General features: G+C 66.9%; 136 protein-coding genes, 1 other RNA gene, 1 pseudogene and 1 riboswitch (1 of these 139 running past the window's edge). Of the genes and pseudogenes, 95 read left to right on the top strand and 43 right to left on the bottom strand.

What is annotated here, in order from left to right; genetic code table 11:
* A protein-coding gene (locus ABD866_RS02355; protein ID WP_345060835.1) for a methyltransferase domain-containing protein crosses the window boundary here: on the bottom strand, window positions 1-3691 show its 5' portion. 203 nt of this gene lie to the left of the window's left edge; only the first 3691 of its 3894 coding nucleotides appear in the window; its start codon is at window positions 3689-3691; its stop codon lies beyond the left edge, outside the window.
* 494 nt (window positions 3692-4185) lie between these two features.
* Between ABD866_RS02355 and ABD866_RS02360 the strand changes: the two genes are divergently transcribed.
* The 17 genes from ABD866_RS02360 (at window position 4186) to ABD866_RS02440 (ending at window position 24953) form a co-directional block, all read left to right on the top strand.
* Window positions 4186-5757 (top strand): hypothetical protein, encoded by a 1572-nt coding sequence (locus ABD866_RS02360; protein ID WP_345060837.1) that lies wholly within the window; start codon window positions 4186-4188, stop codon window positions 5755-5757.
* Between the two features lie 21 nt (window positions 5758-5778).
* A complete protein-coding gene (locus ABD866_RS02365; RefSeq protein WP_345060839.1) occupies window positions 5779-6882 on the top strand; it encodes an MraY family glycosyltransferase in 1104 nt (367 codons plus the stop codon).
* A gap of 88 nt (window positions 6883-6970) precedes the next feature.
* Window positions 6971-7861, top strand: coding sequence for an acetylglutamate kinase (argB, locus tag ABD866_RS02370; RefSeq protein ID WP_345060840.1), 891 nt, complete (start codon window positions 6971-6973; stop codon window positions 7859-7861).
* Window positions 7862-7881: 20 nt separating this feature from the next.
* Window positions 7882-8574 (top strand): response regulator transcription factor, encoded by a 693-nt coding sequence (locus ABD866_RS02375; protein ID WP_345060841.1) that lies wholly within the window; start codon window positions 7882-7884, stop codon window positions 8572-8574.
* 165 nt (window positions 8575-8739) lie between these two features.
* Complete coding sequence (locus ABD866_RS02380; protein WP_345061017.1) at window positions 8740-10194, top strand: sensor histidine kinase; 1455 nt, start codon at window positions 8740-8742, stop codon at window positions 10192-10194.
* Window positions 10195-10340: 146 nt separating this feature from the next.
* Window positions 10341-11009 carry a nucleoid occlusion factor SlmA gene (slmA, locus tag ABD866_RS02385; protein ID WP_345060843.1) on the top strand — a complete coding sequence of 223 codons (669 nt, stop codon included), beginning with the start codon at window positions 10341-10343 and terminating at the stop codon, window positions 11007-11009.
* A 190-nt stretch (window positions 11010-11199) separates the two neighbouring features.
* Window positions 11200-11907, top strand: coding sequence for a TetR/AcrR family transcriptional regulator (locus ABD866_RS02390; protein ID WP_345060845.1), 708 nt, complete (start codon window positions 11200-11202; stop codon window positions 11905-11907).
* A gap of 4 nt (window positions 11908-11911) precedes the next feature.
* Window positions 11912-13708: an acyl-CoA dehydrogenase C-terminal domain-containing protein gene (locus ABD866_RS02395; RefSeq protein ID WP_345060847.1), complete on the top strand. Its 1797-nt coding sequence runs from the start codon at window positions 11912-11914 to the stop codon at window positions 13706-13708.
* Window positions 13709-13790: 82 nt separating this feature from the next.
* Window positions 13791-14228: a DUF2147 domain-containing protein gene (locus tag ABD866_RS02400; RefSeq protein ID WP_345060849.1), complete on the top strand. Its 438-nt coding sequence runs from the start codon at window positions 13791-13793 to the stop codon at window positions 14226-14228.
* Between the two features lie 117 nt (window positions 14229-14345).
* Window positions 14346-16748, top strand: a complete 2403-nt coding sequence (locus ABD866_RS02405) for a 3-hydroxyacyl-CoA dehydrogenase/enoyl-CoA hydratase family protein (protein WP_345060851.1) — start codon at window positions 14346-14348, stop codon at window positions 16746-16748.
* A gap of 1 nt (window position 16749) precedes the next feature.
* Window positions 16750-17325 carry a DUF4442 domain-containing protein gene (locus ABD866_RS02410; RefSeq protein ID WP_345060852.1) on the top strand — a complete coding sequence of 192 codons (576 nt, stop codon included), beginning with the start codon at window positions 16750-16752 and terminating at the stop codon, window positions 17323-17325.
* A gap of 33 nt (window positions 17326-17358) precedes the next feature.
* Entirely contained in the window at window positions 17359-18552 is a 1194-nt protein-coding gene (locus ABD866_RS02415) for an acetyl-CoA C-acyltransferase (protein WP_345060853.1), read from the top strand.
* Between the two features lie 106 nt (window positions 18553-18658).
* Window positions 18659-19483, top strand: a complete 825-nt coding sequence (locus tag ABD866_RS02420) for an acyl-CoA thioesterase (protein ID WP_345060855.1) — start codon at window positions 18659-18661, stop codon at window positions 19481-19483.
* A 61-nt stretch (window positions 19484-19544) separates the two neighbouring features.
* Window positions 19545-20321, top strand: a complete 777-nt coding sequence (locus ABD866_RS02425; protein ID WP_345060857.1) for an enoyl-CoA hydratase — start codon at window positions 19545-19547, stop codon at window positions 20319-20321.
* Window positions 20322-21003: 682 nt separating this feature from the next.
* The gene (locus tag ABD866_RS02430; protein ID WP_425549530.1) at window positions 21004-23511 is read left to right on the top strand and encodes a midcut-by-XrtH protein; all 2508 of its coding nucleotides are present in this window, start codon (window positions 21004-21006) and stop codon (window positions 23509-23511) included.
* Between the two features lie 245 nt (window positions 23512-23756).
* Window positions 23757-24242: a thioesterase family protein gene (locus ABD866_RS02435; protein ID WP_345060861.1), complete on the top strand. Its 486-nt coding sequence runs from the start codon at window positions 23757-23759 to the stop codon at window positions 24240-24242.
* A 147-nt stretch (window positions 24243-24389) separates the two neighbouring features.
* The gene (locus tag ABD866_RS02440; protein ID WP_345060863.1) at window positions 24390-24953 is read left to right on the top strand and encodes a bactofilin family protein; all 564 of its coding nucleotides are present in this window, start codon (window positions 24390-24392) and stop codon (window positions 24951-24953) included.
* Between the two features lie 12 nt (window positions 24954-24965).
* Here the strand turns inward: ABD866_RS02440 and ABD866_RS02445 are convergent, their stop codons facing one another.
* The gene (locus ABD866_RS02445) at window positions 24966-25394 is read right to left on the bottom strand and encodes an acyl-CoA thioesterase (RefSeq protein WP_345060865.1); all 429 of its coding nucleotides are present in this window, start codon (window positions 25392-25394) and stop codon (window positions 24966-24968) included.
* Window positions 25395-25494: 100 nt separating this feature from the next.
* On the opposite strand from ABD866_RS02445, the gene ABD866_RS02450 reads away from it, so the two are divergent.
* The 12 genes from ABD866_RS02450 to htpX all read left to right on the top strand — a co-directional run bounded on the left by ABD866_RS02450 (window position 25495) and on the right by htpX (window position 37997).
* A complete protein-coding gene (locus tag ABD866_RS02450) occupies window positions 25495-27312 on the top strand; it encodes an ABCB family ABC transporter ATP-binding protein/permease (protein ID WP_345061018.1) in 1818 nt (605 codons plus the stop codon).
* Window positions 27313-27496: 184 nt separating this feature from the next.
* Window positions 27497-28429 (top strand): 2-hydroxyacid dehydrogenase, encoded by a 933-nt coding sequence (locus tag ABD866_RS02455; RefSeq protein ID WP_345060867.1) that lies wholly within the window; start codon window positions 27497-27499, stop codon window positions 28427-28429.
* A gap of 88 nt (window positions 28430-28517) precedes the next feature.
* Complete coding sequence (locus tag ABD866_RS02460; protein ID WP_345060869.1) at window positions 28518-28862, top strand: nucleotide pyrophosphohydrolase; 345 nt, start codon at window positions 28518-28520, stop codon at window positions 28860-28862.
* A gap of 427 nt (window positions 28863-29289) precedes the next feature.
* Complete coding sequence (locus tag ABD866_RS02465; RefSeq protein WP_345060871.1) at window positions 29290-30222, top strand: LysR family transcriptional regulator; 933 nt, start codon at window positions 29290-29292, stop codon at window positions 30220-30222.
* A gap of 175 nt (window positions 30223-30397) precedes the next feature.
* The gene (locus tag ABD866_RS02470) at window positions 30398-31291 is read left to right on the top strand and encodes an amino acid ABC transporter substrate-binding protein (RefSeq protein WP_345060873.1); all 894 of its coding nucleotides are present in this window, start codon (window positions 30398-30400) and stop codon (window positions 31289-31291) included.
* Between the two features lie 116 nt (window positions 31292-31407).
* On the top strand, window positions 31408-32307 hold the full coding sequence (locus ABD866_RS02475; protein ID WP_345060874.1) for an amino acid ABC transporter substrate-binding protein: 900 nt from the start codon (window positions 31408-31410) through the stop codon (window positions 32305-32307).
* Between the two features lie 189 nt (window positions 32308-32496).
* Window positions 32497-33252, top strand: a complete 756-nt coding sequence (locus tag ABD866_RS02480) for an amino acid ABC transporter permease (protein ID WP_345060875.1) — start codon at window positions 32497-32499, stop codon at window positions 33250-33252.
* Between the two features lies 1 nt (window position 33253).
* Window positions 33254-33919: an amino acid ABC transporter permease gene (locus ABD866_RS02485; RefSeq protein ID WP_345060876.1), complete on the top strand. Its 666-nt coding sequence runs from the start codon at window positions 33254-33256 to the stop codon at window positions 33917-33919.
* 146 nt (window positions 33920-34065) lie between these two features.
* Entirely contained in the window at window positions 34066-34803 is a 738-nt protein-coding gene (locus ABD866_RS02490; RefSeq protein WP_345060877.1) for an amino acid ABC transporter ATP-binding protein, read from the top strand.
* Window positions 34804-35197: 394 nt separating this feature from the next.
* Window positions 35198-36238 (top strand): dihydroorotase, encoded by a 1041-nt coding sequence (pyrC, locus tag ABD866_RS02495; protein ID WP_345060879.1) that lies wholly within the window; start codon window positions 35198-35200, stop codon window positions 36236-36238.
* Window positions 36223-37029 (top strand): DUF3025 domain-containing protein, encoded by an 807-nt coding sequence (locus tag ABD866_RS02500; protein WP_345060881.1) that lies wholly within the window; start codon window positions 36223-36225, stop codon window positions 37027-37029. Before pyrC ends, ABD866_RS02500 begins: the two co-directional genes overlap by 16 nt.
* 92 nt (window positions 37030-37121) lie before the next feature.
* Window positions 37122-37997: a protease HtpX gene (htpX, locus tag ABD866_RS02505; RefSeq protein ID WP_345060883.1), complete on the top strand. Its 876-nt coding sequence runs from the start codon at window positions 37122-37124 to the stop codon at window positions 37995-37997.
* A gap of 46 nt (window positions 37998-38043) precedes the next feature.
* Here the strand turns inward: htpX and ABD866_RS02510 are convergent, their stop codons facing one another.
* Complete coding sequence (locus ABD866_RS02510) at window positions 38044-39174, bottom strand: helix-turn-helix domain-containing protein (protein WP_345060885.1); 1131 nt, start codon at window positions 39172-39174, stop codon at window positions 38044-38046.
* A gap of 519 nt (window positions 39175-39693) precedes the next feature.
* Between ABD866_RS02510 and ABD866_RS02515 the strand changes: the two genes are divergently transcribed.
* The gene (locus ABD866_RS02515) at window positions 39694-40158 is read left to right on the top strand and encodes a DUF4124 domain-containing protein (RefSeq protein WP_345060887.1); all 465 of its coding nucleotides are present in this window, start codon (window positions 39694-39696) and stop codon (window positions 40156-40158) included.
* A gap of 122 nt (window positions 40159-40280) precedes the next feature.
* Window positions 40281-40832, top strand: a complete 552-nt coding sequence (locus ABD866_RS02520; RefSeq protein ID WP_345060889.1) for an ankyrin repeat domain-containing protein — start codon at window positions 40281-40283, stop codon at window positions 40830-40832.
* 37 nt (window positions 40833-40869) lie between these two features.
* On the opposite strand, the gene ABD866_RS02525 is transcribed toward ABD866_RS02520, so the two are convergent.
* Window positions 40870-42588 carry an NAD(P)/FAD-dependent oxidoreductase gene (locus tag ABD866_RS02525; protein ID WP_345060891.1) on the bottom strand — a complete coding sequence of 573 codons (1719 nt, stop codon included), beginning with the start codon at window positions 42586-42588 and terminating at the stop codon, window positions 40870-40872.
* 367 nt (window positions 42589-42955) lie between these two features.
* On the opposite strand from ABD866_RS02525, the gene ABD866_RS02530 reads away from it, so the two are divergent.
* The 4 genes from ABD866_RS02530 (at window position 42956) to ABD866_RS02545 (ending at window position 47793) form a co-directional block, all read left to right on the top strand.
* Window positions 42956-43807 carry a hypothetical protein gene (locus ABD866_RS02530; RefSeq protein ID WP_345060894.1) on the top strand — a complete coding sequence of 284 codons (852 nt, stop codon included), beginning with the start codon at window positions 42956-42958 and terminating at the stop codon, window positions 43805-43807.
* Window positions 43808-43841: 34 nt separating this feature from the next.
* Complete coding sequence (locus ABD866_RS02535; RefSeq protein WP_345060896.1) at window positions 43842-44294, top strand: hypothetical protein; 453 nt, start codon at window positions 43842-43844, stop codon at window positions 44292-44294.
* A 71-nt stretch (window positions 44295-44365) separates the two neighbouring features.
* Window positions 44366-45601, top strand: a complete 1236-nt coding sequence (locus ABD866_RS02540; RefSeq protein ID WP_345060898.1) for a hypothetical protein — start codon at window positions 44366-44368, stop codon at window positions 45599-45601.
* Entirely contained in the window at window positions 45586-47793 is a 2208-nt protein-coding gene (locus ABD866_RS02545; protein WP_345060900.1) for an AAA family ATPase, read from the top strand. Before ABD866_RS02540 ends, ABD866_RS02545 begins: the two co-directional genes overlap by 16 nt.
* An 82-nt stretch (window positions 47794-47875) precedes the next feature.
* Here ABD866_RS02545 and cysK read toward each other — a convergent pair whose 3' ends face one another.
* The gene (gene cysK / locus ABD866_RS02550; RefSeq protein WP_345060902.1) at window positions 47876-48793 is read right to left on the bottom strand and encodes a cysteine synthase A; all 918 of its coding nucleotides are present in this window, start codon (window positions 48791-48793) and stop codon (window positions 47876-47878) included.
* 121 nt (window positions 48794-48914) lie between these two features.
* Here cysK and rnpB point away from each other — a divergent pair.
* Window positions 48915-49352: RNase P RNA component class A (gene rnpB, locus ABD866_RS02555), an RNA gene on the top strand.
* 95 nt (window positions 49353-49447) lie between these two features.
* Here the strand turns inward: rnpB and ABD866_RS02560 are convergent.
* The 5 genes from ABD866_RS02560 to ABD866_RS02580 all read right to left on the bottom strand — a co-directional run bounded on the left by ABD866_RS02560 (window position 49448) and on the right by ABD866_RS02580 (window position 55849).
* Entirely contained in the window at window positions 49448-50656 is a 1209-nt protein-coding gene (locus ABD866_RS02560; RefSeq protein WP_345060904.1) for a M48 family metallopeptidase, read from the bottom strand.
* A 21-nt stretch (window positions 50657-50677) separates the two neighbouring features.
* Window positions 50678-51934 carry a YjgN family protein gene (locus ABD866_RS02565; protein WP_345060906.1) on the bottom strand — a complete coding sequence of 419 codons (1257 nt, stop codon included), beginning with the start codon at window positions 51932-51934 and terminating at the stop codon, window positions 50678-50680.
* 156 nt (window positions 51935-52090) lie between these two features.
* Entirely contained in the window at window positions 52091-52846 is a 756-nt protein-coding gene (locus ABD866_RS02570; protein ID WP_345060908.1) for an RNA pseudouridine synthase, read from the bottom strand.
* Window positions 52833-54509 carry an MBL fold metallo-hydrolase gene (locus ABD866_RS02575; RefSeq protein WP_345060910.1) on the bottom strand — a complete coding sequence of 559 codons (1677 nt, stop codon included), beginning with the start codon at window positions 54507-54509 and terminating at the stop codon, window positions 52833-52835. Before ABD866_RS02575 ends, ABD866_RS02570 begins: the two co-directional genes overlap by 14 nt.
* 68 nt (window positions 54510-54577) lie before the next feature.
* A complete protein-coding gene (locus ABD866_RS02580) occupies window positions 54578-55849 on the bottom strand; it encodes a flavin-dependent oxidoreductase (protein ID WP_345060912.1) in 1272 nt (423 codons plus the stop codon).
* 60 nt (window positions 55850-55909) lie between these two features.
* On the opposite strand from ABD866_RS02580, the gene ABD866_RS02585 reads away from it, so the two are divergent.
* From ABD866_RS02585 to ABD866_RS02605, 5 genes are all read left to right on the top strand, one after another.
* Window positions 55910-56500: a MarR family winged helix-turn-helix transcriptional regulator gene (locus ABD866_RS02585; RefSeq protein WP_345060914.1), complete on the top strand. Its 591-nt coding sequence runs from the start codon at window positions 55910-55912 to the stop codon at window positions 56498-56500.
* A 25-nt stretch (window positions 56501-56525) separates the two neighbouring features.
* A complete protein-coding gene (locus ABD866_RS02590; RefSeq protein ID WP_345060916.1) occupies window positions 56526-57518 on the top strand; it encodes a Bug family tripartite tricarboxylate transporter substrate binding protein in 993 nt (330 codons plus the stop codon).
* Window positions 57519-57635: 117 nt separating this feature from the next.
* Window positions 57636-58514, top strand: a complete 879-nt coding sequence (gene dapF, locus ABD866_RS02595) for a diaminopimelate epimerase (RefSeq protein WP_345060917.1) — start codon at window positions 57636-57638, stop codon at window positions 58512-58514.
* On the top strand, window positions 58511-59200 hold the full coding sequence (locus ABD866_RS02600) for a DUF484 family protein (RefSeq protein WP_345060919.1): 690 nt from the start codon (window positions 58511-58513) through the stop codon (window positions 59198-59200). The genes dapF and ABD866_RS02600 overlap by 4 nt, the downstream gene beginning before the upstream one ends.
* 28 nt (window positions 59201-59228) lie before the next feature.
* Window positions 59229-60308, top strand: coding sequence for a tyrosine recombinase XerC (locus ABD866_RS02605; RefSeq protein ID WP_345060921.1), 1080 nt, complete (start codon window positions 59229-59231; stop codon window positions 60306-60308).
* 32 nt (window positions 60309-60340) lie between these two features.
* Here the strand turns inward: ABD866_RS02605 and ABD866_RS02610 are convergent, their stop codons facing one another.
* From ABD866_RS02610 to ABD866_RS02630, 5 genes are all read right to left on the bottom strand, one after another.
* Complete coding sequence (locus ABD866_RS02610) at window positions 60341-60910, bottom strand: DUF2799 domain-containing protein (RefSeq protein ID WP_345060923.1); 570 nt, start codon at window positions 60908-60910, stop codon at window positions 60341-60343.
* A gap of 61 nt (window positions 60911-60971) precedes the next feature.
* Window positions 60972-62642 carry a methyl-accepting chemotaxis protein gene (locus ABD866_RS02615; RefSeq protein ID WP_345060925.1) on the bottom strand — a complete coding sequence of 557 codons (1671 nt, stop codon included), beginning with the start codon at window positions 62640-62642 and terminating at the stop codon, window positions 60972-60974.
* Window positions 62643-62851: 209 nt separating this feature from the next.
* Window positions 62852-64444 carry a methyl-accepting chemotaxis protein gene (locus ABD866_RS02620; RefSeq protein ID WP_345060927.1) on the bottom strand — a complete coding sequence of 531 codons (1593 nt, stop codon included), beginning with the start codon at window positions 64442-64444 and terminating at the stop codon, window positions 62852-62854.
* 108 nt (window positions 64445-64552) lie between these two features.
* Window positions 64553-66172 (bottom strand): methyl-accepting chemotaxis protein, encoded by a 1620-nt coding sequence (locus ABD866_RS02625; RefSeq protein WP_345060929.1) that lies wholly within the window; start codon window positions 66170-66172, stop codon window positions 64553-64555.
* A 20-nt stretch (window positions 66173-66192) separates the two neighbouring features.
* Window positions 66193-66723, bottom strand: a complete 531-nt coding sequence (locus ABD866_RS02630; protein WP_345060931.1) for a chemotaxis protein CheW — start codon at window positions 66721-66723, stop codon at window positions 66193-66195.
* Between the two features lie 158 nt (window positions 66724-66881).
* Here ABD866_RS02630 and ABD866_RS02635 point away from each other — a divergent pair, with 158 nt between their 5' ends.
* The 21 genes from ABD866_RS02635 (at window position 66882) to ftsZ (ending at window position 92694) form a co-directional block, all read left to right on the top strand.
* The gene (locus ABD866_RS02635) at window positions 66882-68102 is read left to right on the top strand and encodes a class I SAM-dependent rRNA methyltransferase (protein ID WP_345060933.1); all 1221 of its coding nucleotides are present in this window, start codon (window positions 66882-66884) and stop codon (window positions 68100-68102) included.
* A gap of 249 nt (window positions 68103-68351) precedes the next feature.
* Complete coding sequence (locus tag ABD866_RS02640) at window positions 68352-69428, top strand: CobW family GTP-binding protein (protein WP_345060935.1); 1077 nt, start codon at window positions 68352-68354, stop codon at window positions 69426-69428.
* A 165-nt stretch (window positions 69429-69593) separates the two neighbouring features.
* Window positions 69594-70295, top strand: coding sequence for an RNA polymerase-binding protein DksA (gene dksA / locus ABD866_RS02645; protein ID WP_345060937.1), 702 nt, complete (start codon window positions 69594-69596; stop codon window positions 70293-70295).
* Window positions 70296-70356: 61 nt separating this feature from the next.
* A complete protein-coding gene (locus tag ABD866_RS02650) occupies window positions 70357-72114 on the top strand; it encodes an STAS domain-containing protein (protein ID WP_345060939.1) in 1758 nt (585 codons plus the stop codon).
* A gap of 85 nt (window positions 72115-72199) precedes the next feature.
* Window positions 72200-72763 carry an ATP-dependent protease subunit HslV gene (gene hslV, locus ABD866_RS02655; RefSeq protein ID WP_345060941.1) on the top strand — a complete coding sequence of 188 codons (564 nt, stop codon included), beginning with the start codon at window positions 72200-72202 and terminating at the stop codon, window positions 72761-72763.
* 119 nt (window positions 72764-72882) lie between these two features.
* Window positions 72883-74202: an ATP-dependent protease ATPase subunit HslU gene (gene hslU, locus ABD866_RS02660; RefSeq protein WP_345060942.1), complete on the top strand. Its 1320-nt coding sequence runs from the start codon at window positions 72883-72885 to the stop codon at window positions 74200-74202.
* A gap of 616 nt (window positions 74203-74818) precedes the next feature.
* On the top strand, window positions 74819-75247 hold the full coding sequence (gene mraZ, locus ABD866_RS02665; RefSeq protein WP_345060943.1) for a division/cell wall cluster transcriptional repressor MraZ: 429 nt from the start codon (window positions 74819-74821) through the stop codon (window positions 75245-75247).
* Window positions 75248-75255: 8 nt separating this feature from the next.
* Window positions 75256-76176, top strand: a complete 921-nt coding sequence (gene rsmH, locus ABD866_RS02670; protein WP_345060944.1) for a 16S rRNA (cytosine(1402)-N(4))-methyltransferase RsmH — start codon at window positions 75256-75258, stop codon at window positions 76174-76176.
* Window positions 76173-76472, top strand: coding sequence for a cell division protein FtsL (gene ftsL, locus ABD866_RS02675; protein ID WP_345060945.1), 300 nt, complete (start codon window positions 76173-76175; stop codon window positions 76470-76472). The genes rsmH and ftsL overlap by 4 nt, the downstream gene beginning before the upstream one ends.
* Complete coding sequence (locus tag ABD866_RS02680) at window positions 76469-78214, top strand: peptidoglycan D,D-transpeptidase FtsI family protein (RefSeq protein ID WP_345060946.1); 1746 nt, start codon at window positions 76469-76471, stop codon at window positions 78212-78214. Before ftsL ends, ABD866_RS02680 begins: the two co-directional genes overlap by 4 nt.
* Window positions 78215-78222: 8 nt before the next feature.
* A complete protein-coding gene (locus ABD866_RS02685) occupies window positions 78223-79710 on the top strand; it encodes a UDP-N-acetylmuramoyl-L-alanyl-D-glutamate--2,6-diaminopimelate ligase (RefSeq protein ID WP_345061019.1) in 1488 nt (495 codons plus the stop codon).
* An 8-nt stretch (window positions 79711-79718) separates the two neighbouring features.
* Window positions 79719-81140, top strand: a complete 1422-nt coding sequence (locus ABD866_RS02690) for a UDP-N-acetylmuramoyl-tripeptide--D-alanyl-D-alanine ligase (RefSeq protein WP_425549535.1) — start codon at window positions 79719-79721, stop codon at window positions 81138-81140.
* Window positions 81141-81182: 42 nt separating this feature from the next.
* The gene (mraY, locus tag ABD866_RS02695; protein WP_345060948.1) at window positions 81183-82361 is read left to right on the top strand and encodes a phospho-N-acetylmuramoyl-pentapeptide-transferase; all 1179 of its coding nucleotides are present in this window, start codon (window positions 81183-81185) and stop codon (window positions 82359-82361) included.
* Window positions 82358-84265, top strand: coding sequence for a UDP-N-acetylmuramoyl-L-alanine--D-glutamate ligase (murD, locus tag ABD866_RS02700; protein WP_425549531.1), 1908 nt, complete (start codon window positions 82358-82360; stop codon window positions 84263-84265). The genes mraY and murD overlap by 4 nt, the downstream gene beginning before the upstream one ends.
* Entirely contained in the window at window positions 84265-85533 is a 1269-nt protein-coding gene (ftsW, locus tag ABD866_RS02705) for a putative lipid II flippase FtsW (protein WP_345060950.1), read from the top strand. The genes murD and ftsW overlap by 1 nt, the downstream gene beginning before the upstream one ends.
* Before the next feature lie 163 nt (window positions 85534-85696).
* Window positions 85697-86767: an undecaprenyldiphospho-muramoylpentapeptide beta-N-acetylglucosaminyltransferase gene (gene murG, locus ABD866_RS02710; protein ID WP_345060951.1), complete on the top strand. Its 1071-nt coding sequence runs from the start codon at window positions 85697-85699 to the stop codon at window positions 86765-86767.
* Window positions 86764-88197 carry a UDP-N-acetylmuramate--L-alanine ligase gene (murC, locus tag ABD866_RS02715; protein ID WP_345060952.1) on the top strand — a complete coding sequence of 478 codons (1434 nt, stop codon included), beginning with the start codon at window positions 86764-86766 and terminating at the stop codon, window positions 88195-88197. The genes murG and murC overlap by 4 nt, the downstream gene beginning before the upstream one ends.
* 32 nt (window positions 88198-88229) lie before the next feature.
* Window positions 88230-89189: a D-alanine--D-alanine ligase gene (locus ABD866_RS02720; RefSeq protein WP_425549536.1), complete on the top strand. Its 960-nt coding sequence runs from the start codon at window positions 88230-88232 to the stop codon at window positions 89187-89189.
* Window positions 89186-89983 (top strand): cell division protein FtsQ/DivIB, encoded by a 798-nt coding sequence (locus ABD866_RS02725; protein ID WP_345060954.1) that lies wholly within the window; start codon window positions 89186-89188, stop codon window positions 89981-89983. Before ABD866_RS02720 ends, ABD866_RS02725 begins: the two co-directional genes overlap by 4 nt.
* Before the next feature lie 40 nt (window positions 89984-90023).
* The gene (ftsA, locus tag ABD866_RS02730; RefSeq protein ID WP_345060955.1) at window positions 90024-91253 is read left to right on the top strand and encodes a cell division protein FtsA; all 1230 of its coding nucleotides are present in this window, start codon (window positions 90024-90026) and stop codon (window positions 91251-91253) included.
* 193 nt (window positions 91254-91446) lie between these two features.
* Window positions 91447-92694: a cell division protein FtsZ gene (gene ftsZ, locus ABD866_RS02735; RefSeq protein ID WP_345060956.1), complete on the top strand. Its 1248-nt coding sequence runs from the start codon at window positions 91447-91449 to the stop codon at window positions 92692-92694.
* A gap of 302 nt (window positions 92695-92996) precedes the next feature.
* Here the strand turns inward: ftsZ and ABD866_RS02740 are convergent, their stop codons facing one another.
* On the bottom strand, window positions 92997-94751 hold the full coding sequence (locus ABD866_RS02740) for a methyl-accepting chemotaxis protein (protein ID WP_345060957.1): 1755 nt from the start codon (window positions 94749-94751) through the stop codon (window positions 92997-92999).
* Between the two features lie 184 nt (window positions 94752-94935).
* Between ABD866_RS02740 and lpxC the strand changes: the two genes are divergently transcribed.
* The 4 genes from lpxC (at window position 94936) to ABD866_RS02760 (ending at window position 100057) form a co-directional block, all read left to right on the top strand.
* Window positions 94936-95859 carry a UDP-3-O-acyl-N-acetylglucosamine deacetylase gene (lpxC, locus tag ABD866_RS02745; protein WP_345060958.1) on the top strand — a complete coding sequence of 308 codons (924 nt, stop codon included), beginning with the start codon at window positions 94936-94938 and terminating at the stop codon, window positions 95857-95859.
* A 7-nt stretch (window positions 95860-95866) separates the two neighbouring features.
* Window positions 95867-96046, top strand: a complete 180-nt coding sequence (locus ABD866_RS02750; protein WP_345060959.1) for a hypothetical protein — start codon at window positions 95867-95869, stop codon at window positions 96044-96046.
* 30 nt (window positions 96047-96076) lie between these two features.
* Window positions 96077-96197: riboswitch (TPP riboswitch) on the top strand.
* Window positions 96198-96304: 107 nt separating this feature from the next.
* Window positions 96305-98203 (top strand): phosphomethylpyrimidine synthase ThiC, encoded by a 1899-nt coding sequence (gene thiC / locus ABD866_RS02755; RefSeq protein ID WP_345060960.1) that lies wholly within the window; start codon window positions 96305-96307, stop codon window positions 98201-98203.
* Between the two features lie 165 nt (window positions 98204-98368).
* The gene (locus tag ABD866_RS02760) at window positions 98369-100057 is read left to right on the top strand and encodes a methyl-accepting chemotaxis protein (protein WP_345060961.1); all 1689 of its coding nucleotides are present in this window, start codon (window positions 98369-98371) and stop codon (window positions 100055-100057) included.
* A 385-nt stretch (window positions 100058-100442) separates the two neighbouring features.
* On the opposite strand, the gene ABD866_RS02765 is transcribed toward ABD866_RS02760, so the two are convergent.
* The 10 genes from ABD866_RS02765 to gspG all read right to left on the bottom strand — a co-directional run bounded on the left by ABD866_RS02765 (window position 100443) and on the right by gspG (window position 110480).
* Entirely contained in the window at window positions 100443-101831 is a 1389-nt protein-coding gene (locus ABD866_RS02765) for a GspE/PulE family protein (RefSeq protein WP_345060962.1), read from the bottom strand.
* A 25-nt stretch (window positions 101832-101856) separates the two neighbouring features.
* Window positions 101857-104490 (bottom strand): type II secretion system secretin GspD, encoded by a 2634-nt coding sequence (gspD, locus tag ABD866_RS02770; RefSeq protein WP_345060963.1) that lies wholly within the window; start codon window positions 104488-104490, stop codon window positions 101857-101859.
* 4 nt (window positions 104491-104494) lie between these two features.
* Complete coding sequence (gene gspN / locus ABD866_RS02775) at window positions 104495-105334, bottom strand: type II secretion system protein N (protein ID WP_425549532.1); 840 nt, start codon at window positions 105332-105334, stop codon at window positions 104495-104497.
* Window positions 105335-105358: 24 nt separating this feature from the next.
* Window positions 105359-105898: a type II secretion system protein GspM gene (gspM, locus tag ABD866_RS02780; protein ID WP_345060964.1), complete on the bottom strand. Its 540-nt coding sequence runs from the start codon at window positions 105896-105898 to the stop codon at window positions 105359-105361.
* 29 nt (window positions 105899-105927) lie between these two features.
* A complete protein-coding gene (gene gspL / locus ABD866_RS02785; RefSeq protein WP_345060965.1) occupies window positions 105928-107169 on the bottom strand; it encodes a type II secretion system protein GspL in 1242 nt (413 codons plus the stop codon).
* Window positions 107170-107214: 45 nt separating this feature from the next.
* Window positions 107215-108219 carry a type II secretion system minor pseudopilin GspK gene (gene gspK / locus ABD866_RS02790; protein ID WP_345060966.1) on the bottom strand — a complete coding sequence of 335 codons (1005 nt, stop codon included), beginning with the start codon at window positions 108217-108219 and terminating at the stop codon, window positions 107215-107217.
* Window positions 108216-108896, bottom strand: a complete 681-nt coding sequence (locus ABD866_RS02795) for a PulJ/GspJ family protein (RefSeq protein WP_345060967.1) — start codon at window positions 108894-108896, stop codon at window positions 108216-108218. The genes gspK and ABD866_RS02795 overlap by 4 nt, the downstream gene beginning before the upstream one ends.
* A complete protein-coding gene (gene gspI, locus ABD866_RS02800) occupies window positions 108896-109273 on the bottom strand; it encodes a type II secretion system minor pseudopilin GspI (RefSeq protein ID WP_345060968.1) in 378 nt (125 codons plus the stop codon). Before gspI ends, ABD866_RS02795 begins: the two co-directional genes overlap by 1 nt.
* Window positions 109270-109713, bottom strand: coding sequence for a prepilin-type N-terminal cleavage/methylation domain-containing protein (locus tag ABD866_RS02805; RefSeq protein ID WP_345061021.1), 444 nt, complete (start codon window positions 109711-109713; stop codon window positions 109270-109272). Before ABD866_RS02805 ends, gspI begins: the two co-directional genes overlap by 4 nt.
* A 332-nt stretch (window positions 109714-110045) precedes the next feature.
* On the bottom strand, window positions 110046-110480 hold the full coding sequence (gene gspG, locus ABD866_RS02810) for a type II secretion system major pseudopilin GspG (protein WP_345060969.1): 435 nt from the start codon (window positions 110478-110480) through the stop codon (window positions 110046-110048).
* 75 nt (window positions 110481-110555) lie between these two features.
* Here gspG and ABD866_RS02815 point away from each other — a divergent pair, with 75 nt between their 5' ends.
* Entirely contained in the window at window positions 110556-111014 is a 459-nt protein-coding gene (locus ABD866_RS02815; RefSeq protein ID WP_345060970.1) for a type II secretion system protein N, read from the top strand.
* 96 nt (window positions 111015-111110) lie between these two features.
* Here the strand turns inward: ABD866_RS02815 and ABD866_RS02820 are convergent, their stop codons facing one another.
* The 3 genes from ABD866_RS02820 to ilvA all read right to left on the bottom strand — a co-directional run bounded on the left by ABD866_RS02820 (window position 111111) and on the right by ilvA (window position 114218).
* Window positions 111111-111713 carry a histidine phosphatase family protein gene (locus tag ABD866_RS02820; protein WP_345060971.1) on the bottom strand — a complete coding sequence of 201 codons (603 nt, stop codon included), beginning with the start codon at window positions 111711-111713 and terminating at the stop codon, window positions 111111-111113.
* Window positions 111710-112528 carry an adenosylcobinamide-GDP ribazoletransferase gene (locus tag ABD866_RS02825; protein WP_345061022.1) on the bottom strand — a complete coding sequence of 273 codons (819 nt, stop codon included), beginning with the start codon at window positions 112526-112528 and terminating at the stop codon, window positions 111710-111712. The genes ABD866_RS02820 and ABD866_RS02825 overlap by 4 nt, the downstream gene beginning before the upstream one ends.
* 127 nt (window positions 112529-112655) lie before the next feature.
* Window positions 112656-114218 (bottom strand): threonine ammonia-lyase, biosynthetic, encoded by a 1563-nt coding sequence (gene ilvA, locus ABD866_RS02830; RefSeq protein ID WP_345060972.1) that lies wholly within the window; start codon window positions 114216-114218, stop codon window positions 112656-112658.
* A gap of 373 nt (window positions 114219-114591) precedes the next feature.
* Here ilvA and ABD866_RS02835 point away from each other — a divergent pair, with 373 nt between their 5' ends.
* Window positions 114592-115041 (top strand): OsmC family protein, encoded by a 450-nt coding sequence (locus ABD866_RS02835; protein ID WP_345060973.1) that lies wholly within the window; start codon window positions 114592-114594, stop codon window positions 115039-115041.
* Window positions 115042-115203: 162 nt separating this feature from the next.
* Here the strand turns inward: ABD866_RS02835 and coq7 are convergent, their stop codons facing one another.
* On the bottom strand, window positions 115204-115821 hold the full coding sequence (coq7, locus tag ABD866_RS02840) for a 2-polyprenyl-3-methyl-6-methoxy-1,4-benzoquinone monooxygenase (protein WP_345060974.1): 618 nt from the start codon (window positions 115819-115821) through the stop codon (window positions 115204-115206).
* A 313-nt stretch (window positions 115822-116134) separates the two neighbouring features.
* On the opposite strand from coq7, the gene ABD866_RS02845 reads away from it, so the two are divergent.
* The 8 genes from ABD866_RS02845 to ABD866_RS02880 all read left to right on the top strand — a co-directional run bounded on the left by ABD866_RS02845 (window position 116135) and on the right by ABD866_RS02880 (window position 126572).
* Entirely contained in the window at window positions 116135-117193 is a 1059-nt protein-coding gene (locus ABD866_RS02845) for a porin (protein ID WP_345060975.1), read from the top strand.
* A gap of 595 nt (window positions 117194-117788) precedes the next feature.
* On the top strand, window positions 117789-119369 hold the full coding sequence (locus ABD866_RS02850) for an ABC transporter substrate-binding protein (RefSeq protein ID WP_345060976.1): 1581 nt from the start codon (window positions 117789-117791) through the stop codon (window positions 119367-119369).
* A 135-nt stretch (window positions 119370-119504) separates the two neighbouring features.
* The gene (locus ABD866_RS02855) at window positions 119505-120485 is read left to right on the top strand and encodes an ABC transporter permease (RefSeq protein WP_345060977.1); all 981 of its coding nucleotides are present in this window, start codon (window positions 119505-119507) and stop codon (window positions 120483-120485) included.
* 1 nt (window position 120486) lies between these two features.
* On the top strand, window positions 120487-121704 hold the full coding sequence (locus tag ABD866_RS02860; RefSeq protein ID WP_345060978.1) for a M20 aminoacylase family protein: 1218 nt from the start codon (window positions 120487-120489) through the stop codon (window positions 121702-121704).
* Window positions 121705-121786: 82 nt separating this feature from the next.
* Window positions 121787-123370: an ABC transporter substrate-binding protein gene (locus tag ABD866_RS02865; protein ID WP_345060979.1), complete on the top strand. Its 1584-nt coding sequence runs from the start codon at window positions 121787-121789 to the stop codon at window positions 123368-123370.
* Between the two features lie 93 nt (window positions 123371-123463).
* Window positions 123464-124375, top strand: coding sequence for an ABC transporter permease (locus tag ABD866_RS02870; RefSeq protein WP_345060980.1), 912 nt, complete (start codon window positions 123464-123466; stop codon window positions 124373-124375).
* A gap of 179 nt (window positions 124376-124554) precedes the next feature.
* Window positions 124555-125556, top strand: a complete 1002-nt coding sequence (locus ABD866_RS02875) for an ABC transporter ATP-binding protein (RefSeq protein ID WP_345060981.1) — start codon at window positions 124555-124557, stop codon at window positions 125554-125556.
* The gene (locus tag ABD866_RS02880) at window positions 125553-126572 is read left to right on the top strand and encodes an ABC transporter ATP-binding protein (protein ID WP_345060982.1); all 1020 of its coding nucleotides are present in this window, start codon (window positions 125553-125555) and stop codon (window positions 126570-126572) included. Before ABD866_RS02875 ends, ABD866_RS02880 begins: the two co-directional genes overlap by 4 nt.
* Before the next feature lie 222 nt (window positions 126573-126794).
* On the opposite strand, the gene ABD866_RS02885 is transcribed toward ABD866_RS02880, so the two are convergent.
* From ABD866_RS02885 to ABD866_RS02900, 4 genes are all read right to left on the bottom strand, one after another.
* Window positions 126795-128723 carry a bifunctional metallophosphatase/5'-nucleotidase gene (locus tag ABD866_RS02885; protein ID WP_345060983.1) on the bottom strand — a complete coding sequence of 643 codons (1929 nt, stop codon included), beginning with the start codon at window positions 128721-128723 and terminating at the stop codon, window positions 126795-126797.
* Window positions 128724-128967: 244 nt separating this feature from the next.
* Window positions 128968-129720: a hypothetical protein gene (locus ABD866_RS02890; RefSeq protein WP_345060984.1), complete on the bottom strand. Its 753-nt coding sequence runs from the start codon at window positions 129718-129720 to the stop codon at window positions 128968-128970.
* Between the two features lie 53 nt (window positions 129721-129773).
* Entirely contained in the window at window positions 129774-130415 is a 642-nt protein-coding gene (locus ABD866_RS02895; protein ID WP_345060985.1) for a hypothetical protein, read from the bottom strand.
* An 82-nt stretch (window positions 130416-130497) separates the two neighbouring features.
* On the bottom strand, window positions 130498-131343 hold the full coding sequence (locus tag ABD866_RS02900) for a MurR/RpiR family transcriptional regulator (protein WP_345060986.1): 846 nt from the start codon (window positions 131341-131343) through the stop codon (window positions 130498-130500).
* 256 nt (window positions 131344-131599) lie between these two features.
* Here ABD866_RS02900 and ABD866_RS02905 point away from each other — a divergent pair, with 256 nt between their 5' ends.
* Genes ABD866_RS02905 through tal form a run of 4 tightly spaced genes read left to right on the top strand, consistent with a single transcriptional unit; the run spans window position 131600 to window position 136920 of the window.
* A complete protein-coding gene (locus ABD866_RS02905) occupies window positions 131600-132613 on the top strand; it encodes an ABC transporter substrate-binding protein (RefSeq protein ID WP_345061023.1) in 1014 nt (337 codons plus the stop codon).
* Between the two features lie 20 nt (window positions 132614-132633).
* Window positions 132634-134829 carry an ABC transporter permease gene (locus ABD866_RS02910; protein WP_345060987.1) on the top strand — a complete coding sequence of 732 codons (2196 nt, stop codon included), beginning with the start codon at window positions 132634-132636 and terminating at the stop codon, window positions 134827-134829.
* A gap of 39 nt (window positions 134830-134868) precedes the next feature.
* Entirely contained in the window at window positions 134869-135924 is a 1056-nt protein-coding gene (locus ABD866_RS02915) for an ABC transporter ATP-binding protein (protein WP_345060988.1), read from the top strand.
* A gap of 48 nt (window positions 135925-135972) precedes the next feature.
* The gene (gene tal / locus ABD866_RS02920) at window positions 135973-136920 is read left to right on the top strand and encodes a transaldolase (RefSeq protein WP_345060989.1); all 948 of its coding nucleotides are present in this window, start codon (window positions 135973-135975) and stop codon (window positions 136918-136920) included.
* Window positions 136921-136950: 30 nt separating this feature from the next.
* Here tal and ABD866_RS02925 read toward each other — a convergent pair whose 3' ends face one another.
* Together ABD866_RS02925 and ABD866_RS02930 are read right to left on the bottom strand one after the other, a co-directional pair.
* Window positions 136951-138357, bottom strand: a complete 1407-nt coding sequence (locus ABD866_RS02925) for a sensor histidine kinase (protein WP_345060990.1) — start codon at window positions 138355-138357, stop codon at window positions 136951-136953.
* Between the two features lie 5 nt (window positions 138358-138362).
* A complete protein-coding gene (locus ABD866_RS02930; RefSeq protein WP_345060991.1) occupies window positions 138363-139070 on the bottom strand; it encodes a response regulator transcription factor in 708 nt (235 codons plus the stop codon).
* Window positions 139071-139228: 158 nt separating this feature from the next.
* On the opposite strand from ABD866_RS02930, the gene ABD866_RS02935 reads away from it, so the two are divergent.
* The 7 genes from ABD866_RS02935 (at window position 139229) to gloA2 (ending at window position 146057) form a co-directional block, all read left to right on the top strand.
* Complete coding sequence (locus ABD866_RS02935; protein ID WP_345060992.1) at window positions 139229-140479, top strand: ABC transporter substrate-binding protein; 1251 nt, start codon at window positions 139229-139231, stop codon at window positions 140477-140479.
* A 13-nt stretch (window positions 140480-140492) separates the two neighbouring features.
* Window positions 140493-141680 (top strand): carbohydrate porin, encoded by a 1188-nt coding sequence (locus ABD866_RS02940; RefSeq protein ID WP_345060993.1) that lies wholly within the window; start codon window positions 140493-140495, stop codon window positions 141678-141680.
* A 103-nt stretch (window positions 141681-141783) separates the two neighbouring features.
* Window positions 141784-142662 carry a carbohydrate ABC transporter permease gene (locus ABD866_RS02945; protein WP_345060994.1) on the top strand — a complete coding sequence of 293 codons (879 nt, stop codon included), beginning with the start codon at window positions 141784-141786 and terminating at the stop codon, window positions 142660-142662.
* Complete coding sequence (locus ABD866_RS02950; protein ID WP_345060995.1) at window positions 142652-143524, top strand: carbohydrate ABC transporter permease; 873 nt, start codon at window positions 142652-142654, stop codon at window positions 143522-143524. Before ABD866_RS02945 ends, ABD866_RS02950 begins: the two co-directional genes overlap by 11 nt.
* Before the next feature lie 6 nt (window positions 143525-143530).
* Window positions 143531-144592: an ABC transporter ATP-binding protein gene (locus tag ABD866_RS02955; protein ID WP_345060996.1), complete on the top strand. Its 1062-nt coding sequence runs from the start codon at window positions 143531-143533 to the stop codon at window positions 144590-144592.
* Between the two features lie 56 nt (window positions 144593-144648).
* The gene (glk, locus tag ABD866_RS02960; RefSeq protein WP_345061024.1) at window positions 144649-145626 is read left to right on the top strand and encodes a glucokinase; all 978 of its coding nucleotides are present in this window, start codon (window positions 144649-144651) and stop codon (window positions 145624-145626) included.
* Window positions 145623-146057 carry an SMU1112c/YaeR family gloxylase I-like metalloprotein gene (gene gloA2, locus ABD866_RS02965; RefSeq protein WP_345060997.1) on the top strand — a complete coding sequence of 145 codons (435 nt, stop codon included), beginning with the start codon at window positions 145623-145625 and terminating at the stop codon, window positions 146055-146057. The genes glk and gloA2 overlap by 4 nt, the downstream gene beginning before the upstream one ends.
* A gap of 51 nt (window positions 146058-146108) precedes the next feature.
* Here gloA2 and zwf read toward each other — a convergent pair whose 3' ends face one another.
* On the bottom strand, window positions 146109-147563 hold the full coding sequence (zwf, locus tag ABD866_RS02970; protein WP_345060998.1) for a glucose-6-phosphate dehydrogenase: 1455 nt from the start codon (window positions 147561-147563) through the stop codon (window positions 146109-146111).
* Between the two features lie 181 nt (window positions 147564-147744).
* Here zwf and pgi point away from each other — a divergent pair, with 181 nt between their 5' ends.
* On the top strand, window positions 147745-149304 hold the full coding sequence (gene pgi / locus ABD866_RS02975) for a glucose-6-phosphate isomerase (protein WP_345060999.1): 1560 nt from the start codon (window positions 147745-147747) through the stop codon (window positions 149302-149304).
* 47 nt (window positions 149305-149351) lie between these two features.
* On the opposite strand, the gene ABD866_RS02980 is transcribed toward pgi, so the two are convergent.
* Window positions 149352-150254 carry an SMP-30/gluconolactonase/LRE family protein gene (locus ABD866_RS02980; protein WP_345061000.1) on the bottom strand — a complete coding sequence of 301 codons (903 nt, stop codon included), beginning with the start codon at window positions 150252-150254 and terminating at the stop codon, window positions 149352-149354.
* Between the two features lie 62 nt (window positions 150255-150316).
* Here ABD866_RS02980 and edd point away from each other — a divergent pair, with 62 nt between their 5' ends.
* Both edd and eda read left to right on the top strand, forming a co-directional pair.
* Window positions 150317-152107: a phosphogluconate dehydratase gene (edd, locus tag ABD866_RS02985; protein WP_345061001.1), complete on the top strand. Its 1791-nt coding sequence runs from the start codon at window positions 150317-150319 to the stop codon at window positions 152105-152107.
* On the top strand, window positions 152098-152739 hold the full coding sequence (gene eda / locus ABD866_RS02990) for a bifunctional 4-hydroxy-2-oxoglutarate aldolase/2-dehydro-3-deoxy-phosphogluconate aldolase (RefSeq protein ID WP_345061002.1): 642 nt from the start codon (window positions 152098-152100) through the stop codon (window positions 152737-152739). Before edd ends, eda begins: the two co-directional genes overlap by 10 nt.
* Window positions 152740-152796: 57 nt before the next feature.
* On the opposite strand, the gene ABD866_RS02995 is transcribed toward eda, so the two are convergent.
* The 5 genes from ABD866_RS02995 to ABD866_RS03015 all read right to left on the bottom strand — a co-directional run bounded on the left by ABD866_RS02995 (window position 152797) and on the right by ABD866_RS03015 (window position 157959).
* The gene (locus ABD866_RS02995; RefSeq protein ID WP_345061003.1) at window positions 152797-154185 is read right to left on the bottom strand and encodes an ATP-binding protein; all 1389 of its coding nucleotides are present in this window, start codon (window positions 154183-154185) and stop codon (window positions 152797-152799) included.
* Window positions 154182-154847: a winged helix-turn-helix domain-containing protein gene (locus ABD866_RS03000; RefSeq protein WP_345061004.1), complete on the bottom strand. Its 666-nt coding sequence runs from the start codon at window positions 154845-154847 to the stop codon at window positions 154182-154184. Before ABD866_RS03000 ends, ABD866_RS02995 begins: the two co-directional genes overlap by 4 nt.
* A gap of 30 nt (window positions 154848-154877) precedes the next feature.
* Window positions 154878-155600: a cytochrome b/b6 domain-containing protein gene (locus ABD866_RS03005; RefSeq protein ID WP_345061005.1), complete on the bottom strand. Its 723-nt coding sequence runs from the start codon at window positions 155598-155600 to the stop codon at window positions 154878-154880.
* A gap of 330 nt (window positions 155601-155930) precedes the next feature.
* Window positions 155931-157571: a chaperonin GroEL gene (groL, locus tag ABD866_RS03010; RefSeq protein WP_345061006.1), complete on the bottom strand. Its 1641-nt coding sequence runs from the start codon at window positions 157569-157571 to the stop codon at window positions 155931-155933.
* A 97-nt stretch (window positions 157572-157668) separates the two neighbouring features.
* The gene (locus ABD866_RS03015) at window positions 157669-157959 is read right to left on the bottom strand and encodes a co-chaperone GroES (RefSeq protein ID WP_015012625.1); all 291 of its coding nucleotides are present in this window, start codon (window positions 157957-157959) and stop codon (window positions 157669-157671) included.
* Between the two features lie 829 nt (window positions 157960-158788).
* Between ABD866_RS03015 and ABD866_RS03020 the strand changes: the two genes are divergently transcribed.
* The 5 genes and pseudogenes from ABD866_RS03020 to ABD866_RS03040 form a co-directional block, all read left to right on the top strand.
* Window positions 158789-160885, top strand: coding sequence for a TonB-dependent receptor (locus ABD866_RS03020; protein WP_345061007.1), 2097 nt, complete (start codon window positions 158789-158791; stop codon window positions 160883-160885).
* Between the two features lie 2 nt (window positions 160886-160887).
* Window positions 160888-162252 carry a PepSY-associated TM helix domain-containing protein gene (locus tag ABD866_RS03025; RefSeq protein WP_345061008.1) on the top strand — a complete coding sequence of 455 codons (1365 nt, stop codon included), beginning with the start codon at window positions 160888-160890 and terminating at the stop codon, window positions 162250-162252.
* Between the two features lie 270 nt (window positions 162253-162522).
* Window positions 162523-163074 carry an SCO family protein gene (locus ABD866_RS03030; protein WP_345061025.1) on the top strand — a complete coding sequence of 184 codons (552 nt, stop codon included), beginning with the start codon at window positions 162523-162525 and terminating at the stop codon, window positions 163072-163074.
* A 32-nt stretch (window positions 163075-163106) separates the two neighbouring features.
* The gene (locus ABD866_RS03035) at window positions 163107-163577 is read left to right on the top strand and encodes a copper chaperone PCu(A)C (RefSeq protein ID WP_345061009.1); all 471 of its coding nucleotides are present in this window, start codon (window positions 163107-163109) and stop codon (window positions 163575-163577) included.
* A gap of 284 nt (window positions 163578-163861) precedes the next feature.
* A pseudogene (locus ABD866_RS03040) lies at window positions 163862-164158 on the top strand (energy transducer TonB); the annotation flags it as partial.

Consider the following 164158-nt stretch of genomic DNA (forward strand, 5'->3'; position numbering starts at 1 on the left):
GGCTGGCCGCGAACGTTGCGTAGTCCCGCACATAACTCCAGGGGCCCATGCGTTGGGCCAGGTCCTGTAGCGCTTTGGGCAATGCTGGGGCCGTGGGCGCTTGCGCAAGCGGCTCACTCATTTGCTGGCGAATATGTGCAAATAACTCCACCCACTGGGCCGGGGTGCTGTCCCAAGCCTGCACCCAGCTCCACGGGCGGCCTGCCACACGTTCCACAAAGGCACCGAGGTTGGGCACAACCACGGGCAGCCCTTCCTGGAGGGCTGCGCTGAGTGTGTAGCTGTAGGTCTCGGGCCACAGTGCGGGAAACCACGCCACATCCGGCGCAATGCGTTGCAGCAGGGCCGGAAGATCCGCCTCGTCGTACTCGCCATGCACAGTGAGCGCAGAGCCGCGCGTCTGCAGGTGCCGATACCCAAAGCCGATGAGATGAAATTCAACTGGAACGCCGGCACGGTGCGCCTGCGCCGCCGTGGCTTCCAGCACCTCGGCCCCTTTGATGATGCTCAGAGCCCCGATCACCACCACCCGCAGCGGCCGCAGAGGAAGTCGCCCAGACGGGCGAGGTGCAGGGCAAGCGCCAGCGTCCAGATCGGTGTGCGGAGCACAGCGCACACGGGCGGTAGGAAACGCCTGCAGCATGCGCTGGGCCGTGTCGAGACTGGGCGTGAGGACGTAGCGCGCGCCTTCCAGAAACACCCGATTGCGAATGCGCCATGCCTCGATTTTTTCTACCACTGCGGGCAGAGACGGAGGATGCGCCCCGCCGCAACATTCGCCCTGCACATCCACTTCATAGCGGTTGTGCGCGCCGGTGAGCGTGATGTTGGTGCAAAAGCTGTAGAAGTCGTGGGCAGTGAAGTCATACCCGACGCCGAGCCGCTGGGGCAGGTTCCAGGCAAAGTCGTGGTGGCCCACCAGGTGGTGAATGTGCACGTGCACCACGCCCAGGGTCTGCAGCAGGCGGACCAGCCGGTCCTGGTCGGTGTTGAGGTCAAACACGGCGCGCCAGCGGTCTGACAGCGCGGCCAGCGATGCCGCGGGGGAGTTGGATCGTCGGTCAGGCTCTACCAGTTGCAACACCACGTGGTGGCTGCCAGCGGGCTTCAGGGACAGAAACGTCACGTGGTCTGCCAGCGTCTGCGCCAGTTCGAGCACGTGGCGTTGCGTGCCGCCACCCCGGTCGTGGTTCACCGCCAGCACCACAGGCAGCCGCCCTTGCTCTGTGGCCAGAAGCCATTCCACGGCCAGACGGGCCGGCAGGGCGGGGTCTTGTGCGACGAATGACATCACCTGCGCTTCGTAGCCGGGGTGCAGTCTGCGCAGTGTCTCCATGGCGGCCTGCTCGCGTGGGCTTTTGCTCTCGCCAAAGCTCACCCCGCCAGTGTGCAGCACATACGTGTCCAGTGCGTGCAAGTTGCGCCAGCCGGCCGTTTGTGCGCGCTGGCAGAAGTCGTTTTCTTCGCCATAGCCTTTGCCGAAGTGTTCTTCGTCAAAGAATCCCACGGCATCCAGGCAGTCGCGGCGGATGTACATGCAGAAGCCGACGCCGGTGGGCACGTCGATGGCCTGATCGGGGTTCGCCTGGGCGAACAGCGCATCCAGGCTGGCCGTCGTCTGCCCGGGCGGTAAAGGGTTGGCCGCACAGAACACCGGATAGCTGCAGATGGTGGCGTTGCTGGAGAACGGAGTGACGGTACCGACCCTTGCGTGCCGGTAGGCCGCCTTGCGCAATCGGTCGAGCCAGTCATTGGCCACTTCGGTGTCGCTGTTGAGCAGCACTACGTCATGGGCGGTGGCATAGCGCATGCCACGGTTGACGGTTCCTACAAATCCGAGGTTCTGCTCGTTCTCCAGGAGCGTGATGCGCGGCTCCTGCGCAGCCTTGTTGCGCAGCCATTGCGTGACGGCAGGCTCTGGACTGGCATCGTTGATGACGATGAGCCGGTACCGCTGGCGCACGGGGGCCGACAGCACCGATTCGACACACAGCTGCGTGTCGGCGAGACCCCGGTACACCGGCACGATCACGTCCACCACATCGCTGAGCGGCATGGGCACCGGGGCGGTGGCTTCGTGCGGCTGCGCTGCGGGTACGCCGGACCCGGAGAGCGCGGCGGGCGCTTGCGCGGGCAATGCTTGTTGCAACTGCGATTGCGAGGGGCGGAGCCACCGGGTCAGTGCGCGCGCATAGCGAACCGATCGCAGACGGGTCAGGTTCTCAACGTGCGCAGCCATGCCGCGCAGCTGGCCTTGCAGGTCCTCGACGGTGGCGAGCGCGTTTTGCCGCTCTGCCAGCAGGAACTGACGCTCGCGTTGTTCCTGGTCCAACTGGCGGTGCAAGGCCGCGTGCAGGTGGTGCAGCTCGGCGTGTTCCAGTGCGAGCTTCTCGTGCTCCTGTCGCATAGCGGGTATCTGTTCAGTTTGGAGCCGAAGGAACTGTTGTTCCTCCAGCAATGGCGCGATGGCCCCTGAGAGTGCGAGGTAGTCGGACGACATGGGCCAGCCCAGCTCGACCTCGAGTACGCCGCCCACCGCCGCGACTGCTTCAAGCGCAGGGGCTGGAAGTGGCAACTCGAACCAAGGTTCGTCTCCTGTGAGCAGGGCCATCGTGGCACCTGCAGCAGACGGTGGCAGGTGCCACACCATTTGCTGATGGGGCCGGGTACCCAGCAGCGCGGCGAGTCCGTCTCGTGACGTCCAGTGCCACAACACATCACCCGCGCTACTGCGCAACATGAGGCGGTACAGGTGCAGAAATCCGGGGCGATCCGCAGGGTCCAGACGCAGTTTGGTCAGTGGGCTGGGTTGCGCTGCCAGTGCAAAAGTCAACGTCTGTTGCAGAACGCCGACCGTACCTGGTGTCACCAGTTTTTGTGCTTCGTCATACTGTTCGCCGCGGCTCCAGTAGAGCTGGGCCGAAAATCGAGCAGACGGCTCAGGGTGGTGCAAGACTGGCGCATGCTGTGTAGGCTGATCCTCGTCTTGGGAAATGCTACGGGGTTTTACGACACCGACAAACTGGTAGGTCAAGGCGTCGGGGGTTGCCAACAGATGGCGTGCCATGCTGGGCGAGAGTCGGTCGAAGGCTGCGTTGAATTCCGACTCTGGAAGCTCGCGCTGAATGCAGTCGAGGGTTTCAAGCGCCCATCCGTGCTCTCGCAGGAACCGGGTCAATGAGAGGCGGGTGAAAAAGCGCAAGTGCGTGCGGTCCAGCAGCCCCTCGTCGCGGTAGCGAAAGTCGCCATCGAGCAACTCTGCCACCAGACCGCAGTACCCAGCGTTGGGTACCGAAATCAGCAGCTGCCCTGTGGGCTGCAGCAACGACCTGCAGGCTTGCAAGACCTGTTCAGGTTGCTTGAGGTGCTCGAGAACATCGGCGCAGACGATCGCGTCGTACCGGGTGCCCGCAAAGGTCTGTAGCAGGTCGAGCGTTTCCAGGTCGCCCACTACCAGTCGGCCATAGCTCGCGGAGGCGATTTCCGCCTCTGCCTCACTCAGCGTGACGCCATCCACCGTAACCTGTCGCGCCTTCTGAAGGAGCCACCTACCGAGTGCGCCGGTGCCACACCCCAGGTCCAGCACACGCGCACCGTCCGGAATCCAGCCTGCCACCACACTCAACGAGGTGCGTTCTTCGGCGCGTATCTCGCGGGCATAGACGTGCAAGGATGGGCTGTGGGCAGACATGGTTCGCGATTATGCCGACCCCCTCCGTGCCGCGTGACAGCCCGGGGGAGGTGTGGCCCTACACTTGCGGCCCAGCGACTATCTCCCGCATGACGGTAGGACGACGTGGTCGTGAACATTGCCACTGGGGTCTGATGTCCTTGTCACATTCTTTCTCGTCGCGTTGGGCTGGGGTTGCCGCTGCGCTTCTACTGACCCTTTTGGCCTGGTGGGGCGTGATATGGGCATTGCCCCAACTGCCGCAGCGCTTGTTGCTGTTGCCCATGGTCGGTGGGTTGGAGCCATGTTGGCAGGATGACGCTGCGAGCGAATGTCCCGGGGGCGGGTCTACGGGGCAAGTGGTCTCGCAGACGCTGGACGCGCTGGGGCCCTCGACCACCGAGGACTATGTGGTTGGATACACGCTCCATATTCCCTTGTTGCAGCTTTTTCGACCCTCGGAAACTGGCGGGTGGCGTGTCGATCGCGAAGCGGTGCATCGCCTGGTTGCGACGGTGGCAGAGGTCCCCAGGCCGGTGTTGCTGTATTTGTTCTCCACGCACTTCGGGGTTGAATCGCAGATCGAAGCGGAGTTGGCCCGAGACCCGAAGAACATGGCGGTGACGGTGGACGGTCCGCTGCCCCCGGATCGTTATTACGGCATTCCCATCTATCCGTGGTCGGTTGCGCGGCGAGACAACGAGCTGACGCATCGCCGGGAGGAGGCCATCGGCGCTGTGGCAGAGGCTGTCTGCGCTTTGCCGCGACCTGCGCAGCAGCGTATCGTGGGGACCACCATCCTCGGGGAGGTCCACCAGCTGTTTCCGGACTTTTCTGCGGGCATGGGATTCGACCGTGCTTATCGCATCACCGACTACAGCCCGGTGTCGGTCGAGGGGTTTCAACGGTTTCTCCAGCACCGGTTTGGCACCGTACAGGCGCTCAACGCGGCAATAGGAGCCCAGTTTGAGAGTTGGCAGGAGGTACTGCCCCCGGGGCGCGATATTCGATCCGACACCCTCCGGCGGTTTGAGGAGCATCTGGACCCGTATGCCCACGGCATAGTTCCCGTGTCGGGGTGGGTGTTCGACCAGCGCCAGCGGCAGCCCACCATCCGGGTACTCGTCAACGGGCAAGAGCGCGGTGTCTCGAAGGCGCGGCTGGGGCGCCAGGATGTCGCCGAGGCTTTGCCCGGCCTGGGCACTGCCGACGTCGGCTGGCGTGTGGACCTGGACGTTCGCACCTGGGCACCGGGACGGTATGCGGTGGAAGTCGTGCTCGACCGTCCCGGTGATCTGCCGTTGCTACTGGGGGTGCGAGAAATTGCCCTGGTGGACCGAGCGCAGAGCACCCCGCCCCCGGTGCCGCCCTACACACGCCAGCCCTTTGCCACGGACGACCCGGGGGTGCGTTTTGCGGTGGATACCCCCAAGCCAGGGCTCGCGGTGTTCGTCAACCCGTTGGTGCCATGGTGGCATGCGTTCCGCGCGCTGCAGGTGCGAGACCATCTGCAGCACTTTGCCCGGTTGCTCGACAAGACCTGCCTGGGGGAGCGGCCGGTGTTCACCCACCAGATCATCCCGTTCACCAACCCCGGTTGGGACAGCACCCGGTTTGCCAGCGAAGCCAGCTTACAGCCTGGCCATGGCATGGAGCTGGGCATCAGTCTGTACGGCGAAGCCGCCATGGGGGCCTCTGTGCAGGAATGGCTGGGCCAGCAGCGCGGCCAACCCGTCGGGCCCGGGCAGGCTTCGTTTTTCCGACGTTACGGCGTGACGGAGTTTCATCCTCTGCGCCCGCTGGAGGCCGCCGAACTGCATGGCGTGCTGCAGGGACATCGCGCCGAAGGAGCACAGTTTGTGTCGTTTTTCCTGGAGCCTGCGCACAGCCAAGCACCTGTCGCCAACTGGGCATCGTTCGATCGCCGGAACACCCAGTACGGATCGGATCGGCTTTACACCGCGGTGCAAGGCGTGCTGGCCGCGCGCAACGGGATGCAAACGCGGTGTGAAGGCGTGGAGCGTCGGGCCATCAGGCCGCCAGACACGCTAGCATCTCGGGCTGGCGTGCCGTATTCCAATCGCTGATGGCGGCTGCTTGCTTTATTCATGATCCTGCTGTCGCTCATCGCTTTTGTCTGCGCTACCCTGACGGCCGCCTTCATCGTCCGCTGGGCGCGCGACCACGCCGCCGCGTACGGGCACGGCATGCCGCAGCGCTTTCACCACGGCGATGTGCCGCGCCTGGGTGGGTTGGCCCTGCTGCTGGCTTTGGGGGTGAGCTGGCTGCTCGGGGTGCTGCAGTCGGCATACGGTGGTGACCCGGGCTCTTTGCGCCTGGGGCCCTGGGTGGGGCTGTGGATGCTGGCCCTGCTGCCCGCCGCGCTGGGCGGCATTGCCGAAGACATGACGCAGCGCCTGTCGGTGCGCTACCGGCTCGCGCTCACCGGGGCGTCGGCGGTGCTGGCGCTGTGGCTGCTGGGGTTGCAATTGCCGCGCTTTGGCATCGAATGGCTGGATGCGCTGCTGGCCGCGGCCCCCTGGCTGGGCTGGGCGGTGGTGCTGCTGGCCGTGACCGGCATGCCGCACGCCTTCAACATCATCGACGGCTACAACGGGCTGGCGGGCATGGTGGCGCTGATCGTCTGCCTGGCGCTGGCCCATGTGGCCTTGCAGGTGGGCGACCGCGGGCTGGCGGCGCTGCTGGTGACCACCGCTGCGGCCACGGCGGGGTTTCTGGTGTGGAACTACCCGCGCGGCATGCTGTTTGCGGGCGATGGCGGGGCGTATGTCTGGGGCGTGGTGATTGCGCTGGCCAGCCTGTCGCTGGTGCAGCGCAACGGCGAGGTTTCGCCCTGGTTTCCGATGCTGCTGCTGATCTACCCGGTGTGGGAGACGGTGTTCTCCATCTACCGCAAGGCGGTGCGGGGCATTTCGCCCGGGGTGGCCGATGCGCTGCACTTTCACCAGCTGATCTACCGCCGCATCGTGCGCGGCGTGTTCCACGACGACGAGTCGCGCCGTCTGCTGATGCGCAACAACCGCACTTCGCCCTACCTGTGGGGCTTTACGCTGCTGACGGTGGTGCCGGCGGTGCTGTTCTGGAACAACACCCTGGTGCTGATGGCGTTTTGTGCGCTGTTTGTGGTGAGCTACGTGACGGCCTACCTGGCGATCGTGCGCTTCAAGGTGCCGGGCTGGCTGCGCCACTGAGCGGGCGGACGCCCTCGCGCCCGCAGGGCCTGCGGGATGCGGCACAATTTGCGGCACTTGGTTCTTCCACCTTTTTGGCCCGCTTTCCATGACCGACACCCATTCGATTGCCCCGCGCGACAAGGCTGAGATCCTCGCGCAGGCGTTGCCCTACATCCGCAAGTTCCACGGCAAGACGCTGGTCATCAAGTACGGCGGCAACGCCATGACCGACCCGGCCCTGCAGGCCGACTTTGCCGAGGATGTGGTGTTGCTCAAGCTGGTGGGCATGAACCCGGTGGTGGTGCACGGGGGTGGCCCGCAGATTGAGACCGCGCTGAACCGCCTGGGCAAGAAGGGCGAGTTCATCCAGGGCATGCGCGTGACCGACGCCGAGACCATGGAAGTGGTGGAATGGGTGCTGGCCGGCGAGGTGCAGCAGGACATCGTGGGCCTGATCAACCAGGCCGGCGGCAAGGCCGTGGGCCTGACGGGCCGCGACGGCGGCATGATCCGCGCCAAGAAGCTCAAGATGCTGGACAACAAGGACCCAAGCATCGAGCACGACGTGGGGCAGGTGGGCGACATCGTCTCCATCGACCCGAGCGTGGTCAAGGCGCTGCAGGACGACGCGTTCATCCCGGTCATCAGCCCCATCGGCTTTGGCGAGGCCAACGAGAGCTACAACATCAACGCCGACGTAGTGGCCAGCAAGCTGGCCACGGTGCTGCAGGCCGAAAAGCTGGTGCTGCTGACCAACACCCCCGGCGTGCTGGACAAGCAGGGCCAGCTGCTCACCGACCTGACGGCCCGCCGCATTGACGAGCTGTTTGCCGACGGCACCATCTCGGGCGGCATGCTGCCCAAGATTGCGGGCGCGCTGGACGCGGCCAAGGCCGGGGTGAACGCCGTGCACATCATCGACGGCCGCGTGCCGCACGCAATGCTGCTCGAAATCCTGACGGACCAGGCCTACGGGACCATGATCCGCTCGCACTGATCGCTACCCATGGAGCACCCATGCGCCTGCTGTTGGTCGAAGACGATGTGATGCTGGCCAGCGGCATCAAGCTCGGCCTGTCGGACGCCGGGTATGCGGTCGATTGGGTGGGCAGCGGCGAGCGTGCCGAAGAAGTGCTGCGCACCGAATCGTTCGACGCCGCGATCATTGACATTGGCCTGCCGCTGATGGACGGGCTGGAGCTCACCCGCCGCCTGCGCCGCCCCGACATGGCCAACCCGTCCATGCCGGTGCTGATCTTGACGGCCCGCGACGCGCTGCACGACCGCGTGCAGGGCCTGGACCTCGGGGCCGACGACTACATGGTCAAGCCTTACGAGCTGCCCGAGCTGCTGGCCCGGCTGCGCGCGCTCTTGCGCCGCTCGCAGGCGGCCACGTCGGCGGTGCTGAGCTTCGGGCCGCTGGAGCTCGACACCGCAGGCCGCCGTGCCAGCGTGCGCACCCCGGCGGGCCCTCAGGCCATCGACCTTGGCCCGCGCGAGTGGACGGTGCTCGAATACCTGCTGATCCACGCGCCCAAACCGGCCAGCAAAGACAAACTGCTGCAAGCCCTGACCGGCTGGGACAAGGAGATCACGCCCAACGCGGTCGAGGTGTACGTGTCGCGCCTGCGTGGCAAGCTCGAACCCCATGGCGTGGCGCTGCGGTCCATCCGCGGCTTTGGCTACCGCCTGGAGCTGCAGGCGCCCTAGGCGCCTGGCCCTTACCGGCTCGCACGGCGTCCTGGTTCTCCTGCATCCCTCGCCTGGCCCGACGCCCGCTCTGCCATGTCGGCCCCTCCGCCTGCAGCCACCCCCTCAGCGCCCGCCACGTCCGCGCCCGACCGCTTCCACTGGCGGCAGCCCGGGCTGCGGGCCATGACGGCCGACCTGCGCAACCGACTGCTGCTCATGCTGGTGGTGCCGCTGTGCCTGCTGGCGCTGGTGGCGGTGGCCATCGACTACCGCTCGGCCGACGAAGCGGCCAGCCAGCACGACCAGCGCCTGCTGCGCCTGCTGCCCGCGCTGGCCGACTCGGTGCTGGCCCCGCCGCTGCGCGAGAACGAAGCCCCGCCGCTGCTGCTGGCCCCGCCGATCGAGGACTTTTTGCGCACCAACCCCGGCTACTCGGCCTACAGCGTGCGCGACACCAATGGCAAGCTGCTGCTCGGCGAGCCCTGGCTGCACAACTTCGTGCCCACCACCCAGGTGCCTGAATTCCACAGCGTCGAGTTTGGCGGTGTCACATACCGCGTGGCCGTGCAGCGTGGCCGTACGGGCGCCGGGGAACTGGTGGTGGCGCTGGCCGACGGCTCGGACCCCCGCCAGCAGTGGGCGCAGCAGCTGCTGCTGCGCGTGCTGCTGCCCAACCTGATCCTGGTGGCCGCGGCGGCGCTGGCCATCCACTGGGCGGTGGGGCGGGCCTTCCGGCCGCTGGTGGAGCTGGCCGAGGCCGTGGAGCACCGCTCGCCCCGCGACCTGAGCCCCATCGACGAGGCCACCTCGCCCGCCGAGGTGCGCCCGCTCGTGCAGTCGCTCAACCGGCTGTTTGCACTCGTCAACGCCCAGGCCGAAGGGCAGCGCCGCTTTGTGGCCGATGCCGCGCACCAGCTGCGCACCCCGTTGGCCGGCCTGCAGGCGCAGGTGGAAGCCTGGGCCATGATGGCCAAGGCCTCCAAGCCCGCACCGCGGCCTGGTGCTACAGGTTTGGAGTCAAAACCGGCTCTGGCCCAGCAAAGTAGACCACAAGGTGCTATCGTTTTGGGAGCGGATCAGATCGAGAAGCTGCGCAACGCCACGCGCCGCACCTCGCAGCTGGCGCACCAGCTGCTGGCGCTGTCGCGGGCCGACGCGCGCAGTCTGGACGCCCAGCCCCCGCAGCGCGTGGACCTCAAAGACCTGTGCGAAACCCTGCTCGAAACCTTTCTGGACCCGGCCACGGGCAAGGGGCTGGACCTGGGGCTGGAGGTGGACCCCGTGCATGTCACCGGCCACGGCTGGTTGCTGCGCGAGCTGCTGTCCAACCTGGTGGACAACGCCATCAAGTACACCCCGGCCGGCGGCGTGGTCACCATCCGCTGCGGGCTGCGCCCAGGGCGTGCAGGCCCGCCGCGGGTGTTTCTGCAGGTCGAGGACGACGGCCCTGGCGTGCCCGAGGCCGAGCGCAGCCGCGTGATGCAGCGCTTCTACCGTGTGCCTGGCACGGTGGGCGAGGGCACAGGTCTGGGCCTGGCCATTGCCGACGAGATTGCGCGCGTGCACCGCGCATCGCTCACGCTGGGCACGGGCGTGCACGGGCGCGGGCTCGTGGTCACGGTCACGTTCCCCACCTGAGCGCGGGGCCTGTCGGGCCGGGCGTCGGGTCGCATGGACAGGCGGCAGCGCAGGGCAGGGGGTGTGCGAGAATTTTGCGCAGTCCGAGCTCCGGGTGCCGCCCGCTGCGCGCGCCCCTTTCGGCCCTTGTGCAACCCCCACCCGCCATGTCCGACACCTTGCCTGACACCCCGGCCGCGCCCGATGGCCCCGCCCCCGAGGCCGCGCGCAAACGCCCGCGGCCCGGCGAGCGGCGCACCCAGATCCTGCAGACACTGGCACAAATGCTCGAAGCCCCCGGGGCCGAGCGCATCACCACCGCGGCGCTGGCCGCACAGCTGGAGGTGAGCGAGGCCGCGCTGTACCGCCACTTTGCGAGCAAGGCGCAGATGTTCGAGGCGTTGCTGGATTTCATCGAGCAATCGGTCTGGGGCCTGGTGCAGCAGATCACGCAGCGCCCCGAGGGCGATGCCGCTGAGGCGCTGGATGCTGATCAGGGCGCACGCCAGGCGGCCCGCGTGGTGGCGGTGCTGTTGCAGTTTGGCGAGCGCAACCCCGGCATGGTGCGCGTGATGGTCGGCGACGCCCTGCTGCTGGAGCACGAACGCCTGCAGCAGCGCATGACGCAGTTCTTTGACCGCATCGAATCCGTGCTGCGCCAGTGCCTGCGGCCGGTGGTGGTGGCCCAGGGCTCGGCCGCACCCACTGTGGATGCCCAGGTGGCGGCGGGCACCTTGGCCGCTTTCGCCCAGGGGCGGCTGTTGCGTTTTGTGCGATCGGGCTTTCGCCGCCTGCCCACCGAGCAACTCGACGCCTGCCTGGCGCGCCTGCTGTAAGCCGCGCGCCGCGCGCGGGTGAGCGGCGGCCCGGCCGCGGGTGCGCTCTGGCATGCCACCTGGCTGCGGCGCCCGGCGGCAGTGCTGCACTGCAAAATCCGTTTGGGGGTCGCTCCCTATTCTTGTGGGGGCTTTTGGCCCCTTGGGCAAATTGCTGCAAAATAAAACGAACGTTCGTTTTTATTTGCGCATGCCCGCCACCACCGAAAACCGCTCCGCCACCCGTGCGCCGCGCGCCCGCGCCGCCAGTGGCCGTGCGCTGCAAAAAGGCCAGCAGACCAAGGCCGCCATTGTCGAGGCGGCGCTGGGCCTGGCCACGCACATCGGGCTCGAAGGCCTGTCCATCGGGGCGCTGGCCGACGTCACGGGCATGAGCAAGTCGGGCGTGTTCGCCCATTTCGGCTCGCGCGAGGAACTGCAGATCTCGGTGATCCGCGAGTACCACACCCGCTTCGAGCAGGAAGTTTTCTACCCCGCCATGACCGCGCCGCGCGGCGTGGCCCGCCTGCGCGCGCTGTTCGACAACTGGATGAAGCGCACTTCGATTGAAATCGACTCGGGCTGCATCTACATCAGCGGCGCGGTGGAGTTCGACGACCGCACCGGCCCGGTGCGCGATGCGCTGGCCAGTTCGGTCCTGACCTGGCATGCCGCCATGCGGCGTGCCATCCAGCAGTGCAAGGAGCGCGGCGAACTGCGCGCCGACGTGGACGAAGAGCAGATGCTCTTCGAGATCCACGGCCTCATCCTGGCCCTGCACTACGAAGCCCGTTTCCTGCAAAACCCTGGCTCGCTCCAGCGCGCCGTGACGGGCTTTCACAACATCCTGGCCCGCTACAGCACCTCGGATGCGTCTGCGGCCAACCCTGTTCCAACCCCAACCCGTACCAAGGAGTAAACCCATGCCCACCTATACGCCGCCGCTGCGCGACATGCAGTTCGTCATGCACGAAGTGCTGAACGTGGCCGATGAGTACAAAGCCCTGCCGGCCCATGCCGAGGTGGATGTGGACACCATCAACGCCGTGCTTGAAGAGGGCGGCAAGTTCGCCGCCGAGGTGGCCTTCCCGCTGAACATCTCGGGCGACACCGAGGGCTGCAAGCTCGACAAGACCACGCACGAGGTCAAGACGCCCACGGGGTTCAAGGACGCCTATGCCAAGTACGTCGAAGGGGGCTGGCCCGCACTGTCGTGCGATCCGGAGTACGGCGGTCAGGGTCTGCCTTTTGTGGTCAACCAGTGCTTCTATGAAATGCTGAACTCGGCCAACCAGGCCTGGACCATGTACCCCGGCCTGAGCCACGGCGCCTATGAGTGCCTGCACGCCCACGGTACCGACGAGCAGAAGAAGCTGTACCTGCCCAAGCTGACCAGCGGCGAGTGGACCGGCACCATGTGCCTGACCGAGCCCCACTGCGGCACCGACCTGGGCATGCTGCGCACCAAGGCTGAGCCGCAGGCCGACGGCACCTACAAGCTCACCGGCCAGAAGATCTTCATCAGCGCCGGTGAACACGACATGGCCGCCAACATCGTGCACCTGGTGCTGGCCCGCCTGCCCGACGCGCCTCCCGGCAGCAAGGGCATCAGCCTGTTCATCGTGCCCAAGTTCCATGTGAAGGCCGACGGCTCCGTGGGCGAGCGCAACCCGATCTACTGCGGTGGCCTGGAGCACAAGATGGGCATCCACGGCAACGCCACCTGCCAGATGATTCTGGACGGCGCCGTGGGCACGCTGGTGGGCCAGCCGCACAAGGGCCTGGCCGCGATGTTCGTGATGATGAACGCCGCCCGCCTGGGCGTGGGCAACCAGTCGCTGGGCCTGACCGAAGTCGCCTACCAGAACGCCCTGGCCTACGCCAAGGACCGCCTGCAGATGCGCAGCCTCTCGGGCACCAAGGCCAAGGACAAGCCGGCCGACCCGATCATCGTGCACCCCGACGTGCGCAAGATGCTGCTGACCGCCAAGGCCTACGCCGAAGGCGGCCGCGCCCTGGCCTGCTACTGCGCGCTGCTGCTGGACAAGGAACTCAACCACCCCGACGAGAAGGTGCGCAAGGACTCGGCCGAACTGCTGGCCCTGCTCACGCCCATCGTCAAGGCCTTCATCACCGACAACGGCTGGCAGGCCACCATGATGTGCCAGCAGGTCTTCGGCGGCCACGGCTTCATCAAGGAATGGGGCATGGAGCAGTTCGTGCGCGACGCGCGCATCAACATGATCTATGAAGGCACCAACACCATCCAGTCGCTGGATCTGCTGGGCCGCAAGATCCTGGGCAACAACGGCGCAACGCTCAAGAAGTTCGGCAAGCTGGTGGGCCAGCTGGTCGAAGAAGAAGGCGTGAACGAGAAGATGGCCGAGTTCATCAATCCGGTGGCCATGCTGGCTGACCAGATGACCAAGTTCACGACCGAGATCGGCTTCAAGGGCATGCAAAACCCCGACGAAGTGGGCGCCGCTGCGGTGGACTACCTGCGCGTGGCCGGCCACCTGGTGTTCGGTTACTTCTTCGCCCGCATGGCCCAGGTGGCCCTGCGCCAGATCGCGGCCGGCAGCACCGACCCGTTCTACCAGGCCAAGCTGCAGACCGCGCGCTTCTACTTCGCCAAGCTCTTCCCTGAAGTGCAGACGCTGATGCGCACCGCCCGCTCCGGCAGCAAGGTGCTGATGGACACCGAATTGGCCCTGGCCTGATGCCCGCGCGGGGCGGCGCCTTGGCGCAGCCCCGCACGGTGCCCCGCTTTCTGTCTGCCTGACATTCTTTCAGGAGGTTCCCATGAAACAGATGCTGGCCAGCCTGGTGCTGGGCGGGGTGGCGGCTTCGGCCGCGGCGAACACCACGCCCGAAGGCCTGTGGCGCAATGTGGACGACAAGACCGGTGAGGCCAAGGCCGAGATCCGCATCCGCGACGCGGGCGGCGGCCTGTTGAACGGCGTGCTCGAACGGCGGCTGACCGCCAACGCCAAGCCCGACGAGGTCTGCACCGAATGCTCGGACGACCGCAAGGGCAAGCCGCTGCTGGGCCTGGAGATCATCCGCGGCGCCAAGAAGGCCGACGGCAAGGACGTGTGGGAAGGCGGCAAGATTCTCGACCCAGAGAACGGCCGCAACTACAGTCTGCGCCTCACGCCCATCGAGGGCGGCAAGAAACTCGAAGTCCGGGGCTCGATCGGTCCCTTTGGCCGCACGCAGACCTGGGTGCGCGTGCAGTAAACCCGCGCCCCCCATCCATCCACCCCGTTCGCCCTGAGCTTGTCGAAGGGCTTCGAACCCACACCTCGCCACGGCTTCGACAAGCTCAGCCCGAACGGATTGAACCTACACACATCCATGTCCCGATTCCAAGTCAAGAAAGTCGCCGTGCTCGGCGCAGGCGTGATGGGCGCGCAGATTGCGGCCCATCTCGTCAACGTGAAAGTCCCGGTGGTGCTGTTCGACCTGCCTGCCAAGGAAGGTCCGAAGAACGGCATCGTGACCAAGGCCGTCGAAGGCCTGAAAAAGCTCAAGCCCTCGCCCCTGGGCGTGGCCGACGATGCTGCACTGATCCAGCAGGCCAACTACGAAGAGCACATGCACCTGCTCAAGGAATGCGACCTCGTGATCGAGGCCATTGCCGAACGCATGGACTGGAAGCTGGACCTGTACACCAAGATCGCGCCGCACGTGGCCAAGCACGCCATCCTGGCGTCCAACACCTCAGGCCTGTCGATCACCAAGCTCAGTGAAGTGCTGCCCGACAGCATCAAGCCCCGCTTCTGCGGCATTCACTTCTTCAACCCGCCGCGCTACATGACGCTGGTGGAGCTGATCAATACGCCCACCACCCAGCCTGAAGTGCTGGACCAGCTCGAAGCCTTTGTGACCAGCGGCCTGGGCAAGGGCGTGGTGCGCGCCAAGGACACGCCCAACTTCATCGCCAACCGCGTGGGCATTGCCGGCATGCTCTCCACCATGAAAGAGGTCGAGAACTTCGGATTGACCTACGACGTGGTGGACGACCTCACGGGCAAGAAGCTGGGCCGTGCATCGAGCGGCACCTTCCGCACCGCCGATGTGGTGGGTCTGGACACCATGGCCCACGTGATCAAGACGCTGCAGGACAACCTGAGCCTGGAGACCGACCCCTTCTACGAGAGCTTTGGTACGCCCGCCGTGCTCAAGAAGCTGCTGGAGATCGGCAACCTGGGCCAGAAGACCAAGGCCGGTTTCTTCAAGAAGGTCGGCCGTGACGTGATGCGCTTCGAGCTGGACAGCGAAGAGTACGTGCCCGCAGGTCAGAAGGCCGACGAGGTGTACGGCCGCATGCTCAAGAAGCCCGCCGCCGAGCGCCTGAAGCTGCTGCGCAACGCCGAAGGCGCGCAAGGCCGCTTCCTGTGGGCCATTCTGCGCAACAGCTTCCACTACGCCGCTGTGCACCTGGGCACGATTGCCGACAACGCCCGCGATGTGGACCAGGCCATGCGCTGGGGCTTCGGCATGAAGCAGGGCCCGTTCGAGCTGTGGCAAGAAGCCGGTTGGCTCGAAGTGGCCAAGATGGTCCAGGAAGACATCGACGCTGGCAAGGCGCTGTGCAAGGCGCCGCTGCCCGAGTGGGTGTTCAAGGGCCCTGTGGCCGAAGCCGGTGGCGTGCACACCGCGCAAGGCTCGTGGAGCGCGTCGCAGGGCACGTTTGTGCCCCGCCGCCAGCTGCCGGTGTATGAGCGCCAGCTCTTCCCCGAGCCGCTGCTGGGCGAAACCAGCCTGCCCGACTGGCGCACGGCCGGCACCACCCTGGCCGAGTCGAAGGCGCTGCGCACCTGGACGCTCGATGGCCGGGTGTTGATCGCCAGCATCAAGAACAAGATGCACGCCATCAGCCCAGAAGTGATGGAAGGCCTGGCCGAAGCGCTGGAGCTGGCCGAGCGCGAGTACGACGGCATGGTCATCTGGTCGGGCGATGCGCCCTTCAGCGTGGGTGCCGACCTGGAAGCCACCATGCCGGCTTTTGCCGTGGGCGGCCCCGACGCGGTGGAAAGCATTGAGCAGGAACTGCAGAACCTGATGATGCGCATCCGCTACGCGCAGGTGCCGGTGGTGGCCGCCATCCACGGCATGGCCCTGGGCGGTGGCTGCGAACTGGCCGTGTACTCGGCCAAGCGCGTGGTGCACATGGAAAGCTACATCGGCCTGGTGGAAGTGGGCGTGGGCCTGGTGCCCGGCGCTGGCGGCCTGACCTACATCGCCCGCCGCGCGGCCGAGAACATGGCCGCCTCGACCAGCAAAGACGTGCTGCCCTTCCTGACCGAAGGCTTTACCGCCGCGGCCATGGCCAAGGTGGGCACGAGCGCACTGGAGTCGCGCAAGCTGGGCTACCTGCTGGATTCGGACATCGTCGTGCCGCACAAGGACGAACTGCTGTTCGTGGCCATCAACGAAGCCAAGTCCATGGCCGCTAGCGGCTGGCGCGCGCCGCACAAGCGCCTGTTCCCGGTGGCAGGCCGCAGCGGTCTGGCGACCATCAAGGCGCAGCTCGTGAACATGCGCGACGGCGGCTTCATCAGCGCCTACGACTTCAAGATCGGCGCGATGATCGCCGAGGTGGTCTGCGGCGGTGATGTGGACGCGGGTTCGCTGGTGAGCGAGGAATACCTGCTTGCGCTGGAGCGCAAGGTGTTCTGCCACCTGATCGCCCAGCCCAAGACGCACGAGCGCATTCTGGGCATGCTGAACACCGGCAAGCCGGTGCGCAACTGACATGGCACAGACCGCCGTGGCACCCGTAACGGCCCCGGGCCGGCCCAACCGGCTGGCCCGCAGCCTGGCCCAACTGGACCAGGTGCCCGCGTTCGCGCGGGGCTGGGCGCGCAACCTCGTGTTGCGCCGTGCCGTGCCCTTCACCGGCACCGCCAAGCTGCGCTTCGAGCTGATGAGCCCGGAGCGCGTGGAGATTGCCGTGGCCAACGAGCGCCGCGTGCAGAACCACATCGGCGGCGTGCACGCCGCTGCCATGACGCTGCTGGCCGAAACGGCCACCGGCATGGTGGTGGGCATGAACGTGCGTGACGACTGCCTGCCGCTGGCCAAGGAGCTGAAGGTGGCGTTCCGCCGCCGGGCGCAGGGCAGCCTGCGAGCAGTGGCCACGCTGACCGACGCCCAGCGTCTGCACATGCAGCAGGCCGACAAGGGCGAAGTCACGGTGCCCGTGCAGGTGTTCGACGAATCCGGTGCCGAGCCGGTCGAGTGCGCATTCGTCTGGGCCTGGGTGCCCTCGGGCAAGAACACACGCCCTGCGGGCGCGGCCGACGCCGCCACTGCACGGCCCGGGGCCTGACCGCCCCACCCCTTACAAGGACAGGATCTGATCATGAAACAAGTGCAAGACGCCTACATCGTTGCCGCCACGCGCACGCCCATCGGGCGTTCGGGCCGGGGCTACTTCAAGAACACCCGCCCGGACGACCTGCTGGTGGCCTCCATCAAGGCGGCCATGCTGCAGGTGCCCACGCTGGACCCGAAGGCCATCGAAGACGCGATCATCGGCTGCTCGTTCCCTGAAGGCGAGCAGGGCATGAACATGGCCCGCGTTGCCGTGGGCCTGGCGTTCGACCACCCGGTGGGCGGCGTGACGGTGAACCGCTTCTGCGCATCGGGCATCACCGCGCTGCAGATGGCGGCCGACCGCATCCGCGTGGGCGAGGCCGATGTGCTGATCGCTGGCGGCGCCGAGTCCATGAGCATGGTGCCCATGGGCGGCAACAAGCCTTCGTTCAACGCCGAAATCTTCGCCAAGGACGAGAGCGTGGGCATCGCCTACGGCATGGGCCTGACGGCTGAGAAGGTGGCCAAGCAGTGGAAGGTGAGCCGCGAAGCGCAGGACGCGTTTGCGCTCGAATCCCACCTGCGCGCGCTCAAGGCCCAGAAGGCCGGTGAGTTCACCGACGAGATCACGCCCATTGAGATCGTGGAGCGTTCGCCCAACCTGGCCACGGGCGAGGTCGTGGAAAAGCGCCGCACCGTGAACCTGGACGAAGGCCCGCGCCCCGACACCTCGCTCGAAGGCTTGGCCAAGCTCAAGCCCGTGTTTGCCGCCCGCGGCAGCGTGACGGCTGGCAACAGCTCGCAGACCAGCGACGGCGCGGGCGCGCTGATCGTGGCCAGCGAAAAGGCCGTCAAGCAGTTCGGCTTGACCCCGCTGGCCCGCTTTGTGAGCTATGCCGCACGCGGTGTGCCGCCCGAAATCATGGGCATCGGCCCGATCGAAGCCATCCCGGCCGCGCTGCGCTATGCAGGCCTGAAGCACGAAGACATCGGCTGGTTCGAGCTGAACGAAGCCTTTGCCGCGCAGTCGCTGGCGGTGATCAACACGCTGGGGCTGGACCCGTCCAAGGTCAATCCCATGGGCGGTGCCATCGCCCTGGGCCACCCGCTGGGCGCCACCGGTGCCATCCGCGCTGCCACCGTGGTGCATGCGCTGCGCCGCCACAAGCTCAAGTACGGCATGGTCACCATGTGCGTGGGCACCGGCCAGGGCGCGGCCGGCATCATCGAAGCGCTGTAAGCACGGCGTTCGACCAGGCCACCTTCGGGTGGCCTTCTTCATGGGGTGCGCCGTACAGTCACAGGCAGGACGGCCGCCCGCTCCGAAACCCGGCACACTCGAACGCATGACCCACGCACATCCTTTTGACCAGGCGCTGGCGCTCGAAGCCACCGCCGCGCACGAGTTCCGCGGCCAGTCGCATGCGGGCTACTGGAACATGGTGGGCCCGTTCGGGGGCATCACGGCGGCCACGCTGCTGCAGGCGCTGCTGCAGCACCCGCAGCGTCTGGGCGATCCGCTGTCGCTGACGGTCAACTTTGCCGGGGCCGTGAGCGAGGGCCCCTTCACCGTGCAGGCTGTGCCCGTGCGCACCAACCGCTCGACCCAGCACTGGACGCTGACTCTGCTGCAGGTCGGCCCCGATGGCGCGCCCGTGGTGGCAACCACCGGCACCGCGGTCACGGCGGTTCGGCGCGAGACTTGGAGCATGGCCGACACGCCCATGCCCGACGTGCCATCGCCGGGTACGCTGCCCGCCGTCGAACCCGCTGGTGCCATGGCCTGGCTGCAGCGCTACGAGATGCGCCCGGTCAGCGGCGTGATTCCGCAGGTGTGGGACGGCGGCGGCGACCACAGCCTGAGCCAGCTGTGGATGCGCGACGCGCCCGAGCGGGCGCTGGACTTCCCGGCGCTCACGGCGCTGGCCGACGTGTTTTTTCCGCGCGTGTGGCTGCGCCGGGCCCGCCATGTGCCTGCGGGCACCGTGTCGCTCACGGTGTACTACCACGCCGACGCAGCCCACCTGGCCGCCACAGGCACCGGCTTTGTGCTGGGCCAGGCCCGGGCGCAGGAGTTTCGCAACGGCTTTTTCGACCAGACCGCGCAACTGTGGAACGAGGCTGGCACGCTGCTCGCCACCAGCCACCAGATCGTGTACTACAAAGAATGAGCCCCCGGGCGGCCTGCGCGCCGCCCGCTATGGCATTGCATGCATCCCCAGGAGACCTTTCATGAGCACCGCTACCGCTGACATCCGCGTCCACACCGAAGCCGGTGTGACCACCATCACCTTCGACCGCGTAGACAAGAAGAACTCCATCACCACCGCCATGTACTCGGCCATGGCCGATGCCCTGGCCGCGGCCGAGGCCGACCCCGCCGTGCGCGTGGTGGTGTTCCAGGGCGATGTGGCCATCTTCAGTGCGGGCAACGACATCGGCGACTTCCTGCAACAGCCCCCTGCGTCGCAGGATTCGCCCGTGTTCCGCTTCCTGCGCGGCCTGGCAGGCTTTACCAAGCCGGTGATCGCCGCCGTCTGCGGACCGGCCGTGGGCATCGGCACCACCATGCTGTTCCACTGCGACCTGGTGTACGCGGGCGACAACGCCGCGTTCTCCATGCCCTTCGTCAACCTGGGACTGTGCCCCGAGGCGGCGTCGAGCCTGCTCGTGCCCCAGATGCTGGGCTACCACCGCGCCGCCGAGGCGCTGATGCTGGGCGAGCCCTTCATGGCCGAGGCCGCACTCGAAGTCGGCCTGGTCAACCGCGTGCTGCCGCCCACCGAGTGCAACGCCTACGCCCAGGCCCAGGCCCGCAAGCTGGCGGCCAAGCCACTGTCGTCGCTGATCGAGACCAAGCGCCTGATGAAAAAGGGCCAGCAGACCCAGGTGCTGGCCGTCATGGCCGAGGAGGGCCAGAGCTTCGGCCGCATGCTGCGCGAACCCGCCGCCCGCGAAGCCTTCAGCGCGTTCATGGAGAAGCGCCGCCCTGACTTCAGCGCCGTCTGAAGGCAGGAGCCGCGCAAGCGGCGCGGGCTGCGCAGCAGTCCGGAAGTGCTTTCGCCAGAAGATGGGCTCCGTAGCGCAGTCTGCCATCCGGGCGCTGCTCGAGCGCAATGGACTGTGCAGCGGGTCGCAGGGGGCGTCGTATGCGCCGGTTGGCTGCCAGTCCGCGTTGCTGAAAAGCCTTGCACTCCAGCTCCCCGGTGGTGTCGGTCTATGAAGTGCAAACCTCGATGGTTCCCTGGTGCGGTCGCCGCGTCTCGCAGGCGCGGGCCTGGCGCTGCGGGGTATTGCACGGGCGGGCGTGCGCTCGGGCATCCAGCGCCTGCCGCGCATGGCGTGGTCACGTTCTACAAGACAGCGCCTTGGCGATGACAGACAATCGATCTTTGGTATCGATTGTTTTTCCCTTATCTCACATTCGCCTGATCCTGGCAGGGTGTCCGCTATGGCGCGGCACCAGGGCCGGGCGGCCGTCGGAGGGGGCGTGCGACGGGTGCGCAGGGGGGCGTTGCGGTGGTGGCAAGGAGTTTGGATGTTGTTTCTCGGGTCTTGTGACCTCAATACTGCTGTGAAGGGGGTCGCAGGGCTCCGCGGGCCCAATAGTCTGGCGCTTCGGTGTGCTCGTACCGTTCGACCGGGTGCAGCGCAGGCACCCCAGGGCCGCACTGTCGCGGGGCGTATTGCAGTGCTCGGCGCGCTGGTCGCGGGCCCATCCGCCACGCTGGCGCAGACGGTGACGACCGTGCCGTTTTCGCCCGCAGCCATTCCGGTTGACCATCCGGCGGCGTTGGCCGCGCTGGTGGTGGCGGTGATCGCTTGCGCCCTGTGGGGCGCGCGGCGAGGCGGCCCTGCGTTTCGGGCGATGCGTTTGTGGGCTTTGGCGATGGCAACGCTGTCGTGCGCTGCCACGGCTTTCTGGGGGCACGAGGTGCGTGCCCAGCTGCAGGAGCTGCAACGCGTATTCAACCAAGCCAATGGCCAGACGGTGACGGTGCCTGTGCAGTCCACCGGTAGCTCGCCCCAGGGGAGTCCGCTCGGCTTCCTGCCGGTGGTCTATACCAACCAGACCTCCGCCAGCTTGCGTCTTTCCAGCATCACGGCACCGTCGTGGGACACCTGCTTTCCGCTGGGGGTGCCGTCGCCTCTGCCGGTGACCCCAGCCCGTTCGGACACCCGCTGTGCGGTCGGCACCGTGCTGGCTGCGGGTGGGGCGTGCTGGGTGGATGTGGCGCAACTGTGCGCCGATGCGGCCAGTGCCTTGCGGGGCAGCCATCCAAGCAATCTGGTGGCCGATGTCCTGACCGTGACCGAGGGCGCGCAGGCCAGCGTCAATGTCCTGGGCAACGATTCGGACCTTGACGGTCCGCTGGTGGTCAGCAGCTTTGCGTTTCAGGGCTCGACCTACGCGGCAGGCGCTTCGGCCACGGTCGCAGGCTATGGCACCCTGACGCTGCAGGCCAGTGGCATGCTGAACTTCCAGGCCGCCCCCACTTTCAGCGGCGTCCGTCCGTTCCAGGTGACGTACACCGTCCAGACAGGGGCTTCGAGCACCGTGGCGGTCACGGTCAACCTGGCGGTGACCAATGCCCCCCCTGTCGCCGTGAACGATGCCGTGACCACCAACCGCAACACCGCGGTGCCGGTTCCCGTGCGGGCGAACGACTCTGACCCCGACAATGATGCACTGACCGTGAGCGCTGTCACCCAGGGTGTCCATGGCGCAGTCACCATCGACCCCGTTACCGGCAACCCGAGCTACACCCCGAACGCAGGTTTCGTGGGCGGCGACAGCTTTGCGTACACCCTCAGCGACGGCCGCGGCGGCACGGCAACCGCCACCGTGGCGGTGACCGTGGTCGCGCCGCCCAATCAGGCGCCGGTTGCCAGCGACGACACGGTCAGCACGTCGGTGAACACCCCGGTGCTCATTCCGATCGCCACGCTGCTGGCCAACGACAGCGATCCCGACGCAGAGGCCTTGGAACTGCTGTCGGTGCAGGCCGCACAGCGGGGTAGCGTGTCGATTGCCGGCTCCAATGTCCAGTTCACTCCGGAGTCCGGGTACGACGGGCTGGCAAGCTTCACCTACACCATCAAAGACCCGAATGCGGCCACCAGCACCGCCACCGTGACGGTGAGGGTGGTGGGCACCGCCTCGACCCCATCGGTGGTGGTGCTGAGGACTCTGGTGGCGGTTGCGCGCGGCACCGGCGGCACCAGCGTGCGCTTCCCGATCGTCACCGCCCTGGTGGACACAGACGGTTCCGAAACGCTGACGGTCCGGGTGAGCGGCGTGCCGACCAACCTGTCGTTCAGCGCCGGCACCAACCTCGGTGGCGGCGTGTGGCAGCTGGCGCAGGCCGATCTCGCCAACCTGCAGTTGAATCTGCCGGGCAGCTACACCACGCTGGGCACCAACATGACGGTGCAGGTCACCTCCACGGAAGTTAGCAACAGCGCTACAGCCAGCGTGTCCGTGGCGGTCACCCTCAGAGCAGGCTATACGACGGTTGATGGGACCAGCACGCAAAGCGGCAGCTTCACGGGCACTTCGGCCAATGATTTCATTCAAGGCGGCAGCGGCGACAACACCCTCAACGCGGGCAACGGTTCCAACGTGGTTCAGGGAGGTGATGGCAACGATACGATCACCGCCGGGTTGGGCGCGGACGTTCTGTACGGAGAGCTTGGCAACGACTCCCTGCATGCGGGCAGCGGCCTCGACGTGCTGTGGGGCGGCCCCGGCGACGACACGTTGCAAGGTGGCGATGCGGGCGAGAACTTTGTGGATGTCTTTGTATGGACCCTGGGCGACCAGGGCCCACCCGGTTCGCCAGCGGTGGACACCATCACGGCCTTTTCGACGGCCGCCGCTGGCGCCGCCATGGGGGGCGATGTGATCTACCTGCAAGACTTCCTGCAGGGGGCAGTGGTGGGGCCATCGAATGGTGCGGGCAATCTGGCCGACTACCTGCATTTCAGTGTGTCCGGCTCGGACACCGTCATCCACATCAGCCATACCGGCGGCTTTGCGGGCGATGCGCACACCGTCAGCGGCGCCTTCACGAGCGCGGCCGAAACCCAGCGCATCGTCCTCAGCGGAGTGGATCTGCCCAGCGTGTATGGCGGCGCCACCACCGACCAGCAAATCATCACGCAGCTGCTGAACAACCACAAGTTGGTGGTGGACTGAGCGCGCGATACGGAGCCCGAGCGCTGAAAGCGGACGGGCGCTGCCGCCATGTGGTGCGACACTCCGGGCGGCCCGGCACGTGCAGCTTTGCCGCACGTGCCGTGTAGACGTCCCATGCCCGACAGCGGTCTGCAGCGTTTTGAATGAAAATGGCTGCTTGTGCTTGCCAAACAAGCACAAGCAGCTACTTTTTTGATAGCAGATGCCCCGCTCAGCGGGACCTGCCCAGCGGAGACCCCACCACCATGCGCCCTGCCACAGCCCCTGCAGTGACCGCGTTCGAGCCCGAATTTGTCGAGGGCCTGCGCGAAATCTTTGAAGAAAAGATCGTCTTCAACCAGGTGCTGGGCCTCAAGATCGTGACGCTGCGGCCCGACGCGGTGGAGGCGCGCATCGACATGCGGCCCGACCTGGTGGGCCACTATGCGTACAACCGCATCCACGGTGGCGTGATCAGCGCGGCGCTGGACGCCATGGGCGGCCTGGCGGTGATGGTGGCGATTGGCGCCAAGCACATGGACGAGCCGCCCGAGCAGCGCCTGCATCGCTTTGCCAAGCTGGGCACCATCGACCTGCGCATCGACTACCTGCGCCCGGGCATCGGCACGCACTTTGGCCTGCGCGCCGAGGTGCTGCGCCTGGGCTCGCGCGTGGCCACCACGCGCATGGAGTTCGTCGGGCCCGACGGACAGCTCATGTCGGCGGGGGCTGCGGCCTACATCGTGTCGTAGCCTCGCCAAGCGCGGCGCGTGTGAGCCGCTGCAAGCCTTGCAAACGCATGCAACGGCCGAGCGGTTTGGTTACGCACCTTGCACAACGCGCGCAGACCGCGGCCGGGCCGCGGCCTAGCATGGGTTTCTTTTCGTCAAGGAGATCCGATGGCCGTGCAGAACCCGTTTTTTGGTAAACGCGAACCCGAGTCTTTTGGTGCGCGCAACGCGCCGCCTGCCGGGCCTCTGGCCGGGCTCGGCAGTCAGGCCAGCCAGCCCGCTCCCCCAGCCCAGGCGGCGGCCAAGCCCGCTGCGCCCACGGCCAGCGCCACGGCCGATGGGACCGGTGGCAGCAAGCTCACCGTGGGCCCGAACATCAAGCTCAAGGGCGTGGAGATCACCGACTGCGACACGCTGGTGGTCGAGGGCATCGTCGAGGCCACGATGGATTCGCGCGTGATCCAGATCGCGGAGCAGGGTGCGTTCCGCGGCTCTGCCGAGATCGACATTGCCGAAATCCATGGCGAGTTCCACGGAACGCTCACGGTGCGCCAGAAGCTCGTGATCCACGGCACGGGCAAAGTCAGCGGCAAGATCCGCTACGGCAAGCTGGTGGTGGAAGAGGGCGGGCAGCTCGCGGGCGAGATCGAATCGGCCCACCTGAGCGCCACCCGGGTGCCAGGCAGCATGCCCGCGCTGCCGCGCGGTGAGCCTGCGCTGGCTGCGGCCTGAGGCCGCCCGCCTTCAGCCCGCCAGCGGCGCGGCGGGCTTGGGCACCGGGCGCGGGCGCCCCTGCGCGTCGATGGCCACGTAGGTCAGGCGCGCTTCGGTCACCTTCACAAACTGGCCTTGCGTGGCAAAACGCTCGGCAAACACCTCCACCTCCACGGTGACCGAGGTGTTGCCGATGCGCGTGACGGCGGCGTAGAACGACAGGATGTCGCCCACGCGCACCGGCTGCTTGAAGATGAATTCGTTGACGGCCACGGTGGCCATGCGGCCCTGGATATGGCGCGCGGGCAGCACCGAGCCGGCCAGGTCGACCTGGGCCATGACCCAGCCGCCAAAGATGTCGCCATTGCCGTTGGTGTCGGCTGGCATGGGGATGACCTTGAGCACCAGTTCCTTGTCGGTTGGCAACTGGGCGGCGGGGGGGCTGAATTTCTCGGACATGGGCACAATCTCGGTTGGGGCAGCGCCGCAGGGCGCTGCCATGGGGTGCCTGCGGCCGCAGCGCGCCGCCAGCACAACAACAAGCCCGGAATTGTCCCCCATGCGCCGCAGCGGCGAATCGCCTCCTCCCCCATCTGCCCCCGGGGCTGCGCCTGCGCGCTCCGACTGGGCCACGCTCGGCCGGCTCTGGCCCTATCTGTGGCAGTACAAGTGGCGCGTGCTTGCGGCCATCGCCTTCATGGTGGGGGCCAAGCTCGCCAACGTGGGCGTGCCGGTGCTGCTCAAGCAACTGGTCGATGCGATGGATCTGCCTGTGGGCAACCCGGCGGCCGTGCTGGTGGTGCCCGCAGGGCTGCTGCTGGCCTACGGGCTGCTGCGCCTGTCGACCTCGCTGTTCACCGAACTGCGCGAACTGGTGTTTGCCAAGGCCACACAGGGCGCGGCGCGCAGCATTGCGCTGCAGACCTTTCAGCACTTGCACGGCCTCTCCCTGCGCTTTCACCTGGAACGCCAGACGGGCGGCATGACGCGCGACATCGAACGCGGCGTGCGCGGCATCGAGTCGCTGATCTCGTTCTCGCTCTTCAATGTGGCCGCCACGCTGGTCGAGGTGGTGCTGGTGCTCAGCGTGCTGGCCGTCAAGTTCGACGCCTGGTTCGCCTGGATCACGCTGGGCGCGCTGGTCTGCTACATCGCCTACACGGTGGTGGTGACCGAATGGCGCACCAAGTTCCGCCGCGAGGCCAACGAGTTCGATTCGGCCGCGCACACCAAGGCGGTGGACTCGCTGCTCAACTACGAGACCGTCAAGTACTTCAACAACGAGGCCTTTGAGGCGCGCCGCTACGACGAAAGCCTGGAGCGCCTGCGCCGTGCGCGGCTCAAGAGCCAGACCACGCTGTCCATGCTCAACGCCGGGCAGCAGCTCATCATTGCCGTGGGCCTGGTGGCCATGCTCTGGCGGGCCACGCAGGGCGTGGTCGATGGCCGCATGACGCTGGGCGACCTGGTCATGGTCAACGCCTTCATGATCCAGCTCTACATCCCGCTGAACTTCCTGGGCGTGATCTACCGCGAGATCAAGCAGAGCCTTACCGACTTGGACAAGATGTTCGTGCTCATGGACAAGGAGCGCGAGGTGGCCGACGCCCCCGGTGCGCCTGCCCTGGCCGGACTGGACGCGCCCACCGTGCGCTTTGACGACGTGCACTTTGCCTACGACCCGGCGCGGCCCATCCTGCAGGGTCTGAGCTTCGAAATCCCCGCGGGGAAGACGGTGGCCGTGGTCGGCCCCTCGGGCTCGGGCAAGAGCACGCTGGCGCGGCTGCTCTACCGGTTTTATGACATCCAGCAGGGCGCGATCCGCATCGCGGGGCAGGACATCCGCAGCGTCACGCAGGCCAGCCTGCGCCGGGCCATCGGCATCGTGCCGCAGGACACGGTGCTCTTCAACGACACCGTGGCCTACAACATTGCCTACGGCCGTACCGACGCCACCCAGGCCGAGATCGAAGCCGCCGCCCGGGCCGCGCGCATCCACGACTTCATCGCGGGCACGCCCAAGGGCTACGCGACCATGGTGGGCGAGCGCGGGCTCAAGCTCTCGGGCGGCGAAAAGCAGCGCGTGGCCATTGCGCGCACGCTGCTCAAGAACCCGCCGATCCTGATCTTTGACGAGGCCACGAGCGCGCTCGACTCGGCCAACGAGCGCGCCATCCAGGCCGAGCTGCAAAGCGCCGCCCAGGGCAAGACCACGCTGCTGATCGCGCACCGCCTGTCCACCGTGGTGGACGCGCACGAGATCCTGGTCATGGAGGCCGGCCGCATCATCGAACGCGGCACCCACGCGGCGCTGCTGGCGCAGGGCGGCCGCTACGCGAGCATGTGGGCCTTGCAACAAAGCGATCCGTCAGCATGAACGCTGCGCTTGAAGGCGGCCCCGGTGCTCCGCGCCTGTGTTTGCTGCGCGGGCCAAAGTGCCCCGCCACTCCCCATCCGTTCACGCTGAGCCTGTCGAAGTGCCGCGCAAGGCTTCGACAAGCGCAGCCTGAACGGTCGGTGTTGCGCCCGCCTGCCTCATTGGAACCACACTCCCCGAAGCCATGAAACCTGTCCTGCTGGCCCTCAACCACCTGGCCGATGCCCACCGTGCGCAGATTGCTGCGCAGTACGAGCTGCTGTACGCCCCCGATGCGGCAAGTGCGCAGGCGGCCATGGCCGCCCACGGCCCGCGCGTGCAGGCCGTGCTGACCATCGGTGCCACCGGCCTGAGCGCCGCGCAGATGGACGCGCTGCCCGCGCTGTCGCTGGTGTGCGTGCTGGGGGCAGGCTATGAGAACGTGGACGTGGCGCATGCGCGCTCGCGCGGCATCGTGCTGGCCACGGGCGCGGGCACCAACGACGACTGCGTGGCCGACCACACCTGGGGCCTGCTGATCGCGGCTGTGCGTGGCATACCGCGGCTCGACCAGCTCACGCGCCAGGGCGTGTGGCGCACGGCCTTGCCGCTGCCGCCGAATGTGTCGCACAAGCGCCTGGGCATCCTGGGCCTGGGCACCATCGGCCAGAAGATCGCACAGCGCGCCCTGGGCTTCGAGATGGAGGTGGGCTACCACAACCGCAGCCCGCGCAGCGACGTACCCTACCGCTACTTTGCCGACCTGCAGGCGCTGGCCACCTGGGCCGACTTTCTGGTGGTGGCCACGCCGGGCGGCGCGGGCACGCGCCACCTGGTCAACGCCGCAGTCCTCCAGGTGCTGGGCCCCACAGGCGTGGTGGTCAACATCGCACGCGGCAGTGTGATCGACACCGCGGCCCTGGCCGCCGCGCTGCGTGAAGGCCGCGTGGCCGCAGCGGGCCTGGACGTCTACGAAAGCGAGCCCGCCCCGCCAGCCGAATTGCTGGACCTGCCCAACGTGGTGCTCAGCCCCCACGTGGCCGGCTGGTCGCCCGAAGCCGTGCAGGCCTCGGTGGACCGCTTTCTGGAGAACGCCCGCCGCCACTTTGCGGGTGAGGCGCCGGTCTCGCCGCTCTGAGGTGGTCTTGAATGAAATCGGCTGCCCGTGCTTGAAATTCAAGCACGAGCAGCTATTAAAATAATAGCAAACGAGTCGAGGCCTGCCCATGGACCTGCCCGCCCTGCAGCACCGCCTGCGCGCCTTTGCGGCCGAGCGCGCCTGGCAGCCCTACCACACGCCCAAGAACCTGGCCATGGCGCTCATGGTCGAATCGGCGGAGCTGTTGGAGCTGTTTCAGTGGCTGACGCCCGAAGAATCGGCCCGCCTCACGGCCGACCCCGCGCAGCGCGAGCGCGTGGCCGACGAACTGGCCGATGTGCTGCTGTACCTGCTGCAACTGGCCGACCACACGGGCATTGATCTGCACGAGGCCGTGGAGCGCAAACTGCTGAAGAACGCGGCCAAGCACCCGGCGCCCGCGGCGATGCAGGAGCCGCACAGCCTGAAGTGACGACGGCGCCCTGCGGTACCGTGTCGCAGCAAGAGGCCGGCGAGGCACAGTCGCGCCGAAGCCCCGCACCTCACCAGCCCGCCGGTGCCAGCACCGAAGCCGGCCCATGAGACCCCATCCGCCCACGTTCGGGAAAGGTCTGGCAGCACAGAGGTGCGGCCACGGGCCCGATGTGGATCACGATCGTGTCGTTGGGCAGGGCCAGCGTGCGGGTGCCCGGGGGCAGGCCCGTGCTGGCAAAGGGCTGTCCGTGGCGGGTCGCTGAACGGGGCGGCGCAGACCCGGAGATGTCGCCAGTCCGAAGGGGTCGGAAAGAATCGCGCTGGATCGCCAGGTCCCTTGCGGCGTTGTTGCTGTGTGCCGCGGTGCCTGAGGGGCAAGGGGAAATGCCCAGACACGCGCAAAAGCAGCGCCGGATAATGCCTGCATGGAAACCAAGTGGCTTGAAGATTTCGTCAGTCTTGCGGAAACGCGCAGCTTCAGCCGCTCGGCCCAGTTGCGGCACGTGACCCAGCCCGCGTTCTCGCGCCGCATCCAGGCGCTGGAGGCCTGGGCGGGCACCGATCTGGTGGACCGCAGTTCGTACCCCACGCGCCTGACCCCGGCGGGCAAAACCCTGTACGACCAAGCGCTGGAAGTGCTGCAGGCCTTGCAGAACACCCGCGCCATGCTGCGCGCGCACACCAGTGCGGGCAAAGACATGATCGAGTTCGCCGTGCCGCACACGCTGGCGTTCACGTTTTTCCCGGCGTGGGTGTCGAGCCTGCACGAGAAGTTCGGCCCGTTCAAAAGCCGCCTGATCGCCCTGAATGTGCACGACGCGGTGATGCGTTTGCTGGAAGGCGGCTGTGACCTGCTGATCGCCTACCACCATGCCTCGCAGCCCATTCAGCTCGACAGCGACCGCTACGAGATGGTGAGCCTGGGGCAGGAGGTGCTGTCCCCGTACAGCAAACCGGACGCCGATGGGCTTCCGCTGTTCCGCCTGCCGGGGCGCGTGGGCTATCCGCTGCCCTACCTGGGCTATGCGCCCGGCGCATACCTGGGGCGGGTGACCGAGCTCATTCTCAAGGAGTCCGACACCCCCATCCACCTGGAGCGCGTGTACGAGACCGACATGGCCGAAGGCCTGAAGGCCATGGCGCTGGAAGGGCATGGGGTGGCCTTTTTGCCGTACAGCGCAGTCAAAAAGGAACTGCGCGCGCGCCGTCTGGTCAGTGCCGCACCCGACATGGGCGAAAGCCTGCAAATGGTGATGGATGTGCGCGCCTACCGTGAAAAACCCGCAGGCAAGGAATCGCCCAAAAGCACCGCCCAGGCGCTGTGGGCCTACCTGCAGGGGCAGACAGGGTCATGCTAAGGGTAAATACGGATATAAACTGTTTGCATAGTTGTCCGCGCAATCGGCATTGGAGTTTCACGATCACGACACGTACAGTTCGCGCCGTGATGACATCAGGCTGGCGACGGGGGCAACAAGCCCATGCTGGCATGACGCTTGCATGACCGTTGCGTTTTCGTACCGAAAGACTGCCATGAAACGATCGCTGTGGAGTTGGGCCTGGGGCTGTGCCGCACTGTGCTGCGCCACAGCGACGGCAGCGCAGCCGGTGCTGGAGCGGGTGGCGGCCGGTGGCAAGCTGGTCATCGGCCACCGCGAGTCGTCCGTTCCGTTTTCGTACATCGACCGCCAGACCGGCAAGCCCGTGGGGTATGCGCTGGACCTGTGCCTGCGCCTGGCCGAAGTGGTGCGCAAAAAGGCGGGTGTCAAGGACATGCCTATCGAACTGGTCATGGTCACGCCTGCCAACCGCATCGCCATGGTGGAAGAGGGCAAGGTGGACATGGAATGCGGCTCGACCACCAACAACGCCGAGCGCCGCCAGAAGGTGGCGTTCACGATTCCGCACTTCATCACCGGCGCGCGCATGCTGGTCAAGGCCTCCAGCAGCATCGACCGGATGGAAGACCTCAACGGCAAGAAGCTGGTGTCCACCAAAGGCACCACCCCGCTGAAGGCGGCGGACCAGGCCAACCGCGAGCGGCTGATGGGCATCACCATCATCGAAGCGCCTGACCATGCGCGCGGTGTGGAGATGGTCGAAAAAGGCGAGGCCGACGCGTTTGTGATGGACGACGTGCTGCTGTATGGCCTGGCGGCCAACCGGCCCGATCCCAAGGCGCTGAAGGTGGTGGGGCGCTTCCTCACGACCGAGCCGCTGGCGATCATGCTGCCCAAGAACGACCCCGAATTCAAGAAGGTCATCGACGAGGAGATGCGCCGGCTGATCACCAGCCGCGAGATCTACCCCATCTATGACAAGTGGTTCCTGAAGCCCATCCCGCCTCAGAACACCACGCTGAACCTGCCCGTGAGCTACTTGCTGCGGGACTTCTGGAAATACCCCACCGACCAGGTTCCGTTCTGAATAAGATCGCCGAGGGGCGATGCCTTTGCCGGAGAATGCGCACCGCGGGCACAAGCCGCCGTGCGGATGGTCCGGAATCCACCTCTTTTCTTCGCTTCACACACAAGGAGATACCGATGAAGAAGCAATTGCTCGCGGTTGCCGTGACCGCGCTGGCTGCAGGCGCAGCGTTCGCCCAGGCCAACGACACCCTGGCCAAGATCAAGGCCTCTGGCAGCGTCACTCTCGGGGTGCGCGAATCTTCGGGCCTGTCGTACACGCTGGGCAACGGCAAGTACGTCGGTTTCCACACCGAAATGGGTGAAGTCATCCTGGCCGACATCCAGAAGCAACTGGGTCTGCCCAAGCTGGAAGTCAAGTACCAGCCCGTGACCTCGCAAAACCGCATTCCGCTGGTGACCAACGGCACCGTGGATCTGGAGTGCGGCTCCACCACCAACAACGCCGCACGCCAGAAGGATGTGGCGTTCGCCGTGACCACCTACGTGGAAGAAGTCCGCATCGCCGTGAAGGCCAACTCGGGCATCACCTCGGTCAAGGACCTGAACGGCAAGACCGTGGCCACCACCACCGGCACGACCTCGGTGCAGACCCTGCGCAAGCACGAGCGCGCAGGCGGCATCGACTTCAAGGAAGTGTTCGGCAAAGACCACGCCGACAGCTTCCTGATGCTGGAAACCGGCCGTGCCGATGCCTTCGTGATGGACGGCTCCATCCTGGCCGCCAACATCTCGAAGTCCAAGACCCCCGCCGACTACAAGATCGTGGGTGAAGTCCTGAACGTCGAGCCGATCGCCTGCATGCTGCGCAAGGACGACCCGGCCTTCAAGAAGGCTGTGGACGACTCCATCAAGCGCCAGATCAAGGACGGTTCGCTGGCCAAGCTGTACGACAAGTGGTTCATGCAGCCCGTGCCGCCGACCAACGTCGCGATCAACCTGCCGATGTCGGCCGCCACGAAGGAAGCCTGGGCCAACCCGAACGACAAGCCCATGGAAGACTACGCCAAGAAGTGATCTGCTGATTGGCGCCGCCCCTTCGAACGACGGGTTTGAAGGGGCTTTTTTGTTGGGTGCGCTGCGGTGCTGTTCCTCAAGCAACTGCGTGGCTCCGGGGCTTGCCCGGCGGCTGTGGTTGCAGTTGTTTGTGGAACCGACGACCGTGCGTGCCTCCCGTTTCTCGACAAGAACTAAAGGGGTGATCCTATGAGCTGGGATTGGCAGGTGTTCTGCCAGGACACCATGGACCGGGAAGTGGTGCAAGGCTGCTTTGGCAAGGGCGGCGACATCACCTACCTGGACTGGATGCTGTCGGCCTGGGGCTGGACGGTGTCGGTTGCCGTGCTGGCTTTGGTGCTGGCGCTGGTGGTGGGTTCCATCGTGGGCACGCTGCGCACGCTGCAGGACCGGCCGATGGTCGTGCGCCTGGGCAATGCGTGGGTGGAACTGTTCCGCAACATTCCGCTGCTGGTGCAGATTTTCCTGTGGTACCACGTACTGCCGACGCTGTTTCCGGTGCTGCGGGGCGTGCCGGGCTTTGCGCTGGTGGTGCTGGCGCTGGGTTTCTTCACGTCGGCCCGTATTGCCGAGCAGGTGCGCTCGGGTATCCAGGCGCTGCCGCGGGGCCAGCGTTACGCGGGCATGGCCGTAGGCTTCACCACGTTTCAGACCTACCGCTATGTGCTGCTGCCCATGGCGTTTCGCATCATCGTCCCGCCGCTGACGAGCGAGACGATGAACATCTTCAAGAACTCGTCGGTGGCCTTTGCCGTGTCGGTGGCCGAACTGACCATGTTTGCCATGCAGGCGCAGGAAGAAACCTCGCGCGGTATTGAGATCTACCTGGCTGTGACAGGCCTGTACATCGTGTCGGCCTTTGCCATCAACCGCATCATGGCCTTCATCGAGAAGCGCGTGCGGGTGCCGGGCCTGATCGCCGCAGGCGGGGCAGGGGGGCACTGAGATGAATCTCGATTTTTCGTTCTACAACTGGGACCTGATCTCCAACTTCGTGCTCAAGGGGCTGTACTTCAGCCTGATGCTCACGGTGGTGGCCACGATCGGGGGCATCTTCTTCGGCACGCTGCTGGCGCTGATGCGACTGTCGGGCAAGAAGTGGCTGGAAGTGCCGGCCACCATCTACGTCAACGGCATGCGCAGCATTCCGCTGGTGATGGTGATCCTGTGGTTCTTCCTGCTCGTGCCGCTGCTCATCGGTCGCCCGATCGGGGCCGAACTTTCGGCCGTGATCACCTTCATCGCGTTTGAAGCCGCGTACTTCAGCGAGATCATGCGCGCTGGCATCCAGTCGATTCCGCGCGGCCAGATCTTCGCGGGCCAGGCGCTGGGCATGACCTATGGCCAGAACATGAAGCTGGTGGTGCTGCCCCAGGCTTTCCGCAACATGCTGCCGGTGCTGCTCACGCAGACCATCATCCTGTTCCAGGACACGTCGCTGGTGTACGCCATTGGTGCCTACGACATGCTCAAGGGCTTTGAAGTCGCCGGCAAGAACTATGGGCGTCCGATCGAGGCCTACCTTGCGGCGGCGGTGGTGTACTTCGTGATCTGCTTTGCGCTGTCGTGGCTCGTCAAGCGCTTGCACCAGAAGATTGCGATTATTCGATGACACCCTTCGAGTCGCTGCGCGCCAGTGCCCCCGCAGCGGGGCGGTGTGGCCGGGGCCCCGGGACGGGCCCGGTGCCCTGCAAGCGGTGCCCGACATGCGGCACGCCCCGTGCAGCGACCCACAACTGACATGAGTCGGAGTGAACAATGATTGAACTCAAGAACGTTTCCAAGTGGTACGGCAGCTTTCAGGTCCTGAACGACTGCTCGACCCAGATCAGCAAGGGCGAGGTGGTGGTGGTCTGCGGCCCGTCGGGCTCCGGCAAGTCCACGCTGATCAAGACCATCAACGCGCTCGAACCCTTCCAGAAGGGTGAGATCTATGTGGACGGCGTGGCCGTGCACGACCCCAAGACCGACCTGCCCAAGCTGCGCAGCCGCGTGGGCATGGTGTTCCAGCACTTCGAGTTGTTTCCGCATCTCACGGTGACGGAAAACCTCACGATCGCCCAGATCAAGGTGCTCGGCCGCAACCCCGAAGACGCCAAGAAGCGCGGCCTGAAGATGCTCGAACGCGTGGGCCTGATGGCGCACAAGGACAAGTTCCCAGGCCAGCTCTCGGGCGGCCAGCAGCAGCGCGTGGCCATTGCGCGCGCCCTGTCGATGGACCCGATTGTCATGCTGTTCGACGAACCCACCTCGGCGCTCGACCCTGAAATGGTGGGCGAAGTGCTGGACGTGATGGTGGGTCTGGCCCAGGAAGGCATGACCATGATGTGCGTGACCCACGAAATGGGCTTTGCGCGCAAGGTCAGCAACCGCGTGATCTTCATGGATGTGGGCGGCAAGATCCTGGAAGACTGCTCGAAGGACGAGTTCTTCGGCAACCCCGACGCCCGCCAGCCGCGGACCAAGGACTTCCTCAACAAGATCCTGCAGCATTGAGGCGCATCCCCCTGAGCGGCTGCGCCGCTTCCCCCTTCTCTCGAACGGCTGCGCCGTTCGGGAAGGGGGACGCAGCCCTCGCTGCGGGGCGGCCCTTGCTCGGCTGCTCTGGCCTGGGGCCACGCCAGTTTTTGCCGCCATGACGAAGCGTGCGCTGTGGGGTGCCTGGCTGCGCCGGCCCCGGGCAAGCACGTTGCAACGGTCGGTAAGCGCCCCTGGAGGGCGCTTTTTTGTGGGGGGCGCGGTTTGTCGGGCTGCTGCGGCCGGGCGTATCGACCCGGGGATGGGGCAATCTGCGTCGGGGCTCCAAGCCAAAACAGCTGCTCGTGCTTTTTTGATAACCACGAGCAGCTATCAAAACCATAGCAATCGCAGCGATGGGACAATCCGCACCATGACCGCCACACCCGACACCCTCACCATCACCCGCCCCGACGACTGGCACCTGCATGTGCGCGACGGGGAGCCGCTTTACACCGTGGTGCCGCACACGGCCGCGCAGTTTGGCCGCGCGATCATCATGCCCAACCTGCGTCCGCCCGTGACCACGGCCGCGCAGGCGCTGGCGTACAAGCAGCGCATTCTGGCCGCCGTGCCCGAAGGCGTGTCGTTCGAGCCGCTGATGACGCTGTACCTCACCGACAACCTGCCGCCCGACGAGATTGCCCGGGCCAAGGACGCGGGCGTGGTGGCCTGCAAGCTGTACCCAGCCGGTGCCACCACCAACAGCGATGCGGGCGTGACCGACCTGCGCAAGACCCACAAGACCCTCGAAGCCATGCAGAAGGCCGGCGTGCTGCTGCTGGTCCATGGCGAGGTGACGAGCAGCGACATCGACCTGTTCGACCGCGAGGCCGTGTTCATCGACCGCCACCTGATCCCGCTGCGCCGCGATTTTCCTGAGCTGAAGATCGTGTTTGAGCACATCACCACGCGCGAAGCCGCGCAGTACGTGGCGGGCAGCGATGCCTTCACGGCCGCCACCATCACCGCGCACCACCTGCTCTACAACCGCAACGCCATCTTCACGGGGGGCATCCGCCCGCACTACTACTGCCTGCCCGTGCTCAAGCGCGAGACGCATCGCCTGGCGCTGGTCGAGGCGGCCACCAGCGGATCGCCCAAGTTCTTTCTGGGCACCGACAGCGCGCCGCATCCAGCGCATCTCAAGGAGCACGCCACCGGCTGCGCGGGCTGCTACACCGCCCATGCGGCGCTGGAACTGTACGCCGAGGCCTTTGACGCCGTGGGCGCGCTGCACCGGCTGGAGGGCTTTGCAAGCTTCCACGGCCCCGACTTCTACGGCCTGCCGCGCAACGCGGGCACGGTGACGCTGCGCCGTGAGACCTGGGTCACGCCCGAGAGTTACCCCTTCGGCGGAGCCGAGCTCAAACCCCTGCGTGCTGGCGAGCCGCTCGCGTGGAAGCTGGCCTGAGCGCCATCGACTGGCAGCGCCCGTGGCTTGCGCCCTGGCGCGCCGAGGGCGAGGCTGCCGCCGCCCGCGTGCAGGCCGGGGCCAGTGTGGCCGATGCGCTGGCAGCCCAGGCGGCTGCCGGGGCGTGCCGCGGAACCCCTGCAACCGAGCCCGGCGTGGCCTTTGTGCCCCAGCACTGCCTGCCCGCAGGGCAGGCGTACGAGAGTTTCATCCGCACGCACCGCCAGGTGCCCACGCGCGACAACCTGCACGACTTCTTCAACGGCCTGGTCTGGCTGCGATACCCCGAGGCCAAGCGCCGCATGAACCAGCTGCAGGCCGAGGCCATTGCCGCCCAGGGCGTAGGCGCGGTGCGCGGGCCGCTGCGCGATGCGCTCACGGTGTTCGACGAGAATGGCGCGCTGTGGTCGGCTCCTGCGCCGCTGCGCGCCGCGCTGCTCGCCCGCGACTGGCATGGCCTGTTTGTGCGCCACCGGGCGCTGTGGGCACAGGCGCGGCTGGTGCTGTTCGGCCACGCGCTGCTCGAAAAGCTGGTGACGCCCTACAAGTCGGTCATCGCTCATGTGCTGGTCTTGCCCGAGCAGCCCCCGGAGCACCCGGCCGACGACGCCTGGTTGGCTCAGGCCTTACAGCACGGGGTGTGGCGCACCAAGCCCTTTGCGCCGCTGCCTGTGCTGGGCGTGCCCGGCTGGTGGGCTGCCAATGAAGACCCGGCGTTTTATGACGACACCGCCGTCTTTCGCCCGCAGGCCGCAAGGTCCCGGCAAATCCCTGCAATCGCTGGGGCATAGCTGCCGGCGGGCCATGCCTTGAAGATACCCTTAGCGGCCCCAAGATAACGCCCCGTCGGGATACGATTTGATCCCCGAGTGGAGAGAACCCCATGAAACGCATCGTCCTGTTCCTTGTGACCAACCTCGCCGTCGTGGTGGTGCTGGGCATCGTCGCCAGCCTGCTGGGCGTCAACCGCTTCCTCACGTCCAACGGGCTGAACCTGGGCGCACTGCTGGGCTTCGCCTTCATCATGGGCTTTGGCGGCGCGATCATCTCGTTGCTGATCAGCAAGCCCATGGCCAAGTGGTCGGCGGGGGTGCAGATCATCGACGGCAGCGGCTCGGCCGATGAGGCCTGGATCGTCAACACCGTACGCCGCTTTGCCGATCAGGCCGGTATCGGCATGCCCGAAGTCGGCATCTTCCAGGGCGAGCCCAACGCGTTCGCCACGGGCGCGTTCAAGAACTCGGCGCTGGTGGCGGTGTCCACCGGCCTGCTCGAAAACATGACGCGCGAAGAGGTCGAGGCCGTGATCGGGCACGAAGTGGCCCACATCGCCAATGGCGACATGGTGACCATGACCCTGATCCAGGGTGTGATGAACACCTTTGTCGTGTTCCTCTCGCGCCTGATTGGCTACGCGGTGGACAGCTTCTTGCGCCGCAACGACGAAGAAAGCTCGGGCCCCGGCATTGGCTACTTTGTGACCACCATCGTGCTGGACATCCTGCTCGGCTTCCTGGCAGCCATCATCGTGGCCTGGTTCTCGCGCCAGCGCGAGTTCCGTGCCGACGCTGGTGCCGCGCAGCTCATGGGCCGCAAGCAGCCGATGATCAACGCGCTGGCCCGCTTGGGCGGCATGCATCCGGCCGAGTTGCCCAAGAGCGTAGCGGCCATGGGCATTGCGGGCGGCATTGGCAAGCTGTTCTCGACCCACCCGCCGATCGAAGAGCGCATTGCCGCCCTGCAGAACCGCCAAGGCTGAGCCCATGCCCCGAACGGGGCATGCGACACCGGCAACCGTCCGTGGCTCAGGCCCCGGGCGGTTTTTTTTCGGCAGTGCCCAGCCCGGCTGGGTTCACCCGCCAGCGCTGGCGGGGCGCGCGCAGGCTTTGGCGCTGCCGATAGGCCTGGGGTGTCATCCCGGTATGGCGCTGGAAGATCCTCCGGAACGCAGCCGGGTCCTGGTAGCCACAGGCCTGTGCAATGCCCGGAATGCCTTCGAGCGTGATCTCCAGCAGCACCCGCGCCCGCGCACAGCGCAGGGCGTGCAGGTGGTCCAGCGGCGAATGGCCCAGCCCCTCGCGGAAATGCCGCAGCAGGGTGCGCGGGCTCACGGCGGCTGCCTTGGCCACCGCATCCAGTGCGTAGGGCTGCTCCAGATGCTTTTCCAGGAAGGCGATCGCGCGGGCCAGGGTGCTGTCGCGGGTGCTGCGGATCTGCCGCGCCTGCTGTGCCTCGAATGCGGCCTGCTCGCGCAGCGGGTCGGGGCGGGTGGCGGCCTCCAGGGCCTGGGCCAGGTCGTGCCCCAGCCCCTGCGCTGCCAGCGCCACCGCCAGTGCCGTGGCCTGCTGCGGCATGGCCGCACTCATCCACGGCCCAGCGCTGCAGTGCTGCTGCCCCACGGCCACGCCGATGTCCGGGTGGTCGTTGCAGAAGCCTGCGATGTAGTACCAGGGCAGCGCCACCTGCGCACCCCCGAGCCGCCCCGTGGCGGCGGCCAGCCAGGCGCCACTGCCGAGTGTGAGCACCTGCTCGCCCTGGTCCAGCCCCAGCGCCAGACGGCGCACCAGCAGACCGTGCGCGGCCACCACGCTGCGGATGGATGGGATGTCGGCCGTGTGCAGCGGGGCCAGCAGCCAGTGGGTGGGCGCGCCTTCGCAGTGGCCCTCTTGCGCCATGGGGGCGAGCAAGGGGCCCAGGGTTTTGTCCGTCGCTGCCAGGGGCAGGCCATCGGCAGTGTGAAAGCACCAGCCGATCTGCGGTGCCTGCGCGCCGCGCCGCAGGCGTGCGAGCAGATTGGCACCGCGCAGCAACTCCAGCAGGTGCAGCGCATGGCCCAGCGCGGTGGCCGCCAGCAGCGGCACAGCCAGGCGCACGGGGGCGTGCACCGGGGCGTGCAGTGGGGGGGTGGCGGCAGGCGTTGTGGAAGGCGTGGCCATGGGGCAATGGTGGCCCCCAAGTCCGGGGCTGGGTCTGCGTGCGGTGGCGCTTGGCCATTCTGGCTTGCCGGTTGGCGTTTGTAGCGTCTCGCGTGCGACCGTGGCCTGGCTGGAGCGCCAGCGCACTGGGGGCCGGCGTGCAGGCAGCCGCAGCGCCGATCAGAGGGTGCGCGTCGGCTTCGGCCTGCGCAGCGGACCCAAAGGTTTCGTACGGCTGCGTCACTCCTTGTCCAGCGCACAGACGGGCGACCCTGCGGTGCGTGCGTGTCCGCCATGGACGGGCGCTCTTGAGCACCCCCACCGCGCATGGGTCGAGGGATGGAAGCCTGTGCATGGAACCGCATCGGCCGACCGTGCGGCGGGCTCCCCAGGCAGGCCACTCGGCCGCCTCGGGTCGTGTCACTTCCTTAGCGGTAAATCTGTTTCAAATAGCGCAATCGGTACCATGGGGTACCTATAATCGCGCGGCTTTTGGATGCGGTCGCGGTGACCGTGAATCTGTGGATGCGGGAGCGTTTCGTGAAACCTGTGGTGAGTGGTCTGTCCAGCGTCGCCGTGCGGCTGGGCATGGTGACAGCGGTGGTGTGTGCAGCGACTGCCGCACAAGCGCAATACAAGTGTGCCGACGGCAAGGGTGCGGTCACGTACCAGCAGATGCCGTGCCCCAAAGAGCACCGCGAACTTCCGCACTCGATCCGCAGCCAGCCGGTGGCCGAGAGTGCCCCGGCGCCGTCCGCTGCGTCGCCCTCCACGGCATCAGGCGGTGCAGCCCCGGCACGCTCCAGCGGCAACCAGACGGCGCGTACAGCTCCCTCGGGCCGACCGTGCAAGACGGCGGCCGAGTACGCGGAGATCAAGCGCGAGCTCTCCAAGCCCAAAGCCAAACCGGCGCCGGGCGAAGATCCGTCGATGGCCGCCTTGGCCAACAGCCTGTTTGCAGGCGTCGAAAAGAAGCTCGAAGAGGAAATGAAGGCCTGTCTTTGAACTGCCTGTCGTCGGGCCCAGGTATGCGCCAGGCCGCCAGTCTGTTGGTGTCTTGGGCCGTGGCGGCGTCGCCCGTCTGGGCCCAAGCCCCTGGCGCTGGCCGGTTGCAGGGCCCTTGGTGCATGGTGGAGGTGCGCACCGCAGGGCATGCCACCCCCGACAAGGTGAATGTGCGCTTCGAGCGCGATGGCCGCTACGAATGGGCCGAGGGCGCTTTCCGGCTGCAGGGCCGCTGGAAGCTGTCGTCCGACATGCTTGAGCTGACACAGATGCGCCCCATGCAGGTGCAGCTCGTCTCGGATCAGGAACTGCATCTGCACACACTGGGCTCCACCCTGCGCCTGCAGCGCGGGCCCTGTCCTGCCGCCGGGTTTTCTTCGCAGGAACGGCTGGCATTCCACAACGCAGCGTTTTCGGGTGACTTGCAGGCGCTGGCGGATCTTGTGCGCCGTGGGTTTCCCGTTGACACTCCGGACGACCTGTATGGCGATACCGGCTTGATCAAGGCGGCCAAAAACTGTCAGCTGGCGGTGGCCCGCACACTGCTGGAGCACAAGGCCGACCCGCGGCCAGCTAATCAGGAGGGGCGTACCGCCCTCGACTACGCCACCCGCAGCAACGCGCCAGCGGCCTGCGAGCCCGTCGCGCGCCTTCTGCGGCCTGCCCTGCGCTGACGGCGCTCTCACTCCGCGCTTTTCGCGCGGCCACGGCTCAGGCCGTGGTGCTCAGCAACTGGCGCGCCACGGCTTCGCCGACCTTGATACCGTCCACCCCGGCCGACAGAATGCCGCCCGCATAGCTCGCGCCTTCGCCCGCCGGGTACAGGCCTGGGGTGTTCAGGCTTTGGAAGTCCTCGCCACGGCCGATTTTGAGCGGCGACGAGGTGCGCGTTTCCACGCCGGTCAGCACCGCATCGTGCATGTCAAAGCCTTTGATCTTGCGGCCGAACACGGGCAGCGCCTCGCGCAGCGCGGCGATGGCAAAGTCGGGCAGCGCAGCGTGCAGGTCGGTCAGCGTCACGCCTGGCTTGTACGAGGGCAGCACGCTGCCAAAGTCCTGCGAGGTGCGGCCTGCGATGAAGTCGCCCACCAGCTGCCCCGGCGCGTTGTAGCTGCGCCCGCCCAGCACGTAGGCGTTGGATTCGAGCTGGCGCTGCAGCACGATGCCCGCCAGCGGGTGCACGCTGCCGTCCTCCAGCGCCTCGGCGCCGTAAGTGCGGCCCAGCGCGGCTTCAAACGCTGCAGGGTCGGTCGGGTAGTCGCGCGGTTCGATGGCCACCACCATGCCCGCGTTGGCATTGCGTTCGTTGCGCGAGTACTGGCTCATGCCGTTGGTGACAACGCGCTCTGGTTCGCTGGTGGCGGCCACCACGGTGCCGCCTGGGCACATGCAGAAGCTGTAGACCGCGCGGCCATTGCTGGCGTGGTGCACGAGCTTGTAGTCGGCCGCGCCCAGCAGCGGGTGGCCTGCATGCTTGCCCCAGCGTGCGCGGTCGATCACGCCCTGCGGGTGTTCGATGCGAAAGCCCACCGAGAACGGCTTGGACTGCATCTGCACGCCCCGCTCATACAGCATGGCAAAGGTGTCCCGCGAGCTGTGGCCCAGCGCCATCACCACGTGGTCGGCGCGCAGCGTGTACGACTGGCTTGTGGCCTGGTCAAGCACCTGCAGCCCGCGCAGGTGGCGCTGCTCGCCTTCGCCTTCGATGAGCACGTCGGTCACGCGCTGCTCGAAGCGGATTTCGCCGCCCAGGGCAATGATCTGTTCACGCAGGTTTTCGACCACCTTCACCAGTTTGAAGGTGCCAATGTGAGGATGGGCGACGTAGAGGATTTCTTCGGGTGCTCCGGCCTTCACGAACTCCTGCATGACCTTGCGGCCAAGGTGGCGCGGGTCCTTGATCTGGCTGTAGAGCTTGCCGTCCGAGAACGTGCCCGCACCGCCTTCGCCAAACTGCACATTGCTCTCGGCCGTGAGTGTGCGCTTGCGCCACAGGCCCCAGGTGTCCTTGGTGCGTTCGCGCACCGTGCGGCCGCGTTCCAGCACCAGCGGCTTGAAGCCCATCTGGGCCAGCACCAGCGCGGCAAAGATGCCGCAGGGTCCGAAGCCCACCACCACCGGGCGCAGGGGCAGGTCGGCCGGGGCGTGGCCCACGGGTTTCCAGGCCATGTCGGGTGTGGGCTGGATGTGTGGGTGGACCGCAAATTTCGCCAGCAGCGCCGCCTCACGTTCGGGCTGGGCCAGCGTCACATCGACGATGTACACCGCCAGCAGGTCGGCCTTGCGGGCGTCGAAGCTGCGTTTGAAGACCTGCACGTCGGCCAGGTCGGCGGCAGAAAGGCCCAGGGCCTGGGCGGCGGCGGCGCGCAGCGGCGCCTCGGGGTGCTCGGCGGCTGCCAAGGGCAGCCGCAGTTCAGACAGTCGGATCATCTTGTGCAGGCCCGTGTCGATCGGGCGGAAGCAATGGTGGTCGGGGCCGGATCATACGGGTTTGATCACTCCGCGCGATGGGGCCCGTGTTGTCTCAGATGCGACGGAATCTGAATGCTCCTGAAAAAATAGCACGTCGTGCTTGATTTCCGGTCATCGTAGCGGCTTATCATCGCCGCCGCCTCTGGCGAATCGATCGGTTTGTTCGGACTTTTGAGGCCATGGGCCATGGCGCTTGACATTCTGTCAAGCGCGTCACAAGGGATGTGGACAACTCCGAGAGGGCCAAGGCCACTGGTACCGCCAACAATCAGCACATCAGGCTCTCGCATCTGTCGCCTTCCGCACTTTTCTCACTTCGCTGACCATGTCTCAGAACGCCTATTCGCTCGACCTTTTCTTCCACACGCCGATCCAGCTCAGAACGGCGCAACTGTTGTATCAGTACCTGGCGGCGGGGAACACCGAGCAAGCCCAACGCTGGGGCGCAGAGCTGGGGGTGACCGACCTCAACACCTTGTGGGACGAGGATTGGATCAACCACCAGGTCTCGCCAGCGTCCACACACCTGGCCCTGGAGTTTGAGACCAGCGCGCATGGCGACATGCCGTTCGGGCTTCTGGAGACGCTGTTTGCCCATGGATTGCGCGCGGCCGTGCTGGAGGTGTTCTACGACCAGGTGGGCGAGACCGAGCGCATGCATTTCGACCGCGGGCAATGGGTGTCGCGTCAGGCGTTCTACACAGCCCAGCCGGAACTGCGCCGCGTGTCCGAGCCGTCAGAGGCTGCAGGCGGGCCAGAGGACGATGGCGAAGATCCCTATGACTACTCCAAGGACCCGGACAAGCCGATCTCGGTCGCCGCGCTGCGCAAGCAGGAAGAAAAACGCAAGCGCGAAGCCGAAGAGGCGGTCAAGGCCTTCCTGGGCATGGCGAGTGCCATGGGCAAAAGCGGGGGCTCGCCGGTGCAGGGGCTCATCGGAGCGCTGCTGGTGCGCGCGGGCCTCAAAGGCCTGCTGCATGCGGCGGTGTTCACGCTGGTGACCGTGCTGCTGTTCAAGGGCTTTTGGCTCTGGATGGGCCTGGGGATTGCGTTGGCCGTGGCACTGCCCCTGTACTACATCGTCACCGAACACAAGGCGCTGACCGGAGGCGGTGGCGATGACGACAACGACTCTGCCGATGGGGCTGAGACGGTTCCGGAAGTGGCCCCCCGATAAGACACACAGAGTACTCACTGAGGAGAACAAGGACATGCTGACGCAAATCGAATGGTGGGGTGGGGTGATTTTTGTGCTGGGCGCACTGGTCTACCGGATGGCCATGGGCATGCTGGAGAGACCCGCGAAGGGCATTCCGTGGTACTGGCTGATGATGCAGGTGTTCTTTTTCGCACCGGCCGTGCTGCTGGCCGGTTACTTCTATCCGCTCACGCAGCCCGCGCTGCAGTATGGCTATCTGGCGCTGCTGGCCATCTCGCTGCTGGTGGTAGGCGGGATGCTGGTGCAGGAGCTCATCGGTGATGCGGATGAGGAGGCACCAGATAGCCGCCAGGCCAGCGCAGCGGGGGAGGGCGACACGACCGATGACGAGAAATCCAGCGTGGTCAGCTCAGTTGTGGGGCTGGTGATGCTGTACAGCCCCGTGCTGGTGGCGTGCGGACTGGCCAGCATGAAGGCGTGGCCCATCCTGCAGTCGCTGCTGTAGCCATGGCGCGTCGCACCGCAGGCGAATCCCCGGGGTCAGCGCGACCGATTCTGCTAGCCACCTGAGCATCCATGGCCACCGATTCCTTTGCCGATCTGCTCTCGGTGTACATGCGCCGCATCCGTGCCAGCGCCGCAGGCGTCGCGACCGAGATCGGCCTGAGCCGCGAGGCCGTGAACAACTGGCGCAACGGCATCTCGGCTCCGAACCCACGCTCGCGAGACAAGCTCGTGGCGTGCACGCGTTACCTGCGCCTGACCGAAGGTGAGGCCAACCGCTTGCTCAGTGCCGCCGGTTTTGCGCCGGAGTTTCCGCTGCAGGCCGAATCGGTGGGCGAGCCGCCATTTGCGGGGTTTCAGGACAAGGTGTTCGCCCAACTCGCGCAGGCCATGCCGTACCCGATTGCGCTGCTGCTCTCGCCTGCGCACTGGGGGCAGCCGCCGTTTCGGTACGAGCTGCTGCGGCGTGCCCGCGCGCAGTACGGTGAGGGCTCGGTGCTGCACATCCAGCCGCCCTACAGCGTCAGCACCGAGCCTGCCGATTACTTCGCTGCCATCGCGCGCCAATGCGGTTTGGGCGATGTGGCGTCGGATTACGAGTTCGAGTCGGCACTGGAGCGGCGACTGCTGGGCGGTGAACGCATCTTCTGCCTGGTCAGCCGCTTTGAGCAGGGCACGCCCGCACTGCGCGAGACGCTGGCGGGCATCCTGCGCAGCCTCAGCGAGATGCACAGCGGCCGTCTGCACCTGCTGCTGTGCGGCGGCGAAGCGCTTGCAGACCTCAAATACCGCAGCGGAGATCTCTCGCTGCTCAACATTGCGCACGTCCACCACTGGCCCGACCCGACGCTCGACGATCTCATGCAACTGGCACAGCTGCGCTGGCCCGAGCACACATGGACAGCGTCTGTCGTGGCGGTGCTCGAGACCCTCAGCGGGGGTCACCCTGCGCTCTTCGAGGAAGGGCTGCAGTGGCTGGTGGACCATCTCGGCCCTGAAGCCAGCCTGCACGAAGGGCATGCCGCCTTCGGCGCGCTGCACACCCACTTGGCCAGCAGCCCGCGCCTGTGGCAAACGTTTCTGCCGCTGGCGCAGACGCCCGCCACCCGAGCGCGTCTGCAACAGCTGCTGCAGGCCGACGACCTGGGACGCGCTCGCCCCTATCTGCAGGACGACGCTTTGCGCAGCCTGTTCTGGGGCAACCTGATCCATGCCCGTGGCGCTGGCGATGCAGCGCGGCTGCACTGGCGCAGCCCCACGGTGCGCGAGGCGGGCCGCATGGTGCTGGAATCATGCTCGACCGACTGAGCGGCTGGCTCTCGAAGCCCTTCTTGCGTGGAGCGGTGATCGCACTGCTCACACTGTTTGTGGCCAGCGCACTGTTCACGCCCCAGCACAACCCGGCCACACGGGGGCGATTCCTCGCAGCCATGAATGCGGGACCCGTGTGGGGCGAGCTGCTGCAGTGGCGCGCGGCCATGGTGCAGGCGCGCAACGAACAGGGCCGCTGGCCCGACGACATCCAGCCCTACGCGCCTGCCATTCCCAATCCCCAGCTGCGTGTGACGTCTCCGCGTCCCAACGTGCTGCAGGCCGACATCGCCCGCAACCCCGAGCTGGGCCGGCTGGCGGGCACACAGGTGCTGGTCGAGCTGCAGCCGGGTGGCCACGAATGGTCGTGCAGGCCGGGGCATCCGCCCTTTCCTGCGGGCTATCTGCCCCTCAACTGCCGGCAAGGCGCCGCCCACGATCTGGAGTCTGCCGCACCTGTCCCGGTGGGAGATCCGTTCGCGGGTCTTCGCTCGGTCATGCTGTGGTGCGCCATCCTGTTTGCAGCGGCGGCCGTGCTGTGGGTGGTGCGCCATCCACTGATCGGGGCGGGCCAGCTGCGTCCCGCGCGGCTGCGCCGCACACCCCTGGCGCGCCTGCCACGCCTGGACCGGCTGCTGCGCTGGCTGCGTCGGCTGGAGCCCACGCTGCTGGCCGCCGACGTCCGCATGGCAGACTGGCGCCGCGCGGTGTTGTGCGCCCAGGCACGCGGGGTCGATCGCGCCCATGCCCTGGCGAGCGCGCTGGCCGAACGCGTGTCGGCCCGCTGCAAGCCCAACGCCGATTGGACGCTACCCGGAGCCGTGTTCGAGTGGCAGTTCCCGGCCGATCTGCCGGTGTCGCTGGACCGGTGCCTGGTGTTCGTGCCCGCGCCCGGCATGGACGAAGCCACGGTGCTGCGCCAGCTGCGCGCGGTGCAGACGGGCAGCGATGTGCTGCTGATCCTGTGCGAGCACAGCGTGGACACCCCCTGGCCTTTGCTGCATGCCCATGCACAGGACCGCGCCAACCTGCATGTGTTGGTGGACAGCGCCCAGCAGACCGAATGGCTGATCGGCGGTCAGGCGCTGCAACTGCTGTTGCGCCTGCTGGCCGAGCAGTTGCGCATCACCCGCATTTCGCCCTACCAGACGCGTGGCGGCGTCACGCGCGAGGGGGCCTTCTTTGGCCGCGCACAGTTGCTGGCCCGGGTGGTGTCGCGCGAGCCCGCCAACTACCTGGTCGTGGGCGGTCGGCAGTTGGGCAAGAGCAGCTTGCTCAAAGCCGTGCAGCGGCGCCTGCAAGGGCACCCGCAGGTGGTGTGCCACTACGTCTCGCTGCGGGACCACCGGCTGGCGCCCCGCATGGCCTTGCAGTTCGGCCTGCCGCCGGACACACCGCTGGAGGCCATCGTCTCGCACCTGCAGTCGCAGTTCCAGGGCCAGCGCGTGGTGCTGCTGATCGATGAGGCCGACCTGTTCTTCCGGGACGAATCGCGCAGCGGGTATGCGCAGCTGTCCACCTTGCGGGCGCTCAGTGAGGAAGGGCGCTGCTGGTTCATGCTGGCAGGCTTCTGGGACCTGTATGCCGCGGCTGTGCTCGACTACCAGAGCCCGCTGCGCAACTTTGGCGAAGTGCTGGCCATTGGCGGCCTCGAGCGCGCGGCCTGCGTCGAACTGGCCACCGAGCCGCTGCGCCGGATGCGCCTGGGTTTTGACCATCCGCGCCTGGTGGAGCGGCTCGTCGATGCCAGCGGGCAACGTGCCAACCTGGTGGCCATCCTGTGCCAGGAATGTCTGGAGGCTCTGCTCCCGGGAGAGCGCGTGATCGAGGCGCGCCACCTCGAGCAGGCGCTGGCGTCGCAGCCCGTGCAGGACGCGCTGGCGGGCTGGGGACGCCTGAGCCACGATGAAGAGGCCTGCCGCCTTGACCGCATCGTGGTGTACCACACGGCCCTGACCGGGCAGACCAGCCTCATGGCCCTGACCGACTTGCTGCGCCAGCACGGCATCGACGGGGATGCGCAGGCCCTGCGCCAGTCCATGGCCCGCCTGCAGCTGGCCTATGTGCTGCGCAAGCAGGATGCCGACTACCGCTTTGCCGTACCGCTGCTGCAGGCGCAATTCGAGAGCGCCGAGGTCACGCTGCTGCTGCAACAGGAACTGCGGGCGCTGGCCAGGCAGGCCCGCTGATCGTTATCAAATCGACTGTTCGTGCTTGCCAGGCAAGCACGACGTGCTATGGTTTTTGATGGTTTCGGTCGGACGGGCCAGCTTACAGCGGCAAGAAGCCTTCCACCGACAGGTAGCGCTCGCCGGTGTCGTAGTTGAAACCCAGCACGCGGCTGCCGGGCGGCAGTTCGGGCAGCTTCTGCGCAATGGCGGCCAGCGTCGCACCGGAGGAGATGCCCACGAGCAGGCCTTCTTCGCGGGCCGAGCGGCGGGCGTACTCGCGTGCGGGTTCGGCATCCACCTGGATCACGCCGTCGAGCAGGCGGGTGTCCAGGTTTTGGGGCACAAAGCCCGCGCCGATGCCCTGGATCGGGTGGGGCGAGGGTTGCCCGCCCGAGATGACCGGCGACGCCGAAGGCTCGACCGCAAACACCTTGAGCTGGGGAAAGCGCTGCTTGAGCACGCGCGCCACACCCGTCAGGTGCCCGCCCGTGCCCACGCCGGTGATCAGGGCGTCAAAGCCGTCCGGGAAGTCGGCCAGGATCTCCTGCGCCGTGGTGCGCACGTGCATGTCGACGTTGGCGGGGTTTTCGAATTGCTGCGGAATCCAGGCGCCGGGCGTCTGGGCCTGCAGCTCCTGAGCGCGGGCGATCGCGCCCTTCATGCCCTTTTCGCGGGGCGTGAGGTCGAACTGCGCACCGTAGGCCAGCATCAGGCGGCGGCGTTCGATGCTCATGCTCTCGGGCATCACCAGGATCAGCTTGTAGCCCTTGACGGCCGCCACCAGCGCCAGGCCGATGCCGGTGTTGCCCGAGGTCGGCTCGATGATCGTGCCGCCGGGCTGGAGCTTGCCGCTGCGCTCGGCGTCTTCGACCATGGCCAGCGCAATCCGGTCTTTGATCGAACCGCCGGGATTGCTGCGCTCGGACTTGATCCACACCTGCGCATCCGGGCCGAACAGCCGTTGAATGCGCACATGGGGCGTGTTGCCGATGCTCTGCAGGATGTTGTCGAACTTCATGGCGTCTCCTGTGGTTCGGGTGGGCAAGGGGTGGGACGATTCTGGCCCAGGCCTGCGCGCTTGCAAACCATAAGCTTATGGCGACCCCCAGGGGGCAGCGCTCGGGGATAATGCACCCTGTGAAGCACGCCAGACCGCCGCTGGTGCAATCTGGGAAACCAGGCACTGGAGGAACGTCCGGACTGCACAGGACAGCGTAGCAGCTAACGGCTGCCCACCGTGAGGTGAGGATCAGAGCAACAGAGACGAGTTCGAGCGTGGAAGGGCCCACCAGGGGTGTTCTGCGGTTCGCCGGCGCAAGCCGGCGCGGCTGGCGCAAGCCAGACGGTGACGGGCGATGAGCCCGGAACAACGCAGTCACCTCGGGCGCTTCGCGCCCGAGGTGAAACGGGCAATCTCTACGCGCAGCAATACCAAGTAGGCCAGCGTTGATGTGGTTCCGCAGAGCTGGCGGGTAGGTAGCACCGAGCCGGGTGGGCGACCCCCGGCCCAGATGAATGGCGGTCACGCTGCGGGACACCGCAGTGCACAGAATCCGGCTTATCGGCGCGCTTCACACTTTTCTGCTTCCACGTGCTGCGGGCCTGGGTGTCTGCGCACGTGGCGGCGCTCCACCTCTTCCACGCCCCATTGCCAGCGTCGCCGGGGCTGTGGTCAGCGCTGGCAGTGGGGGGCGTGCCCGCGCTCCAGCATGTCGGCGCGTTCCAGGGTTTCGGGGTGCGTGCTCAGCCAGGTTTCCCACGTGCTGGGCGTGCGGGCCTGTGCGGGCTTGGGGGCGGGGGCCGGCTGGGGCTGTGATGCAGCGTGCTCGGCCGGGCGGCCCGTGGTGCGCTCGGCCCGCCGACCAATGTGCGGCTCCTGCGCCATGGCGCGCAGCAACTGGGCCATCGGCGCCGTGGGCAGCGCCGTGTGGCGCAGCAGGGCCAGCGCATGGCAGTCGGCCTCGCGCTCGTGCTGGCGGCTGTAGGCCAGTCCCGTGAGCAGCGTGCTGCCCGTGGCCACCACGCCCGACACATCGCCCAGCGCCATGCCCAGCCCGATATTGAGCACCCCCTGCTCGACCAGGATGCGCATGCCGTGGCGGTGCACCACATGGCCGATCTCGTGCGCCAGCACGCCCACCACCGCATCGTCGCCCAGGCCACGGCGCGTGGCCATGTCCACCAGCGCGTCGGTCATCACGATGGTGCCGCCGGGCAGCGCAAACGCGTTGGGTGGCATGCCCGAGCGGAATTCCAGCACCAACCGCGGCTGGTAGTGGCGATAGCGCTGCAGCGCGGCGGGCTGTGCGGCCACCAGCGTGGCAAAGCGCTCGCGCAGCGCGGCCTGGCGGTCGGCGGGCAGCTTGCTCGGGCGCAGCATGCCGTCGTCAAACTGCTGCATCACGCGCTGGGCTATGGCCACCTCCCATTCCAGTGGCACAAAGCGCGCCATTTGCGCCGCCGCCCATGGGGTGCCGTAGCGGTAGAACAGGGTGAGTGCGACCGCTGCCACGAGCACGCCGGCCAGCAGCAGCGTCCAGCGCGTCTGCAGCCGCTGGGCCACGCCGATGCGGCCGCCAGCAGCCGCATAGGCCGCATGCCAGGCCTGCACGTCGTCGATCTCGATGCTGCCGTCGTCGCCCAGGTCCAGCGTCACACGGCGCTGGGCGTGGCGTGCGCTCCAGGCTTCGGGCCAGCCCACCGCCGCATGGGGCCACACGCGCGGGGCTTCGCTCGGCCGGTCCAGCGCATGCAGGTGCAGGGCCGGGCCGCGGCGGCCGGGGTGCAGGGCCACCAGCACGCGGCGCGGTTGGCTCTGGCGGCCGTCAAACCAGCGCGCGGGCAGTAGCGCCGCGGAAGCGGCAGAACCGTCGGTGGGCATGGACCGGTGCGCCGTGCGTGGTCAGACCAGGTCCAGCCCGACGGCGTCGGCCATTGCGTCACCCACGCCCCCTTGCTGCTGGCGCACAAGCACGCCCGTGACTTGGTCCACGCCGCCCTTGATGTGCAGCGTGACCGAGTCCGCTTTCATGCGGTATTCGTTCACGCGGGCGAACGGGCGGTAGAAGCCCAGCGTGAGCAGTGTGAACAGCAGGTTCTTCATGCGCAGGCGCACGAAGCGCCAGGCGTTGAGGCGGCACTTGAAGCGAGCGACCTGGCTCAGGCCGATGTTGTCCCACATCAGCTGAAACATGCGCGCCTCGCGGTAAGCGCGCGCCGGGGCCGAGGCCAGCAGCATCAGGAAGAAGCCCAGCACCAGCAGGGCAATGATCAGGAACACGATGATCAACGTGGCGCCGCCGCCCATGGACTTGAGCGGTGCCAGCGAGCCCCCGACGAGCGCCGCCACGAGGGCGCTGACGACCAGCAGGCCCAGCAGGAACACCCCCACGGTGGCCGCCCAGATGCGCACGAAGTCCATGTACTGCGGCTTCCAGCGCCCGGGCTCGGTGCCCAGGCGGGACTGCATCACCAGCAGGCTCTTGTAGTTGTATTCCATGCGGATGGCGCACAGCACCGACAGCGCCAGGCCCAGCAGCAGCAGGCCGCCCATGGCGGGCGTGAACTCGGGCATCTTGGGTGCGCCTGCGCCGCCTGCGCCTTCAGGGACGGGCGGGGTGAGCGCGTCCAGGCCGTAGGTCACGCCGATCCACACCAGCGCCAGCGCAAACACCGGCCAGCTGGCCCGGTACACCTCGCGCCAGCTCGCCACAAACTGCAGGCGCAGGCCGCGCCAGCGGGTGGCCGACAGCCGAAACCGCATCGCACTGCCCCACAGCAGCGGGGCCAGCGCCGCCCCCGCCACCAGGAACAGGGCCACCGCCGTGTCTTGCCCGGTGTTGACGGCGATCTGGTAGGCCAGCGTGAGCACCACCAGCACCACAAAGCCGAACACCATGCGCTTTTGCGGGGCGGTGAATTCGAGCGGGCTGTGCGCGACCAGCGTGTGCCCGTAAAAGTACTGGGCTGTGCGCCGCCGCGCCCAGGGCGTGTAGAAGCCCAGGGTCAGGATGCTGAGCAGCACGTTGACGATCCAGACGCGGAAGTATTCACGGCCGCTGCCGGTGAACTGCACCGGATGCGCTTCGATCTCGACAGGCACCGCCGTGGCGGGCGGCTGGGTGCGGCGCGCCGTGGGCGGCGCAGATGGTGTTGGCATGGGCTCCCTCCAGAGTTGCGGGCCAGTGTAGCAGTGGCCTTGCTCTGGGTGAGCAGCGTCAAAACGGCCTGTTGTGCTTGCCCGACAAGCACGAGCAGCTATCAAAAAAAGAGCGATTACGGGTGGGGCTGCCGCTTGCGGGTGGCCCCGCCCGGCTCAGAACTTGTCCCAGGGCGGCAGGTAGCGCCATTGCCCCTCGGGCAGGCGGGCCAGCGGCACGCGGCCGATGCGCAGGCGGCGCAGGCCCGTCACGGCCAGGCCCAGCGCGGCGCACAGCGCAGGCACCAGGGCCACATCCACGCCCTTGAGCGGCAGGCGCAGGCGTTGCTCGCTCTGCCAGCTCGCCTTGACGGGCGCGAGGCGCCGGCCGTCCAGTACCAGCCCCTCGGCCAAGGGGACCAGCCCGGCCGTTCCGGGCGTGCCCTGCACCTCGGCCACACATTCGTGCTCCAGCGGAGCGGCGGCGTCTTGCAGGCGGCGTGCGATGCGCGGGTCCTGCGTGAACACCACCAGCCCGCTGGCACCGGCAGGCAGCGGTGTGGCGGCAATCAGCTGGCGGAAGTGCCGCTGCAGCATGCGGCGCGGTGCCGGGTCGTCGGCCCAGTGGCGTTCTGCGCTCAAGAAGGGCAGGGCGTCGTCGGCGCTGGCCGCCGCTACACCCGCAGGCTTGTGCCACAGCAGCGTCACCGGCGGCTCGGGCTGGGCGCTGGCACCCGCGGCCAGGGCCACCCGTTGCCCGGGCTGCACGCGCTGGGCCGGGCTTTCCACCGTGCGGCCGTCCACCTGCACATGGCCGCCTTCGATGTACTGCTCGGCCAGGCTGCGCGAGCAGCCCAGCTCCCGCGCCAGGCGCTTGGCCAGGCGTTCGCTGCCATCGTCTGCGGCAGGCGCCGCCGCATCAGTGCCTGCCATGCAGGGCCTCCAGCGCGCGAATGCGTTCTACGTGCGCCAGCAGCGAGCGCTGGGCCACCGGCCACATGCGCGGCGGCACGTCGTGGTAGGCCAGGCGCACCCAGTCGTCCATGCTGCCCTGGGGCAGGGCCTGCATGGCCGCCACCACCTTGGCCTCGCGCGCCAGGCGGTGGGCCTTGAGCCGTGCAATGGCGCCTGGTGCATCGCCCAGCACGTAGCCGTGCGCGGGCAGGATGAAGCCGATGTCCTCGCGCTCGCACAGCGCGGCCAGACGGTCGAGCGAATCGAGATAGTCGGCCATGTTGCCGTCGGGCGGGTCGATCACGGTGGTGCTGCCGTTGAGCACATGGTCGCCGCTGAACAGCAGGCCGTCTTCCACCAGCCACAGGCACAGGTGGTTGGCCGCGTGGCCCGGGGTGTGGATCACTTCCAGGGTATGGGTGATTTCGCCATCCGGCCCTTTGCCGGTTAGCACAAGCCGCTCATGATTTGATAGCGATCGGTCGGGCGTGAAATGGCTGGCAGTGCGCGCCGTGGGGGCCGAGGGCAGGCCCAGCACCGGCGGGCGCGGGCGGCCTGCGGCGGCGCAACGCTCGGCCAGGGGCGCAGCGCCCGGGCTGTGGTCGGGGTGCGAATGCGTGCAGACGATGGCGCGGATGTCGCCGCCCGCAGCGCGCCACAGGCGCTCCAGGTGCTCGGGCTCGGCCGGGCCCGGGTCGATGACGATGTGGCCCGTGGACGGGTCGCCCACGAGGTAGCTGTTGGTGCCCGGCCCGGTCATCACGCCCGGGTTGGCGGCCGTGAGGCGCTGCACGTTGCGCAGCAGCGGCACGGGGCGCTCGTTCTGCCAATCCAGCGGATGCACGATCTGCCCGTCCGGGCACACCAGCGCGAGTTCGCCAAACGGCGGCTCGTCTTCCATGTAGCGCGCTTCCTTGCCGTTCAGCAGGCCGGCGCGTGGGCAGCTCACCCACAGCGGGCGCTCGCTTTGCAGCGCGTCGAGCAGCGCCTGTGTGCTCGTGTAGCGTGTGAGGCGCTGCAGCGTGCGGATGGTCGGGAAGATCATGAAGAACTGCCCGGCCTCGTGCCGCGCCAGCGCGTCGGCCGGGCGCACCCACACGGGCTCGAACTGCTCGCTTTCGTCGGCCACGGGCTCCTGTTCTGCAGGCATGCGTGCGACCAGAAAGGGCACATCAAAGCGGCGCGGCAGGTCGCGGTCGGCCGTCCAGTGCGCCAGCCAGAACACCTGGTCGGCCGCCAGCCGCAGGCCGCGCGCCGCGCACTGTGCAAAAAACGGCGCGTGGCGGTCGAGCGCGGCGATGTCCTGCGCGTCGGCGGCGCTGCCGTCGGTGCGGCGTGCGAGCAGCACGCCCAGCTCCTCAAAGCTCTCGCGGATGGCCGCAATGGCCTGCGTGCAGTGCAGGTCGGTCTGCGTGGGGCGGCGGTCGGCCAGTGCGTGGGCCGCGGGCGCGGCGTCGGCGGTGTCGATGGCGCCACCCGGGAACACATAGGCGCCGGGCGCAAAGCTGGCCTGGGCGGAGCGCCGGGTCATCAGCACTTCGAGCGCGCCGTCTGGTGCGTCGCGCAGCAGCAAGACGGTGGCGGCCGGGCGGGTGGGCACCGGCTCGCGATGGGGGTGCAGTTGCTGGTGGAGGCGGGGCATCGGCCCATTATCGGCCGCGGCGGCCCTGCACGGGGCGGGGGCTGTCGCGCGCGCGGCCGGTGCGGGGATCAGGTGGGCTGTGCCGGCTTGAGCTGGTGGCCTGCGGCTTTTTTGTACGCCTGCACCCATTCGGCCAGCACCTGCGGGTCGGTCACGTCTTCGATGCGGGCAAAGCCCTCGGGGGCGGCCTCTTCCACCATGTCGAGGATCGCGTCCAGCCCTTCGCGGCGGTTCATCGCGACGATGTCGCGCGTCATGGGCAGGCGCGCGGCCTCGTAGGCGTCGAGTGCGGCGGTGATGCTTGCATGCGCATCGAGCGCATCGGCCAGCGCGGCGGCGTCGAGGATGGCCTGCGTCGCGCCGTTCGAGCCGATCGGGTACATGGGGTGTGCCGCGTCGCCCAGCAGCGTGGTGTGGCCGTGGCGCCAGCGGGGCAGGGGGTCGCGGTCCACCATCGGCCATTCGAGGATCTGCTCGGCCGCGCGGATCAGCCCCGGGACATCGAGCCAGGCAAAGCGCCAGGCGCCGAAGGTGGGCAGCAGGTCGTCGAGCGAGCCGGGCTTGCTCCAGTCCTCACGGCTCGGGGCTGTGAGGCCGCCGCCAAAGCCGTCTTCGCGCAGGCGGCGGTCGCAGATCCAGTTGATGCGCTGTAGGCCATCGGGGCGCACCGGCTCAATCGGGTAGACCACGAACTTGGCACGGCGGTGGCCCGCCTGCACCATGGTGCGGCCGTCGAGGAAGGGTTTGGCCAGCGTGGTGCCGCGCCACATCATCATGCCGTTCCAGCGCGGTGCGCCTTCGCCCGGGTAGAACTGCTGGCGCAGGGCCGAATGGATGCCGTCCGCACCGATCAGGATGTCGCAGGCGCGTTCGCTGCGCGTGCCGTCGGCGTGCAGGATCTCGGCCACCGCGCCGTTGGGGGTTTCGCGTGCGGCCACCACGCGCTCGCCGGCGCGCACCTGGGCCTCGCCCAGCCGCCGCTTCGCTTCGTCCCACAGCCGCATCTGCAGGTGGCCGCGGTGGATGCTGAGCTGTGGGTGGCTCGCGCCCGCGGCCACGCCGCGCAGGTCTTCGTAGATGGTCTGCCCGTGGCGGTTGGCAAACACCAGCGCCCGCGTGGGCACGGCCATGGCCTCCAGCGCGGGCAGCAGGCCCAGATCTGCCAGCACCTTCACCGCATGGGGCAGCAGGTTGATGCCCACACCCAGCGGGCGGGGTTGCGCGGCGGCTTCGCACACCATGACCTGGTGGCCGCGCGCGGCCAGGGCCAGGGCGGCGGTCAGGCCGCCGATGCCGCCGCCAGACACGACGATGGAGCGGGGGGCGCGGGAAGAGGTCATGGGCTGTCTCCGGGTTTGTGGGGTTGACGTGCATCAAGCACTCCGGGATATTGTTGCGTCATGCAACAAAAAAACGCAAGTCAGCGCAAACCCCCAGCCTCCCCCGTCCCGGCACGCAAGGCGGGCCGCGGCGCCCCGCCGGCCGACTGGGCGCAGGCCGAGCTGCGGCCGCTGCCCGGGCTGGCCTATGGCGTGCTCGACGAGCTGCTGGGCTATGCGCTGCGCCGCGCGCAGAACGCGCTGTACCTGCACTTTCAGCGCAGCGTGGACCGCGCCGACGTGAGCCCGCAGCGCTTTGCCGCGCTGGTGCTGGTGGCGCAGAACCCCGGCCTGCGTCAGGGCCTGCTGGCCGAGGCCATGGGCCTGCACCGCAGCGGCGGCATGCGCCTGGTGGACTGGCTGTGCGAGCAGGGCTGGGTGGCGCGGGCCGACGACCCGCAGGACCGCCGCTCGTGGACCGTGCACCCCACGCCCGAGGGCTTGGCACTGCTTGATCGCGTGACGGCCCAGGTGCGTGCCCACGACAGCGCCTTGCTGGCCGCGCTGGGCGATGAGGGCCCTCACCTGCGCCGCCTGCTGGACCGCCTGGCGGTCGCGGCGACCGGCCTCACACCACCCAGCTCGACCGACCCTGTTCCCGCCCCCGAGTAAGACCCTCAACCCAAGGAGACATTGCATGCAACCGATCAACCGCCGCCAGCTCGGCTGGCACCTGGGCCGCGCACTGGGCGCGGCCGCGCTCGCATCCACCGGCCTGGGCGCCTGGGCCCAGGCCGGCACGCCCCGCATCCTGGTCGGCTTTCCGGCCGGGGGCTCGGTGGACGCCACCGCGCGCCGCCTGGCCGAAACCTGGCGCGCGCGCCTGGGCACCGTGGTGGTCGAGCAGAAAGTGGGCGCGGGCGGCCGCATTGCCGTGACCACGCTCAAAGACGCCGCGCCCGACGGGCTGACCCTGCTGCTCAGCCCCTCGTCCATGTTCACCATCTACCCGCATGTGTTCAAGCGCCTGCAGTACAAGCCGGCCACCGACGCCATCGCCGTGTCGCCCGTGGCGCTGTCCACCTGCGGTTTCATGGTCGGGCCCAAGGTGCCCGAATCGGTGCGCACCCTGCGCCAGTTCGCCGACTGGGCCAAGGCCCAGGCCGAGCCGCAGGGCTATGCCTCGCCCGCGGCCGGGGCCATGCCGCACTTTCTGGGCAACCAGTTTGCGCGGGCGGTGGGCGTGCCGCTCACGCACGTTCCGTACCGGGGCGCTGCGCCGGGCCTGCAGGACTTGATGGGCGGCCAGATCGCCTCGGGCTGCTTCAGCGTGGGCGACTGCCTGCCGCACCTGGCCTCGGGCCGCGTGCGCGTGCTGGGCGTGACCGACGCGCGCCGTTCGCGCTTCTTGCCCGATGTGCCCACGTTCGAGGAACAAGGCTTTGCGGGCATCCAGGGCGTGGAAAGCTATGGCCTGTTCCTGCCCGCCCGCACGCCCGCCGCGCAGGTCGAGCGCCTGGCAGAGCTGGCCCGCGCGGCCGTCAAAGACCCGGCCGTGATCGAGACACTGTCCAAACTCGGCTTCGAGCCCATCGCCTCGACGCCCGAGGAGTACACGCGCCAGCTCGCGCAGGAGCGGGACCGCTGGGCGCCCGTGGTGGCGGCTTCGGGCTTCTCGTCGGACGACTGAGCCAGGCGCAGTCTGTCGCGTGCGGCCGACGCTTGCGCCGCTGCAGCGGACGCGCGGTGTGGCGGCGCGGTCATTTGGGCCGTGCGCGCCACCCGGCCAGCAACGATAATTGGGCCCATGCAGATCCGCTTTACCAAGATGCAGGGTGCCGGCAACGATTTCGTCGTGCTCGACGAAACCGCGGGCCGCCTGGGCCTGACGCCCGCGCACTACCGCTTTTTGGCCGACCGCCACTTCGGCGTGGGCGCCGACCAGATCCTCACCGTGCGCCCCTCGCCTGCCGAGGGCATCGACTTTGAATACGTGATCCACAACGCCGACGGTGGCGAGGTGGAGCAGTGCGGCAATGGCGCGCGCTGCTTTGCGCGCTTTGTGCGCGACCGGGGCCTGACGACCAAGGACCGCATCCGCGTGCTCACGCGCGGCGGCGTGATCGAGCCCCAACTCACCCCCGACGGCCGCGTGACGGTGGACATGGGCCGCCCGCGCTTCGCGCCTGAGCAGGTGCCGTTCGACGCGCAAGGCCTGCAGCCCGAGCTGCAAGGTCGGGCACAAAAATGGCCGCTCGTGCTTGCCAGCGATGGAAAGTCTGCTACGGTTTTCGTAGTGGTCGTGTCTATGGGCAACCCGCACGCCGTGCAGCTGGTGGACGATGTGGACACTGCCCCCGTGGCCTGGGCTGGCCCGCTGGTAGAAGGCCATGCGCGCTTTCCGCAACGGGTCAACGCTGGCTTCTTGCAGATCGTGGACCGCCAGCATGTGCGCCTGCGCGTGTTCGAGCGCGGCTCGGGCGAGACCCTGGCCTGCGGCTCGGGCGCGTGCGCGGCCGTGGTGGCGGGCCTGCAGCTCGGCCTGCTCGACGGCCCGGTCGAGGTCGAAACGCGCGGCGGCCTGCTGCGCATCGACTGGGCGGGCGGCGCGGACGATGCCGTCTTCATGACCGGCCCGGCCACCACGGTGTTCGACGGCCAGATCCAACTTCCCGACGCAGCATGACCCCTCCGATTTCCCCGATCACCGAAGACGACATCGCCCAGTTCCTGATCCACACGCCGGGCTTCTTCGAGCGCCATGCCGAGGTGCTGGCCAGTGTGCAGATTGCCAGCCCGCACGGCCACCGCGCCGTGAGCCTGCAGGAGCGCCAGGCCGAGATGCTGCGCGAAAAAATCAAGGGCCTGGAGCAGCGCATCATGGACATGGTGCGCCACAGCAACGAGAACGTGGCCATCGCCCAGAAGGTGCACCAGTGGACGGGTGAGCTGCTGTGCGTGGGCGAACCGGCCGACCTGCCCGAAGCCGTGGTACAGGGCATTCAGCGCCTGTTCGACGTGCCGCAGGCCGCGCTGCGCCTGTGGGACGTGGCCCCGGCCTTTGCTGCGGCCCCCTATGCCCAGGGCGCGAGCGAAGACTCGCGGGCGTTTGCCACGTCGCTGACCATGCCCTTCTGCGGCCCCAACCTGGGCTTCGAGCCCGCCGGCTGGCTCGTGGCGCCCGATGGCGTGGCCGCGCAGTCGCTGGCGCTGCTGCCGCTGCGCGAAGGCGCGATGGACAGCGCCACCCCGGCGTTTGGCCTGCTGGTGCTGGGCTCGCCTGACCCGCAGCGCTTTGACGCCACCATGGGCACCGAATTCCTGACCCGCATGGCCGAACTGGCCAGCGCTGCGCTGCTGCGCCTGCGCTGAGCCCTCACGGCACGGGCAGCGCAGCGCCATGGCACCCCAGGCGTCGCCAGGAGCCCGCCCCGCCGCAGCGGGGGCTGACGCCCCGGCGGCACCGGGTGTGCTGCCCGCGCTGGGCGCACCGGGTGGGGATGCGGCGTTGCAGCCGCCATCCGCGGCCCCGGCGCTCGATCCGCTGGTGCTGCGCTACCTGGACTACGTGCGCTTTGAAAAACGCCTGGCCGAGCGCACCCTGACGCTTTACCGGCTGGACCTGGAGCGCCTCAGCGCCCGCGCGGCCGAGGTGGGCCTGCCACTGTTGCAACTGCAACCTGCCCACATCCGCCGCTTTGTGGCGCAGATGCACGGTGCCGGGCGCAGCGGGCGCGGCATTGCGCTCATCCTCTCGGGCTGGCGCGGTTTTTTCACCTGGGCCACGCGGCAGTCGCTGACCGACCACAACCCGGTACAAGGCATCCGCGCGCCCAAGGCCCCCAAACCCCTGCCCAAGGCCCTGCCGGTGGACGACGCCGTGCGCCTGGCCGAGCACGACAACGCCGGGGCCGACCCCTGGCTCGAAGCCCGCGACGCAGCTTTGGTAGAGCTGCTCTACGGCTGCGGCCTGCGCGTGGGCGAACTGGTGGGCCTGGACGTGGCCCCGGGCGTGGAAGCCGACCGCGCGGGCCGCGGCTGGGTGGACCTGGAGGCCGCCGAGGCCCATGTGATCGGCAAGGGCCGCAAGCGCCGCAGCGTGCCTGTCGGCGGTGCGGCGCTGGCGGCGCTGCGGCGCTGGTTGGCGTTGCGCGAAGGCCCCTTCGGCGCGCGGTCGGCGGCCCTCTCGCCCGCGCTGTTCATCGGCCAGCGCGGGGCGCGGCTCACGGCGCAGTCGGTGTGGCTGCGGCTGCGCCAGCGCAGCCTGCAGGCGGGGCTGACCACGCCCGTGCACCCGCACATGCTGCGCCATTCGTTTGCCAGCCACCTGCTGCAGTCCAGCGGCGATTTGCGCGCGGTGCAAGAGCTGCTGGGCCACGCCAACATCACGACCACGCAGGTGTATACGCGGCTGGACTTTCAGCACCTCGCCGCGGTGTACGACACCGCGCACCCGCGGGCGCGCAAGAAGTCGCCCTGAGCGCAGTCCAACGCCAATGGCCGCTGCAGGGCCTAGCGCGGCGCCATGCGTTCCTGGTCGGCCAGCAGTCGGCGCAGGCGCGACTGCTCGTAGTCCAGCCAGCGCAGGCGGTCGCGGATCTCGCGCCGTTCGCGCTCGGGCGTCTCCTTGTCCTGCAGGCGGCGCTCCAGGCGGCGGATCTCGCTGTCGTGATTGCGCAGGCTCTGCTCGGTGCGGTGCACTTCGAGGCCGTTGCGCAGCGCCTGCTCGAACGGCCATTCGCCCATCTGTCCTCGGCAGGCGCCCGACTTGTACGAGCGCCCTTGCGTGCCCTCGCGCCAGCCGCTGTAGGGTGTGCAGAAGTCGCGGATGCCCGCGTTCCAGCCGGCCTGGTAGCGCGCGCCGTCGGGGCGCACGCCCACTTCGGCGCAGTCTTTGGCGTAGTCGCCCAGCTTGTCCTGCGGGCGTTCACCCTCGCGTCCGTCCTGAAGGCCGACCTGGTACCAGTCGGCCACCTTGCATTGTTCGGGCGTCATGCTGGCGCATCCCAGCAGTGCGAGGGAGGTGGTGCCTGCCAGCAGGGCCAGGCCGGTTCGTCGGTGGAAGGATGGTAATCGGCTCATGCCCGGCATGTTACGCATGCCCGGGGCGGTGTTGGGCCTGCCGGGCATGCGCGGCCCCGCCTCAAAAGGCTGGGGCCTGCAGCGCTTTCCAGCCCGGGCCTACCGCATGGCGCTGGGAGGCCTGGGGCAGCGCGGTGTGCGCCCCGCTGGGCAGGGCTGCATCCTGCAGCGCCAAAGCTTGCGGCGGGAGCTTGAAGCTCTCGACGGTGGCCAGCAGTTCGCGCGCCTGCGCGCTCAGGCTGCCTGCGGCGGCGGCCATTTCCTCGACCAATGCAGCATTTTGCTGCGTGGTCTGGTCGAGCTCCGTCACCGCTTCGTTGATCTGGTCCACACCCTGGCTCTGCTCCCCGTTGGCAGAACTGATCTCGCGCATGATTGCGTTGACCTTGCCGATCGCCTGCACCACCTGTTCCATGGTGTGACCCGCCTGGTCCACCAGGCTGCTGCCTTCTTCCACCCGCTCCACGCTGGCGGTGATCAGGCTCTTGATCTCCTTGGCCGCCTCGGCGCTGCGCTGGGCCAGACTGCGCACCTCGCTGGCCACCACGGCAAAGCCGCGGCCCTGCTCCCCAGCCCGCGCGGCTTCCACCGCGGCGTTGAGCGCCAGGATGTTGGTCTGGAAGGCAATGCCGTCGATCACGCCGATGATGTCGGCAATGCGGGCGCTGCGCTGGTGAATGTCCTTCATGGTGGCCACCACCTGGGTGACCACGCTGCCGCCCTGGTCGGCCACCTGGAAGGCATCTTGCGCAAGCTGATTGGCGGTGCGGGCGTTGTCGGCGTTCATGCGCACGCTGGAGTTGAGCTGCTCCATGGAGGCCGCCGTCTGCTCCAGCGCGCTGGCCTGGCTCTCGGTGCGGGCCGACAGATCGGTGTTGCCCTCGGCAATCTGGGCCGAAGCGGCCGAGACGCTGGCGGCGCTGCCATGCACGGTGGAGACCATCTCCACCAGCGACTGCTGCATGCGCTTGAGCTGGGCCATGACGCTGGTCTCGTCGCCCGGGCGCAGCTCGATGGCCACTGTCAGATCGCCATGCGCAACGCTCTGCGCCAGGGTGGCGGCGGTGGCGGGCTCGGTGCCCAGCTGGCGCACGATGCTGCGCGCCACCCGATAGCCCAGGCCTGCCGACAGGATCAGCGCGAGCGTGATGCCAGCGCCGATGGTCATCCACATCTGCCGGTACTCGTCCACTGCGCCGGTGTATTCGCTGTGGGCCGTGTCCAGCTGGACCTGCACCAGTCCGCCCAGGGCGTCCTGCAGCGGGTCCAGGGCCGGGTACATCGCCTGGGCCGTGAACTCTGCCAGGGCCCCCTTGTCGCCGGAACGCAGCAGCGTCTCGAGTGCAGCCACAGCGGCATCGGCACGCATGCGTGACTGCTCAAACTGGGCAATAAGCTGCTTTTCCGCCGGGACCAGCTCGGTGGCGATGTAGGCGGCCCATTGCTGTTCAATGTCGCGCCGTGCATTGGCGAGCGCCTGGAGACCTTGCTGCGGCGTCAGCGCGCCGTCCCGGACCTTGTGGGCGGTGTCCACAATGTAGACCGCGTACGCGTCGGACACGGTCTTGATCTGTTTGAGTGGCACCACCCGGTCTTTGTACACCCGGTCCAGCGCCAGGCTGGCATCTCGCATGCCCGACAGGCCTGCCATTCCGATCAGCACCATCAGTGCGCACAGTGAGGCTGACAGCAAGGCCAACCGTACAGCGATTCTCATTTGCTCTAAACGCATTGCTTGACTCCAGTACGTTGCGAGAGTGGGTCGAGATCCATCGCTCAAGCCTGCGCATGCCGTGCAGGCCGCGTGCCCGTGTTGTCGCGTGAGTACTGCGAGGCGTCAACTGCTTTTTGGCAGACATGGGTCAAGACCGTGCTCGGGGTGTGGGGGATCCGCGTGCAGGCCAATCTCCGGCCCGGCCGGCTGTGCCGGGCTGGATCTGATCAGCCGGTGGCAGGCAGCAGAGCGGCCTGTGCCGGGCCAGCGCCATGCGGCAGCTTGAATCGGGCTGTGGTACCGACCAAGGTGCGTGCCTGCTGGTTCAGGGACGCCGCTGCGGCCGCCATCTCCTCGACCAGGGCCGCGTTTTGTTGCGTCACCTGGTCGATCTGCGTGACGGCCAGATTCACTTGGTCGACCCCCTGGCTTTGCTCTGAGCTGGCGCCACTGATTTCCGCCACGATGGAAGACACCCGCTCGATGGCCTGGACGACCCGGTCCATCGTCTGACCGGCCTGGTCCACCAGTTCGCTGCCCTGTTCGACCCGTTCAACACTGGCGGTGATCAGGCTCTTGATCTCGCGGGCAGCCTCGGCACTGCGTTGGGCAAGGCTGCGTACCTCCCCGGCCACCACCGCAAATCCACGGCCCTGTTCACCAGCCCGTGCTGCTTCCACGGCGGCATTGAGCGCCAGGATGTTGGTCTGGAATGCAATGCCGTCGATCACGCCGATGATGTCCGCAATCCGCCCCGACTGTCCGTGGATGTCCTTCATGGTGGACACCACGCGGGTGACGACCTGACCACTTTGGCTGGCCACGGAACAGGCGTCCTGGGCCAGCTGGTGGGCCTGGCGCGAATGCTCTGCGTTCAGGCGCACGGTCGAGTTGAGCTCCTCCATCGAGGCGGCGGTTTCTTGCAGCGCGCTGGCCTGGCTCTCGGTACGGGCCGAAAGGTCCTGATTGCCTTGGGCAATCTCCTGCGAGGCCGTGGCCACGTTTTCTGCGCCGTCCCGCACGGCCTGGGCGAGCTGGATGAGCGAGCCCTGCATGCGTTCGAGACCTTGCAGCAACTGCGCGACCTCGTTGCTGCCGCGGGTGTCGATGCGTCGGGTCAGGTCCCCCTGCGCGATGGCCCCGGACAGTTCAACCGCGTTGCGCAACGGGTGCGTGATCGCCCGAATGGTGGCCATGCCGACCAGCGACGACAGCACCACGGCCGCCACGATGGCTGCAACCACCAGCAGCCGGGCATGGCGGTATGTGGCTTCGGAGTCCAGGTACTCCTGCTTGGCGATGTCGAGCTGCAACTGCGAGAGTGTGCTCAGCACCTCCTGCAGAGGGTCCAGTGCCGGGTACATGTCCCGGGCCGCAAAGCTTGCGAGCGCGGCGGGGTCTTGAGACTTCAGCACGGTCTCCAGCTGGTCGACCGCCTTGTCGGCCCGCACTTGCAATTGCTTGAACCGTTCGATCTGCTGGACTTCGGCTGGAACCAGTTCGGTGGCGAGGTAGGCCGTCCACTCCTTCTGGATGGACTGGCGGGCCTGTCGCACCGATTCAAGCCCCTGTTGGGTCGAGAGCGCACCGTCGCGCACCTTGTGGGCGGTGTCCACAATGGCCACTGCGTAGGCGTCGGCCACCACCTTGAGCTGCTTGAGGGGCACCACCCGGTCCTGGTAGACCGTGTTCAGCCCTTGATTGGCGTCTCGCATGCCCAGCAGGCCCGCGGCGCCAATCACGACCATCAGCAGGCACAGTGCCACCAGCAAGAGAGTCAGCCGTGTGGCGATCTTGATGTCTTCAGAGCGAATGCGCATGGTGTGGCTTTCGGAGTGTGAGGGGTGAGGGGCTTGCGCCGTGCGCCCCGGGTGTCCCGCTGCAGGACCCAGCGATGGGGCACATCGGGCCTGTGGTTCATGAGTCGGTCAGCCGGGCATTGGCAATGCGGGGTGCGTGGTCCGGCCATGCGGTGACGCGTGGCCGATCATCCAGCCCGGGGCTGTCGCCTCCGTCTGAAACACGCCGGCCGTGTGCAGCAGTTCGTGGGCTTGCTGGTTCAGGCTGGCCGCCGCTGCCGCCATTTCTTCGACCAGAGCCGCGTTCTGCTGGGTGTTGCGGTCCATGGCGGACACGGCATCGTTGACCTGGTCAAGGCCCTGACTCTGCTCGGTGCTCGCAGCGCTGATCTCGTCCACGATCTGGTTCACGCGTTCGATGGAACGCAGCACATCGCGCATCGTCCGGCCGGCCTGGTCTGCGAGCTGGCTGCCTTGACCCACCCGCGCCACGCTGGCGGCGATCAGTTGCCGGATTTCCCGTGCGGCAGCGCTGCTGCGCTGAGCCAGGGTCCGCACTTCGCCCGCCACCACCGCAAAGCCACGGCCCTGCTCGCCTGCACGGGCGGCCTCCACGGCGGCATTGAGCGCGAGCAGATTGGTCTGGAATGCGATGCCGTCGATGACGCCCACGATGTCCGCGATGCGTCCCGACTGGTCATGGATGTCCTGCATCGTGGCCACCATGTCGGCCACCGCCTGTCCGCCGCCGCTCGCAACAGACGAGGCGTCGCGCGCCAGGGACGCCGCTTGGCGGGCGTTCTCGGCGTTGTGCCGAACGGTGACGTTCAATTGCTCCATCGCGGCTGCCGTTTGCTGCAGTGCGCTGGCCTGTTCCTCCGTGCGCTCGGAGAGTTCGCGATTGCCCTGGGCGATCTGGGACGAGGCCTGGGCGACATTCTGGGCGCTGCCCTGCACCTGCCCCACCAGCGTGGCCAGTGCGCCTTGCATGTCTCGCAGGGCGGCCAGCAGCTGGGCCGTTTCGCTGCGACCGTGCACCTCAATGGGGGTGCGCAGGTCTCCCTGCGCCACGGCCTTGGCAAGCTGCACCGCGCGGCGCAGCGGGCGGGTGGTGGACCGCAGGATGCCAACGCCGATCAATACGGCGCCGGCCAGTGCCGCAGCGGTCAGCGCCACGACCACGGTGTTCATGCGGACGATGGCGCTGGCGGCGTCCTCCTGCGCGGCGCGAGACAGTGTCTCCTGGTAGGCAATCAATTCGTCCAGGGCCGCAAAGTACGCCAGCCGGGGGGCTTCCATGGCCTCGCGCAACCACCGGGCCGCAGCGGCATGATCGCCTGCGTGCAGCAGATCAAAAAAGCGGCCCATCTCGCGGTCGTAGGTGGTGCGCGCCTCAGCGGTTCGGCTCAGCAATGCGCGTCCGCGGGTCGACTGCACCTGGGCGTCCAGGGTGTGGAGCAGCTTCGCGATTTCTTCGCGCCGTTCGGCAATACGCGACTCGTGGCGGCGCGTGGCCTGGGCATCCCGCGAATCCAGCAGGCGGTCCAAACCCAGCTCCACCGCCAACACGTCTTCCTTGACCACATGCAGGCTCAATACTTTGGGCATCCGGTCGTCGATGATGAGGTGAAACGACCGGTCTGCGCCATTGGCGAGCAGCAGACTGACGCTGCCCATGAGCGCAATCAGCAGCCCCATGAGGCCGAAGCCCAGGGTCAGCCGTGTGGAAATCTTCAGGTCCGACAGCATGGCAATGCTCCGAGGGCGGCTCAATGAACGGGTACGGGTGCGGTGGCCAGGCCGGTGCTTTCCCGGCCGTAGCCCTCGCTGCGCAAAAAGCGCTCCATGTCCAGCAGCATCACCGTGCGCTCGTCCACCGACGCGAGCGCCAGCAGGTGGCTTGCGTCAAAGCCCGATTGCAAGGCTGGCACAGGGCGCAGTTGTGCGGGTGCCAGGCTCAGCACATCGCTGACCCGGTCCACCACCAGACCCACCATGCCGCGGTCCAGCCGCATGACCACCACCACCGTGAGCGGACCGTACTCCGCGTCGTGCAAGCCCAGGCGAATGCGCAGATCGACGATGGGCACGATGGTGCCCCGCAACGACAGCACTCCCTTCATTTCGGCCGGCGCAAGGGCGATGGACGTCGGTCGCTCGTAGGAGCGGATTTCCTGTACGGCGCGAATGTCCACGCCGTACTCCTCGCTGCCGATGGCAAACAACAAAAAAGCATCAGGGATGGCGGCAACCGGGGCCGGTGCGCCCGTGATGGCGCTGGGGGAGAGGAGGGCATCCATTTCTAAATGATACAAATGAAATTTTCGGCAATGATAACGAGGCCTGAAAAATATGTCACTTTTGCTACTTTTAATTTTTTCTATGGGGTCGCAGTGGTGGCGGTAAGGGCTTGATCGCGTGGGCTGCGCCTGGCGGGCCAGCCCTGACAATGGCGGCCATGAAAACCATCCGACTCAAGCCCGGCAAAGAGCGCTCGCTGCTGCGCCGCCACCCGTGGGTGTTTGAATCCGCCATCGCCAAGGGCGGCGGCGACCGCGGCGAAACCGTGCGCATCGAATCGCACGAGGGCCAGTTCCTCGCCTGGGCGGCGTTCAGCCCCGATTCGCGCATCCGTGCCCGGGCCTGGAGCTTTGACGAAGCCCAGCGCATCGACGCCGCTTTTCTGGAAGCCACGCTGGCCCGCGCCGTGGCGCTGCGGGACCGCCTGGCCATCGACAGCGACGGCGTGCGCCTGGTGCATGGCGAATCCGACGGTCTGCCCGGGCTGATCGTGGACCGCTACGGCGACACGCTGGTGGCGCAGTTCACGAGCGCGGGGGTGGAGCGCTGGAAGGGCGTGCTGGCCGATGCGCTCTTGCGCGTGACCGGGCTGGCCAAGCTCTACGAGCGCTCGGACGCGAGCGCCCGCAGCCTGGAAGGCCTGGAGCCCGTGACCGGCTGGCTGCGCGGCGGCGAGGGCGCGCCGGTGGAGCTGTCTTTGCGCGAGCACGGCTGGACGCTCACGCTCAACATTGCCGAAGGCCACAAGACCGGCTATTACCTCGACCAGCGCGACAGCCGCCAGCGCTTTGCCCAGTACGCCGAGCGCCATGCGTTCAGCCGCGTGCTCAACTGCTTTTGCTACACCGGCGGCTTCACGGTGGCGGCACTGGCCGGCATGCGCGCGGCCCAGGCGGCAGGCCGCGGTCAGGGGGGGGCGGTGATTTCCATCGATTCGTCGGGCCCGGCGCTGGCGCGGGCGCGCACGCACGTGGCGCTCAACGGCTTTGATCCGGCGCAGGCGGAGTTTGTCGATGCCGACGTGAACGCCTCGCTGCGCCAGTACCTGCGCGACGGCCAGCGCTTCGATGCCATCGTGCTCGACCCGCCCAAGTTTGCGCCCACGGCCGCGCACGCCGAGCGCGCAGCCCGCGCCTACAAGGACATCAACCGCCTGGCGCTGCAGCTGTTGGTGCCTGGCGGCGTGCTGTTCACCTTCTCGTGCTCGGGCGGCATCAGTGGCGACCTGTTCCACAAGATCGTGGCCTCAGCCGGGGCCGACGCGGGCGTGGACGGCTACATCCTCGAACGCCTGGGCGGCGCGCCCGACCATCCGATGACGCTGGAATTCCCCGAGGGCGAGTACCTCAAGGGGCTGGTGGTAATGCGCAAGGCGTGAGCGGCGGCCTGCCGCTCCAGGCCCGTCACGCCCAAGACCCAGGCTTTTGCTATCAAATCAGTAGCTGCTCGTGCTTGATTTTGAAGCACGAGCGGCCTATTTCATTAAAAAGCGTGCTGCGGCGGGGCGGGCGCCGGGCGTTCTGCGCCGGGCGGGCGTGGCCGCTACACTGGCGGGCTTCCCGTTCAGGGCCTGCGCTGCTGCCGCTCGTGGCGGTGCGGGCCTGCCACCCACAAGGCTGCTGACCCCATGTCCCTGATCCCCGCCACCATCCTCACCGGCTTCCTCGGCTCCGGCAAGACCACGCTGCTCAAGCGCGTGCTCAGCGAGGCCCACGGCCAGAAGATCGCCGTCATCGAGAACGAATTCGGCGAAGAGAACATCGACAACGACATCCTGGTGACCGATTCGCAGGAGCAGATCGTGCAGATGAGCAACGGCTGCATCTGCTGCACCATCCGCGAAGACCTGCGCGAGACCCTGCAGACGCTGGCCGCCAAGAAGCGCAAGGGCGAACTACAGTTTGACCGCGTGGTCATCGAGACCACGGGCCTCGCCGACCCGGGGCCGGTGGCGCAGACCTTCTTCATGGACGAGGAGATCGCCGAGACGTATCTCATCGACTCCATCATCACGCTGGTGGACGCCAAGCATGCGGCCCAGCAGCTCAATGACCGCCAGGAGGCGCGCCGCCAGGTGGGCTTTGCGGACCAGATCTTCCTGTCCAAGACCGACCTGGTCACGCCCGAAGACACCGAGGCGCTGATCCACCGCCTCAAGCACATGAACCCGCGCGCCCCCATCAAGGCCGTGCATTTCGGTGAGGTCCCGATCGCCGAGGTGCTGGACCTGCGGGGCTTCAACCTCAACGCCAAGCTCGACATCGACCCGGACTTCCTGGCCGAGGACGGCCACCATCACGGGCACGACCATGATCACGATCACGATCACGACCATGCGCATGGCGAGCATTGCGACCACCCCTCGCACCAGCATGGGCACGGCCATGGGCACCACCATCACCACGACGACGATGTGAAGAGCTTCGTCTACCGCTCCGACCGGCCGTTCGACCCGGCGCGGCTCGAAGACTTCCTTGGCGCCATCGTCAACATCTACGGCCCGCGCATGCTGCGCTACAAGGGCGTGCTGCACATGAAGGGCACCGACCGCAAGGTGATCTTCCAGGGCGTGCACCAGCTCATGGGCAGCGACCTGGGCCCCAAGTGGGGCGAGGGCGAGGCGCGCATGAGCAAGATGGTGTTCATCGGTATCGACCTGCCGCAGGACATCTTCCGCCAGGGGCTGGACCAGAGCCTGGCCTGAGGCGTGCCGAGCGCTCGCAGCGCGGCAGGGCGGTGTCGGCTCTGCGCAACGGTGCGGCACTGTCAGCGCAGGTCGATACAATCGCGCGCCGGTAAAAAACCGGAAGGCTTGCCCACCGGGCCTGCGCAACCCGCGCCAGGCCCGCATCTGCGAGGAGACATGCCCGTGAAAGCCGAATCCAGCAAGACCCAGGCTCCGGCCCGCAAGAGCCCGGCTGCGTCCCGCCAGGCCGCGGCGCAGGCGCCCGTGCCTGCGCCAGCTCCGGTAACCGCGCAAAAAAGGCGGCCACCTTCCGCCGCAGGGCAATTGACCGTACCATCCACGGAACCCGCTGCGGCCACCGCCGCCGCCACAGCCAGTAACCACACCGACATGCCTACGACCGCGCAAGCGCAGACCTCCGGGACTGCCAAAAAAGACCCCAAGCTGGCGAACAACTGGAAGACCAAGGCCGCCCACGAGCTGACCGACGCCGAGGTGCTGGCCATGCCCGACAGCGAGTACATGAACGACAAGCAGATGGCGTTCTTCCGCCACAAGCTCGTGTTGCTCAAACAGGAAATCCACAACAGCGCCGGTGAAACCACCGAGCACCTGCGGGAAGACACCGTGGTGGTGCCCGACCCGGCCGACCGTGCCACCATCGAGGAAGAGCACGCGCTGGAGCTGCGCACCCGCGACCGCGAGCGCAAGCTGCTCAAGAAAATTGAGCAGTCGATTGCGCGCATCGACGCGGGCGACTACGGCTACTGCGACGAAACCGGCGAGCCCATCGGCGTGGGCCGCCTGATTGCGCGCCCCACGGCCACGCTGTCGCTCGAAGCGCAGCAGCGCCGCGAACTCAAGCAGAAGATGTTCGGAGACTGACCGGGCGTTTGCGCCGGTCTTTTTCCCGACAGGTTTTCTTCGTGCCCGCACGCATCGGCCCATGAGCAAGGACGACAACTCCACCGGCGGCGGTCTGCTGTCCAAGGTGGTGCGGTTCGTCCGCAACCCCACCTCCAACTGGACCGAGCTCGATTCTGTACAGGACGATCGCGACAGCCAGTACAGCAAGCAGATGCTCAAGGAGATGATCGAGCGCAAGCGGCGCAACGACTTTGTGCGCCGCCGCGAGTTCGATCAACTGCGCAAGCTGCGCCGCCGCGAAGCGCTGCAGGGGCAGCGCACCGAAGACCCCACCGCGCGCCCCTCGTTCTTCCAGAGCAGCATGGCCTCGCCTGACGAGCGCGCCGTGACGCTCAAGAAGATCGACGAGATCGAGGCGCAGATGTCGCAGCAGTGGTGGAAGAGCAAGCAGGGCAACACGCCCTCGTCGTTTGCGCCCGCTGGTGCCTCCACCCCGGAAGAGGCACAGGCCATCGTGGCCCGCGCATTCGCGCCCACGGCACCGGCCAGCCTGCCGCCGCATCTGGCCACGCAAGGGCCTGTGGAACCCCTGTTTGCGGGCGATACCGTGCCGCCGGAAGGTGGTGCCCACACCGTCCCTGCGACCACGCCGCCCTGGACGGCCGATACCAGCCCCATGGACGCAGCGCTGGCTTTCGGCAACACGGAGCCCGGAGCGCTCGACGCGCCCGTTCCTGCGCTGCCGCTGCTGGAGAAATTCGTGCACGAACCCGACCTTGAAGAAGCCGCGATCCGGTTTGCCAACGGGGATTACGCGGGTGCGGAGTCTGGACTTCTGGAGGTGCTGGCACAGCACCAGGACGACGCGCCGGAGCAGCAGACCGAGATCTGGCTCACCCTGTTCGACCTGTACCGTGCCACGGGCCAGCACGACCGATTCGACGCGCTGGCCATCGACTACGCGGCCCGGTTCAGCCGCTCGGCGCCGGTGTGGTTCTCGCTGCCCGAGCAACTGGGCCTGAGCCAGGCGGCAGCCCCGGCAGAGCCAGTCATGGCGCGGCGTGACCTGAGCTGGAACGCGCCGTCGTCCATCGCCACCTCCACCGTGACTGCGCTGCAGGCCTCGCTGGACCGCGCAGCGCCGCCGTGGACGCTGGTCTGGAGCCGACTGCAAAGCATTGACGAGCCCGCCGTGCGGGCGCTGGCCGAGCAGTTCAATCGTTGGGCCGAGCGTGCGGGGCAATTTCACTTTCAGGGAGCCGAGCACCTGCTGGCCCTGCTGGAGCGCCAGACCCCGTCGGGCGACCGCGCCGTGTCGGCCGACTGGTGGCGCCTGCGCATGTCGGTGCTGCGCCTCATGGGGCGCGCCGAAGACTTCGAGATGGTGGCGCTCGACTACTGCGTCACCTACGAGGTGTCTCCGCCGTCCTGGGAGCCTGCGCGCTGCAGTTATTCGGACGACGCCGAGCCCCGCGCCGAAGCCGCCCGCGGCCCGGACTCGCGCGACATGCTGATGTCCGACTTTGGTGCCCTGTCGATGCCTGCACCGCTGGATGCCGGGCCGTCTGCCACGCTCAGCGGGCACATTGAAGGCGACGTGGCACCGCTGCTCGAACCATTTGAGGCCCATCTGCGACCCGGCATGCCGTTCCAAGTGCATTGCGACCAGCTCATCCGCATGGACTTCGCAGCCGCGGGTTCCCTGCTGAACTGGGCGGCGTCGCGGCAGGCCGAAGGCTACGAGCTGCAGTTCCTGCAACTGCACCGGCTGGTGGCGGTGCTGCTCAACGTGATCGGCGTGAACGAGCACGCCTGGATCGTTCCGCGCCGCAACTGACTCGGCTGTTGGGCTGCCGCCTCCGGGGCGTACAAAATCACCGTGCTGGGCTTGTATTGCCCGGCTGTGCCCCCATATGGCGCGCATGGAAAAACACAGCGACTCCCCGGTGTTCCACGGCACCACCATCCTCAGCGTGCGGCGCCAGACGCCGGACGGCGTGCAAGTCGCCATCGGCGGCGACGGCCAGGTGACCCTGGGCAACATCGTGGTCAAGGGCTCGGCCCGCAAGGTGCGCAAGCTGCACCACGGCAAGGTGCTGGCCGGCTTTGCCGGTGCCACCGCGGATGCTTTCACCCTGTTCGAGCGGTTTGAGGCCAAGCTCGACAAGCACCAGGGGCACCTGGTGCGCGCGGCCATCGAACTCACCAAGGACTGGCGCACCGACCGCGTGCTGCGCCGCCTCGAAGCCATGCTGGCCGTGGCCGACCGCGAGGCCTCGCTGATCATCACCGGCAACGGCGACGTGCTCGAGCCGGAGCAGGGCATCGTGGCCATCGGCTCGGGCGGCGCGTACGCCCATTCGGCCGCCAAGGCGCTGATCGACCACACCGACCTGCCGGCCGAGGCCGTGGTGCGCCGCTCGCTCGAAATTGCCGGGCAACTGTGCATCTACACCAACATGCACCACACGATCGAAACGCTGTGAGACCCGCTGCCTCGGCCCGCGCCGCACTGCGTTGTCAGCGTTTGCTATTGATTTAATAGCTGCTTGTGCTTGATTAATAAGCACGAGCAACCGATTTCACCTCTCATCTCTGCCCCGCCATGTCGTCCATGACCCCCCAGGAAATCGTCTCCGAGCTCGACCGCCACATCGTCGGGCAGGCCAGTGCCAAGCGTGCCGTGGCCATTGCGCTGCGCAACCGCTGGCGCCGCCAGCAGGTCAGCGGCAGCCTGCGCCAGGAGATCACGCCCAAGAACATCCTGATGATCGGCCCCACCGGCGTGGGCAAGACCGAGATCGCGCGCCGCCTGGCGCGGCTGGCCGACGCGCCCTTCATCAAGGTCGAGGCCACCAAGTTCACCGAGGTGGGCTACGTGGGCAAGGATGTGGACACCATCGTGCGCGACCTGGCCGAAGTGGCCGTCAAGCAGACGCGCGAGGCCGAGATGAAAAAGGTGCGCACCCGCGCCGAAGACGCGGCCGAGGAGCGCGTCCTCGACGTGCTGGTGCCCACCGCGCGCAGCCACGACGGCGCACCGGCTGACAACACCGCACGCCAGGTGTTCCGCAAGAAGCTGCGCGAAGGGCAGCTCGACGACAAGGAGATCGAGCTGGACGTGGCCGAGGCGCGGCCGCAGCTCGAAATCATGGGCCCGCAAGGCATGGAAGAGATGGCCGAGCAGCTGCGCGGCATGTTCAGCCAGCTCGGCACCGGCCGCCAGCGCAAGCGCAAGCTGCGCATCGGTGAGGCCATGAAGCTGCTGGTGGAAGAAGAAGCCGCCAAACTCGTCAACGAGGAAGAGATCAAGACCCGCGCGATCCAGAACGCCGAGCAGAACGGCATCGTGTTCATCGACGAGATCGACAAGGTGGCTGCGCGCCAGGAGACCGGCGGGGCCGAAGTTTCGCGCCAGGGTGTGCAGCGCGACCTGCTGCCGCTGGTGGAGGGCACCACGGTGTCCACCAAGTACGGTATGGTCAAGACCGACCACATCCTGTTCATCGCCTCGGGCGCGTTCCACCTGGCCAAGCCCAGCGACCTGATTCCGGAGCTGCAGGGACGTTTTCCAATCCGCGTGGAGCTCGAATCGCTGTCGGTGGCCGACTTCGAGGCCATCCTCACGCAGACACACGCCTCGCTCGTCAAGCAGTACCAGGCGCTGCTGTCCACCGAAGGGGTGACGCTTGAATTTGTGCCCGAAGGCATCACGCGCCTTGCGCACATCGCATTCGAGGTCAACGAGCGCACGGAAAATATCGGCGCCCGCCGACTGTCTACGGTGATGGAGCGCCTGCTCGACGAAGTGAGCTTTGACGCCGCCAAGCTGTCGGGCCAGACGGTGGTGATCGACGCTGCCTATGTGGACCAGCGCTTGCAGACGCTGAGCCAGGACGAAGACCTCTCGCGCTACATCCTCTGAGTGTGGGCGCTCCGGGCGGGCGCAACCGGCAGCTCGGGCGGCGTGGCGCGGCCTGTCGGAAGCTCGCCGGACCGAACCCGGGCAGCCGCGCCATGGCAGGCCGGCGGGGCTGGTGCTGGGGATCATCGGGCCGGACGCTCTGGGCCCGCAGAGGTCTTGGCGGCCTTTGCGCCTGTGCAGCCGCCGCGCTCCATCCGCGTCCACGACCGGTACCCCGGCGCCTGCGCTGCCCATGTTCCAACGCAGCCGCAGGCATGGCGGGCGCGCATCAGGGCGCTGTTCCTTTGCTTCAAACGCAGCAGCAGCCAGACGGCGGGCGGCTCTGGCCGCGTCGCACAACGGCCGTGTTCCCGTCGCAGGCGCGCACAAAGCCAGGCTTCAGACTTCACTTGCGATAGGTGCGCTAAGTCTTTCATTTGCAAGGTTTTTTGCCTTGCGCGGCCTGCAAAAACGCGGCTAAGTCCTTGATTTCATTGCAAAAGTTTGTAGCGGCGGGTGCCGCCCGGCCGCCTTTTCCTGCTACAGTGGAAAAAAGTGCAATTAAGTGGTGAAAAGTGCCTCTCAGCCCTCCGCAGGGCCTGCAGACGGCCGATCGACCGAGTGGGGAATCCGTTCCGTGTTTCAAGGTGCCTCGTCGCTGAGTCTCGATGCGAAGGGTCGGCTGTCCGTGCCGACCCGGCATCGTGACGTGCTGGGCGCTTTGGCCTCCGGTCAGCTCACGCTCACCAAGCACCCGCACGGCTGCCTGATGGTGTTTCCGCGCCCCGAGTGGGAGAAATTCCGCGAGCGCATTGCCCAGTTGCCCATGTCGGCCCAGTGGTGGAAGCGCATTTTTCTGGGCAACGCCATGGACGTGGAGATGGACGGCACGGGCCGTGTGCTGATTTCGCCCGAACTGCGCGCCGCCGCCGGCATCACGCGCGACGCCATCCTGCTGGGCATGGGCAACCACTTCGAGCTGTGGGACAAGGCCACCTACGAGGCCCAGGAGGCCGAGGCCATGCAGGGCGAGATGCCCGATGTGTTCAAGGACTTCTCGTTCTGACGGCGCCCATGGACACGCTCCAACACACCACCGTTTTGCTGCACGAGGCGGTCGATGCCCTGCTGGGGGCGGCCGGGCAGGCGCCCGACGGCACCTGGGTGGACGCCACCTTCGGCCGCGGCGGGCACAGCCGGCGCATTCTGGAGCGGCTCGGGCCCGGCGGACGCCTCGTGGCGTTCGACAAGGACCCCGAGGCGATCCAGGAAGCAACGCGCATCACCGATGCGCGTTTTTCCATTCGCCACGAAGGTTTTCGCGAACTCGCTGCGCTGCCGGATGCCAGCGTGCGCGGCGTGCTCATGGATCTGGGCGTGAGTTCGCCCCAGATCGACAACCCCGCCCGGGGTTTCAGTTTCCGTGGGGATGGCCCGCTCGACATGCGCATGGATCCCACGCGCGGCGAGAGCGTGGCCGAATGGCTGGCCTCGGCCGAGGTGGGGCAGATTGCGGAGGTGATTCGTGAATACGGTGAAGAACGGTTTGCTGGCCCCATTGCAAAGGCGATTGTTGCTCGGCGCACGGAACGGGGCCCCCTTGCAAGCACCGCTGAACTGGCCGCCCTCGTGGCTGGCGCGGTCAAAACCCGCGAGCCGGGCCAGAACCCTGCAACGCGCACATTTCAGGCTCTTCGGATTTTCATCAACGCCGAGCTTGAAGAGCTGCAGCAGGCGCTAGACGCAAGCCTGCGCGTGCTGGTGCCGGGCGGCCGGCTGGCGGTGATCAGCTTTCATTCGCTGGAAGACCGGATCGTCAAGCAGTTCATCGCCAAGCACTCGAAAGAGGTGTACGACCGCCGTGCGCCGTTTGCCGCGCCCCAGCCCATGAAGCTCAAGGCGCTGGAGCGCATCAAGCCGTCCAACGCCGAGGTCGAGGCCAATCCCCGCGCGCGCAGCGCCATCCTGCGCGTGGCCGAGAGGACGGACGCATGATCCGCCTGAACCTCGTGCTGCTGGTGGCCGTGATTGCGAGTGCACTGTATCTGGTGCATACGCAGTACCAGTCGCGCCGCTTGTTCACCGAGCTTGACCGCGCCGTGGCCGAGGCCCGGCGGCTGGAAACCGAGCACCAGCGCCTGCAAGTGGAAAAGCGTGCCCAGGCCACGCCGCTTCGGGTGGAAAAGATCGCACGCGCCCAGCTGCAGATGCGCACGGCCACACCGGCCATTACGCAGTATGTGGCGGAGCCTGGAACGCCCGCAGCGGTACGCCCCGGAGCCCAGCCATGAGCCGCAGCGTGCGCTATACCTCCAGCCCGCTACTGGCCAGCAAGACGCCGGTCTGGCGCAGCAAGTTCATCGTGGCCATGATCGCGCTGGGCTTCGTCGGCCTGGCGGGGCGCGCTGCATACGTGCAGGTGATCGGCAACGATTTCTTCCAGCGCCAGGGAGAGGTGCGCTTTGCCCGCACGCTGGAACTGCCCGCCAACCGCGGCAAGATTCTTGACCGCAACGGCCTGATCCTGGCTTCGAGCGTGCCCGCGGCGAGTATCTGGGCCATCCCCGAGGACGTGGAGCAGGAAAAGCCCGAAGTGCAGGCCAAGCTCAAGGAGCTGGCCCGGCTGCTGGAAATGCCGCTGCCTGCACTCAAGGCCCGGCTCTCGGACGAAGACAAGACCTTCGTGTGGATCAAGCGCCAGCTCGACTGGGACGTGGGCCAGCAGATCGCCAAGCTCGATATCAAGGGCATTTATCAGCGCAAGGAATACAAGCGCCAGTACCCTGAAGGCGAGGCTGCGGCCCACGTGGTGGGCTTCACCAACGTCGAAGACCGCGGACAGGAGGGCATGGAGCTCGCGTTCGACAAGGACCTGTCGGGCAAGCCCGGCTCGCGCCGTGTGATCAAGGACCGCCTCGGGCGGGTGGTCGAAGGCGTGGGCGAGACCATTCCACCGGTCGACGGTCGCGATATTCAGCTCTCGATCGACAGCAAGGTGCAGTTTTTTGCGTACCAGAAGCTGCGCGATCAGGTGGCGGTGCACAAGGCCAAGGGCGGCAGCGTGGTCGTGCTGGATGCGCACACGGGCGAGCTGCTCGCATTGGCCAACTACCCCAGCTATGTGCCCGACAAACGCCAGAACCTCACCGGCGAGCAACTGCGCAACCGCGCACTGACCGATGTGTTCGAGCCCGGCTCGACCATGAAGCCATTCACGGTGGGTATCGCACTGGAAAGCGGCCGCGTGCGTCCCGACACGCTGGTGGACACCGCGCCTGGGCGCATCAACATCACCGGCTCCACCATCAGCGACACGCACAACTACGGCGTGCTCACGGTGGAGGGCGTGATCCAGAAGTCGAGCAACGTGGGCACCACCAAGCTGGCCATGCAGATGCCGGCGCGCGAGATGTGGGAAACCTTCTCGGCAGCGGGCTTCGGGCAAAGGCCGCAGATCGGATTTCCGGGCGCCATCAGCGGCCGGCTGCGGCCCTACAAGACCTGGCGGCCGGTCGAGCAGGCCACCATGTCCTACGGCTATGGCCTGTCCGCCAGCCTGTTCCAGATGGCGCGCTCGTACACCGTGTTCGCCAATGGCGGCCGCGTCATTCCGGCCACATTGCTCAAGACCGACGAGCCCGCCGTGGGCGTGCCCGTATTTTCGGAGCGCACTGCCGAGCAGGTGCGCAAGATGCTGCAGATGGCCGCTGGCCCGGGCGGCACGGGCCAGAAGGCTCAAACGGTGGGCTACTCGGTGGGCGGCAAGTCAGGCACCGCGCGCAAGCAGGTGGGCAAGACCTATGCCACGGGCAAGTACCGGGCATGGTTCACCGGCATGGCGCCCATCGACAAGCCGCGCATCATCGTGGCCGTGATGATCGACGAGCCCAGCAACGGCGTGTACTACGGCGGTGCTGTGGCGGCCCCGGTGTTCAGCGAGGTGGTACAGCAGACCCTGCGGATGATGGGGGTGGCCCCTGATATGGCGGTCAAGCCCCAGATCGTGGCCAACGCCGTGGAGGAGTCTCTGTGACGCAACGCATGCCCACGCTCGACGCCCTGGAGGTCTGGCTGCGCACCCGTTGCACCGGAGCGCTGCGCATCGACAGCCGCCAGGTGCAGCCTGGCGACGCCTTTGTGGCCTGGCCTGGTGCCGCTACCGATGGGCGCCATCACGTGGCCGACGCACTGGTGCGCGGTGCCAGCGCCAGTGTGGTCGAGCACGAGGGGGTGCAGGCCTTTGACTTCGGCGCGGCCGATGTGGTGTCTTTCGCCGGGCTCAAGGCGGCCACCGGCTGGCTGGCGGCGCGCTGGTGGGGGCAGCCGTCGGCCGCGCTCCACACCATGGCCGTCACGGGCACCAACGGCAAGACCAGCACCAGCTGGTGGCTGGCGCAGGCCTGGACCGCACTGGCCGACCGCGGCGTGTTGCCCGCAGGCGGATGCGCCGTTGTGGGCACGCTCGGGGTGGGCGTGCCGGGCCGTGTGACGCCGACAGGCCTGACCACACCCGACCCGGTGCGCCTGCAGCAATCGCTGCGCGGATTTGCAGACCAAGGGCTGCGGGCCTGCGCGATGGAGGCTTCGTCCATCGGGCTGGCCGAGGAGCGCATGGCGGGCCTGCAACTGCACACGGCACTGTTCACCAACTTCACGCAGGACCATCTCGACTACCACGGCAGCATGGCCGCCTACTGGGCCGCCAAGCGCCGCCTGTTCGACTGGCCTGGTCTGCGCGCAGCGGTGATCAACCGCGACGATCCGGCCGGGGCCGCCTTGATCGCCGCGTTGGCCGCGGCACCCCTGGATGTCTGGAGCATCTCGCTCCATGCGGGGGCGCGTCTGCAGGCCGACGACATTCGCACAGGACAGGGCGGGCTCGCCTTTGATGTGCTTGAGGCCGGGCAGCGTGTATGCCTGCAGTCCCGCGTGGTGGGGCGGTACAACGTGCTCAACCTGCTGGGCGTGATCGGTGCCCTGCGCGCAGCCGGCGTGCCGCTGGCAGATGCCGTGGCCGCCTGTGCGGATCTGGCACCTGTGCCTGGCCGCATGCAGAGTCTGGACCGTTCTGGCCAACCCTTGGTGGTGGTGGACTACGCCCATACGCCGGATGCGCTTTCGCAGGCCTTGGCGGCGCTGCGCCCCCAGGCGGCGGAGCGCGGCGGCGCGCTGTGCTGCGTGTTCGGTTGCGGCGGCGACCGCGACGCAGGCAAGCGCCCACTCATGGGCGCTGCGGCGCAGCAGGGTGCCGACCGGGTGATCGTCACCAGTGACAACCCCCGCAGCGAGGACCCGGCGGCCATCGTGCACCAGATTCTGCAGGGCACGATCGCCGGTACGACGGTGCAAGCCGAACTGGACCGTGCCGCCGCCATTGCGCGTGCGGTGCGCGAAGCCGGACCGCACGATGTGGTGCTGATCGCCGGCAAGGGCCATGAGGATTACCAGGAAATGGCCGGCGAGCGCCGTCCGTTTTCCGACTGGGAACATGCGCAGGCTGCTTTGAATGCGCGGGAGGAGGCGGCATGACCGCTGCGATGATGACCCTGGGCCAGGCGCACGCCTGGATCGCGCAGCGCATTCCGCCAGCGCAGTGTGTGGGCGAGCCTTCCACGCCACTGCTGCGCGTGCACACCGACACACGCTCTTTGCAGGCTGGCGACTTGTTCGTCGCCCTGCGCGGCGAACGTTTCGACGCCCACGACTTTTTGGCGCAGGCGGCCGCTGCGGGTGCGGTGGCGGCTGTGGCCGAACCAGGCCGCCTGCCTCCTGGCTTGCCTGGCATTGTGGTGCCCGATACTGGCCGGGCGCTGGGGGCGCTGGCTGCGGGCTGGCGTGCGCAGTTCCCACTGCCCCTCGTGGCCGTGACGGGCAGCAACGGCAAGACGACGGTCACGCAGATGATCGCCGCGATCTTGGCGGCCCACGCGGGCGAGCGTGCGTTTTCCACCCGCGGCAACCTCAACAACGCGGTGGGTGTTCCGCAGACCCTGTTGCGTCTGACGCCCGCGCACCGGATCGGGGTGGTGGAGCTCGGCATGAACCACCCGGGCGAGATCGCGGACCTGGCCGCCATCGCCCAGCCCACCGTGGCCCTGGTGAACAACGCGCAGCGCGAGCATCTCGAATTCATGCAAACCGTCGAGGCGGTAGCACGGGAGAACGGCTCTGTGCTCCGTGCCTTGCCGCCCGATGGCGTCGCCGTGTTTCCTGCGGACGATCCCTACACACCGCTGTGGCAGTCGCTCGCGGGCCAGCGCGAAGTCGTCACCTTCGGCGAGGGCGCTGCGGTGGGCTTGTCGCACGCTGCTGTCTGGGCCGATGGCGCCTGGCAGGTCAGCCTGCGGACGCCGACCGGCACCATTGCCACGAGCCTGGCCATTGCCGGGCGGCACAACGTGCGCAATGCGCTGGCCGCAGCAGCCTGCGCGCTGGCGGCGGGGGTTCCGCTGGAGGCCATCGCGCGCGGGCTGTCAGCGTTTCAGCCGGTGCAGGGGCGTTCCCGGGCGCTGTCGCTTGCCGTCCAGGGCCATGTGCTCAGCGTGGTGGATGACACCTACAACGCCAACCCCGATTCCGTGCGTGCGGCCATCGACGTACTGGCCGAGTTGCCAGGCCCGCGCCTGCTGGTGTTGGGCGACATGGGCGAGGTCGGCGATCAGGGGCCGGCCTTCCACCGCGAAGTGGGGGCGTACGCGCGCGAGCGCGGCATCGAGCACCTGCACTGCCTCGGCAGCCTGAGTGTCCACGCGGCCCACGCCTTTGGCGCGGGGGCACAGCATTGGCCCGACATGCACGCATTGCAGCAGGCTGTGTTGCAGCGCTTGACGGGCGTGGGCAGTGTGCTGGTCAAGGGCTCGCGTTTCATGCGGATGGAACAGGCCATCCACGCCATCGAGGCCGCCGCACGGCCCGGCGATCACCACCAGCAGGAGGGAACCCACCATGCCACGCACTGACGTGAAGTTTGCCGCGGTGCGGCCTTTCCACGCGGAGGTCGCATGCTGCTGATGCTGTCGCAGTGGCTGCAGGGCCTGTCGCCCGAGTTCGGCTTCTTCCGGGTCTTTCAGTACCTGACCTTCCGGGCGGTGATGGCCGCAATGACCGCCCTGCTCATCGGGCTGATCGCCGGGCCGCGTGTGATCCGCATGCTCACGTCGCTCAAGATCGGCCAGCCCATCCGCGGCTACGCGATGCAGAGCCACCTGTCCAAAAGCGGCACACCCACCATGGGTGGAGTCCTGATCCTGCTGTCGATTGCGATCTCAACCCTGTTGTGGTTTGACCTGTCCAACCGCTTTGTCTGGATCGTGCTCATTGTCACGCTGGGCTTTGGCGCGATCGGCTGGGTGGACGACTGGCGCAAGGTGGTCAACAAAGACCCTGAGGGTATGCGTTCTCGCGAGAAGTACTTCTGGCAGTCGGTGATCGGGCTGCTGGCAGCCCTGTATCTGGTATTCAGCATCTCCGAAAACTCCAACGAACGGGTATTGGAGCTGTTCATCACCTGGGTGCAGTCGGGCTTCGCGCTGGATCTGCCGCCCAAGGCTGGGCTGTTGGTGCCGTTCTTCAAAGAGATCAGCTACCCGCTGGGGGTGCTGGGCTTCGTGATCCTGACCTATCTGGTCATCGTGGGCTCGAGCAATGCGGTCAACCTCACCGACGGGCTGGACGGCTTGGCCATCATGCCGGTGGTGATGGTCGGTTCGGCACTGGGCGTGTTTGCCTACGTCACAGGCAGTGCGGTGTACTCCAAGTACCTGTTTTTCCCGTACATCCCGGGCACAGGCGAGCTGCTGATCTTCTGCTCGGCCATGGCCGGCGCCGGGCTGGCTTTTCTGTGGTTCAACACCCACCCGGCCCAGGTGTTCATGGGCGATGTGGGGGCGCTGGCGCTGGGGGCGGCGCTGGGCACCATCGCCGTGATCGTTCGCCAGGAGATTGTGCTGGCCATCATGGGCGGCATCTTCGTCGTCGAGGCCCTGTCCGTGATGCTGCAGGTGACCTGGTTCAAATACACCAAGCGCCGCTATGGGGAGGGGCGCCGCCTGCTCAAGATGGCGCCGCTGCACCACCATTTTGAAAAGAGCGGCTGGAAGGAAACCCAAGTGGTGGTCCGTTTCTGGATCATCACCATGCTGCTGTGCCTGGTGGGCCTGTCCACGCTGAAACTGCGATGAACACCCCGGAACAAACCCACGTGCCTGCGGCTGACAGCCCGGAGCAACCGACCGGACTCGCCATGAGCGCCGATGTCTTGGTGCCCGAGGTGGAGCCCGAGCCCAACAGTGCGCTATCTACCCCGGCCGACGAGGATGTGCCGCGGGCGTTGTCGGTCGAGTCAGCACCGCTGGAACCCGTGCGTCTCGCGGAGCCTGCGTATGAGCCTGGCTCCGCCGCACGCGCTGCCAAGGCGTTCGTGCACCAGATCTTTGCCGAAGTGGCGGCCCCGGATGCCGAGGCGGCTGACGATACGCCGGCCGATGCCGCAGCCCCATCTGTAGCCCCCGACGCCACGCTGGATCAAGCCCCGGTACCCGCCGGTTGGCCTGCAGGCGGTGAACCCCTGCCGCTGCAGGGGCGCAAAGTCCTGGTGCTCGGCCTGGGCGCTTCCGGGCTTGCGATGGCCCGCTGGTGCGTCCGTGCAGGCGCCGAGGTGACCGTGGCCGACACCCGCGAGGCACCGCCCCAGTTGGCCGTGCTGCAGGCCGCGTTGCCCGGCGTACGCTTTGTGGCGGGCGCTTTGACGGCGACGCTGATAGAAGGCCAAGGCTACGCTGCGGTGTACCGGTCTCCGGGTCTGTTGCCCGCCACGATTGCCCCGGTCTGGTCAGCGGCCCAGGCGCAGGGCCTTGTGACTGGCGGTGAACTGGATCTGTTTGCCCAGGCGCTGATCGCGCTGCGCACGGCGCATGGCTATGCGCCGGCCGTATTGGCCATCACCGGTACCAACGGCAAGACGACCGTGACCTCCCTGACCGCGCAACTGGTGGAGCACGCTGGGCGCAGCGTGGCGGTGGCCGGCAACATCGGGCCCACGCTGCTCGATACCCTGGCCGAGCGCATCGACGGCGACAGCCTTCCAGAGGCTTGGGTGCTGGAACTGTCGAGCTTTCAGCTCGATGGCGTCCGCGGCTTCGAGCCCACGGCCGCCACGGTGCTCAACCTCACGCAGGACCACCTGGACTGGCATGGCGACATGGCCGCCTACGGTATGGCCAAGTCACGCATCTTTGGTGGGTCGGGCCTGCTGGTGCTGAACCGCGACGACCCCGAGGTCATGCAGATGCTGCCGCCGCCCGTGCGCGTGAAGCTGCAGAAGCCGCAGCAGCGGCCGCATGTGACCTTTGGGGCCGACATGCCGCGGCGTCCGGGCGACTTTGGTATCGAGGTGGTCAGCGGCATGGCCTGGTTGGTACGTGCGCAGGAGGCGGACGAGACGCGCAAGCGCTCACGTGCCGCAGTGGACGAAGACGAGTTGCACGTGCAGCGACTCATGCCTGCCGATGCCCTGCGCATCCGAGGGCGTCACAACGCACTCAACGCCCTTGCGGCATTGGCTCTGGCCACGGCAGCGGGCTGCTCCCTGGCACCGATGCTCTATGGCCTGCGCGAATACCGCGGCGAGCCGCACCGTGTGGAGTCGGTGGCGGTGGTGCAGGACGTCGAGTACTTTGACGACAGCAAGGGCACCAACGTCGGTGCGACTGCGGCCGCATTGGCGGGCCTGGGGGCCGACCGTCGCCTGGTGGTGATTTTGGGGGGCGAGGGCAAGGGCCAGGACTTTTCGCCCCTGGCCACCCCGGTGGCCCGGTATGCGCGGGCGGTGCTGCTCATCGGCCGCGATGCGCCGCGCATTCGGGAAGCCCTGACAGGCACCGGCGTACCGATGCTGGACGCTCCCGACCTGCCCGAAGCCGTGCGCATGGCCGCCCAACGCGCCCATGCCGGTGATGCGGTGCTGCTGTCGCCCGCGTGCGCGAGTTTTGACATGTTCCGCGACTACGCCCACCGCGCCCAGGTGTTCTGCGACGCGGTGCGCGCGCTGGCGCTGGACGCCGGCCAGAGTCTGGAGGGCCAGTGATGGCTGTGCCTGGCGCCGCGATCATCGAACGCCTGCGTGGCTGGTGGCCTGCGCGTGGAGAAGCACCGGTGGACGTGCTGCCGGTGCGCGTGGGCGGTACCGAATACCGCCAATCCACAGCCACACCGGCCAGCGTGCTCGGTTTTGACCAGGCCTTGGTCTGGGTGGTGGTGGCCCTGCTTGCCTGGGGCTTGGTGATGGTGTACTCGGCATCGGTCGCGCTGCCGGACAACCCGCGTTTTGCCAACTACACCCCGACGCACTTCCTCACCCGCCATGCGATGTATCTGGTGATCGGGTTCGTGGCTGCGCTGCTGGCATTTCAGGTGCCCATGGCCACCTGGGAGCGAGTAGCGCCCTGGTTGTTCGTCCTGGCCCTGCTGCTCCTGGTGGCGGTGCTCATTCCGGGCATCGGCAAGGTGGTCAACGGTGCGCGCCGCTGGCTGTCCATCGGGCCCTTCGGCTTTCAGCCCTCCGAGGTCGCGAAATTCGCGGTGCTTGTGTACGCAGCCGACTACATGGTCCGCCGCATGGAAGTGAAAGAACGCTTCTTCCGCGCAGTGCTGCCGATCGGCGCTGCGGTGGGGGTGGTCGGCGTGCTTCTGCTGGCAGAACCCGACATGGGCGCGTTCATGGTGATCGCGGTCATTGCCATGGGCATCTTGTTCCTGGGCGGCGTGAACGCCCGCATGTTCTTCCTGATCGCGTTCATCCTCGTGCTCGCGTTTGCGGCGATGGTCTGGCTGTCGGATTGGCGGCGCGAGCGCATCTTTGCGTACCTGGATCCGTGGAGCGAGAAGCACGCACTGGGCAAGGGCTACCAGCTCTCGCATTCGCTGATTGCCATTGGCCGGGGCGAGATTTTTGGCGTGGGTCTTGGTGGCAGCGTTGAGAAGTTGCACTGGCTGCCCGAGGCGCACACCGACTTCCTGCTCGCCGTGATCGGCGAGGAGTTTGGCCTGGTCGGCGTCCTGACGCTGATCGTGATGTTTTTCTGGATGACGCGCCGCATCATGCACATTGGCCGTCAGGCCATCGCGCTCGACCGGGTGTTTGCTGGCCTCGTGGCCCAGGGCGTGGCCATCTGGATCGGCTTCCAGGCCTTCATCAACATGGGCGTGAACCTGGGCGCACTGCCCACCAAGGGCCTGACGCTGCCCCTGATGAGCTTCGGCGGCTCGGCCATCCTCATGAACCTCGTCGCCATCGCCGTCGTCCTGCGCGTGGACTATGAAAACAAACTCCTCATGCGCGGAGGCCGCGTATGAGGAGTTTGTTTGGGCAAAGCCAAGGCCTGCAGCGCGCCAGCGCTGCCGAATGCGCAGCATTCGATGCGCGGAGGCCGCGTATGAGGAGTTTGTTTGGGCAAAGCCAAGGCCTGCAGCGCGCCAGCGCTGCCGAATGCGCAGCATTCGCGCACGGAGGCGATGTATGAGCGGGCCAAAGACTGCGCTCATCATGGCCGGTGGCACAGGGGGGCATATCTTCCCGGGGCTGGCCGTGGCCCAGGCGCTGCGCGAACGCGGCTGGCGCGTGCACTGGCTGGGCACGCCCGGCTCGATGGAGTCGCGCCTGGTGCCGCCGCAAGGCTTCGCGTTCGAGGCCATTGATTTCTCGGGGGTGCGTGGCAAGGGTCCCATAACCCTGGCCCTTTTGCCCATGCGCCTGCTGCGGGCGTTTTGGCAGGCATGGCGCGTGGTGCGCCGGGTACGGCCCGACGTGGTGGTGGGTCTGGGGGGCTATGTGACCTTCCCTGGCGGGATGATGGCGGTGCTGGCTGGCGCGCCGTTGGTACTGCACGAGCAGAATTCCGTGGCTGGCATGGCCAACAAGGTGCTGAGCCATGTGGCAGACCGCGTGTTCACGGCGTTTCCCGGGGTGTTTCCCAAGGGGCAGTGGGTGGGCAATCCGCTGCGCGAGGGTTTTACGCGCCAGAGGCCTCCTGCCGAACGATTTGCCGGGCGCAGCGGGCCGATGCGTCTGCTGGTCGTGGGCGGAAGCCTGGGGGCCAAGGCCCTGAACGAGTTGGTGCCACAGGCGTTGGCGCAGATTCCGCCCGAGCGACGTCCGCAGGTGCTGCACCAGAGCGGCGCAGCCCAGATCGACGCCCTGCGAGCGAACTACGCTGCTGCGGGGGTCGAGGCCGAACTGGTCCCCTTTATCGACGACACCGCCACGGCCTTTGCCGAGGCCGACCTGATCGTGTGCCGCGCTGGGGCCAGCACCGTCACCGAGATCGCTGCTGTAGGCGCAGCGGCGCTGTTTGTGCCGTTTCCATCCGCGGTGGACGACCACCAGACCACCAACGCCCGCTTCCTGGTCGATGCGGGTGGCGGCTGGCTGGTGCAGCAGCGCGATTTGAGCGCTGCACAACTGGCGGAAATGCTACAAAAAACAGAGCGTGTCGTGCTTGTCGAAACAGCACAGAAGGCCCAAACCATGCAAAAGATTCACGCCACCCGTGAGGTGGTCCTGGCCTGTGAGGAACTGGCCGCACCATGAAGCACGCGATTCGCCACATCCATTTCGTCGGCCTGGGCGGTGCCGGCATGAGCGGCATTGCGGAGGTGCTGTTTAATCTCGGCTACCGCATCTCGGGCTCGGATCTGGCCGACAGCGCCACACTGCGCCGCCTTCAGGGCCTGGGCATCCGCACCACGGTGGGCCATGCGGCAGCGAACATCGACGGGGCCGATGCCGTGGTCACCTCGACGGCTGTGCAGGCCGACAACCCCGAGGTGCTGGCAGCGCGTGAGCGCAAGATTCCCGTGGTGCCGCGGGCGCTGATGCTGGCCGAGCTCATGCGCCTTAAGCAGGGCATTGCGATTGCGGGCACGCATGGCAAGACCACCACCACCAGCCTGGTCACCAGTGTGCTGGCCGAGGCCGGGCTGGACCCGACCTTCGTGATCGGCGGCCGCCTCAACAGCGCGGGAGCGAACGCCAAACTGGGCAGCGGCGACTACATCGTGGTCGAGGCCGACGAGTCGGACGCTTCCTTCCTGAACCTGCTTCCCGTGATGGCGGTGGTCACCAACATCGACGCCGACCACATGGAAACCTACGGGCACGACTTCGGTCGCCTCAAGGGCGCGTTCGTCGATTTCCTGCACCGCATGCCGTTCTACGGCACGGCCATCCTGTGCGTGGACAACCCCGCGGTGCGCGAGATCCTGCCGCAGGTGACCTGCCCGGTGACCAGCTACGGTTTCTCCGACGATGCCCAGGTGCGCGCCCTGAACGTACGCGCCGAGGCCGGCCGGATGCGCTTCACGGTGCAGCGCCGCAACGGCGTGACGCTGCCCGATCTGGAGGTGGAGCTGAACCTGGCGGGCGAGCACAACGTGCTGAATGCGCTGTCGGCCATCGCCGTGGCCGTGGAACTCAACATCCCTGATGAGGCCGTGCTGCGTGCGCTGGCGGGCTTCAAGGGCGTGGGTCGGCGCTTCCAGCGATACGGCGATTTGCCTGCAGCCGATGGCGGCCAGTTCACGCTGATCGACGACTACGGTCACCACCCGGTGGAAATGGCGGCCACGCTGGCCGCTGCGCGGGGCGCGTTTCCTGGGCGGCGGCTGGTGCTGGCCTTCCAGCCGCACCGTTACAGCCGCACGCGCGACTGTTTCGAGGATTTTGTAAAGGTGATCGGCCAGGCCGATGCCGTGCTGCTGACGGAGGTCTATGCCGCAGGCGAGGCGCCAGTGGTGGCGGCCGATGGCCGGTCGCTGGCGCGCGCGCTGCGCGTGGCGGGCAAGGTGGAGCCCGTGTTCGTGGACGAGATTGCCGCCCTTCCCGAGACGATTGCCAGCAACGCCCGCAGCGGCGATGTGGTGATGTGCATGGGCGCTGGATCGATCGGCGCTGTTCCGGCCAAGGTGGTCGAGATGCTACAAAATAGAGAGCTACAAGCACAGGCGGGGAAAGCACAATGACAGCATTGGAGACCAAGTTGGACGGTCGCTCCATGGGCAAGGTGGCCGTGCTCATGGGAGGTACGTCGGCCGAGCGGGAGGTGTCGCTCATGTCGGGTACGGGTGTGTTGCAGGCGTTGCGCACGCGCGGCGTGGACGCGCATGCCTTCGACCCCGCGCACCACGACCTGTCGGATCTGCGCCGCGACGGCTACCAACGCTGCTTCATCGCACTGCATGGCCGCCATGGCGAGGACGGCACCGTGCAGGGCGCGCTGGAACTGCTGGGCATTCCATACACCGGCTCTGGGGTGATGGCGTCGAGCGTGGCCATGGACAAGGTCATGACCAAGCGGCTGTGGATCGCCGAAGGTCTGCCCACGCCGCGTCATGTGTGGCTGGCACCGGATCGCCAGAGCCCTGGCGACGTGCGTGCCGTGCCGGCCGAGCTCGGCCTGCCGCTCATCGTGAAGCCGCCGCGCGAAGGGTCTTCGATCGGCGTGACCAAGGTGCGGGGGCAGTCTGAGATGCAGGACGCCGTGACCCTGTCGGCCCGCTACGACGCAGACGTGCTCTGCGAAGAATTCATCGACGGCGAAGAGGTGACCTGTGCCGTGCTGGGCGCTGGGCCTGGCGCACGCGCTTTGCCAGTGGTGCGCATCAACGCGCCCGATGGTGCCTATGACTACCAGCACAAGTACTTCACCGACGATGTGAAGTACCAGTGCCCAAGCGGCCTGCCAGCCGCTGAAGAGGCCGAAATCCAGCGCATTGTGCTCGCTGCATACCGTTCGCTGGGCTGCCGCGGCTGGGGCCGGGCCGACCTGATGATCCGTGCGAGCGACCGCAAGCCCTTTCTGCTGGAGATGAACACGTCCCCCGGCATGACCGGTCATTCGTTGGTGCCGATGTCAGCGCGTGCGGCGGGTATCAGCTACGAAGACCTGTGCCTGATGGTGCTGGCATCCGCCACGCTCGACACCCCCGCTGCAGGAGGCCGCGCCGCACCATGAGCGCCACGCTGCCCGCACCCCTGGACGTCAAGCTCATGAACTGGACCGCTTCGGTCCTGTTCGTGTGCTTTGGCGTGCTGGGGCTGTGGGCCGTGGCCTCCTGGGTGTTGCGCCATCCGGGTTTCGCCATTCAGCGCATCGTGGTCGAGGGTGATCTCACGCACAACAACACTGTGACGTTGCGCGCCAACGTGAGTCCGCAACTCGTGGGCAACTTCTTCACCATCAATCTCCAGGAAACGCGCGAGGCCTTCGAGGATGTGCCCTGGGTGCGGCGTGCGCAGGTCTGGCGCGAGTTTCCCGGGCGCCTGCGCGTGCAGCTCCAGGAGCACGAGACTGTGGCGCTTTGGGGGCCGGAAAGCGGCTCTTCCATGGTCAATCGCCAGGGCGAAGTCTTTGAAGCCAACGTCGGAGATGTCGAGCAGGACGGCCTGCCCCGGCTGAATGGCCCCGACGGGCGTTCGGCGGAGGTGCTGGCCATGTACCGCCGACTGGCGCCGGTGATGGGCGCACTGAAGCTCGATCTGGACGAGCTGACGCTCAACGCACGCGGCAGCTGGCGCGCAACCCTGGACAGCGGTGCCACGCTGGAGCTGGGAAGCGGCAGCGACGACGAGGTGGTGCTGCGCACCGAGCGCTTTGTGCGCACGCTCACGCAGGTGGCGGCCCATTACGGTCGCCGTGTGGATGCCTTGGAGTCTGCAGATCTTCGGCACCACGGTGGGTATGCATTGCGGCTGCGTGGCGTGACCACCGTCACGGCCGAGGCACTGAATCCGGCTGCGCGGCGCTGAGCCGCGCCACGAACCTGAACCAACAAGGCAGAGACACACAATGGCAAGAGAGTACAAGGACGTGGTGGTGGGGCTGGACATCGGCACGGCCAAGGTCATGGCGGTGGTGGCCGAGGTGCTTCCGCAGGGCGAACTCAAGCTCGCCGGTCTGGGCGTAGCGCCGAGCAACGGGCTCAAGCGCGGTGTAGTGGTGAACATCGACGCCACAGTGCAAAGCATCCAGCAGGCCCTCAAAGAGGCCGAGCTGATGGCCGATTGCAAGATCCAGCGCGTCTATACCGGTATCACGGGTAGCCACATCCGGGGGCTCAATTCGAGCGGCATGGTGGCCGTCAAGGACAAGGAAGTCACCTCGGCCGACGTGGCGCGGGTGGTCGAGACGGCCAAGGCCATCAATATCTCCAGCGACCAACGGCTGCTGCTGGTAGAGCCTCAGGAGTTCGTGATCGACGGCCAGGACGTGAAAGAGCCGATCGGCATGAGCGGCATCCGTCTCGAAGCCAAGATCCACATCGTCACCGGCGCCCAGAGTGCGGCCGAGAACATCATCAAGTGCGTACGCCGCTGCGGCCTGGAGGTCGAGCAACTGCTGCTGAACCCGCTCGCGTCCAGCCAGGCGGTGCTGACCGACGACGAGCGCGAACTGGGCGTGGCCGTCGTGGACATCGGTGCGGGCACCACCGATGTGGCGATCTTCACCGGCGGGGCAATCCGCCACACAGCTGTGATTCCGATTGCGGGCGATCTGATCACCAGCGATATCGCGATGGCACTGCGCACGCCCACCAAGGATGCCGAGGACATCAAGGTGGAAAGCGGCTTTGCCAAACAACTGCTGGCCGATCCGGAAAGCCAGGTCGAGGTGCCAGGCCTGGGCGACCGCAGCCCACGCATGATCAGCAAGCAGGCGCTTGCGGGGGTCATTGAGCCGCGCGTCGAGGAGATTTTCTCGCTCGTGCAACAGGTCATCCGTGAGTCTGGCTACGAAGAGGTGCTGTCGTCTGGCGTTGTGCTCACGGGGGGCAGCGCCGTGATGCCAGGCATGGTGGAGCTGGGCGAGGACATCTTCCTCAAGCCCGTGCGCCGCGGCATTCCCAAGTACTCCAGTGCGCTGGCCGACATGGTCGCCCAGCCCCGTGCCGCCACCGTGATGGGCCTGCTGGAAGAGGCCCGGCTGGCGCGCATGCGGGGTTTCAAGGTGGCGCAGAAGAGCGGCTCCATGAAAACCGCTTTCGGCCGCTTCAAGGATTTCATTGTGGGGAACTTCTGAGCATGTCCCTCGTGAGGCACTCCATGCCCAGCGCGCTGCTGGTTGGCCGCGAAGGCCCGCAGGGTCCACCCGGTCGATGGCGTCACTGTCGGCGCGACGACCGATGGCGTCCTGAACCCGACCGGACACCCGGATACCCCTTTGAACCCCATTGTTTTTGTGTTACACCCGCTATCAAACCAGGAGCACCCAGATGACCATTGAGATGATCGAAGCCGAAGACTTCAACCAGGGCACCCAGATCAAGGTGATTGGGGTGGGCGGGGGTGGCAGCAATGCGGTCGAGCACATGATCCAGCGCCAGGTGCAGGGGGTGGAGTTCGTGTGCGCCAACACGGACGCCCAGGCGCTGAGCCGCTGCTCGGCCCACCGCGTGATCCAGCTCGGGAATAGCGGTCTGGGCGCAGGCAGCAAGCCCGACAAGGGCCGTGAATCTGCCGAGGCCGCGATCGAAGACATCCGTGCCGCCATCAGTGGCGCACACATGCTGTTTATCACGGCGGGCATGGGCGGTGGCACGGGAACGGGGGCCGCTCCAGTGATCGCACGCGTGGCCAAGGAAATGGGCATCCTGACGGTGGGCGTGGTCACCAAGCCGTTCGATTGGGAAGGCAAGCGCCGCATGGGCAATGCCGAAGAAGGCCTGGCCGAACTGGAGGCCAACCTGGATTCGCTGATCGTCGTGCTCAATGAGAAGCTGCTCGACGTGCTGGGCGAAGACATCACCCAAGAGGAAGCTTTTGCCCACGCCAATGACGTGCTCAAGAACGCCGTAGGCGGTATTGCCGAGATCATCAACGAGTATGGCCAGGTGAACGTCGACTTTGAAGACGTCAAAACCGTGATGGGCGAGCCCGGCCGCGCGATGATGGGTACGGCAACGGCCAGCGGCCCGGACCGCGCCCGCATTGCGGCCGAGCAGGCCGTGGCCTGCCCTCTGCTGGAAGGTATCGATCTGTCGGGTGCCAAGGGGGTGCTGGTGCTGGTGACCGCTGCCAAGGGCAGCCTGAAGCTGGCCGAATCGCGTCTGGCTATGAGCACCATCAACGCCTACGCTTCGCCCGACGCGCATGTGATCTACGGCGCTGCCTACGACGACAGCCTGGGCGATGAGATCCGCGTGACCGTGGTGGCCACGGGGCTGTCGCGTCCGAATGCACGCCGTCAGCCGATCCAGGTCGTGCAAGGCGGTCTGCGCACGGGTACGGACAACCTGCCCTTCAGCATGCCCATGGCCACTGGCTCTGGCACGCTGGGGACTGCCGTCGGTGTTGCGGGTGTGCATGGCGGTGCAGCGGCCACGGCCGATTACGGCAACATGGCGGTGCCCAGCGTGTGGCGTAACAACCGCGCACAGGCTGCAGCCCGTGTGGACGCGCTGTCGTCTGGCGGTATGGACGATCTGGAAATCCCGGCTTTCCTGCGCAAGCAGGCGGATTGACCGGCGTGTGCCTGGCGCTGCCCATGGGCAGTGCGCGGGCAGCAGCCTCCTTCCTTCGACAAAGCCCGCAGGCATTCGCTGCCTGCGGGCTTTGTCATGTCGGGCAAGCCGCAATGTGTCTGACGATTGCAGTTCACGCCGCCGCCGGGTCGGCGGGGCTATGAAACAGCTCTGGAGGCCCCCTTTTTTTGGCCACAGCGGTCGTGAACGGTGGCGTCAGGGCGAAAAAAAGCCCGCAGTCGGTGTGTCCTGCGGGCCTTTGGCAAAGGGTGAAGGCAGACCGGGTGGTGTGCCTTATGCGGTCAGAAGGACTCCCAGTCGCCTCCATCGTCACCGGACGGCTTGCTGGCCTTGGGCGGCAATGCAGCCGCAGGCTTGGCGACCGGAGGCACCGCAGCCTTGGGCTTGCCCGCGGGCAGGGGAGCGCGGGCCGGGGCTGGACGTGCCGCGCTGCGCGGTGCTGCTGCGGGTGCAGGACGTGGCGAGCCGGTGCCACCGTCCACACGGAAGAGTGCTACCACCTCGGTCAGCTTGAGCGCCTGCTCACGCAGGCTGTCGGCTGCTGCAGTCGATTCTTCGACCAGCGCCGAGTTCTGCTGCGTCATCTGGTCGAGCTGGTTCATCGCGGTGTTCACCTGGGCGATGCCCTGGCTTTGTTCCAGCGTCGCGGCACGGATCTCTCCGATGATGTCCGTGACCCGCTGCACGCTGGCCACGATTTCGTTCATGGTTTCGCCCGCGTTGCCCACCAGCGACGATCCGGATTCCACTTTCTCCACGGAAGCGTGGATCAGGCTCTTGATCTCTTTGGCCGCCTCGGCGCTGCGCTGCGCGAGGTTGCGCACCTCGCCTGCAACCACCGCAAAGCCTCGTCCTTGCTCGCCAGCGCGTGCCGCCTCTACGGCCGCGTTCAAGGCCAGGATGTTGGTCTGGAACGCAATGCCATCGATCACACCGATGATGTCGGCAATCTTCGCGCTCGACTGGTTGATCTCCTGCATGGTCGACACCACCTGCGACACGACCGAGCCCCCACGCGCGGCGACCTCAGCGGCCGACGTGGCCAGCTGGTTGGCCGTCTGGGCGGAATCGGACGTCTGCTTCACTGTGCTGGTCAGCTCTTCCATGCTGCTGGCCGTGGTCTGAAGGTTGCTGGCTGTATCTTCGGTGCGATGGGCCAGGTCGTTGTTGCCCTGTGCGATCTCACTGGACGCGGTGGCAATGCTGTCGGTGGCTGAGCGCACCTCGGTGACCAGCCTGCGCAGGGAGGTGACCATCTGCGCCAGGCTGTCGAGCACCGAGCCGGGGTGGCCGGTGGGAATCTGCGTGTCCAGGTTGCCCTGCGCCACCTGCGCCATCACCGCAATGGCCTCCGAGGGCTCGCCACCAATCTGGTTGAGCACCGAGCGCGTGACCACATAGCCCACAGCGGCCACAGCGCCCATCACCACCACCACCAGCAGCAGGTCTTTGAGCAGCGCATTGCGCACCTGCTGGTCGATGTCGTCTGTGTACAGGCCGGAACCCACCATCCAGTTCCATCCGTCCACGCGAATGGCGTACTGCAGTTTGGGCACAAGTTCCGTTTGCCCTGGGCGTGCAAACATGGTGGGCACGAATGCCTTTCCGTCCTTGCTGGCCTTGAGTGCGTCCGAAATGGTTTTGAGAATGTCGGTTCCGGAGCCATCCTTGACCTTGCCCGCCATGTTTTGGCCTTCCCATTCGGGCTTGATCGGGTGCATCACCCCGACGGAATCCAGCGTCCAGATGTAGAAATACTCGGTCTTGCCTTCAGGCCCGCCGTAGCGGGACACCCGCAGTGCTTCTTTGGCTGCCTTCTGAGCGTCCTCCGCCGACATCGCTCCGCTGCTCGCTTTGGACTGGTATGCGGTCACGATACTGTGGGCCGATTGCACAGCGGTGATCAACTGTTCCTTGCGGGAGTCGATGATCTGACGACGTTCGGACACCAGCGACGTGATGGCCATGACCAGCAAGGCTGCCAATGCTGTTCCCAGCATGAGCAGGATTTTCATTTTGAAGCTGAGCTTGTTCATCGCGTGTCTCCTGTTGTTCGAAAGATGCCGCTCCATCGGCAGACCCGGCCGCAAGGAGTTATTGCGATTTTGCAACAATCACTTACGTTTGAGGTCCCGCCCAGCTTACTACGGAAGCGTGCCGTCGAGGGAGACCGCAAAGCCCCAATCGGCGCTACTTGGTGGGCCCAACTAGAATCAAGGCATGCTTCAGCAACGCACACTCAAGACGTTGACGCGCGCGGTCGGCGTGGGTCTGCACAGCGGCCAGCGCGTCGAACTCACCTTGCGCCCTGCGCAGCCTGACACGGGCATAGTGTTCCGCCGGGTGGATTTGCCCCAGCCCGTCGACATTCCAATCCGCGCTGACGCCGTCACCGACACGCGCCTAGCATCGACCATTGCCGTGGGCGGCGCCAAGGTGCACACGGTTGAACATCTGATGTCGGCTTGTGCGGGCTTGGGCATTGACAATCTGTACGTCGACATCACCGCTGAAGAGGTGCCCATCCTCGATGGATCTTCAGCCTCGTTCGTGTTCCTGTTGCAAAGCGCAGGCATCGTGGTGCAGCCCGCGCCGCGTCGGTTCATCCGTGTGACACGTCCCGTGGAGGTGCGCGAAGGCAGTGGTCCGCAGGCCAAGTGGGCTCGTCTGGAGCCCTACCACGGCTACAAGCTGCGTTTCGAGATTGATTTTGACCATCCCGCTGTGGATTCGACCGGTCAATGTGTGGAGTTCGATCTGGGATCGGGGCGTTACAGCCGTGACATTGCGCGGGCCCGGACCTTCGGTTTCACCCGCGACGTGGAAATGATGCGTGCCAACGGACTGGCGCTAGGGGGCGGCCTGGACAACGCCATCGTGATGGACGACTACAAGGTGCTCAACAGCGATGGGCTGCGCTACGACGACGAGTTCGTGAAGCACAAAATCCTCGACGCCATGGGCGACCTCTATCTCATCGGACGTCCGCTCCTGGCCGCCTACAGTGCTTTCCGCTCGGGCCATGCGATGAACAACCTGCTGTTGCGTGAACTGCTGGCCCAGCGCGATGCTTGGGAAGAAGTCACGTTTGCCGACGAGCGTGCTGCGCCCAGCGGCTTTGGCCAGCTCGCACGCGCCTGGTAGACCTGCCATGCTGCTGCTGCGCTGGGTGGTGATGGCCTTGCTGCTCGCGGCGGCAGTGTCCTTCATGTTTTATATAGGCACAGGACAGCCGCGATATCGCCGTTTCGGCACTGTAGTGCTCAAATGGACGCTGATCGCCACCTGCTTCTTCTTTGCAGTGGTATTCATAAGCCGCCTGGGGGTTTGAGTGCCCTGGGCCATGTGCCCGGCTACACTCGCGCCTGCTCCGGGGTGTGCTGTTGCACTGAGATGCGGGAGCCTGGCGACACCAGGCCACCTGCGAACCCGACGAACTTGATCCGGTTCATACCGGCGTAAGAAGAGCCTTCACTGCTGGCCCCCCGGGCTGGCCCGCACCCAGGCGGTGCCGGGCTGGTACACCCGGGCGCTGCTGGTGCGGTGGCCCTCCGGAGCATCCCTTCATCCGGACCCGAGGAGCCCCGCCATGAATGCACCCGAACGCCTGCCCCACCCCGACTTTGCTGCCTTGTTGGCAGCAGCCCGCGCGCCTTTTCCGGCCTCGCGCAAAAGCTATCTGGGCAGCGAGCGCTTTGCCGATCTTCGCGTGCCAGTGCGCGACATCCAGTTGACCAACGGCGAAGTGGTGAGTGTCTATGACACTTCCGGGCCCTATACAGACCCCGGGGTGGACATCGACGTGCGCCGCGGCTTGCCCAGTGTGCGCGGTGCCTGGATCGAAGCCCGAGGGGACACCGAGGCCTACGACGGCCGCCCGCCGGTGGCGCTGGACGACGGTCAGAAAGGCGAAGACATGGCCCGCCTGGTCCAGTTGCGGGCCGACGCCGCGGGCCTGCAGCGTCGCCCGCGCCGCGCCCGCGCAGGGCAGAACGTGACCCAGATGCACTACGCGCGCCGCGGCATCGTGACGCCTGAGATGGAATACATCGCCCTGCGCGAGAACGGCCGGCGCGAATGGATGCAGCAGTATCTACAAGACAGCGCGCGCGAGCAACGATTGGCGGGCCAGTCTTTGGGGGCGGCCATTCCACAGGTGATCACGCCCGAGTTCGTGCGCGATGAGGTGGCCCGCGGCCGCGCCATCATTCCGGCCAACATCAACCATCCCGAAGTGGAGCCCATGATCATCGGGCGCAACTTCAAGGTGAAGATCAACGCCAACATCGGCAACTCGGCCGTCACCTCCAGCATCGAGGAAGAGGTTGAAAAGCTGGTCTGGGCGATTCGCTGGGGCGCGGACAACGTGATGGACCTCTCGACGGGCAAGGCCATCCACACCACGCGCGACTGGATTCTGCGCAACAGCCCGGTGCCCATCGGCACGGTGCCGATCTACCAGGCCCTGGAAAAAGTGGGCGGCATTGCCGAAGACCTGACCTGGGAGATCTTCCGCGACACGCTGATCGAGCAGGCCGAGCAGGGCGTCGACTACTTCACGATCCATGCTGGGGTACGCCTGGCCTACGTGCCGCTCACGGCGCAGCGGCGCACGGGCATCGTCTCGCGCGGCGGCTCCATCATGGCCAAGTGGTGCATGGCGCACCATCGCGAAAGCTTCCTGTACGAGCACTTCGAAGAGATCTGCGAGATCATGAAGGCGTACGACGTGAGCTTCAGCCTGGGCGACGGGCTGCGGCCTGGCTCGGCCAGCGATGCGAACGACGAGGCACAGTTTGCAGAACTCCGCACGCTGGGCGAACTCACGCAGGTCGCCTGGAAGCACGACGTGCAGACCATGATCGAGGGTCCGGGCCATGTGCCCATGCACCTGATCCAGGCCAACATGGCCGAGCAGCTCAAGCATTGCCACGAGGCGCCGTTCTACACCCTGGGGCCGCTGACCATCGACATCGCGCCGGGTTATGACCATATCGCCAGCGCCATTGGTGCGGCCATGATCGGCTGGATGGGCACGGCCATGCTGTGCTACGTGACTCCCAAGGAGCACCTGGGCCTGCCCGACCGCGATGATGTGAAGCAGGGCATCATTGCCTACAAGATTGCAGCCCACGCTGCCGATGTGGCCAAGGGCCATCCGGGTGCGCGGGCGCGCGACGACGCCCTGAGCCAAGCGCGTTTCGATTTTCGCTGGCAGGATCAGTTCAACCTGGGCCTGGACCCAGAGACCGCGCAGGAATACCACGATGAAACGCTGCCCAAGGATTCGGCCAAGGTGGCGCACTTTTGCTCGATGTGCGGCCCCAAGTTCTGCTCCATGAAGATCACCCAGGAGGTGCGTGACTATGCCGCCCGCCAGGGCGTGCCAGACGCGGAGCAGGCGCTTGCACAGGGTCTGCAGGACAAGGCGCGCGAGTTTCAGCAGACCGGGGGGCAGTTTTACGTGCCGATCCACCCCCAGGCCTGACAGGCTGTGGTGCCCGCCCGACGCAGGGCGGTAAAACCCCGAGGTGCGCGCTGCCGAGCGGGCGCCTATAGTCGGTCCATCGGCCCCACAAGGGACCGACTGACCGGCTTGGCGCATTAGTTGCTTGTGCTTGGCATTAGTTGTTAGGAAATGTAAGGTAGCGCCATGAACGCCCTCAACCGCCTGTCCATCCGTACCCGGCTCTACTTCGGGACGATTTTTTCGCTGGTGCTGCTCGTCGTCATCGGGGCCATGGGCTACATGGCCCTGGAGCGAACGCGCCAGACACTCGACAACCTGTTCTCGCAGCGCGTGCAGACGCTGACCGATGTGGCAGGCGTGCGCACCACGCTCGGCGATATTCGCCGGGCGGAAAAAGACATCATCATCAACTTCAACAATTCGGTGGAGGTAGCGGCTCTGCGCGAGAGCTGGAAGAAGTCTCTTAACGCCCTGACCACGTCGATGGCCGAGGTGCGCAAGATCCAGGCGGCCGATCCTGCGTTTGTCGAGGCCATCGACAAGTCGCTGGCGGAGATCAAGGAGTACGAGGCCGGCATCACGCCTGTGTTCGAGCAGATCGAGCGTGCGCAGATCGACGGCGCGGTGGGCGGCGCTTACGCCGAGCGGCTGAAAAAGCACATGGAGGCCACCGACCAGGCCCTGTCGGGTCTGGCGGTCACCGCCCGGGACAAGATGGAAGAGGCCAAGAAGGGCGTGGAGTCGCTCACGGCCACCATGTCGGGCCTGATCGGACTGGCCCTGCTGCTGGCGCTGGCGGTGCTGATTCCGCTTACGTTCTTCAGCGTTCGTTCCATCACCCAGTCGCTGGCCTCGGCCAGTGAACTGGCGCAGCGGATCGCCAGTGGTGACCTGTCCCAGGACGTGCACGTCAGCTCCAAAGACGAGGTGGGCCGTCTGGTTGAGGCCATGGGTCGCATGCAGGAGGCGTTGCGCGGTCTGGTGCAGCAGGTGCAGGAGGCGGCCAACAATATTTCGACGGCCAGTGCCGAGATTGCCACCGGCAACCACGATCTGAGCCACCGTACCGAACAGACGGCAGCCAATCTGGAGGAAACCGCCTCCTCGATGGAACTGCTGACCGGGACCATCCAGCAGAGCGCCCAGGCCTCGCGCCAGGCCAGCGACTTTGCGTCGTCGGCTGCCCAGGTAGCTGCGCGCGGGGGCGAGGTGGTGTCCCAGGTGGTCACCACCATGGACCAGATCACGGCCAGCTCGCGCAAGATTGCCGACATCACCAGCGTCATCGATGGCATCGCCTTCCAGACCAACATCCTGGCGCTGAATGCAGCGGTGGAGGCCGCGCGTGCCGGAGAGCAGGGCCGCGGATTCGCAGTGGTGGCGTCTGAGGTGCGCAATCTGGCGCAGCGCAGTGCCGAGGCCGCCCGCGAGATCAAGGGACTGATCGGATCCTCCGTTGAGCGCGTGGAAGACGGCTCCAGGCTGGTGAGCCAGGCCGGCGAGACCATGACCGAGATTGTGGGCAGCGTGCGCCGCGTCTCGGACATCATCGGCGAGATCACCGCGTCGGCGGCGGAGCAGAGCGACAACGTGGGCCACATCAGCCAGTCGGTGAGCCAACTGGACAACATGACGCAGCAGAATGCAGCGCTTGTCGAGGAGTCGACGGCTGCCTCTGAGTCGCTGCGCGAACAGGCAGTTCAGCTGACCCAGGCGGTCAGCCGCTTCAAGCTCCATGGCGGGGCCGGTGCAGCTTTTGACATGGGCCACCCCCGCGCGGCAGCGCCAGCCCCTGCGGCCTTGCAAGCCCAGACCACCCCGCGGGCCTCCCTCGGGCGCAACGCGCCGCTGCGGCTCAAGTCCAAGCAGTGATGCGTGGGATCGCTTGCGCCCAGGTATCGGGCGCAAGCGATCGGGCGCAATCGGAGCTGTGCTGGGTATGAGTGCGCACCCTGCAATCCAGGGTCTGTTCACACAAACAACAAGACTGAAAACAAGCCCTTGGCTTGCGCGGCACAGCGCGACCGTGGTGCAGGAAATGGGACCCAGCGCTTTACCACATGCCACGCGCTGAAGGGCGTGCGCCAGCAACGCGCTTCGCGATCAATGCTATTTTTTTGATAGCTGCTTGTGCTTGATTGATAAGCACGAGCGGCAGAAAAGGCCTTGAAAAGCATCCCTCTCGACAGGAGGGCAGGCATTCGGGCGAGGTGCACCATGACAGTGCGTGGCACCCCGCTGTGGGGCGCGTGGCCCCTCAGTCGCGCGTGACCCGCAACACTTCCTCGCGGCTGGTGATGCCCGCGGAAATCAAGCGCTCGCCGTCGTCGCGCATCAGGCGCATGCCCGCAGCCAGCGCGGCTTGGCGGATGTCGGCCTCGGCCGCTTGGTTGTGGATTTGTTCGCGGATGCGTTCGTCGGTCACGAGCAGTTCAAACACACCAGTGCGGCCCGCGTAGCCGGTCTGGCCACACGCATCGCAGCCCGCACCATGGCAGTGCGTGCAGTATTTGCGCACCAGGCGCTGGGCCAACACGCCCAGCAGCGACGACGACAGCAGGAACGGCTCCACCCCCATGTCGGTCAGCCGCGTGACAGCGCTGGCAGCGTCGTTGGTATGCAGGGTGGCCAGCACCAAGTGGCCGGTGAGAGAAGCCTGGATGGCGATCTGCGCGGTCTCGAAGTCGCGGATCTCACCAATCATGATGATGTCCGGGTCTTGCCGCAGGATGGCGCGCAAGGCCTTGGCGAAGCTCAGGTCGATCTTGCTGTTGACCTGGGTCTGGCCCACGCCCGGCAGCTCGTACTCGATCGGGTCTTCCACCGTCATGATGTTGTTGCGCGTGGCGTCCAGGCGGCCCAGCGCTGCGTACAGCGTGGTCGTCTTGCCCGAGCCGGTGGGCCCGGTCACCAGGATGATGCCATGCGGCTGCGCAATCAAGTGCTCAAACCGGGCGAGCGTTTCGCCCTGCATGCCCACGGCTTCCAGGCTGAGCTTGCTCTCGCTCTTGTCCAGCAGGCGCAGCACGGCGCGCTCGCCGTGGGCGCTGGGCAGGGTGGAGACGCGTACATCGATCGCGCGCGTGCCCAGGCGCAGGCCGATGCGGCCGTCCTGGGGCAGGCGTTTTTCGCTGATGTCCAGGTCGGCCATGATCTTGAGGCGCGAGATCAGCGCGGCGTGCAGCGCGCGGTTGGGCTGCACCACCTCGCGCAGCGTGCCGTCCACGCGAAAGCGCACGCTCGAATGGCGCTCGTAAGGCTCGATGTGGATGTCGCTCGCACCGTCGCGCGCGGCCTGCGTGAGCAGAGCGTTGAGCATACGGATGATCGGCGCGTCGCCTGCCGATTCGAGCAGGTCTTCCACGGCGGGCAGTTCCTGCATCATGCGCGAGAGGTCGGCGTCGCTCTCGACCTCGCTCACCACCGTGGCGGCGCTCGATTCGCTGTGCGAGTACGCGGCGCTGATCCGCTGGGCCATCTCGCCCGCCGCCACGGCCATGAACGATTGCACCGCATGCTTGCGCAGCACCTCGGACAGCGCCGCACCGTCAGGGCTTGGGCCATGCCACAGCACGGCCTGGTGGCCATCGTCTTCCAGCAGCAACTGCGACGAGCGGGCGAACGCGTAGGGCAGGGGGTAGCGCATGGTCCGGGCGGTCTTCAGGCGGTGTTCAGAGGGTCTGGCGCTGCACCACGGCGTCGTACGACAGGCGTCGTACCGTGGCTGCGGCCGCATCGGCGCTGCGTTGCGATTCGTAGGGGCCAACGCGCACGCGCAGACGCTCGCCGCGGTTGGTGCTGACTTCCTGGGCCTTCACCGGCAGCGCGGCTTTGCGCAGCCGCGTCACCACCGCCTGGCCGTTGCGGTCGGTGGGAAACAGACCCACGTTCACGTAATAGCCAGCGGCTGCGGCCGCCTCGGGCGCTGCGGGGGCCTGCGCCACCGGGCTCACGGCGGTTTGTGCCGCCACAGGGGTGACCACCGCGGCGGGGGCTGCTGCCACGGGCGCGGCCACGGGCGCAGCCGACTGCGGTGCGGCAGGGGCGGCCGGGGTAGGCGACTGCGACTGCGGCTGCAACGAGCGCGGCGGCTGGCCTTCGCCCGGGCGCGCGGCCGGGGGCATGGCCGGCAGGGCCGGACCCTGGGGCACCGCGCGCAGCATCAGGTTGGGGTCGGGCTGGGTGCCGTTCTGCAGGCCGCGGATCATCTCGTAGCGGTCCATTGACAGCGCATCGCTGGTGGCTGCGTCGCGCACCACCACCGGGCGCAAAAACACCATCAGATTGGTCTTGTTGCGCGAGCGTGTTTCGCTGCGGAACAGGTTGCCCAGCACGGGCACATCGCCCAGGCCCGGCACCTTCTCGCGCGTGCCCGAGTATTTGTCCTGCAGCAAGCCGCCGAGCACCACGATGGCGCCGTCTTCGACCAGCACGTTCGACTCGATGGAGCGTTTGCTGGTGGTGGGGCCGTTGGCGTTGTTGAGCGTGGAGGGCAGCACGTCCGACACCTCCTGGAAGATGGACATCTTCACCGTGCCGTTCTCGTTGATCTGCGGACGCACGCGCAGCGACAGGCCCACGTCCTTGCGCTCGATGGTCTGGAACGGATTGACCGCGCCATTGTTGCTGTTGTTGTTGGTGTACTGGCCGGTCACGAAGGGCACGTTCTGGCCGATGATGATCCGCGCTTCTTCGTTGTCCAGCGTCAGCAGGTTGGGTGTGGACAGCACATTGCCGTCGCCGTTGGCCTCAAGAAAGCGCGCCAGGAAGCCAAGCACATACTGCCCGTCAATCTTGTGGCCGATGCCGAAATTCAGGCCGGTGCCGGGCCGCACGGTGCCCGAAGCACCGGATACAGCCAGGTTGATGATGTTGGCGCCCGAACCCGCATTGGCTGTGTAGTTGGTGCCGATGATGCCGATGTTGGTGTCTCCGCGCTGGCCCAGGGCGGTTTGCCACTGGATGCCGAACTCGGCGGCCTTGTCGGCGTTGACTTCGACGATCAGGCTTTCGACCAGCACCTGAGCGCGCCGACCGTCGAGCTTGTCGATCACCGCACGCAGCTGGCGGTACAGCGGCTCGGGTGCGGTGATGATCAGCGAATTGGTGGAGGGGTCGGCCTGGATTTGCCCACCGGTGGAGGGCTGGTTGCTGCTCGCACCGCTGCTGCCCAGGCTGCCACCAGTGCCCAGCCCTGTGCCTGTGCCCAGGCCCGGGGTGCTGCCCGACATGCCGGTATTCGACAACCCAGACGGTGCAGCCGCCGGGGCGGCCCCGCCCACAGTGCCGCCTGCACCACCGCCCTGCGCCGCGCTGCCACCCATGCTGGCCATGGCCGCTCGCAACGTGGTGGCCAGCTTGGTCGCATCGGCGTTCTTCAGGTACACCACATGGATGTTGCCGCTGGCCGCACTGCTGCCCGGCACGGGGGGCTGGTCGAGCTTTTCGACCAGGGCCCGCACCTGTGCCACACGCGCTGGGTTGGCCGCGCGCACGATCAGGGCGTTGCTGCGCGGCTCGGCCAGCAGCGTGGTACGGAAGGCGGTGTCGGCCTGCCCCTGCGCGCCGGGCGCTGCGGCACCGGCCGCGGTGCCGCCCTCGATCAGCCGCTGCACCAGCGGTGCCAGGTCGGCGGCCAGTGCGTTGCGCAGCGGGATCACCTCCACATCGGTGGCATTGGCCACGTCCATCGCCGCAATGATGCGGGCCATGCGCTGCAGGTTGTCGGCGTAGTCGGTGATCACGAGCGAGTTGTTGCCCGGGTTCACGTTGATGGTGTTGTTCGGGCTGATCAGCGGGCGCAGCACCGGCACCAGGTTGGCTGCGTTCTCGAAGTTGAGTTTGAAGATCTGCGTGACGATCTGCCCGCCGCCCGCACCCGGTACGGCACCGCCCTGGGTCACCCCCACGCTGCCGGCCTGCAGCTTGGCGTCGGCTTCGGGCACCACCTTGTACAGCCCTGCGGACTCCACCATCGTGAAGCCCTGCAGGCGCAGCGCTGCCAGGAACTGCTCGAATGCGGCCGACGGGCTCACGGGCCGCTCGGTCACCAGCGTGATCTGGCCCTTGACGCGCGGGTCTACCACCACGTTACGGCCCGTGATCGTGGCCATGGTCCGGGCCACGGCCTCGATCTCTGCGGCCGTGAAATTCAACGTCACCGGCTCGCCCGGGCGCACGCTGCTGGTGCCGGTGCCGATCGCAGTCTGGGCCAGCGCGGGCCCTTGCAGGCAGGCCAGCAGCGCACAGGCCGCTGCCCAGCGCAGCGGAAAACGGGGAGACGAGGTCGTCGTGAGAGCAGTCATTGGGTCAACCCACGGTGATGATGGAGCGCTCGCCCTGGCGGCGTCCAATGATGTTCAAGAGGTTGGCGAGCGCGCCTTCGCGCTCGGGCCGGGCCGCACGGGCCTCGCCGGCAAAACGCAGGCGTTGCCCCACCCACTGGCCTGAGCCAGAGAGCAACAGGTCGCCCTCCAGCGTGGCCAGCGTGAGAGAGGGCAACTCGCCGCCCTGCACCTGCAGGCGGTAGCTGCCCATGGGCCGCAAGGTGGACAGGCGTGAGGACATGGCCCGCGCGTCCACGCGCGCCTGCCCTTGCAGCACCGCCCGGCCGGCGGCCCACTGCAGCGCCAGGCCTTCGGTTTGCAGCACCAGTTGCCCCTGGGGTTGCAGTGTGTTCCAGGGCGTGCCCAGTCCGGCCAGCAAAGCCGCCGGCCATTGGCTGGTGTGGTCGTCGATCTGCACCTGTGCCGAGCGCCAGCCTGCGCGCACCGACGCCTGCAGCGGCGCGGGGGTGCAGCAGTCGGCCGTGATGGACAGGCGCAAGCCGGTGAGCGCCGGGCGCAGCTGCCAGCCGATGGAGCCCGGAAGTGCGGCCTGGTCGCGGCTGCCCGCGCCACCCGTCAGCAGCAACTGGGCGTGCCCGTTCCAGACAGTGCCGCGCGCCTGCAGCAGCTGGACCTGACCGTTGGTGGCCTGCCGCAGACTGCTGGCCAGCCACTGCGCGGGCGCAAACACCAGCAGTGCAGGCAGCGCGCCCATGGCCAGCCCCAGCGCAGCCCATGCCCAGGGCGCCCGCACGCGTGCCGCGTCCGCGCGCGGCGGTGCCGGGCGTCGGCTCAGGGGCGGGCTGGCGGTGCGGCGGAGCATCGGAGCGGCTCGAAGATTCTGGTTTCAGCGGGCGCCTGGAAGACCGAGCACGATGGTGCCGTCCCAGCGCGGGCTGTCAGCGGCGGCTGCGTTGCCCCCAGCGCTGCTGCGCGACAGGCGCATCTCGAGCGGCACAGCGCGTGCGTTGCTGCGCACCTGGGCCAGCCATTGGGCCAGGCCGTCGGCCGAGGCGCTCTTGAGCTGTACCGTCGCGCGGTCACCGGCCACGCTGATCTGCGCCTGTGCGCCCAGCCGCTGCGCCAGCGAACTGCGCAGCTGCGCGGCCGCATCGCCCGCACTGGCCTGCGGCAGGGCCTGCAGCTGGCGCGCCTCGGCCTGCAGTTGCAGCATGCGCTGCAACTCGGCGTCGAGCGCGGCGTGGCGCGCCGGGGCACTGCGCAGCGTCTGCAAAGCGGGGGCCAGGGCCACCCACCACAGCAGGGTCAGCAGCACCAGCACACCGGCAGCTCCTACCAGCATCTGTTCGCGCGGGGCCAGCTGGGTCCAGCGCCCGCGCAGTGCGGTCAGGGCGTAATCGGTATGCGAAGCGGTGGCAGCGGGCATGGTCGATGGAACAGGTGTGTGCAACAAAGTCAACGCGGGCCATCGGCCTGCAGCACCAGGCGACCGGCTTCGTCCCGCAGGCGCAGGCCCAGTGGCTGCAGCCGTGACTGCACCACCTGCAGTTCGTCGGGCGCGAGGCTCAGCCCTTGCAGGCGCAGCTCGGTGCCGCTGTATTCCATGGCGGTGGGCGTGCGTCCCTCGGGCAGCGCACGCGCCAGGCCGGCCAGCAGCGATTCGGCGTCGCGCGGGCCCAGCTGGCCCGCGGCCTGGCGCAGCAAGGCCACCTCACGCTCCATCTGTGCGGGCGCGTCCACCACCACCTGCACCTTGGGAAAGGTCTGCTGCAAGGTCGCGCGCACGGCCACCTGCTTGGCCTGCAGGCTTTGACGTTCCTGCCAGGCCCATGCGTTCAGGCCGACCAGATGGGCGGCCACGAGGGCGCACACGCCCCAGCGTGCGGCCCGCCATTGCGGTGCATACAGGAAGCTCGACGCCACGCCCGCCGCCTGGCGCATGGCGCGGCGCTGTGCCGAGCTGGCCAGTTCAAACTGCGCCAAGTCCCAGCGGCCTCGTGCAGCGGCCATCAGCCGTTCGTCCAGCGATTGCAGTCGCACCGGCCGGCCCAGCAGCCGCTCGGCCTGGGCCGCCACCGCGGGCTCTGCCTGCACTTCGGGTGTTGGCGTGTCGGGGCTGTGCTGTACCCAAGCACTGGCCATGGCCAGCGGCAGCAGCAGCACGGCGTCGTCATCGCTGGGGCCGCACACCACCAGGCGCGCGTCGTCTTCGGTGCCCAGGGCGGTGCACTGCCGGCCGCCGTGTTCGGTGGCGCCCGGTGCAAATTCGGGCACCACGCGCGACACCGGACGTCCAGCGGCCTCCAGGGCCTGCAGATGGGCGCTCAGCCATGCGCGCTCGCACACGGCGACCCAGCAGGGGCTTCCGTGGCCCGCATCGGGCTGCAGGGCGAAATGCAGCTGCGCCGGTTCGTCCAGCAGGCGTTCTTCGAGCAGGCCCTCCAGGGCAGCGCGCAAGCGGGGCGAGGGCTGGTGCGTGCCCAGGGGCAGCCCGGGGGGCAGCGGCACGCGGTGCCACGACAAGGCCTGCGCCGGAACCACGGCCACGATCTCGCCGGGGCGTCCAGGCTCCGGGAGCAGCGACGGGGCTGCCATGTCGTGGCGCAGCAGCTGGTGGCCGTCGGCCGTGACGGCGTAGCGGTAGCGGGTGGACGGGCCGGGCAGTGCCTGCGGAAGGTGAAGGATCAGGGTGCTCATGGGCGGTGCGGGCCATTGTAGGGGGCGCAGATGACCATGGAGGCCTCAGCGCATGGCGGGCGCCACCGGCCGGTCGAAGCTGCCGCGCTCGCGCCACAGCACCCGCGTCTGCTGGCCGATGCGCTCCACCACCGAACGCTCGTCCACCAGGGTCTGCTCCAGCCGCAGGCGGCCCCGCACCTCGAAAAAGCGCGACTGCACCACATGGTTGGTGCCGTTGAGCTCCACATTCGCGCCCACCAGGGCTTTCACGTCCTCGAAGCCCTTGAAATGGCGCATCTCCCGGGCCTGCACCAGCTTTTGCGCGCCGGCCATGTCGATTCCGTCGATGGCGGCCCACAGCACGTCCACGCCCGCCGTGTTCAGGTTCACGCCCGTGGCCACCGGCAGCCAGGTGACGTGGGGGGCCAGCACATCGACGGTGCTGCGGGGCAGGCCCAGCCAGCCCAGGTGCTCCACGCGGCGCGGCAGCAGCGGTGCGTCGGCTGCGCTGCTGCCCGCGGTGACGGGGGCCTGCGCACGGCGCAGGCCGTCGATCAGCAGCGCCAGGTGTTGCGGCGGCAGGCCCAGACGTTCGAACAGCCGCGTGAACTGTTTGTAGGCTCCGGCCTGCAACTGCCCGCCGTCCAGCAGGCTGTTGATGTTGAGCCGTGCCTGCAGGTCCAGGATTTGCCCCGACAGGAAGGCTTCGGTGGTGTCGGTGCTGGCGTCGTCGGCCTGGGCCACGTTGCGCTCGGCCGCCAGGAAGGTGGACAGGCGGGCTTCTTCCAGTGGCACCGCCCAGGGCTCGGCCAGATGGTCAGGGCCGCCAGTCCGTCCATCCTCGCGCAGGATCAGGCGCGACCAATCGAGCGCGCCCACCAGAATCCAGGAGGCCTGCACACGTGCGCGTTCGGCGGTTTCGACCTCGACCGCACGCCACTGCTGCCACAGCGCCGCCGCTGCCCAGGTGGCGACCAGGGTCACGGTGAGCATGGCGACGAGCAGCGCGGCTCCGCGCGCGTGCAGGCGGCGAGTGCGTGTGCGCAAAGCCGTGCGTGCCGCGCTCATGAGCGTTCTCCGGAGTAGGCGGGCGACAGCCAGTCGCGCGTGATCAGGCCCGTCAGCGGTTGACCGGCAGGCAGCTCGATCTGCAGGCGCACGCCGTCGGGCACGGTGGCAGCGCCTTCGCCTGCGCTGGACAGCGGGTTCGTCCACGTGCCGCCACGGTGGTAGAAGATCTGCCAGCCCTGCAGCGGCAGCAAAGCCGTTTCGCGCCGCCGCTCGGCATCGCCCGGGTTGCGCGCCCACAGCGCTGCCTGCTGCCAGGCCTGTTGCCATTCACCGCGCGTGCGCACCGGCGGCGACTGCCAGCGCAGCCACTGCGGCTGGCCTTGCTCGATCCGCCGTGTCCAGGCCACCACCAGCGCCCCTTCGTCCGGCGCACCCGACGCGCTGCGCGTGAGTCGCAGCACCTGGCCGTCCCAGTCGAGCGGCGTGGTCTGCGGCAGGTTCAGCAGCGCGTCCAGATCGGTGCCCCACTGTGCCAGCGCAGATTGCAGCACCAGCAACTGGTCGGCGCGGGTGCGCGTCTGCTCCTGTGCGCGGGCCATGCCGTCCAGGCCCCGCCAGCTCAGCAATGCCACCAGCGCCATGACACCGATGGCTACGAGCACTTCGATCAGTGTGAAGCCGCGCGCCCGCAGTACGCGGGGCGTTGCGGCACGCGGACTGCGGCGGGCCGACATCAGTACCGCCCCACAATGGTCGAGACCCGCAGCACCGGGGTGCCTGCGTCCAGCACCTGCGCGTCCACGCGGCGAAAGCCGGGGTTGGGGGTGGGACGCACCACCAAGCTCACGTCAAAGCGCCGTCCGGCCTGTTCACAGGGCTGCAGACTGTCGCCCACCGGGGGCAATTGGCGCGACAGCCGGGTTTTGATGAGTTCGTTCTCCGCGCACAGATGGGCCAGCAGCACATCGCTTTGGCGGGCGGCGTTGCGCGTGAGCGCACTGGTGGCCTGGGTGCCGGCCAGCAAGGCAATGGCCACAATGCCCAGGGCCACCAGCACCTCGATGAGCGTGAAGCCGCGCGCAAGCCGCCGCGCCGTGCAGGGCGTGCTCATGGCAGCGCTTCGGCGGTGAAGGGTCGCAACCCGTCGGTGGCCACACGCCAGGTGCGCCCCGGGGCTGCGGCATGTACCAGCAACACCTGCTGAGCGGCGATCAGCGGCTCGGGCCCCAGCACCAGCACGGTGGTGCCCTGCGGGCTCGTGCCTGCGTCCAGCCACTGGCCGGGCAGGCTGGAGCCCACCAGGCCTTCAAAACGAAACGCTTGGCCTTGGGCGACCCATCGCACCGGTGTGCCGTTGGTGCGCGATTGTTGCCGCGCCGATTCGAGCAGCGCCGCCAGGCGCACGGCCTCGCGTTCCAGCACCGCCTGGCTGCTGTCACGCAGCGCCAGCGTAGCGCTGGCGGCCGTGAGCGCGATCAGCGTGAGCACGACCAGCAACTCGAGCAGTGTGAAACCACGCCCACGCCGCCGCAGCGCGCTGTGGCGACCGATCGGGGTCGACGCAGCGCTGCTCTCCTGGCCTGCAGGGGGTAGCACGCAGTGCGCGACCGTGGGGGCCACAGGTTGCGCCGCTGGGCCGTCCCAAGGCGCAACGCGGCCCCCTTGGGGGGCAGGGAGCGACACGCAGTGCGCGACCGTGGGGGCCACAGGCTGCGCCGCTGGGCCGTCCCAAGGCGCAACGCGGCCCCCTTGGGGGGTAGGGAGCGACACGCAGTGCGCGACCGTGGGGGCCACAGGTTGCGCCGCTGGGCCGCCCCAAGGCGCAACGCGGCCCCCTTGGGGGGCAGGGAGCGACACGCAGTGCGCGACCGTGGGGGCCACTGTCACTGCCAGCTGCCGATGTCGGCGTCCTTTCCTTCTCCGCCCGACTGGCCGTCGGCCCCGAAGGACATCACGTCGACCTCGCCCTTGATGCCGGGGTTCAGGTATTGGTAAGGACGGCCCCAGGGATCGTTGGGCAGTTTTTCCAGATAGGGCTTCCAGTTGCCTGGAATCGGACCGCTCGTGGGGCGGGCCACCAGCGCTTGCAGGCCCTGCTCGGCCGTGGGGAAGCGCTGGTTGTCGAGCTTGTACAGCTTGAGCGCCTGCACGATGTTGGTGATGTCGGTGCGGGCGGCGGTGCTGCGGGCGTCGTCCGTGCGGTCGAGCACGTTGGGCACGATCAGGGCCGCCAGGATGCCGATGATGACCAGCACCACCATGATCTCGATCAGGGTGAAGCCGCGCGCCAGGCGGCGGGCCAGTGGGTGCAGGCGCATCGGGGTCGGAAGAGAGGTTGGGTTCACGGCGGAAGGTCTCGCTCGGGCTGGGGTCGGGTCAATCATAATCGCCGCATGGTGACGAAATCACGCAGCAACTGGGGCACGCGCCTGGGCACTTGGGTCGTCTGGGCGCTGGCAGGTTCCAGCCTGGTCTATTGGGGGCTGCGCCTGTCGGCCCAGCCGCAGGGCCTGGCGGTGCCGCCTGTGGGTGCGCCTGCGGCCAGCACGGCCGACGCACAGGCCATGGCGCGGGCTTTGGGCGTGATGGGCGCTGCAGCCGGCCCGGCTGCCGTCGCTCCGTCGGCTCCGGTGTCGAGCCGGTTTGCGTTGTTGGGGGTGCTGTCGGGTCGCCAGAGCGGCGGCGGAGCGGCGCTGATCGCCGTGGACGGTCAGCCGCCCAAGCCGGTGCGCGTGGGCCAGCCGGTGGACGGTGCGCTCTGGCTCGTGGCGCTGGGCCCGCGTGAGGCGCGCCTGGGGCCTTCGGCCGAGGGCCCGGCCACCGTCACGCTCGAAGTGCCGCGCAAGCCCTGAAGGGTGTGTTGCCGGCTGGGTGCTGCCGGCGGCATTCGCGCCCTTCGCCCTTCACCCTTCGCTTTTTCACGCTTTCGGGCGCAGCCCACTGCCATCTCAAGCCGCGGCGTCGGGTGGCAGCGCCAGCACCGTCCAGCCGCCCCAGGCCGGTGCGGGCCAGGCCCAGTCGGCGGCGGCGATGCGCAGGGTGTGCAGATCACTGGGCAGCGGATGGCGCAGCAGATGGTGCACGCAGCGGGCCACCCCGGCGTGGGTGATCCACACCACCTCCCGGCAAGGCGCATGGCCTGCGCGGGCCAGCGCGGCCTGCACGCGCTGCAGCATGGCGGCCAGCGTTTCGCCGCCGCCGGGCGCATGGTGGGCGAAGTCGGCGGTCCAGGCGTCCAGGGCCACGGGGCCGATGGTGTCCCAAGACTGACCTTCCCAGGTGCCGAAATGCAATTCCTGCAAGGCGTAGTCGGTCTGTGCCGCCAGGGCCGGGCGCAGTTCGGCCAAGGCGGCAGCGAGCGCCGTGCAGCGCTGGGCCGGGGAGGTGAGCACCTGCGCCGCTGGCGGCAGCGCTGCGGCCAGGGCGGCCGAGGCCTGCTGCGTGGCCAGCGGGTCGGCGGCCACGTCGAGCCGGCCATAGCAGACGCCGGGCGCGATGTGCGGCTGCGCATGCCGCACCAGCCACAGCCGCCGGTCTGAGGGCTCGCTCATGCCAGGCTGCGGGCCAGCGCTGCGGCCAGGCCCAGGTAGAAGGCCAGTTCACCCACCTGCTGGGTGGCGCCCAGGCAGTCGCCGGTGAAGCCCCCGAGCCGCAGGCGGAACCATCGGCGCATCCAGCCCGCAGCGGCGGCGCTGGCGGCAGCGGCCACCATCACGGGCACCAGCCCCCAGTGCCAGGCCAGCAGCACCAGCACCGGCAACACCCACAGCACCGCGGCCATCAGCGCCCTGCCGCTGATCTGGTCGGCCAGCGGCTTGCTTTTGGAGCGCGCGGTGTCGCCCACGTGGGGCAGGCTTCGCACCAGGCCCAGCGGCCACAGGCGCGACAGCACATGCGCGCCCAGCAGGGCCCCGAGTGCGGGCAGCAGGCCACCGGGTGTGCTGCCCAGTGCGGCCAGCAGCGACACCTTGGCCAGTAGCGCCAGCACCAGGGCCATGGCCCCGAAAGCGCCGATGCGCGAGTCTTTCATGATGTCGAGCGCGCGTTCCCGGTCGAGGCTCCCGCCCAGGCCGTCGGCCACATCGGCCAGCCCGTCCTCATGGAAGCCGCCTGTCATGAGCACCGTGGCCACGGTGCAGGCCACGGCGGCCACCAGCGGCGCAAAGGGCAGGGGTTGCAGCAGCGCCCATGTGGCGGCGTACACGGCCATGGCCCACAGACCCACCAGCCAGCCGATGCCCGGAAAGTGCGCGGCGCTGGCGCGCAGCATGGCCGGGCTGTAGCCCACCCAGGCCGCCAGCCGCCCGGTGACCGGCACCCGGGTGAAGAACTGCAGCGCCAGCAGGTAGTGGCGCAGGGCTTGCACGGGGCTCACGGGGTCAGGCGTTCAGAAACTTGATTGCTATTATTTTGATAGCTGCTCGTGCTTGAATTTCAAGCGCGAGCAGCCCAAAACACTCCAAGCCCAGGGGCTGCGCGGCGCTGCCAGCGCATCACTGCGCGCGCAGGAACAGCCGGTACGCCGGGTTGGCCGTCTCGTCCACGTAGGGGTAGCCCAGGGTGGCCAGAAAGGCGTCGAACGTGGCGGTGTCTTCGGCGGGCACCTGCATGCCCACCAGGATGCGGCCGTAGTCTGCGCCCTGGTTGCGGTAGTGGAACAGGCTGATGTTCCAGGTGGGCTGCATCAGGCTCAGGAATTTGAGCAGCGCCCCGGGCCGCTCGGGGAACACAAAGCGCAGCAGCCGCTCGTCGTGCGCCAGCGCCGAATGCCCGCCCACCAGGTGGCGCAGGTGTTCCTTGGCCAGTTCGTCGTGGGTCAGGTCCAGCGCCTCGAAGCCGTGGCGGCTGAAGTTGCGCGCGATCTTTTCCGACTCGCCCCGGCCCTGCGTGGTCAGGCCCACGAACACATGCGCGCGTTTTTCGTCGCTGATGCGGTAGTTGAACTCGGTCACGTTGCGCGGGCCGCCGGGCAGGCCGCCCACCACTTCGCAGAAGCGGCGGAAGCTGCCGCGCTCTTCGGGAATCGTCACGGCCAGCAGGGCCTCGCGCTCTTCGCCCACCTCGGCGCGCTCCGCCACGAAGCGCAGCCGGTCGAAGTTCATGTTCGCGCCGCACAGGATGGCGGCGTAGGTCTCGCCTTTGGTCTTGTGCGTGGTCACGTACTGCTTGATAGCGGCCACGGCCAGTGCGCCCGCAGGCTCGACGATGCTGCGCGTGTCCACGAAGATGTCTTTGATGGCCGCGCACACCGCATCGGTGTCCACCGTGATGTAGTCGTCCACCAGGCCGCTGGCGATGCGGAAGGTCTCTTCGCCCACGAGCTTGACGGCCGTACCGTCCGAGAACAGACCCACATCGGGCAGCGTGACGCGCGCGCCGTTGCGCACCGACTGGATCATCGCGTCCGAGTCGTTCATTTGTACGCCGATCACACGCACCTCAGGCCGCACGGCCTTGATGTAGTTGGCCACGCCGCTGACCAGTCCGCCGCCGCCAATCGCCACGAACACAGCGTCGAGCCGGTTGCTGCCCAGGCTTTGCAGCTGGCGCAGGATTTCCATGGCAATCGTGCCCTGCCCGGCGATCACGTCGGGGTCGTCGAACGGGTGCACGAAGGTCAGACCCTGCTCGCGTTCGAGCTGTACGGCGTGCTGGTAGGCGTCGGAATAGCTGTCGCCGTGCAGCACGACCTCGCCGCCCAGCGTGCGCACGGCGTCGATCTTGACCTGCGGCGTGGTGGTGGGCATCACGATCACGGCGCGCGCGCCCAAGCGCTGCGCGCTCATGGCCACGCCCTGGGCGTGGTTGCCGGCCGATGCGCAGATCACGCCGCGCGCCAGTTGCTCGGCCGACAGGTGGGCCATCTTGTTGTAAGCACCGCGCAGCTTGAAGCTGAACACCGGTTGCTGGTCTTCGCGCTTGAGCAGCACCTTGTTGTGCAGACGGCGACTGAGGCTGCGGGCGGGCTCCAGCGCCGATTCGACCGCCACGTCGTACACGCGGGCCGTGAGGATTTTCTTGAGATAGTCGGACGGGGTCAGGGCTTCGGCGGTCATGGCGGGGCAGGTGTCGCAGCGCGGCGGCAGTGGCGTCGCGGGGCACACATCATAGGGCGTGGCACTGTGGCACCCCGGGGGGAGGCACGATGCGGCCCGGCCCGGGGCAAAAAAAAGCCCCGGGCCGTGAGGCCTGGGGCTGAATCCATCCTTTGAGGAGATGGAGGAGACAATCGGTGCGGGCCATTGCCACGCATGGGTACAGTGTAGCGTCAGTTTGTTGCGTTGCAACATTCCCGTGATGGGGTCGGGGCCTTGCGCCGGCTGTGGTGAAAAAAAGCAACATCGCACCGCGCATGCGCAGCGCCCCACCGTACGGGCCTGCGCGCATGGCCTTGTTTTCGTCGTTCAACCCTCAGGAGTTCGGAGTCATATGGAATGCACAGTCAGCTGGACCGCAGGCGCAGGGACGCGCTCGGCCATGGGTTTTGTGGCCGAGACCGGCAGCGGTCACGTGCTGGTGATGGATGGGGCGCCCGATGCCCAGCAGCCGCGCAATGGCGGCCAGAACCTGGCCCCTCGGCCCATGGAAACCGTGCTGGCAGGCACGGGCGGCTGCACGGCCTACGACGTGGTGCTGATCCTCAAGCGCGGCCGGCACGATGTGCGCGGCTGCTCGGTCAAGCTCACGTCGGAGCGCGCCGAGACCGATCCCAAGGTGTTCACCCGCATTCACATGCACTTCACCGTCACTGGCAAGGGCATTCCGCCCGCTGCGGTGGAGCGGGCCATTGCCATGAGCCACGAAAAATACTGTTCGGCCAGCATCATGCTGGGCAAGACGGCCGAGATCACCACCGGGTTTGATCTGGTTGAGGCCTGAGCCTTCTGGGCGTGTTGAGCCCGGCAGCCCGCCGCGCCTGTCGGTTGCGCAGGCGCACAGCACTCCGAGTCGCGTCGGGTTCGGCGGGCCCGCCGCCTCGCGGCTCTCTCCGCCGGAGGGCGGCTGCCTGTCCCGGATCGGGGTGTACCGCTTTGCGAATGCTCAAAGATGGTGCGCTGTCGTCGTCATGACCTTGGCGGCGGCACGCATGAGCGCAGCCACAGGGCGCGGTAGTTCGGCGGCTCCGGCGGCCAGGGCCTCCTCGGCATGTCGTTCCTCGTCGGCTTTCATTCGCGCGACGATGGCGCGTGAAGCCGAATCTGCCACCGGCAGGCGCACCAGGTGACTGCCCAGGTGCTCTGATACCTGTCGCTCGGTCTCAACGACAAAACCCAGACTGACGCGGTCGCCCACCTTGGCTGCCACCGCTCCAAGTGCGAATGCCCCCGCGTACCACAAGGGATTGAGTAGGCTCGGCCGCGCGTCCAGTTCTTTCAACCGTTGCTCGGTCCAGGCGAGATGGTCGGTTTCCTCTCGGGCTGCCTGCAGCAAGTGGTCGCGCAAGCCCGCATCCCGCGTCACCATGGCCTGAGCGGTGTAAAGCGCCTGGGCACAGATCTCGCCCACATGGTTCACCCGCATCAGTGCGCCAGACAAGCGTTGCTCCGCTGCCGTAAGTTCGGCAGCGTCTGCCTCGGCTGCGGGTCGCGGAGCGTGGCCGCGCGCAGGCGCAAACAACGTGCGCAGGGCTGAGTCGGCAGCATTCAGAAACCGGTCCATGGGTGTCAATCTCCAAGCTTTGGCAGAAACATCATTTGCACTTGCTCACATTTGGTTGGGTGCGGGGCGTAGGCCTTTCCTGCTCTGGAGACCGATTTTCCTGCGTCTCAGAGAAATGTTGCAACACTGCAACGAAAACCCCGTTTCCTCGGCTTGGTCGGCGATTTCCTTTGCGAAACCGGGCGGGCTCTGGTGCAATAGGAGCAACTTCCCCACCAGGAGGTTGGCCCGGGGAACCGGCGGGACTGAGCAGGTGCCTCCACCCAAGACCCCCCGTACCGGCGCCCTATGTTTAACCTTGGAGTAACTCGCAATGAAAAAATCCCTGATTGCCCTGGCTGTGCTGGCTGCCTCCGGCGCTGCAATGGCTCAATCTTCCGTGACGCTGTTCGGCGTGGTGGACGCAACCTACGCTTACGGTTCGGGCAGCGTGTCTAACCGCTCGCAGCTGACGAACTCCGGCTACAACAGCAGCCGTCTGGGTTTCCGCGGCGTGGAAGACCTGGGTGGTGGCATGACCGCTTCCTTCTGGCTGGAAGCTGGCGTGAACAACGACAACGGCACCGGCGGCTCGACCAACACCAACAACCAAGCAACTGGCGCTAGCGCCAGCGGCGGCCTGGTGTTCAACCGTCGTTCGACGGTCAGCCTGAGCGGCGGCTTCGGTGAAGTGCGTCTGGGCCGTGACTACACGCCCCAATTCTGGAACCTGACCGTGTTCGATCCCTTCGGCACGAACGGCGTGGGCACCACCCAAACCCTGAACTCCAGCCTGGGCGGCCCCGTGACCGTTCGCGCTTCGAACTCCATCGGCTACTTCCTGCCCGGCAAGCTGGGTGGTTTCTACGGCCAAGCTCAGTACTACCTGGGTGAGAACGCCAGCAACGCCGCCAACAAGAAGGACGGCACGGGCCTGGCCCTGCGCGCTGGTTTCGCCAACGGCCCCATCAACGTGGCTGTCGCCTTCTCGGACACCAAGTACCTGGCCGGCAACATCAAGACCTTCAACCTGGGCGGCCAGTACGACCTGGGCATGGCCAAGGTCATGGCTCACTACAACCAAGACCGCAACTCGGCTGCTACGGCTCCCGATGGCAGCGGCTGGCTGATCGGTGGTCTGATCCCCGTCGGCGCAGGCGAAATCCGTCTGGCTTACTCGACCTACAAGACCGATGTGGCCGTGGGCGCAGATCCCAAGTCCAACAAGCTGGCTCTGGGCTATGTGCACAACCTGTCGAAGCGCACCGCTCTGTACGCAACGTACGCTCACGTGAGCAACAAGAACGGCGCTGCTCAAGCTCTGAACGGTGCTGTGACCGCTGCTGGCAGCAACTCCAACGGTTACGACCTGGGCATTCGCCACAGCTTCTAATCGAAAAGCTGGCTTCGCCAGCTCGACGACTCAAGCTTCAAAAGCCGCCTTCGGGCGGCTTTTGTTTTTTCTGCTTCAAACAGGGTGTGCGCCCTGTGGGTTGTCTTCTGGCTCGCGGCGCAATGACATGGCTCTTGCGCCTTGACCCTTCAGTGGATATTGGGTGTCCAGTGAATCACAAGCGGAGATGGTCAGAGCTAGGGTAGCGCTTCCATCGCAGCCGGTCCGGTGTGTGTCGCCCGTTTGACCCGGTGGCAGCGTCTAAGGTCTATGGCATCCGTATGATGAATCCAGGTCCCTGGCGCTGGCAACGCCGCACCACTTCGCCTTCGGGGTGAAGCCAAGACGGCTGTGGGATGGATTCGGGTGCAGCCTGAAGGCGTAGATCTTCACCATGAAGTGGATGGCGACAGCTGCAGGGGGCTGTGCTCAGCAGGCAGTTGCCTTTCGCAGATCTGTGGCTGGCATCGTCCTTGCGTGTCGGGAAGCTCACGCAGGAATCATGTCCCCGCACCAAGTCGGGGATTCAGGGATTTCCCGTTGGTCTTTGAGCAACCTTTTACTGCATAGTAAACCTTTTACCTAAGAGGGTTCCATGAAACTCAAGCTCCGTTTGTTGACCGTGGCCGCTGCCGCTGCGCTTCTGGCTGCGCCCGCTCTGCATGCCAAAACCTTCAAGTGGGCCAGCCAAGGCGAAATCTCCACGTGGGACATTCATTCGCAGAACAACGCGCTCCAGAACGGTCTGCACGCCAACGTCTATGAGAGCCTCGTGTACTACAACAGCCGTACGTTTGAGGTTGAGCCAGTTCTCGCCACGGCCTGGAAGGAGATTAGCCCCACCCAGGTGCGTTTTACGCTGCGCCAAGGCGTGAAGTTCCATGATGGTTCGGCTTTCACGGCTGATGACGCCGTGTACTCGTTGCAGCGCGCCATGGCGAAGACCTCGAACTTCACCCCATACGTGCAAGGCATCAGCCGCGTGGCGAAAGTTGACAACAACACCATTGACGTGTTCCTGTCGTCGCCCAACCCTGTGCTGCTGCGTCAGATGACCGAACTGCGCATCATGAGCAAGGCGTGGGCTGAAAAGAACAAGTCGGTTGAGCCCAAAGACATGAAGGCTGCCGAGGAGAACTTTGCACACCGCAATGCCATGGGTACCGGGCCTTATGTGCTGGAATCCTGGCAGCCCGACGTCAAGATGGTGTTCAAGCGCAACCCCAACTGGTGGGGCAAGATGGACGGCAACGTAACGGAGATCGTCTACACCCCGATCAAGTCGGCTGCCACGCGCATTGCAGCGCTGCTGTCGGGTGAGGTGGACATGGTGCTGGATCCAACGCCCCAGGATCTGGGCCGCCTGCGCGCCAATGCCGATCTCAAGGTTATCGACGGTGTCGAGAACCGCACGATCTTCCTGGGCATGGACCAGTTCCGCGACGAACTGCCTGGCTCCAACGTCAAAGGCAAGAACCCGCTCAAGGATCTGCGTGTGCGCAAGGCGCTCTACCACGCCATCGACGCAGACACCATCTCGCGCAACATCATGCGTGGCCTGGGCAAGCCCACGGGCGCACTGGTGTCGCCCCAGGTGGCAGGCTGGACGGAAGGCGTTGCCAAGCGCCTGCCCTACAGTGTCGACACCGCCAAGAAGCTGCTGGCCGAAGCAGGTTATCCGGATGGTTTCGAAGTGGACTTCGCCTGCCCGAACAACCGCTACATCAACGATGAGGCCATTTGTCAGGCTGTGACCGCCATGTGGTCGCGTATCGGTGTGAAGGCCAAACTGCGTACCATGCCGCTGGTGACGTACTTCCCGATGATCCAACGCTACGAAGCCAGCATCTACATGCTGGGCTGGGGCGTCCCCACCTTCGACGCGCTCTACAGCCTGCAATCGCTGGTGCGTACGGTGGGCCAGGGAGGCGACGGCAACTACAACGTGGGCCGTTACAGCAACCAGCGCATGGACTACCTGGTGGACCGCGTGAAGGCCGAGACCGACGCACCGGTTCGTGCGCGCATGCTGACGGAAGCCCTGCAACTGTCGTCGGACACTGTCTCCCACATTCCGCTGCATGACCAAGTCATTCCCTGGGCCATGAAGAAGAACATCGACCTCGTGCACCGCGCGGACAACCGCATCGACATGCGCCTGGTCAAGGTGAACTGACCGGAATCAGAGACCTGAGCACCGGACCTGCCGAACGCAGGTCCGGTTGCTTTTGGGGCATGATGTCGCCCTTTTGTGCGTCGGGGTCACCATAAGTGGCCCGGACGCGGTGTCGAACACACTCTCGATTTCCCGATGCTCGCCTTTATCCTGCGCCGCCTGATCCAGGCTGTGATCGTCATGGTCACGGTGGCCTTCATCTCCTTCATGCTGTTCCAGTATGTGGGGGACCCCGTGGTGTTCCTGCTCGGTCAGGACGCAACCCCTGAACAAATCCGCGAACTGCGTTCCGAGCTGGGCCTCGACAAGCCCTTCTTCATTCAGTTCGGTCACTTCCTCATGAACGCCGTACAGGGCGAATTCGGCCTCAGCTTGCGGCAGGGTGCGAAGGTTTCGCGCCTCATCGCCGAGCGCTTCCCGGCCACCCTGGAGCTGGCCCTCGTCGCCGCCACGCTGGCCCTGGTGATCGGCGTGCCGATGGGCGTGTACGCAGCCCTCAAGCGCGGTACGTTCTCGAGCCAGGTCTTCATGACGCTCTCGCTGCTGGGCGTCTCGCTGCCTACCTTCCTCATCGGCATCATGCTGATCCTGGTGTTCTCGGTCACGCTGGGCTGGTTCCCGAGCTTTGGCCGCGGCGAGGTCGTGCAGCTGGGCTGGTGGAGCACTGGCTTGCTGACGGCAAAGGGGTGGCACCACATCACCCTTCCAGCCATCACGCTGGCGATCTTCCAACTCACGCTGATCATGCGTCTGGTGCGTGCCGAGATGCTGGAGGTGCTGCGCACCGACTACATCAAGTTCGCCCGTGCCCGGGGTCTGACGAACCGCGCCATCCACTTCGGCCATGCGCTCAAGAACACGCTGGTGCCGGTGCTCACGATTACGGGCCTGCAACTGGGCGGTTTGATCGCGTTTGCCATCATCACCGAGACCGTGTTCCAGTGGCCTGGCATGGGCCTGTTGTTCATCCAGGCGGTAACCTTCGCGGACATTCCCGTGATGGCGGCTTATCTGTGCCTGATCGCGCTGATCTTCGTCGTGATCAACCTGATCGTGGACCTGCTGTACTTCGCTGTCGATCCGCGTCTGCGCGTGGGCAAGGCAGGGGGCCACTGACATGCAGGCACCGCGCCTGAGGGCGGGAGGTCGAGCATTCGCGCACATTGCGCAGTTCCATCCGGAGCTGACCGCACTGCGGCGCGATCTGCATGCACACCCCGAACTCGGCTTTGAGGAGGTCTACACCGCGCGGCGCGTACGGGAAGCCCTGCGCGTGTGTGGTGTGGACGAAATCCACGAGGGCATCGGCCGCACGGGCATCGTGGCGCTCGTGCGCGGTCGCAGCACTTCCAGCGGCAGCATGATCGGTCTTCGCGCGGATATGGACGCTCTGCCCATGAGTGAGCACAACGACTTTGCTTGGAAGTCCTGCAAGCCCGGCCTCATGCATGGCTGTGGCCACGATGGCCACACGACCATGCTGGTCGGCGCAGCGCGCTACCTGGCGGAATCGCGCAACTTCGATGGCACGGCCGTCTTGATCTTCCAGCCGGGAGAAGAGGGCTATGCGGGCGCTCGCGCCATGATCGAAGATGGTCTGTTTGAGCGCTTCCCTGTGCAGTCGGTGTATGCCATGCACAACTGGCCGGCCATGAAGCCGGGCACTGTGGGCTTGAACCCGGGCGCAATGATGGCCGCGGCCGACCGCGTGACGATTGAAATCCAGGGTCGTGGTGGCCACGGCGCCCATGCCTATCAAGCCACCGATGTGGTCCTGGTGGCGGCGCACATCATCACGGCCGCTCAGAGTATCGTGGCGCGCAATGTGCGCCCGATCGAAAGCGCCGTCATCAGCCTGTGCGCCGTGCAAGCGGGCGACATGGGGGCCTTCAGCGTGCTGCCGGGCAGTGCCCGCATCGTGGGCACCGTGCGCACGTTCGACGCGGCTGTGCAGGACCTGGTGGAAAAACGCCTCAAGGATCTGTGCAGTGCCATCGCGCTGGGTTTCGGTGCGACGGCAACGGTGCACTACGAGCGCATCTACCCGGCGACCATCAACACCGAGGACGAAGCCACGTTTGCGGCCGAAGTGGCCGAATCACTGGTCGGTGCCGACCATGTGGTGCGCGACCTGGAGCCCAGCATGGGTGCAGAGGACTTCTCTTTCATGCTCCAGGCCCGACCGGGTGCGTATCTGCGTATCGGCCAGGGCACAGGGGCCAGTGGCGGCGGGCTGCACAACAGCCGATACGACTTCAACGACGACATTCTGCCGCTGGGTGCTGCCCTGCATGCAGGCCTGATCGAGCGGGCCATGCCGCTGGCCACTCCCTAGCAGCCTGGGCACCGTGCTCCAGGACGCCGACGTCTCCAACGCCGACCGTCTTCGCAAACTTTTCCACAACGAGGAGAAACGCATGAAATTCCGTTACACCATGGTCGCCGCCGCGCTGTGCACAGCGCTGGCCGCCGCGAGCGGCGTGGCACACGCACAGACCATTCGCGTGGCCAACCAGGGGGATGCCCTGTCGCTCGATCCTCACTCGCTCAACGAGTCGCTGCAGTTGAGCGTGACGGGCAACGTCTATGAGCCTCTGGTAGGGCGCGGCAAGGATCTGAGCCTGAGCCCGGCTCTGGCCACGGCCTGGAAGCAGACCTCGCCGACCGTGTGGCGTTTTGAGCTGCGCAAGGGCGTGACCTTCCACGATGGCAGCCCCTTCACCGCAGACGATGTGGTGTTCTCGTTTGGCCGTGCCGCGGGCGATGGCTCGGACATGCGCAGCTACACCAACGACATCAAGGAAGTGCGCAAGATCGACGCCCACACGGTCGAGATCGAGACCAAGGCACCGTTCCCCATCTTGCCGGATGTCATTTCACTCGTGTACATCATGAGCAAGAAGTGGTGCGAAGAGAACCAGGCCCTCAAGCCGGTGGACCGCCGCAAGGGCGTGGAGAATGCCGCCTCATTCCGCGCCAACGGCACCGGGCCGTTCCGCGTGCGCGAGCGCCAGCCCAACGTGCGCACCGTGTTTGCCCGCCATGGCGGCTACTGGGGCCCGATCGAGAGCAACGCAACGGAGATCGTCTTCACGCCGATCGGCAACGACGCGACGCGGGTGGCCGCCTTGCTTTCTGGCGAGATCGATGTCATGGAGCCGATTCCGGTGCAGGACATCGCACGCGTGAACGCTGGCGCCAACACCCGTGCCGTCACCGGCCCCGAACTGCGCACCATCTTCCTCGGCATGGACCAGAAGCGCGACGAGCTGCTGTACTCCAACGTCAAGGGCAAGAACCCGTTCAAGGACAAGCGCGTACGTCAGGCGTTCTATCAGGCCATCGACATCGAAGGCATCAAGCGCGTGGTCATGCGTGGTGCGTCCAATCCCACGGCCTTGCTGGTGGGTCCCGGTATCAATGGTTTCCTGCCCGAGCAGAACAAGCGCCTGCCCTACGACCCGGAAGCCGCGAAGAAGCTGCTGGCCGAAGCCGGCTATCCCAACGGCTTTGAAGTCACGATGAACTGCCCGAACGATCGTTATGTGAACGACGGTCAGATCTGCGAAGCCGTGGCTGCGAACCTCTCGCGCGTGGGCGTCAAGATCAATCTGCAGGCCGAAACCAAGGGGACGTACTTCCCCAAGGTGCTGCGCCGTGACACGAGCTTCTACATGCTGGGCTGGACGCCTGGCACGTACGACGCACACAACGCACTCAATGCGCTCGTGCGCTGCGTGGACGACAAAGGATCGGGCCAGTTCAACCTGGGTTCTTACTGCAACCCCAAGGTGGACGAGCTGACGATGAAGATCCAGTCGGAGACCGATAAGGCGAAGCGCGCCGCCATGATCAAGGAGGCCTTTGACCTGCATGCCGCAGACATTGGTCACTTGCCCTTGCACCAGCAATCGCTGGCCTGGGGCGTGAGCAAGAAGGTCAAGCTCGTGCAGCTGGCCGACAACTTCATGCCCTTCAAGTGGATGAGCATCACCAACTGAGCTTTTCCGCACCCTGACTGACCACCGTCAGCCAGGGGCCTGCCCGCAGCCTCACCCAGGCTGCGGGCACACCCCCGCAACTGCTTTCCCACAATGAAAACAACTCTCGCCCGCTGGCTCGACAGCGACATCGGATACAGCTTCCGAACCTCCCCGGTTGCCATGGTGGCGGCCGCCATTGCTGCCGTGTGCATCTTCTGCTCGCTGTTTGCGGGTTGGGTGGCACCGCACAACCCGTTCAACCTGGCATCGCTGGAACTGTCGGACGCGCGCTTGCCGCCCGCCTGGGCACCAGAGGGCACCACCAAATACCTGCTGGGCACCGACGACCAAGGCCGTGACATCCTGTCGGCGCTGATCTACGGCGCTCGCATCTCCCTGATTGTGGGCATGGCCTCGGTGGCCCTGTCCGTGGTCGTCGGCGTCACGCTGGGCCTGCTGGCCGGCTTCCGCGGCGGCTGGATTGATGCCGTGCTCATGCGCATGTGCGACGTGATGCTGTCCTTCCCGGCCATTCTGGTGGCGCTGCTGATCGCAGGCGTGGGCCGGGCGCTGTTCCCCAATGCGCACGAAACACTGGCCTTCGGCGTGCTGATCGTGTCGATTTCGCTCACCGGATGGGTGCAGTACGCGCGCACGGTGCGCGGCTCTACCCTGGTGGAGCGCAACAAGGAGTACGTGCAGGCCGCCCGCGTCACGGGCGTCTCTTCGCTGCGCATCATGCGCAAGCACGTGCTGCCCAATGTGCTGGGGCCGGTGCTGGTGCTGGCCACCATCCAGGTGGCCACCGCCATCCTGACCGAGGCCACCCTGTCCTTCCTGGGTGTGGGCGCGCCGCCCACCTCGCCGTCGCTGGGCACGCTGATCCGTATCGGCAACGACTACCTGTTCTCGGGCGAATGGTGGATCACCGTCTTCCCGGGCCTGATGCTGGTGCTGATCGCCCTGTCTGTGAACCTGCTGGGCGACTGGCTGCGCGACGCCCTCAACCCCCGCCTGCGCTGAAGATGAGCGACACCCCCCTGAGCGGCTGCGCCGCATCCCTCCGTTCTCGCATTGCCGCGCAATACGAGCAGGGGGATGCCGCGAGCGCAGCGGGGCGGCCCTTGCGCGGCGGCACTGGTGCAAGCCGCGCCGGTTGCCGCCTCGGCCTACAACGTGCAGCACTGTGAACCACTGACGATATGTCCCTCCTAGAAGTCAAAAACCTCGTTGTCGAATTCCCGAACCGCCGCGGTACCCTGCGCGCTCTGGACGACATTTCCTTCTCGATTGCACCCGGTGAGATCCTGGGTGTGGTCGGGGAGTCGGGCGCCGGCAAATCCCTGACCGGCGCGGCCATCATCGGGCTGCTCGAGCCCCCGGGCCATGTGGCTTCGGGCCAGATCCTGCTTGAGGGCAAGCGCATCGACAACCTCGGCCACGAGGAGATGCGCCACATCCGCGGCCGCCATATCGGTGCGATCTTCCAGGATCCGCTGACCTCGCTGAACCCGCTGTACACCGTGGGCCAGCAGCTCATCGAGACCATCGTCACGCACCTGCCGGTGAGCCAGGCCGAGGCGCGCCAGCGCGCCATTCAGCTGCTCAAAGACACGGGCATCCCCGCCGCCGAACAGCGCATCGACCACTACCCGCACCAGTTTTCGGGTGGGATGCGCCAGCGCGTGGTGATTGCACTGGCTTTGGCAGCCGAGCCCAAGCTCATCGTGGCCGACGAGCCCACCACGGCGCTGGACGTGTCCATTCAGGCGCAGATCATCACGCTGCTCAAGAACATCTGCAAATCGCGCGGTGCGGCGGTGATGCTGATCACGCACGACATGGGTGTGATCGCCGAAACCTGCGACCGCGTGGCCGTGCTGTATGCGGGCCGCATTGCCGAAATCGGCCCCGTGCACGAGGTCATCAACCACCCCGCACATCCCTATACCGCTGGTCTGATGGCTTCCATCCCCGACATGGACCAGGACCGCGAACGCCTCAACCAGATCGACGGAGCCATGCCCCGCCTCAACGCCATTCCCAAGGGTTGCGCCTTCAACCCGCGCTGCACCCGCACGTTCGACCGCTGCACCGCCGAGCGCCCTGACCTGATGCCCGCCGGTGCCACGAAGGCTGCCTGCTGGCTGCACGACGGCGCATCGGCCCCCGCCGCAGCCGCCCGCACGGGGGTGACGGCATGAGCGCGAACACGACCGCCAAGACGGGTGCACCGCTGGTGCAGGCCCACGACCTGGCCAAGACCTTCGACGTCTCGGCCCCCTGGCTCAACCGCGTGATTGAGCGCAAGCCCCGCACCTTCCTGCATGCGGTGGACGGTGTGAGCTTCGAGATCGAAAAGGGCAAGACGCTCGCCCTGGTCGGCGAATCGGGCTGCGGCAAGAGCACGGTGGCCCGCCTGCTTGTGGGCCTGTACGAGCCCACGCGCGGCGGCCTCACCTTCGACGGCCAGGACGCGCACGCCGCCTTCAAGGGCGGCAACGCGCAGGCGATGCGCCGCCGCATCCAGATGATCTTCCAGGACCCGTACGCGAGCCTGAACCCCCGCTGGCTGGTGGAAGACATCATCGGCGAGCCGCTGCGCGAGCACGGTCTCATCACCGACAAGGCTGCGCTCAAGGAGCGCGTGGGCGAGCTGCTCAAGTCCGTGGGCCTGTCGCCGCTGGACATGGTCAAGTACCCGCACCAGTTCTCGGGCGGGCAGCGCCAGCGCATTTCGATTGCGCGCGCCCTGGCCACGCAGCCTGAATTTCTGGTCTGCGACGAACCCACCAGCGCGCTCGATGTGTCGGTGCAGGCGCAGGTGCTCAACATCATGAAGGACCTGCAGCGCAAGCAGCAGCTCACCTACCTGTTCATCTCGCACAACCTGGCCGTGGTGCGCCATGTGAGCGATCAGGTCGGCGTGATGTACCTGGGCCGTCTGGTGGAGCTGTCGGACAAGCACACGCTGTTCAGCGCGCCGCGCCACCCCTACACGCGCATGCTGCTCGATGCCATCCCCAAGATGCACGACACGGGCAAGGCACGCACGCCAGTGCAGGGCGAAGTGCCCAACCCGCTGAACCCGCCGCCCGGCTGCGCCTTCAACCCGCGCTGCCCGCACGCCAACGACCGCTGCCGCAACGAGCGCCCGCAGCTCAAGAACATCGGCGGCATCCGCATCGCCTGCCACGCGGTGGAAGAGGGGCGCATCTGACGCGCGTCTGAGTTGGGACTGGCCGTACCGTCTGTAGGCGCAATCCCGGCAATCCCACATGCACAAAGGCCGCCCCTCGGGGCGGCCTTTGCATTGGGGCGTCATACGCCCTTACGGCTGGAAGATTGCTATTATTTTGATAGCTGTTCGTGCTTGTATCGCCAGCACGAGTGACCCAAAAGCATCAGATGCGCAACGTGATGCGCCCGGGCTTGCCCCGCTTCAGTTCACCCCGCTGAAGTTGCGCGTGCTGTACTGCTCCACCGGCAGGCGGCGCAGTACCGGCAGACCGGTGGTGGCGTCCTTGGCCTGGCGTTCGATGAAGCTGAAGAACACATCGGCATCGAGCACGCCGATGTCCAGGCGGCGCGCAGCCGGTACGGCGGCCAGGGTCTTGTAGCCGTCGCCGCCGGTGGCGTTGAAGCTCAGCACGAACAGCTTGTAGGTCTTGGCCGGGTCCAGCGGGCCCCAGGTGCCAGTGGCGGGGTTGCGCACCTCAATGGCGCTCACGCGCTGGCCGAAGGCAGCCTTGGCGTTCACGTCAAAGCGCAGGCCGCCCGTGTAGGGGTAGGGGCCGGTGGAGCCGCCCGGGCCGTACACGGCCTCCAGGCCGTCTTCCAGCATGCTTTTCACTTCCTGGCCCGTTACGTCAAGGCGGAACAGCATGTTGCCGAAGGGCAGCACCTGGATCACCTGCGCGGCCGTGACCGTGCCCTGCAGCGGGATGCGCACGCCGCCGCCGCTTTGCAGCGAAATGTCGGCTCCGCCGTAGCGAGCGTTGGCCACGTCCAGATAGGCCTGCGCCACCAGTTGCTGGATGTCGCCGCCGCGCAGGCTCACGCTGCCTTCGGCGTTGCAGGCCGCGCTGGAGCGGCTGTAGTCCACCGAGCCAACGCCGCCGGGGACCCGACGCGAGCACAGCTCTTGCGGCACCACTGCGACCTGGGTACGGTTGAACACGGCCACGCGGTCTTTGAAGGGCTGCAGCGTGCTGGTGGCAGCGGCCGACGGGGGGGTGACGCGCAGCACGCCGCTGGCGGCGGCGCTGGCCCGCAGGGCGGCCTTTTCGGCGTCGGTGGCGGGCTTGCCGCCGATGCTGAAGTCGTCGCCGATCAGCACATGCGGCGTGCCGGTGCACGACGTGACTTCGCCCTCGGCGTTGAAGCGTACCTTGAGTTCGCCCACCACCTGTGCGTATTCCCAGGCCTGCACGATGCAGACGGGCTTGCCGTCCTTGTCGGTGGTGCGCGTGGGGTAGGCCCCAGCGGGTGAGCCCACGCCGGTGCTGCGCAGCGTATCGGGCCCGAGCAGGGTGTGCGAGTCGCCCCCCACCACCACATCCACGCCGCTCAGGCGCGCTGCCACTTGGCGGTCGTAGTCGTAGCCCATGTGGCTGAGCAGCACGATCTTGTTGATGCCGGTGGCGCGCAAGCGGTCAATCTCGCGCTGCGCCGCGGTGGTTTCGTCTTCAAACTGCGTGTCGGCGTCGGGGCTGGACGAGGCCTTGGTCTTCTGCGCAATCGTCAGGCCCACCACGCCAATCTTCTGGCCGCCGCGCTCCAGCACGGTGGAGGGGCTTACGTAACCCGGCGCGCGGCTGGGGTGCAGGGCCGAGCCCGCGCCAAACTGCACGTTGGCGCTGAGCACCGGCGTCTTGCAAGTGCCCTTGCGCAGCAGGTCCAGAAAGCCCTTGAGCCCGCTGTCGCCCTTGTCGAATTCGTGATTGCCCAGCGTGAAGGCGTCAAAGCACACGGTGTTCATCAGCGCCGCATCGGCCTCGCCGTCGGCCCCGGCGCGGTTGAAGTACAGCGTGCCCGTGATCGCATCGCCCGCGTGCAGCTTGAGCACGTTCACGGACTGCTTTTCCAACTCGCTGATCGCGGCCGTGACGCGGGCAAAACCGCCCGCATCCACCGCCACGGCCACTGGGGCGGCACCGCCTGCAGCCAGCTGCAGTGTGCGAGACCGGTTCTCCAGCGTGGAGTGGTGGTCGTTGATGTGCAGGATGGTCACATCCAGCGGCTCGGCCTTGGGCGTGTCGCCCGATCCGCCACAGGCGGTGATCAGGCCGACCACGGCCAGTGCGAGTGCGGCGATGCCCATGCGGTGGGAGTTGCGTGAAAGGGTGTGGGAGGTGGAATGACCGGGCATGGTCAGCGTCCTGGGGTTGTAGCAGATGCGCCGCATGGTGCGGCGGGCCTGTGACAGGGATGTGAAGCCTGGCGATGTCTCCCGAAGTTCGAGGCCATTTGTGCTGCTCGTGCTTCAAAATCAAGCACGAACAGCTATCAAAATCATAGCGTTCGGTGTTCAGGATGCGTGCATCCCGCCGCGCAGTTCCTTTCCCCGCCAACCCGCCAATCTGCCGACCAGTGCGGCGGTACCTCCGCGCTCGTCAGTGTCCGCCGAAGCGCCCGATGGGCCGCAGCCCGCCCCTGAGGCTCCAGAGGCTGATGCACCAGCCGTCGCAGCCTTCAGACACCACCAGCCCCGGGAGGTCGCTGCCGTCCACGTCCACATAGCTGCCGGGGGTGCCGGGCACTTCGCCCAGGTAGGCGTGCGTGCCCTGGTCGCGCACAAAGACGTGGTGCCGCTGGGCCTGGTAGAAGACCTCGGGCTTGCGCACCGTCCGGCCCGGAACGACCAGCGTCTCGCGCGCGGCTTCCGCGCCGGGCTGACGTACGGCCACGGCTGCGCTCCATTGCAAGGTGGGTTGCAGCCAGGCAAAGCGCTGCGGCTGGGCCTGCAGGTAGGCTTGCAGCGCCGTGCGCGCATCAGGCTTCAGAGGGCGCACGTCCCACCGGGGCGTGGCGGGCGGCGCCAGCGAGAACAGCGCGTGCTCCCAGCGGTCGCTCTGGCGTGCCGGAGCCAGCACGGTGATGCCCGCGGTCTGCGCGTCGGTATCGCCAGTCGGGGTCTTGAAAGCCTCGGCCGTGCACGGGTAGCGGATGCCCGTTTGCAGCGCGACCACGGATTTGCCCGCGTTGCAGTGCTGCACCAGTTGCCGCAGCAGGGCTGGGTCGTCAAAGCGCACGACCACCGGGTCGCCTTGCGGGACCAGCCACGCAAAGAACAAGCCCGGCCGCGCGACGTGGCTCTCGCTAGGCGAGCCCGCAACGGCAGGCAGGGTCCATCCCAGTGCTGACATCAGCGCACACAGCGGTCCGACCCACTGCCATGCCCCGCCGAGCCTGCGCGGGCTCACGGCAGGCCCCCTGACTCGTAGGTATCGCAATCAAAGCCCTGAAGCGCGGGCAGGGCCGGCACGGCAAACCGCTTGTCTTCGGCCACCTTGAGGCGACCCGCGGTGCGTTCGTGGCGCACCAGTCGGCCCGCCAGGTAGTTGACGCTGCTGCGGCCCTCCACCCGGCCTTGTGCCGTCCAGACGCTTTCCTTGCCGAGCAGTTCGAAGTCGCCTCGGCGCGGGTTGAAGCGAAACTGCAGCGTGGTGGAGCCCAGGTCGTCACCCTCGGCCTTGTCCACCGCGGTGGCGTACAGCGAGGGGCCCTTGGCATCAAGGTTGAAGAACTTCTGTGCCTTGCAGTAGCGCGATGAGGCCGACAGCAGCGTGTAGCGCCCATCGCCACGGCCAGCCAGCACGACGAGGCGAAACTCCATCTGCCGGTCGGGTGGCCCGTTCTGCTCGTTGGCAATCAGCGCCAGGTCGCGCAGGCCGTCGCCATTCCAGTCGCCCTGGGTGGACGTCCATTCAACAAACGTCTGCTGCGGAAACAGGGCCGCCAGAGCGGCCGCCGGGCTGGCGAACACGGCCGGTTGCGCGGGGGCGGTACTGGCGAAGGTCAGGCCCACCGCGACGAACGCCAGGGGTGCGAAAGGGTGCATGGCAGCTGGGGCAGGGTGGGCAGACGCGGGGCTGCGGCGAGAAGCTTTTGCGAGCACGCTGCACAAGCCCGGGTGGGTGCGCTCAGGCGTAGCGCTTGGCCCGCAGGTTTTCCTTCATTTGCTGCAGCACCGGCTGCAGCGACGAGCCGATGCGCAGCGCCACGCAGGTGGCCAGCACGTCGATGATCAGCAGATGCAGCAGGCGCGAGACCATGGGGCTGTAGCGGTCGTAGCCCTCGGGATGATCGGCCGCCAGGTGCACGTGGCAGGTGCTGGCCAGGGGCGAGCCGCTGGCCGTGATGGCGATGGTGGTCGCGCCGTTCTTGCGCGCAATGTCGGCGGCGTCCATCAGGTCGCGCGTGCGGCCCGAATTGGAGATGATCACCACGCAGTCGCCCGGGCCGAGCAGCGTGGCGCTCATCACCTGGATGTGGCCGTCGCTGGTGGCAATCGAGGTGACGCCGAGGCGAAAGAATTTGTGCTGCGCGTCCTGCGCCACAAAGCCCGAGTTGCCGGCGCCGTAGAACTCGATGCGCTTGCCGGTCTTCCAGGTGGCGGCGATGGCCTCGGCCGCGCGCTCCAGCGCCACGGTGCTGGCGGCGTTGCGGTACTGCAGGAAGGCGGCCACGGCGTTGTCCACCACCTTGACGAGCACGTCGCCGGTTTTGTCATCGGCGTCCACGCTGCGGTGGATGAAGGGCACGCCCTCGCTGACGCTGCCCGCCAGTTTGAGCTTGAAGTCGGCCAGGCCGTCGTAGCCCATGCTGCGGCAAAAGCGCACCACGGTGGGCTTGCTCACATGGGCGCGCTCGGCCAGCTCGCGCACGGGCAGTCGCGCAAAGCTGCGCGGATCGGCCAGCACCAGCCGGGCCACGCGCTGCTCGGCCGGGGCCAGCGACGGCAGCGAGGCGGTGATGCGCTCAAGCATGCGGCACCTCGGGTGTGCCAAAGGCCAGGGCAGGGCAGCGGGCTGCAGTCGGGCGGGACGGGTGCGTCACGAAGGGCATGGGCAGGCGGGACGGATGAAACCGCAATGTAACCCCGTTTCGCCCTCGCGGCGCATGCGCAGGCGCGCAAGCCCGGTGAAATCAGGCTTGGGTGATTTCCCCGGGGCCGGGTGGGGTTGTACCGGCGTACGATGGCGGGGTAATCCAATAACACGCACTTTTCAGGAGACGTCGATGATGCGCCGCATGTTCGTCGGTTCTGCCCTGGCCCTGGCGGCCTCGGCAGCGTGGGCCCAGGGCCAGGTCAACATCATCTGCTCGGTGCAGGCCGAGTGGTGCAACCTCATGGCCACCGTGTACAGCAAGACCACGGGCACCAAGGTCAACATGACGGCCAAAGGCTCGGGTGAGGCACTGGCCCAGCTCAACGCCGAACGCGCGAACCCCAAGACCGACATCTGGTTCGGCGGTACGGGCGACCCGCACCTGCAGGCGGCCGAGCAGGGCCTGACGCTCGAATACAAGTCGCCGCAGCTGCCCCAGCTGCACGGCTGGGCACAAAAGCAGGCAGCCGACTCCAAGTACCGCACCGTGGGCGTGTACCTGGGCCCGCTGGGCTTTGGCTTCAACAAGGAACTGCTGGCCAAGCGCAAGCTCAATCCGCCGCAGTCGTGGGCCGACCTGCTCAAGCCTGAATTCAAGGGCGAGGTGCAGATGGCCAACCCGGCCTCCAGCGGCACGGCCTACACGATGATCGCCACGCTGGTACAGCTCATGGGCGAAGAAAAGGCCTTCGACTACCTCAAGGCCCTGCATGGCAACGTGAGCACCTACACGCGCTCGGGCACGGCCCCGGTCAAGGCGGCGGCGCGGGGTGAGACCACGGTGTCGGTGAGCTTTGTGCACGATGTGACCACCGAGGCCGTCAACGGCTTCCCGGTGGGCTCGGCCACGCCCTCTGAAGGCACGGGTGCCGAGGTGGGGTCCATGAGCATCGTGAGAAACGGCCCGAACACGGAAGCCGCCAAGAAGTTCTACGAATGGGCGCTCACGCCCGGGGGGCAACAGTTTGGCCTGGCGGCCAAGCAGTTTCAGTTGCCCAGCAACACGCAGGTGCCCAAAGACCCGCGCATGACGGATCCGTCCAAGATCAAGCTCATCAACTACGACTACGCCAAGTACGGTGCGAGTGCCGAGCGCCGCCGCCTGATTGCGCGCTGGGAAAAAGAAGTCCAGAACGCGCCGCGCTGATGGGCTCCGCTGGCACTGCCTTGCCGCAGGCCTTTCGGCCCGCTGCATCGGTCAACCGCGCCGTCTGGGCCTGGGTGGCGCTGGGCTGGCTGGGCTGCCTGTTGTTGCCTTGGTACGCGCTGCAGGACATGAACGGCCTGCGCGCCGTGGCCCGGGTGTGGAGCGATGAGCCTGCGGGCAACGCGCTGCTGCATGCCGGGTGGTATGGCCGCCCCTGGCTGTGGGCGGGCCCGGCGGCGCTGGCCATGGCCGCCTGGGCCGCGCTGCTACCGGCCAGTCGCCGCCAGGGGGCCTGGCTGTTGGCTGCGGGCGGCCTGGGCCTGCTGGTGCTGCTGGGCAGCGGCTTTGCGATTGGCGCGCGCGGCTGGGCGTGGGAATGGCTGAATGCCGCCTGGGGCGAGCTGCCCATGCGCCAGCCCGGCATGGGTTGGGGCGCGTTCGTGGTGTTGTCGGCCTTGCTGGTGCTCACGGCCTTCGGTTTTGCGCGGCGTGGCTTCTTCAAGGGCGACCTGTTTGTGGCCGCGGCGGTGCTGGCCTGCGGCAGCCTGCTGCTGTTGTTCATCGTGTTTCCGGTGCTCAAGGCGCTGAGCGCTGCGCTGTTCAGCGAAGACGGCCTGTGGGCCCCGGCGCTGCTGTGGGAGCGCGTGGCGTCGGAGCGCAACTTCGGCCTGGGATGCCTGGCTGGCGGCCAGCGCTGCGGCGTGGCGTGGAACACGCTGTTCTTGGGCCTGATGACGGCCACCAGCACCACGCTGCTGGGTACCTGCATGGCGCTGATGGCCGAGCGCAGCTCGCGCCGCTATGCGCGGCCGCTCAATGTGCTGGCGCTGCTGCCCATCATCACGCCGCCGTTCGTGGTGGGGCTGGGGCTCATCTTGCTGTTCGGGCGTGCGGGGCTGTTCAACCAGTTTCTCGAATGGGCGTTTGGCATTCCCCCCACGCGCTGGTTCTATGGCTGGTTCGGGGTGTGGGTGGCGCAAACCTTTGCCTTCACGCCGATCGCTTTCATGATCATGCGGGGCGTGGTACAGGGCGTGGCCCCCAGCCTCGAAGAGGCAGCGCAGACCTTGCGTGCGAGCCCGCTGCGCACTTTCACCACCGTCACGCTGCCATTGCTCAAGCCCGGGCTGGCCAATGCGTTCCTGGTGGGCTTCATCGAAAGCATGGCCGACTTTGGCAATCCCATCGTGGTGGGTGGGCAGTTCTCGGTGCTCTCTACCGAGATCTTCTTTGCCATCGTGGGCGCGCAGTACGACCAGGGGCGGGCGGCGTCGCTGGCTTGGGTGCTCACGGCTTTTGCATTGGCCGTCTTTGCGCTGCAGCGCGGGCTGCTGGGTCGGCAGAACTACACCACCGTGTCGGGCAAGGGCGACGCTGGGCTTGCCATGCCGCTGCCACCGCTGGTGCGGCGCGTGGTGCAGGGCGTAGCCCTGCCGTGGATGGCCTTTACCCTGCTGGTGTACCTGTTTGCCCTGGCCGGTGGTTTTGTGCAGACCTGGGGACGCGACTACACGCTCACGCTGCAGCACTTCCGCACGGCTTTTGCGGTGGAGTGGGGCGCGTTCGGCATCGTGTGGGCGGGCACGGCGTGGAATTCGTTTTTCACCACCGTGCAGTTGGCGGCCTGGGCCGCACCGCTGACCGCGGCGGTGGGCTTGACGATTGCCTGGCTGCTGGCGCGCACCGAATTCCGGGGGCAGGGAGGCTTCGAGTTCTCGGCCTTGCTGGCGTTTGCCATTCCGGGCACGGTGCTGGGGGTGAGCTACATCCTGGCGTTCAATGTGCCGCCGTTTGAGCTGACCGGCACCGCGCTCATCATCGTGCTGTGCTTCATGTTCCGCAACCTGCCGGTGGGCGTGCGGGCCGGCACTGCGGCGTTCAAGCAGCTGGACCGCTCGCTCGACGAGGCCTCGCTGATGCTGCGTGCAGGCAGCGTGCAGACCCTACGCCATGTGGTACTGCCGCTGCTCAAGCCCGCCGTGGTGGCGGCGCTGGTGTACAGCTTCGTGCGCGCCATCACCACTGTCAGCGCGGTCATCTTCCTGGTCACGGCCGAGTACGAACTCGCCACCACCTACATCATCGGCCGCGTGGGCAATGGCGACTATGGCGTGGCGCTTGCGTACTGCACGGTGCTGATCGCCCTGATGTCGCTGGCCATTGCGCTCATCCAGTGGGTGGTGGGCGAGCGCCGCCTGGGCCGCCGCGGCGGCTGAGGACGTGGCGCTTTCCGTCCGCATTCGAGAGAGACTTCCATGCACACCAACGCCCCCGGCATTGCGTTTCGCAACGTCACCAAGCGCTATGGCACCGACCCGTCGGCCCCACTGGTGGTCAAAGGCATCAGCTTCGAGGTGCCGCGGGGCACCCTCACCACCATCCTCGGGCCTTCGGGCTGCGGCAAGACGACCACGCTGCGCATGATCGCGGGACTGGAATCGCCGACTTCGGGCGAGATCTGGATCGGCGGGCGCAATGTGACCACCCTGGGCCCGGCCCAGCGCAACGTGAGCATGATGTTCCAGAGCTACGCACTGTTCCCGCACATGAGCGTGCTCGAAAACGTGATGTACGGCCTGCGCATGTCGGGCCAGGCGCCTGCCCCGGCGCGCGACAAGGCCGTGGAAGCCTTGCGCGGCGTGGGTCTGGTGGGCTTGGATGCGCGCATGCCGTCGGAGCTGTCGGGCGGTCAGCAGCAGCGGGTGGCCTTGGCGCGGGCGCTGGTGCTCGAGCCCGAGGTGCTGCTGTTCGATGAGCCGCTGTCCAACCTCGACGCACGCCTGCGCCGCGAAATGCGCGAGGAAATCCGCAGCCTGCAGCAGCGTCTAGGCCTCACGGTGGCCTACGTGACACATGACCAGAGCGAAGCGCTGGCGGTGAGCGACCAGATCATCGTCATGCACCAGGGCGACATTGCGCAAAGCGGCAGCCCCGAGGACCTGTACGAAACCCCGCGCAGCGCTTTTGTGGCGGGCTTCATGGGCGAGGCCATGCTGTTTCCGGCCGAGGCCCGCGCCGACGGTACGGTGGCGCTCGGCCCCTTGGTTCTGACCCCGCGCCACGCGGTCGCCCCCGGGCCGGTGCAGGTGGCGGTGCGGCCCGAGGCGTGGCGCATCGGCGCCGGGGCCGATGGCCTGCCCGCCACGCTGCGCAAACGGGCCTATCTGGGGTCGGTGTACGAATACAGCTTCGACACGGCCTTGGGCGCGTTGTTCGTGGTGGCGCCACGCAGCGAGGCAGATCTGCCGGTGGGCTGCGAGACCCGGCTGGCACTGGGTACGCACGGCGTGTCCGTGGTGCAGGCGGCCTGACGGGTGGGGGCATCGAAGGCCGCGCACCCCTGGGCCGATAATGCGGCCATGAACCAGCTCGACGCCCTCAAACAGTTCACCACGGTGGTTGCCGATACCGGCGACTTTAAGCAGCTTGCGCAATTCCAGCCGCGCGATGCGACCACCAATCCGTCCCTCATCCTCAAGGCGGTGCAAAAGCCTGAATATGCGCCGCTGCTGCAGGCCACGGTGGACCGCTGGCGCGGCCGCCCGATGGATGAGGTGATCGACCGCTTGCTGGTGCGTTTTGGCTGCGAAATCCTGGCCACCATTCCGGGCCGGGTGTCCACCGAAGTGGACGCCCGTTTGAGCTTTGACACCAGTGCCACCGTGACGCGGGCCGAACGCATCATCGAGCTGTACCAGGCCGAGGGCGTGCACATCGATCGCGTGCTCATCAAGATTGCCGCCACTTGGGAGGGCATCCAGGCCGCGCAGCAACTGGAGCGCCGGGGCATTCACACCAACCTCACGCTGCTGTTCTCGTTCTGCCAGGCCGTGGCCTGCGGCCAGGCCAAGGTGCAGCTGATCTCACCCTTTGTGGGCCGCATCTACGACTGGTACAAAAAGCAGGCCGGCGCGTCCTGGGACGAAGCCGCGCGTGCGGGAGAGAACGACCCGGGCGTGCAGTCGGTCACGCAGATCTATCAGTACTACAAGCGCTTCGGCATTGCCACCGAGGTCATGGGCGCGAGCTTCCGCAACGTGGGGCAGATCACGGCGCTGGCCGGATGCGACCTGCTGACCATCGCCCCGGATCTGTTGGCCCAGCTTGCGGCGTCTGACGCGCCCGTCGCCCGCAGGCTCGACGCCGAGGCCGCCCGCATGCTGGATCTGCGCAAGATCGAACTGGACGAGCCCGCATTCCGCTACGCCCTCAACGAGGACGCCATGGCCACGGAGAAACTGGCCGAGGGCATTCGCGCGTTTGCGGTGGACGCTGTGAAGCTGGAGCAACTGATCCACGCGGCCTGAGCCAGTCGGCTCCGGTGTGCGCTGCAGGCCTCAGGCCTGCGGCATAAGCGGCAGCCGTAGGCCTACCCGCAGGCCGTGCGGCCGCACAGGTTCGGCCACCGTGCGGCCTTCATGGCGCAGCGCCACTTCTTCCACGATCGACAGACCCAGGCCGCAGCCGCCTGGCTGGTCTGAACCTCGCCAGAAACGCCCGAACATCTCGGCCAGATGCGGCGGCGCAACGCCGGGGCCGTCGTCTTCCACCAGCAGCAGCACGGTACGCGGTGATTCGGTGTCCCGTTCGACGCGCACGGTCACCGTGGCGCCCTGGCCAGCATAGTGCAGTGCGTTGTCGATAAGGTTGTTCAAGGCCTCGCGCAGCAGCAGGGCGTTGCCGCATACCAAGGCTGTCTCCTCTCCTTCGTAGCCGAGGTCCATGCCGTGCGCCACCGCGCGGCGGGCCCACTCCCGGGCCACGTCACGGGCCAGCGTGGGCAGATCCAGAGCCTCCATGGGCACATGGGACTCCGAGCGTGCAAGCTGCAGCAGCTGGTGTACCAGGTGGGCGCTGCGTTGCGCCCCAGCCAGCACCTTTTGCAGCCGTTCGCGCACCTGCGGTTCGTGGCTCTCCTGCAGTGCCAGCTCGGTCTGGGCGATCAGCCCGGCCAGCGGGGTGCGCAACTGGTGGGCCGCATCGTTGAGAAAGCGCTTTTCCTTGCGCTGGCCGCGTGCCACGGCGTCGAGCAGGCGGTTGATGGTGCTGGCCAGCGAGTGCACTTCCTGCGGTGCAGAAGTGAGCTCGATGGGGGGTAGGGGATCGCCTTCGACGGGACGCCGCTGTCCCGCGCGCTCGATCTGGGCCTCCAGGCGCTTGAGCGGTTGCAGGCCGCGCAGCACGCCTGCGTACACCAGTGCGCTGAGTGCCAGACCCATCAGGCCCATCGGAAGCACCATCTGTTCGAGCAACTCCTGCGCAATGCGCTCGCGTACCGTGAGGCTCTGGGCCACCTGCACACGCAGGCGCTGGCGTGCGGGCTCGCTGCCGTAATCCACTTCAAGCAGCGCCACGCGCACGGCGCGCTCGTCCAGGCGTGCGTGGTAGAGCAGTGGCTCGCCCAGGCGGATGTCGAGTACCGGCGGCGGCGGCAGCTGGGCGTTGCCCAGCAGGAAGCGGCCTGGGGGCGAGGACACCATGTAGGTGATGCGATCGGTCGGGTCCTGTTCGAGGATGTCCTGTGCCGCTTTCGGAAAATCCACCAGCAGGCCGTCGCCGATGGGCTTGATCTGCCGGGCCAGGGCACGCACCGACTGGGTCAGTGTCTGGTCGATGCCTTTTTCGCCGTTTTGCAGCGCGATGCGCCAAGCCAGAAAACCGCCCGACAGCCACAGCACAAGCTGTGGGAGCAGCAGCCACAGCAGCAGTTTGCGCTGCAGCGAGACGCCAGCAACCGGCCGCATGACCGTCAGGGCTTTTCGAGCATGTAGCCGAGCCCGCGGATGTTGCGGATGCTCAGCGGCGATGCGTCGAGTTTTTTGCGCAGGCGGTGCACGTACACCTCCAGCGCGTTGGAGTTGAGGGCTGCACTGCTCTGACCAGGCTCTGGTGGGCTGGCGTGCCATGCCGCCAGCACGTCGTCGCGGGTGACCACTTCGCCCGCACGGTGCACCAGCAGCTCCAGAAGCTCCCACTCGCGTTGCGTCAGGTCCAGCGGCTCCCCGCCCAGGGTGGCCTGGCGAAGCCCGTGGTCGAGCTGCAGTTCACCCACGGTGGTGCTGGGCCCAGCGTTGGCCTGCTGGAACGCGGGTTGCCGCGCGCGGCGCAGCATGGCCTGCACGCGGGCTTGCAGTTCCAGCATGTCGAAGGGCTTGGTGAGGTAGTCGTCAGCACCACTGTTGAGGCCGCGTACGCGGTCCTCAATGCCGTCGCGTGCGGTGAGAATGAGCACCGGCAGGCCGGAGATGTGCGCGCGCGCCCAAGTCAGAACATCCAGGCCGTCGCCACCGGGCAGGCCCAGATCCAGAATCACGCCGTCAACGGCCTGGTTCTGTAGTGCGCTGCGGGCTTGCTCGACATTGGTGGCAGTTGCAATGTCCCAGCCCAGCGGGCCCAGTTGTCCCGCCAGGGCGTCGCGCAGCAAGGCGTCGTCTTCAACGATCAGTAACGTGGCCATGCGATTGAGCATAACAAAGCACTCTGGAGCGGCTTGTGTGGGCTGCCTGCCACGGGCTCAGGGTAAGCCCTGATCTGAACTTTAATTATTGTAATTAAATTAACGGCTGCGCTCGATGACAGCGCTTCATCGGTTTCATGACATCAGGAGGCATAGGTATGGGGAAGTTGACACACGTCGCCGTCGCGGCGATTGGGCTGGCGGCAGCGCTGTCTGCGAGCGCAGGGGAGGTCGAGGTTCTGCACTACTGGACTTCGGGCGGCCAGGCGCGTTCGGCGGCCGAGCTCAAGAAGATCATGCAGTCCAAAGGGCACACATGGCGTGACTTCGCCGTGGCCGGCGGCGGTGGCGACAGTGCCATGACGGTGCTCAAGAGCCGCGTGATCTCGGGCAATCCACCTTCGGCGGCGCAGGTCAAAGGTCCTGCCATTCAGGAGTGGGCTGCCGAGGGCGTGCTGGCCAACATGGACGCACTGGCCCGCGCGGAAAAGTGGGACGAGGCCCTGCCGAAGGTTGTGGCGGATGTCATGAAGTACAAGGGCAGCTATGTGGCCGCCCCCGTCAACGTGCACCGCGTGAACTGGCTGTGGGCCAGCAGCGATGCGCTGAAAAAGGCCGGCGTGTCGGCCATGCCCAAGAACTGGGACGAGTTCTTTGCCGCAGCCGACAAGCTCAAGGCAGCAGGACTGATCCCTGTGGCGCATGGCGGCCAGAACTGGCAGGACTTCACCACCTTCGAGTCGGTGGTGTTGGGCGTGGGTGGTCCCAAGTTCTATCAGGACGCCATGGTGCGCCTGGATGACAAGGCGCTCACCAGCGACACGATGAAGAAGTCTCTGGAGACCTTCCGCCGTATCAAGAGCTACACCGACCCCGCAGCTCCGGGTCGCGACTGGAACCTTGCCACCGCCATGCTGATTCAGGGCAAGGCAGGCTTCCAACTGATGGGCGATTGGGCCAAGGGCGAGTTCATCGCCGCCGGCAAGGCTCCGGGCAAGGACTTCCTGTGCGCTGCTGCGCCGGGTACGGCCAATGCGTTCACCTTCAACGTGGACTCGTTCATTCTGTTCAAGCTCAAGGACGCTGGTGCGCAGAAGGCGCAAAGCGATCTGGCCAGCGCCATCATGAGCTCTGAGCTCCAGGAGGTGTTCAACCTCAACAAGGGCTCGATCCCGGTGCGCACAGGTCAGAAGATGGACAAGTTCGACGACTGCGCCAAGCTGTCGAGCAAGGACTTCTCGGACACCGCCAAGTCGGGTGGTCTTGTGCCCAGCGTGGCGCACGGTATGGCCATCGCGCCCGCCGCCGAAGGAGCCATCAAGGATGTGGTCAGCCAGTTCTGGAATGACGACAAGGTCAGCGTCGCTGACGCCATGAAGAAGATCGCGGCCGCCGCGAAAAACAAGTAAGGAGTTCCCCCTCATGATCACGAAAGCCCGCCTCACGGCGGTGGCTTTGGCCGCCGCATGCGCGAATGGAGCGCTTGCCATGGAAGTGGCAGGCTTTGAATTCAACGGTTATTCCCGCGGTGGTCCGGTATTCGGCTACTCGGATGGCGTCAAGGGTGGCCTGTCTCTGGGCGGCGACCTGCAGAAGTTCCGCCTTGGCAACGAAGGCGACAACGGCATCGAAGTGAACTTTGCCCGCACTTTCGAAGTCGGCGGTGCCCGCTGGAAGGTCAACTACATGCCCGCCAAGTGGGGCAGCGGCGACATCAGCACGGAGCAAGCGTTCGTCGAGGTGTCGGGTCTGTCCTTCATGCCAGATGCCAAGTTCTGGGCGGGCCAGCGCCGCCTGCGTATCCAGGATGTGCACATCGTGGACAACTTCCTCATGGGCTATGGCGACAGCCAGGGTGCTGGCGTGACCGACATCCCGGTGGGGATCGGCAAGCTGGGTCTGGGCATCTTCACGGCCGACAAGTTCGACAGCTCGCTGCCCAAGGGTGTGAAGGCTCGCCGGATCAACGCTGACCTGTCCGAGATCGCCACCAACCCCGGCGGCACGCTGCGGGTGCTGTTGACCGCCGTGGACGGCAGCGGTCTGGCGAAGGGCGGTTCGGGCTCTGGTCTGTCGCTGCTGCACAACCAGAAGGACTTTCTGCTGCCCGGCATGAGCAACTCGCTGTTCCTGCAGACCTCGCAAGGCCATGCACGCATCGATGGCCAGTTTGAAGGCCTGAGCCCGACCAGCGCTGGCAAGCGCGTGACCCGTATTGCAGACGCCGTGAACTGGCAGAGTGGCCGCTTTGGTGGCCAGGCGCTGATCGCCTACCAGACCAACAAAGACGAACTGACCAGTGCCACCACCAAGGACTTCTCGCTTGGCGGTCGCGGCTCGTATGCCTTCCACAAGAATGTGAAGGGCATTGCCGAACTGTCGACGACCACCCGCAAGAGCTCGACCGGACCAGACCAGCGCCTGAGCAAGGTCACGCTGGCCGCGGCTATTGCCATGTCCGAAGACTTCTGGTCGCGCCCTGAACTGCGTCTGTATGTGACCAAGGCCAATTGGAACCAGGCGGCCGCACAGGCCAATGCGTCCACGTTTGGCGCGAATGGCAAGACCTCGCGCACGCTGGTGGGCGTGCAATACGAAGTCTGGTGGTAAAGCCGAGTTACTCCAAGGCCAACATTCGCACCTTGGGGGGCCACAGCGCCCCCCTTTTTTCCTGTGCCCGACATGACCCCACCAAACCCCTGGCGACGTGCCCATGAAGAATTCGTTTGAACACTGGCTGCCACGCATCGTCGTGGCACCCGCCTTTGTGCTGGGCTTTGCTTTCATCTATGGCCTGATGGTCTGGAACGGCGTGCTCAGCTTTTCGGCATCGCGGATGCTGCCCAACTACGAATGGGTGGGCCTGGCCCAGTACGAGCGTCTGTGGGGCATGGACCGATGGTGGGTGGCGTTGCGCAACCTGGGGGTGTTTGGTGTCGGATACGTCGGGGGCTCGCTGGCGATCGGCGTGCTGCTGGCGGTGCTGCTGGACCAGAAGATCCGGGCCGAAGGCGCGCTGCGCACGATCTATCTCTACCCGATGGCACTGTCGTTTGTGGTGACGGGCACCGCCTGGAAATGGCTGCTCAATCCCGGCATGGGCCTGGAAAAGGTGGTGCGCGACTGGGGATTCGAGAGCTTCGAACTGGGCTGGCTGGTCGACACCGACATGGCCATCTACTGCGTGGTCATTGCAGGCATCTGGCAGAGCGCCGGCTTTGCCATGGCGCTCTTTCTTGCGGGCCTGCGTGGCATTGACGACAGCATCATCAAGGCTGCCCAGGTCGACGGCGCATCGCTGCCGCGCATCTACTGGCGCATCGTGCTGCCCGCACTGCGCCCGGTGTTCTTTTCCACTCTGATGGTGCTGTCGCACCTGGCGATCAAGAGTTTCGATCTGGTCATGGCCCTGACGGCCGGTGGGCCAGGTTTTGCCACCGATGTGCCTGCTACGTTCATGTACACCATGTCTTTCTCGCGCGGCCAGATTGGCCTGGGCGCCGCAAGCGCCACCATGATGCTGGCCACCGTGGCCGCGCTTGTGGTGCCCTATCTCTACAGCGAACTGCGGAGCAAGCCCCATGACCGCTAAGCCTCTGGCCTTCGGCCACATTGCCTCGCGCGTCGCCATCCATGCGGTGCTGTTGCTCGCCGCGGCGTTCTTTCTGCTGCCGCTGTACGCGATGCTCGTCACCGCATTCAAGGATGCCGAGCAGATTCGCAGCACCTCCCTGCTGGCCTTGCCCGCCACGCTGGACTGGAGCGCCTGGAAGACCGCGTGGTCCAGTGCCTGTACGGGAGTGGACTGCCAAGGGCTTCAGCCCTTCTTCTGGAACTCTGTGGTCATGACTGTGCCGGCCGTGCTGATCTCCACCGTCTGGGGCGCGCTCAACGGCTATGTGCTGAGCCTGTGGAAGTTCCGCGGTAGCGATGTGCTTTTCGGCCTGCTGCTGTTCGGCGTGTTCATGCCCTTCCAGGTCGTACTGCTGCCCATGAGCCAGGTGCTCGGCTGGCTGGGGCTTTCGAGTTCGATCGCTGGGCTGGTGCTGGTGCACTGCCTGGCAGGTCTTGCGGGCACCACCTTGTTCTTCCGCAACTACTACAGCGCCATTCCGGCCGAGCTGGTGCATGCCGCGCGCATGGACGGCGCAGGTTTCTGGCAGATCTTCTGGCGCATTGTGTTTCCGCTGTCCACGCCCATCGTGATGGTCACCCTGATCTGGCAGTTCACCAACATCTGGAACGACTTTCTGTTCGGCGTGGTGTTCTCCGGCACCGACTCCAAGCCCGTGACCGTGGGCCTCAACAACCTAGCCAACACCTCCAGCAGCGTGAAGGCCTACAACGTCGACATGGCCGCCGCCATCATCGCGGGCCTGCCCACGATGGTGATCTATGTGCTGGCGGGTAAGTTTTTTGTGCGCGGGCTGACGGCCGGCGCCGTGAAGGGATAAATCATCATGGCATCCTCTCTGGAGATTGCAGGCATCAACAAGCGCTTCGGCAAGGGCGACAAGAGTGTCGAAGTGCTTCGCAAGGTGGACATCCACGTCGCGCCAGGCGAGTTCCTGATCCTGGTGGGTCCGTCCGGTTGCGGCAAATCCACCTTGCTCAACATCATTGCCGGCCTCGACAACCCCACCGAGGGCGAAGTGCGCATTGGCGGCAAGAACGTGGTGGGCATGCCCCCGCGCGATCGCGACATCGCCATGGTGTTCCAGAGCTATGCGCTGTACCCCACCATGAGCGTGGCCGACAACATTGGATTTGCCCTGGAGATGCGCAAGATGCCTAAGGCAGAGCGCGCTGCGCGCATCCAGGAGGTCGCTTCCATGCTCCAGATCGAGCACCTGCTCGACCGCCGGCCCAGTCAGCTCTCGGGCGGACAGCGCCAGCGTGTGGCCATGGGGCGGGCCCTGGCGCGGCATCCGCAACTCTTCCTGTTCGACGAACCGTTGTCTAACCTCGATGCCAAGCTGCGCGTGGAGATGCGGGCGGAGATCAAGCGCCTGCACCAGGCCAGCGGGATCACCAGTGTCTATGTCACGCACGATCAGGTCGAAGCCATGACCCTGGGCTCGCGCATCGCGGTGATGAAGGGTGGTGTGGTGCAGCAACTGGGTACGCCCGACGATATCTATCGCCGCCCCGCCAACACGTATGTGGCGACTTTCATCGGCTCGCCTACCATGAACCTCGTGCGCGGCGCCGCGACCGGCGGCAGCTTTCTGCTCAGCGGTGCCGAGCTCAGGCTGCCCACGCCCAGCGCTTCGTCCGAGCTTTTGCTGGGCGTTCGTCCCGAGCATCTGCTGTTCGACGCTGCCTCACCTTGGCGTGGTACCGTCAGTGTGGTCGAGCCCACAGGCCCTGACACCTATGTGGTGGTGGACACGCAGGCTGGCAGCGTGACGATGCGCACCGATGCGTCCACCACGGCCCGGCCTGGCGATGCCGTGGGCCTGGGGGTTGCGCCCGGCCATGCGCATTGGTTTGACGCGGGCACCGAGTTGCGCGTTGCGTGAGTCTGAAGCGCCCCCCAGGGGCGTCTGCATTTGTGCATTTGTGGAGTGAAGGCATGGTGACCCCCCTGCGTCTGTTGGCCGACATAGGCGGCACCAACATCCGTCTGGCCTGGCAGGCCGCTGCGGGCGAGCCGCCCCGCGATACCCGGGTGCTGCAATGCGCCGACCACGCCACCGTGGAGGGGGCGATCCGTTGCTATCTGGACGCCCTCGGTGTGCCGGTTCCACCGGAAGTCGGCATGGGCATTGCCAACCCGGTCACCGGCGATGTGGTGCGCATGACGAACCACCACTGGAGTTTTTCGCAGGCGGGACTGCGCGAAGCACTGGGCTGCAGGCGCTTGCTGGTCATCAACGATTTCACTGCGCTGGCGTTGGCGCTGCCGCTGCTGACCGCGGCGCAACTGCACCCTGCGGGCGGCGGTACGGCGGTTCCCGGCGCGGCCATCGGACTGCTGGGGCCAGGTACCGGGCTCGGAGTGTCAGGGCTGGTGTTTCCTCCGGGCTCCGATCTGGGGGTGCCACTGGCTGGTGAAGGGGGGCATGTGAGCCTGCCGGTGCACACAGCGCTCGAATTCGCGGTGTTGCAGGTGTTGCAGCGTCGCTATGGCCATGTCTCGGCCGAACGTGCTGTCTCGGGACCTGGACTGGTGGACCTGTACCACGCGCTGCGCGAGGTCGAAGGGCAGGGTGGTGTCGAGGTCAGTGCGCCCGCCGAGGTCACGGCCCTGGCCTTGCAGCAGGGCGATCCGCTGGCGTTGCAGGCGCTTGATCTCTTGTGCGGATTTCTGGGTTCGGTGGCAGGCAATCTCGCGCTCACGCTAGGCGCGCGTGGAGGGGTGTACATCGGAGGCGGCCTCGTGCCGCGGCTTGGGTCCTGGTTCGCCCAGTCGTCCTTCCGCGAACGCTTTGAGGCCAAGGGCCGGTTTCGCGAGTATCTGGCCTCAATTCCCTGCTGGGTCATCGACCCGACGGCCACACCGGCACTGCAGGGCGTGGCACGCGCTCTAGACGGTCTGGGAGACCCCGCATGAGCGCGCCGCCCACCGCGGGCGGCATAGGCGTGGTGGGCGTCCACCATGTGGCCGTGATCGCCTCGGATTACAACCGCTCTCGCCATTTCTACACCCAGGTGCTGGGCCTGGCTGTGCTGAACGAGCACTACCGCGAAGAACGCCAGTCGTGGAAGCTCGATCTCGCAGTGCCGGGTGGCACCCAGCTGGAGCTGTTCAGCTTTCCGCAGACACCGCCGCGGATCACGCTGCCCGAGGCCTGTGGCCTGAGGCACTGGGCGCTGCGCGTGGCCAGTCTGGACGGCACGCTGCGATGGCTGCAGGCACATGCAGTAGAGGCAGAGCCGGTGCGCGTCGATCCCTTCACGGGGGCCCGTTTCACGTTCATCCGGGATCCCGACGATCTGCCGATCGAATTGGTCGAGTCGGTTCCCGCCGACCCACTCCCCTGAGCTTCCATGTCGAACCTGCACCGCTCCCGACAGGGGAACGGTGCAAGCGCCTCAGAGTTCCTCGCTCCAGCAATGACCGTCGCGTGCAATCATCGCGCTGGCCGCACCAGGTCCCCAACTGCCAGCGGCGTATGGCCGGGGGCCGGCAGGGTCGTTACGCCAGGCTTGCAAGATGGGCTCGACCCACCGCCATGCCTCTTCCTGCTCGTCGCTGCGCACGAACAGGTTCAGGCGGCCCGCGATCACGTCCAGCAGCAGACGTTCATAGGCCCCCACCCGCTCGGTGCCAAAGCGCTGGTCGAAGTCGAGGTTCAGGTGTACGGGCGACAGCGCAGGCTCCGTCTGGTGCTGCGCAGCCCCTTGTGCCAGCAGGTGCAGCTCCAGGCCGTCCTTGGGCTGCAGGTGGATGACCAGCCGGTTGGCAGTGCTGCCATGGGTCTTGAAGATGGGGTGCGGTACAGGCCGGAAGTGGATTGCGATGTGCGCATCGCGCCCTGCCAGCCGCTTGCCCGTGCGGATGTAGAACGGCACGCCGGCCCAGCGCCAGTTGCAGATCTCTGTGCGCAGGGCCACGAAGGTTTCGGTCTGGCTGTCGGTGGCTACGCCTTTTTCCTGCAGGTAGCCGGGCACGCTGTGGCCATGTACCGACCCGGCAGCGTAGCGGCCGCGTACCACCTGCTGGGCAATGGTCTCTGGCGTCCAAGGGCGCAGCGACTGCAGTACCTTGAGCTTTTCGTCGCGGATGGCATCGGCCGTGGCGTTGATGGGCGGCTCCATGCCGATGGCGCACAGCAGTTGCAGTGCATGGTTCTGCACCATGTCGCGCAGCGCGCCCGTCTGGTCGTAGAACGCGCCGCGGCTTTCCACCCCCAGTTCTTCGGCGATGGTGATCTGGATGTTGGCAATGGTCTCGCGCCGCCACAGAGGCTCAAACAGGGCGTTGCCAAAGCGCAGTGCAAACAGGTTCTGCACCGACGGCTTGCCCAGATAGTGGTCGATGCGGAACACCTGCTCTTCGCGCAGTACGCGGGAGAGGGTCGCATTGATGGCGCGATTGGAGGCGAGGTCGTGGCCCAGGGGCTTTTCGAGCACCACCCGGGTGCTCGGGCCGTTCAGGCCCACGGCAGCGATCTGCTCGCACACGGTGGTAAACAGGCTGGGGGCCGTGGCCACGTACATGACCACCGACTCCGCCCCGCGCTCGCGCAGCACTGTGGCCAGACGCTCGTAGTCGGCGGCTTGCGACAGGTCCATGCGCAGGTAGTGCAGCAGGGCCGCAAAGCGCTCGAACTCTTCCGGGCTGGGGCGTTTGGCCAGTTCGACCGCGTCAAAGCGGCTCTGGATAAGCGCGCGGTACTGGGCGTCGCTGAGATTGTCCCGCGCGACGCACAGAATGCGACCGCCATCGGGCAGGGTGCCGTGCCGGAAGGCCTGGAACAGCGCCGGCATGAGTTTGCGCCAGGCCAGGTCGCCAGTGCCGCCAAACAGGACGAGATCGAAGCTCATGGGGTCTCCACCAGATATTCGCGGTCAAGTGCCGCGAGGCGTAATTGTAATCAGGTTACTTTATTGCGGCACATTTGTTGATGGCAAAAGAGATTTTCTGCGCTCTGCGATGTGTTATTTCTCTATCGATAGGTAACTTGGTTACCATTTGGGATTCCGTACCATCTCTACCGTGACCACCATGCCCACCCGTTGCGACCAGACTGTCGCCTGGCCCCTGCTCCATGCCCACCGCAGCCGGCTGGGTGATGCGTTCGATTTGCGTACCGCCTTTGCGTCGGACCCGCACCGTTTCGATGCGCTCAGCCAACAGGCACCGCTGTGCTTTGCCGACCTTTCCAAAAATCTCTGGACGGCCGAGACCGAGACCTTGTTGCAGCGCCTGGCCGAGGAGTGTGGGGTGCCGCAGCAGCGCGATGCCATGTTGCGCGGCGCGGCCATCAACCAGACCGAGCAGCGCGCCGTGCTGCACACGCTGCTGCGCAGGCCGCGGGGGCTGGCCCTGCCCGGCGACCTGCCCGGGGTGGCAGCAGACCTCGAGCGCGTGCACGACACACTGGACGCCATGCTGGCCTATGCCGAGCGGGTGCGCGCTGACGCGGCCATCACCGATGTCGTGCACATCGGCATCGGCGGGTCCGACCTGGGGCCGCAAATGGCGGTGCTTGCGCTGGAGGCCCAGCGCGCTCCCGGTCGGCGACTGCATTTCGTCTCCAACGTGGACGGGCACGAACTGGCTGCGGTGCTGGCCGGTTTGCAGGCGCAGCACACGCTGTTCCTGATTGCCTCCAAGACGTTCACCACGGTCGAGACCATGACCAATGCGCGTTCTGCGCTGGCATGGTTTCAGGCCCAGGGCGGGCAGGATGTGGCGCGTCACTTTGCCGCCCTCACCACCAACATCGAGGGCGCAGCGGCGCTGGGCATCACCACCACCTTTGGCTTTTGGGACTGGGTCGGGGGGCGGTACTCGCTCTGGTCCGCCATTGGGCTGCCGCTGGCGATTGCCATCGGCGCAGCCGCCTTCCGCGAGATGCTGGCCGGTGCGTTTGCCATGGACGAGCACTTCCGGCTGGCGCCGCTGGCGCGCAATCTGCCGGTTCGCCTGGGTCTGCTGGATGTGTGGTATCGCAACTTCATGGGCTTTGGCAGCCGCTGCATTGCGCCGTACCACGCCGGGCTGCGCCGCCTGCCAGCCTATTTGCAGCAGCTGGAGATGGAGAGCAACGGCAAGCGCGTGGACATGGCCGGGCAGCCGGTTCCGTACAGCACCGCGCCGGTGCTGTGGGGCGAGCCCGGCACCAATGGGCAGCATGCGTTCTTCCAGATGCTGCACCAGGGCACTGACATCGTGCCGCTCGAAATCATGGCGGTGCGCCGGGCCACGCACGCTTTGCCCGGGCACCACGCCCAACTGCTGGCCAACGCTTTGGCGCAGGCGCAGGCGCTGATGCTGGGCCGTACGCAGGCCGATGGCCACCGGCATTTCCCTGGCAACCGGCCAAGCACCTTCCTGTTGCTCGATGCGCTCACGCCGGGCGCATTGGGGGCCTTGGTAGCGCTCTATGAGCACCGGGTGTTTGTATCCGGTGCGGTCTGGGGCATCAATAGCTTCGACCAGTGGGGGGTCGAGCTTGGCAAGGTGCTGGCGCGCGACCTGGAGCCGCGGCTGGCCAGTGGCGATGTGGCGGGGCTGGACCCCTCCACCGCGGGCCTGCTGCAGCGCATGCGCGCGGCCTGAAGCGGGGTGCCCGAGGGGTCGCAAGTTTTTTGGGGGAGGGCACGCCCTCAGGCGGCCTCGCGGAAGCGCTGCACGGGCAGGCCGGGCACATCCACCCGCATCTGCAGCAGCGAGCCCGGGGCCACCTGGGTGCCGGGCAGTGGCGCTTGGGCATTGCCCATGGCCGAGGTGACATACAGCGTGCGCAGATCCGGGCCGCCGAAGCACACCATGGTGGGATAGAGCACGGGGGTGTCGATCTGCTGGGCGACGCTGCCGTCTGGGCGCAGGCGCAGGATGCAGGCGCCCTCGTACATGGCCACCCAATAATGGCCTTCCGCATCCACTGCGGCGCCATCGGGGCGGCCGCCATAGGGCTGGCCTTCGGTGCGAGGCTCGAACTGCTTCCAGGGCGTGCGCTCGCCCAGGGTGCCGGTGGCTGCGTTCCACTCGAAGCGGTCGATGCGGTGCGCAGGCGTGTTGGCCCAGTACATCCAGCGGTCGTCCGGGCTGAAGGCCAATCCGTTGGCTGTGAGGTTGCCACCCGCCATGCGCTGCACGGCATAGCCCGTGGGGGTGGCGCGCAGGCACCACAGCGAGGCGAGCGGGGCGGTCTTGGGCGCGTAGACCGAGCCGGCCCAGAAGCGCCCGTGGCTGTCGCAGCGGCCGTCGTTCAGGCGCAGGTCGCGGGTGTCGTGGTCCAGCAGGGCCAGGCGCGTGAGTTGCCCGTGGTGGGGGTTGAGTCGGTAAAAGCCGTCGCGTAACCCAATTACCAAATTTCCCTGGTCGGTTGGGGCGCAACAACCGGGTTCGGCGGGCAGGTCCCAATGGCGCAGCGGTCCGCCGTCCGGACGCCACGCCCACACCTTCTGTCCTTGAATGTCGCACCAATACAGCGTCTGCTCATCAGGATGCCAGAACGGCGATTCGCCGAGCCGGCTGGGGGGAACGGGCAGAACGTGCAGGGACATGGCTTGCTCCAGGGGTGTTATCAAGTTACATTCTAGGCCCTGTTCTTGAACGGAGCCGGCCCATGCAGCCCCCGAATGTTTCCCTCCACCCGGTCGTGGACCGCGTCACGGCGCGCATCGTTGCGCGCAGCCAGGCCACGCGCAGCGCCTACCTGGCCGTGGTGGACTCGATGATCCAGCGCCGCCCCCCGCAAGACCGCATGGGTTGCGCCAACCTGGCCCATGCGTATGCGGCGCTGCCGGGCGCCGACAAGTTCCGCGTCACGGTCGAGAAAGCGCCGCACATCGGCGTGGTCACGGCCTACAACGACATGCTGTCGGCCCACCAGCCTTACGAGGTGTTTCCGCCCGTGCTGCGCGACGAAGCGCGCCTGGCCGGCGCGACCTTGCAGGTGGCCGGAGGAGTGCCCGCCATGTGCGACGGCATCACCCAGGGCACGCCGGGCATGGAGCTGAGCCTGTTTTCACGCGATGCCATTGCCATGGCCACGGCGGTAGCGCTGTCCCATGACGTGTTCGACGCGGCCCTGCTGCTGGGTGTGTGCGACAAGATCGTGCCGGGCCTGCTGATCGGCGCGTTGCACTATGGGCACCTGCCCTGCGTGTTCGTACCCGCCGGGCCGATGGGCTCGGGCCTGCCCAACAAGGAAAAGGCCAAGGTGCGCGAACAGTACGCCCAGGGCCTGGTGGGTCGCGACGAACTGCTGGCCGCCGAATCGGCCGCCTATCACGGCCCCGGCACCTGCACCTTTTACGGCACGGCCAACAGCAACCAGATGCTGCTGGAAGCCATGGGCCTGCATGTGCCGGGTGCGGCCTTTGAGGCGCCTGGCACGGCCGAGCGTGAGCGGCTCACCCGTCAGGCGGTGCGCACGGTGCTCGACATCGGCAAGCGCGGCACGCGCTTCACGCCGATTGGCCGCCTGGTGGACGAGCGCTGCATCGTCAACGCCATGGCCGCACTGCTGGCCACGGGGGGCTCCACCAACCACCTGATCCACTGGGTGGCGGTGGCCCGTGCGGCCGGCATCCTGATCGATTGGACCGACTTTGACGAGCTGTCCTCCGTGGTGCCCCTGCTGGCCCGTGTGTACCCCAATGGCGAGGCCGACGTGAACCAGTTCCAGGCCGCTGGCGGCCCGGCCTGGATCCTCCGCGAGCTGCTGGGGGCAGGGCTGATGCATGCCGACGTGCTCTCGGTCAACCCGGGCGGCATTGCCGATGGGGCCGCGCCGGCCCCTGCGCAGTCGGGCGACCTCAGCGTGCTGCGGCCTGCGGCCGAACCGTTCTCGCCCACCGGGGGCCTGCGCCTGCTGCAAGGGCGGCTGGGGCGCGCGGTGATCAAAGTCTCGGCCGTGCCCGAAGACCGCCATGTGGTCGAAGCGCCTGCGCGGGTGTTCGATTCGCAAGAGGCGCTCTTGGCCGCGTTTGCCGCGGGCGAACTCACCAGCGACCTCGTGGCCGTGGTGCGCTTTCAGGGCCCGCAGGCCAACGGCATGCCCGAGCTGCACAAGCTCACGCCGCCGCTGGCCGTGCTGCAAAACAAGGGGTTGCGCGTGGCGCTGGTGACCGATGGCCGCATGAGCGGAGCCTCGGGCAAGGTGCCCGCAGCGATCCACGTCACGCCCGAGGCCCTGGGCGGCGGCCCGCTGGCGCGGGTGCGCGATGGCGACCGCATCCGGGTGGACGCCGTGGCCGGCACGCTCGATGTGCTGGTGGACGAAGCCACCTGGGCGGCCCGCACCCCGGCTGCTGGCCCTGCGGCAGAAGCCACCGGCTTTGGCCGCGAACTGTTTGCCAACTTCCGCCGCCATGCAGGCGGTGCCGAACAAGGAGCCTGCACATGGCTGTGACCCCGCTTTCCACACTCGACTTGCCCACCTACGGCCCGGTGGTGCCGGTGATCGTGATCGACCGCCTGGAGGACGCCGTGCCGCTGGCACAGGCGCTGGTCGAGGGCGGTGTGCGCGTGCTCGAAGTGACCTTGCGCACACCGGCGGCCCTGCCTGCCATTGAGGCCATGGCCCGCGCCGTGCCCGAGGCCATTGTGGGCGCAGGCACCGTGCTGGGCGCGGCCGACGCCCAACGCGCGCGCGACGCTGGTGCTGTGTTTGCCGTGAGCCCTGGCTATACCAGCGCCCTGGGCCAAGCCTGCCGCGGCCTGGGCCTGCCGCTGCTGCCGGGCGTGGCCACCTCGGGCGAGATCATGGCTGCGCTGGACGATGGCTACAGCTTTCTCAAGCTCTTCCCGGCCGAGGCCGTGGGCGGCATTCCACTGCTCAAGGCCTGGGCCAGTCCGTTCGGGCAGGTGTCGTTCTGCCCCACGGGCGGCATCACCGTGGCCACGGCGCCCGACTATCTGGCGCTGCCCAACGTGCGTTGTGTGGGCGGCTCCTGGCTTACGCCAGCACCAGCGCTTGCGCAGCGGGACTGGGCCCGCATCACCGAGCTGGCCCGTGCAGCGCAGGCGCTGCGCAGCGCCTGAGCGCTCGCGGCGCAGCACGCGGCGCCGTGCGGCAGCGGGCTTGCGCGCGCGGCAGGCCTAAACGTGCGGCAGGGGCGCGTTCCAGCGCACCTGCACGCGCAGGCCACCCAGCGTGGGGCTGGTGTCGGCCTGCACGCCCAGCCCGTGCAGCCGCGCAATGCGCTGCACGATGGACCATCCCAGTCCGCTGCCGCTCTGGCCTGTGCCGAGCACTCTGAAGAAGCGCTCGCCCAGCCGGTCCAGCGCCTCGGGCGGCACGCCGGGGCCGCTGTCTTCCACGCACAGCTGCCCGCCTCCAGGTGCGAGGGGTTCGATGCGCACACGCACCGTCGATCCGTCCGGGCTGTAGCGCAGCGCGTTGTCCAGCAGATTGCGCATCAGCACTTGCGCCAGGGCCTCACCCACCGGCGCAGCCGGCACGCCGGCGGCCACATCCAGCACCACCGTCTGGTTTCGCTGCCGCGCTTGGGGGGCCAGCCATGCAGCGACGGTGCTGCCCACGGCGGCCATGTCGCATTCCGCACCGTCGGCGTTTGCGTCGGTTTCGAGCCGCGCCAGCTGCAGCAGTTGTTCCACCAGCCGCGTGGCGCGGTCGCAGCCTGCCAGTGTGGCCCGCAAGGCCGCCGTGCGGTCGGCGGCATCGCTGGCGCCCAGCGCCACCTGTGCCTGCATGCGGATGCCTGCAATCGGCGTGCGCAGCTCGTGGGCTGCGTCGGCCGTGAAGCGGCGCTCGGCCTCGACCATGTGTGCCACGCGGTCCAGCAGCTGATTGAGTGCTTGCACCAGCGGCAGCACTTCGGGCGGTACGCCGGATTCGGGCAAGGGCGCAAGCGACTGCGGCGCACGCTCGGCCACGCTGGTGCCCAGGGCCTGCAAGGGCCGCACCGCACCACGCACCGCCCACCACACGCCCAGCGCCGCCAGTGGCAGCATCAGCGCCAGCGGGGTGAGCACACTGCGCACGCTGGCCAGCACCACATCGCGGCGGAACCATTCCAGCTCGCCCACAAGCATCTGCACGTGGCCGTCGTCCGTGTGCGTGGCAAACACGCGCCAGTCCTGGCCCTGCACCTGGCGGTCCAGAAAGCCGCTCGCATCCGGCGGGGCCAGCGGCACGGTGGGTGCGCTGGCGGAGCGGGCCACGAGCTGCCCTGCGTGCCACACCTGGAACACCACGCGCGGCTGGTACTTGTGCAGGTCGGCGGCCGTCTGCTGGCCGCGTTCGTCCAACTCGTCCAAGGGTTGCAGCAGCAGCAAGGCCGCGGCCTGGGCCAGGTGGGCGTCCTGCAGCTCGCTCACTTCGTGCCGCGCGTCCACCCAGGTGAGCACCCCGGTGGCGGCCCAGGCGAGCACCCACAGCGACAGCACGGCCGTGAGCAGGCGGCGCTGCAGCGATGCGGTGCGCGGGGCGGCTGCAGGCCGATCCGGGGCGGGCGTGCTGCTCATGCGCCCTCGCGCGGCAGCCGGTAGCCCACGCCTCGCACGGTCTCGATCAGCCCGGGGGCCAGCTTGCGGCGCAGGTGGTACACATGCACTTCCACCGCGTTGCTTTGCACTTCACTGCCCCAGGGGTAGAGGTGCTGTTCGAGCTGCTCGCGGCTGAGCACGCGGCCCGCGTTGCGCAGCAGTGCGTGCAGCAAATCGAACTCGCGTTGCGACAGCTCTACAGGCTGGCCCTGCCACTGGGCGGTGCGGCCTGCGGGGTCGAGCGTGAGCGCGCCATGCTGCAGCAGCGGCTCGGCCTGCCCATGTGCACGCCGCACCAGCGCGCGCAGGCGGGCGGCCAGCTCTTCGAGGTCGATGGGCTTGACCAGGTAGTCGTCGGCTCCAGCGTCGAGCCCGGCGATGCGCGCACTCACGGCGTCGCGGGCAGTGAGCACCAGCACCGGGGTGCGGCAGCCTGCGCGGCGCACGGCGGCCAGGGCCTGCATGCCGTCCAGGCGGGGCAGGCCCAGGTCCAGGATGGCGGCGGCAAAGCCATCGGTGCGCAGCTCGCGCTCGGCGGCCACGCCGTCGCGCACCCAGTCCACGGCAAAGCCGTGTTGGGCCAGGCCAGCCTTCAGGCCCGAGCCCAGCAGTTCGTCGTCTTCAGCCAGCAGAATGCGCATACGCAGGGTGGGAGTGGGTTCGGTGTTGGCTCAATCGTCGTCATCGTCGTGGCGGCGTTCGTGGCCCACGGCAGCGGTGTCGGCCACAGCCGTCTGCACGCTGTCCCATTGTCCCCACAGAAAGGCGGTGAGCACCAGGGCGCACAGCACAGCCACGCCCAGGTGGTTGCGCGGCGTCACATCCGGCCCAGGGCCGGGCACGGTGCCGCTGAACATGGGCGACAGCGCCTGCCGCCCGCGCAGGGCCACCGCTGCGGCCAGCGCGGCCGCGTGCCCCAGTGCCAGCAAGGGCAGTGCACTGCCCAGGGCCTCGTGCACGTCTTCCAGCCATTTGCCCGCCCAGCCGCTGTGCAGCAGTGCCACGCCCGACAGCGTGGCAGGCGCTGCCAGCAGCAGCAGGCCCAGGCCTGTGAGCGCGATGGCACCGCCCACCCGTACCGTCCAGCCTGCCTCGGGGCGCAGCCCGGCCTTGAGCGCGGCACGCACCCGGGTGACCAGCCCGCCGATGCGCGTACTGCGCGGCCCGACCAGGCCCCACAGCAGGCGCAGCACCAGCACCCCGACCACACCGTAGCCCAGCAGGGCGTGCACGGCACGGGCGCTGTCCCATTCGCTGGTGGCATAGGCCCCCACCACGCCGATGGCCAGCAGCCAGTGCAGCAGGCGGCTGGGCGCATCGCGCAGACGGCGGCGGGGTGCGGCCGGGGGCTCGGCGGCGGGCGAAGGGGGGAGGGCGGCGGTGGTCGATGTCATGCCGCCATCGTGCGTGCGCTGGCTGAAGCGGGGCTGAAGGCTGCGCTGCGGGCGGTTCGGGGTTTCCGGTCCGGTATAGGCAAAAATGGCAGCTTGTGCTTGTCTGTGCTGAATAAGATGCTATTAAATAAATAGCGCTTGCTGCTGCTTTTCGAGCGGCTGGTCACCCCGAGCCGCGCAACGCTGCTGGGGCTGTGCTGCTTCGGCGGCGTTGGGCGGCAAGGGCCAGGACGACCGGCGCGCCCATGAAAAAAGCCCGCAGGCCGAAGCCTGCGGGCTGGGTCGGAAGCCACGCACGGCGTGCGGCCGTGCGGTGCGCCGGGGGCTGGATTACATGTCCATGCCGCCCATGCCACCCATGCCACCGGGCATGGCCGGGGCAGCGGCTTCTTCCTTCGGTGCTTCGGCGACCATGGCTTCGGTCGTCAGCAGCAGCGAAGCCACAGAAGCGGCGTTCTGCAGGGCGGTGCGGGTCACCTTGGTCGGGTCCAGAATGCCCATTTCGATCATGTCGCCGTAGGTGTCGTTGGCCGCGTTGAAGCCGAAGTTGCCAGCGCCTTCCAGCACCTTGTTGACCACCACCGAAGGCTCGCCACCGGCGTTGTAGACGATCTCGCGCAGGGGCGCTTCGATGGCCTTCATCACCAGCTTCACGCCAGCGTCCTGGTCGGCGTTGTCACCGCGCAGCTCGCCCACGGCCTGGCGGGCACGCAGCAGGGCCACACCGCCGCCGGCCACGATGCCTTCTTCCACGGCAGCGCGGGTGGCGTGCAGCGCGTCTTCCACGCGGGCCTTCTTTTCCTTCATTTCGACTTCGGTGGCAGCGCCCACCTTGATCACGGCCACGCCGCCGGCCAGCTTGGCCACGCGCTCTTGCAGCTTCTCACGGTCGTAGTCGCTGGTGGCTTCTTCGATCTGGATGCGGATCTGCTTGACGCGGGCCTCGATGTCGGCTGCAGCACCAGCACCGTCGATGATGGTGGTGTTTTCCTTGGCCACTTCGATGCGCTTGGCTTGGCCCAGGTCGGCCAGGGTCACCTTCTCCAGGCTCAGGCCCACTTCCTCGGCGATCACCTTGCCGCCCGTCAGGATGGCGATGTCTTCCAGCATGGCCTTGCGGCGGTCGCCGAAGCCAGGGGCCTTGACGGCCACGACCTTCAGGATGCCGCGGATGGTGTTGACCACCAGCGTGGCCAGGGCCTCGCCCTCGACTTCTTCGGCAATGATCAGCAGCGGACGGCCGGCCTTGGCAACTTGCTCCAGCGTGGGCAGCAGGTCACGGATGTTGCTGATCTTCTTGTCGAACAGCAGCACAAAGGGGTTGTCCAGGATCGCGGCCTGCTTCTCGGGGTTGTTGATGAAGTAGGGCGACAGGTAGCCGCGGTCGAACTGCATGCCTTCCACGACGTCCAGTTCGTTGTTCAGGCTCTTGCCGTCTTCCACGGTGATCACGCCTTCCTTGCCCACCTTGTCCATCGCGTCGGCAATGATCTGGCCGATGGAGGTGTCGCTGTTGGCCGAGATCGAGCCGACCTGGGCGATTTCCTTGGAGGTGGTCGTGGGCTTGGAAGCCTTCTTCAGCTGTTCCACCAGGGCCGCCACGGCCTTGTCGATGCCGCGCTTGAGGTCCATGGGGTTCAGGCCGGCGGCCACGTACTTGCTGCCTTCGCGCACGATGGCCTGGGCCAGCACGGTGGCGGTGGTGGTGCCGTCACCGGCGTTGTCGCTGGTCTTGGACGCCACTTCCTTCACGAGCTGGGCGCCCATGTTCTGCAGCTTGTCCTTGAGTTCGATTTCCTTGGCCACGGACACACCGTCCTTGGTCACGGTGGGGGCGCCGAACGAGCGCTCGAGCACCACGTTGCGGCCCTTGGGGCCCAGGGTGACCTTGACCGCGTTGGCCAGAACGTTCACACCTTCAACCATGCGGGCGCGGGCTTCGCCGCCGAAAACTACGTCTTTTGCTGCCATGTTGGAAGCTCCTGAAATGGGGGTTCAAATTGGCTGCTTGTGCTTATGAAGCAAGCACGAGCAGCTATCAAAAAGTGAGTAATAAACGGGCGAAGGATTACTTCTCGACCACCGCGAACAGGTCGTCTTCCTTCATCACCAGAAGTTCGTCGCCATTGACCTTGACGGTCTGGCCCGAGTACTTGCCGAACAGAACGCGGTCGCCGACCTTCACGTTCAGGGCGATGACTTCACCCTTGTCGTTCTTCTTGCCGGGACCCACGGCCAGCACTTCACCTTGATCGGGCTTTTCAGCGGCGTTGTCGGGGATCACGATGCCAGAGGCGGTCGTGGTCTCGCTCTCGATACGCTTGACGATCACGCGATCGTGCAGGGGGCGAAGGTTCATTGCATTGCTCCTGGTTTCAAAAAAAACGGCATCAATCCAGGCACCCGGACGCCCGGGCACCATCCCTGGGCAGTGGTGCTGTTAGCACTCATCTGCAGCGAGTGCTAATGATACGGGCATTTGTGACGGTTTCAAGACCAGGGGCTTCGGGCGATGACGCCAGACGCATCCCCGGCTGCGTGTGCGCGCACGATGGTCCGAGTGGGCGCAATGTGGCTGTCCCGGCGATAACTCGGCCTTCATGCACCGCCTACGCTCCTCCACGCTGCTCGCCCGCCTTGTTCTGGCGTGGTTTTGTTGCGTCGTAGGAGTGGCCAGCGCCGCCCCGCTGATCCATTCCCAGTCGCTGGAGTTGGTCTGCAGTGCCTCTGGCTCTGTCAAGCTGGTGGTGGTTGGCTAGGCCGGGGACGAGGGCAACGCATCCGATCTGCAGGCCTTGGGCCCGTATGGGCTTGACTGCATTCTCTGTGTGCAGTTGCAAGCGCCTGTTCCGCAGCAGCCTCCAGTCGAGCCGTTCGCTTCAGCGCGGCAGCACAACCGACCTGTTGCAGCGTCGGTGCACCGGCCGCAATGGGACGGCACCGCCTTGCCTGCGCGTGGACCGCCTCGGTTCTCAGCGGCCTGATCTTCTTTTTGTTGGCTTGCGCCCGGCACGACGCAGTCGTGGCCCGCAGCACTTTGCCTCCCCACTTTTTTTAGCGCTCCCCTATCTGTTCTGCCCTGTGTAGAAGACGTCGTTGCGCGCCGGTAGTGGTCCTGGTGGGGCTGCTGGCGTTTGCAGCGCGTGGTCACTGAGGCGCCGAACATCGAGGGGGCCGTATGGTTCCCTATGCCAAGCCTCTCACGTATCCCCTCTGGTGTGCCCGCGCGGCATGCGCTCGCCCTGGCCGTTGCAACCGCCATCTCGACCCTGTCTGTCCCGGCGTGGGCCCAATCTGCAGCCTCTGCAACCCCTGCCGCCGAGGCCTCCTCAGACGCAGCTCTCACGCTGGGTACCGTCACCGTCAAGTCCGCCCCCTGGGGGGCGCTCAACGTGCGCAATGTCTTCAGCTCGGTGGACATCCTGGGTGCCAGCATGTTGCAAGACCAGCATGTGGACTACAGCTGGGAACTGCTCACCCGTGCACCTGGCGTTCAGGTCACGCAGTTCAAGCAGGGCACCGATGCCGGGCGCTTTTCGATGCGCGGATTCAATGGCGAAGGACGGGTCAACGCCGTCAAGCTGCTCATTGATGGCATTCCCAGCAACGACAACGCAGGGGGCATGCCGTTTCTGGATGCTGTGTTTCCTCTGGAGATGGAAGCCATCGAAATTGTGCGGGGCACCAACGATCCGCGGCACGGCCTGAACAACATTGCAGGCAACGTCAATGTCATCACACGTCAAGGCGGCAACGACGGCCAGGCCAGCCTGACGCTGGGCAGTTTTGGCACGCGCGAGCTGCAAATCACCAAGGGTTTTGAGAGCGGCAACTGGAGCCAGAACTACTTTGTAGCCACCCGCGAATCCGATGGCTACCGCGACCATGCCAATGCCGATAAAAAGGCGCTGTCGGGCAGGTGGTTCTACACCAGCGACGGTGGTCAATGGCGTGCCGGTGTCATTGCCCGCTACTACAGGAACAAGGCGCTGGAGTCTGGTTACCTCACGGCCGAGCAGGCTGCCCGTGCACCTCGCAGCTCACCCGCCTATGCCGCGTGGGATCGCAGCGCGCGTGAGACCACGCAACTGAGTGCGCATCTGGAGGGGCAGCTGTCCGATGATCTGGCCTGGACCACCCGCGCCTATACCCAGCACTATGAGAACCGGCGCTTTGTGCGCTTCTCTGAAGCGGGTGTGCAGCAAGAGCGATACAACGACGAGGCTCACAAGGGCCTGATCTCCACCCTGACCTGGCGGCCCAAAGTCGCATGGGCACATGCCTTCGCTCTGGAGGGCGGCTTTGACGCGCAATGGCAGGACAACGCTGCCGAGCGCTATCGCACAGTGCAGCAGGTGCGTACTTCTCAAATCCGGGACTGGGACTTTGACCTGAACACACGGGGTGCCTATGTGCAGGCCGTGGTGCAACCTGTGCAGGCGCTGAAGATCATTCCCGCGCTGCGGGTAGACCGCATCAGCGGCCGCTTTACCGATAGCCTGACCAGGGTGACATCCCCTGTGCACGACTACGGCACCATCACCCAGCCCAAGATCAGCGTGGCCTACGCGGTACGGCCCGACACCAGTGTGTATGCCAACTGGGGCCGTACTTTCCAGATTGGCACGGGGATCGACAGTTTCCGAACACCGTCGCAAAGCCGCAATCTGGACCCGTCGCTCAACGATGGCTGGGAGACCGGCGTGAAGTGGCAGCCCACCACAGGCGTCGAAACCCGCGTGGCCTACTGGGAGCAGCGCGCCAGTGGCGAAGTGGCGCGTGTTTTGGGCGTGAACGGCCTGCCCGATCCTGGCGGGCAGGGCAACGTCGGCCGTACCGTGCGCAAGGGTCTGGATGTGCAGATCAATGCACGCCTGGATGCGCGGTGGAGCGGCTGGCTGGGCTACTCGTCACAAATCGCGCGCATTGTGGAACCCGATCCGAGCGCTCCGGCGACGCGCGGCAAAGAGATTGAAAACGTGCCGCGCTACCTCGCCACCCTGGGCTTGGACTACCAGGCCAGCACGCAGCTCAAGCTCAGCGCCTGGACCAATGCACAGGGGAACTACTACCTGGAGCGCACCAACACCCTGGGGCGTACCGGAGGCTACGCGCTGCTCAACCTGGGAGCGACATGGCGGCTGTCGCCCACGCTGGATGTGGGTCTGCAGCTCAAGAATGTGACCAACCGCAAGTACGTCTATGCGTGGTACGACAGCGGATCGTCCGGCTACTCGCCTGGCGACGGTCGCAGCGCTTATGCCGGCGTGTACTGGAAGTTCTGAGCATGGCGCGCGCTTTCACCTCTGAGCAGGGTGGACAGACAGAGCCCGGCTCTGCGCTCACCCGCAGCAGCGTGTACCGCGCCGTCTGGCGCTGGCACTTCTATGCTGGGCTGCTGGTGCTGCCGCTGCTCATCTGGCTGGCGGTAACGGGCGCGCTGTTTGTCTACCACCAGGCCATTGATCGGTATGTGCATGCAGACCTGCTCACGGTTCCTGTGCCTGCAGCGGCTGGCACTGAACCCGCACCACACAGTGCCGTCCTGGCCGCCGCCTTGGCTGCCCAGCCTGGCACCTGGTTCAAGTACACGCCCCCTGCCGCAGCGGGCCGCTCTGCCGAGGTGGGCGTGCGCACCGTCGATGGGGACAAGGTGGCCGTTTATGTAGACCCTGCCAATGCCAAGGTGCTGGGTACTCTGAGCGACCGGGGCACGCTGGGCTGGACGATCCGCAAGCTGCACAGCCTGAAGTACTTTGGCCCGGTGCAACGTGGCTTCATCGAAATGGCAGCGGGCTGGGCGATCTTGCTGGTGTTCACCGGCCTGTATTTGTGGTGGCCGCGCGGCTCGGTTGCGGCGTCCCGGGGGGGCGTGGTCACTGTGCGCGGTACGCCACGCCAGCGCGTGTACTGGCGCGATCTGCATGCAGTGACCGGGGTGGTGGTAGGTGTTGGCCTGCTTTTCCTGGCAATAACGGGCATGCCTTGGTCGGTGCTGTGGGGCGCCAAGGCCAACGAATGGGCCAATGGCCATGATTTTGGCTACCCCGCAGGCGTGCGTGTCCAGCTGCCCATGTCGGGCCAACCTCTTGCCGACATGGCGCACCTGCCGTGGACACTGCAACGCACGCAGCAGCCCGGCAGTGCGAGTCTTGAGCATCAGCAAGGCCATGCGGCGCATGCCCAAACGAACGCGGAGCACAACCCGCATATCTGGCATGGCGAGGGGTCCGTCGCGCAGTCTGCAGCAACGTCCAGCCCCGCCCGCACCGCGCTTGACATCGACACCGTGATGGTCCTGGTGCAGCGCCTTCAACTGGCCCCCGGCTACACCGTGAACCCACCGCAGGGTGCGCAGGGTGTATTCACCGCGTCTGCCTACCCGCACGACCTGGCGCTGCAGCGCGTTGTGCACCTGGACCAGTACACCGGACGGCCGCTGCTGGACATGTCATACGGCGATTACGGCCCATTGGGTCGATGGCTGGAATGGGGCATCAACATTCATTTGGGGCAGGAGTGGGGCGTGTTCAACCAGCTGCTGCTGCTGGCGCTCTGCGTGGGCATCGTGCTGCTGTGCGTGTCGGGTGCCGTGATGTGGTTCAAGCGCCGACCGGCGGGCGGCGTGGGCGTGCCCCCGTTGCCAGCATAGCGTCGAGCGCTGGCAGGGGTGATGGCCGTGCTGGCGGTGGGAGGTCTGGTGTTTCCGTTGGTCGGGGCGTCGATGCTCGTTCTGGCGTGTGTCGATGCGCTGGTGGTGCGTTGCATGCGGCGGTGAGCCGCCGTCCTCAGCAGTTTGAAAACAGACGCATGGTGGTGGCGAAGCACCCCATGTCCAAGGAGGAAGGCATTGAAATCGCGTCTTGATTCTCGCGACCTGTTTCGCCGGCGCTTGCTTGTCTCGGCGGCTTTCACTGGCGTGATGTCATTGGCGTTGTGCGGCTGTCAGCAGAAGGCGCCCACAAAGTACAACGGCATCGACATTTCGGGCGCCGAATATGGCAAGAACTTCCGGCTCAAGGCTCCGGATGGAAGTGAGCGGACCCTCGCGGACTTCAAGGGTAGGGCTGTCATGCTGTTTTTTGGGTTCACGCAGTGTCCGGATGTCTGCCCGACCGCGTTGGCGCGCGCCGCAGAAGTGAAGCGGTTGCTGGGAAATGACGGAGAGCGGCTCCAGGTGATTTTCATCACCATCGACCCTGAGCGTGACAGCCCTGAGATGCTCAAGGCCTACACAGCGGCTTTCGATCCCAGCTTTCTGGCGCTGTACGCGGATGTCGACCATACCGCTCAGACGGCCAAGGAGTTCAAGGTCTATTACAAGAAAGTGCCGACCGGTTCCTCTTACACGATGGACCACACAGCCCTGAGCTATGTGTATGACCCAGACGGCAGGCTGCGGCTCGCCTTGCGCCACGAGCAAACGGCCAAGGACTACGCCGAAGACATCGCAAAGATCTTGAACCCCACCTGAATCCCTATCCACCAACTCTCCCAGGAGAAAACATGAAATTCTCGATCCGCATGACAGTTCTGACTGCATCGCTGCTGGCCGCCTCGGTCCAGGCCCAGGTCACTGTGAAAGATGCGTGGGTTCGCGCCACCGTGCCGCAACAAAAGGCAACGGGCGCCTTCATGCAGTTGCAAGCGGCCAAAGACAGCAAACTCGTCGCTGCCGCATCCCCTGTTACACCGGTCGTCGAAGTGCACGAAATGGTGATGCAGGACAACGTGATGAAGATGCGCCAGGTGTCTGGTATCGATCTGCCCGCCGGCAAAGCCGTCGAGCTCAAACCTGGGGGCTACCACGTGATGTTGATGGACTTGAAGCAGCCGATCAAGGAAGGCGATGTGGTGCCAATGACCCTGGTGATAGAGAGCAAGGACGGCAAGCGCGAGTCGGTGGAACTGAAAGCGTCCGTGCGTGCCCTGGGAACCGGTCAGCAGTCCACTTCTGCGGGCGGGCACAAGCATTGAGGCTGTGCGCAAGCGCACACAACGCGCCTGAACACAGCAGTCGCCTTCGTTGCAGCAATTCTTTCGGAGTCTTATCGGCGCCGCCGAGGGATTCCACAGCCCATGAATCCCGTGACTTCTTCGCTGGGAATCGCCGCGGACATTTGCCAACGTCGTGCCCCATCTTCTGCAAGTGCTAAACCCTTCGAGTCATCTGGCTGCTGTCGGTCAAGGCGTTGCCTTGATCGACAGCGTGACCCGACATGACAGCCATTGCTTGCCCGCCAAGCACGAGCGGCTTCTCTATGCCCCATCCTGATCGTTTTGCCTCCACCTCTGGTCAGAGTCGCAATGCGCTGATCGCTGGCTCCATCGTGCTCGCGCACGTGGCGGTGATCTGGGCCATCCAATCGGGCCTGGCCCGCAAGGCGGTCGAGGTCATCGTGCCGGCCGAGTTGCTCAGCGAATTCATTGCGCCCCCCGCCCCGCAGGTGGCTCCGCAGCCACCCGCGCCGCCGGCACCGGCCACCCCCAAGCAGCCTGTGCCCAAGGCCGCGGCGCCGCGCCCAGCCCCACAGCCACTGGCCATTGCCGACCCGACC

Origin of the sequence: Acidovorax lacteus, from assembly GCF_039540375.1 — a bacterium.
GTDB lineage: Bacteria > Pseudomonadota > Gammaproteobacteria > Burkholderiales > Burkholderiaceae_C > Acidovorax_G > Acidovorax_G lacteus.

Bases quoted from the DNA above. Each gene is read 5' to 3' on its own strand.
- ABD866_RS02875 (WP_345060981.1), top strand. From the start codon at position 124,555: ATGTCCCTCCTAGAAGTCAAAAACCTCGTTGTCGAATTCCCGAACCGC.
- coq7 (WP_345060974.1), bottom strand. From the start codon at position 115,821: ATGGACCGGTTTCTGAATGCTGCCGACTCAGCCCTGCGCACGTTGTTT.
- ABD866_RS02445 (WP_345060865.1), bottom strand. From the start codon at position 25,394: ATGTCCGAGAAATTCAGCCCCCCCGCCGCCCAGTTGCCAACCGACAAG.
- ABD866_RS02600 (WP_345060919.1), top strand. From the start codon at position 58,511: ATGACCCCTCCGATTTCCCCGATCACCGAAGACGACATCGCCCAGTTC.
- ABD866_RS02525 (WP_345060891.1), bottom strand. From the start codon at position 42,588: ATGATCCGACTGTCTGAACTGCGGCTGCCCTTGGCAGCCGCCGAGCAC.
- hslV (WP_345060941.1), top strand. From the start codon at position 72,200: ATGGAAAAACACAGCGACTCCCCGGTGTTCCACGGCACCACCATCCTC.
- ABD866_RS02820 (WP_345060971.1), bottom strand. From the start codon at position 111,713: ATGAGCGAGCCCTCAGACCGGCGGCTGTGGCTGGTGCGGCATGCGCAG.
- argB (WP_345060840.1), top strand. From the start codon at position 6,971: ATGACCGACACCCATTCGATTGCCCCGCGCGACAAGGCTGAGATCCTC.
- ABD866_RS02835 (WP_345060973.1), top strand. From the start codon at position 114,592: ATGGAATGCACAGTCAGCTGGACCGCAGGCGCAGGGACGCGCTCGGCC.
- ABD866_RS02650 (WP_345060939.1), top strand. From the start codon at position 70,357: ATGAGCAAGGACGACAACTCCACCGGCGGCGGTCTGCTGTCCAAGGTG.
- ABD866_RS02395 (WP_345060847.1), top strand. From the start codon at position 11,912: ATGCCCACCTATACGCCGCCGCTGCGCGACATGCAGTTCGTCATGCAC.
- ABD866_RS02480 (WP_345060875.1), top strand. From the start codon at position 32,497: ATGAGCTGGGATTGGCAGGTGTTCTGCCAGGACACCATGGACCGGGAA.
- ABD866_RS02375 (WP_345060841.1), top strand. From the start codon at position 7,882: ATGCGCCTGCTGTTGGTCGAAGACGATGTGATGCTGGCCAGCGGCATC.
- ABD866_RS02570 (WP_345060908.1), bottom strand. From the start codon at position 52,846: ATGGCAGGCACTGATGCGGCGGCGCCTGCCGCAGACGATGGCAGCGAA.
- ABD866_RS02680 (WP_345060946.1), top strand. From the start codon at position 76,469: ATGAGCCGCAGCGTGCGCTATACCTCCAGCCCGCTACTGGCCAGCAAG.
- lpxC (WP_345060958.1), top strand. From the start codon at position 94,936: ATGCTTCAGCAACGCACACTCAAGACGTTGACGCGCGCGGTCGGCGTG.
- ABD866_RS02470 (WP_345060873.1), top strand. From the start codon at position 30,398: ATGAAACGATCGCTGTGGAGTTGGGCCTGGGGCTGTGCCGCACTGTGC.
- ABD866_RS02450 (WP_345061018.1), top strand. From the start codon at position 25,495: ATGCGCCGCAGCGGCGAATCGCCTCCTCCCCCATCTGCCCCCGGGGCT.
- edd (WP_345061001.1), top strand. From the start codon at position 150,317: ATGCAGCCCCCGAATGTTTCCCTCCACCCGGTCGTGGACCGCGTCACG.
- ABD866_RS02880 (WP_345060982.1), top strand. From the start codon at position 125,553: ATGAGCGCGAACACGACCGCCAAGACGGGTGCACCGCTGGTGCAGGCC.
- ABD866_RS02635 (WP_345060933.1), top strand. From the start codon at position 66,882: ATGAAAACCATCCGACTCAAGCCCGGCAAAGAGCGCTCGCTGCTGCGC.
- rsmH (WP_345060944.1), top strand. From the start codon at position 75,256: ATGGACACGCTCCAACACACCACCGTTTTGCTGCACGAGGCGGTCGAT.
- ABD866_RS02860 (WP_345060978.1), top strand. From the start codon at position 120,487: ATGCAGGCACCGCGCCTGAGGGCGGGAGGTCGAGCATTCGCGCACATT.
- slmA (WP_345060843.1), top strand. From the start codon at position 10,341: ATGTCCGACACCTTGCCTGACACCCCGGCCGCGCCCGATGGCCCCGCC.
- ABD866_RS02620 (WP_345060927.1), bottom strand. From the start codon at position 64,444: ATGCGCATTCGCTCTGAAGACATCAAGATCGCCACACGGCTGACTCTC.
- ABD866_RS02915 (WP_345060988.1), top strand. From the start codon at position 134,869: ATGCACACCAACGCCCCCGGCATTGCGTTTCGCAACGTCACCAAGCGC.
- ABD866_RS02900 (WP_345060986.1), bottom strand. From the start codon at position 131,343: ATGCTTGAGCGCATCACCGCCTCGCTGCCGTCGCTGGCCCCGGCCGAG.
- ABD866_RS02535 (WP_345060896.1), top strand. From the start codon at position 43,842: ATGCTGACGCAAATCGAATGGTGGGGTGGGGTGATTTTTGTGCTGGGC.
- murG (WP_345060951.1), top strand. From the start codon at position 85,697: ATGAGCGGGCCAAAGACTGCGCTCATCATGGCCGGTGGCACAGGGGGG.
- ABD866_RS02540 (WP_345060898.1), top strand. From the start codon at position 44,366: ATGGCCACCGATTCCTTTGCCGATCTGCTCTCGGTGTACATGCGCCGC.
- ABD866_RS02490 (WP_345060877.1), top strand. From the start codon at position 34,066: ATGATTGAACTCAAGAACGTTTCCAAGTGGTACGGCAGCTTTCAGGTC.
- ABD866_RS02440 (WP_345060863.1), top strand. From the start codon at position 24,390: ATGGCCGTGCAGAACCCGTTTTTTGGTAAACGCGAACCCGAGTCTTTT.
- thiC (WP_345060960.1), top strand. From the start codon at position 96,305: ATGAATGCACCCGAACGCCTGCCCCACCCCGACTTTGCTGCCTTGTTG.
- ABD866_RS02475 (WP_345060874.1), top strand. From the start codon at position 31,408: ATGAAGAAGCAATTGCTCGCGGTTGCCGTGACCGCGCTGGCTGCAGGC.
- ABD866_RS02720 (WP_425549536.1), top strand. From the start codon at position 88,230: ATGGGCAAGGTGGCCGTGCTCATGGGAGGTACGTCGGCCGAGCGGGAG.
- ABD866_RS02935 (WP_345060992.1), top strand. From the start codon at position 139,229: ATGGGGAAGTTGACACACGTCGCCGTCGCGGCGATTGGGCTGGCGGCA.
- ABD866_RS02765 (WP_345060962.1), bottom strand. From the start codon at position 101,831: ATGCGCTACCCCCTGCCCTACGCGTTCGCCCGCTCGTCGCAGTTGCTG.
- ABD866_RS02390 (WP_345060845.1), top strand. From the start codon at position 11,200: ATGCCCGCCACCACCGAAAACCGCTCCGCCACCCGTGCGCCGCGCGCC.
- ABD866_RS02590 (WP_345060916.1), top strand. From the start codon at position 56,526: ATGCAACCGATCAACCGCCGCCAGCTCGGCTGGCACCTGGGCCGCGCA.
- ABD866_RS02725 (WP_345060954.1), top strand. From the start codon at position 89,186: ATGAGCGCCACGCTGCCCGCACCCCTGGACGTCAAGCTCATGAACTGG.
- ABD866_RS02530 (WP_345060894.1), top strand. From the start codon at position 42,956: ATGTCTCAGAACGCCTATTCGCTCGACCTTTTCTTCCACACGCCGATC.
- gspD (WP_345060963.1), bottom strand. From the start codon at position 104,490: ATGACTGCTCTCACGACGACCTCGTCTCCCCGTTTTCCGCTGCGCTGG.
- ABD866_RS03000 (WP_345061004.1), bottom strand. From the start codon at position 154,847: ATGCGCATTCTGCTGGCTGAAGACGACGAACTGCTGGGCTCGGGCCTG.
- ABD866_RS02885 (WP_345060983.1), bottom strand. From the start codon at position 128,723: ATGCCCGGTCATTCCACCTCCCACACCCTTTCACGCAACTCCCACCGC.
- ABD866_RS02845 (WP_345060975.1), top strand. From the start codon at position 116,135: ATGAAAAAATCCCTGATTGCCCTGGCTGTGCTGGCTGCCTCCGGCGCT.
- ABD866_RS02400 (WP_345060849.1), top strand. From the start codon at position 13,791: ATGAAACAGATGCTGGCCAGCCTGGTGCTGGGCGGGGTGGCGGCTTCG.
- ABD866_RS02575 (WP_345060910.1), bottom strand. From the start codon at position 54,509: ATGCCCCGCCTCCACCAGCAACTGCACCCCCATCGCGAGCCGGTGCCC.
- ABD866_RS02955 (WP_345060996.1), top strand. From the start codon at position 143,531: ATGGCATCCTCTCTGGAGATTGCAGGCATCAACAAGCGCTTCGGCAAG.
- ABD866_RS03035 (WP_345061009.1), top strand. From the start codon at position 163,107: ATGAAATTCTCGATCCGCATGACAGTTCTGACTGCATCGCTGCTGGCC.
- zwf (WP_345060998.1), bottom strand. From the start codon at position 147,563: ATGAGCTTCGATCTCGTCCTGTTTGGCGGCACTGGCGACCTGGCCTGG.
- ABD866_RS02580 (WP_345060912.1), bottom strand. From the start codon at position 55,849: ATGACCTCTTCCCGCGCCCCCCGCTCCATCGTCGTGTCTGGCGGCGGC.
- ABD866_RS02625 (WP_345060929.1), bottom strand. From the start codon at position 66,172: ATGCTGTCGGACCTGAAGATTTCCACACGGCTGACCCTGGGCTTCGGC.
- groL (WP_345061006.1), bottom strand. From the start codon at position 157,571: ATGGCAGCAAAAGACGTAGTTTTCGGCGGCGAAGCCCGCGCCCGCATG.
- gspK (WP_345060966.1), bottom strand. From the start codon at position 108,219: ATGAGCGCGGCACGCACGGCTTTGCGCACACGCACTCGCCGCCTGCAC.
- ABD866_RS02750 (WP_345060959.1), top strand. From the start codon at position 95,867: ATGCTGCTGCTGCGCTGGGTGGTGATGGCCTTGCTGCTCGCGGCGGCA.
- ABD866_RS02605 (WP_345060921.1), top strand. From the start codon at position 59,229: ATGGCACCCCAGGCGTCGCCAGGAGCCCGCCCCGCCGCAGCGGGGGCT.
- ftsW (WP_345060950.1), top strand. From the start codon at position 84,265: ATGGCTGTGCCTGGCGCCGCGATCATCGAACGCCTGCGTGGCTGGTGG.
- ABD866_RS02930 (WP_345060991.1), bottom strand. From the start codon at position 139,070: ATGGCCACGTTACTGATCGTTGAAGACGACGCCTTGCTGCGCGACGCC.
- ABD866_RS02890 (WP_345060984.1), bottom strand. From the start codon at position 129,720: ATGTCAGCACTGGGATGGACCCTGCCTGCCGTTGCGGGCTCGCCTAGC.
- ABD866_RS02560 (WP_345060904.1), bottom strand. From the start codon at position 50,656: ATGCCCACCGACGGTTCTGCCGCTTCCGCGGCGCTACTGCCCGCGCGC.
- dapF (WP_345060917.1), top strand. From the start codon at position 57,636: ATGCAGATCCGCTTTACCAAGATGCAGGGTGCCGGCAACGATTTCGTC.
- ABD866_RS02865 (WP_345060979.1), top strand. From the start codon at position 121,787: ATGAAATTCCGTTACACCATGGTCGCCGCCGCGCTGTGCACAGCGCTG.
- ABD866_RS02615 (WP_345060925.1), bottom strand. From the start codon at position 62,642: ATGCGTTTAGAGCAAATGAGAATCGCTGTACGGTTGGCCTTGCTGTCA.
- htpX (WP_345060883.1), top strand. From the start codon at position 37,122: ATGAAACGCATCGTCCTGTTCCTTGTGACCAACCTCGCCGTCGTGGTG.
- gspL (WP_345060965.1), bottom strand. From the start codon at position 107,169: ATGAGCACCCTGATCCTTCACCTTCCGCAGGCACTGCCCGGCCCGTCC.
- ABD866_RS02895 (WP_345060985.1), bottom strand. From the start codon at position 130,415: ATGCACCCTTTCGCACCCCTGGCGTTCGTCGCGGTGGGCCTGACCTTC.
- ABD866_RS03030 (WP_345061025.1), top strand. From the start codon at position 162,523: ATGTCATTGGCGTTGTGCGGCTGTCAGCAGAAGGCGCCCACAAAGTAC.
- ABD866_RS02850 (WP_345060976.1), top strand. From the start codon at position 117,789: ATGAAACTCAAGCTCCGTTTGTTGACCGTGGCCGCTGCCGCTGCGCTT.
- ABD866_RS02380 (WP_345061017.1), top strand. From the start codon at position 8,740: ATGACGGCCGACCTGCGCAACCGACTGCTGCTCATGCTGGTGGTGCCG.
- ABD866_RS02630 (WP_345060931.1), bottom strand. From the start codon at position 66,723: ATGGATGCCCTCCTCTCCCCCAGCGCCATCACGGGCGCACCGGCCCCG.
- eda (WP_345061002.1), top strand. From the start codon at position 152,098: ATGGCTGTGACCCCGCTTTCCACACTCGACTTGCCCACCTACGGCCCG.
- gspI (WP_345060968.1), bottom strand. From the start codon at position 109,273: ATGAGCACGCCCTGCACGGCGCGGCGGCTTGCGCGCGGCTTCACGCTC.
- ABD866_RS02420 (WP_345060855.1), top strand. From the start codon at position 18,659: ATGACCCACGCACATCCTTTTGACCAGGCGCTGGCGCTCGAAGCCACC.
- ftsA (WP_345060955.1), top strand. From the start codon at position 90,024: ATGGCAAGAGAGTACAAGGACGTGGTGGTGGGGCTGGACATCGGCACG.
- ABD866_RS02460 (WP_345060869.1), top strand. From the start codon at position 28,518: ATGGACCTGCCCGCCCTGCAGCACCGCCTGCGCGCCTTTGCGGCCGAG.
- ABD866_RS02520 (WP_345060889.1), top strand. From the start codon at position 40,281: ATGGTGGAGGTGCGCACCGCAGGGCATGCCACCCCCGACAAGGTGAAT.
- ABD866_RS02685 (WP_345061019.1), top strand. From the start codon at position 78,223: ATGCCCACGCTCGACGCCCTGGAGGTCTGGCTGCGCACCCGTTGCACC.
- tal (WP_345060989.1), top strand. From the start codon at position 135,973: ATGAACCAGCTCGACGCCCTCAAACAGTTCACCACGGTGGTTGCCGAT.
- ABD866_RS03025 (WP_345061008.1), top strand. From the start codon at position 160,888: ATGGCGCGCGCTTTCACCTCTGAGCAGGGTGGACAGACAGAGCCCGGC.
- ABD866_RS02405 (WP_345060851.1), top strand. From the start codon at position 14,346: ATGTCCCGATTCCAAGTCAAGAAAGTCGCCGTGCTCGGCGCAGGCGTG.
- mraY (WP_345060948.1), top strand. From the start codon at position 81,183: ATGCTGCTGATGCTGTCGCAGTGGCTGCAGGGCCTGTCGCCCGAGTTC.
- ABD866_RS02510 (WP_345060885.1), bottom strand. From the start codon at position 39,174: ATGGCCACGCCTTCCACAACGCCTGCCGCCACCCCCCCACTGCACGCC.
- ABD866_RS02465 (WP_345060871.1), top strand. From the start codon at position 29,290: ATGGAAACCAAGTGGCTTGAAGATTTCGTCAGTCTTGCGGAAACGCGC.
- ABD866_RS02585 (WP_345060914.1), top strand. From the start codon at position 55,910: ATGCAACAAAAAAACGCAAGTCAGCGCAAACCCCCAGCCTCCCCCGTC.
- ABD866_RS02610 (WP_345060923.1), bottom strand. From the start codon at position 60,910: ATGAGCCGATTACCATCCTTCCACCGACGAACCGGCCTGGCCCTGCTG.
- ABD866_RS02950 (WP_345060995.1), top strand. From the start codon at position 142,652: ATGACCGCTAAGCCTCTGGCCTTCGGCCACATTGCCTCGCGCGTCGCC.
- ABD866_RS02365 (WP_345060839.1), top strand. From the start codon at position 5,779: ATGATCCTGCTGTCGCTCATCGCTTTTGTCTGCGCTACCCTGACGGCC.
- ABD866_RS02855 (WP_345060977.1), top strand. From the start codon at position 119,505: ATGCTCGCCTTTATCCTGCGCCGCCTGATCCAGGCTGTGATCGTCATG.
- ABD866_RS02995 (WP_345061003.1), bottom strand. From the start codon at position 154,185: ATGAGCAGCACGCCCGCCCCGGATCGGCCTGCAGCCGCCCCGCGCACC.
- ABD866_RS02455 (WP_345060867.1), top strand. From the start codon at position 27,497: ATGAAACCTGTCCTGCTGGCCCTCAACCACCTGGCCGATGCCCACCGT.
- ABD866_RS02940 (WP_345060993.1), top strand. From the start codon at position 140,493: ATGATCACGAAAGCCCGCCTCACGGCGGTGGCTTTGGCCGCCGCATGC.
- pyrC (WP_345060879.1), top strand. From the start codon at position 35,198: ATGACCGCCACACCCGACACCCTCACCATCACCCGCCCCGACGACTGG.
- ilvA (WP_345060972.1), bottom strand. From the start codon at position 114,218: ATGACCGCCGAAGCCCTGACCCCGTCCGACTATCTCAAGAAAATCCTC.
- murD (WP_425549531.1), top strand. From the start codon at position 82,358: ATGAACACCCCGGAACAAACCCACGTGCCTGCGGCTGACAGCCCGGAG.
- ABD866_RS02415 (WP_345060853.1), top strand. From the start codon at position 17,359: ATGAAACAAGTGCAAGACGCCTACATCGTTGCCGCCACGCGCACGCCC.
- ABD866_RS02945 (WP_345060994.1), top strand. From the start codon at position 141,784: ATGAAGAATTCGTTTGAACACTGGCTGCCACGCATCGTCGTGGCACCC.
- ABD866_RS02760 (WP_345060961.1), top strand. From the start codon at position 98,369: ATGAACGCCCTCAACCGCCTGTCCATCCGTACCCGGCTCTACTTCGGG.
- cysK (WP_345060902.1), bottom strand. From the start codon at position 48,793: ATGAAGTTCGACAACATCCTGCAGAGCATCGGCAACACGCCCCATGTG.
- ftsL (WP_345060945.1), top strand. From the start codon at position 76,173: ATGATCCGCCTGAACCTCGTGCTGCTGGTGGCCGTGATTGCGAGTGCA.
- ABD866_RS02795 (WP_345060967.1), bottom strand. From the start codon at position 108,896: ATGTCGGCCCGCCGCAGTCCGCGTGCCGCAACGCCCCGCGTACTGCGG.
- hslU (WP_345060942.1), top strand. From the start codon at position 72,883: ATGTCGTCCATGACCCCCCAGGAAATCGTCTCCGAGCTCGACCGCCAC.
- gspM (WP_345060964.1), bottom strand. From the start codon at position 105,898: ATGCCCGCTGCCACCGCTTCGCATACCGATTACGCCCTGACCGCACTG.
- gspG (WP_345060969.1), bottom strand. From the start codon at position 110,480: ATGCGCCTGCACCCACTGGCCCGCCGCCTGGCGCGCGGCTTCACCCTG.
- ABD866_RS02545 (WP_345060900.1), top strand. From the start codon at position 45,586: ATGCTCGACCGACTGAGCGGCTGGCTCTCGAAGCCCTTCTTGCGTGGA.
- ABD866_RS02485 (WP_345060876.1), top strand. From the start codon at position 33,254: ATGAATCTCGATTTTTCGTTCTACAACTGGGACCTGATCTCCAACTTC.
- ABD866_RS02905 (WP_345061023.1), top strand. From the start codon at position 131,600: ATGCGCCGCATGTTCGTCGGTTCTGCCCTGGCCCTGGCGGCCTCGGCA.
- gloA2 (WP_345060997.1), top strand. From the start codon at position 145,623: ATGAGCGCGCCGCCCACCGCGGGCGGCATAGGCGTGGTGGGCGTCCAC.
- ABD866_RS02815 (WP_345060970.1), top strand. From the start codon at position 110,556: ATGGTGACGAAATCACGCAGCAACTGGGGCACGCGCCTGGGCACTTGG.
- ABD866_RS03020 (WP_345061007.1), top strand. From the start codon at position 158,789: ATGCCAAGCCTCTCACGTATCCCCTCTGGTGTGCCCGCGCGGCATGCG.
- ABD866_RS02410 (WP_345060852.1), top strand. From the start codon at position 16,750: ATGGCACAGACCGCCGTGGCACCCGTAACGGCCCCGGGCCGGCCCAAC.
- ftsZ (WP_345060956.1), top strand. From the start codon at position 91,447: ATGACCATTGAGATGATCGAAGCCGAAGACTTCAACCAGGGCACCCAG.
- ABD866_RS02870 (WP_345060980.1), top strand. From the start codon at position 123,464: ATGAAAACAACTCTCGCCCGCTGGCTCGACAGCGACATCGGATACAGC.
- ABD866_RS02640 (WP_345060935.1), top strand. From the start codon at position 68,352: ATGTCCCTGATCCCCGCCACCATCCTCACCGGCTTCCTCGGCTCCGGC.
- ABD866_RS02565 (WP_345060906.1), bottom strand. From the start codon at position 51,934: ATGCCAACACCATCTGCGCCGCCCACGGCGCGCCGCACCCAGCCGCCC.
- murC (WP_345060952.1), top strand. From the start codon at position 86,764: ATGAAGCACGCGATTCGCCACATCCATTTCGTCGGCCTGGGCGGTGCC.
- ABD866_RS02435 (WP_345060861.1), top strand. From the start codon at position 23,757: ATGCGCCCTGCCACAGCCCCTGCAGTGACCGCGTTCGAGCCCGAATTT.
- ABD866_RS03015 (WP_015012625.1), bottom strand. From the start codon at position 157,959: ATGAACCTTCGCCCCCTGCACGATCGCGTGATCGTCAAGCGTATCGAG.
- pgi (WP_345060999.1), top strand. From the start codon at position 147,745: ATGCCCACCCGTTGCGACCAGACTGTCGCCTGGCCCCTGCTCCATGCC.
- ABD866_RS02425 (WP_345060857.1), top strand. From the start codon at position 19,545: ATGAGCACCGCTACCGCTGACATCCGCGTCCACACCGAAGCCGGTGTG.
- ABD866_RS03005 (WP_345061005.1), bottom strand. From the start codon at position 155,600: ATGACATCGACCACCGCCGCCCTCCCCCCTTCGCCCGCCGCCGAGCCC.
- gspN (WP_425549532.1), bottom strand. From the start codon at position 105,334: ATGCTCCGCCGCACCGCCAGCCCGCCCCTGAGCCGACGCCCGGCACCG.
- ABD866_RS02925 (WP_345060990.1), bottom strand. From the start codon at position 138,357: ATGCGGCCGGTTGCTGGCGTCTCGCTGCAGCGCAAACTGCTGCTGTGG.
- ABD866_RS02690 (WP_425549535.1), top strand. From the start codon at position 79,719: ATGATGACCCTGGGCCAGGCGCACGCCTGGATCGCGCAGCGCATTCCG.
- ABD866_RS02980 (WP_345061000.1), bottom strand. From the start codon at position 150,254: ATGTCCCTGCACGTTCTGCCCGTTCCCCCCAGCCGGCTCGGCGAATCG.
- ABD866_RS02740 (WP_345060957.1), bottom strand. From the start codon at position 94,751: ATGAACAAGCTCAGCTTCAAAATGAAAATCCTGCTCATGCTGGGAACA.